Annotated in this window: 207 protein-coding genes, 1 tRNA gene, 2 other RNA genes and 5 pseudogenes; 88 read left to right on the forward strand and 127 right to left on the reverse strand. The window is 63.3% G+C overall.

Translation table 11 applies throughout. From position 1 onward, the window contains the following. Window positions 1-260: 260 nt before the first annotated feature. The 3 genes from ACD578_RS13800 to ACD578_RS13810 all read left to right on the forward strand — a co-directional run bounded on the left by ACD578_RS13800 (window position 261) and on the right by ACD578_RS13810 (window position 3,178). Window positions 261-395, forward strand: coding sequence for a hypothetical protein (locus ACD578_RS13800; RefSeq protein WP_404285807.1), 135 nt, complete (start codon window positions 261-263; stop codon window positions 393-395). Window positions 396-1,339: 944 nt separating this feature from the next. Then, a complete protein-coding gene (locus ACD578_RS13805) occupies window positions 1,340-2,623 on the forward strand; it encodes a hypothetical protein (RefSeq protein WP_404285809.1) in 1,284 nt (427 codons plus the stop codon). 261 nt (window positions 2,624-2,884) lie between these two features. Further along, window positions 2,885-3,178, forward strand: a complete 294-nt coding sequence (locus ACD578_RS13810; protein WP_404285811.1) for a hypothetical protein — start codon at window positions 2,885-2,887, stop codon at window positions 3,176-3,178. Between the two features lie 636 nt (window positions 3,179-3,814). Here ACD578_RS13810 and ACD578_RS13815 read toward each other — a convergent pair. The 3 genes from ACD578_RS13815 to ACD578_RS13825 all read right to left on the reverse strand — a co-directional run bounded on the left by ACD578_RS13815 (window position 3,815) and on the right by ACD578_RS13825 (window position 7,560). Beyond that, entirely contained in the window at window positions 3,815-4,075 is a 261-nt protein-coding gene (locus tag ACD578_RS13815; RefSeq protein ID WP_404285813.1) for a hypothetical protein, read from the reverse strand. Window positions 4,076-4,308: 233 nt separating this feature from the next. Further along, window positions 4,309-5,643, reverse strand: coding sequence for a DUF3987 domain-containing protein (locus ACD578_RS13820; RefSeq protein ID WP_404285815.1), 1,335 nt, complete (start codon window positions 5,641-5,643; stop codon window positions 4,309-4,311). A 354-nt stretch (window positions 5,644-5,997) separates the two neighbouring features. Next, window positions 5,998-7,560 (reverse strand): 2-isopropylmalate synthase, encoded by a 1,563-nt coding sequence (locus ACD578_RS13825; protein ID WP_404285817.1) that lies wholly within the window; start codon window positions 7,558-7,560, stop codon window positions 5,998-6,000. A 423-nt stretch (window positions 7,561-7,983) separates the two neighbouring features. On the opposite strand from ACD578_RS13825, the gene ACD578_RS13830 reads away from it, so the two are divergent. Beyond that, on the forward strand, window positions 7,984-8,313 hold the full coding sequence (locus ACD578_RS13830; RefSeq protein ID WP_404285819.1) for a hypothetical protein: 330 nt from the start codon (window positions 7,984-7,986) through the stop codon (window positions 8,311-8,313). On the opposite strand, the gene ACD578_RS13835 is transcribed toward ACD578_RS13830, so the two are convergent. The 6 genes from ACD578_RS13835 to pdxY form a co-directional block, all read right to left on the reverse strand. Next, window positions 8,304-9,017 (reverse strand): NUDIX hydrolase, encoded by a 714-nt coding sequence (locus tag ACD578_RS13835; protein WP_404285821.1) that lies wholly within the window; start codon window positions 9,015-9,017, stop codon window positions 8,304-8,306. The genes ACD578_RS13830 and ACD578_RS13835 overlap by 10 nt on opposite strands. Continuing rightward, a complete protein-coding gene (locus ACD578_RS13840) occupies window positions 9,014-9,919 on the reverse strand; it encodes a PhzF family phenazine biosynthesis protein (protein ID WP_404285823.1) in 906 nt (301 codons plus the stop codon). Before ACD578_RS13840 ends, ACD578_RS13835 begins: the two co-directional genes overlap by 4 nt. Window positions 9,920-10,137: 218 nt before the next feature. Then, complete coding sequence (locus tag ACD578_RS13845; RefSeq protein WP_152709792.1) at window positions 10,138-11,160, reverse strand: ABC transporter substrate-binding protein; 1,023 nt, start codon at window positions 11,158-11,160, stop codon at window positions 10,138-10,140. Between the two features lie 37 nt (window positions 11,161-11,197). Beyond that, on the reverse strand, window positions 11,198-11,989 hold the full coding sequence (locus ACD578_RS13850) for an ABC transporter permease (protein WP_404285825.1): 792 nt from the start codon (window positions 11,987-11,989) through the stop codon (window positions 11,198-11,200). Further along, entirely contained in the window at window positions 11,989-12,801 is an 813-nt protein-coding gene (locus tag ACD578_RS13855; protein ID WP_404285827.1) for an ABC transporter ATP-binding protein, read from the reverse strand. The genes ACD578_RS13850 and ACD578_RS13855 overlap by 1 nt, the downstream gene beginning before the upstream one ends. A gap of 130 nt (window positions 12,802-12,931) precedes the next feature. Beyond that, window positions 12,932-13,780 (reverse strand): pyridoxal kinase PdxY, encoded by an 849-nt coding sequence (pdxY, locus tag ACD578_RS13860; RefSeq protein ID WP_404285829.1) that lies wholly within the window; start codon window positions 13,778-13,780, stop codon window positions 12,932-12,934. 154 nt (window positions 13,781-13,934) lie between these two features. Between pdxY and ACD578_RS13865 the strand changes: the two genes are divergently transcribed. The 3 genes from ACD578_RS13865 (at window position 13,935) to ACD578_RS13875 (ending at window position 15,132) form a co-directional block, all read left to right on the forward strand. Next, the gene (locus ACD578_RS13865; protein WP_404285831.1) at window positions 13,935-14,456 is read left to right on the forward strand and encodes a DedA family protein; all 522 of its coding nucleotides are present in this window, start codon (window positions 13,935-13,937) and stop codon (window positions 14,454-14,456) included. Window positions 14,457-14,520: 64 nt separating this feature from the next. Further along, on the forward strand, window positions 14,521-14,676 hold the full coding sequence (locus ACD578_RS13870) for a hypothetical protein (RefSeq protein ID WP_153885286.1): 156 nt from the start codon (window positions 14,521-14,523) through the stop codon (window positions 14,674-14,676). Window positions 14,677-14,913: 237 nt separating this feature from the next. Next, window positions 14,914-15,132, forward strand: a complete 219-nt coding sequence (locus ACD578_RS13875) for a hypothetical protein (protein WP_404285833.1) — start codon at window positions 14,914-14,916, stop codon at window positions 15,130-15,132. Between the two features lie 24 nt (window positions 15,133-15,156). On the opposite strand, the gene ACD578_RS13880 is transcribed toward ACD578_RS13875, so the two are convergent. Together ACD578_RS13880 and ilvC are read right to left on the reverse strand one after the other, a co-directional pair. Next, window positions 15,157-16,908, reverse strand: coding sequence for a patatin-like phospholipase family protein (locus tag ACD578_RS13880; RefSeq protein ID WP_404285835.1), 1,752 nt, complete (start codon window positions 16,906-16,908; stop codon window positions 15,157-15,159). A 129-nt stretch (window positions 16,909-17,037) separates the two neighbouring features. Continuing rightward, window positions 17,038-18,057, reverse strand: coding sequence for a ketol-acid reductoisomerase (gene ilvC, locus ACD578_RS13885; RefSeq protein WP_404293841.1), 1,020 nt, complete (start codon window positions 18,055-18,057; stop codon window positions 17,038-17,040). Window positions 18,058-18,336: 279 nt separating this feature from the next. On the opposite strand from ilvC, the gene ACD578_RS13890 reads away from it, so the two are divergent. Then, the gene (locus ACD578_RS13890) at window positions 18,337-18,882 is read left to right on the forward strand and encodes a DUF924 family protein (protein WP_404285837.1); all 546 of its coding nucleotides are present in this window, start codon (window positions 18,337-18,339) and stop codon (window positions 18,880-18,882) included. Here the strand turns inward: ACD578_RS13890 and ilvN are convergent. From ilvN to ACD578_RS13905, 3 genes are read right to left on the reverse strand one after another with little or no spacing between them, the layout of a single operon-like run. Continuing rightward, window positions 18,872-19,429, reverse strand: a complete 558-nt coding sequence (gene ilvN, locus ACD578_RS13895; protein WP_152709809.1) for an acetolactate synthase small subunit — start codon at window positions 19,427-19,429, stop codon at window positions 18,872-18,874. The genes ACD578_RS13890 and ilvN overlap by 11 nt on opposite strands. A gap of 29 nt (window positions 19,430-19,458) precedes the next feature. Continuing rightward, window positions 19,459-20,139 carry a glutathione S-transferase family protein gene (locus ACD578_RS13900; protein WP_404285839.1) on the reverse strand — a complete coding sequence of 227 codons (681 nt, stop codon included), beginning with the start codon at window positions 20,137-20,139 and terminating at the stop codon, window positions 19,459-19,461. 14 nt (window positions 20,140-20,153) lie between these two features. Next, complete coding sequence (locus ACD578_RS13905) at window positions 20,154-21,926, reverse strand: acetolactate synthase 3 large subunit (RefSeq protein ID WP_404285841.1); 1,773 nt, start codon at window positions 21,924-21,926, stop codon at window positions 20,154-20,156. A 275-nt stretch (window positions 21,927-22,201) separates the two neighbouring features. Here ACD578_RS13905 and ACD578_RS13910 point away from each other — a divergent pair. Then, window positions 22,202-23,028, forward strand: a pseudogene (locus ACD578_RS13910) (RMD1 family protein). Here ACD578_RS13910 and miaA read toward each other — a convergent pair. After that, window positions 23,006-23,944 carry a tRNA (adenosine(37)-N6)-dimethylallyltransferase MiaA gene (gene miaA / locus ACD578_RS13915; protein ID WP_404293843.1) on the reverse strand — a complete coding sequence of 313 codons (939 nt, stop codon included), beginning with the start codon at window positions 23,942-23,944 and terminating at the stop codon, window positions 23,006-23,008. The pseudogene ACD578_RS13910 and the gene miaA overlap by 23 nt on opposite strands. Before the next feature lie 8 nt (window positions 23,945-23,952). On the opposite strand from miaA, the gene serB reads away from it, so the two are divergent. Next, window positions 23,953-24,867 (forward strand): phosphoserine phosphatase SerB, encoded by a 915-nt coding sequence (gene serB / locus ACD578_RS13920; protein WP_404285843.1) that lies wholly within the window; start codon window positions 23,953-23,955, stop codon window positions 24,865-24,867. A gap of 26 nt (window positions 24,868-24,893) precedes the next feature. Here serB and ACD578_RS13925 read toward each other — a convergent pair whose 3' ends face one another. From ACD578_RS13925 to ACD578_RS13980, 12 genes and pseudogenes are all read right to left on the reverse strand, one after another. Then, window positions 24,894-25,715 carry an alpha/beta fold hydrolase gene (locus ACD578_RS13925; RefSeq protein ID WP_404285845.1) on the reverse strand — a complete coding sequence of 274 codons (822 nt, stop codon included), beginning with the start codon at window positions 25,713-25,715 and terminating at the stop codon, window positions 24,894-24,896. Between the two features lie 219 nt (window positions 25,716-25,934). Then, complete coding sequence (gene acs, locus ACD578_RS13930; RefSeq protein WP_404285847.1) at window positions 25,935-27,878, reverse strand: acetate--CoA ligase; 1,944 nt, start codon at window positions 27,876-27,878, stop codon at window positions 25,935-25,937. A gap of 180 nt (window positions 27,879-28,058) precedes the next feature. Next, on the reverse strand, window positions 28,059-29,573 hold the full coding sequence (locus ACD578_RS13935; RefSeq protein WP_404285849.1) for a DegQ family serine endoprotease: 1,515 nt from the start codon (window positions 29,571-29,573) through the stop codon (window positions 28,059-28,061). Between the two features lie 88 nt (window positions 29,574-29,661). After that, a complete protein-coding gene (locus ACD578_RS13940; RefSeq protein ID WP_404285851.1) occupies window positions 29,662-29,853 on the reverse strand; it encodes a DUF2065 domain-containing protein in 192 nt (63 codons plus the stop codon). A 6-nt stretch (window positions 29,854-29,859) separates the two neighbouring features. Beyond that, entirely contained in the window at window positions 29,860-30,795 is a 936-nt protein-coding gene (hflC, locus tag ACD578_RS13945; protein ID WP_152709825.1) for a protease modulator HflC, read from the reverse strand. Beyond that, window positions 30,792-31,937 (reverse strand): FtsH protease activity modulator HflK, encoded by a 1,146-nt coding sequence (gene hflK, locus ACD578_RS13950; RefSeq protein ID WP_404285854.1) that lies wholly within the window; start codon window positions 31,935-31,937, stop codon window positions 30,792-30,794. The genes hflC and hflK overlap by 4 nt, the downstream gene beginning before the upstream one ends. Window positions 31,938-32,073: 136 nt before the next feature. Then, window positions 32,074-32,586 (reverse strand): dihydrofolate reductase, encoded by a 513-nt coding sequence (locus ACD578_RS13955; RefSeq protein ID WP_404293845.1) that lies wholly within the window; start codon window positions 32,584-32,586, stop codon window positions 32,074-32,076. A 93-nt stretch (window positions 32,587-32,679) separates the two neighbouring features. Beyond that, window positions 32,680-32,976, reverse strand: a pseudogene (locus ACD578_RS13960) (type II toxin-antitoxin system death-on-curing family toxin); the annotation flags it as partial. Next, window positions 32,973-33,197, reverse strand: coding sequence for an AbrB/MazE/SpoVT family DNA-binding domain-containing protein (locus ACD578_RS13965; RefSeq protein ID WP_404285856.1), 225 nt, complete (start codon window positions 33,195-33,197; stop codon window positions 32,973-32,975). The pseudogene ACD578_RS13960 and the gene ACD578_RS13965, both read right to left, overlap by 4 nt. A 56-nt stretch (window positions 33,198-33,253) precedes the next feature. Further along, window positions 33,254-33,733 carry a GNAT family N-acetyltransferase gene (locus ACD578_RS13970; protein ID WP_404293846.1) on the reverse strand — a complete coding sequence of 160 codons (480 nt, stop codon included), beginning with the start codon at window positions 33,731-33,733 and terminating at the stop codon, window positions 33,254-33,256. A gap of 37 nt (window positions 33,734-33,770) precedes the next feature. After that, complete coding sequence (locus ACD578_RS13975; RefSeq protein ID WP_152709834.1) at window positions 33,771-34,076, reverse strand: DUF2293 domain-containing protein; 306 nt, start codon at window positions 34,074-34,076, stop codon at window positions 33,771-33,773. 5 nt (window positions 34,077-34,081) lie between these two features. Beyond that, window positions 34,082-34,876, reverse strand: coding sequence for a thymidylate synthase (locus ACD578_RS13980; RefSeq protein ID WP_404285858.1), 795 nt, complete (start codon window positions 34,874-34,876; stop codon window positions 34,082-34,084). A gap of 77 nt (window positions 34,877-34,953) precedes the next feature. Between ACD578_RS13980 and ssrA the strand changes: the two genes are divergently transcribed. Then, window positions 34,954-35,310: a transfer-messenger RNA gene (gene ssrA / locus ACD578_RS13985) on the forward strand. Window positions 35,311-35,333: 23 nt separating this feature from the next. Then, window positions 35,334-35,951, forward strand: coding sequence for an SspB family protein (locus tag ACD578_RS13990; RefSeq protein ID WP_404285860.1), 618 nt, complete (start codon window positions 35,334-35,336; stop codon window positions 35,949-35,951). A gap of 16 nt (window positions 35,952-35,967) precedes the next feature. On the opposite strand, the gene ACD578_RS13995 is transcribed toward ACD578_RS13990, so the two are convergent. Continuing rightward, a complete protein-coding gene (locus tag ACD578_RS13995) occupies window positions 35,968-37,383 on the reverse strand; it encodes a cytochrome P450 (protein ID WP_404285862.1) in 1,416 nt (471 codons plus the stop codon). An 88-nt stretch (window positions 37,384-37,471) separates the two neighbouring features. Between ACD578_RS13995 and fumC the strand changes: the two genes are divergently transcribed. The 3 genes from fumC to ACD578_RS14010 are packed head-to-tail and all read left to right on the forward strand — an operon-like array spanning window position 37,472 to window position 39,322. Further along, window positions 37,472-38,866, forward strand: coding sequence for a class II fumarate hydratase (fumC, locus tag ACD578_RS14000; protein ID WP_404285864.1), 1,395 nt, complete (start codon window positions 37,472-37,474; stop codon window positions 38,864-38,866). A 15-nt stretch (window positions 38,867-38,881) separates the two neighbouring features. Further along, window positions 38,882-39,070, forward strand: a complete 189-nt coding sequence (locus ACD578_RS14005; RefSeq protein ID WP_404285866.1) for a DUF4169 family protein — start codon at window positions 38,882-38,884, stop codon at window positions 39,068-39,070. Then, window positions 39,071-39,322 (forward strand): ribbon-helix-helix domain-containing protein, encoded by a 252-nt coding sequence (locus tag ACD578_RS14010; protein WP_404285868.1) that lies wholly within the window; start codon window positions 39,071-39,073, stop codon window positions 39,320-39,322. Between the two features lie 292 nt (window positions 39,323-39,614). Here the strand turns inward: ACD578_RS14010 and ACD578_RS14015 are convergent, their stop codons facing one another. Beyond that, window positions 39,615-43,181, reverse strand: a complete 3,567-nt coding sequence (locus ACD578_RS14015; protein WP_404285870.1) for an AsmA family protein — start codon at window positions 43,179-43,181, stop codon at window positions 39,615-39,617. Window positions 43,182-43,264: 83 nt separating this feature from the next. Then, window positions 43,265-44,679 (reverse strand): annotated as a pseudogene (locus ACD578_RS14020) (FAD-binding oxidoreductase). 183 nt (window positions 44,680-44,862) lie between these two features. On the opposite strand from ACD578_RS14020, the gene ACD578_RS14025 reads away from it, so the two are divergent. Beyond that, on the forward strand, window positions 44,863-45,405 hold the full coding sequence (locus tag ACD578_RS14025) for an acyl-CoA thioesterase (protein WP_404285872.1): 543 nt from the start codon (window positions 44,863-44,865) through the stop codon (window positions 45,403-45,405). Here ACD578_RS14025 and ACD578_RS14030 read toward each other — a convergent pair. Continuing rightward, window positions 45,402-45,683, reverse strand: coding sequence for a hypothetical protein (locus ACD578_RS14030; RefSeq protein ID WP_404285874.1), 282 nt, complete (start codon window positions 45,681-45,683; stop codon window positions 45,402-45,404). The two genes, ACD578_RS14025 and ACD578_RS14030, sit on opposite strands and share 4 nt — an antisense overlap. A gap of 148 nt (window positions 45,684-45,831) precedes the next feature. Here ACD578_RS14030 and ACD578_RS14035 point away from each other — a divergent pair, with 148 nt between their 5' ends. Continuing rightward, on the forward strand, window positions 45,832-48,207 hold the full coding sequence (locus ACD578_RS14035; protein ID WP_404285876.1) for an ATP-dependent helicase: 2,376 nt from the start codon (window positions 45,832-45,834) through the stop codon (window positions 48,205-48,207). Between the two features lie 58 nt (window positions 48,208-48,265). Here ACD578_RS14035 and ACD578_RS14040 read toward each other — a convergent pair whose 3' ends face one another. After that, the gene (locus ACD578_RS14040; protein ID WP_404285878.1) at window positions 48,266-49,147 is read right to left on the reverse strand and encodes a manganese catalase family protein; all 882 of its coding nucleotides are present in this window, start codon (window positions 49,145-49,147) and stop codon (window positions 48,266-48,268) included. Between the two features lie 203 nt (window positions 49,148-49,350). Between ACD578_RS14040 and ACD578_RS14045 the strand changes: the two genes are divergently transcribed. Then, window positions 49,351-50,622 (forward strand): class I SAM-dependent methyltransferase, encoded by a 1,272-nt coding sequence (locus ACD578_RS14045; protein ID WP_404285880.1) that lies wholly within the window; start codon window positions 49,351-49,353, stop codon window positions 50,620-50,622. Window positions 50,623-50,651: 29 nt separating this feature from the next. Here ACD578_RS14045 and ACD578_RS14050 read toward each other — a convergent pair whose 3' ends face one another. Continuing rightward, the gene (locus ACD578_RS14050; protein ID WP_404285882.1) at window positions 50,652-51,527 is read right to left on the reverse strand and encodes an SDR family NAD(P)-dependent oxidoreductase; all 876 of its coding nucleotides are present in this window, start codon (window positions 51,525-51,527) and stop codon (window positions 50,652-50,654) included. 154 nt (window positions 51,528-51,681) lie between these two features. Between ACD578_RS14050 and ACD578_RS14055 the strand changes: the two genes are divergently transcribed. Continuing rightward, window positions 51,682-52,602 carry a 50S ribosomal protein L11 methyltransferase gene (locus ACD578_RS14055; protein WP_404285884.1) on the forward strand — a complete coding sequence of 307 codons (921 nt, stop codon included), beginning with the start codon at window positions 51,682-51,684 and terminating at the stop codon, window positions 52,600-52,602. 139 nt (window positions 52,603-52,741) lie between these two features. Here ACD578_RS14055 and ACD578_RS14060 read toward each other — a convergent pair whose 3' ends face one another. Beyond that, on the reverse strand, window positions 52,742-52,966 hold the full coding sequence (locus ACD578_RS14060) for a hypothetical protein (RefSeq protein WP_404285886.1): 225 nt from the start codon (window positions 52,964-52,966) through the stop codon (window positions 52,742-52,744). A 325-nt stretch (window positions 52,967-53,291) separates the two neighbouring features. Between ACD578_RS14060 and ACD578_RS14065 the strand changes: the two genes are divergently transcribed. Beyond that, on the forward strand, window positions 53,292-55,112 hold the full coding sequence (locus ACD578_RS14065) for an aminopeptidase P family protein (RefSeq protein WP_404285888.1): 1,821 nt from the start codon (window positions 53,292-53,294) through the stop codon (window positions 55,110-55,112). Here ACD578_RS14065 and ACD578_RS14070 read toward each other — a convergent pair. From ACD578_RS14070 to ACD578_RS14090, 5 genes are all read right to left on the reverse strand, one after another. After that, window positions 55,109-55,408, reverse strand: coding sequence for an AzlD family protein (locus ACD578_RS14070; protein ID WP_404285890.1), 300 nt, complete (start codon window positions 55,406-55,408; stop codon window positions 55,109-55,111). The genes ACD578_RS14065 and ACD578_RS14070 overlap by 4 nt on opposite strands. After that, window positions 55,405-56,115 (reverse strand): AzlC family ABC transporter permease, encoded by a 711-nt coding sequence (locus ACD578_RS14075; protein ID WP_404285892.1) that lies wholly within the window; start codon window positions 56,113-56,115, stop codon window positions 55,405-55,407. The genes ACD578_RS14070 and ACD578_RS14075 overlap by 4 nt, the downstream gene beginning before the upstream one ends. Before the next feature lie 66 nt (window positions 56,116-56,181). Beyond that, entirely contained in the window at window positions 56,182-57,048 is an 867-nt protein-coding gene (locus tag ACD578_RS14080) for an AraC family transcriptional regulator (RefSeq protein WP_404285894.1), read from the reverse strand. Window positions 57,049-57,095: 47 nt separating this feature from the next. Continuing rightward, entirely contained in the window at window positions 57,096-59,255 is a 2,160-nt protein-coding gene (gene ligA, locus ACD578_RS14085) for an NAD-dependent DNA ligase LigA (RefSeq protein ID WP_404285896.1), read from the reverse strand. A 1,375-nt stretch (window positions 59,256-60,630) separates the two neighbouring features. Further along, a complete protein-coding gene (locus ACD578_RS14090; protein WP_404285898.1) occupies window positions 60,631-61,107 on the reverse strand; it encodes a MarR family winged helix-turn-helix transcriptional regulator in 477 nt (158 codons plus the stop codon). Window positions 61,108-61,205: 98 nt separating this feature from the next. On the opposite strand from ACD578_RS14090, the gene ACD578_RS14095 reads away from it, so the two are divergent. The 4 genes from ACD578_RS14095 to ACD578_RS14110 all read left to right on the forward strand — a co-directional run bounded on the left by ACD578_RS14095 (window position 61,206) and on the right by ACD578_RS14110 (window position 63,900). Further along, window positions 61,206-61,559 carry a DUF1428 domain-containing protein gene (locus ACD578_RS14095; protein WP_404285900.1) on the forward strand — a complete coding sequence of 118 codons (354 nt, stop codon included), beginning with the start codon at window positions 61,206-61,208 and terminating at the stop codon, window positions 61,557-61,559. 121 nt (window positions 61,560-61,680) lie between these two features. After that, on the forward strand, window positions 61,681-62,457 hold the full coding sequence (locus tag ACD578_RS14100; RefSeq protein ID WP_404285902.1) for a VOC family protein: 777 nt from the start codon (window positions 61,681-61,683) through the stop codon (window positions 62,455-62,457). Window positions 62,458-62,474: 17 nt separating this feature from the next. Further along, complete coding sequence (locus tag ACD578_RS14105; RefSeq protein WP_404285904.1) at window positions 62,475-63,128, forward strand: glutathione S-transferase family protein; 654 nt, start codon at window positions 62,475-62,477, stop codon at window positions 63,126-63,128. A 67-nt stretch (window positions 63,129-63,195) separates the two neighbouring features. Then, window positions 63,196-63,900: a DUF899 family protein gene (locus tag ACD578_RS14110; protein ID WP_404285906.1), complete on the forward strand. Its 705-nt coding sequence runs from the start codon at window positions 63,196-63,198 to the stop codon at window positions 63,898-63,900. Window positions 63,901-64,144: 244 nt separating this feature from the next. Here ACD578_RS14110 and recN read toward each other — a convergent pair whose 3' ends face one another. The 21 genes from recN to ACD578_RS14215 all read right to left on the reverse strand — a co-directional run bounded on the left by recN (window position 64,145) and on the right by ACD578_RS14215 (window position 88,763). Continuing rightward, on the reverse strand, window positions 64,145-65,821 hold the full coding sequence (gene recN, locus ACD578_RS14115; RefSeq protein ID WP_404285908.1) for a DNA repair protein RecN: 1,677 nt from the start codon (window positions 65,819-65,821) through the stop codon (window positions 64,145-64,147). A 12-nt stretch (window positions 65,822-65,833) separates the two neighbouring features. Further along, entirely contained in the window at window positions 65,834-66,730 is an 897-nt protein-coding gene (locus tag ACD578_RS14120) for an outer membrane protein assembly factor BamD (RefSeq protein WP_152709894.1), read from the reverse strand. A 301-nt stretch (window positions 66,731-67,031) separates the two neighbouring features. Beyond that, a complete protein-coding gene (gene lpxC / locus ACD578_RS14125; protein WP_404285910.1) occupies window positions 67,032-67,976 on the reverse strand; it encodes a UDP-3-O-acyl-N-acetylglucosamine deacetylase in 945 nt (314 codons plus the stop codon). Between the two features lie 291 nt (window positions 67,977-68,267). Further along, window positions 68,268-69,971 (reverse strand): cell division protein FtsZ, encoded by a 1,704-nt coding sequence (gene ftsZ, locus ACD578_RS14130; protein ID WP_404285912.1) that lies wholly within the window; start codon window positions 69,969-69,971, stop codon window positions 68,268-68,270. A 107-nt stretch (window positions 69,972-70,078) separates the two neighbouring features. After that, window positions 70,079-71,401 carry a cell division protein FtsA gene (ftsA, locus tag ACD578_RS14135; protein ID WP_152709901.1) on the reverse strand — a complete coding sequence of 441 codons (1,323 nt, stop codon included), beginning with the start codon at window positions 71,399-71,401 and terminating at the stop codon, window positions 70,079-70,081. Then, entirely contained in the window at window positions 71,398-72,387 is a 990-nt protein-coding gene (locus tag ACD578_RS14140; RefSeq protein ID WP_404285915.1) for a cell division protein FtsQ/DivIB, read from the reverse strand. The genes ftsA and ACD578_RS14140 overlap by 4 nt, the downstream gene beginning before the upstream one ends. Further along, a complete protein-coding gene (locus ACD578_RS14145) occupies window positions 72,354-73,277 on the reverse strand; it encodes a D-alanine--D-alanine ligase (RefSeq protein ID WP_152709905.1) in 924 nt (307 codons plus the stop codon). The genes ACD578_RS14140 and ACD578_RS14145 overlap by 34 nt, the downstream gene beginning before the upstream one ends. 53 nt (window positions 73,278-73,330) lie before the next feature. Then, window positions 73,331-74,254: a UDP-N-acetylmuramate dehydrogenase gene (murB, locus tag ACD578_RS14150; protein ID WP_404285917.1), complete on the reverse strand. Its 924-nt coding sequence runs from the start codon at window positions 74,252-74,254 to the stop codon at window positions 73,331-73,333. Then, a complete protein-coding gene (gene murC, locus ACD578_RS14155; protein WP_404285919.1) occupies window positions 74,251-75,666 on the reverse strand; it encodes a UDP-N-acetylmuramate--L-alanine ligase in 1,416 nt (471 codons plus the stop codon). Before murC ends, murB begins: the two co-directional genes overlap by 4 nt. After that, window positions 75,663-76,781: an undecaprenyldiphospho-muramoylpentapeptide beta-N-acetylglucosaminyltransferase gene (gene murG, locus ACD578_RS14160; protein ID WP_404285921.1), complete on the reverse strand. Its 1,119-nt coding sequence runs from the start codon at window positions 76,779-76,781 to the stop codon at window positions 75,663-75,665. The genes murC and murG overlap by 4 nt, the downstream gene beginning before the upstream one ends. Next, window positions 76,781-77,923, reverse strand: coding sequence for a putative lipid II flippase FtsW (gene ftsW, locus ACD578_RS14165; RefSeq protein WP_404285923.1), 1,143 nt, complete (start codon window positions 77,921-77,923; stop codon window positions 76,781-76,783). Before ftsW ends, murG begins: the two co-directional genes overlap by 1 nt. Before the next feature lie 2 nt (window positions 77,924-77,925). After that, the gene (gene murD / locus ACD578_RS14170) at window positions 77,926-79,317 is read right to left on the reverse strand and encodes a UDP-N-acetylmuramoyl-L-alanine--D-glutamate ligase (protein ID WP_404285925.1); all 1,392 of its coding nucleotides are present in this window, start codon (window positions 79,315-79,317) and stop codon (window positions 77,926-77,928) included. Between the two features lie 5 nt (window positions 79,318-79,322). Then, entirely contained in the window at window positions 79,323-80,408 is a 1,086-nt protein-coding gene (gene mraY / locus ACD578_RS14175) for a phospho-N-acetylmuramoyl-pentapeptide-transferase (protein WP_404285927.1), read from the reverse strand. Between the two features lie 3 nt (window positions 80,409-80,411). After that, on the reverse strand, window positions 80,412-81,845 hold the full coding sequence (locus tag ACD578_RS14180) for a UDP-N-acetylmuramoylalanyl-D-glutamyl-2,6-diaminopimelate--D-alanyl-D-alanine ligase (protein WP_404285929.1): 1,434 nt from the start codon (window positions 81,843-81,845) through the stop codon (window positions 80,412-80,414). After that, the gene (locus tag ACD578_RS14185) at window positions 81,842-83,296 is read right to left on the reverse strand and encodes a UDP-N-acetylmuramoyl-L-alanyl-D-glutamate--2,6-diaminopimelate ligase (protein WP_404293848.1); all 1,455 of its coding nucleotides are present in this window, start codon (window positions 83,294-83,296) and stop codon (window positions 81,842-81,844) included. Before ACD578_RS14185 ends, ACD578_RS14180 begins: the two co-directional genes overlap by 4 nt. Window positions 83,297-83,307: 11 nt before the next feature. Beyond that, complete coding sequence (locus ACD578_RS14190; RefSeq protein ID WP_404285931.1) at window positions 83,308-85,122, reverse strand: peptidoglycan D,D-transpeptidase FtsI family protein; 1,815 nt, start codon at window positions 85,120-85,122, stop codon at window positions 83,308-83,310. Between the two features lie 71 nt (window positions 85,123-85,193). Continuing rightward, window positions 85,194-85,589 carry a hypothetical protein gene (locus tag ACD578_RS14195; protein ID WP_152709923.1) on the reverse strand — a complete coding sequence of 132 codons (396 nt, stop codon included), beginning with the start codon at window positions 85,587-85,589 and terminating at the stop codon, window positions 85,194-85,196. Next, a complete protein-coding gene (gene rsmH, locus ACD578_RS14200) occupies window positions 85,586-86,635 on the reverse strand; it encodes a 16S rRNA (cytosine(1402)-N(4))-methyltransferase RsmH (RefSeq protein ID WP_152709925.1) in 1,050 nt (349 codons plus the stop codon). Before rsmH ends, ACD578_RS14195 begins: the two co-directional genes overlap by 4 nt. Beyond that, window positions 86,632-87,129 carry a division/cell wall cluster transcriptional repressor MraZ gene (gene mraZ, locus ACD578_RS14205; protein ID WP_404285934.1) on the reverse strand — a complete coding sequence of 166 codons (498 nt, stop codon included), beginning with the start codon at window positions 87,127-87,129 and terminating at the stop codon, window positions 86,632-86,634. Before mraZ ends, rsmH begins: the two co-directional genes overlap by 4 nt. Before the next feature lie 310 nt (window positions 87,130-87,439). Next, window positions 87,440-87,820: RNase P RNA component class A (gene rnpB, locus ACD578_RS14210), an RNA gene on the reverse strand. Between the two features lie 145 nt (window positions 87,821-87,965). Next, window positions 87,966-88,763, reverse strand: coding sequence for a transglycosylase SLT domain-containing protein (locus tag ACD578_RS14215; protein ID WP_404285936.1), 798 nt, complete (start codon window positions 88,761-88,763; stop codon window positions 87,966-87,968). A 295-nt stretch (window positions 88,764-89,058) separates the two neighbouring features. On the opposite strand from ACD578_RS14215, the gene ACD578_RS14220 reads away from it, so the two are divergent. The 6 genes from ACD578_RS14220 (at window position 89,059) to ACD578_RS14245 (ending at window position 94,483) form a co-directional block, all read left to right on the forward strand. Beyond that, window positions 89,059-89,337, forward strand: coding sequence for a glycine zipper domain-containing protein (locus tag ACD578_RS14220; RefSeq protein WP_152709932.1), 279 nt, complete (start codon window positions 89,059-89,061; stop codon window positions 89,335-89,337). An 87-nt stretch (window positions 89,338-89,424) separates the two neighbouring features. Further along, entirely contained in the window at window positions 89,425-90,150 is a 726-nt protein-coding gene (locus ACD578_RS14225; protein WP_404285938.1) for a TerB family tellurite resistance protein, read from the forward strand. A 4-nt stretch (window positions 90,151-90,154) separates the two neighbouring features. Then, window positions 90,155-90,922, forward strand: coding sequence for an N-acetylmuramoyl-L-alanine amidase (locus tag ACD578_RS14230; RefSeq protein ID WP_404285940.1), 768 nt, complete (start codon window positions 90,155-90,157; stop codon window positions 90,920-90,922). Window positions 90,923-91,003: 81 nt separating this feature from the next. Continuing rightward, window positions 91,004-92,521, forward strand: a complete 1,518-nt coding sequence (locus ACD578_RS14235) for an efflux RND transporter periplasmic adaptor subunit (protein WP_404285942.1) — start codon at window positions 91,004-91,006, stop codon at window positions 92,519-92,521. Between the two features lie 10 nt (window positions 92,522-92,531). After that, complete coding sequence (locus ACD578_RS14240) at window positions 92,532-93,254, forward strand: ABC transporter ATP-binding protein (RefSeq protein ID WP_404285944.1); 723 nt, start codon at window positions 92,532-92,534, stop codon at window positions 93,252-93,254. Then, window positions 93,251-94,483: an ABC transporter permease gene (locus ACD578_RS14245; RefSeq protein WP_404285946.1), complete on the forward strand. Its 1,233-nt coding sequence runs from the start codon at window positions 93,251-93,253 to the stop codon at window positions 94,481-94,483. Before ACD578_RS14240 ends, ACD578_RS14245 begins: the two co-directional genes overlap by 4 nt. Before the next feature lie 169 nt (window positions 94,484-94,652). On the opposite strand, the gene metH is transcribed toward ACD578_RS14245, so the two are convergent. From metH to ACD578_RS14275, 6 genes are all read right to left on the reverse strand, one after another. Beyond that, window positions 94,653-98,408 carry a methionine synthase gene (gene metH / locus ACD578_RS14250; RefSeq protein ID WP_404285948.1) on the reverse strand — a complete coding sequence of 1,252 codons (3,756 nt, stop codon included), beginning with the start codon at window positions 98,406-98,408 and terminating at the stop codon, window positions 94,653-94,655. 105 nt (window positions 98,409-98,513) lie between these two features. Further along, window positions 98,514-99,419: a methylenetetrahydrofolate reductase [NAD(P)H] gene (gene metF, locus ACD578_RS14255; RefSeq protein WP_404285950.1), complete on the reverse strand. Its 906-nt coding sequence runs from the start codon at window positions 99,417-99,419 to the stop codon at window positions 98,514-98,516. Then, on the reverse strand, window positions 99,419-100,402 hold the full coding sequence (locus tag ACD578_RS14260; RefSeq protein ID WP_404293851.1) for an ArsR/SmtB family transcription factor: 984 nt from the start codon (window positions 100,400-100,402) through the stop codon (window positions 99,419-99,421). Before ACD578_RS14260 ends, metF begins: the two co-directional genes overlap by 1 nt. A 105-nt stretch (window positions 100,403-100,507) precedes the next feature. Further along, window positions 100,508-101,389 (reverse strand): DMT family transporter, encoded by an 882-nt coding sequence (locus tag ACD578_RS14265; RefSeq protein ID WP_404285952.1) that lies wholly within the window; start codon window positions 101,387-101,389, stop codon window positions 100,508-100,510. A gap of 11 nt (window positions 101,390-101,400) precedes the next feature. Continuing rightward, the gene (locus tag ACD578_RS14270) at window positions 101,401-102,879 is read right to left on the reverse strand and encodes an AMP nucleosidase (protein WP_404285954.1); all 1,479 of its coding nucleotides are present in this window, start codon (window positions 102,877-102,879) and stop codon (window positions 101,401-101,403) included. A 122-nt stretch (window positions 102,880-103,001) separates the two neighbouring features. After that, window positions 103,002-103,400 (reverse strand): hypothetical protein, encoded by a 399-nt coding sequence (locus ACD578_RS14275; RefSeq protein ID WP_404285956.1) that lies wholly within the window; start codon window positions 103,398-103,400, stop codon window positions 103,002-103,004. A 78-nt stretch (window positions 103,401-103,478) separates the two neighbouring features. Here ACD578_RS14275 and ACD578_RS14280 point away from each other — a divergent pair, with 78 nt between their 5' ends. Further along, window positions 103,479-103,610 (forward strand): hypothetical protein, encoded by a 132-nt coding sequence (locus ACD578_RS14280; protein ID WP_404285958.1) that lies wholly within the window; start codon window positions 103,479-103,481, stop codon window positions 103,608-103,610. 2 nt (window positions 103,611-103,612) lie between these two features. Here the strand turns inward: ACD578_RS14280 and ettA are convergent, their stop codons facing one another. The 18 genes from ettA to ACD578_RS14370 all read right to left on the reverse strand — a co-directional run bounded on the left by ettA (window position 103,613) and on the right by ACD578_RS14370 (window position 125,090). Beyond that, window positions 103,613-105,265 (reverse strand): energy-dependent translational throttle protein EttA, encoded by a 1,653-nt coding sequence (gene ettA / locus ACD578_RS14285; RefSeq protein WP_404285960.1) that lies wholly within the window; start codon window positions 105,263-105,265, stop codon window positions 103,613-103,615. Between the two features lie 605 nt (window positions 105,266-105,870). Further along, window positions 105,871-107,214 (reverse strand): erythromycin esterase family protein, encoded by a 1,344-nt coding sequence (locus ACD578_RS14290; RefSeq protein ID WP_404285962.1) that lies wholly within the window; start codon window positions 107,212-107,214, stop codon window positions 105,871-105,873. Between the two features lie 170 nt (window positions 107,215-107,384). Beyond that, window positions 107,385-109,133, reverse strand: a complete 1,749-nt coding sequence (locus ACD578_RS14295; RefSeq protein WP_404285964.1) for a M14 family zinc carboxypeptidase — start codon at window positions 109,131-109,133, stop codon at window positions 107,385-107,387. Further along, window positions 109,130-109,987 carry an ABC transporter permease gene (locus ACD578_RS14300; protein WP_404285966.1) on the reverse strand — a complete coding sequence of 286 codons (858 nt, stop codon included), beginning with the start codon at window positions 109,985-109,987 and terminating at the stop codon, window positions 109,130-109,132. The genes ACD578_RS14295 and ACD578_RS14300 overlap by 4 nt, the downstream gene beginning before the upstream one ends. Window positions 109,988-109,991: 4 nt before the next feature. Then, entirely contained in the window at window positions 109,992-110,912 is a 921-nt protein-coding gene (locus ACD578_RS14305) for an ABC transporter permease (RefSeq protein ID WP_404285968.1), read from the reverse strand. A gap of 123 nt (window positions 110,913-111,035) precedes the next feature. Then, window positions 111,036-112,562, reverse strand: coding sequence for an ABC transporter substrate-binding protein (locus ACD578_RS14310; RefSeq protein ID WP_404285970.1), 1,527 nt, complete (start codon window positions 112,560-112,562; stop codon window positions 111,036-111,038). A 29-nt stretch (window positions 112,563-112,591) separates the two neighbouring features. Continuing rightward, window positions 112,592-114,472, reverse strand: a complete 1,881-nt coding sequence (locus ACD578_RS14315; RefSeq protein WP_404285972.1) for a dipeptide ABC transporter ATP-binding protein — start codon at window positions 114,470-114,472, stop codon at window positions 112,592-112,594. Between the two features lie 169 nt (window positions 114,473-114,641). Continuing rightward, complete coding sequence (locus ACD578_RS14320; protein WP_404285974.1) at window positions 114,642-115,907, reverse strand: aminopeptidase; 1,266 nt, start codon at window positions 115,905-115,907, stop codon at window positions 114,642-114,644. Between the two features lie 83 nt (window positions 115,908-115,990). Further along, complete coding sequence (modC, locus tag ACD578_RS14325) at window positions 115,991-117,097, reverse strand: molybdenum ABC transporter ATP-binding protein (RefSeq protein WP_404285976.1); 1,107 nt, start codon at window positions 117,095-117,097, stop codon at window positions 115,991-115,993. Continuing rightward, window positions 117,094-117,789 (reverse strand): molybdate ABC transporter permease subunit, encoded by a 696-nt coding sequence (gene modB, locus ACD578_RS14330; RefSeq protein ID WP_404293854.1) that lies wholly within the window; start codon window positions 117,787-117,789, stop codon window positions 117,094-117,096. The genes modC and modB overlap by 4 nt, the downstream gene beginning before the upstream one ends. Beyond that, entirely contained in the window at window positions 117,789-118,565 is a 777-nt protein-coding gene (gene modA, locus ACD578_RS14335) for a molybdate ABC transporter substrate-binding protein (RefSeq protein ID WP_404293856.1), read from the reverse strand. Before modA ends, modB begins: the two co-directional genes overlap by 1 nt. A 104-nt stretch (window positions 118,566-118,669) precedes the next feature. Beyond that, a complete protein-coding gene (msrQ, locus tag ACD578_RS14340; RefSeq protein ID WP_404285979.1) occupies window positions 118,670-119,314 on the reverse strand; it encodes a protein-methionine-sulfoxide reductase heme-binding subunit MsrQ in 645 nt (214 codons plus the stop codon). Next, window positions 119,314-120,261 carry a protein-methionine-sulfoxide reductase catalytic subunit MsrP gene (gene msrP / locus ACD578_RS14345; RefSeq protein ID WP_404285981.1) on the reverse strand — a complete coding sequence of 316 codons (948 nt, stop codon included), beginning with the start codon at window positions 120,259-120,261 and terminating at the stop codon, window positions 119,314-119,316. The genes msrQ and msrP overlap by 1 nt, the downstream gene beginning before the upstream one ends. Before the next feature lie 104 nt (window positions 120,262-120,365). Further along, window positions 120,366-121,037, reverse strand: coding sequence for an N-acetylmannosamine-6-phosphate 2-epimerase (locus tag ACD578_RS14350; protein ID WP_404285983.1), 672 nt, complete (start codon window positions 121,035-121,037; stop codon window positions 120,366-120,368). A 9-nt stretch (window positions 121,038-121,046) separates the two neighbouring features. After that, window positions 121,047-121,901, reverse strand: a complete 855-nt coding sequence (locus ACD578_RS14355; RefSeq protein ID WP_404285985.1) for a carbohydrate ABC transporter permease — start codon at window positions 121,899-121,901, stop codon at window positions 121,047-121,049. Next, window positions 121,898-122,830, reverse strand: a complete 933-nt coding sequence (locus ACD578_RS14360; protein ID WP_404285987.1) for a carbohydrate ABC transporter permease — start codon at window positions 122,828-122,830, stop codon at window positions 121,898-121,900. The genes ACD578_RS14355 and ACD578_RS14360 overlap by 4 nt, the downstream gene beginning before the upstream one ends. A 63-nt stretch (window positions 122,831-122,893) precedes the next feature. Continuing rightward, the gene (locus ACD578_RS14365; RefSeq protein WP_404285989.1) at window positions 122,894-124,141 is read right to left on the reverse strand and encodes an extracellular solute-binding protein; all 1,248 of its coding nucleotides are present in this window, start codon (window positions 124,139-124,141) and stop codon (window positions 122,894-122,896) included. Between the two features lie 190 nt (window positions 124,142-124,331). Continuing rightward, window positions 124,332-125,090 carry a hypothetical protein gene (locus tag ACD578_RS14370; RefSeq protein ID WP_404285991.1) on the reverse strand — a complete coding sequence of 253 codons (759 nt, stop codon included), beginning with the start codon at window positions 125,088-125,090 and terminating at the stop codon, window positions 124,332-124,334. Between the two features lie 160 nt (window positions 125,091-125,250). Between ACD578_RS14370 and ACD578_RS14375 the strand changes: the two genes are divergently transcribed. Next, window positions 125,251-125,568 carry a hypothetical protein gene (locus ACD578_RS14375; protein ID WP_404285993.1) on the forward strand — a complete coding sequence of 106 codons (318 nt, stop codon included), beginning with the start codon at window positions 125,251-125,253 and terminating at the stop codon, window positions 125,566-125,568. 54 nt (window positions 125,569-125,622) lie between these two features. Beyond that, window positions 125,623-127,472, forward strand: a pseudogene (locus tag ACD578_RS14380) (DEAD/DEAH box helicase). A gap of 98 nt (window positions 127,473-127,570) precedes the next feature. Here the strand turns inward: ACD578_RS14380 and ACD578_RS14385 are convergent. Genes ACD578_RS14385 through ACD578_RS14395 form a run of 3 tightly spaced genes read right to left on the reverse strand, consistent with a single transcriptional unit; the run spans window position 127,571 to window position 128,596 of the window. After that, on the reverse strand, window positions 127,571-128,032 hold the full coding sequence (locus tag ACD578_RS14385; RefSeq protein ID WP_404285995.1) for a phage holin family protein: 462 nt from the start codon (window positions 128,030-128,032) through the stop codon (window positions 127,571-127,573). A gap of 7 nt (window positions 128,033-128,039) precedes the next feature. Next, window positions 128,040-128,339 (reverse strand): hypothetical protein, encoded by a 300-nt coding sequence (locus ACD578_RS14390; RefSeq protein WP_404285997.1) that lies wholly within the window; start codon window positions 128,337-128,339, stop codon window positions 128,040-128,042. 2 nt (window positions 128,340-128,341) lie between these two features. After that, window positions 128,342-128,596: a hypothetical protein gene (locus tag ACD578_RS14395; RefSeq protein WP_404285999.1), complete on the reverse strand. Its 255-nt coding sequence runs from the start codon at window positions 128,594-128,596 to the stop codon at window positions 128,342-128,344. Between the two features lie 216 nt (window positions 128,597-128,812). Between ACD578_RS14395 and ACD578_RS14400 the strand changes: the two genes are divergently transcribed. Beyond that, window positions 128,813-130,021 (forward strand): alpha/beta hydrolase family esterase, encoded by a 1,209-nt coding sequence (locus ACD578_RS14400; RefSeq protein ID WP_404286001.1) that lies wholly within the window; start codon window positions 128,813-128,815, stop codon window positions 130,019-130,021. Between the two features lie 77 nt (window positions 130,022-130,098). On the opposite strand, the gene ACD578_RS14405 is transcribed toward ACD578_RS14400, so the two are convergent. Continuing rightward, on the reverse strand, window positions 130,099-130,911 hold the full coding sequence (locus tag ACD578_RS14405; protein WP_404286003.1) for a DUF1194 domain-containing protein: 813 nt from the start codon (window positions 130,909-130,911) through the stop codon (window positions 130,099-130,101). A 268-nt stretch (window positions 130,912-131,179) separates the two neighbouring features. On the opposite strand from ACD578_RS14405, the gene ACD578_RS14410 reads away from it, so the two are divergent. After that, window positions 131,180-131,419 carry a hypothetical protein gene (locus ACD578_RS14410; protein WP_152714091.1) on the forward strand — a complete coding sequence of 80 codons (240 nt, stop codon included), beginning with the start codon at window positions 131,180-131,182 and terminating at the stop codon, window positions 131,417-131,419. A gap of 39 nt (window positions 131,420-131,458) precedes the next feature. Here ACD578_RS14410 and ACD578_RS14415 read toward each other — a convergent pair whose 3' ends face one another. Continuing rightward, a complete protein-coding gene (locus tag ACD578_RS14415; RefSeq protein ID WP_404286005.1) occupies window positions 131,459-132,208 on the reverse strand; it encodes an extensin family protein in 750 nt (249 codons plus the stop codon). Between the two features lie 203 nt (window positions 132,209-132,411). Next, window positions 132,412-132,894 carry an HU family DNA-binding protein gene (locus ACD578_RS14420; RefSeq protein WP_404286007.1) on the reverse strand — a complete coding sequence of 161 codons (483 nt, stop codon included), beginning with the start codon at window positions 132,892-132,894 and terminating at the stop codon, window positions 132,412-132,414. Window positions 132,895-133,307: 413 nt separating this feature from the next. Here ACD578_RS14420 and ACD578_RS14425 point away from each other — a divergent pair, with 413 nt between their 5' ends. The 3 genes from ACD578_RS14425 (at window position 133,308) to ACD578_RS14435 (ending at window position 136,645) form a co-directional block, all read left to right on the forward strand. Then, the gene (locus ACD578_RS14425; protein ID WP_404286009.1) at window positions 133,308-134,204 is read left to right on the forward strand and encodes a sugar kinase; all 897 of its coding nucleotides are present in this window, start codon (window positions 133,308-133,310) and stop codon (window positions 134,202-134,204) included. Window positions 134,205-134,240: 36 nt separating this feature from the next. Next, a complete protein-coding gene (eda, locus tag ACD578_RS14430; protein ID WP_404286011.1) occupies window positions 134,241-134,906 on the forward strand; it encodes a bifunctional 4-hydroxy-2-oxoglutarate aldolase/2-dehydro-3-deoxy-phosphogluconate aldolase in 666 nt (221 codons plus the stop codon). Between the two features lie 95 nt (window positions 134,907-135,001). Further along, window positions 135,002-136,645: an acyl-CoA synthetase gene (locus tag ACD578_RS14435; RefSeq protein WP_404293859.1), complete on the forward strand. Its 1,644-nt coding sequence runs from the start codon at window positions 135,002-135,004 to the stop codon at window positions 136,643-136,645. Between the two features lie 11 nt (window positions 136,646-136,656). Here the strand turns inward: ACD578_RS14435 and ACD578_RS14440 are convergent, their stop codons facing one another. Next, the gene (locus ACD578_RS14440; protein WP_404286013.1) at window positions 136,657-137,457 is read right to left on the reverse strand and encodes an enoyl-CoA hydratase; all 801 of its coding nucleotides are present in this window, start codon (window positions 137,455-137,457) and stop codon (window positions 136,657-136,659) included. A 126-nt stretch (window positions 137,458-137,583) separates the two neighbouring features. On the opposite strand from ACD578_RS14440, the gene ACD578_RS14445 reads away from it, so the two are divergent. Further along, a complete protein-coding gene (locus ACD578_RS14445; protein ID WP_404286015.1) occupies window positions 137,584-138,156 on the forward strand; it encodes a peroxidase-related enzyme in 573 nt (190 codons plus the stop codon). Between the two features lies 1 nt (window position 138,157). Here the strand turns inward: ACD578_RS14445 and ACD578_RS14450 are convergent. Both ACD578_RS14450 and ACD578_RS14455 read right to left on the reverse strand, forming a co-directional pair. Continuing rightward, a pseudogene (locus ACD578_RS14450) lies at window positions 138,158-139,550 on the reverse strand (FAD-binding oxidoreductase). 108 nt (window positions 139,551-139,658) lie between these two features. Next, complete coding sequence (locus ACD578_RS14455; RefSeq protein ID WP_404286017.1) at window positions 139,659-140,447, reverse strand: SDR family NAD(P)-dependent oxidoreductase; 789 nt, start codon at window positions 140,445-140,447, stop codon at window positions 139,659-139,661. Between the two features lie 435 nt (window positions 140,448-140,882). Here ACD578_RS14455 and ACD578_RS14460 point away from each other — a divergent pair, with 435 nt between their 5' ends. The 9 genes from ACD578_RS14460 to ACD578_RS14500 all read left to right on the forward strand — a co-directional run bounded on the left by ACD578_RS14460 (window position 140,883) and on the right by ACD578_RS14500 (window position 149,743). Beyond that, window positions 140,883-141,971 (forward strand): ABC transporter ATP-binding protein, encoded by a 1,089-nt coding sequence (locus ACD578_RS14460; RefSeq protein ID WP_404286019.1) that lies wholly within the window; start codon window positions 140,883-140,885, stop codon window positions 141,969-141,971. A gap of 10 nt (window positions 141,972-141,981) precedes the next feature. Continuing rightward, entirely contained in the window at window positions 141,982-143,082 is a 1,101-nt protein-coding gene (locus ACD578_RS14465; RefSeq protein ID WP_404286021.1) for an ABC transporter ATP-binding protein, read from the forward strand. Next, window positions 143,079-143,975, forward strand: coding sequence for a carbohydrate ABC transporter permease (locus ACD578_RS14470; protein ID WP_152713419.1), 897 nt, complete (start codon window positions 143,079-143,081; stop codon window positions 143,973-143,975). The genes ACD578_RS14465 and ACD578_RS14470 overlap by 4 nt, the downstream gene beginning before the upstream one ends. A gap of 104 nt (window positions 143,976-144,079) precedes the next feature. Further along, complete coding sequence (locus ACD578_RS14475) at window positions 144,080-144,856, forward strand: carbohydrate ABC transporter permease (RefSeq protein WP_404293861.1); 777 nt, start codon at window positions 144,080-144,082, stop codon at window positions 144,854-144,856. A 10-nt stretch (window positions 144,857-144,866) separates the two neighbouring features. Next, window positions 144,867-145,148, forward strand: coding sequence for a DUF2160 domain-containing protein (locus ACD578_RS14480; RefSeq protein ID WP_152713420.1), 282 nt, complete (start codon window positions 144,867-144,869; stop codon window positions 145,146-145,148). 154 nt (window positions 145,149-145,302) lie between these two features. Next, window positions 145,303-147,006, forward strand: coding sequence for an ABC transporter substrate-binding protein (locus ACD578_RS14485; protein ID WP_404293863.1), 1,704 nt, complete (start codon window positions 145,303-145,305; stop codon window positions 147,004-147,006). 131 nt (window positions 147,007-147,137) lie between these two features. After that, complete coding sequence (locus ACD578_RS14490; RefSeq protein ID WP_404286024.1) at window positions 147,138-148,058, forward strand: S1C family serine protease; 921 nt, start codon at window positions 147,138-147,140, stop codon at window positions 148,056-148,058. Window positions 148,059-148,327: 269 nt separating this feature from the next. Next, window positions 148,328-148,633: a response regulator transcription factor gene (locus tag ACD578_RS14495; protein ID WP_404293865.1), complete on the forward strand. Its 306-nt coding sequence runs from the start codon at window positions 148,328-148,330 to the stop codon at window positions 148,631-148,633. Between the two features lie 84 nt (window positions 148,634-148,717). Next, window positions 148,718-149,743 carry a S1C family serine protease gene (locus tag ACD578_RS14500; RefSeq protein ID WP_404286026.1) on the forward strand — a complete coding sequence of 342 codons (1,026 nt, stop codon included), beginning with the start codon at window positions 148,718-148,720 and terminating at the stop codon, window positions 149,741-149,743. A 32-nt stretch (window positions 149,744-149,775) separates the two neighbouring features. Here ACD578_RS14500 and ACD578_RS14505 read toward each other — a convergent pair whose 3' ends face one another. From ACD578_RS14505 to ACD578_RS14520, 4 genes are all read right to left on the reverse strand, one after another. Next, the gene (locus ACD578_RS14505; RefSeq protein WP_404286028.1) at window positions 149,776-151,026 is read right to left on the reverse strand and encodes an adenylate/guanylate cyclase domain-containing protein; all 1,251 of its coding nucleotides are present in this window, start codon (window positions 151,024-151,026) and stop codon (window positions 149,776-149,778) included. A 103-nt stretch (window positions 151,027-151,129) separates the two neighbouring features. Further along, entirely contained in the window at window positions 151,130-154,315 is a 3,186-nt protein-coding gene (locus tag ACD578_RS14510) for an efflux RND transporter permease subunit (RefSeq protein ID WP_404286030.1), read from the reverse strand. 23 nt (window positions 154,316-154,338) lie between these two features. Beyond that, window positions 154,339-155,496: an efflux RND transporter periplasmic adaptor subunit gene (locus ACD578_RS14515; protein WP_404286032.1), complete on the reverse strand. Its 1,158-nt coding sequence runs from the start codon at window positions 155,494-155,496 to the stop codon at window positions 154,339-154,341. Window positions 155,497-155,781: 285 nt separating this feature from the next. Next, entirely contained in the window at window positions 155,782-156,846 is a 1,065-nt protein-coding gene (locus ACD578_RS14520) for a patatin-like phospholipase family protein (RefSeq protein WP_404286034.1), read from the reverse strand. A gap of 179 nt (window positions 156,847-157,025) precedes the next feature. Between ACD578_RS14520 and ACD578_RS14525 the strand changes: the two genes are divergently transcribed. Beyond that, window positions 157,026-157,643: a MarC family protein gene (locus ACD578_RS14525; RefSeq protein WP_404286036.1), complete on the forward strand. Its 618-nt coding sequence runs from the start codon at window positions 157,026-157,028 to the stop codon at window positions 157,641-157,643. A 49-nt stretch (window positions 157,644-157,692) separates the two neighbouring features. Here the strand turns inward: ACD578_RS14525 and ACD578_RS14530 are convergent. Further along, window positions 157,693-157,768 (reverse strand) — tRNA-Ile (locus ACD578_RS14530). Window positions 157,769-158,085: 317 nt separating this feature from the next. On the opposite strand from ACD578_RS14530, the gene ACD578_RS14535 reads away from it, so the two are divergent. Beyond that, complete coding sequence (locus ACD578_RS14535) at window positions 158,086-159,063, forward strand: glutathione S-transferase family protein (protein WP_404286038.1); 978 nt, start codon at window positions 158,086-158,088, stop codon at window positions 159,061-159,063. On the opposite strand, the gene ACD578_RS14540 is transcribed toward ACD578_RS14535, so the two are convergent. Beyond that, the gene (locus tag ACD578_RS14540; protein WP_162866290.1) at window positions 159,060-160,235 is read right to left on the reverse strand and encodes an adenylate/guanylate cyclase domain-containing protein; all 1,176 of its coding nucleotides are present in this window, start codon (window positions 160,233-160,235) and stop codon (window positions 159,060-159,062) included. The genes ACD578_RS14535 and ACD578_RS14540 overlap by 4 nt on opposite strands. Window positions 160,236-160,412: 177 nt before the next feature. Between ACD578_RS14540 and ACD578_RS14545 the strand changes: the two genes are divergently transcribed. Continuing rightward, complete coding sequence (locus ACD578_RS14545; protein WP_404286041.1) at window positions 160,413-161,033, forward strand: TIGR02466 family protein; 621 nt, start codon at window positions 160,413-160,415, stop codon at window positions 161,031-161,033. A 244-nt stretch (window positions 161,034-161,277) separates the two neighbouring features. On the opposite strand, the gene ACD578_RS14550 is transcribed toward ACD578_RS14545, so the two are convergent. After that, window positions 161,278-161,937, reverse strand: coding sequence for a Fe2+-dependent dioxygenase (locus tag ACD578_RS14550; protein ID WP_404286043.1), 660 nt, complete (start codon window positions 161,935-161,937; stop codon window positions 161,278-161,280). Between the two features lie 121 nt (window positions 161,938-162,058). Here ACD578_RS14550 and ACD578_RS14555 point away from each other — a divergent pair, with 121 nt between their 5' ends. The 4 genes from ACD578_RS14555 to ACD578_RS14570 all read left to right on the forward strand — a co-directional run bounded on the left by ACD578_RS14555 (window position 162,059) and on the right by ACD578_RS14570 (window position 166,163). After that, on the forward strand, window positions 162,059-162,922 hold the full coding sequence (locus ACD578_RS14555) for a hypothetical protein (protein ID WP_404286045.1): 864 nt from the start codon (window positions 162,059-162,061) through the stop codon (window positions 162,920-162,922). A 5-nt stretch (window positions 162,923-162,927) separates the two neighbouring features. Continuing rightward, window positions 162,928-164,256, forward strand: a complete 1,329-nt coding sequence (locus ACD578_RS14560) for a cytochrome c peroxidase (protein ID WP_404286047.1) — start codon at window positions 162,928-162,930, stop codon at window positions 164,254-164,256. 81 nt (window positions 164,257-164,337) lie between these two features. Beyond that, complete coding sequence (locus ACD578_RS14565; protein ID WP_404293867.1) at window positions 164,338-165,393, forward strand: bifunctional transcriptional activator/DNA repair enzyme AdaA; 1,056 nt, start codon at window positions 164,338-164,340, stop codon at window positions 165,391-165,393. 5 nt (window positions 165,394-165,398) lie between these two features. Then, window positions 165,399-166,163, forward strand: coding sequence for an isocitrate lyase/phosphoenolpyruvate mutase family protein (locus ACD578_RS14570; RefSeq protein ID WP_404286049.1), 765 nt, complete (start codon window positions 165,399-165,401; stop codon window positions 166,161-166,163). 19 nt (window positions 166,164-166,182) lie between these two features. Here the strand turns inward: ACD578_RS14570 and ACD578_RS14575 are convergent, their stop codons facing one another. Then, window positions 166,183-167,403, reverse strand: a complete 1,221-nt coding sequence (locus ACD578_RS14575; RefSeq protein ID WP_404286051.1) for an MFS transporter — start codon at window positions 167,401-167,403, stop codon at window positions 166,183-166,185. A 286-nt stretch (window positions 167,404-167,689) separates the two neighbouring features. Here ACD578_RS14575 and ACD578_RS14580 point away from each other — a divergent pair, with 286 nt between their 5' ends. Then, window positions 167,690-168,904 (forward strand): CAP domain-containing protein, encoded by a 1,215-nt coding sequence (locus ACD578_RS14580; RefSeq protein ID WP_404286053.1) that lies wholly within the window; start codon window positions 167,690-167,692, stop codon window positions 168,902-168,904. 39 nt (window positions 168,905-168,943) lie between these two features. On the opposite strand, the gene ACD578_RS14585 is transcribed toward ACD578_RS14580, so the two are convergent. Next, window positions 168,944-169,912: a cation diffusion facilitator family transporter gene (locus tag ACD578_RS14585; RefSeq protein ID WP_404286055.1), complete on the reverse strand. Its 969-nt coding sequence runs from the start codon at window positions 169,910-169,912 to the stop codon at window positions 168,944-168,946. Between the two features lie 99 nt (window positions 169,913-170,011). After that, complete coding sequence (locus tag ACD578_RS14590; protein ID WP_404286057.1) at window positions 170,012-171,286, reverse strand: dicarboxylate/amino acid:cation symporter; 1,275 nt, start codon at window positions 171,284-171,286, stop codon at window positions 170,012-170,014. Window positions 171,287-171,468: 182 nt separating this feature from the next. Here ACD578_RS14590 and ACD578_RS14595 point away from each other — a divergent pair, with 182 nt between their 5' ends. Continuing rightward, a complete protein-coding gene (locus ACD578_RS14595; RefSeq protein WP_404286059.1) occupies window positions 171,469-172,587 on the forward strand; it encodes a serine hydrolase domain-containing protein in 1,119 nt (372 codons plus the stop codon). Here the strand turns inward: ACD578_RS14595 and ACD578_RS14600 are convergent, their stop codons facing one another. The 4 genes from ACD578_RS14600 to dnaG all read right to left on the reverse strand — a co-directional run bounded on the left by ACD578_RS14600 (window position 172,588) and on the right by dnaG (window position 177,855). Continuing rightward, complete coding sequence (locus ACD578_RS14600; RefSeq protein ID WP_404286061.1) at window positions 172,588-173,310, reverse strand: LrgB family protein; 723 nt, start codon at window positions 173,308-173,310, stop codon at window positions 172,588-172,590. Further along, window positions 173,303-173,704: a CidA/LrgA family protein gene (locus ACD578_RS14605; RefSeq protein WP_404286063.1), complete on the reverse strand. Its 402-nt coding sequence runs from the start codon at window positions 173,702-173,704 to the stop codon at window positions 173,303-173,305. The genes ACD578_RS14600 and ACD578_RS14605 overlap by 8 nt, the downstream gene beginning before the upstream one ends. Before the next feature lie 63 nt (window positions 173,705-173,767). Beyond that, window positions 173,768-175,768, reverse strand: coding sequence for an RNA polymerase sigma factor RpoD (gene rpoD, locus ACD578_RS14610; RefSeq protein ID WP_404286065.1), 2,001 nt, complete (start codon window positions 175,766-175,768; stop codon window positions 173,768-173,770). Between the two features lie 194 nt (window positions 175,769-175,962). Then, the gene (dnaG, locus tag ACD578_RS14615; protein WP_404286067.1) at window positions 175,963-177,855 is read right to left on the reverse strand and encodes a DNA primase; all 1,893 of its coding nucleotides are present in this window, start codon (window positions 177,853-177,855) and stop codon (window positions 175,963-175,965) included. Window positions 177,856-178,101: 246 nt separating this feature from the next. Between dnaG and ACD578_RS14620 the strand changes: the two genes are divergently transcribed. Together ACD578_RS14620 and ACD578_RS14625 are read left to right on the forward strand one after the other, a co-directional pair. After that, window positions 178,102-178,443 carry a hypothetical protein gene (locus tag ACD578_RS14620; protein ID WP_404286069.1) on the forward strand — a complete coding sequence of 114 codons (342 nt, stop codon included), beginning with the start codon at window positions 178,102-178,104 and terminating at the stop codon, window positions 178,441-178,443. 117 nt (window positions 178,444-178,560) lie between these two features. Beyond that, window positions 178,561-178,965 (forward strand): VOC family protein, encoded by a 405-nt coding sequence (locus ACD578_RS14625; protein WP_404286071.1) that lies wholly within the window; start codon window positions 178,561-178,563, stop codon window positions 178,963-178,965. Between the two features lie 72 nt (window positions 178,966-179,037). Here the strand turns inward: ACD578_RS14625 and ACD578_RS14630 are convergent, their stop codons facing one another. The 3 genes from ACD578_RS14630 to ACD578_RS14640 all read right to left on the reverse strand — a co-directional run bounded on the left by ACD578_RS14630 (window position 179,038) and on the right by ACD578_RS14640 (window position 181,222). Next, window positions 179,038-179,466 carry a low affinity iron permease family protein gene (locus ACD578_RS14630; RefSeq protein WP_404286073.1) on the reverse strand — a complete coding sequence of 143 codons (429 nt, stop codon included), beginning with the start codon at window positions 179,464-179,466 and terminating at the stop codon, window positions 179,038-179,040. Window positions 179,467-179,540: 74 nt separating this feature from the next. Further along, the gene (locus tag ACD578_RS14635; RefSeq protein ID WP_404286075.1) at window positions 179,541-180,164 is read right to left on the reverse strand and encodes a LysE family translocator; all 624 of its coding nucleotides are present in this window, start codon (window positions 180,162-180,164) and stop codon (window positions 179,541-179,543) included. Between the two features lie 599 nt (window positions 180,165-180,763). Then, window positions 180,764-181,222: a GatB/YqeY domain-containing protein gene (locus ACD578_RS14640; RefSeq protein ID WP_404286077.1), complete on the reverse strand. Its 459-nt coding sequence runs from the start codon at window positions 181,220-181,222 to the stop codon at window positions 180,764-180,766. Between the two features lie 141 nt (window positions 181,223-181,363). On the opposite strand from ACD578_RS14640, the gene carA reads away from it, so the two are divergent. The 3 genes from carA (at window position 181,364) to ACD578_RS14655 (ending at window position 183,809) form a co-directional block, all read left to right on the forward strand. Then, complete coding sequence (gene carA / locus ACD578_RS14645) at window positions 181,364-182,569, forward strand: glutamine-hydrolyzing carbamoyl-phosphate synthase small subunit (protein ID WP_404286079.1); 1,206 nt, start codon at window positions 181,364-181,366, stop codon at window positions 182,567-182,569. A 243-nt stretch (window positions 182,570-182,812) separates the two neighbouring features. Beyond that, on the forward strand, window positions 182,813-183,187 hold the full coding sequence (locus tag ACD578_RS14650) for a hypothetical protein (RefSeq protein ID WP_404286081.1): 375 nt from the start codon (window positions 182,813-182,815) through the stop codon (window positions 183,185-183,187). Between the two features lie 73 nt (window positions 183,188-183,260). Then, window positions 183,261-183,809, forward strand: coding sequence for a cupin domain-containing protein (locus ACD578_RS14655; protein WP_404286083.1), 549 nt, complete (start codon window positions 183,261-183,263; stop codon window positions 183,807-183,809). Between the two features lie 63 nt (window positions 183,810-183,872). Here ACD578_RS14655 and ACD578_RS14660 read toward each other — a convergent pair whose 3' ends face one another. Continuing rightward, entirely contained in the window at window positions 183,873-184,292 is a 420-nt protein-coding gene (locus tag ACD578_RS14660) for an organic hydroperoxide resistance protein (RefSeq protein ID WP_404286085.1), read from the reverse strand. 152 nt (window positions 184,293-184,444) lie between these two features. Here ACD578_RS14660 and ACD578_RS14665 point away from each other — a divergent pair, with 152 nt between their 5' ends. After that, a complete protein-coding gene (locus tag ACD578_RS14665) occupies window positions 184,445-184,906 on the forward strand; it encodes a MarR family winged helix-turn-helix transcriptional regulator (protein WP_404286087.1) in 462 nt (153 codons plus the stop codon). A 22-nt stretch (window positions 184,907-184,928) separates the two neighbouring features. After that, window positions 184,929-185,654 carry a class I SAM-dependent methyltransferase gene (locus ACD578_RS14670; RefSeq protein ID WP_404286089.1) on the forward strand — a complete coding sequence of 242 codons (726 nt, stop codon included), beginning with the start codon at window positions 184,929-184,931 and terminating at the stop codon, window positions 185,652-185,654. On the opposite strand, the gene ACD578_RS14675 is transcribed toward ACD578_RS14670, so the two are convergent. Next, window positions 185,618-186,856 carry an MFS transporter gene (locus ACD578_RS14675; RefSeq protein WP_404293870.1) on the reverse strand — a complete coding sequence of 413 codons (1,239 nt, stop codon included), beginning with the start codon at window positions 186,854-186,856 and terminating at the stop codon, window positions 185,618-185,620. The genes ACD578_RS14670 and ACD578_RS14675 overlap by 37 nt on opposite strands. A 219-nt stretch (window positions 186,857-187,075) precedes the next feature. Here ACD578_RS14675 and ACD578_RS14680 point away from each other — a divergent pair, with 219 nt between their 5' ends. Then, complete coding sequence (locus ACD578_RS14680) at window positions 187,076-187,954, forward strand: formate/nitrite transporter family protein (protein WP_404286091.1); 879 nt, start codon at window positions 187,076-187,078, stop codon at window positions 187,952-187,954. 25 nt (window positions 187,955-187,979) lie between these two features. Here ACD578_RS14680 and ACD578_RS14685 read toward each other — a convergent pair whose 3' ends face one another. Beyond that, window positions 187,980-188,366 (reverse strand): GtrA family protein, encoded by a 387-nt coding sequence (locus ACD578_RS14685; RefSeq protein ID WP_404293873.1) that lies wholly within the window; start codon window positions 188,364-188,366, stop codon window positions 187,980-187,982. A 39-nt stretch (window positions 188,367-188,405) separates the two neighbouring features. Next, window positions 188,406-189,191: an SDR family NAD(P)-dependent oxidoreductase gene (locus ACD578_RS14690; protein WP_404286093.1), complete on the reverse strand. Its 786-nt coding sequence runs from the start codon at window positions 189,189-189,191 to the stop codon at window positions 188,406-188,408. 206 nt (window positions 189,192-189,397) lie between these two features. Here ACD578_RS14690 and carB point away from each other — a divergent pair, with 206 nt between their 5' ends. From carB to ACD578_RS14705, 3 genes are all read left to right on the forward strand, one after another. Further along, the gene (carB, locus tag ACD578_RS14695; protein WP_404286095.1) at window positions 189,398-192,868 is read left to right on the forward strand and encodes a carbamoyl-phosphate synthase large subunit; all 3,471 of its coding nucleotides are present in this window, start codon (window positions 189,398-189,400) and stop codon (window positions 192,866-192,868) included. Window positions 192,869-192,974: 106 nt separating this feature from the next. After that, on the forward strand, window positions 192,975-193,451 hold the full coding sequence (gene greA / locus ACD578_RS14700) for a transcription elongation factor GreA (protein ID WP_152713297.1): 477 nt from the start codon (window positions 192,975-192,977) through the stop codon (window positions 193,449-193,451). Between the two features lie 34 nt (window positions 193,452-193,485). Continuing rightward, the gene (locus ACD578_RS14705; protein ID WP_404286098.1) at window positions 193,486-193,989 is read left to right on the forward strand and encodes a hypothetical protein; all 504 of its coding nucleotides are present in this window, start codon (window positions 193,486-193,488) and stop codon (window positions 193,987-193,989) included. Window positions 193,990-194,440: 451 nt separating this feature from the next. Here the strand turns inward: ACD578_RS14705 and ACD578_RS14710 are convergent, their stop codons facing one another. Next, entirely contained in the window at window positions 194,441-194,941 is a 501-nt protein-coding gene (locus ACD578_RS14710; protein WP_404286100.1) for an Lrp/AsnC family transcriptional regulator, read from the reverse strand. Window positions 194,942-195,246: 305 nt separating this feature from the next. Between ACD578_RS14710 and ACD578_RS14715 the strand changes: the two genes are divergently transcribed. The 3 genes from ACD578_RS14715 (at window position 195,247) to ACD578_RS14725 (ending at window position 198,195) form a co-directional block, all read left to right on the forward strand. Beyond that, the gene (locus ACD578_RS14715) at window positions 195,247-196,113 is read left to right on the forward strand and encodes a mitochondrial fission ELM1 family protein (protein ID WP_404286102.1); all 867 of its coding nucleotides are present in this window, start codon (window positions 195,247-195,249) and stop codon (window positions 196,111-196,113) included. Then, window positions 196,113-197,075: a thioredoxin-disulfide reductase gene (gene trxB, locus ACD578_RS14720; protein ID WP_404286104.1), complete on the forward strand. Its 963-nt coding sequence runs from the start codon at window positions 196,113-196,115 to the stop codon at window positions 197,073-197,075. The genes ACD578_RS14715 and trxB overlap by 1 nt, the downstream gene beginning before the upstream one ends. 229 nt (window positions 197,076-197,304) lie before the next feature. Beyond that, a complete protein-coding gene (locus tag ACD578_RS14725) occupies window positions 197,305-198,195 on the forward strand; it encodes a LysR family transcriptional regulator (protein WP_404286106.1) in 891 nt (296 codons plus the stop codon). A 279-nt stretch (window positions 198,196-198,474) separates the two neighbouring features. Here ACD578_RS14725 and ACD578_RS14730 read toward each other — a convergent pair whose 3' ends face one another. The 3 genes from ACD578_RS14730 to ACD578_RS14740 form a co-directional block, all read right to left on the reverse strand. Then, window positions 198,475-200,205: an AMP-binding protein gene (locus ACD578_RS14730; protein WP_404293875.1), complete on the reverse strand. Its 1,731-nt coding sequence runs from the start codon at window positions 200,203-200,205 to the stop codon at window positions 198,475-198,477. Between the two features lie 143 nt (window positions 200,206-200,348). Beyond that, window positions 200,349-202,388, reverse strand: a complete 2,040-nt coding sequence (locus ACD578_RS14735) for an elongation factor G (protein ID WP_404286108.1) — start codon at window positions 202,386-202,388, stop codon at window positions 200,349-200,351. A 319-nt stretch (window positions 202,389-202,707) separates the two neighbouring features. Continuing rightward, window positions 202,708-203,181: a DUF992 domain-containing protein gene (locus ACD578_RS14740; RefSeq protein ID WP_404286110.1), complete on the reverse strand. Its 474-nt coding sequence runs from the start codon at window positions 203,179-203,181 to the stop codon at window positions 202,708-202,710. Between the two features lie 654 nt (window positions 203,182-203,835). Between ACD578_RS14740 and ACD578_RS14745 the strand changes: the two genes are divergently transcribed. Then, on the forward strand, window positions 203,836-206,157 hold the full coding sequence (locus tag ACD578_RS14745; protein ID WP_404286112.1) for a hypothetical protein: 2,322 nt from the start codon (window positions 203,836-203,838) through the stop codon (window positions 206,155-206,157). A gap of 212 nt (window positions 206,158-206,369) precedes the next feature. Here the strand turns inward: ACD578_RS14745 and ACD578_RS14750 are convergent, their stop codons facing one another. Both ACD578_RS14750 and ACD578_RS14755 read right to left on the reverse strand, forming a co-directional pair. After that, window positions 206,370-206,684, reverse strand: coding sequence for a hypothetical protein (locus ACD578_RS14750; protein ID WP_404286114.1), 315 nt, complete (start codon window positions 206,682-206,684; stop codon window positions 206,370-206,372). A 156-nt stretch (window positions 206,685-206,840) separates the two neighbouring features. Then, window positions 206,841-208,043, reverse strand: a complete 1,203-nt coding sequence (locus ACD578_RS14755; protein WP_404286116.1) for a pyridoxal phosphate-dependent aminotransferase — start codon at window positions 208,041-208,043, stop codon at window positions 206,841-206,843. Window positions 208,044-208,167: 124 nt separating this feature from the next. Here ACD578_RS14755 and ACD578_RS14760 point away from each other — a divergent pair, with 124 nt between their 5' ends. From ACD578_RS14760 to ACD578_RS14775, 4 genes are all read left to right on the forward strand, one after another. Continuing rightward, window positions 208,168-209,148, forward strand: coding sequence for a tripartite tricarboxylate transporter substrate binding protein (locus ACD578_RS14760; protein WP_152710561.1), 981 nt, complete (start codon window positions 208,168-208,170; stop codon window positions 209,146-209,148). Window positions 209,149-209,290: 142 nt separating this feature from the next. Beyond that, window positions 209,291-209,704 (forward strand): VOC family protein, encoded by a 414-nt coding sequence (locus ACD578_RS14765; protein ID WP_404286118.1) that lies wholly within the window; start codon window positions 209,291-209,293, stop codon window positions 209,702-209,704. 141 nt (window positions 209,705-209,845) lie between these two features. Continuing rightward, window positions 209,846-210,037, forward strand: a complete 192-nt coding sequence (locus tag ACD578_RS14770; protein WP_152710557.1) for a hypothetical protein — start codon at window positions 209,846-209,848, stop codon at window positions 210,035-210,037. A gap of 82 nt (window positions 210,038-210,119) precedes the next feature. Next, the gene (locus tag ACD578_RS14775) at window positions 210,120-211,259 is read left to right on the forward strand and encodes a PQQ-dependent sugar dehydrogenase (protein ID WP_404286120.1); all 1,140 of its coding nucleotides are present in this window, start codon (window positions 210,120-210,122) and stop codon (window positions 211,257-211,259) included. Between the two features lie 175 nt (window positions 211,260-211,434). On the opposite strand, the gene ACD578_RS14780 is transcribed toward ACD578_RS14775, so the two are convergent. The 3 genes from ACD578_RS14780 to ACD578_RS14790 form a co-directional block, all read right to left on the reverse strand. Then, complete coding sequence (locus ACD578_RS14780) at window positions 211,435-211,755, reverse strand: YnfA family protein (protein ID WP_404286122.1); 321 nt, start codon at window positions 211,753-211,755, stop codon at window positions 211,435-211,437. 8 nt (window positions 211,756-211,763) lie between these two features. After that, entirely contained in the window at window positions 211,764-212,105 is a 342-nt protein-coding gene (locus ACD578_RS14785; protein ID WP_404286124.1) for a DMT family protein, read from the reverse strand. A 368-nt stretch (window positions 212,106-212,473) separates the two neighbouring features. Then, window positions 212,474-213,244: a C13 family peptidase gene (locus tag ACD578_RS14790; protein WP_404286126.1), complete on the reverse strand. Its 771-nt coding sequence runs from the start codon at window positions 213,242-213,244 to the stop codon at window positions 212,474-212,476. Between the two features lie 130 nt (window positions 213,245-213,374). Between ACD578_RS14790 and ACD578_RS14795 the strand changes: the two genes are divergently transcribed. The 7 genes from ACD578_RS14795 (at window position 213,375) to uvrB (ending at window position 222,785) form a co-directional block, all read left to right on the forward strand. After that, window positions 213,375-213,764, forward strand: a complete 390-nt coding sequence (locus ACD578_RS14795) for a DUF3775 domain-containing protein (RefSeq protein ID WP_152710547.1) — start codon at window positions 213,375-213,377, stop codon at window positions 213,762-213,764. A 186-nt stretch (window positions 213,765-213,950) separates the two neighbouring features. Beyond that, window positions 213,951-214,181, forward strand: a complete 231-nt coding sequence (locus ACD578_RS14800) for a hypothetical protein (protein ID WP_404286128.1) — start codon at window positions 213,951-213,953, stop codon at window positions 214,179-214,181. Between the two features lie 499 nt (window positions 214,182-214,680). Beyond that, window positions 214,681-216,222: a site-specific DNA-methyltransferase gene (locus ACD578_RS14805; RefSeq protein ID WP_404286130.1), complete on the forward strand. Its 1,542-nt coding sequence runs from the start codon at window positions 214,681-214,683 to the stop codon at window positions 216,220-216,222. 11 nt (window positions 216,223-216,233) lie between these two features. After that, the gene (locus ACD578_RS14810) at window positions 216,234-216,899 is read left to right on the forward strand and encodes a DEAD/DEAH box helicase family protein (protein ID WP_404286132.1); all 666 of its coding nucleotides are present in this window, start codon (window positions 216,234-216,236) and stop codon (window positions 216,897-216,899) included. Beyond that, window positions 216,787-218,871 carry a DEAD/DEAH box helicase gene (locus ACD578_RS14815; protein ID WP_404286134.1) on the forward strand — a complete coding sequence of 695 codons (2,085 nt, stop codon included), beginning with the start codon at window positions 216,787-216,789 and terminating at the stop codon, window positions 218,869-218,871. The genes ACD578_RS14810 and ACD578_RS14815 overlap by 113 nt, the downstream gene beginning before the upstream one ends. A gap of 105 nt (window positions 218,872-218,976) precedes the next feature. Further along, window positions 218,977-220,032 carry a DUF808 domain-containing protein gene (locus ACD578_RS14820; RefSeq protein ID WP_404286136.1) on the forward strand — a complete coding sequence of 352 codons (1,056 nt, stop codon included), beginning with the start codon at window positions 218,977-218,979 and terminating at the stop codon, window positions 220,030-220,032. A gap of 47 nt (window positions 220,033-220,079) precedes the next feature. Continuing rightward, entirely contained in the window at window positions 220,080-222,785 is a 2,706-nt protein-coding gene (uvrB, locus tag ACD578_RS14825) for an excinuclease ABC subunit UvrB (protein WP_404286138.1), read from the forward strand. Window positions 222,786-222,837: 52 nt separating this feature from the next. Here uvrB and ACD578_RS14830 read toward each other — a convergent pair whose 3' ends face one another. After that, the gene (locus tag ACD578_RS14830) at window positions 222,838-223,125 is read right to left on the reverse strand and encodes a hypothetical protein (RefSeq protein ID WP_404286140.1); all 288 of its coding nucleotides are present in this window, start codon (window positions 223,123-223,125) and stop codon (window positions 222,838-222,840) included. Window positions 223,126-223,216: 91 nt separating this feature from the next. Continuing rightward, window positions 223,217-224,029, reverse strand: coding sequence for a nickel-binding protein (locus ACD578_RS14835; protein WP_404286142.1), 813 nt, complete (start codon window positions 224,027-224,029; stop codon window positions 223,217-223,219). A 163-nt stretch (window positions 224,030-224,192) separates the two neighbouring features. On the opposite strand from ACD578_RS14835, the gene ACD578_RS14840 reads away from it, so the two are divergent. Together ACD578_RS14840 and ACD578_RS14845 are read left to right on the forward strand one after the other, a co-directional pair. Further along, window positions 224,193-224,558, forward strand: a complete 366-nt coding sequence (locus ACD578_RS14840) for an ArsR/SmtB family transcription factor (RefSeq protein WP_404293877.1) — start codon at window positions 224,193-224,195, stop codon at window positions 224,556-224,558. Beyond that, window positions 224,555-225,103 carry an SRPBCC family protein gene (locus ACD578_RS14845; protein WP_404286144.1) on the forward strand — a complete coding sequence of 183 codons (549 nt, stop codon included), beginning with the start codon at window positions 224,555-224,557 and terminating at the stop codon, window positions 225,101-225,103. Before ACD578_RS14840 ends, ACD578_RS14845 begins: the two co-directional genes overlap by 4 nt. A gap of 314 nt (window positions 225,104-225,417) precedes the next feature. Here ACD578_RS14845 and ACD578_RS14850 read toward each other — a convergent pair whose 3' ends face one another. Then, entirely contained in the window at window positions 225,418-225,678 is a 261-nt protein-coding gene (locus ACD578_RS14850; protein WP_404286146.1) for a hypothetical protein, read from the reverse strand. A gap of 380 nt (window positions 225,679-226,058) precedes the next feature. On the opposite strand from ACD578_RS14850, the gene ACD578_RS14855 reads away from it, so the two are divergent. Both ACD578_RS14855 and ACD578_RS14860 read left to right on the forward strand, forming a co-directional pair. Next, entirely contained in the window at window positions 226,059-226,805 is a 747-nt protein-coding gene (locus ACD578_RS14855) for a Crp/Fnr family transcriptional regulator (protein ID WP_404286148.1), read from the forward strand. After that, window positions 226,802-227,044 (forward strand): hypothetical protein, encoded by a 243-nt coding sequence (locus ACD578_RS14860; protein WP_404286150.1) that lies wholly within the window; start codon window positions 226,802-226,804, stop codon window positions 227,042-227,044. The genes ACD578_RS14855 and ACD578_RS14860 overlap by 4 nt, the downstream gene beginning before the upstream one ends. A gap of 4 nt (window positions 227,045-227,048) precedes the next feature. On the opposite strand, the gene ACD578_RS14865 is transcribed toward ACD578_RS14860, so the two are convergent. Continuing rightward, window positions 227,049-227,312, reverse strand: a complete 264-nt coding sequence (locus ACD578_RS14865; RefSeq protein ID WP_404286152.1) for a cold shock domain-containing protein — start codon at window positions 227,310-227,312, stop codon at window positions 227,049-227,051. 347 nt (window positions 227,313-227,659) lie between these two features. Between ACD578_RS14865 and ACD578_RS14870 the strand changes: the two genes are divergently transcribed. Next, entirely contained in the window at window positions 227,660-227,953 is a 294-nt protein-coding gene (locus tag ACD578_RS14870) for a hypothetical protein (RefSeq protein WP_404286154.1), read from the forward strand. Window positions 227,954-228,102: the final 149 nt, after the last annotated feature.

Here is a 228,102-nt window from a genome sequence, read left to right on the forward strand (position 1 = left end):
TTATTGCCGCTCTCACGGAAGCGAACAGGGCTTTCGGTTCTGGTCAGCCGTTGCCGTCGAGATTGATCGGCGGGCGCCAGCGCCAAGAGCGCCGACGAACAGTCGAGATAGGATCGGACCGCCGACACGCTGGTAGGTTTTGTTTACTTCCGTTCACGAAAATACCCACAAGACAGCCCGGCATTGACCTATGACCATCATCGTTACAGGTTCATTGACAGCATTAAAGCTCCCTGACTGGTCGACCGATGAGACTGCCAATGATCACAGGACGCGCATGGCATGATCTGCCCATCGTCATCATCTTGGGCCTAGTGATCGGGCTCGTGTTCGGCCAGATCGTGAAACTGACCTCACCTGAGCCTACGAACATTGCCAGCCAAGCGAAGCGATAAGCTCCTGTGAGGCGCTCCCCTCAACCCTTTCTTGGCGGCGTCATGCCATACCCTCGGCATGACGCCGCCCGCCGCGATTGCTAATGTTTGCGTTCAAACGCAAGCCGCAGAAAGCCTTCCAGGCGCGATTTTCTGCCGATGGCAAGGATCCTGTCAGAAGGTGCTGAAGCCTGTCAGCAGACTTGGGACACGACCTAGTGGCGTTGCATTATGATGGGTCAGGCCGCATGGCTCGGACTGCGCAGGGTGACCACTCCTAGACCGGATGGACCGCCGCTCATGGCTAGGCATGGTATTGGCAATCCGCCTCGCCGCGCGGCAGAGCCTTGTCCCGTTTGTCCCGCGTGCCCCATTTGTTTTACATGGGTCCGCCTGTCCTTGTCCCACGTGTCCCGCCCGCAAGGACGGTAGGACGAATGGGCCAAAGTTGTGAGCAGCGCGTCTGTTAGCTGGCATGGCCCGCCTCTAAGGAGAGGAACGCCTTTCTGTAGGAAAAACTACCAGACCGAACGAAATGGCCTAGGACGGCAACGAGGCTCCGCTTCTCGCTTAGTACGCGACCGAAATGCCAACTGGTTTGGCTCTGCCATCCCTCTCTCCGAAGGATCATACCGAGGCGGTACGCCTATATGGCCTCTTGAGAGAACCTCTTTCGACCAGTCATACTACCGATGGAGCCACTGCCTGACCAAGGCTGGCACCCTCGTCGATAGTCCCGATTGCGTCACACGGGGCATGAGTAGCTCGCTGCGAACCATAACCTCGCCCATCTCCTCGCAGAGCGGTCCCATCGATTAACCGGTCGACCAACGCGGTTCGACGGCCGATCGGCTCGATCAGGGTTTCGACGACCGATGATCGACGGCGTGCGTGAAATGCTCGCGTAAACGGCAATCGGACTTCCGATCTCCAAAGCTCCGGCAACGAACGGCAGGGAGGTATGCATGGCATCCGGCTTCAATTACTCAGTCCAAATCAGCGATCCCAACAATCTTGCCTCGGACAGGCACGCTGCCTTGCTCGACAACCTCAGTGCGGCCATCGACAACTGGGCACGCTACATCAGCGGTCTCGGCACCATCGACGTGGAACTGAGGATCGATCCCGCGCTTGACGGTGCCAACGCCGCGAGCACAGCGAATATCGAGATTGGCACGTCGGACGGAAGGACGCTCTTCAGGGACGGGGTGCCGCATGAGTTGATCACCGGAACGGACATCAATGGAGGCGAGCCCGACGCCATCATCAGGGTCGGCGCATCATACCTGGACCAGCGTCTCTGGCTCGACCCAACGCCCTTGAGCAGGACTGAACCCGTGCCGAGCGACAAGATTGATGCCGTCAGCGTCCTCACCCACGAGTTCGGTCACGCCCTCGGGATGACGGGCTTCGGAAGTGACAACGGCGTGCTGAGGAATGACATCGTATCCGTCTATGACAGCCATATCGTCTTCGAGGATGGGAATCCCGGCTTTGCCGGACAGGCCGTTGAGGCGTTGTATGGCCGACCGGTACCTCTCTCACAGGCAGCCGAGAACGAAAATAACTATACCCATTACGGCCACGAACCCTCCGACCAGCTCGACTTTGCGCTCATGGAGGGGAATACGTTCTATTTCCCGGGCCGACGGTATTACGTCGACAACATCGACCTGGCGATCATGAAGGACATGGGTCTCACGACCAGCGGGCAGTCAACGAGTGCCTACGCCGACCAGATGACCGGATTCTGGAACAATGACTACTTCGCGGGGGGAGAGGGAAACGACACTCTCTCGGGCGCCGACGGCAACGACCGCCTCTTCGGCGAGCGCGGAGACGATGATATCAATGGCGGATACGGGAACGACAAGATATCCGGGGGCAAGGGGAACGACTATCTTACCGGCGGCCCCGGCAAGGATGCATTCCTCTTTGATACGGATCCACGCAAGTCGGGCAACCTGGATGTTATTCTCGACTTCAACGTCAAGGAAGACAGGCTCTGGTTGGACGATGCCATCTTCACGAAGCTCTGGGACGGATGTGCGCCAGGGCCAAGGATGCTGAACCAGTCCGTCCTTGAGGTCGGCTCCAGGGCCGACGACAGAAACGACTACCTCATCTACGATAAGATAACCGGCATCCTGTCCTATGACCAGGACGGCTGCGGATCGAAGGATGCCGTGGAGTTCGCCAAGCTCGAAAAGGGTCTCGCGCTGTCGCACAAGGACATTTTCATCGTCTGATCGGAGTGGTGGTACTGCCTTGGTGGCTCGTGCACCCACATGCGGGATAGGAAGACGAAATGCTGGTGATCAGGGGCCAGGATCAGCGCAAACAGGCCACGACCGTCGCGGCGCTTAATTGGGATCGCGTCGGCTTGCTTTTGATCTCACCAGCCCGCGAAACTCATGAACCCGCCTTGGGCAGGCCAACACCGCTATGGTGCCAACTCGAATTCCAGCCCGTTTGATGGCAGAATGCCCCTTCTGTGACAGGAGACAACAATGGATAAGTTCGCAATTGCCTTAGCTTTCTCCCTGCTGGCGGCCAGTGCACAGGCTCAAACACGCCCTTCAACGGTGAACATGCCATGCGGCGCAAGTCGCCAGCTCGTCTTCACGAGAGGTGCCATTGTGCTGGGGACCGGCGGCTTCACCTATGATCGGTTCGTGCGCGATCAAACGTTCTGCGATGTGACGGAATATGCTTCAGCGGCATACGTTCCGAGCATAGAGACGCCTGTTTGTTTCGTCGGGTATCGCTGCAAACAAGGTCCACGAGAATTGTGGGACGATTGACGCCCAGCGTGACCCGCTTTCGTCAATTGCGAGCTGAAGCCGCGGTGTCGGCGCTGGGCGATGATGCCCTGAAATCGACCGCGCGCGCCAGGTTATCCTCGACATGGTCAGAATAGGCTTATAACCTTCACAGCCGCAGGAGGCGCGATCCAAGTGAGTGGACATATCCCAGGCCTATTCACCTACATCATTCTTGCGCTCGTTTGCATTGGGTTGCTCTTGTCGCCGTCCATCGTAGAACTTATTCCGCAGTAGGGCTTTCGGCTGAGGCGATCATGGGAACGGTGCGGGTTCGGAGACGGCCAGTGGATCTGGGCCATGAACGGCATGCCTTACATGCGAACATACCTCTGCTTGGCCTTGCCGATGCCGCTGATGAAGCCAAACAGGCTGCCAGCGAGGTTTTTGATGCTTAGTTGACGAGGTCTGGGCTGACGCCACAGCTCGATAATGAGAACCGCCAACCGGGCTGCCGATGGATGCGTTTAAACGCAAGCTGCAGGAAGCCCTCCAGGCGCGATTTCCAAGCTTCCGGCTCCCCATGTACCAGTGGACCCACGTCGGCCGTCCTGGGCACGATGCCGACCATTTCCTGAGACTGTCGGCTGCAGGAGTGTGATCGATGGGCGGCGGGGTTCAGGCGGCCACGCGCTCGACTTCTGCCAGGGGAATGCCAGCCAGCTCGCAGCCCTGCTTGTCGGGGATGATCCACTGCCGGATGTCGGCAAGGGCGAAGAAGCTGACCGTGCCGTCGCGCTGATCAATGGCTTCCATCAGCCACTGCTTCTCGGGGTGCAGCATGTCGAACGTGAAGCGCATGTGCCCGGTCGGCTCGACAAGCAGGATCTTGAGTGTGCCGTCGCCGCCGTCGATCTCAACGATAACCCGCTTGTTCATGCCCCTCTCCCAAGCCCGCCTTTCCTCTTACACTGTACTTCCCGATAGCGAACTCGATAAGCGATTTGACGAGGCGTGATTATCGATCAGTCACCGTAATCTGTTGCTGCTCTACAATTCGGGTTTCAGATGCTTTGACAATAGTGACAATAGGTCGGACTTCGGAAGCTATTGTCACTATTGGCGCTATTGTCACAGCATCTCCAAGCTGTTTGCTGCGGGCGGCCATCAGTTCAATGGCCGCCTTGATACACTGCCGGATTGACCTCGTAGTTGTGCGCCTTCTTGCCGGGGGTCGCACCTGATCGCGAGAACTGCTCCCGGATCAACCCGGCCTCGATAAGGGCCGCACAGGCTGCCTTCACAGCATCCGCATCCCGCAAAGGTCCACCGATGACACGCTGTAAAGCACGCGCATTGAACTCGCGCAGCTTTCCCTGCTTCAGGTAACGGGCCAAGGTCCTGGCATTGCGCTCCGGAACTGGAATGGCGGCATCGCCATACACACGCTCGGCCATCGGGATGAAATACTCCTCAAGCAGACGGCAAGCCGCCCCCACAGCCTGCTCGCTGATTACGGTCGGCTCCGAGTCGCACTCCCAGGCCCACCACGTGAATTCGAGAATGGCTGCAAGCCGTAGAGCGTGACCCCGCGCCTTTCCGAGAGCACTGGCGAGAGCCCCGCACGCCTCATGGCTCCTCGTCGCCATTGTCTGCCCGAATTGCTCCAGGACATCCTCGGCAGACCGCGAGAGACGGACGATGACGGGCTCCGGATTGCCGTGGGCGTCTGAACCCATCGACAGGTTCGACAGCCGCTCAAGAGCATCCTGTGCCGCGCTGTCGTCAGCCGCCTCACGGGCAAGCTTGAACCGGGGCAAAGCATCGGGGAAGACCCAGAGGAAGCGGGATGTTAGTCCATCGTCAGGACCGTCGATAACGTCCGCCAGCTTGTCTGGCTGAATGCCGCCGATAACACCGATGGACAGGTGCCTGATGCAAAGCGGCTTGCGGCTCTTCATGCGATCTACGGTGTAGGAGCGCCCGCCGTACATCTCGATGGCAAACGCCCGATCCGAGCCGCCGCCGCCATACTTGTCGAAGGCTCCGAACCAGCCCGCCAGTTCGTCACGGACCAGGAGCAGGCCACGCGGCAGAGCCGCCGAAAGGGCCCCCAGCTTTTCGACCGTGGCATCGGCTACCTGCAGGCGCGGTCGCTCCGGCTCTTCCGGAATGACAGCACTCTCCGGCATGGGCGGCGATGGACCGTCTCCCGTAGTGGCCGCCCTTACCTCTGCCTCCCAAGCCGCGTGCCGCGCCTCCGCCGCCACACGTTCCATCTCGTAGAGGCTCAGCTCCTGCTGGAATTCTGCCGCCATACAGTCTTCGATGCGCCGGAGGGGGCGAAAGACGCCATCCATGGCGGGGGACTTGGACGAGGACGGCGACCCGACATTACCCACCCACAAGAGCGGCGGTTCGGACCAATCCGCACCGGCCAGAGGCCTTCGGACATTGGCCAGGAGCGCACCGGATGCGGCCAGGAGAGTTGCTGCCACATAGTCCACCGGAGCGGAGGCCGTCTCCGCTCGGCACTCGACCCATTCCGCGCAGCGCGAGCAGACCGATATGCCGCTTACTCTTAATCAGCGGGTCCAAGGTTCGAATCCTTGCACACCCACCAATCTCTTCAGGAAGATTGATCCTATAACGAGCCAAGCCGGATCGGCCATGTCAAACGGCTAGGCTGCGTTCGGCAATCTCTCAGATAAGTTCGAGCCGTCAGCAAGCCGCGACCTTGCTACTTCGCAACATTTCCTGGCTTTGATTCCCACTGCTGACAGCCATGTTCATGATTGGGCGAATCGCTGCCAGCCGTACATCCCTGGAATGAACCAGGGATGTATCAGAATGTAGGGATGTTACTCCGCCGCGTGCTGGGCGTGCAGGCGTGCGCCGCGGCTCATGAGCTTGTTGAGAGCGCCCAGATAAGCCTGAGCGGAGGCAACCAAGGTGTCCGGATCGGCCGCGCGGGAGGTCACACTGCGGTTGTCGGCGGAGAGACGGACCGAGACCTCGGCCTGAGCGTCCGTGCCCTCGGTCACCGCGTGAACCTGGTATAGTTCCAGAACCGCCTCGTGGGGCACGAGCGCCTTGATGGCGTTGAAGGTGGCGTCCACCGGACCGTTGCCCTCCTGCTCCTCGATGACGACCCTGTCGTCGACCTGAAGCCGCATGGTGGCGCGCTGGGGTCCGCGGGTACCGGCCACGATATGGAGAGAGACCAGCTTGATGCGGTCGTGGGCCATGGCGATGTTCTGATCGACCAGAGCCTCGATGTCCTCGTCATAGACGTGCTTCTTGCGGTCCGCGAGCTCCTTGAACCGCTCGAACGCATCCTGGAACTGGTTGTCGGAGAGGCTGTAGCCCAACTCCTCCAGCTTGTTGCGGAAGGCTGCGCGGCCCGAATGCTTGCCCATGACCAGGGACGTCTTGGACACGCCGACGCTCTCGGGCGTCATGATCTCGTAGGTCTGGGCGTTTTTCAGCATGCCGTCCTGATGGATGCCGCTCTCATGGGCGAAGGCGTTCCGGCCCACGATGGCCTTGTTGTACTGCACCGGGAAGGACGTGGCGGCAGAGGCCAGCTTCGAGGCTCGGGTCAGCATGGTCGCCTCGATCCCTGTCTCATAGGGCAACACGTCGCCGCGGGTGCGGATCGCCATGACGACCTCTTCGAGCGCAGCGTTGCCCGCGCGCTCGCCGATGCCGTTGAGAGTGCACTCGATCTGCCGGGCGCCGCCTTCCAGAGCCGCCAGGGAATTGGCAACCGCGAGACCCAGGTCGTTGTGGCAATGGGCCGAGAAGATCGCCTTATCGGCATTCGGCACGCGCTCCCGTACGGCCCGGAACATGGCGCGATACTCGTCGGGCGTGGCATAGCCCACCGTGTCGGGCAGGTTGATGGTGGTTGCCCCGGCTTTGATGGCGGCTTCCACGCAGCGGCACAGATAGTCGATGGGCGTGCGGGTGGCGTCCATGGCCGACCACTCGATGTCCTCGATCAGGTTTCGCGCCTGGGTCACCGTGGTGGTGATGATCTCCAGAACCTCCTCTTCCGACTTGCGCATCTGATGGGCCAGATGGATCGGCGAGGTGGAGACGAAGGTGTGGATGCGGGGCCTCACAGCGAGGCGCACGGCTTCACCCGCGCGCGCAATATCGGCCGAGATGGCGCGGGCAAGGCCGGCGACCGTGGCCCGCTTCACCTGCTTGGCGATGAGAGAGACGGCCTCGAAGTCGCCGTTGGAGGCAATCGGGAAGCCCGCCTCGATGACGTCGACGCCCATGGTGTCGAGCAGTTCCGCAACCTCGAGCTTCTCCTCCAGGGTCATGGTGGCGCCGGGGCATTGCTCGCCGTCGCGCAGGGTCGTGTCGAAGATCAGAACGCGGTCCTTGGCGGAGCCGGATACGGAAGCGGTCATTATTCTAGTCCTTCTCGGAGGGAGCGAGCCTTAGCGCTCAAGGTTGTTCCTGCTGGTCCAGAACCCCTGAGAGCCCAGGCGGCAACGCCCAGCCGACCCTCAGGGGCAGCTAAGGAGAAGGAGGCCAAGAAGACGCGCGCAATCGGCCGCGGGAGCGGGTCCGTTCGTCCATGCGCTGGGGAAGCCGATGATCATCGCTGCCCAAATCCTCCTCGGCCGCGGGCTTGAAGCCGCGAACAACGGGCATGTTTGTAATGGGGCTTCGTTCGGATGGCAAGCCGTTGAAACAAATGAAAAGTCAAAGCTCGACTATCGTATGGGTTATGACGCCAGGCATGAGAGGGCTGGTTTGCGGCGAAATCGCCCTAGATCGGATGAAGCTTGGCCTTTATGCCTCGCCCTCACCTATCCAGGAGTGTTTTCATGAGAACAGCGATCCGTTCCCTGTGCCTGACGGGATTGCTGGCGCTGCCGCTGGCCGCCTGTAATCAGACCGCTTCGGCCCCTGGCTCCGCGAGCACCAGCGTCACGCCGTCCGGCTTCCGCATGCCGGAAGGATCGGGCTGCAAGGGCGAGATCGACCGATACCGCGCCGTGATGAGCAACGATCTTGCCATGGGGCACGTGAACCAGTCGGTCTATAATCGGGTCGATCGTGAGATCGGTCAGGCGGAGGCCACCTGCGCAGCCGGGCGCGATGCGGAAGCCGTGCGCATGGTCAACGCCACGAAGTCCCGTCACGGCTATCTCTGATCGAAGACCCAGCCGAAGAACGATTGCAGGAACAGCGGCATCCGTTCCGGATCAATGTCCTCTTTCCCCCGAACGATCCGTACGTCCTGCAATTCGGGCTCGTGCTGAGCCGCGATGTTGGCGCGGATTTTCGCCGCGCCCTCCTCCGCCGTAACCGGCAAGGTCACCATCCGCAGCAGCGCGATCGTCGGCCAGCGCTGGACGATGATCCACTCGTCGTCCACGTGGTAATCGTCCTCGGAGAGACCTGTCTCTTCGGCCAGTTCCCGGGTGAGACTGGTGGCGAGATCGACCGTGCCGTCCGGTCTCAGATCGGAAAGGTCAGGTGTGCCGGCTGCGAAATAGACCCGGCCCGCATTGGTCGTGCCGTTCCCCATGACCCCGCAGATAAAGGCTCCATCGGAGCCGCGCAGCGCTCCCATGGCAAAGCCGTTGGCGATGGCAGGGTCCGGATAGCCTTTGTCGATCCAGGCGACGAAATCGGCGTAGTCGACCTCGAAATAGGTGTTGCGGCACAGATCCCGCTCGAATTCCACATTCTGGAGCAGCAGCACCCGTCCATTGAACATCTGCGGCTTGCCGACCGTGCGGCGCTTCCAGTTCTTTTCGATGAATTCCCGGTTCTGCTTGGGCCAAGCCCAATCCAGTGGACGGCAGAAAGCCTCGACGCGGGTGACGCGCCGGATCTGAGGCTCGCGGTTCACGACAGGATCTCGCCGCGGCTCACCATCACAGCCTCCCCGCCGATTTCGGCAGAGATAAGGGCTCCGCCCTGGATTACCATCTGCAGAACGATCTCGCTCGGGCGTCCCATCTCGACACCCTGCTCGATGACGATGTTGTGCTCGCCATCGCCCAGGGGCTCGCATTGCATGAGTGCGCCCGCGAAGGCGGCCGCCGCGGAGCCGGTCGCCGGGTCCTCCGCAATCCCCATGCCCAAACCGAACATGCGGGCTCGGAACCGCAATCCGTCCGCCTGGGGGATACGAGCATAGACATAAGGCGCAGGGTGGTCGCTGTCGCCGAACGCCTTGTCGAAGGCCTCGCCCTGCGGTTTGGATTTCGCCAGCGCTTCGAGAGAAGCGACCGGCACGAGATCATATGCGACGCCGGCAGAATGGCGGCTTGGAATGTGGCGGTCGAAACCGATTTCCGTGGGATCGAGGCCGAGTGCCCAAGCACATGTCGGCGAGTCCTTGCCCTCGCCCCAGACGAAAGGCAGGCGCGGCAGGCGAAATCGCGCTGTGCCGCTCGTAGCCCCCTGCACCTCGACAGCGCAGGGGACAATGCCGACCTGCTCTTTCAAGCCGAAGGCCACGGCACCCGGCTGACCGTTCTGATCGAGCAGCGCCAGAAGCACCGCCGTTCCCACGGTCGGGTGGCCTGCGAAAGGAAGCTCACGCACCGGCGTAAAAATACGGATATCAGCGCGCTGGCGCGGATCGGAGGGCGGGAGGACAAAGACGGTCTCGGAAAGGTTGAACTCCTTCGCGATCTGCTGCATCCCTGCCGTGTCCAATCCCTCGGCTTCCAGCACGACGGCAAGAGGGTTTCCGGCAAAGCGCTCGGATGTGAAGACGTCGAGGGTGACAAAGCTGCGGGACATGCGGATCAAACCTCCTCGGGAGCCTTCGGGGATACGAGAACACTGATTCTTCAGCTCCGGATGAGGTACATTCGGGCGTCCTCCTGTCAACCGAACTCGCCCCATCGTCCCTGCGGAGGCGGAACCCCGCTATGGCATGAGCTTGAACCTGAAGCTGCTCGCCGGCACAGAACCCGCGCCGGCGACATCATTTATGTTCGCCCGGCAAGCCTGCCTGCTTACATCGCCGCCTGACGCACGAAGCGGTCGTCGAAGGTCGCAGCGAGATCCACCTTGGCGTCCTTCAGCTCCGGATCGAGCTGACGCAGCATGTCGAGCACGCTCTGCATGCCGATCATCGGAATGATGCCACTGCGCGAATAGCTCTCGAGCGAGTTCTGTACGGCCTTGAGATAGAGCGGCTTGTCACCCAGGTAGTATTCCTCCGGCACCGTGGCGGCGACGTCCTCGGGCTTTGCGGTCTCAAGCCATTTCAGGGTCTTCACGAAGGCATTGACGAGGCGCTGCGTGGTCTGCGGATTCTTCTCGATGAAGTCCTTCTTCGTGTAGAGCGTCGCCGCCGGGTTCGAGCCGCCGAAAAGCTCGCGGGTTCCGGCCTCGGTGCGGGTGTCGATGAGGATCTGGATGTCGCCATCGGCTTCGAGCTTCGCGATGACCGGGTCGAGATGGGAGATCACGTCGATCTCACCCTTCTTCATGGCAGCCACCCCGCTGGCGCCCGAGCCGACGCCGATGATGGCGGCATCGGAGGGCTTCAAGCCAGCCTTCACCATGGCGTACTGTGCCGTAAGCGCCGTGGAAGACCCTGGAGCGGTGACGCCGATCTTGAGCCCCTTGAAATCGGCCGCCGACTTGATCTGTCCGGCCTTGTCCTTCTTGACCGCAATCACGATCGCCGGGAAGCGGCCGAGTTCGGTGACGGCCACCACGTCCTGCCCCTTGGCCTGCATCCGGATCGTGTGCTCGTAGGCTCCGGTCACGACGTCGACGGAGCCGCCGATGAGGGCCTGGAGCGACTTGGCGCCGCCGCCGAAATCGTTGATCTCGACCTCGAGTCCCTGCTCCTTGAAGAAGCCCTTCCGCTCGGCAATGGTGAGCGGCAGGTAATAGAGCAGCGGCTTGCCGCCGACGCCCAACGTCACCTTCGCCTTTTCCGGCGCTCCCTGCGCAAAGGCCTTCGGGCCCAATGCTGCAGCCAGTCCGAGGGCTCCTGCACTTTTCAGAAATGTACGACGTTCCATGGCGTTTCTCCCTGTTTTGATCCGATCATTGTGAATCTTATGTTCGTGCGGCCAGGGACGTCTGCGGCCGCCAAACGAGAAAACGGTTTTCGATTCTTGTCACGAGCATGTCGATGAGGATGACGAAGACGGACAGGATCAGCATGCCGGCGAAGACGCCCGTCACATCGAAGACGCTCTCGGCCTCGTGAATTTTGTAGCCGAGCCCGGCGGACGACCCGAGATATTCGCCGACGACGGCGCCCACGAGGGCGAAACCGACCGAGGTATGGAGTGACGAGAACACCCAGGTCAGCGCCGAAGGCCAATAGACGTGCCGCAGCAGCTGACGTTCGTTCATACCGAGCATGCGTGCATTGGCGAGCACGACGGGCGACACTTCGCGAACGCCCTGGTACACATTGAAGAACACGATGAAGAACACGAGCGTGAAGCCGAGCGCCACCTTCGACCAGATGCCGAGGCCGAACCAGAGAGCGAAGATCGGGGCGAGCACAACGCGCGGCAACGCATTCGCGGCTTTGATGTAAGGATCGAAAACCGCGGCAAGCAATTCCTTCCGCGCGAAGAGGAAGCCGAAAATGATGCCGCCGCCTGCGCCGATCAGAAAGGCCAGGATGGTCTCGACCAACGTAATCCAGAGATGCCCCCAGATCTCTCCGCTTGCGAAGAGCGTCCAGCAGCGTTTGAGAACGTCGAGCGGTGTCGAGAAGAAGAACTGAACCTGCTTGGCCGTCCCGGTGATCGGATAGACGGTCAGCACATGCCAAAGCAAAAGGAAGATCAGGCCCACGCCAATCTGGAGGACGGTCAGTTTCAGACGCGGCATCAGGTGGCCTCCCCTTGGCTGTAGGCCTTCTGGACCTCGACGCGCAGGCTCGCCCAGATCTCCTTATGGATGTGGTGGAACGTAGGCTCCATGCGCACTTCCGCAATGTCGCGCGGACGAGGCAGTTCGACCGAAAAGTCGCCGATGATCCCCGCGGCCGGACCCGCCGACATCAGCACCACGCGGTCGGCCAGGGCAATCGCCTCCTCCAGATCATGCGTGACGAACATCACCGCCTTGCGATCCGCCGCCCACAAACTCAAAAGCAGATTGCCCATGATCTGTCGCGTCTGCGCGTCGAGAGGCCCGAAGGGCTCGTCCATCAGAAGGATCTCGGGATCGCGGATCAGAACCTGAGCCAGCGCCACGCGCTTGCGCTGCCCGCCGGAGAGCATGTGCGGATATCGGTCGACGAAGGCCGAGAGCCCGACGCGCCCCAGCCAATCTCTTGCCCGCTGCAAAGCGTCGTGGCGCGAGACGCCCTTCGATTCGAGAGCGACAGCCACGTTGTCGAGAGCCGTCTTCCACGGCATCAGCGCGTCCTGCTGGAAGAGATAGCCGGCACGCAGGTTGAGATTGGAAAGATCGCTGCCGAAGATCCTGACCCGACCTGCAGACGGCTTCAACAAGCCGGCAGCCGCATTCAGGATTGTGGACTTGCCCGACCCCGTCGGGCCAACGATCGCTACGAACTCGCCCGGGCGAACCGAGAGATCAATGCCGCTGACGGCCGTGTAACCACCCACCTTCGGCCCGAAGGTGATGGCGACATCGTTGAGCGCCACCGCCGCAAGGGAGGTCGCCTGATCCATTCCAATCCTCATGGTCCCTCTTTCGGGCGGCATTCTAGGACCGCCTGGAGAGGGATCGCAAGGCGCGTCGGATTCTCCCTTCGACCTATGTGCCCCTCTCGCCGAATCAGGCCCCGCGGCTCGAAACGACTTAAATCTCCACAGCCTCGAAGCGGTGGGAGGGCGAGACGAATTCCTCCTGCGCCGCGATGGTCAGGATCTCGCGGGAACCCGCCTCCTCCGTGCGCTTGAGGAGGCCGTAGACAGAAGCCGAGGCTTCGGCAAGAGCCATCGGCGCCGAACGCGAACGGGCATAATGAACGAAGAAGAGCGCCGCGATGGCGTCGCCGGCTCCGTTGACGGAAAGCGACAGCTTAGGCGTACGCACGCGCCAGAAGCGCCCGCCTTCACCTGCCACGAGATCGACGCCGTCGACGGGCGTTTCCTTCGTCTCGACCGAGGTGACGAGCATGACCTTCGGGCCCATCTCCTGCACGATTGAGACCGCCTGTTTCACATCGTCCAAGGTCTGTGTCGTGAGGCCCGACAGGTAATCCAACTCGAACTGGTTCGGGGTGATGATGTCGGCGGCAGGCACGGCCTGTTCCCGCATGAATTCCGGAATGCCCGGTCGCACGAACACGCCCCGGCCTACATCGCCGATCACCGGGTCGCAGCAATAGAGCGCTTCCGGGTTGAGCGCGCGCACCCGCGCTACCGCCGAGAGGATCGCGTTGCCGATATCGGCCGAGCCCATATAGCCGGAGAGAACGCCGTTGCAGCGCTCGAGCACACCCCGCTCCGCGATGCCCTCCACAAGGTCCTCGATGGCCGGCCCGTCGAAGACGCGGCCTTTCCAGGAACCGTAGCCGGTATGATTGGAGAACTGCACCGTATGTATGGGCCAGACCTCGACGCCGAGGCGCTGCATCGGAAAAACCGCGGAGGCGTTACCCACATGGCCGTAGGCGACATGGGATTGGATCGAGAGAACGTTCATGGCTCTGGCCCCTTTCGCTTCTCGGTTAGCGCAACAAAGGCCCCGCTTCAAATTGCCTGATGTGATCTCATTCATCACAAAGGCAGTTGGTTCTTTTCGTGACGGCCCGTATTGACCCTAGCACCGTAACCACAACAGGACGTTCAACGGCACCATGGACATCGAGTTTCTGAAGACCGGCATTCTGGAATTCGTGCAGACTCATAGGAGTTATGCGCCCTTTGTACTCGGGCTCATGACCTTTGCCGAATCCCTTGCCTTCGTGTCCCTGCTTCTGCCGACCATGACAATCCTGATCGCGGTAGGATTCGTGCTGGCGGCAGCCGATATCCCCTTCTGGCAGGCTTGGGCTGGATCCGTCTGCGGCGCCTTCCTCGGCAATTGGCTCTCCTACGAAATCGGTCAGCGCTACAAGACGACCGCCTACGAACTCTGGCCCCTGTCCCGCAACCCGAAGCTGATCGCGCGCGGCGAGGCGTTCTTTCAGCGGTTCGGCCCCTGGGCTGTGTTCCTGGGCCGGTTTTTCGGACCGATCCGCGCCGTCATCGCCCTTATTGCGGGTATTTTCCTGATGCCTCAGGTCCTGTTCCAGGCCGCCAATCTGGCCTCGGCCTCCGTCTGGGCCTTCGTGATCCTCGCACCCGGCGTCGGGCTCGCACATTATCTGCTGTGGTAGGTGAGCGCATCCGGGAACCCGGTGTCTCAGGGGTCATTAACCTCCATCAGCAAAGGAGGTCCCCATGGGCAAAGGCAAGATGAACGGCGACAACTCCGCCGAGAGCAAAAAGCACCCTGGAAATCATATCCGCGGCTCGGGCGGGACGATGAAGAACCGCGTCGACCCCGGCAAGCAGGACAACAACAAAGCTCAGAACACGAAGAGCAATCAGCAGTAAAACCCGGCGGTTCGCCCACAGGTGAGCCGCCATTCCCCTCTGTTCCCAGAGGTGGCAGCAGTCCTCCGTGATGGTAGCTGGATAGCTATATCATCACGGATTCATGTTGTGACACTTCCCTCCCCCGGTTCTTACGAAGATCTCCATTCCGGCGCGTCCGCGTCCGAGGCTATCGATCCGATGGGGACCGGCCTTCCGACCGCTTGGTGGCCGTCCATCGCGGGGGCCTCATCTTTCATGTTCTCAGTCTTCTGGATGATGGAAAGCTGGGAGGAAGCCCGGCCGCTGCGAGGTCCGACAAAGGTGAACTTTTTGACCCAGAGTCTCGCCGGACTCCTGGCATCTCTTGTCTCCTCCTACGCCATTTATCGATTCTGGAAACAGCGCTCGGGAACAACCGGCATCGTTCTCGGTATCGCCGCGGCTGCTGGAGCGATGGCGTTTCATCGCATGTGATCCGGATCGCCCGGCCCGCTTCTCTCAAGGGATTCTGAAAGCATCGAGCGCGCCCGCCTCGATCCGCTCCCGGGTGTGGCGGTAGCCGATTTCGACCACCTTTTCGAACTGCTCCCATCCCCGAAGCGGCACATCGGCAAGAGGCGGGTGGATCACGAGGGTGGCATGAGCGCTCGCCTTGAGGGTCTGAGCGTCGCTGGAGATCGTGGCCGAGCGATAGAGCAGGTTGACGATGTCCGGAGCGTTGGCCGGCAGGCCTAGAATCCTGCGCAACAGCGGTGCCTTCTTCTCCTCGTCGCCCGAACTGGTGAAGGCGACATCCCGCGCCACATCGATGCCGAGCACCGGTCCCCTCTGGAGATCGGCCATCACGTCGGCTGGCAGGTTGTTCATCATGGCTCCATCGACGAGCACTCCCTCCGGCTCGACCACGGGCGGGAGCAATCCAGGAATCGCAAGACTCGCCCGTAGGGCCCGCCAGAGCGTCCCCTGGCGATGCACATGGGTCGTCCCCGTCGTCAGGTTGGACGAGATACAGAAGAACGGCAGCCAGAGATCCTCGATATTCCGCTCGCCGAAATGCTCGATCAGCCGCGCATCGACCTTGAGACCACGGATCAGAGCGATCAGCGGCAGAGTATAGTCGTTCAGCGGCGGGCTCCGGACGAAGGCCTCCATCATGAGATCGCGCGCCTCGTCGAGGCCGATCTGAATGGCGCAGATGGCTGCCATGACGGCACCGATGCTGGTTCCACCGACGAGATCGATCGGAATGCCGTATTCGTGCAGAGCCCGGATGGCGCCAAGGTGAGCAAAGCCCCGCGCCCCACCCCCGGCCAGGACAAGGCCGACAGCTCTTCCGCTCGAGGTGCGGATGAGCCGCTGCAGATCGGGCAGGTTTTTCTCGCGCACCTGGAGGTGCTGATTGACGGGAAGCCGCTGCAACGACGGATGTGCCGGTGCGGGACGCCTAGCATCCTGTTTTTGCAGCAGGACGAGATCGTGGCGGCGCCAGGACGACACCGCATTGGTCAGCGCCTCGGCCTCGCAGGTCAGTGGCTCACCGGGGCGCGCGAGCAGCACGACATGGTCGGCATGGCGGATGCACCGCTCCGTCCAGGCACCCGACGGCTCCGGTGCGACATAGATCACGCGCTCGCGGCTGGCCTCGAAGCGGTAGAGCCCGTTCTCGTCCTCCTGGTGGGGCATCGCATCGATCAGATCGACCCCGGCTCCATGGCTGCGTCGCATCTCCGCGAGGAAGGCTTGCGCAAAATCCGAGACCACCACACCTTGCGTGACGGGAACGATGGCAAAGGTCGTCGGGGTGAAGGCAGCGGGCGTAAAACGCGTCGCCGCGCGAAGCCGGTCGGCCAGCAGCTTCGAGAGATAGAGCATGACGGAAGGCCAGCGCTCGATCAGGCTCTCGAAATTCGCTCGGGCCAGCGTGAGCAGAACGGAATCCCTGAGCGCCGTGACGGTCGCCGAGCGAGGAGCATTGGAGATGAGGGCCATCTCGCCGATCGTCTCGGACGGTGCGATGCGGGCGATGCGTCGCTGCTCGCCATGGTCCCCCTGCACCGATACCCCGAGTGCGCCTGAGACGAGCATGTAGAGCGCATCCGCCGGATCGCCTTCCCGGAAGAGAACCTCGCCACCGGGAAGCATGATATGCTGAAGCTTCGACTGGAGCTCAAGACGCGCGGCCGGATCCAGCCCGGCCCAAAGCGGCAGGTCGAATTCCGACAATTCTTCAAGCAAGCTCGTGGTGCTCATCGAAATAAAAGAGCATCGAAGGGATCCCTCCGATGCTCTAGCGGGATTGAACCGAGCTGACAAACTCGCATTCGGCTTAGCTGAAGTGATTTTGGGCGGCACGGACCGGCCGGACCGCCCTTGAACGGCTTAGTTCCGGCTCTTGTCGACCAGGGCCTTTTCCTTGATCCACGGCATCATGTCGCGCAGGCGGGCGCCGACATCCTCGATGGGGTGCGCGGCATTGCGGGCGCGGGTCGCCTTGAAGGACGTCTGGTTGACCTTGTTCTCGAGCATCCAGTCGCGGGTGAACTTGCCGCTCTGAATGTCTTCGAGAACACGCTTCATCTCGGCCTTAGTCTCAGGCGTGATGATGCGCGGGCCGGTGACGTATTCGCCATACTCGGCCGTGTTCGAGATCGAGTAGTTCATGTTGGCGATGCCGCCCTCGTAGATGAGGTCGACGATCAGCTTCACCTCGTGGAGACACTCGAAATAGGCCATCTCGGGGGCATAGCCTGCCTCGACCAGGGTCTCGAAGCCCGCCTTGATGAGCTCGACGAGACCACCGCAGAGCACCACCTGCTCGCCGAAGAGATCGGTCTCGCACTCTTCCTTGAAGGTGGTCTCGATGATGCCGGCGCGGCCTCCGCCATTGGCGGAGGCATAGGAGAGCGCGATGTCATGGGCGTTGCCGGTGGCGTCCTGATGGATTGCGATGAGGGTCGGCACGCCGCCGCCGCGCTGGTACTCGGAACGCACCGTATGGCCGGGGCCCTTCGGGGCGACCATGAGCACGTCGAGGTCCTTGCGGGGCTCGATAAGGTTGAAGTGAACGTTGAGGCCGTGAGCGAAGAGCAGCGCCGCGCCCTGCTTCATGTTGTCGTTCAGCTCGTTGCGGTAGATGTCGGCCTGCAACTCGTCCGGGGTCAGCATCATGACCACGTCGCCCCACTTGGCGGCGTCAGCCACTTCCATGACCTTGAGACCGGCCTTCTCAGCCTTGGCCGCGGAGGGCGAACCCTTGCGGAGCGCCACGACGATGTCCTTCACGCCGGAATCGCGCAGGTTCAGGGTATGGGCATGGCCCTGGCTGCCGTAGCCGACGATGACAACCTTCTTGCCCTTGATCAGATTGATGTCTGCGTCGCGATCGTAATAGACACGCATGGTCCTCAAGTCCCTTATCTCAAAGGGGGCTTTCCCCCGTCCTCGTCTCCGCTGCACCGTCCTGTAAAGGGCTGCGCAACATTTGTTTTATCAGGCGCCGCTTTTAGCGAATAAAACTGCGCTGACAAGCTGTTGTTTGTAGCAAAACTGCGGACCTCGCCCGCTCTCAGCGCAAGGTCCGATCATTTCTGTCAACAAACGATCCAAGCCCGGAGAGTTCAAACGGCTCTCCAATGCTCTAGATTAGTCCTATCGTTTTCCCGAGAAGGACAAAGCCGCATGCAGCGCCTAGCCACTCCCGACGAAGTGCTCGGTTTCTGGCGCGAGGCCGGACCGGAGAGGTGGTTCTCGAAGGATGAGACCTTCGACCAAGTCTGCCGTGACCGCTTCCTGCCCACCTATGAAGCCGCTGCGCGTGGCGACCTCAACGAGTGGGAGCTCACCCCGGAAGGAGCGCTCGCCGTCATTCTCCTCCTCGACCAGTTCCCCCGGAACATGTTCCGGGGAAAGCGCGAAACCTACAAAACGGACCCGGTCGCCCTCATGGTCGCGGATCGCGCCATCGAGAGAGGGTTCGACGGGCAAGTGGAACCCGCGTTCCGCCGGTTCTTCTACCTGCCCTTCATGCACTCCGAGTCCTTGCGGCATCAGGAGCGCTCGGTGACCCTCAACGAAGCCCTCGGCGAGGATTCCATCAAGTGGGCCCGCCACCATCACGACATCATCGTCCGCTTCGGCCGCTTCCCTCACCGCAACGCCATCCTCGGTCGTGAGACGACCCCGGAGGAGGAAGCATTCCTGAAGGAGAGCGACTTCAGGGGCTGAGCCCCCCCATTCCCTCCGCACCGCGCGCCATGGCAGCGACGCCGGTGCGGGAGACCTCCACAAGACCAACAGCCGTCATTAGCTTGATGAAGCGTTCGACCTCATCCGTCGTGCCGGTCAGCTCGTAGACGAACGAGGTCAACGTCGCATCGAGGGTGCGCGCGCCGAAGGCCGAGGCGAGACGCATGGCCTCCACCCGGTGGTCGCCCTTGCCCACGACCTTGACAAGGCAGAGTTCGCGCTCGACGGCGTCGCCTGTCATGGTCAGATCGACCACGCGATGCACGGGCACGAGGCGTTCCAGCTGGCTTTTGATCTGCTGGATGATGCTGTCGGTGCCAGTCGTCACGATGGTGATGCGCGAGACATGCGCCTCATGCTCCGTCTCGGTGACGGTCAAGCTCTCGATGTTGTAGCCGCGTCCCGAAAATAGGCCGGCGATGCGCGCAAGAACGCCTGGTTCGTTGTCGACGACGATGGCGAGCGTGTGCCGGTTCGACGGCTCGACACGGGTCGCATCGGGGTAATGGGTTTTCATCTGAAGCATGGTCTGGTTTCCCGAATTCTGATCCGGCCTCAAGCCGCCTTGCGATAATCTTCGATAGCCTCTTCGTCGACCTCATCGGCCTCGACGATCCACTCCTCCTCCATGGCTGCCGAGCGCCATTCCTGGAAGGCCGGCAGGATGAGGATCGCATCCGCATAGGCGCGCGTGGTGGCATCGAGCGCGATGGAATAGGTATCGAGACGCGTCACGAGCGGCGCATACATGGCATCGGCCGCCGAGAAGGCGCCAAACAGGAATGGACCGCCAGCGCCGAAATGCTCACGCGCCTGACGCACGATCTCGCTGAAGCGGGCGACATCGCGGGCAACGGCTTCGCCCCGATCCTTCTGCGCAAATTTCTTGCCGAGGTTCATCGGGCATGCGGAGCGCAGTGCCGAAAATCCGGAATGCATTTCAGCCGCAATCGAGCGCGCCATGGCACGGGCTTTGCGATCCGCAGGCCACACGGGGGCGTCATAGGCCTCGCCGACATGTTCCATGATGGCGATGGTCTCCCAGACGGTCACGTCGCCGTCGATCAGGATCGGGACCTTGCCCGCAGGCGAGTGCTTGAGCACCCTCGCCTTCGTGTCCGGAAGATCGAGCGGAACGGTGATCTCGTCGAAGGCGATCCCAAGCTGCTTCAGCAGCAGCCAGGGACGCATCGACCACGAGGAGTAGCACTTGTTGGCGATGACGAGGGTCGGCATGGTTCCAATCCTCATCAGACCAGCATCTTGCCCTTCTCGTCGATCACGGAACCGATATCGGCCCCGGTCTCTCCGAGATAATCGTTGAGCAGCATCTCGTTATGGGCCTTGCCCGATGGGATCATCGGGAAGCAGTTCTCGGTCTTGTCGACGATGCAGTCGAAGACGACCGGCCGGTTCACATTGATCATCTCGAGGATCTTCGCATCGAGATCGCCGGGCTTATCGCAACGGATGCCGACGCCGCCATAGGCCTCGGCAAGTTTCACGAAATCGGGCAGCGACTCGGAATAGCTCTGCGAGTAGCGTCCGCCATGCAGCAGCTCCTGCCACTGACGCACCATGCCCATGTACTCGTTGTTGAGGATGAACACCTTGACCGGCAGGTTGTATTGCAAAGCGGTCGACATCTCCTGCAGCATCATCTGGATCGAGGCTTCGCCGGCGATGTCGATCACAAGCGCATCGGGATGCGCCAGCTGCGCGCCAACGGCGGCGGGCAATCCATAGCCCATCGTGCCATGGCCGCCCGAGGTCATCCAGCGGTTCGGCTCCTCGAACTTGAAGTACTGGGCCGCCCACATCTGGTGCTGCCCCACTTCGGTGGTGACATAGACCTCGCGATCCCTCGTCAATTCGTAGAGACGCTGCAATGCGTATTGCGGCTTGATGGTCTCGGTGGAGTTGCGGAAGGCCAGGCAGTTGCGGGCACGCCAGCCTTCGATCTTGCCCCACCAATCCGTGAGGGCCGCCTTGTCCGATCGGTGGGCATTCTGCCGCCACAGGCGCAGCATGTCCTCCAGCACATGCGCGCAATCGCCGACAATCGGGATGTCCACCTTCACGGTCTTGTTGATGGAGGACGGATCGATGTCGACGTGGATGCGCTTGGAGAAGGGCGAGAAGGCATCGAGACGGCCCGTGATGCGGTCGTCGAAACGCGCACCGATGTTGATCATCACGTCGCATTCATGCATCGCGAGATTGGCCTCGTAGGTGCCGTGCATGCCAAGCATGCCGAGCCACTGCCTGTCAGAGGCCGGATAGGCGCCAAGGCCCATCAGGGTCGAGGTGACGGGAAAGCCCGTGAGCCGCGCGAGCTCGCGCAGCAGCGTCGAGGCATGAGGCCCGGAATTGATGACGCCGCCACCGGTATAGAACACCGGGCGCTTGGCATTGGCCATCAGTTCCACAGCGGCGCGGATATGGTCCATGTCGCCCTTGACGGTCGGACGATAGGTCTTGTGCTGGTTGCTGAGCGGCCGGGCATAGGAGCCGGTCTTGAACTGGATGTCCTTCGGCAGATCGACCACGACCGGACCCGGACGGCCGTTCTGCGCCACATAGAACGCTTCATGCAGAACGCGCGGCAGATCCTCGATGGATTTGACGAGATAGTTGTGCTTCGTGCAGTGGCGGGTGATGCCGACCGTGTCGCATTCCTGGAAGGCGTCGGAGCCGATGAGATGGGTCGGCACCTGGCCGGTGATGCAGACCAGCGGGATCGAATCCATCATTGCATCGGCGAGACCCGTGATCGCGTTGGTCGCCCCGGGGCCGGAGGTCACCAGCACCACGCCCGGCTTACCGGAGGAGCGGGCATAGCCTTCCGCCGCGTGCACCGCGCCCTGCTCATGGCGGACGAGGACGTGGCGGACCTTGTCCTGGTGGAAGAGCGCATCGTAGATGGGAAGCACCGCGCCACCCGGATAACCGAAGATATGCTCAACTCCCTGGTCGTGCAGGGCTCGGATCACCATTTCGGCTCCGGTCATCGTCTCGCTCATCTCACTCGCTCCCTGGGGTCTTTCGCATCACTGTCTTGGAATTTGGGCAATAAAAAAGGCCCCTGAGGGGGCCTGTGCGCCATCGCCGGACCTGCGGGTCAATCCCGCTCCGTCGATGGCGCTCGTACTACGAGAATAAGCTTGCGCATGGGGGCAGCTCTCGGTTCAAAAGTTGCGCCGACGCTAAACGATCCGTTTCATTCGGTCAAGCGGAGTCGACTTGGCTCAAGCCTGCTTAGCTTTTATCTTAAGCCCCCTATTTTAGTCGTATGACCATGCCAGATACCATCTCCTCGACCGGCGCGCCCATGCAGAACCTGCGCCTCACAGCCCGCGCTCTGCTCCTGGGCGACCGTCTCGATGTAGCGGGGCTGGAGCGCAGCGACGTGCTTTCCACCACCCCCTCGCCTTCCGGGCCGGGCAGGACGGCTTCGTTGCTCTCTTCCGTTACGGCGTCGCGGTGCTGGTGGGCCTGACGCCGCTGGAGGAGGACGAGGTCATCCGCAGCCTGCGTCAGCGCATCCAGGGCGAGTTCGCCCGGCACGAGGAAGAGACCGCCATCATCGAGATCACACCGGACCGGGACGACCAGATCCCGCCGGGAGGCCCGATCTATATCAAGCAATTGTCGACCGAGCGCCTGATCGTCATCGCGGATGCCCTGTCCAAGAGCGCGACCCTTGCCCGGGACGAGCGGGAGGCCACCGCCGCCTTCGAGCTGGTGGAGCCGTCCGTCCAGCACCTCGCCGAAAAGGGCCGGCGCCCCCGGGATCGCCGCAGGATCCTCAAGCAGGTCGGCCAAGCCCTCCTGGTTCGCCAGCGCATGTCAGGCGGTGTGGCCGTGGAGGAAAAGCCGGACGTCCTGTGGGACCGCCCGGACCTTGAGCGCCTCTATGCCCGCCTGGAGGACGAATACGAGTTGAAGGAACGCGCCACGGCACTCCACCGCAAGCTCGAGGTGCTCGGCGACACGGCCCAGGCTCTCACCGACATCATCGACACCGAACGGTCCCTGCGCCTCGAACTGATCATCGTCCTGCTGATCGTGTTCGAGATCTTCATCACCTTCTATCAGATGTTCACAGGCGCTCCTGGGCATTGAGCTGGGCCATCACGGCCTCGAAGCCCTTCTCCGGCTCGACCCATTGCCAGTCGGGCAATTGGTGGCGAAACCAGGTGAACTGGCGCTTGGCATAGCGCCGCGTATCGCCCTGCCCTTTCGCAACGGCCTCGTCGAGCGGGATTTCGCCCCGTAGATGCGCCAGAAGTCCGGGAACGCCGTGGGCCCGCATGGCAGGCAGCATGGGATCGAGGTTTCGCTCGCCCAGCGCCCTCACTTCGTCGAGAGCACCCTGGTCCATCATGGCGAGAAAACGCGCGTCGATCCGTCGGCGGAGTTCGTTCCGGTCAGGTGCGAGGAAGAGCTTGATGACCGGTATGGCGGCAAACGGCCCCGGCTGGCGGGCTCCGTGGAAGGAGACGAGCGGCTGGCCGGTCGCGGCGAAGATCTCGAGCGCCCGCTGCACGCGCAGGCGGTCGGAGGGACGCAAGGTGCGGGCCGTCTCGGGGTCGCGCTCCGACAGGAGGCGGTGGAGTTCCGGTGTTTCCAACCCTTCGCTGTCCCGACGCACCTGTTCGCGCACCTCCTCCGGAACGGGGGGCATGTCGGACAGGCCTTCCGTCAGAGCCTTGAAGTAGAGCCCGGTCCCACCGACGAAGATGGGGAGCTTTCGGCCTTTGATCTCCTGCAGAACCTGGGTCGCATCGGCCATGTAGCGGCCCACGGAAAAGTTCATGGCGGCATCCACATGGCCATAGAGCCTGTGCGGGGCTTCGGCCTCCTCGGCAGGCGCAGGACGGGCGGTGATGACCCGCAGATCCCGGTAGACCTGCATGGAATCGGCATTGATCACGACGCCATCGAGCCCTTGAGCCAGTTTGATGCCCAATGCGGACTTGCCTGATGCGGTCGGCCCTGCGATGAGAACCGCGCCGATCCCAACCCCCTTCACAGCCAGGTCTTCCAATGGCGTCTTCCCAGAATTTCCTCGTTGCGACCCTCATCGCCAACCCGTCTCGGCCAGTGCTCACGGACGAGATCGTGGCCGTGGCCGCAAGGTCGCTCGGACAAGAGACGGAACGCTCCGTCCTGGCAAGGGGAATCGCAGCAGATCTGATCGTCCCTGCCTTAGCCGATGCGAAAGCCATCGAGGGCACCCTGCGCCGGGCCCTCGATGGCCAGCCGGTCGATATCGTGGTGCAGCCCTTGGAAACCCGCCGCAAGCGCCTGTTTCTGGCGGACATGGATTCCACCATGATCGGGCAGGAATGCATCGACGAGCTCGCCGATTACGTCGGGTTGAAGAAGGAAGTTTCCGAGATCACCGAACGGGCGATGCGCGGCGAGATCGCTTTCGAGCCTGCCCTGCTCGAGCGCGTGGCACTCCTGAAGAACCTGCCGGTCGATGTGGTCGACGAGATCATCGAGAAGCGCATCACCCTTACCCCCGGCGGGCGGGCGCTCGTCCAGACGATGCGCGCCGACGGCGCCTATGCCTGCCTCGTCTCGGGCGGCTTCACCCTGTTCACTGGCCCCATCGGCGCCAAGATCGGCTTCAACGAACACCGCTCCAACCATCTGATCCTGGATGGCGAGAAACTTGCCGGCACGGTCGAGGAGCCGATCCTGGGCCGCGAGGCGAAGCTCGCGACCCTGATCGAGCTGCGCACTCGCTTCGGCCTTGCGCATCATGAGACCATGGCCGTGGGAGACGGCGCCAACGACCTTGCCATGCTGGGTGAAGCGGGCCTCGGCGTGGCTTTCCGCGCCAAGCCTGCCGTAGCGGCAGCAGCCCACGCGCGGATCGACCATGCGGACTTGTCGGCGCTGCTTTATGTGCAGGGTTACCGGTCAGACGAGATCGTCACGGCGCCAGTGTGATGTTAGCCCTGGCGCCGTGTTTGTCGTCAGCCCTGAATGAAAGTCAGAACGTCATTGTTGAACCGATCGGCCTGAACCTGTGCCAGACCGTGGGGGCTGCCGGGATAGACCTTCAGCGTCGCGTTGGGCACGATCTTCGATGAGATCATCGCCGATGCGACGATCGGCACGATCTGATCGTCGTCGCCGTGCAGGATCAGCGTTGGCACGTCGAACTTCTTCAGATCCTCGGTCAGGTCGGTTTCGGAGAACTGCTTGATGCAGTCATAGGCGGGCTTGATGCCGGCCTGCATGCCCTGCAGCCAGAAGTTCATCCGAATCCCCTCCGACACCTTCGCTCCGTCGCGGTTGTAACTATAGAAGGGGATGCTGAGATCGTAGAAGTACTGCGACCGGTTTTCGTAAGTGCTCTTGCGGAGATCGTCGAAAACCTCAATCGGCAAGCCATTCGGATTGGTCTCCGTCTTCAGCATCAGAGGCGGTATCGCGCCGACCAATACGATCTTGGCGACCCGCTGCGTTCCATGCCGACCGATATAGCGGGTAACCTCACCGCCGCCCGTCGAGTGTCCGATGATGATGATATCCCGCAGGTTCAGCTCCTCGATCAGCGCGGCGAGATCGTCAGCATAAGTATCCATGTCATTGCCGGTCCAGGTCTGCGTCGAACGCCCGTGCCCGCGCCTGTCGTGGGCGATGACGCGGTAGCCACGCTCGCCGAAGAACATCATCTGCGCATCCCAGGCATCCCCGCTCAACGGCCACCCATGGGAGAAGACGATGGGCTGTCCGGAGCCCCAATCCTTGTAGAAGATCTCGGTGCCGTCCCTTGTCTTGATCGTGCTCATGGCTTGCTCCTGATAGCCCCGTTGGATTGGGCTTCGTTTTCGCGCGCACGACAGCATGGCCGGCGGCTGTGGCCCATTCGCTTGCAACAAACCGGATGCGGGATACTGGAACTGAACAGAAGACGCGACGTGGTCGCCGAAGGAATCGATCCTCTCCGGCGATCGTTCACATAGGTTATTCTGACAAGATGTGCGCTTTATGACAAGGACGGGCCCTGGTCAGGTTTTGTGCAACTGGACCCGCTTGACGATCTCCGCCACCACAGTTGGATCGGCGACCGTCGAGGTGTCGCCATGGTTCTCGTAGTCACCGGCGGCGATGCGCGTGAGGATCCGGCGCAGGATCTTTCCCGAGCGGTTCTTGGGCAATTGCGGCGCCCATTCGATCCGGTCCGGGGTGGCAATCGGGCCGATGCGGGTGCGCACGACCTGGACCAGTTCGCGACGGAGGCTGTCGCTCTCCGCGATGCCTTCCTTCAGGGTCACGAACGCGAAGATGCCCTGGCCCTTGATCTCGTGAGGCATGCCGACCACAGCGGCTTCCGCCACCGAGGGATGCGAAGCCAGAGCCGACTCGACTTCCACGGTGCCGAGCCGGTGGCCCGAAACGTTGATCACATCGTCCAGACGGCCTGTGATCCAGTAATAGCCGTCCGCATCGCGCCGCGCGCCGTCGCCGGTGAAGTAGTAGCCGGGGAACGTGCTGAAATAGGTTTTCAGGAAGCGGTCGCGATCGCCGAGAATCGTGCGGGCCTGCCCAGGCCATGAATCGGCGAAGCACAGGTTGCCTGTCCCCTCGCCCTCGACGACGGTTCCGTCACTGTTGATCAGCGCGGGCCGAACGCCAAAGAATGGCTTCGTGGCCGAACCCGGTTTCAGGTCCATGGCGCCGGGCAGCGGGCAGAGAAGAACGGCACCGGTCTCCGTCTGCCAGTAGGTGTCGACGATCGGGCAGCGCCCGCCTCCAACGACCTCGTGGTACCAGAGCCACGCTTCCGGATTGATCGGCTCGCCCACGGAGCCCATGACCCGCAGCGACGACAAATCGTGCTTGCGCACCGGCCCTTCCCCTTCGCGCATGAGCGAGCGGATGGCGGTCGGCGCGGTGTAGAAGATGTTGACCTTGTAGGTCTCGATGATCTGCCACCACCGCGAGGCATCCGGCCACGTGGGAACGCCCTCGAACAGCACGATGGTGGCGCCGTTCGCGAGCGGTCCGTAGATCAGGTAGGTATGCGCCGTCACCCAGCCCACATCCGCCGTGCAGAAGTGAATGTCGCCCGGGTGATAATCGAACATCGCCCTGAAGCTCGCTGCCGCATGGACGAGATAGCCGCCGGTGGTGTGGAGCATGCCCTTCGGCTTGCCCGTGGAGCCCGAGGTATAGAGCACGAAGAGCGGATCCTCGGCGCCGACCTCGACGGGCGCGCACTCGGCGGAGACTTCGGCGAGAGCCTCGTCGTACCAGCGGTCGCGGCCCGCCGTCATGGGAACGTCCCGGCCCGTGCGGCGCACAACGAGGACATGTTCGACGAAGGGCAGGTTTTGCAGGGCCGCATCCACGTTCTTCTTGAGCGGTACGTGCTTGCCCGCCCGCGGGCCCTCGTCGGCCGTGATCAGCACCCGCGAGCGGCAATCCTCGATCCGACCGGCCAGAGACTCGGAGGAGAAGCCGCTGAACACCACCGAATGCACCGCGCCGATCCGGGCGCAGGCCAGCATGGCGGCGATGGCCTCCGGCACCACGGGGAGATAGACGCTGACAAAATCGCCTTTCCTGACCCCGAGCGTCTTCAGGGCATTGGCAAGGCGGGAGACTTCCTGCTGCAGGTCCTTCCAGGTGACTGTCCGCGTGTCGCCGGGTGTGTCGCCCTCCCACAGGATCGCCGCATCGTCACCCCGGTCGCGGGCATGACGGTCGAGACAGTTGAAGGACGCGTTCAGCGTTCCGTCGGAAAACCATTCGATGGTCACGTCATCCGGAGAGTAATGCGTGTTCTTCACTGTCGTGAAGGGCTTCACCCAGTCCAGGATCTGCGCCTGCTCGCGCCAGAAGCCTTCCGGGTCGTCAAGGGAGCGCCGGTAGAGATCCTGATAGGCCTGCAAATCCACATGGGCCGTCGATTTCAAGGTCGCGGGAACGGGGAAGACGTGCTGGGTCATGGTGCTCTGGTCTTGCGCACGAGGCTCAAGCTGAGCCTGCAATTCATAGAAAGATGTGGCTCTTCCATCCCCCAGAATGGGCCTTTATGTCAACCGTATTGTTCTTAATAAAGAACGGCACGGAAAAACAAAAAGGGCGGCCCCAAAGGACCGCCCAATTCCGATGTTCCGAGGATCGGCTTACTCGATCGACAGGGCCACGAAGCGCACCTCGCCCTGGGCATTCGCCACCAGGAGCAGAGCCGACTTGCGGCCCTGGGCCTTCAGGTCGTCGATCTTCTTGGTCACGTCGGCCGGGTTCAGGACCGGCTCCTGATTGACCTCGACGATCACCTCGCCGGCCTGGATCCGCTTGTCGGACGCGGACGAGTTCGGGTCGACACGGGTGATGACGACGCCCTTCAGTTCGTCCTTCAGACTGAAGCGGCGCCTCAATTCGTCCGTCATGCCGGACATGTTGAGGCCGAGCGCCTGACGGGTCACCGTCGGCGGCTCGGTCGAGGGCTGCTGCAGGCTCGCCTGCTTCTCGGTGTCTTCGAGCCGGCCCAGGGTGACCTGCTTGGTCATCTCCTGTCCCTTGCGGACGATGGCCACATCGACGGCCTTGCCAACCGGGCTAGACGCCACGATGCGCGGCAGGTCACGGGAATCCTTGACCTCCTTGCCGTCGAAGCGAACGATCACGTCACCGACTTCGAGGCCTGCGGGTTTGGCAGGACCTTTCTCGTCGATGCCGGCGATCAGGGCACCGCGCGCCGTGCCGAGGTTCAGGGCTTCGGCGGTCGCGTCATCCACGTTCTGGATTCGCACACCGAGCCATCCGCGCCGGGTCTCGCCGAACTGGCGCAGCTGGTCGATGATCGGGACGGCCGTGGAAGCGGGAACCGCAAAGCCAATGCCGACCGAGCCGCCCGTGGGCGAGAGAATGGCCGTGTTGATGCCGATGACCTCGCCGTTCATGTTGAAGAGCGGACCGCCGGAATTGCCCTTGTTGATGGAGGCGTCGGTCTGGATGTAGTTGTCGTAGGGACCGGACTCGATGTTGCGGCCGCGGGCCGACACGATGCCTGCGGTCACGGAACCGCCGAGGCCGAAAGGATTGCCGATCGCCATCACCCAGTCGCCCGGACGGATGGAATCGGAATCGCCGAACTTGACCGCCTTGAGCGGCTTGTCGGACTTCACCTTCAGAACGGCCATATCGACCTTAGAATCCTTGCCGACGATCTCGGCCTTCAGGCGGGTGCCGTCAGGGAAAATCACGCTGATGTCGTTGGCATCGCCGATCACGTGATTGTTCGTCACCACGATACCCGACGGATCGATCACGAAACCGGAGCCGAGAGAGTTCGAGCTGCGCGGCCGCGAGGGGCTGTTCTCGCCATTGCCGCCCTGACCGCGACGGTTGAAGAACTCCTCGAAGAGATCCTCGAACGGAGTTCCAGGCGGCAACTGAGGCAGGGTCCGGTTCCGGGCTTCGACCGTCGTCGAGGCCGAGATATTGACCACGGCGCCGGTAACCTCCTCGGCCAAATCGGCGAAGGATTCAGGCGCAGAGCGGGCATAGACCGGCAGCGGCATGGCCGCCGTTGCAACAATAGTGAAGACCGCGAAGCAGGACGCGGCCAGCCGGCGCAGGGGACGCCGGGGCAGCGCCGTCTTGGAAGGCTCCAGCGCGTTCGTGGCTTTGTTCATCGAAAACCCTCTCTCGGAGAATACGCATATAGATTGGTATTTGGCCTCGCCATTCAAGCGGACATTGCGGCGGAAGCTTGGTCTGGATTCAACTGAACTGACGCACCAACCAGATTACCCCGACCCCGAGGAGCGCAGAGATGATCCCGACGATCCGCATCTGGTCGCTCGGACTGTGGGCCGCCTCGTACATGGCCCGGCGCATGCCATCCGGGAAGGCCGCAAACAAGATGCCCTCGACCGCGAGAGCGAGGCCGAGGGCTGCAATCAAGTCCAACATCAGGGCTTATTGAGCTGGAGCCGGCTGAGCCGGCGCTGGGGTCGGTTGGGCAGTGGCGCCTCCGCCATTCCTTCGACCAGCGGGGTCGTTGAAATAGCGGAAGAAATCGGAATCAGGGCTCAACACAAGGCGGGTATCGCTTCCCTTGAGTCCGGCTTCATAGGCCTGCATCGAACGGTAGAAGGAGAAGAACTCCGGATCCTGCCCGAAAGCCTCCGCCAGAATGCGGTTTCGGTCGGCATCGCCCTGTCCGCGCAGTTCCTCGGCCCGCTGATTGGCCTCGGCCCGGATGATCGTGGCTTCGCGCTCGGCCTTGGCCCGGATGGTCTGCGCCTGCTGCTGGCCATTGGCGCGCAGATCCGCCGCCTCGCGCTCACGCTCGGTTTTCATGCGCTGGTAGACGGCCTGGCTGTTCGACGCGGGCAGATCGACGCGGGTGAGGCGCACATCGATCATCTCGATGCCCAGGCTTGCCGCCTGCCGGTTCACGTCGGCCTGGATGCGGTTCATCAGATCGGCACGCTCCGTGCGGACGATGGCATCGCGGGAAGCGCTCGCCAGGATGTTACGCATGACGGAGTTGGTGAAGCTCTGCAGGCGCTGATTGGCCAGGGCGATATTGCCGACGGCCTGATAGAACCGCAGCGGATCGATGATGCGATAGCGGGTGAAAGCATCGACCTCCAGGTTCTGCCGGTCCGCGGACAGAATGGTCTGAACCGGCAGGTCGAGATCGAGCACGCGCTTCTCGAAATAGGTCACAGTGTCGACCAGCGGCAGCTTGAACTTCAGGCCCGGCTCCGAGATAGCGGATTGCACCGCACCGAAGCGCAGCACCAACGCATACTGCGTCTGCTGCACGATGAAGACGGAGCTGTAGAGAATGATAGCGACCAGCACCAGAAGGATCAGGCCGCCCGTGCGAAGAGTAGACCCGTTCATCGCGTGGCTCCCTGCGAGTTGGCGGCATTGCCCTGCGGCTGCGGGCGCTGGGGTTGCTGAGTAAGGGGCAGGAAGGGCACGACGCCCTGGCCCTTCTGGTCGACAATGATCTTGTCGACACCGCCGTAGACGCGCTCCATCGTCTCGAGGAAGATACGTTCGCGGCTGATATCCGGAGCCTTGCGGTATTCCTCATAGACCTGCCGGAAACGGGCCGCCTGACCAGTCGCATCGGCGACCGACTGCTCCCGGTAGGCCTCGGCCTGCTGCACCGTTCGGGAAGCCTCGCCCCGGGCCTCGGGAACGACACGGCTGGCAAAGGCGCCGGCCTCGTTCTGGACGCGCACCGCATCCTGCTGGGCGGCGTTCACGTCGAAGAAGGCCTGCCGGACCTCGGACGGAGGCTGCACGGCCTGAAGCTGAACCACGTTGATCAGGACGCCGGCGCCATAGGCATCGAGGGCCTCCTGCATGATCTGGCGGACTTCCTGGGCAACGCTGGCCTGCTCGGTGGTCAGAATGGCCTGAATGTTGCGGCGGCCGATGACCTCGCGCATGGCGCTCTCCGCCACGGACTTGATGGTGCCGTCCGGATTCTGCAGGTTGAAGACGTAATCCTGCGGACGGGCGGGATTGATCTGCCAGACAGCATCGAAATCGATATCGACGATGTTCTCGTCGGCGGTCAGCATCAGGCTTTCCTCGATCACGTCGCGGGCGCGTCCCTGGCCCGTCGGCGTGGAGCGGTAACCCACCTCGACCCGCTGCTGGGCGGTGACATTGGGCTTCATCACCCGGCCGATCGGATAAGGCAGATTGTAGCGCAGACCCTCGCCCGAGGTTCCCGTATAGCGGCCGAAGATCATGTTGATGCCGACCTCGTTGGGCCGCACCGTATAGAAGCCGGTCAGAAGCCAGACGGCGATCACGCCCAGAACCAGGATGATCAGACCCCTGCCCCCCATGGAGCCGCCGGGAATGAAATCTTTCAGGCGATCCTGGCTGCGGCGCAGGATATCTTCCAGGTCGGGGGGAGTTCCGTTCCCCTGCGGGCCGCCGGAGCCCCATGGGCTCTTGCCGCCTCCCGATCCGCCACGTTGCCCCCAGGGGCCACCGCCGCCGCTTTGGTTACTCCAAGGCATAGGACGCCTTTCCTCACTCTTTAAAGACCGGCCGGGACAGCCGCTGAGAATTCAAGACGGTTGTGAGTGTTGCCTCTTCCGCCTGTCAAGCCTGCGAATTGGGGATTGCAGAGGCCTTCGTCAACCTTGGACAGGGTCAGCGACGCCTTTCAAGATCAATAAAGGTAAACGGATGCTCGTCGTCGGGGCCCTTCGGGTGGTCCTCCCGTCTCGTCTCGCGGAACTGCGACCGGTCGAAATCCGGGAAGAGCGCATCGCCCTCAGGCATGGCCTGAACCTTCGTCAGGAATATGCTCTGCACCTGCGGCAGGGCCAGGGCATAGATCTCCGCTCCCCCGGCAACGGCGACGGAATCGGCCCCCATTCTGGCCGCCAGCTCGACCCCCTTGCCGACCGCCTCCTCCCAGGTATGGACCACATGCACGCCCTCGGCCGCAAAACCGGCATCGCGGGTCAGCACGATCGTCTCCCGGCCCGGCAGGGGCTTGCCAATGGACTGGAAGGTCTTGCGCCCCATGATCATCGGCTTGCCCATGGTGAGCCTGCGAAAGCGTCCGAGATCGGTCTTGATGCGCCAGAGGAGCTGGTTGTCCCGCCCGATGACGCCGTTCTCGGCGACCGCGACGACGAGGATGAGGGGTATGGTCATGGCTGGAACGGCACCGAGTTCTGTCTGATCCAAGCAGCCAGTTCTTCTTCCGAGATCTCGCCTGTTGCAAGCTTCAAAAAAGATCAGGACAGCCTCTTCGTCGCTTGAGGTCAGCACCGCTCCATTCTTCATCAGAAAGAGTTCCATTGCCACGTATGCGGTTCGCTTGTTGCCATCGAGAAATGGGTGATTTCTTGCGATGCCATAAGCATAGGCAGCTGCGAGCAGGGCAACATCTGCCTCGCCATACTGGACCTTGAGTTCTGGCCTCGCGAGAGCTGAATCGAGCAATCCCTGATCGCGGATGCCCACAATCCCCCCATGCTCAGCCAACTGGGCCGAGTGAATACTCAAGATCGTCGCCTTAACGATCCAGCGATAAGAAATCACTTGGCAAGTTCACGCAAGACGGCCCGGCGTTTGTGCATGATCTCTCGAGCAAGCTTCATATCGGCCTCAAAGTCTGCATCGTAAGGCGACAGCTCGACACCATTAGGTGTCTCCGTCACAAAAAGCTGATCGCCTTCCGAGACGCGAAGCCGCGATGCGACCTCCTTAGGCAGGACGACACCAACTGAATTGCCGATCTTGCGAACTTTCAAAGCAACCATGAGAGCCTCTTTCGTAATAACAAAAGTTATCACTCCGCGTTCATTTCGGCAACATCTCAGTCGTCCGCCAGCCGCTCTAGGGCCTCGCCCGTCATGCGCTGCACGGTCCATTCCTCCATCGGGACGGCGCCGATGGAGCGATAGACCCGCAGAGCAGGCTCGTTCCAGTCGAGCACCCACCATTCGAGGCGGGCCAGTCCTTCATCGATGCAGCGGCGGGCGAGATGCTTCAGCAGCGCCTTCCCGATCCCGTTGGAACGGAAGGCCGGCCTGACGAAGAGGTCTTCCAGATAGATCCCGTGCCGGCCGCGGAAGGTCGAGAAGTTGTAGAACCACAGGGCAAAGCCGACCGGCTCCCCTTCCCATTCGGCAATATCGGCGAACACCCGCGGATCGGCGCCGAAAAGCGCCCTCGCGATATCGGCCTCGGTGGCGTCGACCTCATGCGCCAGCCGCTCGTATTCGGCAAGTTCGCGGATGAAGCTGAAGATCAGCGAAGCATCACGCGCTTCGGCTTTACGGATGACGAGACTCATACGGCCGTTGTGTCGGAAGTCGGCATGGCTGTCGAGCTTATTCAGATTCGTCTTCAACCTGCACCCGCCGCGGAGAGCCCCATTCCTCCAGAACGGCGTTCATGTCGTCGAGCACGAAGAAGCGGGCGCTCTCCATGTCGTAGCCGTCGTTCAGAAGGTCGTCGTAATCCGTCAGCCTGTGCCGGATGTAGGACGTCAGCGACAGCCACGCGGCCGTCTCGGGCGAAGCGGTCTGCAGGCCGCGGCTGCCCAGGGCGTGGTCGATCACAGCCTCGAGTTCGTGCCGCGGGATGCGCGGCACGAGAATGCGGACGGCACTTTCGATGGCTTCGCGCCGGTTCATTTCACTCAGACTGCGACGGGCGCCCTGATGGCCGGATGCGGATCGTAATCTTCGATGGTGATGTCATCGAAGGTAAAATCGAAGAGCGAGCGCACCGCCGGATCGAGGCGCAGCTTCGGCAGGGACTTAGGCTCGCGCGAGAGCTGAAGGCGCGCCTGCTCCAGGTGGTTCAGGTAGAGATGCGCATCCCCGAAGGAATGGACGAAATCGCCGGGCTGCAGGCCCGTGGCCTGCGCCATCATGTGCGTGAGCAGCGCATAGGATGCGATGTTGAAGGGAACGCCGAGGAACACGTCCGCCGAGCGCTGGTAGAGTTGGCAGGAGAGCCGCCCTTCCGCGACGTAGAACTGGAACAGGCAATGGCAGGGCGCGAGCGCCATCCTGTCGAGTTCCGCCGGGTTCCAGGCGGAGACGATCAGACGGCGGCTGTCGGGATTGCGGCGGATCTCGTCGAGCACCCAGCGGATCTGGTCGACGGTGCCGCCGTCGGGCTTCGCCCAGGAGCGCCACTGCTTGCCGTAGACGGGGCCGAGATCGCCGTTCTCGTCGGCCCACTCGTCCCAGATCGAAACACCGTTCTCCTTGAGATAGCGGATATTGGTGTCGCCCTTCAGGAACCACAGCAATTCGTGGATGATCGACTTCAGGTGCAGCTTCTTCGTGGTGACGAGCGGGAAGCCCTGGCTGAGATCGAAGCGCATCTGATGGCCGAAGACGGAGATCGTCCCGGTTCCGGTCCGGTCGTCCTTACGGACGCCCTCGTCCATGATGCGGCGGATGAGATCGAGATAGGCTTGCATGCGGTGCTCCTACACCAATCATAGGGCAGCATCCCAGCCCTTCCGAGTCACTTTTAAACCTCGTCTGGGTTATCCCCGCTCTTTCAAAATCGGTCTGCGCCACCTATATTGGATCTGCCGGTCGCGAGATCGGCTATGGCGATAAACGGCTATCGGAATAAACCCATCGGACCCGGGGGCGGTACCCGGCGCCTCCACCAAAGCTCAGGCCACGCCTGGGTTTCGACGGGGGCGAAATAGGATCGACGAGGGCGTAAAGGGTAGACTTTCGCTCGGCATGGTTCCGCCGTTATCGGGCCGAATCTATAGTTGCCAACGACAACTATGCTCCGGTTGCAGTGGCTGCGTAAGCGGTCCCTAAAGCCGACTCAAAGCCCTTGCGGTTAGCACCGTAAGGCGGGGTCCGGAGGCACCTGGCAACAGAAGCCTCCACTTTTGTTTCTGCAAGGGCTCGCTTATGGCCGGTGGTAAAGACCTGATCCGCTACGATCTTCTGGTGCAGGACGCGCTCAAAGGCGTCGTGCGCAAAGTGCTGATCGATTCCAAGGATGGACTTCCGGGCGAGCACCACTTCTACATCTCCTTCCAGACGGATTTTCCCGGCGTTCGCCTCTCGAACCGCCTGCGCGAAAAGTACCCTCAGGAGATGACCATCGTTCTCCAGCACCAGTTCTGGGACCTCAACGTTACCGAGCACACCTTCGAGGTCGGGCTGTCGTTCTCCGGCATCCCGGAGCGGCTGCTCATCCCCTTCGACGCACTCACCGGCTTCTTCGACCCCTCCGTCCAGTTCGGGCTCAAATTCGACAGCCAGGACGAGGATGAGGAGGAAGAGATCGACGAGGCTCCGTCCGCGCCGCAGCCCATCCGCGGCAGCTCCTCCGAGCCTGTCGAGCTGAAGCAGCCCCGCAAGCCCCAGCCTGCGGCGGACAAGAAGCCTGCTCCGGAGACTGCTCCCGCGGCAAAGGCCGTGTCTGACGCGGCCCCCGAGGAGAGCGCGAAGGCCGATGCGGCCGAGGGCGCTCCGGGCAGCGCAGAGGTCGTCAGCCTCGACGCCTTCCGCAAGAAAAACTAAGCCCTTCCTGCTGACTTCAGGCCGTCGCCGGCGCCATCTTTGGAGCGCGTTGCGTGAGCCGCATGGGCAATCCGCCCCGCGGCCTCAACGTGATCCGCTGCACGGGGGTGACCTCGTGCCCTTCCGCGAGATCGAGCCGCGTCGAGCGCGCGATGGTCGCCAGAACGATAACGGCCTCCTGCAGGGAGAAGCTCGCGCCGATGCAGACCCGGGGACCGGCCCCGAACGGCAGATAGGCGAAGCGGTCGATCCGGCTGCGGTTCTCAGGGAGGAAACGTTCGGGCCGGAAGAGATCCGGCTGGTCCCAGAGCTTCTTGTGTCGGTGAAGCACATAGGGCGCGATCACGACCATCGAGTCCGCCGGGATCTCCAGCTCTCCGATCCGGTCGTCCTGTATGGCGCTCCGGCTCATGTAAGGCGCCGGCGGATAGAGGCGGACTGCCTCGTCGACGACGGCGCGCGTGTAGACGAGCTTTTCCAGGTGGTGAGGCTGGATTGGCCCCTCCCCCAGCACCTCGTCCACCTCCCGCTCCACATGAGAGCGGGCTCTCTCGTCCTGAGACAGCAGGTAGAGCGACCAGGAGAGCGCATTGGCCGTGGTCTCGTGCCCCGCTCCGATGAACGTGACGATATTGGTCCGCACCTCGATATCGCTCAGGCCCTTGCCGGTCTCAGGATCCGCCGCCTCCAGCAGCAGGGTCAGCAGATCGCGAGGCGCCGGCTCGCCGCGCGTGAGAAGTTCTTTCCGCGCATCGATCAGCGCGTTGACCGTCTCCTCGAAGAACCGGATCGACGGCCTCGCACGCAGGCGTCCGATCCGAGGAACCCAGTCGGGAAATCCGAAGATGTCGAGCGGGTCGACCCGCCCCAGGCTGTTGAAGTAGCGGGTGATGGCGCGCCCGAGAGCGTCTGGATCCTTCGGCACGCCCTGGGTGAAGATCGTCCGTTCCAGCACGTCGAGGGTCACCCGGGTCATGTCGAGCGCGGCATCCACCACGCGTCCATCAGGACGTCGCTGCCAGCGCCGAATGAGGCGGTCGGCCGCCTCGACCATGGCCGGGAAGAAGCTGCCCACGTGGCGTGGGGTGAAGAGCGGCGCGATGGTGCGGCGCTGGAGCCGCCATTCGTCGCCCTCCGCCGTCACAAGTCCCCGCCCGAGGCCGGGCGCCAGGATCCGGATCTGCAGATCGTCCTTCCGGTAATTGGCGGCGTTGTCCACGAGGATGTGACGGATGACGGCTGGGTCGTTCACCACGGTCATGCGGCCCAAGGCCCCCTCGCCCGTGATGATGGACTCCTCGAAATGCGCCTCCATCCAGGTGTTCAGGGGGTTTTCGCGCACGGCCCTCAAGAACGCCACCATGCCGAGCGGCTCGGTACGGGGCTTGGGATGAGGCGGGTGGAACGGCGGAGCTTCCAGGGTGTCGCTCATGCGATTTTACAAGGCCTCCATGCGCGTTCGCAGTTGCGAGCGCCACCATTTGAGATAAGAACACGCAACTCCATCGAAAGAGGTCAGGATGTCGCCCTCAACCCGCATTGAAACAGATACCTTCGGCCCCATCGAAGTTGCAGCCGACAAGCTCTGGGGCGCCCAGACGCAGCGTTCGCTCCAGAACTTCCGCATCGGGACGGACCGGATGCCGCTTCCCCTGGTCCATGCGCTGGCGATCGTGAAGCAGGCCTCCGCTCTTGTGAACAAGGATCTTGGCAAGCTGGAGCCGCGCCTGGCCGATGCCATCGCGGCGGCGGCCGCCGATGTGGTGCAGGGCAAGTATGACGATGAGTTTCCGCTCGTGGTCTATCAGACGGGCTCGGGCACCCAGTCCAACATGAACATGAACGAGGTCCTCTCGAACCTCGCCATTGAGCGCCTTGGCGGCGAGCGCGGCAGCAAGAAGCCGGTTCACCCGAACGACCACGTGAACATGGGCCAGTCGTCGAACGACTCGTTCCCCACCGCCATGCACATCGCCGTGGCCCGCGAGGTCCATGACCGGCTGGTTCCGGCGCTCAAGCACCTGCACAAGGCGCTGAACGAGAAGGCGGAGGCCTACAGGGACATCGTGAAGATCGGCCGCACGCACCTGCAGGATGCGACCCCGGTGACGCTGGGCCAGGAATTCTCCGGCTATGCCGCCCAAGTACAGCTCGGCATCGCCCGCATCGAACAGACGCTTCCGGGCATCTATGCCCTGGCCCAGGGCGGCACCGCCGTCGGCACGGGCCTCAACGCCCATCCGGAATTCGCGGATCGCTTCGCCTCGAAGGTGGTGGAGCTGACGGCTCTCCCCTTCACCTCGGCCACCAACAAGTTCGAGGCTCTCGCGTCCAACGATGCCCTGGTTTACACGCACGGCGCGCTGGCAAGCCTCGCCGCCGGCCTATTCAAGATCGCCAACGACATCCGCCTGATGGGTTCGGGCCCCCGCTCGGGCATCGGCGAGATCTCGCTGCCCGAGAACGAGCCCGGCTCGTCCATCATGCCCGGCAAGGTCAACCCGACCCAGGCCGAGGCCATGACGATGCTGTGCTGCCAGGTGGCCGGAAACCAGACCACAGTGACCTTCGCCGGCAGCCAGGGCCATTTTGAGCTCAACGTGTTCAAGCCGGTGATCGTCAATGCGGTGCTGCAATCGATCCGTCTGCTCGCGGACGGCGCGATCAGCTTCACCGACAACTGCGTCGTCGGCATCGAGCCGAACCGGGAACGCCTCAACGAGCTGATGCAGCGCTCCCTGATGCTCGTGACCGCACTCGCCCCGTCCATCGGCTACGACAAGGCGGCAGCCATCGCCAAGTCGGCGCACAAGAACGGCACGACCCTCAAGGAAGAAGCCCTCAAGGCCGGTGTCGCCGAGGACCACTTCCACGCCGTCGTTCGTCCCGAGACGATGCTTCAGCCGGGCGAATAGGATAAAACAAGCGCCATGGCTGAGATCATCAATCTGCGCCAGGCGCGCAAGCAAAAGGCGCGGGCCGAGAAAGAGGCCCGCGCCAACGAGAACCGCGTCGCGTTCGGCCGCACGAAGGCCGAGAAGAACCTGAGCCAGGCCGAGCGGGATCTGGCGAAAAGCCGCCTCGACTCGCACAAGCGCGACGACGACGAGAAGCCGTGAATGGGCTTTGGCATCGTCAAGCGTTCCGTCTCCATCGCCGGTCACCGGACGAGCATCTCCCTCGAAGAGCCCTTCTGGGCGTCCCTGCGGGAGATTGCGGAACGCGACAAGATTTCCATCCAGGCCCTGATCGGGCGCATCGATGCGGAAAGAGGCGAACAGAACCTCTCCTCGGCGATCCGGGTCTTCGTGCTCACGGACCTGCGCCATCGCTTGAGCACGCCTCCATCGAACGGCACTTCCCCGCTTTAGGCGCCAGCCTGCAGAGTCGGGCACGACATCCAAAACGTCATCACCGGCCTTGTGCCGGTGATCCCGATGGCATGAAGCACGGCGTTATTCCGATCGGGATGGCCGGGACAAGCCCGACCATGACGGGGAGAGGATGCACGGGAACCAGCCGGTGTCATTCCTGGCCGGAGTGTAGCAGAGAGGAGGGAAATCCATCACCGCCGAGCATGGGAGTGGATTCCTTCCCAGCCTACGGCCGCCGGGGATGACAAGCGCGTGGATCAACCACGAGCCTGACCTCTAACATCAATCCCTACCGCGTCGGCGGGGCTCCATAGACCGAAGGCGGTGGGCCGATCTGGAGCGGCGGATTCAAGCGCGGCACGGAGGTCGGTGACGGGGTTGCCCCTTCCTCCGGCTGGTTCTGCTGCTCCAATTGCAGGCGTTCCGCCTCCCGACGGGCGCGCTCGGCTTCCGCTCGGGCCCTCGCCTGGCGGAGTGCCTCCTCTTCGGCGGACTTGGCTTTTTGCCGCTCCGCCTCTCGCTGCGCGTCGATCTGGCGCTGGCGCTCGGCAGCGGCGCGCTCGAATGCCTCGATCTTCTCAAGCTCGCGCTTGAGCACGATGGCGGCCAGCCCATTGCGGAACGGACCCGCATCGATCTGCCGGACGGGAGCCGCCAGGGAGCCCTGCCAGTTCAGGCCGACCGAAGGTGGCGCGCCGACCCATCCGGGCAGCGATGTCTTGGCGGTGAGCGCACCGCGTGCATCGAGCTGCAGAGTCTTCAGATCGTAGGTGATCGCGCCCTGCCAATTGGCCGATCCGCTTTCCGCCACGAAGGGCGAGAGACGCAGCACGCCGCCGACGAGCGCCGCCGAAGTCTTGACGGGCGCAGCGTTGAAGGGACCCCGTCCGAGCTCTATCCCGAGGAGCGTTTCCGCCTTGCCCTCGGCCAGGGGATCGTTTTCGGCGAGCGCGCGCTTGAGAGCCCTGTCGAACACGGATGGATCGGCCGTGGGAAGGCGAAGATTCGTGACCTGCCAGTCGCCGGCGCCGCCGAGATTGGCCACGAGCTCGGACAGGCTTGCGCCTGCCGCCCCGAACCGGAGCGGACCGGACAGAACAGCCTCGAACGGCGAGGATCCGGTGAGAGCCCACAAGGGGACCTTCTCCAGAGCTCCCTCGCCGACGATGGTCGCCGTTCCTGCCTGCCGGGTGATGGTGGTCGAGCCCGTGATCCGCCCGGAGCCGATGGTGGCATCGAGATTGCGGATGGAAATGCCGTCCGATTGCGCTCCGACGATGAAGGAGGCGCGGCTGGCCTGGAGGCCGCGGCCCAGCTCCAGCGTCCCGGCCCGGAAGGTCACCTGGCCGCCGGTGACGAGGCGTCCGCTTTGACCGAAGCGAGCCGTGGACCAGATGGCCGTGGCGCTCTGATCCCCCGGCACGTTGAGCGACAGAGCCGCCACGAGCCATGGCAGGGAGAGCCGCCCGAGGGATATCTCGCCGCCGATCTCAGAACGGGAGACCACAACAAGGCGCGCCTGCACATTGTCGTTCGAGACCTTGCCGTTGATGTCGAGCTGAGTTGCCCCCCGCTCCCGGCCCAGGGTCACCCGCCCGTTCACGGGCACCGGCGGAGCAACACCGGCACCATCGCCCAAGAGGAGCAGGAACGGCGTGAAGTCGGGCGTCGAGACTTCGACCTCGCCGCTGTCCACCACGTCGTCCGCCTCGCTCAGGGCGAAGGGCCGAGTGGTCGCCACTTTCACGCCGGCAATGTCGCCGGCGAGGGTGACGTTGAACAATCCGGATCCGACGCGGGTCCCGCGCAGATCGACCCTGGAAGGCCGGTTCAGCCCGGCCATGTTTGCCCGGTTGACCCAGCGCCCCGTATTGTCGGCGGACAACTCGATGGTGAGGCTCTCGGTCCGCCCATCGATCGACTCGACCTGGCCCTCAAACGGCCCTCCGGCCACACGCCCCTTCGCGGTCGTGCGCAGCCTCAGTTCGGTCGATCCGGGAGCCGGTGCAACGCGCTCCGACGTGACATCGAGATCGAGCGCGCCCTCACGCACGAAGTAGGGCACGAGCTTCGAGATCCCGCCGATCCACACGCTCCCCAGCAGGTCGACCAGGGGATTGGCGCGTTGAGCGGTGACCTTGCCGGTGATCTGCCCCGAACCGTCGGGAGCGATCCGGCCCCGTACATGGGCATTGGCACCGGCGAGATCGACGATGTCGAGCGTTTCGACCAGAAGCGCCGGTCCGTCGGACAGGATCCGGGCCGAGATCCGGCCGGTGGGAGGGCTCTTCCCGGCGCTGACCCCGCGCGCATCCAGGATAAAGCCGATATCGAGATTCTCGGTGGCCTGGAAGACGCTCGACACCTGCGGCAGATCATCGAGGTTCAGGCCCTGGACTGCGACCTGGGCCTCCAACTTGCCGCGCTCATTGGCCTCCGGCGCGGTGTAGCGGGCGTTCCCGGTCAGGACCGACTCGCCTGTCTTCAGCCGCAGGCGATTGAAGGACAGGACAGGGTTCGAGAAGGCGATTTCCGAGGAAGCCTCGACCGGGCGCCCATCGAGCACCCTGAGCAGAGGCGAATTGAGACCGATGCGGGCGAGATAGCGGGCCAGACGGTCGGATGCGTTGGAGGCGAGCGCCACCTTGCCGTTGATCCCGCCCCTGGTGGTCAGTCCGAGCTGCCCCTCGAGCGCAACCCGCGTCTCGCCCGGAGCATTGAATTCGATCCGGTCGAGCGTCGCCCGGCCCGTGTCGAGCGACAGGCGCAAAACGGCATTCGACAGATCCTCCTGGCCCAACCCGATGCTGTCGATCCTGAGATCGAGGTCGACCGGCACCCGGATCAGCGGGACAGACCATTGCTCCAGCCGGCTCTTAAAATCCTGTCCGTTTCCGGACAGGATGAAGCTGTCCGCATCGAGCCGGCGGCCTTCGAGCTTCAAGGAAATACGCGGCTCGTTGAGCCCGATCCGGCCCTCTCCGGTCATGCGCAGGCTCGCGCCGCCCTCCCCTGCCTCCACGCTGACCGGGTTGAGCTCGACAGCGCCCGGCACCGTCTTGAATTCGGTCTCGACCACGATGGGGATCGGGATTCCTGCGGCCGCAATCTGCGCGGGAGGGCCGAACAGGACCTTGGCCTTGCCGGTAACCTGCGGCGTCGTGGCGTCGCCGTTTCCTTCGCTTAAGCCCAGCCGGGCATCGAGATCGAAGCGAGGATAGATATCGCCCCCGCCCGAGAGCTTGACCTGGACGCTCTTGTCCTCGGCCAGTTCTCCCGTGACCAAGCGAAAGGGCACGCCGGAGGTCGTTCCCTCGACCCGCCAGGGACCGATCAGCTTCTGACCCTCGATCGAGACATTCTCGGCAAAGGCCTGGTTCGTTCGACCCGTGCTCGCACTCTGCGTGGTCACGAGGAGCTGGGCCACATTGAGGTTCTCGATGGCCCACTCGCGAGCGCGGCCGGTGCCCGACACCAGATCCGGGGGCAGGCGCCATTCGCCGTCGCCCGAAACCGGAATGCGGATATCGGCCCGGCCCACCCGCGTCTCCGTAAAGCGCACATCACCCCGGAGCAGCGGCGTCAGGGCCACCTCGGCCCGGACGTAATCGGCGGTTAGAACCGGTGAATCCGGCGTCTTGCCGCCGAGCCTCAGGCGATCGAGGATCACCCTCGGTGCGGGCAGAAGGCGGATGCTGATATCGCCCTCGGTCTGTGCCTCCGTGCCGGATGCGCGCGAGATCATCCGGTCGATCGTGTCGCGGTGGGCCTCCCAGTTGACGAAGGGAGGCGCCGCCACGGCAACGGCCAGGATCAGGATCACGATGGATGCGATGATCGTCAGGATATCGCGCAAGAGGCTGCCTTTTCTCCGTTACTCTGAGACGTCCTTACCCCATGACGCCGAGGACCGGGAGCTTTGTTCCATGTGTTCCACCGTCAAAGCGCAACGATCTTGCCTGGGTTCATGATGTTGTGGGGATCGATTGCCTGTTTCAAGACGCGCATGAGGTTGAGCGCCGCCGGTCCATGCTCCACTTCCAGGTACTTCATCTTCTTCTGGCCCACGCCGTGTTCGCCCGTGCAGGTACCCTCCATGGCGACCGCCCGCCGCACCAGCCGGTCCACGAAGGCTTCGCAGGCCTCGATTTCCGCAGGGTCATCCGTGTTCACAAGAGGCTGAACGTGAAAATTGCCGTCGCCCACATGGCCGACGATGGGAGCGATAAGGCCGCTTTCCAGGATGTCCTGCTTGGTGGCGTCAACGCATTCGGCAAGGCGGGAGATCGGCACGCACACATCGGTCGCCACCGATTGAGCACCGGGGCGCAGCCCCTTGGCCGCCCAATAGGCATCGTGCCGGGCCTGCCAGAGGCGTGAGCGCTCCTCGGGCTTCGTCGCCCACTCGAACGGCCCGCCGCTGAACTCGGCCGCAATCTCGCCGAAGCGCTCCGCCTGCTCCTGCACGCCGGCCTCGGATCCATGAAACTCCATCAGCAGCAGCGGGCTCTCCGGCAGGGACAGCTTGGAATGGAGGTTGACCGCCTTCACCTGGACTTCGTCGAGCAGTTCGATGCGCGCCACCGGGATGCCGGTCTGGATCGTCATGATCACCGCGTCGCAGGCCGCCTTCACGGTCGGGAACGGGCAGATTCCGCCGAAATCGCCTCCGGAATGCCGTGGAGCTTCAGGGTGATCTCAGTGACGATTCCCAGCGTTCCCTCCGAGCCGATGAGCAGGCGGGTCAGGTCGTAGCCCGCCGAGCTTTTCTTGGCGCGGCTCGCCGTCTTCACGATCTCGCCATTGGGCAGCACGGCGGTGAGCGCCAGCACCACGTCCTTCATGGTCCCGTAGCGGACCGCATTGGTGCCGGATGCGCGCGTCGCCGCCATGCCGCCGATCGAGGCGTCCGCCCCCGGATCGATGGGAAAGAACAGGCCCTTGTCCCGCAGGAACTCGTTCAGTTCCTTGCGGGTCACGCCAGCCTCGACCACGCAGTCCAGATCCTCGTCATGAACGGCGATGATGTGCTTCATCAGGCTCAGGTCGATGGAAACTCCGCCATAGGGAGCATTGATATGTCCTTCCAGAGACGTGCCAGTGCCATAGGGGATGATCGCAACCCCATGCGTGGCGCAGAGTTTCACGATCTCCGAAACCTCCTCCGTGGTCCGGGGATAGACCACGATGTCCGGCGGCTGGTTCTTCACCCAGGTCAGCGTATGCCCATGCTGCTCGCGCACGGCAGCCGAAGTCGCGACCCGATCGCCGAAACGCTGAGACAAGTCGGACGACAATGCGGCAATGGAAGCATCCGTCGCTTTCTGACGGACAGTTAGTTGAGGGGCATTCATGGAGGCTTCAGATCCGGTTGTGATGCTCAATTCACCCATAGCTACCAGAACCGTTGCAAAGGCAACACTCCGGATGAGAAAGATGCCGTACCCCTCATTCACAGGCCGCCTGAACGTGCTAACATTTGTCTCTTTCAGAGAAAGGGACGATCATCTGAGCGGCATCGAGAGACGAGCCTGACCATGGAAAAGCGGACGCCCGTCTTTTTCTTTGCGCCCTTCGTGTCCTCCACGATGCGGGTAGAACCCGCTTGGATCGACTATAACGGCCACATGAACATGGCCTATTACCACGTGCTCTTCGACCGGGCGGTGGAGGAAGGCTTCAGCCTGGTGGGCCTGGGCCACGATTATCTCGAAACGCGCAAGGCATCCTTCTTCGCGGCTGAGGTTCACACCGTCTACAAGCGCGAATTGAGGATGCAAGATCGGGTGCGCGTCACGCTCCAGCTTGTCGATTTCGACGAGAAGCGCATCCACTATTACCTGGAAATCCGCCATGCCGGTGAAGGCTGGGTTGCCGCATCGATGGAGGGCCTGTCCCTCCATGTGGACATGGAAACCCGGAAGGTAACCCCTTTCCCGGACGACATCGCCGCCAATCTCGCCGTGATGAAGGTCACCCATGCCCGCCTGACAAGGCCGCAATCCCTGGGCCGAGTGATCGGCATCCCACACAAGGCCGAGGTTCAGGACGCCTTATCGGCCTCGGGCACACGCCACTAACAAACTGCTCCACGCGCACAACCCGCGCGCGGTACTGGGGGAAGGTACCGAGGAGCAAAAAGACGGTCGCGCTCGACATTCTGCCGAATCCGGCTGCTTTCGCTCCGGATATCCTGCTCGACACCCAGAATCCGCTGATCCTGCCGGATCCGTCGGTTGATGTCGTCCGTGCTCCGCTCCGCAGGGCTGGTACGCGGCAGACGCGTCTGAGCCTCGGTCGGTACGGCCAGGGGCACGACAAGGCTTGAGACGATGGCAAGGGCCACCATGAAACGCATGGGACATTCCTCTTCGGGCCTGCCATACCCATATGGCTAGGGAAGCCTTATTCGACAATGAGATTGAAGCCCGGAAGTTCGAGCCTGCGGCAGGATCGACAGGACTTCGGGCTCGACGCCGTTCGCCTTTTGATCCATGGTCCCGCCGATGAATCATTCCGACAACCGACCCGATCCGCAGGATAGCCTTGCCCACGAGCCGGCGTCCGGCTCCTTAAGCGCCCGCGCCCGTGCGGCGGTTGCGCCGCAATCGCCCTATCTGAACGGTCTGAACCCGGAGCAGCGTGCTGCCGTCGAGGCCACCGAGGGCCCGGTTCTCGTACTGGCGGGCGCCGGCACCGGCAAGACCCGCGTGCTCACCACCCGGATCGCGCATCTGATCGCCACCGGCAAGGCCTACCCGTCCCAGATCCTTGCCGTGACCTTTACCAACAAGGCGGCGCGGGAGATGCGCGAGCGCATCACTTCTGTGATCGGTCCCGTGGCCGAGGGAATGCAATGGCTCGGCACCTTCCACTCCATCGGCACCAAGATCCTGCGCCGCCACGCGGAGTTGGTCGGTCTGCGTTCCGACTTCACCATCCTCGGAACCGACGATCAGCTTCGCCTGATGAAGCAGGTGATCGAAGCTGAGGGCATCGACGAGAAGCGTTGGCCTGCACGCCAGCTCGCCGCCCATATCGACGGCTGGAAGAACCGGGGTCTCGGACCCGATCAGGTTCCCGCCGGTGAAGCCGGCGCCTTTGCCAATGGCAAGGGTGGAAGGCTCTACCGCGCCTATCAGGAGCGGTTGAAGGTTCTCAACGCCGTCGATTTCGGCGACCTGCTGCTCGAATGCCTGCGCCTCTGGCGCGAGCATCCCGACATCCTGGAGCAGTACCAGAACCGTTTCCGCTACATGCTGGTGGACGAGTATCAGGACACCAACGTCGCCCAGTATCTCTGGCTCAGGCTCCTTGCCCAGGCGCGCAAGAACCTGTGCTGCGTCGGCGACGACGACCAGTCGATCTATGGCTGGCGCGGTGCAGAGGTCGACAACATCCTGCGCTTCGAGCACGACTTTCCTGGCGCTACCGTAATCCGCCTGGAGCGTAATTACCGCTCCACCGGCCATATTCTCTCCGCTGCATCCGGGCTCATCGCCAAGAACCAGGGCCGCCTCGGCAAGACCCTGCGCACGGAAGACGAGCCGGGTGAAAAGGTGACGATCACCGGCGCCTGGGATTCCGAGGACGAAGCGCGTCTCATCGGCGAGGAAATCGAGGCGCTGCATTCCAAAAAGCACTCGCTCTCCGAGATCGCGATCCTGGTGCGCATCTCCGCCCAGATGCGCGAGATCGAAGACCGGCTCGTGACGCTCGGCGTCCCCTATCGCGTCATCGGCGGCCCGCGCTTCTACGAGCGTGCGGAAATCCGCGACGCGCTGGCCTATCTTCGTGTCGTCAACCAGCCCGCGGACGATCTCGCCTTCGAGCGGATCGTGAATACGCCGAAGCGTGGCTTGGGCGATGCGACGATCCAGGTGCTGCACAACCACGCCCGCGCCGCCCGCGTTCCCCTGATGGAGGCTGCTCGCTTCATCGTCGAGACCGACGAGCTGAAGCCCAAGCCCCGCGCCACATTGCGCGATCTTCTGATCTCCTTCGGCCGCTGGTCGAAGCTCTCCGAGACGATGACGCAGTCCGAGGTCGCGCAGACGGTGCTGGAGGAATCCGGCTATACCGACATGTGGCAGAAGGACAAATCGGCGGATGCGGCAGGGCGCCTGGAAAATCTCAAGGAGCTCGTGCGCTCCATGGAGGAATTCCCGGACCTGCAGAGCTTCCTTGAGCACGTCTCCCTGGTCATGGAAGCTAACGAAAGCGACACCGCCGAGCGCGTAAGCCTGATGACGCTTCACGCGGCCAAAGGCCTGGAATTCGACACTGTCTTCCTGCCCGGCTGGGAGGAAGGCCTGTTCCCGAACCAGCGCGCGCTCGACGAGAGCGGCCGTGCAGGACTGGAAGAGGAACGTCGCCTCGCCCATGTGGGCCTCACCCGTGCCCGGCGTCGCGCCAAGATCTATTTCGCCTCCAACCGGCGCATTCACGGCTTGTGGAACTCGACCGTGCCGAGCCGCTTCGTCGACGATCTGCCGGAGACGAACGTGGAGATCGTGGAGGCTCCCGCGAACTTCTCCTACGGCGGCTACGGCGGCGGCTCGCGCTTCGATCGCACGCAGCCCTTCAGCGGCTCCTCCTACCAGACACCCGGCTGGCAGCGCGCTCAGGCCCACCGCGCCTCGACGGGGGATGGCGCCTATTCCACCCGCCGTTCCGGCGAAAGGCGCGGACCGATGCTGATCGAAGGAGAACTGGTGGCCAAATCCACCGGCGGCTCGGGCTTTGCTGTTGGCGGACGCGTTCTTCACACCAAGTTTGGCCCCGGTACCATCGAGGCCGTGGACGGCAACAAGCTCACCGTCGAGTTCGACAAGGCTGGGCGGAAGATGGTGCTGGACAGCTTTGTCGAGGCGTTGGGCTGATCAGGAAATGCCCGGCAAAGGCCGGGCATGACACTGAGCCAATCATTCAATCGAACAACTATTCCGCAGCCGCCGGCGGAACCGGTGCGGGCGGCGTGCCGTAGGTGCGGGGATCGACCGGGTTGAGCTGGCCTTCGTCTTCCGTGTAGGCCGGCGGACGATCTACATAGGTAAAGGTTCCCTTGCCGTCCGGCGCAGGTCCTCGCGCCCAGCGTCCCTGCTGGCTTTCCATTCCTTCGGAGTGGTTCAGGAATTGGTAGGCAACCTCGCTCTTCTCCAGGCTCTGCGGGAAATTCGACGGCACCGGCGTCTCTTCGAGCCCGTCTTCTTCCAGTTCGCGAATGGCGGCGAGCCACTGGTTCTGGTGCATGGTGTCGCGTGCGATGAGGAAGGACAGCATATCCCGCACGCCGGGATCGTTCGTCATGTTGTAAAGCCGGCTGACCTGAAGGCGCCCTTGGCTCTCCGCCGTCACGTTGAAGCGGAAATCAGCAAGGAGGTTGCCGCTTGCGATGGTGTAGGCCGACGTCCAGGGATTGCCCGCGCTGTCGTTCGGGCGGGAGCCGAGACCGGCAACGATATAGTGCTGAGGATTCATACCGGCGACGATGGCATCCTCGACCCGGGCTCCGCCCATGACGGCGCCGACCACCGAGTTCTTGGCCATATCCTCCTGCTGCTCGATAGGCGAGGTTTCGAGCAGGCGCGCGATCATGGTTGCGAGCATCTCGACATGGCCGATTTCCTCGGTGCCGATGTCCATGATCATGTCCTTGTATTTCTGCGGACCACGGCAGTTCCAACCCTGGAACAGGTAGGTCATCATCACGCTGATTTCGCCCCATTGGCCGCCGAGGGGCTCCTGAAGCATCTTGGCAAAGAGCGGATCGGGTTTCTCTGGCTTGGCATGGTACGCCATTTGCCGCTGACGAAAGAACATCGGCTGCTCCTGTTCGATGGGTTGAGTAGCGACCCTCGGCCCCTCGAGGGTCAGCCTTCCAACAAGAGCGATTCTCGGTTGTTCCCGAATTAGGCTGTCTTTCCTGTACTTTAGACTATTTCTGATCTAGGCGATTACCCTCTAGCCACCTGCGGACAACTGTGGAAGCATCCGCTTCAAACGAACAATTATCAGAGGCCCCGATGTTCCCGCTGTCCCACATGCTGAAATCCTTCATTCGTGCCGGCACTCTAAAGGTGATCGACGCGGAAGGCGGCGTGCACGTCTTCGGTGGCGAGAAGCCCGGTCCGCGCGTCACCATGCGACTTACGGACCGCTCGCTCTATCACAAGCTCTTTCTCAATCCGGAACTGCATGCGGGCGAAGCCTATATGGATGGGCGCATGAGCTTCGAGGATGGCTCCAACTTGAGAGACTTCCTCAATCTCTTCTCGATGAACCGCTCGACCCTGGCCAATTATCCGCTCCAGAACGTGCTCAAGCGCATCTCGCGGACCGTAAAGCGATTCCAGCAGGCGAATCCGGTCGGGAAGGCGCAGCAGAACGTGGCGCATCACTACGATCTCGGAAACGACTTCTACAAGCTCTTCCTCGACAAGGGGATGCAGTATTCCTGCGCCTACTTCATCAAGGACGACGACACGCTGGAAGAGGCACAACAGAACAAGCTGCGGCTCATCGCCTCGAAGCTTCAGCTCAAGCCCGGCCTGAAGATCCTCGATATCGGCAGCGGCTGGGGCGATCTCGCGCTCTACCTCGCCGCAATGGAGGACGTGGACGTCACGGGCGTCACGCTCTCCAAGGAACAGTACGAACTCTCGAACGAGAAGGCACGGCGAGCCGGCCTGTCCGATCGCGTCCGCTTCGAGCTGCTTGATTACCGTAAGGTCGAGAAGAAGTTCGACCGCATCGTATCAGTCGGAATGTTCGAGCATGTGGGCGTGCAGCATTACGGCGAGTTCTTTGCGAAGATCAATGCGCTGCTCGACGATGAAGGCCTCATGGTGCTGCACTCCATCGGCAAGATGAGTCCGCCCGGCACCGCGAGCCCATGGCTGCGCAAATACATCTTTCCCGGCGCCTATTCCCCTGCCCTGTCGGAGGTTTTCCCGGTTGTCGAGCAGAACCAATTGTGGGTGACCGATCTCGAATTCCTGCGTCTTCACTATGCCAAGACGCTCAACCATTGGCATCGGCGCTTCGAGGCCAACCGGGAGAAGATAGCTGCAATGTACGACGAGCGTTTCTGTCGGATGTTCGAGTTCTATCTCATCAGCGCCGAGACCATGTTCACGACCGGCAGCCAGCTCGTGTTCCATATGCAACTGGCGCGCAAGCGCGATGCAGCGCCCATCGTGCGCGATTACATCACGGATACTCAGCGCGTGTACAAGGCCAAGGAAGCCGAGCGCCTCAAAGTTCTCGAAGGAGCCAGAGAGCTGACGCCAGCCTGAGAGCGAGCGTCAGTTCCTCGAATTCCGGCTCAGGTCAGAGTCTCGTAATCCTTGTTCTTCAAGCCGTCATGCGAGTGGCGCGTCGGCAGCTTGCCTTTCGGTTGCTTCTTGAAATGCGATGAGGCCTTGGCGCCGACCGGTCCTTTCGAGATCGTGATGCCGCCGTCCACCGTGTAAAGCGCGCCCGTGACGAAGCTCGCCTCGTCGGAAGCCAGGAAGCAGAACACGTTCGCGACTTCCTCCGGCGTGCCGCGCCGGCCCATGGGAGTGGCCTGCGTGATCATGGTGGCGAGCTCAGCGTCCATCGGTCCCGTGGATTTGTGCGTCCAAGCGGTATCGATGGGGCCGGGGCACACGCAATTGGCACGCACGCCATAGGGAACCTGTTCCGCCGCCACACCACGTATGAAGGAATGAATGAAGGCCTTCGTGCCGCCATAGGGGGTATTTTTCGGGTGGCCGAGCATGCCGGCCTCCGATCCCGTGGCGATGATGTTGCCGTGCGTCTCCTGCAGATGGGGTAAGGCGAACTTGGTCATCAGGAAGACCGAGCGCACATTCGAGCGAAACGTCTCGTCGAATTTGTCGATGGGATAATCCTGCGTCTCGGCAACGGCCAGGAAGACGCCTGCATTGTTGATGAGAATGTCGATGCGGCCATAAGCACTCACGCAGGCTTCGACGGCTGCCTGGGCATGGCGCTCGTCGGCGATGTCGCCGAGGTAGATCTCCGCGAAGCCACCGGCTCCGTTGATCGTGCGAGCGACATCCTCCACCGGATCGTCCGGCAAGCCGACAAGGAGAAGGCGCGCACCCTCCTGGGCAAACTTGAGCGCGATCGCTTCACCGATACCGGTACCGGCACCCGTCACGATGGTCACCTTATCGAAAAGACGTCCGGGCATTGGGATCTCCTGGGAGAGACAAATCGCAGCCGTCGGTCCGCTGACCGCGGCCGACATCAGGTGAGGGCACAACGGGACGCCACCCTGACGGTTCCAGGGAAAGCCGATCTCACGGACAGGTGACCTCCGGCCCGAGGGGTGGTAAGGCGAGGTCATGCTCGAAGGTCTGCACCCCAATCGCCCCACCCACGTCTTCCGCATCACCACGGACGAGCGCTCCGCACGCGTCATGACCGACATGATCGGCGAGATCTTCGATCCGGCCGAGACGGCCGTTGCCTCCTTCGAGACGGAGGATGGCGGGCCTTGGATGCTGGAGGCCTATTTCGCGCATCAGCCCGACGAGGCAGCAATCCGTGACTTGTTGCGTCCCCTCGTCGGGGCAGAGGCGGACAAGGGCGTTTTCCTTCCTCTCGAACAGAAGGATTGGGTGAAGGCTTCGCTGGAGGGTCTCAAGCCTGTCCGTGCGGGCCGCATATTCGTCCATGGCTCGCATGATCGTCACGAGCGCCGCCCCAGCGACATCGCCATAGAGATCGAGGCGGGCCTGGCTTTCGGCACGGGCCATCACGGCACGACCAAAGGCTGCCTGCTCGCTTTTGTGGATGAGTTGAAGATGCGCACGCCCCGCCATGTGCTTGATGTCGGCACCGGCACGGGCATTCTGGGTTTTGCCGCCGCGAAGATTCTGAAACGGCCCGTGGTGGCTGGCGACATCGATCCCGAAGCGGTGCGCGTGGCGCGCGAGAATGCGCGGCTGAACGGGATCGGGGCCTTCATGAAGCTCTACGTAGGCCCCGGCATCCGCCATGCGGAGGCTGACCGTGCGGGCCATTTCGATCTGGTCTTTGCCAATATCCTGGCAAAGCCCCTGCGGATGCTGGCGCCCTCGCTGGCGCATGTGGCGAGCCGGGACGGGACGATCATTCTGTCGGGCCTGCTGGCTCGAGACGTTCCCGGAGTCCTGTCGGCCTATGCCCATCAGGGCTGGTATCTGCAGCGCCGCTACGATCTCGACGGCTGGGCGGCGCTGGTGCTGAAGCGGGGCAACGCTCGTCCGCTGCCCCGCCAGTAATTCCCATTACTCGGACAGAACACCCGGATAGCGCTTGGCGAGCTCGCTGCGCAGCTTGAGGCTTTCAGCCCAGACGTCGCGGATGGCCTTCATGGCGGTGATGATGATCATGGTGTTGTCTCGCTTTGAAATGGAACGGTTAAATCTTGACGGGCAGAAGCTCGGACTGGCCGAGGAAGAGCGATGAATGGTCCTGTCTGCGGCTCAGGTCGCTCACGAAAGCCTCGTGGCGGCGCAACTCCCGTGCAGCCCTCCTGGCGCGGCTTTCCACGAGCGCGCTCATGAAGTGTGTGGCCACCTGCGAGAGCTTCGAAGGGGCTTGTACGTGACCGACGAGGGAGGAAGATAAAACGGCTGTGATCATGGGCTCATCTCCAACAGGTTGGTGCTGAGACCCTTCAGCGTTCCTCTGTTTTCGTTGTCAGGAAGATAAGCTCGGTCCGACTTTAGTTGAAGTCACAAGATCACATGCTCGTCATGCGCCCAGTGCAGGGCATCGCCATAAATGATTAATCTCCAGGCGCTCGGTGCATATTTCATGGGCCTGTTGCTGCAGTCTCTGGCACCGTCCGTGTGGGATCTTGACTGCCTCCATTTCCATTGGATCAACCCGAAAAGTGGTTTTCCCTTTTGGGTCCGATGCTCTAGCGTGTCGCCCTCTTCATTTCCGACCTTCGGTGCTGATTTCCATGGCTCAGTTCCAGTTCTTCGACGATACGACCTCGCCTGCTCAAGGCCCGCACCACATCGCCAAACTGCGCACCGAGATGGCCAGACGCGGCTTCGACGGTTTCATCGTCCCACGCGCCGACGAGCATCAGGGAGAGTACGTCCCGAAGAGCGCTGAGCGCCTGGCTTGGCTCACCGGCTTCACGGGTTCCGCAGGCACGGCCGTAATCCTCCAGAACGAGGCTGCTCTCGTGGTTGACGGACGCTACACGGTCCAGGCAGCCGAGCAGGTGGACACGTCGGTCATTACCCCGGTCCAACTCACCGCCTCCACGCCCGAGGACTGGATTGCCGAGCGTCTCCCGGCGGGTGGCGTGCTCGCCTATGACCCGTGGCTCCACACGGGCGATGGCCTGAAACGGCTGGAGCAGGCCGTGAGCCGCGCCGGCGGGAAGCTTGCCCCGGTCGACATCAATCTGGTCGACGTGATCTGGATCGACCGCCCGGCCCCGCCGCAGGCTCCCGTAAGACCGCACCCGCTCGACTATGCGGGCGAGGCCGCGCCTGCCAAGCTGGAGCGCATCCGCAAGAAGATGGCTGAGGCGAAGCTCGATGCGCTGGTCATCTCCGATCCGCACAATCTTGCCTGGGCCTTCAACCTGCGCGGCGGCGATGTGGGGCACACGCCCCTGCCTCTCGGCTATGCCATCCTTCCCAAGGAAGGCCGCGCCAGCCTCTTCTTCGACCCGGCGAAAGTGACGAACGAGGCCGGCGCGGCGGTGGGCGATCTCGCGGATTTCGCATCGATCAGCACCTTCCAGGGCGCTCTCGATGCACTGGGCCAAACAGGGGGCAAGATCCGCATCGATTCCGCGACCGGCGCTGTCGCTCTGATCCGGCGCATCGAGGCGGCCGGCGGCACGGTCGACGTCGGAGCCGATCCGATCGCTCTCATGAAGGCGGTCAAGAACGAGGCCGAGATTGCGGGCTCCCATGCCGCCCATCTGCGCGACGGCGTGGCGGTCGCGCGCTTCCTGGCCTGGCTCGACCGCGAGGCGCCTTCGGGCAGGCTCACCGAGATCGATGCGGTCGAGGCGCTGGAGGCCTTCCGCACCGAGACGGGCGCTTTGAAGAACGTCTCCTTCCCGAGCATATCCGGCGCAGGTCCCAATGCCGCTCTGCCCCATTACCGGGTCACGAGTTCGAGCAACCGGGCGCTCGAGTTGAATCAGATCTTCCTGATCGATTCCGGCGCGCAATACGAGGACGGCACGACGGATATCACCCGCACGATCATCGTGGGGGAGCCGACGGCTGAGATGAAGGATCGCTTCACCCGGGTGCTCAAAGGCCATATCGCCATCGCGCAGGCCGTGTTTCCGAAGGGCACGACGGGCGCGCAGATCGATTCCTTCGCCCGCAAGCCGCTCTGGGAGGCGGGCCTCGATTTCGATCACGGCACGGGCCACGGCATCGGCAGCTATCTCTCGGTGCACGAAGGTCCGCAGCGCATCGCCAAGACCGGGCATACGCCGCTGGAAGTGGGCATGATGCTGTCCAACGAGCCGGGCTACTACAAGCCGGGCGCCTACGGCATCCGCATCGAGAACCTGATCCTCGTGGAGCCACGCACGATTCCCGGCGGCGACCGCGAGATGATGGGCTTCGAGACGCTGACCTTCACGCCCATCGACTTGCGCCTGGTCGAGCCCGCGATCATGACGGCCGACGAGATCGCATGGCTCAACGCCTATCACGCTGCGGTGCGCGAGAAGATCGGGCCGCAGCTCGATGCCGAGACGCGGGCATGGCTGGAGAACGCCACGCAGGCGATTGGTTAAAGCAAGTTCCGCAGCAGCACGACGGAGATCACGCCGACCGCCACGGTCCCGAGCAGCGGGAGCCTGAATGCGGCAACCGCCGTGATCGCTGCGGCAATGGCTTCCGCCCATCCGGTCGTGAGCGCCGTCGGGGCGATCACGGCGACCAGCACCGCCGGCGGGATCGCGTCGAAGGCGGCCTTGGCGCGCCCCGTGAGCACGAGGCGGTCGGCGACGAAAAGACCCGCGATGCGGGTGACGTAGGTCACGAGTGCCATGGCCACGATGGCCAGCAGGGTCGTCGTGTCGAGGCTCATGAGCGCGCCTCCTCGGGAGCCGCCAGATAGGCGGCAGCGATGCCGGCGAGCGCACCCGAAGCCACATGCCAGGGCGCGCCGATGAAGTGATGCACGAGAGCCGCGACGCCGGCGCTGACCGCAACCGTCACCAGGGTCACGCGGCTGCGTCCGAACCCGGCGACAAGGCCGATGAACAGGGCCGTGAAGGCGAAGTCCGCGCCGATCCGTTCCGGATCGCCGAGGAACGAGCCGAGGATCGCTCCGAGACCTGAAAAGAAGGTCCAGTTCGCCCACAGCACGATGCCCATGGCGGCCCAATATGCGCCTGTCACCGGCCGCTCCATCGCGCGGCGCTCGGACAGCGCCCAGGCCTCGTCGGTCAGGAAGAAGAAGCTGAGGAACTTCTGGACCCGCGAGATGCGCACCTTGGGCGCCAGCGAGGCTCCCATCAGCACGTGCCGTGCATTGATCAGCAGCGTCGCGAAAGCGAGCGTCAGGATGGGCGCGGGATGGATCCATGTCTCGATGGCGGCGAACTGCGCCCCGCCCGCGAACACGAGAGCCGACATCACCGTGACTTCCAGCGGCGACAGCCCCTTGGCGGCCGCCACCGCGCCGAAGAGGAGGCTGATGGGGATGGCCGCTACCACGATAGGTGCAATGTCGCGCAGGCCGGCTTTGATTTCTCGGCGATAATTCACGGTGAAGGGATTTGCTTGATCCATGGCTCTGCTCATTTTCCGAGCCTTATGCGCGCTGGATGCAGAACCGTCTTGGATGAAAGTGCTGTCTCAAGCGGCGCGGTAGGCGCCCGGCGTCACTCCCATCCGGGCCTTGAAGACACGGTTGAGATGGCTCTGGTCGAAGAAGCCGCAAGCCGCAGCCACGTCGCCGGGCGCCTCGCCCTGTCCCAGCAGACGGGTCGCCGCGCGGAAGCGCCGGTCGAGGAGATAGGCATGCGGCGTCAAGCCGGTCTCCTTGGCGAAGGCGCGGATGAAGTGGCTGCGCGACAGGCCGGCCAAGTTCGCGAGATCGGCGAGGTCTGCCTCTTCGCTCATGTGCGCGTCCAGATAGTCGCGCACCCGCAGAATGCTCCTCGAGCCGTAGCGGACGGCCGGCAGAGCATCGAGATCGGCCCAGCGTGCGATCAGCCGGCTCAGAAAATCGATGAGGCGGGTATCCTGCTCCATCTCGGATGACCAGCTTTCATCCTGGCAGAGGCAGGCATGAAGCCCGACCTGGGCCAGGAAAAGCTCAGGATCGTTGATGACCGAATGCGGGAACCAGGGCGGGCGGGAGACCGGCCGCCCGGCCACATCCTCGGCAATCTCCTGCATCAACTCGGACGACGGATAAAACGTACGGTACTCGAACCCCCCGCCGTAGGGCTCCCCATCATGGATCTCGTCAGGGCAGACGACGGCCACGGACCCTGCCGGCGCATAGTGCTGCTCGCCGCGATGGAAGAAGGTCTCGCAGCCCGCCAGAACCGCCGCGATGGCATAGGTATCGTGGCTGTGACGGGCATAGGCATGACGGCGAAAGGTCGCGCGCAAACAGTCGAGGTCGCGATAGCGCGGCACTCGCCAGAAATGCGTCACGTCCCCCGCTCCGACCTGATTAGGATCGAGCGAGACCTCAGGGGTGGTCACCGTCATGGCCGCCACCATGCCACATCAGAATGTGCGAGTCTTGGACAGAAGTCTCACCCACGGCCGACAAGGGCGAACCAGCCGTCCTCGTCCATGACCTGAACGTCGAACTCCTTGGCCTTGTCGAGCTTCGAGCCCGCGCCGGGGCCTGCCACCACGATGTCCGTCCTCTTGGACACGGAGCCAGCCACCTTGGCGCCGAGCCGCTCGGCCATCGCCTTGGCCTCCTCGCGTGTCATCTGCTCCAGGGAGCCAGTGAACACTACGGTCTTGCCCGCCACGGGCGAGTCCGCGGAGGCCGGCGCCTCCATCGGCTCCACGGTCACTTCACCAAGGAGCGCATCGAGCATCTCCTCGTTGTGTCCCTCCTTGAAGAACTCGACGACGGCTTCCGCCACCACCGGCCCGATGCCGCCGATGGCGGTGAGTTCGGCATGCGCTTCCGATGCCGGATCGGCAGCGGCCTTCGCCGTTTCGCGCAAGTGCTCGAAGGTGCCGAAATGGCGCGCGAGCAGCCGCGCGGAGGTCTCGCCGATATGAGGAATGCCGAGGGCGAAGATGAAGCGGTTGAGCGCGATCGAGCGACGGGCTTCGATGGCGGCGAACAGGTTCTTCGCGCTGGTCTCGCCCCAGCCTTCCCGGTTCTCCAGACGCTTGAGGCTGCGCGCGTTGCGGGCCTGCAGCGTGAAGATGTCCTGCGGGCGCTGGACGAGACCTTCCTCATAGAATTCATCGATGCGCTGCTCGCCCATGCCCTCGATGTCGAAGGCATTGCGCGACACGAAATGCTTCAGGCGCTCGCGAGCCTGCGCCGGGCAGATGAGACCGCCGGTGCAGCGGCGCACCGCATCCTCCTTGCCGGTGCGCGGATTGACCTCGCGCACCGCATGGCTGCCGCAGGCCGGGCATGTGGTCGGAAACTCGTAAGGCTTCGCGTCGGCCGGACGCTTCTCCAGCACCACGTCGAGCACCTTCGGGATCACGTCGCCGGCGCGGTTGATGATGACCGTGTCGCCAATGCGGACGTCGACCCCGCAGCGGATCTTCTCGCCGTTGCCGCCGATGCCCTTGATGTAATCCTCGTTGTGCAGAGTTGCATTGGACACGACGACGCCGCCGACGGTGACGGGCTTCAATCGCGCGATCGGATTGAGCGAGCCGGTGCGGCCCACATTGATCTCGATGTCTTCGAGCACCGTCACGGCTTTCTGGGCCGGGAACTTGTGCGCCAAGGCCCAGCGCGGCGAGCGCGAGACGAAGCCGAGGCGCTGCTGCAGGCTCAAGTCGTCAACCTTGTAGACGACGCCATCGATGTCGTAGCCGAGATTGGCGCGGTCGGTCTCGATGGCGTGGTAGTGCTCCAGCATCTCCGCAACGCTCGTGCAGCGGCGCGTGAGCGGATTGACCTTGAGGCCGAAGCTCTTGAAGCACTCCATCATGCCGGATTGGGTCGTCGCCGGCATCGCGCTCACTTCGCCCCAGGCATAGGCGAAGAAGCGCAACGGGCGCGAGGCGGTGATCGACGGATCGAGCTGGCGCAGACTGCCCGCGGCCGCGTTGCGCGGATTGGCGAAGAGCGCTTTCCCGGCGGCCTCCTGGCGCGCATTGATCGCGGCGAAATCCACGTGCGAGAGATAGACCTCGCCGCGCACCTCGAAGATATCGGGAACCTTCGAACCCTTGAGCCGGTGCGGAATGTCGCCCACCGTGCGGGCATTGTTCGTCACGTCCTCGCCCACCGCGCCGTCGCCCCGGGTGGCGGCGGACACGAGCCTGCCGTTCTCGTAGCGAAGGCTCAAGGAGAGACCGTCGATCTTCGGCTCGGCCGTGAGGGCGAGCGGCGCATCGGCCTTCCATTGCAGGAAGCGGCGGATGCGCTCGACGAATTCCTCCACCTCCTCGTCAGCGAAGGCGTTGGCGAGCGAGAGCATCGGCACCCGGTGCCGGACCTTGCCGAATTTCTCCGACACCTTGGAGCCGACCTTCTGGGTCAGGCTCTCGGGCGTCTTCAGTTCGGGGAACTGATCCTCCAGGGCCTCGTAGCGCTTGCGCAGCGCATCGTATTCGGCGTCCGAGACGCTCGGCGCGTCCTCCTCGTAATAGCGCCTGTCGTGTTCCTTGATCTCGGCGCCGAGCGCCTGGTGCTCCATCCGCGCCTCATCGGGCGTCAGGTGGTCGACGGGATTTTGGGAGGAGGTGCTGCGTGGGGGCATGGTCGAATCGTGTGTGAGGGTGCTTGAACCATAGCGCTCCGCGGGAGAGTCTCCAGGGGTCGGACAGCCATTCGCACCGACCGTCCACCGTCATGCGGGACGGAGCGTGAGCGGAGATCCGGGATCGGCGGCAGAATGGGATGCGGGATCCGCGACGTTCTCATCCCCGCCCCGATACTGTCATGCCCGCGCCGGCGGGGATCCAGAACCGCGACGTCTCGGGAAAGGGCGAGCCGCGTGACGTCTCGGTCTGCCTCGTCGGCCGTCAGGGATCCCGGGCTCCGCTCAGGCGGCCCCGGGATGACGGTGCCGGGCTGGTTTTCACGCTCCCGGATCGGCTTGCGCCGTTCGGCCCTCGCGCCCTCCGACTGCACCCTCCGGCTCATCGCCGGCCTTGTGCCGGTGATCCCGATTGCTTGAAGCGCAGCGCTCGTCCGATCGGGATGGCCGGGACAGGCCCGGCCATAACGGGAGCGCGTGGTCGTTGTGTCTCCTGTCACAGAGCCAGCACCTGTAGGCCCAGGGCTTGGGAGCCCTGAGCCGTGGGGATGATCGAGGGTGGTGCGCTGGGCAGCCCGGCTCGATGTGGATGGTGGAATGGGAAGAGCCGGACGGCGCCTCGCACGCGGGACTGTTAGGCGTTTACACTTGGTCCAGCCCAGGGCTGCCAAGGGCCTCCCGCCAACCGGCGTGCGAGGCCTGCTGCAGGACCGCTCCCCGCCCCACTCTTGCGACGCCTCGCGAGCGCGCCCTCCGTCGGGCCGGGATGAGCACGGGTCTAGCCCGGATGATACACAGTGTTAAGAACAAAGCGAGAACATAGTCCGCAGACCTGGTTAAACCCTCCACGTCATCACCGGGCTCGTCCCGGTGATCCCGATCCGTAAAGCACTGCGCCTCACCGGATCGAGATGGCCGGCACAAGCCCGGCCATGACGGCAGAGAGTGTCCAGGGCCGTGATCCCGTTCGTCTCGCTCGCCCTCATCCTGAGGAGCCGCGGCAAGCGGCGTCTCGAAGGAGGAGTTCAGGGCTCTTCCGGACCCTCCTTCGAGACGCAGCCTCACGGCTGCTCCTCAGGATGAGGGCCACGGGTCTGAAAGCGGGATGACCAGACTGATCCCCGGATCACGTCCGGGGACGGTGATGACGGGGAAGGTGTCATTCCCGGCCGAAGCGGAGCGGAGCGGAGGGGAAGGGAATCCATCAACTTGGCGCGTGATCGTGGCTCCCCTTCCCTCGCTGCGCTCGCCGGGGATGACACCAAGGGCGACCCCTCATGTCCTGAACTGGAAGGACACCCCATGCATCAAGGATTTCCAGGCTTGGGGATTTCGCTCAGTACAACCATGCCCTCGAATTCTGCGGGAGCCAGCGTTACACCCTGCTCGCTCGGCTCGCTGCCGGCTTGGAAAGGCTGTTCAATGCGCCGCGCAGATTGTCCGGCTCGAGTCCCGCCACGCCGGCCTCGATGGCGCCATGGAGGTCGCGCCAGATCGGGATGGCCGTGGCCAGGGTCTCCCTCCCCTTGTCCGTGAGGCGCAGCAGACGGCTGCGACGGTCGGACGGGTCCGTGTCGATGGCCACGAGGCCGTCGCGCTCGAGCGGCTTCAACGCTGCGGTCAGGGTGGTCCGGTCCATGGCCAGGAGCTGAGCCACAGGCGCGACGGGCGGCGGTGCCGCGCGGTTGAGGGCGTTCAGCAGCGAGAATTGCCCGGACGTGAGTCCGACCGGCCGCAGGGCATCGTCGAACAGGCGCGAGAGGGTGCGGGCGGCGCGTTGGGCGTGCAGACACAGGCAGGTATCGCGCACCAGATGGGTTGTCTCGAAGGGTACGTCGCGAGGGTTTGACATGGGCCGATTATGTTGATATCAACTTATTTGTCAAGAAAAACAGGCGCCGAAGCGCCGCAAACTCAAGCTTTACTGCCAAAAATCCAGGGAGATACGCGATGAAATATGTCGATGGCTTCGTGCTCGCCGTGCCGGCCACCAAGAAGGAAACCTACCGCAAGCACGCCGCCGAGGCCGCCCCTCTGTTCAAGGAGTTCGGCGCGACCCGCATGGTGGAGTGCTGGGGCGACGATGTGCCGGACGGAAAGCTCACGGATTTCCGCCGTGCCGTGGATGCCAAGGACGACGAGATCGTCGTGTTCAGCTGGATCGAGTATCCGTCCAAGGAAGTCCGGGATGCCGCCAACAAGAAGATCATGACCGATCCGCGCATGCAGGCGATGGGCGAGCAGATGCCCTTCGACGGCAAGCGCATGATCTTCGGCGGCTTCATGCCCATCCTCGACGTCTAGCATCGGACCCAAAAATGGATCCCACTTTTGGGATCCATCCGATGCTCCTTTTCTCGATGAGCGCATCGTTGATGCGGAAAACTGGAACCACTTTTCCGCACGATGCGCATGGAGGTGCCCCATGGCCAATCAGCATGGCGACTTCATCTGGTATGAGCTCCTGACGAACGATGCCGGCGCGGCTGCGCGCTTCTACGGCGCGGTCGTCGGATGGCAGACGCGAGCGGCGGAAGGCTCCGATCGCGGCTATCAGATCCTTGGAATCGGCGGTGAGGACGTCGGCGGGCTGATGACCCTTCCGGCCGATGCCGAACGCGCGGGCATGCGCCCGACCTGGCTCGGCTATGTCGGTGTCGACGACGTCGATGCGACCGCCGCCGAGATCGTTCGGGCCGGCGGTAGCCAGCATATTCCGCCGACCGACATTCCCGGTGTCGGCCGCTTCGCGATGCTCGCCGACCCGCAAGGAGTCGTGTTCTACGTGATGCGCGGTGCGACGGACGGCACGAGCACGGCATTCGACCCGGGCAAGGTCGGACATTGCAACTGGGACGAACTCGCCACCACCGATCCGGCAGCGGCGCTTGCCTTCTACAGCGCCCGCTTCGGCTGGGCGAAGGGCGACGCCATGCCGATGGGCGAGATGGGCGATTACCAGTTCATCGACCACGGCGGCCGGACCATCGGCGCCGTGATGAAGCGCACGCCGGAGGGTCCGCCGCCGGCCTGGAATTTCTACTTCGGCGTCGAGGACATCGATATCGCGGCGAAGGCCGTCTCCGACAACGGAGGCGCGATCCATTACGGTCCGGCCGAAGTGCCCGGCGGTGTATTCATCATCGTGGCCAGCGACCCGCAGGGAGCCATGTTCGGCCTCGTCGGTCCGCGCAGATCATAAATCTCAGGAGGCCTGCCATGAACATCCATGTTTCCGCCTTCAAATGGGTGCCGCCTTTCGCACAAGGCTATGTCCGCGATCTTCGCGTCCGCTGGGCTCTCGAGGAGGCAGGTCTTCCTTACGAGGCGAGATTGATCGATCCTGAGATCCAAGCCTCCGAGGCCTATCGGGAATGGCAGCCCTTCGGCCAGGTTCCTGCCTATAAGGACGACGCGGTCGAGATCTTCGAATCCGGTGCGATCGTGCTGCATCTCGCGATGCGATCCGAAGCGCTCGCCCCTCCAGACGAGGCGGGCCGCGCCCGGGTGACGACCTGGGTGATTGCCGCGTTGAACTCGGTCGAGCCGCATGTGCAGAACCTGGTTCAACTCGACGTCTTCCATGCCGGCGAGGCCTGGACGAAGGAACGCCGCCCGCAAGCCGAGGCAATGCTGTGCAAGCGTCTTGCGGCTCTCAGCGCCTGGCTCGGCGAGCAGGAGTTTCTCGAGGACCGTTTCACGGCCGGCGACCTGATGATGACCATGGTTCTGCGTGAGCTTGTCGAAACGGGACTGCTGGAACGCTACGCCAATCTGGGCGCCTATGTCCGCCGCTGCACCGACCGGCCGGCCTTCAAACGTGCGCTAGAGGCTCAGTTGCAGCCCTTCCGGGAGAACGCGCCGGCCGGATGATCGCCTGAGCATGCAGGCAAAAACCTGATCTGAGAATACAACTGGGATTTTCCCGAGGAGCCTACTCATGGCTAACGAACTTGTTCCCGCGGCAGAACTCGCGCGGCGCTCGCCGGTGCGCTTTCCGAACGAGAGCGCCGAATACCGCGCCGCGCGCACGGCCCTGCTGGCGGAGGAGATCGAATTGCGGCGCCACTTGGAACGTGTGGCGGCGCAGCGCCGTGCCCTGCCGCCCGGCGGCGAGGTGATCGGCGATTACCGCTTCGAAGGTGAGAACGGCCCGGTGAGCTTCGCCGATCTCTTCGGCGACAAGCAGTCACTCGCCGTCTACAGCTACATGTTCGGCCCGCAGCGCGAGCGCCCCTGCCCCATGTGCACCAACCTGCTCGGAGCAATCGAGGGCAACGGCGCCGATATCCAGCAGCGCATGGCGTTTGCCGTCGTGGCGCGCTCACCGATCGAACGACTGTTCGCCTGGAAGAAGGAACGCGGTTGGACGAACCTGAAGCTCTACTCGGACCTCAACGGCAACTACTCGCGCGATTATCACGGCGTGTTGCCGGACGGGTCGGAGATCCCGAGCCTCAACGTCTTCACCCGGCGCGACGGGACCATCCGTCACTTCTGGAGCGGCGAGATGACAGGCGATTCCGCCGATCCCGGCCAGGATCCCCGTGGCGCTCCCGATTTCGCCCCCTTGTGGAACGTGCTCGACACCACGCCGGAAGGGCGCGGAACGGACTGGTATCCGAAGTTGAACTACGGGACGTGATGAGCTGGCCATTGATGTCATTCCCGGCCAGAGCGGAGGGGAAGGAATCCATGGCAGTGCAGGTTTCAGTGGATCCCCTTCGCGGCCTGCGGCCGCCGGGGATGACACTCTCCGACGTCATGGCCGGCCCTGTGCCGGCCATCCCGATCTCTTGAGGTGTGGCCCTTTTCCAATCGAGATCACCGGCACGAGGCCGGTGATGACGTGCAAGGGTGGATCAATCAGGCCGCCGTAATGGCTACTGTCAATGCGTGGCCGCTTCCAGGAGCCGCGCCGCCGCGGCACGTGCTTCCTCGGTGATCGTCGCGCCGGCGAGCATGCGGGCGATTTCTTCCCGGCGCGGCGTCGCTTCGAGCGGGATTACGCGGGTGGCGACCCGATCCTCCCCTCCGCGCACGCCTTCCTTGGCGATGAGGAAATGGCTGCCGGCCTTGGCGGCGACCTGCGGCGCGTGGGTGACGGCCATCACCTGAACCTTCCGGGCCAGACGCGCGAGGCGCTGGCCAATGGCATCGGCCACCGCGCCGCCGACGCCGGTGTCGATTTCGTCGAAGACCAGGGTCGGGGCCGAGCCCTTGTCCGCCAGCACGACTTTCAGCGCCAGCATGAAGCGGGACAGCTCGCCGCCCGAGGCCACCTTCATCAGGGGGCCGGGACGGGTCCCGGGATTGGTCTGGGCCCAGAACTCGACGCGCTCGAAGCCGCTCGGATCGCGGCTGTCCTCGTCGGTGGTGATCTCCGTGATGAACCGCGCCCGCTCGAGCTTGAGCGGCGGCAGCTCGGCCTGGACGGCGGCATCGAGGGACTGGGCGGCCTTCTTGCGACCGGCCGAGAGGGCCTTGGCGGCTTTCACGTAAGCGGCGTCCGCTTCCTTCAGGGCGTTCTCCAGCCCGACGAGTTTTTCCTCGCCCGCATCGATGGCAGCCACGTCCTCTTCGAATCGCTGGCGCAGGGCGGCGAGCTCGTCGGCCGGGACATCGTATTTGCGGGCGGCGGCGCGCAGGGCGAAGAGGCGCTCCTCGGTCTGCTCCAACTCACGCGGGTCGAATTCGGTTGCGCGGATCGCCTCTTCGAGAGCCGCGCGGGCTTCGTCGATGGTGACGAGCGCGGCGTCGAGAGCCTTCACACTGGGCTCGACAAGAGACGGGACCTGGGCGCTGCGGCGCTCGAGCTTGCGCACGGCGGCCGAAAGTTCGTTGACCGGAGACGTGTTGCCGGCGACGACCTCATAGGCCTCATTGAGGTCCTGGGCCACCTTCTCCGACTGCATCATGACGACCCGGCGCCCGGCCAGGGTTTCCTCCTCCCCTGCCCGGGGGTTGAGGTTGGTCAGCTCCTCGACCGCATGACGCAGGAAATCGGCCTCCTTGCGGGCCTTTTGGATGCGGTTTCGGTGTTCCTGCAGGGCCGTACGGGCCTCGCGGACCCTTCGCGCGGCCTCCGTGACCGCCTGCACCTCGGCGGAGAGGCCGCCGAAGGCGTCGAGGATGGCGCGGTGCGAGACGGGATCGACCAGAGCGCGGTCGTCGTGCTGACCATGGATCTCGACCAGGGTCGCGCCGATGGCCCTGAGGACCTGCACGCTGACGGGCTGGTCGTTGACGAACGCGCGGGTGCGCCCGTCGGCCACCTGGACGCGGCGCAGGATCAGGTCGCCGTCGATATCGATATCGGCATCCGCCGCGATGCGGCGGGCCGGATGGTCCAGGGGGCAGTCGAAGACGGCCGTCACCTGGCCCTGGTTCTCGCCGTGGCGCACGAGGCTGCCGTCGCCGCGGCCGCCGAGGGCCAGGGCGAAGGCGTCGAGCAGGATGGATTTGCCAGCGCCGGTCTCACCCGTGAGGACACTCAGCCCCTCATGAAAGTGAAGCTCAAGCCTGTCGATGAGGACGATATCGCGAATCGCCAGCTGGATCAGCATGGAAGGTGAGGCTTAACCCGTCCGCTGGCTGACCTGGGGGACGCCGCGGAAGGCCTTGCTGATCCAGGATTGGGAATCCTCGCGCGGCTCGACGCCGCCCTTGGTCAGCAAAGCGTGGGCGTCCTTGTACCAAGGACTGTCAGGGAAGTTGTGGCCGAGAACGGCGGCGGCGGTCTGCGCCTCGTTGACGATGCCCATGGCCATGTAGGCTTCGGTGAGGCGCTCGAGGGCCTCTTCCACGTGGCGGGTCGTCTGATAGCGCGAAACCACGGTGCGGAAGCGGTTGATGGCGCCCGCATAGTTGCGCTTCTGCAGATAGAAGCGACCGACCTCCAGTTCCTTGCCGGCGAGTTGGTCGCTGGCGACCTGCAGCTTCTTCTTGGCGTCCGCCACGTATTCGGAGTTCGGATAGCGCTGAATCAGCTCCTGCAGCGACAGGATGGCGCGCTCGGACTTCTCCTGATCGCGCGTGATGTCGGGGATTTGGTCGTAATAGGACGACGCCATCAGATACTGGGCATAGGCCGCATCGGACGTGTTGGGATAGCTCTGGAGATAGCGCTTGGAAGCCGTGATGGATTCCTCATAGAAGCCGCCCTCGTAATTGGCGTAGGCCTCCATGATCAGTCCTCTGCGGGACCAGTCGGAATAGGGATATTGCTTGTCGAGGCTGCTGAATTTCTTCACCGCGCCGTCGAAATCGCCCTTCTGCACCCGGGCGAGACCATCGTTGTAGATCTCCTCCGCCGGGGCATTCGCCACAATCTCGGGCTTGTAGGTCTCGCTCTTGTCGAACGGATTGAGCGACGAAAGGGATTCGCAGCCGGCGAGCCCCAAGGCGCAGACGCCAAGGATCAGAGCGCGGGCGGACGCGCCTTTCATACCTGCATAAGCCTTCGCGAACGACATGCCTCGCGGTCCTCCAAAAACCGTGCTCGATGTTTTAACGATGCACCAGGGTTCTTTAGCCCAAGCATAGGGGCAGAGCCAAGCCCATACGTTAGCGCATCGTACGGAAAAGTGGATCCGGTTTGCCGCTCCGGACGATGCGCAACTTAAAATGAGCATCGGATGGATCCCGAAAGTGGTTTCCACCTCAGGGTCCGATGCTCTGGTTTACCCAATAGGCCTTAAGAAAGCCTGCATGAGATCATGCGGCCAATGGGCGCTTGCTGCCTATAGCGGAAATACAGGTCCGTCGGAAGCCGCTTTAGTGCATCTCGGGGGCGAGAACCGAAGCCGCCACGCTGCCGATATCGGCATAGCCCGTCTCGCGGCGGGGAACAGCGTCCACGATGGCGTAGTTGGAGCGGCTCGAGAACAGGGCCTCGAGCACAGAGAAATTCATGCGGTGCCCGCCGCAATAGGAGCGGTAGGTGCCGAGCAGCGGCAGACCCGCGAGGGAGAGATCGCCGACCGCATCGAGCAGCTTGTGACGGACGAACTCGTCCGCATAGCGCAGGCCTTCGGGGTTCATGATGCCGTCGTCGCCGATGGCGACTGTGTTCTCGAGGGAGGCGCCCAGGGCGAAACCGGCGCTCCAGAGCTTCTCCACGTCGCGCATGAAGCCGAAGGTGCGGGCGCGGGAGATTTCACGGCGGAAGACGGAGGGCGAAAGCTCGACGGCTTTGCGCTGGCGGCCGATCACCGGGGTGGGGAAATCGATCTCCACATCCAGGCGGAAGGCGCGGTCGTTGGGAAGAAGCTCGGCAAACGCCTTGCCCTGCGTGACGCGGACCGGCTTGAGCACCTTGAGATAACGGCGGGTGGCGCCCTGAACGGCGATGCCGACCTGGTCGATGGCATCGATGAAGGGAGCCGAGCTGCCGTCCAGGATCGGAACCTCCGGCCCGTCGATTTCGACGAGCACGTTGTCGATGCCGAGACCGGTCAGGGCCGCCATGAGGTGCTCGATGGTGGCGACCGCGCCCGTATCGCGGTCGCCGATCACCGTGCAGAGCTCGGTGGCGGTGACCGCCAGGTGCCGAGCGTCGATCAGTCGGTCCAGGCCGCCCGGCAGGCCGGTGCGCAGGAAAGCAATGCCATGGCTCGCTTCAGCCGGATGAAGGATCATCTTCACTTCATCCCCGGAATGAACGCCGGTTCCAACCAGGGTCACGGCAGCGCGAAGCGTGGTTTGCTGGCTTTGCTTCATTATTCCTGAACCTCAACTACCCTTGTCGCCAAACTGAGCCTCATTAGCCGGGGAAGTTGCATTTGCTGCATTGTGCTTCCGACCGGCAGGCTTCTCATTAGCGCTGCCCCTTTAACGTGGAGGCACCTTAGTCCCGCTGTCAGGCTAGGCCAAATCACGCTTTCTTACTTTGTGTTACAATTTGGATAACTCTCAAGTCATTGATGTTAATAGATTTTTAACAAATAAGACCCCCAGCCGCATCGGGCTGGGGGTCTTTTGTAACATCCGTGACAGCGACGTCAGACCAAATCAGTTGGCCTGGCGACGCAGGAAGGCGGGAATCTCCAGCTGGTCATCTTCCGACGGAGCCCGGGGGGCCGGAGCCATCGGGGCCTGCGGAGGACGCTGGGCCTGGGGCGGCATGGGCCGGCGGGCGTACTCGGCGTGGACCGAGGACATGGGCTGGCGCGGCGCTTCCTGGCGTGGCTCGGCGGGGGCGTGCTGGGGCTCCTCACGGCGGCCGAAGCCGATGGTCGCAAGGCGCTGGATCAGCGACGGCTTATGCTCGTGAGCAGGCTCCTCGCCGCGGCTGGCGCGGATCTGATTCTGCGCCGGCATCGGTAGCTCGTCGATCTGCGGCATCCGGGCCGGACGCATGGCGCGTTCAGCCTGCGGCGGGATGAAGGCGCCCTGCTCCACCGGCTCCTCATAGACTGGCTGCTGGGGAGCCGGAGCCTCGTAAGCCAATGCCTGACGGGGCTGAGCTGGCGTGAGGACCACGTCGTCGCGAATCACAGGCTGCGGAGCGGGCTCGAGCGGCTGGGCCGCGGCCATGGGAGCCGGAGCCGCAACGTGGGCAGAAGCCAGAACGGGCGTGCCCTGGTTCAGGATCGGAGCCGCCTTCACCGATTCGGCTTGGGCGGCGGAGCGAAAGGTCGGCGCAGGCTGAGTGGGCGTGGCGCGGGCGCGGGCCTCGGCACGCAGGCGCTCGGCCACCTCGGAGATGCGCTGCTCGGTAGCAGTCAGGTCTCCGCCCTTCTCGAGAAGGGCGTGGTCGATGCCGGTCGCCACGACGGAGACGCGGATGATGCCTTCCAGGCTCTCGTCGAAGGTCGCGCCGAGGATGATGTTGGCATCCTGGTCCACTTCCTCGCGGATGCGGGTCGCTGCTTCGTCGAGCTCGTAGAGGGTGAGATCGTTGCCGCCCGTGATCGAGATGAGCAGGCCGCGCGCGCCCTTCATCGACACGTCGTCGAGGAGCGGGTTCGCGATGGCTGCCTCGGCGGCACGGATGGCGCGCTTCTCGCCGGATGCCTCGCCCGTGCCCATCATGGCCTTGCCCATGCCGCGCATGACGGAGCGCACGTCGGCGAAGTCGAGGTTGATGAGGCCTTCCTTCACCATCAGGTCGGTGATGCAGGCAACGCCGGAATAGAGCACCTGGTCGGCCATGGCGAAGGCGTCCGCGAAGGTCGTCTTCTCTGTGGCGACACGGAACAGGTTCTGGTTCGGGATCACGATGAGCGTGTCGACCGCCTGCTGCAGCTCGTTAATGCCGGCTTCCGCCAGACGCATGCGGCGCACGCCCTCGAACTGGAACGGCTTCGTAACGACGCCAACAGTCAGTATACCGAGTTCGCGGGCCGCGCGGGCCACGACCGGGGCCGCGCCTGTGCCGGTGCCACCGCCCATGCCGGCGGTGATGAACACCATGTGCGAGCCGGCGAGCTGATCGCGGATCTCGTCGATCACCTCTTCGGCAGCCGCGCGGCCGACCTCCGGCTGCGAGCCGGCGCCGAGGCCTTCCGTGACTTGGATGCCCATCTGAATCACGCGCTGAGCCTTGGAGGAGGCTAGAGCCTGCGCGTCGGTGTTCGACACCACGAACTCGACGCCCTCCAGACCGGATTCAATCATGTTGTTCACGGCATTTCCGCCGGCGCCACCGACGCCGAAAACCGTGATGTGCGGCTTGAGTTCCCGGATGTCCGGAGTTTGCAGATTCATTGCCATGACCTGTGCCTCTTCTGGCCTTAATACTGATAAGCGTTTGGCGGACGCTAACCCTTGTTTACTTGAACTCTTCACGATGGCCCGCCGCGCCAACGCGTTACTCGTTATTAGAAACTCTCGCGAATCCAACGACCCACCCGCGAGAAGTAGCCGTCGGTTCCCGTACTCTGAAACAAGCCGCTGGAGCGCGGCTCGAAATACTCGATGTGAGCCACCTGCGGATAAACCAGGAGGCCGACCACTGCCGAAAAGGCAGGGCCCTTTGCCGCCTCAGGCAGACCCTTGATGCCGAGCGGACGCCCGACACGAACCTGGCCCTGCAAGATGCGGCGCGCCGTTTCCGGCAGCCCGACGAGTTGGCTTGCGCCGCCCGTCAGCACGACCCGCCGTCCGGCCTGGGCCGCAAAGCCCGCGCCTTTCAACCGATCACGCACGAGTTCGAGAACTTCCTCGACCCGCGGCTTGATGATGCGAACGAGGTGCGATTTCGGCAGATGATTCGGAACGTCCCGTTCGTCCTCGTCGACCTGCGGCACCGCGATCATGTCCCGGTCATCCGCGCTCGATGTGATCGCGGAGCCGTAAAGAGTCTTGAGCCGTTCGGCTGCGGACACGCGGGTCGTGAGACCGCGCGCGATGTCCATGGTCACGTGGTGACCGCCGACGGCGATGGCATCGGCATGCACCAGATGGCCGTTGGAGAAGATGCCGACGCTCGTGGTGCCGCCGCCCATGTCGACGACCGCGCAGCCCATATCGGCTTCGTCGTCGACGAGTGCGGAGAGACCCGCCGCATAGGGCGTTGCGATCACGGCTTCGACGCCGAGATGGCAGCGCTCGACCGCGAGCATGAGATTGCGGGCGGCAGCCGCTTCGGACGTGACCACATGCAGATCTGTACCGAGACGCTCGCCGATCATGCCGGCAGGATCGACGATGTGATTCTGCTGGTCGAGCGAGAAGCCGGTCGGCAGAGCGTGAAGCACGGTTCTGCCGCGACGCAGGTCGTAGCTCGATGCTGCATCGAGCACGCGATGAACGTCGCCGGAGCCGACCGCGCCGCGCACCGGGATATGCGCTTCGAAATGCTCGGACGCGAGACGGCCGCCGGTGAGATTGACGATCACCGACTGGATTTCGACCTTCGCCATGCGCTCGGCAGCGTGAACCGCCTGACGGATCGCACTTTCGGCCGCTTCCAGATCGACGACAACGCCGCCTTTGAGGCCCACGGAGCGCTGATGGCCGATGCCGAGAATACGCGCCACATGGGTGCGGCTGCGCAGCGATTCGACCTCGTCGGCCGGCTTCAATTCCGCCACGACGCAGACGACCTTGCTCGTGCCCACATCCAGGACTGAGAGAATGGCGCTCTTGCGCGCGGAAAGCGGCTTCAAGCGAGGCGTCAAACCGTGACCCGAGAGACTCATGTATCGACCCCCTTGCCGCGCATTGGTTTTTTCTTGAGCGCCTCGGCGCGGGCCAGGGCTGCCTCTTCCGTCAAGCGGACGACGACGCGATCCGCCATGCGCAGATCGATCGCCAGAACGTCCTTTTCCAGAATCTTCTGCTCGTGTTCGAGCTTTACGAGACGGGCCAGCGCATTGGCGACCCCGAGCTCCGGCAGGCGCACGTCCATGCCGTTGTCCATCTTGAGCGTCCAGCGCCGCCCGGCCACGAGAGTGCCCGCACGAATGCGGTTCTTGAGCGGGCCTGCAGCCTCGAGCAGCGCGAGATAGTCCTTGCTGCGGGTATTGGCGCCCTCGCCCACCACGAACGGCAGATCGAGATAGCGCTCGTCCTGCATCAGGTCGATCACCGTGCCGTCGGCAGCGATCACGAACAATTCGCCGTTGTTCTGCCAGATCCCGTGCGCCTCGCGCTCGGTGAGCGTGATGACGAGTTCGTTCGGATAGAGCTTGCGCACCATAGCCGACTTGATCATCGGAACGCGTTCCAGGCGCTCGCGCAGATCGTTCACGTCGAGGAAGGCCAGCGACTGCTTGGAATTGATACCCGCCGCAGCGAGAACCTCGTTCTCGCCCATCTGCGAGATGCCAGAGATCGTCACCTGATCGAGGCCGAGACCGACCGCCCGTGCCAGCGCATGATGCGGCTCGCCGTAGTCACGGATGAAGCCGTCGATATGGCCACCCTGCCAGAGACCGAATCCGATGACGGCACTGAAGAAGCCGAGCGCCAGGCCGGTGCCGAGAAAGCGCGGAAGGCGCTGCTCGAGCGGGAGACCGGCGGAGCGCCGGCGCACGCTGCGCGAGGAGCCAAAGAGTTTCTTGATTCGTGAAGGCTTCTTGAACTGGGAGGCGCCTGCCCCCCGACTTCCAGGGGCAGAGCGCGCAACCGCGAATCCGGCCGGGTAGGCCGTCATCGGTTGCAGGTAGCGTCCTCCACCATCCATTGCACAAGCTCGCCAAACGAATAGCCCGCGTGGGCTGCCAATTCGGGCACCAAGCTCGTCTCGGTCATGCCGGGTTGCGTGTTGACCTCAAGAACGACGAGTTCCCCTGTTCCTCCAGGAGTGTCGTCGTACCGTAAGTCAGCGCGGCTGATTCCCCGACAGCCGAGCGCTTGATGCGCCGTTAACGCCAACTCTTGGACCTTTTGGTAAATATTCGGTTTAATTTCTGCCGGGAGGACGTGAATGGAGCCCCCCTTCACATATTTCGCATCGTAATCGTAGAAGACCCCGGTGGCGGGCTGGATGTCGATGACCCCGAGGGCCCTGTCGCCCATGACCGCGCAGGTGAGTTCCCGGCCCGCAATGTATGATTCTACAAGGACTTGCTCGCCGAAGGCCCAGTCCTCCCGCGTCAGCTCCTGGGGTGGATGGGATCGGTCCTCGCGGACGATGATGACACCGACGGAAGAGCCCTCGTTGACCGGCTTGATCACGTAGGGCGCCGGAAGAACGTGGCCTTTCGCCGCCTCCAAACGGTTAACGACCTGCCCTTTCGGCACCGGTACGCCCGCCGCCGCCATGATCGTTTTGGCCCTGTCCTTCTGCATGGCGAGCGCCGAGGCGAGGACACCGGAATGGGTATAGGGAATTCTTAAGACTTCCAGCAGACCCTGGATCGTTCCGTCCTCGCCCACCCGGCCATGGAGCGCGTTGAACACCACATCCGGCGCAACGGCCTGAAGAACGGTGGCGATGTCGGGTTGCACATCGATGGGAGTGACCTTGTAACCCTGCGCCTCCAGGGCCTTGCAGCAGGCCCGGCCCGAAGCCAGGCTCACCTCGCGCTCGGCCGACCAGCCGCCATAGAGAACGGCAACGTGCTTCGCCATGATCTGCTCCCGTCATGCGCCCCGGCCACACCGGGATGATTAAGTGATTCGAATCAGTTCCTCGCGATCCCGACCCGCTTGATTTCCCATTCGAGCTGCACGCCCGACAACTCGCGAACGCGGCGGCGCACCTCTTCGCCCAGGCCCTCGATATCGGCCGCGGAGGCGGAGCCGTGGTTGATCAGGAAATTGCAGTGCATCTCGGAGACCTGGGCATCGCCGATGCGAAGTCCCCGGCAACCCGCTGCATCGACCAGCTCCCACGCCTTCTTGCCCGGAGGGTTCTTGAAGGTGGAGCCGCCCGTGCGGGTATTCACCGGCTGCGTGGAGGAGCGCGCCTCGGTAATGGCGTTCATCTCGCTAAGGATCTCGGCGGGATCGCCAGGACGGCCCTCGAACAGAGCCTCGGTGAAGATCACATCGTCCGGCACGTCTGAATGGCGATAGGTGAAACCCATCTGCGCATTGGTGAAGCTCACCGCCTCGCCGGTGCGCGTGACGCCCTTGGCCCCGATGAGCACATCCTTCGTCTCGCCGCCATAGGCGCCGCCATTCATGCGCAACGCACCGCCGATGGCGCCGGGAATGCCGCGCAGGAAGGACAGACCGGCAATGCCGGCCTCCGCCGCCGCGCGCGCGACCTTCACGTCGGGGGCGCCGGCACCGGCGCGCACGCGCAGGCCCGGCTCCACCGACACTTCGGCAAAACCTTTTCCTAATCGGATCACGACGCCTTCCCATCCCCCATCGCGAATGAGCAGGTTGGAGCCGAGACCTACGACGAGCACGGGCAGGCTGCGGTCGAGTCGCTGCAGGAAGTGCGCAAGATCGTCCGCATCGACCGGCGTGAACAGCACCTGCGCCGGGCCGCCCGTGCGGAACCACGACAGAGGCGCCGTCGGCGCATTCGCCTCCAGCTTGCCGCGCAGTTCGGGCATGCCGGCCTTCAGATCGGGAACGATATCAGGAAACATCAAGCCGCCTTCTCGCCAAGCGCCTCGAGCTCGCCCGGCAGCGCGTAGGCCCATTGGGTGATGTTGCCGGCGCCGAGGCAGATCACGTAATCGCCCGGTTTCGCGATGCCCTTCACAAAACCTGCGAGTTCCTCCGACTTTTCAAGCGCCATCACGTTGCGGTGTCCGCGCGCCTTGAGGCCGGACACGAGGCCGTCGCGGTCTGCGCCCGGGATCGGCTGCTCGCCCGCCGCATAGACCGGCGCGACGATGACCGCGTCCGCATCGTTGAAGCAGGTGCAGAACTGATCGAACAGGGACGACAGGCGCGAATAGCGGTGCGGCTGCACCACGGCGATGACCTGCCCGTCGGTCGAGGCGCGGGCGGCCTTGAGCACCGCTGCGATCTCGATGGGATGGTGGCCGTAATCATCAAACACCGTGACGCCGTTCCAATCGCCCGTGCGGGTGAAACGGCGCTTCACGCCGCCGAAGCCTGCGAGCGCCTTGCGGATCGCATCCGGCGTGACGCCGAGTTCATGCGCGACCGCAATCGCAGCGGTGGCGTTGAGCGCATTATGCGCACCCGGCATCGGCAGCACGAGGTCTTCGAGTTCGAGGCGGAAGCCGGGACGGCGGTCGCGGATCATGACGCGGAAGCGGTTCTGACCGCCGCGCGAATCCACATCCATTAGGCGCACGTCGGCCTGCGGATTCTCGCCGTAGGTGATGATGCGGCGATCCTCGATTCGGCCCACGAGGTCCTGCACGGTCGGGTGGTCAATGCACATCACGGCGAAACCGTAGAACGGGATCGAATTGATGAAGGAGTGGAAGGCGTCCTTGATCGCATCGAAGGTGCCGAAATGATCGAGATGCTCGGCATCGATATTGGTGACGATGGCCACATCCGCCGGGAGCTTCAGGAAGGTGCCGTCGGACTCGTCCGCCTCCACCACCATCCACTGGCCATCGCCCATGCGGGCATTGGTGCCATAGGCATTGATGATGCCCCCGTTGATGACGGTCGGGTCGAGCCCGCCCGCATCGAGCAGCGTGGCGACGAGGGACGTCGTGGTGGTCTTGCCGTGGGTGCCCGCCACCGCGACGCATGACTTGAAGCGCATGAGCTCGGCCAGCATCTCGGCGCGACGTACGACGGGCAGGCGCTTCTCGCGGGCGACGATCAGCTCCGGGTTGTCGCGCTTGATCGCGGTCGAGACCACGACGATCTCCGCATCCTCCACGTTCTCGGCCCTGTGGCCGATGAAGGTCTTGATGCCCTTATCGTGCAGGCGCCTGACGTTGTAGTTGTCGGCCGCGTCCGAACCCTGCACCGTGTAGCCCAGATTGTGCATGACCTCGGCGATGCCCGACATGCCGATGCCGCCGATACCGATGAAGTGAATGGGACCAAGCTTCGGCGGCAGTTTCATGGTTTTTTTCCATTATTGTTCGAATGAATGAGGGTGAGAACGACTTGCGCCAGGCGCTCCGCCGCATCCGTGATGCTGGCGCTATGTGCAGCGGCGGCGGCTTTGGTCAAGCGGTCAGGCTCTTGAAAAAAGAGCTGAATCTCGTTTGCCAGCCTCTCAGGGGTGAAGTCCGATTGCGGACAAACGATGGCGGCTCCGAGATCTCCGAGGGTTTTGGCGTTGGCCGCCTGGTCCTGGTCGAGGGAGCCCGGCAGGGGCACGAGGATCGAGGGGCGACCGATCACCGCAAGCTCCGCGACGGTCGAGGCGCCGGAACGGGAGACCACGAGATGGGCCTGGGCCAGCCGGTACGGCAGATCCTTGAAGAAGGGCTCGGCCTCGAATTCCACACCCAGTTTCCGGTAATGGTCGCGGACCCGCTCCAGGTCCTCGCCCCGGGCCTGCTGGGTGACGACAAGGCGTGTTCTCAGGTTCGGCGGCAGGAGCTCGATCGCCGGGGGCACCACATCGCTCATGACCCGCGCGCCCTGGCTGCCGCCGACCACGAGGAGGCGGAGCTTCCCATTGGGCTCCAGGCTTGCATAGGGCTGCTTTGCGGCTTCCAGCACCGCGGGCCGGATCGGGTTGCCCGTGTGGACGAGCTTTCCGGGCACGTTCGCCGGAACCCCCTTGATATCGGCGAAACCCGTCGCAATCACGGTGGCCCGGCGGGCGAGCAGGCGGTTGGCGCGCCCCATCACGCCATTCGCCTCGTGGATCACCGTCGGCACCTTGAGGAAGGAGGCCGCCAACACCGGCGGCACGGTGGGGTAACCGCCGAAGCCCACGACGAGGGCAGGCTTCATCTGCCGCATGAGGGATGCGGCCTTCAGGGTCCCCTGCCCCAGCAGCAGAGCCGCCTTCGCCATTTGCGGCAGCGAGCGGCCGGATGGGGTCGCGGACGGAATCTCGACGATCTCGTCGGCCGGAAACGAGCCTGCATAGGCATTGGCGCGCTTGTCGGTCGCGAGCGCCACCTTTGCGCCAGAGGCCTTCAGGGCATTCGCCAGTGCTTCGGCCGGAAAAAGATGACCGCCGGTTCCGCCGGCGGTCAGGAGGATGAGAGGAGCGCTCATCAATGCGCCCGATCCTGGGCGTAATGGTCCATCATCTCGGCGCGCGGACGCCGCCGCGTGAGGGCGATGAGGAAGCCCATGCCGAGCGCGAGCGAGAGCAGCGACGAGCCGCCATAGGAGATGAAGGGCAGCGTCATGCCCTTGGCCGGCATGAGGTGCACGTTCACCATCATGTTGATGCAGGCCTGCAGGCCGAACATGAAGATGAGACCCGTGGCCGCGAGACGGCAGAACGTGTCCTCGCTGCGCCGTGCGAGCGACAGGCCGCGCAGCACGATGAAGGCAAAGACCAGGAGCAGCACGATGCAGACGACGATGCCGAATTCTTCTGCCGTGACGGCGAAGATGAAGTCTGTGTGGGCATCCGGCAGGATGCGCTTGACCGTGCCCTCGCCCGGACCGCGCCCGAGCCAGCCGCCGCGCGAGAAGGACTCCATCGCCGTGTCCACCTGAAAAGTGTCGCCGGAATCCTTGTCGAGGAAGCGCTCGATGCGGGCCCGCACGTGCGGTAGGAATTCATAGGCCGCCACGATGCCCACAAGTCCGGCGCCCCCGAGGCCCATCACCCAGAACCAGTGCAGGCCGGCGATGAAGAACAGGCCGCACCACACGATGGTGACCAGCATGGTCTGGCCGAAATCGGGTTGGAGGATGAGCGGGATGATGGTGGCGGGCAGAAGCAGGAACGCCAGCAGCGTGCCTGGCACGTCCTTGCGCCGCGCCCCTTCCGAGAAGGCCCAGGCCGACAGCACCACGAAGGCGGGCTTCACGAATTCCGACGGCTGCAGGCCGAGCGGGCCGATCATGATCCAGCGATGGGCGCCCTTGATCTCAGGACCGTATTGGAACGCCAGCAGGATCAGCACCATCGCGACTGCATAGACCAGCAGTGCCAAACGCCGGATGTGGCGCAGGGACAGGAACGAGACCGGGATCATGATGGCGAGCGCCGGGACGAGGAACATCACCTGCCGGTTCACGAAGTGAAACGTGGAGAGGCCGAGGCGCTCCGCAACGGGCGGGCCGCCGGCCATGAGGAAGACGAGACCTGCCAGCATGAGGATGGCGAGACCTGCGAGAAGCAGGCGGTCGACCGTCCACCACCAATCGCCGAAAGCCGAGCGTTCCGCGCGCGACACCATCTTCAAGCCCCCTTGGCTTCAAGGCCGGGTAATGCCCGGACCAGATCGCGGAAATGGTTTCCGCGCACTTCGTAATTCGGAAATTGGTCATAGGACGCGCAGGCCGGCGACAGCAGCACGACGGCCGGGCTCCCCAGCGCCTGCGCATCCGCTGCCGCCTGTGCCACAGCGTTGTCGAGAGTGCCGCACTGAACATGCGGAACGTCGCTGCCGAGCGTCCTGGCAAATTCGTCCGCAGCCGCGCCGATGAGATAGGCCTTGCGGATCTTAGGGAAATAGGATTTCAGCGGCTCGATGCCGCCTTCCTTCACCTTGCCGCCGAGGATCCAGAGAATTTCGTCGAAGGATTTCAGCGCCTTCTCGGTGGAATCCGCGTTGGTGGCCTTGGAGTCGTTGATGAAAAGGGTCGATCCGATGCGGCCGACCTCTTCCATGCGATGCGGCAAGCCGGGGAAGGTGTGGAGGCCAGCCCGAATCTTCTCAGGCGAAACGTCCAAGGCCAGTGCGACTGCAACAGACGCAGCGGCATTCTGCGCATTGTGGGCGCCACGCAGCGAACCGATGCCCGACAAGTTGGCGACAGGGGCGGCATCCGACGGCGTCACCCCGACAAGCGTTTCGCCGTCCGCGAAGACACCCTTCACACTAAGCGGCTCGACCGAAATGCGAGCGACGTTCACGCCCTTTGCCTGGCATGAATCGGCGATCGCACAGCTCATCGGATCGTCGACGCCGATGACGGCAAGCCCCGCCTTCGCCGCCAGCCGCTGCTTGATCGCTGCGTAATCTTCCATCGTCCCGTGCCGGTCGATGTGATCGGGCGAGAGGTTGAGATGAACGCCGATGGTAGGCGCGAGCGAGGGCGCCAGATCGATCTGGAACGAGGAGCACTCGATCACGTGGATGCGGTCGTCGGCCGGTGGCTCCAACGACAGGATCGCGGTGCCGATATTGCCGCCCATCTGCACGTCGCGGCCGGCTTCGCGCAGGATATGCGCGATCAGCGCCGTCGTCGTGGATTTCCCGTTCGTGCCGGTAATGGCAACAAAGGGTGCATTCGGCGCGATTTTCGCCCGCTCGCGGCAGAACAGCTCGATGTCGCCGATGATCTCGACGCCGGCCGCACGCGCGAGCTTCGCCGACCAGTGCGGCTCGGGATGGGTCAGCGGCACACCGGGCGAAAGGATCAAGGACGAGAATCTCGACCAATCCGCATTCCGCAGGTCGCCCGTTTCGATACCCTTCGCGTTGGCCTCGGCCAACTTGGCCGGATTATCGTCGCAGGCGATCACATGTGCCCCGCCCTCCTTTAGGGCAAGCGCCGTCGCCAGCCCGGAGCCGCCGAGGCCGAAGAGAGCGACTGTTTTGCCTGCGAAGGTGGTGACGGGGATCATGCGCGCTACCGCAGCTTGAGGGTGGCGAGGCCGGTGAGCGCCAGCACGACGGCGATGATCCAGAACCGGATCACCACCTGCGGCTCGGTCCAGCCCAGCTGCTCGAAATGATGGTGGATCGGCGCCATCTTGAAGACGCGCTTGCCCGTGAGCTTGAAGGAGGTCACCTGGATGATCACGGACATGATCTCCAGCACGAAGAGCCCACCGACGATGGCGAGAACGAACTCGTGCTTGGCCGCCACCGCAATGGTGCCGAGAAGGCCGCCGAGGGCGAGCGAGCCCGTGTCGCCCATGAAGATCTGGGCCGGAGGCGCGTTGAACCAGAGGAAGCCGAGGCCTGCGCCGATGAGCGCACCGCAGATCACCGCGAGCTCGCCGGTGCCGGGCACGAAATGGATCTGCAGGTAATTGGAGAACACCGCGTTACCGGACAGATAGGCGATGAAGCCGAAGGTGCCCGCCGCGATCATTACCGGCACGATGGCGAGTCCGTCGAGACCATCGGTGATGTTCACCGCATTGCCGGCGCCGACGATCACGAAGCCGGCGAAGACGATGTAGAACCAGCCGAGATTGAAGATCAGGTCCTTCGAGAACGGCAGCGCCAGTTTGTTGGCGAGGCCCGGCGTCGCCATGTAGGAGATGGCGATGCAGGCAATGGCGGCGATCAGCGCCTCGATGGCGAGGCGCGAGCGGCCGGAAAAGCCCTTGTGCGACTGCTTCGTCACTTTCAGGTAATCGTCATAGAACCCGATGGCGCCGAAGCCCACGGTGACGAACAGCACGACCCACACATAGTGGTTTTCCAGGTTCGCCCAGAGCAGGGTCGAGATCAGCACGCCCGCGAGAATCATCAACCCGCCCATGGTCGGCGTGCCGCGCTTGGTCAAAAGGTGCGATTGCGGCCCATCCTCGCGGATCGGCTGCCCCTTGCCCTGGCGCAGGCGCAGAAGCGAGATCATCCACGGGCCGAACAGGAAGACGATCAGCAAGCCGGTCGCCGTCGCGCCGCCGGTGCGGAACGTGATGTAGCGGAAGATATTGAGGGGGCTGAAATAGGGGCTGAGCTCAGCCAACCAGGTTAACATCGATCATCCTTTCAGCGCGTGGGCCGTCGGGCTCGCGCCGTAACGTTCTTTCAAAGCTTTGACAACCAGGGCCATCTTCATGCTGAGCGAGCCCTTGACTGTGATGGCATCGCCGGGGCGAACCGTCATGCAGACGGCATCGACCAACTCGGCGGAGGTCTCCACATGGGCCGCGACCTTGGCCTTCGGCAAAGCATCGACGAGATTTTTCATCAAGGGACCAGCCGCGAACAGCAGGTCGATCCTGTTCGACTCGACCGCCTCCGCGAGTTCCGCGTGCAGGCGCGGACCCGTCTCGCCTAATTCCTTCATGTCGCCCAGGACAACGATCCGCCGCGCGCCGCGGCCGAGTTCGACTGCGCCGAGATTGGCGAGCGCCGCGCGCATGGAGGCCGGATTGGCGTTGTAGCTCTCATCGATCAGCAGAGCCTCGCTGTCGCCGATGGCGAGGATGGTCCGCTCGCCGCGTCCGACCGGAGGCTTCAGTTCGGCGAAGGCAAGCGCCACGAGCGCGAGATCGGCGCCGAGCGCATGGGAGGCCGCAAGCACGCTCAAGGAATTCAGCGCGATGTGCCGGCCGGCCGTGCCGATCTTGTAGGTCAGGGGCTGGCCGAAGACCGTGGCGTCCACGACCGAATGGTCGGGCTTCACGATGATGCGGTGAGCGCGAATATCTGCCGCCTCGTGCTCGCCGAAGGTGATCACACGGCCCGCCGCGGATGCGTAGGCATGGGCGTGCATGCGCTCGAAATAGGCATTGTCGCGGCCGATGACCGCCGTGCCGCCTGGCTCGAGGCCGGAGAAGATCTCGCCCTTGGCATCGGCAATGCCCCAGAGCGAAGGAAAGAACTCGATATGGACCGGCTCGACCGTGGTGATGACTGCCACATGCGGACGGACCATGCCCGTCAGCGGCAGGATCTCGTGTGCATGATTCATGCCGATTTCGAATACGCCGAAAGTGGTCTCACGTGGCATGCGGGCAAGCGTCAGCGGCACGCCCCAATGATTGTTGTAGGAGGCCACGGACGCATGGGTCGCGCCCTGGCGTGCCAGCGAGAGCCGCATGGCCTCCTTCGTGCCGGTCTTGCCGACGGAGCCGGTGATCGCGACGATCTTCGCGTCGGTGCGCTTGCGCGCGGCGCGACCCATCTGACGCATGGCCTCGAGCACGTCCGGCACGACGATGAGTCTGTCGGAGTCTTTGAGGGCAGGAGCCTTTTCCTCGGACACGACTGCAGCCGACGCGCCCTTCTCCAGGGCAGTCGCCACGAAATCGTGCCCGTCATGCACATCGCCCTTGATCGCGAAGTAGAGATCGCCCGGCTCCAGGGTGCGCGTGTCGATGGACGCACCCGTAGCCTGCACAAAGCCGCCGCCGAGGCGGGCACCTGTGGCGGCTGCGATCTCATCCGATGTCCAAAGGGGCGAATTCATCCCTGCCTCTCCGCGATGGCCGCCCGGACCTCGTCGTGGTCCGAGAACGGCAGGGTCCGGTCGCCGATGATTTGGCCCGTTTCATGGCCTTTGCCAGCGACGACCAGAATATCGCCTTCCCGAAGCTCGTTCACGGCTGTGCGGATCGCCTCAGCGCGATCTCCGATCTCGCGGGCGCCGGGCGCATCTTTCATGACTTCGGCACGAATCGCAGCCGGATCCTCGGAGCGAGGATTATCGTCCGTGACGATGACAAGATCCGCCTTGTCCGAGGCGATGCGTCCCATGAGCGGACGTTTTCCCCGATCCCTGTCGCCGCCGCAGCCGACGACGCAGACGAGGCGTCCCTTCACGAAGGGGCGCAGGGCATCGAGCACATGAGCCAGAGCATCGGGCTTGTGGGCGTAATCGACGATGCAGATGGCTCCATCCACCTCGCCCACCTGCTCCAGGCGGCCGGACACGCCTTTCAGAGTCTTGAAGCCCTCAAGCACCTCGGCTGCCCTGCCCTCGCCTTCGACGGCGAGAACGAGGCCCGCGGCGACGAGAGCATTCTCGACCTGGAAGGCACCCAGCAGCGGCAATCTCGTCCGGACGGTTGTCCCAAAAGCCTCGACGGTCAGTGCCTGTGTGAAACCCTCCGCGCGGGCTTCGACGAGACGGATCGTCTCGCCCGTGCTGCCGGTGGTGAAGAGTTTCAGGCCGCGATTGCGCACACCATCCAGAAACACGTCCGCATAAGGACCGTCCACATTGATGACGGCGGGTGCATTGCCTGGCAGCAGGGTATCGAATAGGCGCATCTTCGCCTTGGCATAGGCCTCGGTCGTGGCGTGATAATCGAGGTGATCACGGCCGAGATTGGTAAAGCCTGCAGCCTGCAGGCGCACGCCATCGAGACGGCGCTGGTCGATGCCGTGCGAGGAAGCCTCCATGGCGAGGCGCGTAACGCCGTCGTTCGCCAGGCGGTCGAAGCTCTCGTGCAGGGAGATCGGGTCCGGCGTCGTCAGCGAGCCATAGGCCGCGCCATCCGACGTGATGATGCCAAGCGTGCCGACGCTGGCGGATTTGTAGCCCAGATGGGCGAAAAGCTGGCGTGTGAAATCGGCCACCGAGCTCTTGCCGCTCGTGCCCGTAACGGCGACGACCTTCTCCGGCTGCTTCGGATAGAAGCGTGCAGCCGCCAGAGAGAGCGCCCGGCGGACATCGTTGACCTGCACATAGGCGACATGGCCCGGCAGATCCGACGGGCGTTCCGCTTCGCCGACAATGGCGACTGCTCCGGAGGTCACCGCCTGCGGCACGAAGCTCATGCCGTCCACCTTCGTGCCCGGCACGGCAAAGAACAGGGAGCCCTGCTCAACCTTGCGACTGTCGGAGGCGATCTTCGAAATAGCGAGAGGGGCATGCTCATGCCCCTGCGCTTCAGCCATCAGATCGCCGAGATGCATGCTACTTGCGCTCATCGGTTGCTGCCCCAGGCGCCGAGGCGGGACATGAGCGGGAACGGCTGCGCCGGCGGCTCGAAGCGCGGCGGCACGCCGAGCAGCGGCGCCACGCGCTCAATGACGTTGCCGGTCACGGGGCCCGCGTTCCAGCCTGCGGTCGAGAAGCCATAGGTGCCTTCAACCGCCTGCGGCTCATCCATAATGGTGAGGAACACGTATTTCGGCTTGTCGGCCGGCACCACCGCCGTGAAGGTGGTGAAGTTCTTGTTCTTGGCATAGCGGCCGTTGATCACCTTCTCGGCGGTGCCGGTCTTGCCACCCACGAAGAAGCCCGCGATGGAGGCGGAGCCCGCCGAGCCTTCCGGCGTCGATGCGTTGAGACGCATCACATAACGCATGGCCTCGCTCGTCTCCGGCTTGAGCACCTGAAGGGCATTCTGCCGTGCTTCGGCTTCGGTACGCTTCAGGAAGGTCGGCTTGATCATCACGCCGCCATTCACCAGCGCGCCGACGGCCATCAGCGCCTGAAGCGGCGCGACTGCGAGGCCGTGGCCGAAGGCGATGGTCATGGTGTTGAGTTCGCCCCAGCGTGGCGGGACGATCGGCAGGGCGTTCTCAGGCAGTTCGGTCTCGAGGCGCGAGAGCTGGCCCATCTTGCGCAGGAAGGCCTTATGGCCCTCGACGCCGATGCCAAGCGCCATGCGCGCCGTGCCGATGTTCGAGGAATGCACGAACACTTCCGGCGTGGAGAGCACGCGGTGCGTGGCGTGGTAGTCGCCGATGGTGAACTTGCCGTAGCGCAGCCCGGAGCGCGCATCGAAGGTCGAGTTGATGTTGTACTTGCCGGAATCGAGCGCCATCGCGACCGTGAGGGCTTTGAAGGTCGAGCCCATCTCGAACACGCCGACATTGATACGGTTGATCCGATCCTTTTCGAGCGCGTCGACCGGATTGTTGGGATCGTAGTCCGGCAACGACACGAGAGCGATGATCTCCCCCGTATTCACATCCAGGACCGTACCTGCGGTAGCCTTGGCCTTGAACTTCGCCATGCCCTTGGCAAGCTCGTCGCGAAGCGCATGCTGCACACGCAGATCGAGAGACAACTGGATGGGCTTCAGGTCGGCGGCAGAAATGTTGAAGCCCGCGCCGTTGAGGTCCTGCAGACCCATGCTGTCGATGTATTTCTCGATGCCGGCGATGCCCACATTGTCCACGTTGGCGAAGCCGAGCACGTGTGCAGCGGCCTCCGCGTTCGGATAGACGCGCTTGTTCTCCGGCAGGAAGCCGATGCCAGGAATTCCGAGGCGATGCACTTCCGCCTGCTGGCGTGGCGTGATCTCGCGCTTGACCCAGACGAAACCCTTCCTAGTGCTGAGCTTGTTGCGCAGGTCCGTCGCGTCGAGGTCGGGCAGCACGGCGGTCAGGAGCTCGACCGCCTCGTCCTTGTCGACGATGTTGCGCGGCTCGGCGAAGACGGAGACCATCTTCACGTCGGTGGCAAGAATTTCGCCATTGCGATCGACGATGTCGGGACGGGCCGCGGAAATTTCGGACGAAGCGGCGCGGCGCACTTCGCTCGTGTTCTCGCTCGTGACCGCAAGATAAACCAATCGACCGCCGATGAGGCTGAACAAGCCGACGAAGCAGGCCGCAGCGAGACCCACGCGCGACGTGCTCTTGTCATGGCGCAGGCGAAACAGCTCTCGGGCGTGTCCGAGCACGCCCCGCTTAATGTGTCGCGCGGAAAAGCGGCTCCGGCTTTCCGCATCCAGCGATGCGTCACTCAAAGGCGCGAGCACTGCATCGGTTCCGAAAGTGGTGTCCACTATTGGATCCGATGCTCTATGGGGAAGGCTCTTACCCTGCCATTCGGTTTGGGGCTCTTGCAACACGAGGCTCACCGTTTCGGGGTTTGGGTCGTCGGGGTGCGGGCGTCCGAATTCTTGTCCTTCGGCGTCGATGTGGGCTCGAGAAGCCCGAGCGCCTCGAGCTTGCGGCCGATCTCGTCCTCACGTGAAGGACGGTTCGGCAGGTCGGACAAGCGCGCGAGCTGCTGGATCTTCAAGGGCTGCAGATCGAGATGCTTGTCGGCCGCTTCCTGAAGTCGGTCAGGGCGGTCGAGATACTGCCATTCCGCCTGCAGCACCGCGATGGCCTCACGCTCGCGCTGCAACTTGGATTTCAGCTTCGCCACCTGCTCGGCATAATAGAGCGTGTCGTACTTGATCGAATAGGCATAGCCTGCCGATGCGATGAGAGCAGAGATCGCGATAATGTGGAGCAGCCGGATCATCGGCGCCCTCCCCGTTTTTCAGCCGTCTGCGGCAACTCGGCCAGCATGGTGATGGCGCTCAAAGGCTCCTGCGGCGGCGTGTCCGTGCGCGCGCCAGCCCGGAGCTTTGCCGAGCGTGCCCGCGGATTGCGCGCCATTTCCTGGTCGCTCGGCCCCACAGGCCCCCTGGTGATCGCATCGAAAGTAGGCTCAGGTGCGGCGGCTGTCGGCAGATGGCGCGAGCCGGTAGCGGCGCGCCCGGTGCGGGCCGCGAAGAACTGCTTCACGATGCGGTCTTCGAGCGAATGGAACGTGACAACCACAAGACGGCCGCCGGGCTTCAGAATGCCCTCGGCTGCGTGCAACGCGCGCACCAGCTCGCCGAGCTCGTCATTGACCGCGATGCGCAGCCCCTGGAACACACGGGTGGCCGGATGAATGCCGCTGGGCTCCTGGCGGATCAGCGAGGCGACGAGATCGGCCAGCTGACGCGTGGTCTCGAACGGCTGGCGGCGGCGCATCTCGATGATGGCGCGCGCGACCGCGCGGGCGCGCCGCTCCTCGCCGTAGTGATAGAAGATGTCGGCGAGCTCGGCCTCGGAGGATTCATTGACGAGATCGGCCGCGCTTGGGCCGCTCTGCTCCATACGCATGTCGAGCGGGCCGTCATTGCGGAATGAGAAGCCGCGCTCGGCCTGATCGAGCTGCATGGACGACACGCCGATGTCGAGCACGACACCGTCAACGCTCTCAAAACCCTGTGCGCGCGCGACCTCGTCGAGATCGCCGAAGCGACCGGAAACGAGCATCAGACGCTTCTTGAATTTGGCCGCAAGGGAAGCTCCGCCAGCGATCGCATCGGGATCGCGGTCGATGGCAATGACCTTGTTCTGGGGGTGTCCATCGAGAATGGCGCGCGTATATCCACCCGCGCCGAACGTGCCGTCGATGAAAGCGCCGCCGCGCGTCACATCGAGCGCTGTGCCAACCTCCTCCAGGAGAACAGGAACGTGACGGGACGGTCCGCCAGCGGCTCCGGCTCCTGGGCCGTCGCCGCGTCCCATCATCGTTCCCGCACTCCTGGTGAGGTATTCTGCACTAACCTTGGCTCCACAACTCGGCTGCTCAATGCTTTCTTCAGGTCTCGGACCTTCGTGCGCGCCTCCTCCAGGTGCGCACGGAAGCGCTCGGGCTCCCAAATCTGGAACTTGTGACCGAGTCCGACGAACGTCACCGTATCGCCGATCCCGGCATGCACTTTTACCGTATCCGTCAGGATGACACGCCCCTCCGGATCGACCTTCAGAATCTCGCTTGTCCCGAACAACGCCGTCGACAGCTGATCCCGCTCGTCCGAATAGGGCGACAGCGTCGACAAGAACGCATCGATCTCGTTCAGAAGCACGTTGCCGCCTGCGTCCAATGCCTGCGCGTCCAGCGCCGGATGTACGTAGAGCCCCTCGAATCCATCCTTGGCCAACACGGCCCGGAAGGATGCGGGGATCGAGACGCGACCCTTCGAATCCAACTTGTTGGTGAAATTGGACACGAAGCGGTTCATTGGCCGCAGCTCGCACGCTCCTGATTGTCAGCCCCCAGGCGGATCTTGAGGATCCACCACCCGCAGTCGGTGGTGACGCTACTTCCCGAAGCAGAACGCCAGCATTTCTTGAGTGCTTGACGCTCCCTTCGGAAGACACCGTCGACGGGATGGTTTGGGATAACATGGGATAATATGGGCGTCAACGGAACGGAGGTCGAGGACACGCCTCATGGCATGCACTCCCCATGAGACGCATTTACAGTTAATGAATCGTAAGCGGAGCAACGGTTTGCTCCGCTTTCTTACAAAATCGGGCCTGTGGAAAGATGGGGTCAGCCGGCCTGTAAGCCGGGTTCTGTAGGGCCCAAAGTCTAAGACCTTGGACGTGGCGACCATTCCTCTGGGACGATCATTGCTGACCGCCTCAAGCAACCAACCCGGACGACGAGCCTGGAAGCAGGCCTGGCGCGAACGCCTGTCGTCCCTATTCGGTTTTGCTCCTGGTGGGGTTTACCTTGCCGTCCGCATTGCTGCGTCCGCGGTGCGCTCTTACCGCACCCTTTCACCCTTACCCCGTATACGGGGCGGTCTGCTCTCTGTGGCACTTTCCCTAGGGTTTCCCCCGCCGGACGTTATCCGGCACCTTGCTTCCATGGAGCCCGGACTTTCCTCCCCGAGCTAGGCTCGAAGCGGCCGCCTGGCCGGCTGACGATGGGGATGTGGTGCCAAACGCCCCCTCACGTCAAGGGTCCAGCGCATAGCGCGGAAAAGTGGCTCCGGCTTTCCGCACGATGCGCCACTCAGGAAGAAGCATCCGAGATTCCCAAAAGTTAGAACCCTTTGGACCCGATGCCCTAGTCGGCCGCGGCCGTAATCACCTGCACCTTGGCGCAATAGGCGCGCGAGGCACCCGTCATGGTCTGCGTCCGGTGACCGAACTGATAGCGCAGGATGGTGCCGCAGGTATCGCCGCCGGCGAGCTTGTAAGCCTTGGCGAGATACTTCAAGCCGTAGCGGAGATTCGTTTCCGCATCGAGAAGACCCGCAGCCAAGCCCTGATAACCGAGCGATTGCGCGGTGCGGAAATTGATTTGGGTCAGGCCCATGTTCGGGCCGTTGCGAGCGCCGGCATTGTAGCGGCTCTCGAGCCGAACGACGGCATCGGCCAGTTCGTACGGCAAGCCGTTCTCGGACGCGTAGCGGGTGATGAGCGGCTTGAGAGCACTGCCACGAACGGCATCGGACTGCCGGAGCTTCAGCTTGGCGTCCGCCGGGGTTGAAGGAAGGGACGCGGTCCGGTTGCCGGCCTCCTCTTCCTCGGATTGAGCGGCGGCCTGGACTGCCAGCTTGGACTGGGATTTGCCGTCCTGAGCTCTGTCAGCCTTGGCCGCGACGGCAGCGTCCTTCGGCTTCTTCTTGTCCGAGCCCTTGGCAGCCTTCGCGGACTTCTGGGCATCGGCCGCTTCGGCAGTCTCTTCCTCCGCCACGGCTGCAGCCTCGGCGGCCGCAGCACGTAGGAACACCTCGGCCTTGTCGGGGGAAATGACGTTATCGGCATTTCCTCCTTCAGCCCGCGCTTCCGCGGCCAGAATCAGCGCCGCCGCACCGAGAAACGCAATCGCGAGGGTTCTGAGCAGATGTTGCCAAGTCAAACCGATACTCCAGCCGGCACAAATCGGAAGGCGCGGTCGGTGACGGCCAAATAAGGCTAAGATGAGGCGCTTCAGGCCGCATATTTGTTCAGAATACGTTCAAGCCTGAGCGTGTTCCCTCTGCATTGCATGGCTTTGCGGGCTCGATTCTAGCCTTTGGCAAATTTGGAATTTTTTCGACAGCTTATTGGGAATGGGGAGGAACTCTTTCCCTGTCCGGGAGTTGGCGACAGCGTAAGGTCAAGCTAAACAGGAATGGGCAGCCTACCGCCCGCTCAACAACAGGGAAGCCTCCATGAAGAAGATCATGACAGCCATTGCCGCCGGTGCCCTCACCCTCTCGATGGCAGCCTGCAATACCCCCGGCGAGCGCGCAGTCGGCGGCGCTGCAATCGGCGGCCTTGCTGGTGCGGCCATTGGCGGTGCAGCCACAGGTCGTGGCAGCGGCGCTCTGGCGGGTGCGGCCATCGGTGCTGCCGGTGGCGCAATGGTCGGCGCAGCAACGACTCCGGCTCGTCCGGCTTGCCCCTACGGCACTTATCAGGATGTCTACGGCAACGTTTACTGCCGCTGATCGCGCATCCGAGATCGAATTTAAGGGGTCGGGACATTCCCGGCCCCTTTCCTTTTGCCCGCACTTGAGCGTACGACTACTCTCAAGATGATTCAGTCGATTTGGGGTAAGTTGGGTGGTGCCGGCATCGGGCTCGCATTGGGCGGACCGATCGGTGCTCTCATGGGTGGTGTGGCCGGCCACGTTCTCATTGATCGGGAGGGCGCTCCTTTCGGGAAGCCGCCGCGCGACGTGCTATTCACCATGGGTCTCGTCGCGCTCGCTGCCAAAATGGCGAAGGCCGACGGGGTCGTGGTCGATGTCGAGGTCAGGGCCTTCAAGCAGATCGTCGAGGTACCGGAAAGCGAGCACGACAAGGTGGAGCGTCTGTTCAACCTCGCTACACAGACCTCAGACGGTTTCGAGGCTTATGCCCGCCAGATTGGCGACGCCTTCAAGGAAGAGCCTGCCCTGCTCGAGGATGTGCTCGACGGCCTGTTCCATATCGCCAAGGCGGACGAGGCCATCCATGAGGCGGAGTACGCCTACCTTAAGGATGTGGCGACGATCTTCGCCTTCTCGGATAAGGATTTCGAGCGCATCGCCGCCCGGCACGTCAAGCGCGCGGACGATCCCTACCTCATCCTCAAGGCCGACCGAGGCATGAGCGACGAGGAGTTGAAGCGGCACTACCGCAGGCTCGTGGCTGAGAACCATCCCGATCGGGAGATCGCCCGCGGGCTGCCGCCCGAAGCGGTGAAGATCGCAACCGAGCGCGTGGCCACCATCAACGCCGCCTGGGAACGCATCGCTGCCGAGCGGAACCTCAGGTGACGGCATGAGCGCTCTGTCCCCGGAGAGCCCGGTCGCCAGCAAGGTGTTTCCGTCGCCCAACCACGGGGAGCGCAAGGATGGCCAGCGCCCCAGCATGCTCATTCTCCACTACACGGGCATGCCGGACGAAGGCGAAGCCCTGCAGTGGCTGTGCAATCCGGTGTCGCAGGTTTCCGCCCATTACTTCGTGTTCGGCGATGGGCGCGTTCTCCAGCTCGTGCCGGAGATGCGTCGGGCCTGGCATGCGGGCCTCTCCTCCTGGGACGGGGAGGCCGATATCAACTCCTGCTCCATCGGCATCGAGATCGCCAATCCCGGCCATCCGGGCGGCCTGCCGCCCTACCCCGACGCGCAGATCGAAAGCGTCGCGGCCTTGGCCAAGGATATCGTCACCCGCTGGCGCATTCCGGCAACCCGCGTTCTCGGCCACTCCGACGTCGCCCCCGGCCGCAAGGTCGATCCGGGCGAGCTGTTTCCCTGGCCGCGCCTGCACGAGGCGGGCGCCGGCCACTGGGTTGCCCCGTCCGCCATGAGCGACGGCCGCTTCTTCTCGCGCGGCGACCAGGGCATGCCCATTGAAGCCCTGCAGGCGATGCTCGCCATGTACGGCTATGAGGTGAAGATCAGCGGTGTCTTCGACGAGGACACGGAAAAGGTGGTTTCCGCGTTCCAGCGGCATTTCCGGCCCGAGCGCGTCGACGGTGTCGCCGACGCCTCCACCATCATGACCCTGCGCAACCTGATCGCCGCGCGGCCCCAGACTGCCGCATGACAAAGAGTTAACTCGCAACACTATAGGAAATCGGCCACAATCGGCCCTCATGACATTCCCTGTCTTGCAGAGGGTTCTTCGGTGCGTCGCGTCTGGTTGTGGTTGATCGGCATTTTCCTTGTGGCAGGGACCGCTGGCTTCGTGCTGTGGAAGCCCACGGGCGGCAACGCCTCCGATCGGGCCTATCGCCTCGGCGTGGTGGATCGCGGCCCCATCACGGCGAGCGTCCGCGCGACCGGCACGCTCAACCCCGTCACGACGGTTCTGGTCGGATCACAGCTCTCCGGCCAGGTGGTCGAGATCCTTGCCGACTACAATACGCCCGTGAAGGAAGGCCAGATGGTGGCCCGCCTTTACGCCGAGCAGATCAAGGCGCGCCGTGACGCGGCCCTGGCGGATCTCGCCCAGGCGAAGGCCGATCTCGACACCAAACGCGCGCAGATCGACAAGGCACGTTCGTCCCAGCAGCGGTCGGAGGCACAGGCGGACGATCTTCAGGCGCAGCGCGACCGGACCCAGGCGCAACTCGCCGAAGCGCAACGCAATCTCGACCGGCAGAGGGAGCTGACCACCCGTGCGGTGGGAACCCAGACGGCGCTGGAACAGGCCGGAACGCAGGTCGACATTCAGAAGGCGAACCTCGTTGCGGCCGAAGCGCAGATCGCCTCCAACAAGGCGGAGCTGGAAGGTCTCAAGGCGGACCTCGCCCTGGCCGAAGCAGGCGTGAAATCGGCAGAGGCGGTCATCCTTCAGCGGCAGGCGAAGCTGAAGGACATCGAGATCGATCTCGCCCGGACCGAGATCAAGTCCCCGGTCGATGGTGTCGTGGTGAAGCGCGACATCGAACTGGGCCAGACCGTCGCCGCCTCGCTCTCCGCACCGACTCTGTTCACCATCGCGCAGGATCTGCGAGCGATCGATATCTACGCCAATATCGACGAGGCGGATGTGGGTCGTCTCAGAGACGGGCAGAAGGTTACCTTCACGGTCAACGCCTATCCGAACCGCACTTTCGAGGGTAGCGTTCGCATGGTCCGCCTGGCTGCGCAGACGGTGCAGAACGTGGTCACCTATACGGCGGTCATCGGCGTGAGAAACCTGGACCAGGCACTCCTGCCCGGCATGACGGCGAACCTCCAGATCGTCACGGATGAGCGCGAGGACGTGCTGCGCATCCCGAATGCGGCTTTGCGCTTCCGGCCATCCGCTGCTGTCGAGTCAAGTGGGCCGAGAAGCGTCGCGCAGGATGGCCAGACGCCGAGACGGCGACCGCGTCAGCAGGAGGATCAAGCCGCAGGCAGCGAGGGACGGAGCGCTGCGCCCGAGGGCCAGGGTCTGCAGCGGCGGGCACGCAGCGAACAGGCTCAATTCATGCCGGACGAAGGAACGCGCGCGCGCATCTACCGCGTCGGACAGGACGGCAATCCGCAGGCGGTGCCCGTGCGCTTGGGCGTCACCGACGGCGCCTATACAGAGATCATCCGTGGCGATCTGCAGGAAGGTGCGGCCATCATCATCGGAGCGCAGCGCTCCGACGCGGCGGAGGAGACGAACGGCTCGGCCGCCAACCGCCGCCCGCGCCCGCCACGCATGTTCTGAGGAGCATCCAGTGGCTCTCATCGAAACGCGCGATTTGAGACGTGTCTATGAACTCGATGCGGGCCGCGTCGTAGCGCTCGACGCCGTGTCGCTCGACATCGAGAAGGGCGATTTCGTCGCCGTGATGGGCCCGTCCGGTTCCGGCAAATCCACCTTCATGAATCTCATCGGCTGTCTCGACAAACCGACCGGAGGCCACTATCGGCTCGCCGCCACCTCCGTCGAAAGCCTCGACGCCGACGGGCTGGCGCGGCTGCGCAACCGCGAGATCGGTTTCGTCTTCCAGCAGTTCAACCTGTTGCCCCGCATCGATGCGTTGAGCAACGTCGAGCTCCCGATGATCTATGCGGGCTTCGACCGCAGGACACGCCGTGAACGGGCCCTGCATGCGCTCGGCCGTGTTGGCCTCGCCGAGCGGGCGCATCACCGCCCGATGCAATTGTCGGGTGGACAGCAGCAGCGCGTCGCGATTGCGCGCGCGCTCGTCAACAGCCCGAGCCTGCTGCTCGCCGACGAGCCCACCGGTGCCCTCGACAGCCGCACGGCCAACGAGATCATGGCCCTGTTTCAGGAACTCAACCGCGAGGGCGTCACCATCGTGCTCGTCACGCATGATGCCGAAGTTGGGCGCCACGCACGTCGCCTCGTGCGCTTCCGGGACGGCAGCGTGATCGAGGATCAGCGCCAAACACCCGTCGATGCACGCGCTCTCGCACGGGAGGCTGCGGAATGAGACTGATCGAGGCCATCCGCTCCGCCCTGTCCGCCATCGTGGCGAATGCCCTGCGCAGCCTGCTCACGATGCTCGGCATCGTCATCGGCGTGGCCGCCGTCATCGCCATGGTGGCGATCGGCTCGGGCGCACGCAATCTCGTCGACAGCCAGATCCGATCGCTCGGTGCGAACCTCGCCATCATCACGCCCGGAAACGTAACACAGGGCGGCGCAAGGCTCGGTGCGGGCGCGTCTTCATCGCTCACGGATGAAGACGCGGAGGCCATCCGCCGCGAGGTCGACGGCGTGGTCGCAGCAGCACCCTTCGTGCAGGGCGGCACGCAAGTAGTCGCGGGCGGCAGCAACTGGGGCACGCGCATCTACGGCATCGATCTCGACTGGTTCTCCGCGCGCGAATGGGACGTCGCGAGCGGACGGACCTTCGATCCCGAGGAGATCCGCCGCGGCGACATCGTCATCCTTCTTGGCCAGACGGTCGCCCGCAACCTCTTCGGCGAGGACGACCCCATCGACCAGGTCGTGCGCGTGCGCAACGTGCCCTTCCGCGTGATCGGCGTCATGGCGCCGAAAGGCCAATCGGCCTTCGGGCAGGATCAGGACGACGTGATCTTCGTGCCGCTCGACGCTGGCCGCCGCCGTGTGATCGGACGCAACTATGCCAAAGACAGATCCGTAGGCTCGATCTTTGTCAAATTCGCCAACGAGAGCGACATCGAGCCTGGCATTGAGACCACGACGGAACTGCTGCGCCAGCGTCATCGCATCAACGGCGAGCAGGAGGACGATTTCTCGATCCGCAACCTGACGGAGATCGCCAACACCGCGTCTACTTCCGCAAATACATTGTCCATGCTGCTGGCCGCCGTCGCGGCGGTCTCGCTGCTGGTCGGCGGCATCGGCATCATGAACATCATGCTGGTCTCGGTGACCGAGCGCACCCGCGAGATCGGCCTTCGCCTCGCCGTCGGTGCGCGGCCTCGCGACATCCTGAGCCAGTTCCTGATCGAGGCGACGACGCTGTCCACCATTGGTGGAGCGCTCGGCATCGGTCTTGGCGCAGGAGCCGCCTACCTCGTAGCGCAGCTCGCCGGCTGGCCTTCGCTCGTGTCGACGAACGCCATCATCATTGCGGTTGGCTTCTCGGCACTCGTGGGGATCTTCTTTGGGTTCTACCCCGCGCAGCGCGCCGCGAAGCTCGATCCGATCGAGGCGCTGCGGCGGGAGTGACGCTCCATTGTCATTCCTGGCTGCGCAGCGGAACCCGGAACCCAATCAACATGACGTCTAGAAAATGAGGCGCTGTGGAGGCCGGCGAAGCTATCCTGCACCGTCAGCGGTTATGGATTCCGGGTCCGGCTCTGATGAGCTGCCCCGGAATGACGCAGTGCCTCTATTTCTACTCCGCCGCCATCACGCGATAGCGCGCTGGATCGTAGTTGAGGATCGGACCGAGCCAGCGCTCGACCTCCGTAACGCTCATGTCCTTGCGCGCCGCGTAATCCTCCGCCTGATCGCGCTCGACCTTGGCGACGCCGAAGTAGTAAGCCTCCGGATGCGACAGGTAGAGACCCGATACGGAAGAGCCGGGCCACATGGCGTAGGATTCCGTGAGCGTCACACCGATGCGGCGCTCGGCCTCAAGCAGGCTGAACAGGGTTGCCTTTTCCGTATGATCGGGCTGTGCAGGATAGCCGGGAGCAGGACGGATGCCCTGGTACTCCTCGCCGATCAGTCCCTCTTTCGTGAGGTTCTCGTCGGAGGCATAGCCCCAGAACTCCTTGCGCACGCGTTCGTGCATGCGCTCCGCGAACGCCTCCGCCAAACGGTCGGCGAGCGCCTTCACCATGATCGAGCGGTAATCGTCGTTCGCGCGCTCGAAGCGTTCCGCGATGCGCACTTCCTCGATGCCGGAGGTCACCACGAAGGCACCGATCCAATCGGGCTGTCCGCTCTCAACCGGAGCGACGAAATCGGACAGGCAGGTATTGGGCTTGCCGTCGCGCTTCGAGAGTTGCTGACGCAGACCGTGGAGGGTCGCAAGCTGCTCCGCACGGCTCTCGCCCGTGTAAAGGCGTATGTCGTCGCCCACCGTATTGGCAGGCCAGAAGCCGATCACCGCCTTTGGATTGAACCAGCGTTCGTCCACGAGTTGCTTGAGCATCACCTGCGCGTCGTCCCAGAGCTGCCGCGCGGCCTTTCCCTGCTTCTCGTCTTCGAGGATTGCCGGAAAGCGGCCCTTCAGCTCCCATGTCTGGAAGAACGGCGTCCAGTCGATATAGGGCACGAGCTCGCCCACGTCGTAGCTGCGGAACACGCGGGCGCCGGTGAAAGTGGGCTTCGGCGGCTGGTAGGACGACCAGTCGAACACGAGCTTGTTGGCACGGGCCTTCTCGATGGACAGGCGCTGCTTGTCGGCCTCCGAACGGGCATGGGCGTCGGCCACCTTGCGGTATTCGGAGCGCAGCGTCTCCACATAGCCGTCCTTCATGCCGGGTGACAGCAGCGAGGACACGACGCCGACGGCGCGGCTGGCATCCGTCACATAGACGGCTTGGCCTCTATGATAGTTCGGATGGATCTTTACCGCCGTGTGCACGCGGCTCGTGGTGGCGCCGCCGATGAGGAGCGGAATGTCGAAGCCCTCGCGCTCCATTTCGCTTGCCACATGCACCATCTCGTCAAGGGACGGCGTGATGAGGCCGGAGAGGCCGATCACGTCCACCTTCTCCCTACGCGCCGTCTCCAGGATCTTCTGGGCCGGCACCATGACGCCGAGATCGAGAACCTCGTAGTTGTTGCAGGCGAGAACCACGCCGACGATGTTCTTGCCGATATCGTGCACATCGCCCTTCACGGTCGCCATCAGCACCTTGCCGGCAGCAGAGCGCTGCGCAATTCCAGAGGCTTCCTTTTCCGCCTCCATGAACGGCATGAGATAGGCCACGGCCTGTTTCATGACGCGCGCGGACTTCACTACCTGCGGCAGGAACATTTTTCCAGCGCCGAAGAGGTCTCCGACCACGTTCATGCCGGCCATGAGCGGGCCTTCGATCACGTGCAGCGGACGCTCGACCGACTGACGCGCCTCTTCGGCGTCCTGCTCGATGAATTCGGTGATGCCGTTGACGAGCGCATGCTCGATCCGTTTCTCGACGGCCCAAGAGCGCCATTCGAGATCGGCCGCCTTCACGGCACTTGATCCATCGCCCTTGAAGCGGGGCGCCGCCTCCAGCAGGCGCTCCGTCGCATCGGGACGGCGGTTGAGCACCACGTCCTCGCACAACTCGCGCAGCTCCGGATCGATCTCGTCGTAAACGGCGAGTTGCCCTGCATTCACGATGCCCATGTCCATCCCGATCTTGATGGCGTGGAACAGGAACACCGAATGCATGGCCTCGCGCACCGGGTCGTTGCCGCGGAACGAGAAGGACAGGTTCGAGACGCCACCCGAGATATGGGCATGCGGCAGCGTCTCGCGGATGATGCGCGTCGCCTCGATGAAGGCGACGCCGTAGCCGTTATGCTCCTCGATGCCGGTGGCGACCGCGAACACGTTCGGATCGAAGATGATGTCTTCTGGTGGAAAGCCGATTTGCTCGGTCAGGATTCTGTAAGCGCGCGTGCAGATCTCGACCTTTCGCTCCAGCGTGTCCGCCTGGCCCTGCCCATCGAAGGCCATGACCACGACGGCAGCACCGTAAGAGCGACAGATCTTTGCTTGCTCGATGAAAGCCTCCTCGCCCTCCTTCATGGAGATCGAGTTCACGATAGCCTTGCCCTGGATGCACTTGAGCCCGGCCTCGATCACATGGAACTTGGAGGAATCCACCATCACCGGAACGCGGGCGATATCGGGCTCGGCCGCAACGAGGTTGAGGAACTCCACCATCGCCTTCTCGGAATCGAGCAGGCCCTCATCCATGTTGACATCGATGATCTGCGCGCCGCTCGCGACCTGATCGCGCGCCACGTCGAGGGCGGCGGCATAGTCGTTATTGGTGATGAGTTTGCGGAACTTGGCGGAACCGGTGACGTTCGTACGCTCGCCTACATTCACGAAAGGAATGTCGGAGGTAAGGATGAAGGGTTCAAGGCCCGACAGGCGCATGAGCGGCTGCACTCTCGGCACTGAGCGCGGCGCCTTGCCCGCGACGGCCTCCGCGATGGCGCGGATGTGATCCGGCGTCGTGCCGCAGCAGCCGCCAACCACGTTGACGAGACCCGCATCGGCGAATTCCGCCAGCATATTGGCCGTCGCCTCGGGGCGCTCGTCATAGAGGCCGAATTCGTTGGGCAGGCCCGCATTCGGATAGGCGCAGACGAGCGTGTCGGCGGCCTTGCCGATCTCCTGGATATGGGCGCGCATCTCGCGGGCTCCAAGCGCGCAGTTGAGGCCGATGGAGAACGGCTCCGCGTGTCGCATCGAATGCCAGAAAGCGGTCGGCGTCTGGCCCGAGAGCGTCCGGCCGGAGAGGTCCGTGATCGTGCCCGAGATCATGATCGGCAGCTTCACGCCCTTCTCGGCGAAGACCTGATGCGTCGCGACAATGGCGGCCTTCGCATTCAATGTGTCGAAGATCGTCTCGATGAGGATGATCTCGGCACCACCGTCGATCAGTCCCCTCACCTGCTCGGCGTAAGCCTCACGCACCTGGTCGAAGGTCACGGCGCGATAACCCGGATTGTTCACGTCCGGCGAGATCGAGAGCGTCCGGTTCGTCGGTCCGATGGCGCCGGCGACGAAACGGCGGCGGCCGTCTTCCTTCTCGGCGAGGAGAGCCGCTTCGCGCGCAATCCGTGAACCCTCGAGATTCAGATTGTAGACGATCTCCTCCATGCCGTAATCGGCTTGGGCGATCGATGTGCCGGAGAAGGTATTGGTTTCGACGATGTCCGCACCTGCGCGGAAATAGTCGAGGTGTACGTTGCGCACCGCATCGGGCTGCGTGAGGATGAGCAGATCGTTATTGCCTTTGACGTCCTGCTTCCAGTCCTTGAAGCGCTCGCCGCGAAAATCATCTTCCGAGAAGCGCGAGCGCTGCAGCTCCGTTCCCATCGCGCCGTCGAGCACGAGAATCCGCTTGGAGGCGGCTTCACGGAGTGCCTTGATCACATCAGCGCCATTGGCGGGGCGAGGAGTATATGCAGTCATTCTACTTGTTCTCTTTTCATCGCAGTCGGCGTTGCACCAACAGATGAAGCTCATTCAAAGCTGGCAAACACGAATGCCCGGCTCACGAACCAGGCATCGCAAAACTTAAGCTGCGGCTTTCACGCTCTGGTCGCGCAATCCGAGCAGATGGCAGATGGCATAGACCAGATCGGCGCGGTTCATGGTGTAGAAGTGGAACTCGTTTACGCCGCGGTCGACGAGATCGATCACCTGCTCGGCCGCAACGGCGGCGGCGACAAGCTTGCGCGTCTCGACATCGTTCTCCAAGCCCTCGAAGCGGGCCGCGAGCCAGTCAGGCACGCTCGCGCCGGTCTTGGACGCGAAATTCGCCGTCTGCTTGAAGTTCTGCACCGGCACGATGCCGGGCACGATGGGAATATCAATGCCGCGTGCACGCACACGGTCGAGATAGCGGAAGTAGTGATCGTTGTCGAAGAAGAACTGGGTGATGGCCCGGTCTGCGCCGCAATCGACCTTCGCCTTCAGCACGTCGATATCTGCATCGAGCGATGCAGCTTCGGGATGCTTCTCCGGATAGGCCGAGACGGAAACCTCGAAGTCGCCGATCGCCTTGACGCCGGCCACGAGATCGCAGGTTTGCTGAAATCCGCCGGCATGAGGCTCGTAGGCCGTGCCGATGCCGGACACCGGATCGCCGCGAAGCGCCACGATGTGACGCACGCCGGCATCCCAGTAGGAGCGAACAACCTCGTTCACGTCCTCTTTCGTCGCCGCAACGCAGGTGAGGTGCGCAGCGGGCTTGAGATGCGTTTCCTGCACGAGTCGCGAGACCGTGGCGTGGGTGCGCTCGCGGGTGGAGCCGCCGGCGCCATAGGTTACGGAGACGAATTGCGGATTAAGGGATGCAAGACGCTGGATGGAGGCCCAGAGCGTCGTCTCCATCTCCGAAGTCTTAGGCGGGAAGAACTCGAAGGAGACCTTGATCGGACAGGAGACCTGCCGGCTGGGACGAAGGGTGAGCGGTGACATCAGGCGACCTCTCTGTCGGGTTCACTCAAGGGCCAATCCGTCACCACACGGCGATCCTGGCCAAGCCAAAGGGATACGGTCAAATGCTCGTCGCCTTTCTTCGGCGGAGCGATCTCACGGTTGAGCGTGCAGTCGAGCCCCGCCTCGTCGAGCCAGCTTGCCACCTGAGAGGGAGCGAAGCCGAGGCGGCGATGAGCCTGAGCCTCGCGCAGGAATTCGAGACTATGCGGCGCGAAATCGACCACGAGGATCCGTCCGCCCGGCGCGACGAGGCGGGCGGCCTCGCGGATCGCGCGGGCTGGGTCATCTAGGTAATGCAGCACCTGATGGATGACGACGAGATCGAAGGTATTGCGCGGAAACGGGGGCGCATAAATATCCCCCTGGCGCAGTTCGATGCCCCTTAAGCCCGCCTTTTCGAGATTGGCCCGTGCCACTGAGAGCATGGCGTGACTGGCATCGAGGCCGACCGTGCGGCTGGCACGTGGTGCCAGCAGTTGCAGCATGCGGCCGGTGCCGGTGCCGAGATCGACGAGATTCCGGATCTTGGCCGAGCCCAGAGCATCGAGGACGGCGGCCTCGACCACCGCTTCGGGCGCGTGGAGGGAGCGGATACGGTCCCAGTCCGGCGCCAGACGGGAGAAGAAGGCCTGCGCCGCCTGCGAGCGCTGGGCGCGCACGGCCTCAAGGCGGGTTCGGTCCTCCAGCAGTTGCGGATCGGACCGGTCGAGGCTCTCCAAGGTGGGGCGGATGATGCGGAGCGCCGCGCCCCGGTCGGTGAGCCGGAAGAACGCCCAGGCCCCTTCCCGGTGCCGTTCCACGAGGCCTGCCTCGACGAGAAGTTTCAGATGGCGAGAGATGCGCGGCTGGGACTGCCCGAGGATATCCGTGAGATCCGAAACGGAGAGTTCTCCTTCCGTCAACAAAGCCAGGATCCGCAGACGCGTTTCCTCGGCGGCGGCCCGCAGGACATCCAGGGTCATATCCAGCGATGGAGGCGGGGTGTCGGGCACAGCCAAATCTCGCTCTTACATATAAAGATATATTTATATCTCTTTTGACACGAGAGCAAGCTAAGCCTTAGACATTTAGGACTTTTCTCGGTGAACCTTGGCGCGACCGGCCAAGACAACGAGCACGAAGACGGCTCCCGCAACGATCCAGGCGGAAAGGCCAATGGGCTCGCGATTGAGAATGGAGGCGATCAGCAGGGTGACGAACGTCTGCAGCAATTGAACCTGGCTCACATGGGCGATCCCGCCGATGGCAAGTCCGGCATTCCAGGCAAAGAAGCCGAGATACTGGCTCATGAGGGTGACATAGGCGAAGCCGATCCAACTCCAGGCGGGGATCGCCCCCAACTCCTCCGGCAGGGTCCAGAGCGCCACCGGAACCGTAACCGGCAGGGCGACGACTAGGACCCAGGAGATGACCTCCCAACCGGCCAGGCCACTGCGTACAAGCTTGCCGGAGACCACATAGCCCAGGGCTGACGAAAAGGCAGCCGCGAGGAGGAAGAGATCGCCCCGCCCGAGCGAGCCGCCACCCTCATGCAGGGTGAAGCCAATGACGAGGGCGGCACCGGCCAGAGCTGCCAGCCAGAAACCCGGGCTTGGGCGCTCGCCAGCAATCAGAGTGCTGATGGCGGAGGTTGCGAGCGGCAGAATGCCGAGCACTACACCGCCATGGGAAGCCGGAACGCGCTGCATCGCCAGTGCAGTAAAGCCGGGAAAGCCTCCGACCAGGCATAAAGCCGCGAGCGCCATGGCGCCGACCTGCCGCCGTGAGGGCCAGGGTCTGCGCAGAACGAGGAGGGTCGCGAGGGCCAAGAGCCCGGCAAGCGCCGCCCGCCCCGCCGTGACGAAGAGCGGGCTCAAGTGCTCAACAGCGATATGGGTAAACGGAAGCGTGCCGGCGAAAATGCACACGCCGACGAAGCCCAGCACCAGGCCCAGATTGTCCCGCGACATCGGGCGTCAGCTTAGCGGAACGGGGGTTCGTCGAAGCTGCGCAGCTTGCGCGAATGCAGGGACGCCCGCTGGCCTTTCAGGATGTCGAGCGCTGCAAGACCGATCATGAGATGCTCGCTCACCGCGCGCTCATAGAAGGCATTGGCCGCGCCCGGCAGCTTGATCTCGCCGTGCAGCGGCTTGTCCGAGACACACAGCAGCGTGCCGTAGGGGACACGCAGCCGGTAGCCCTGAGCCGCGATGGTGCCGCTTTCCATGTCCACCGCGATGGCACGGGACAGGTTGATCTGCCGCCGCTCTTGGCTCCAGCGCAGCTCCCAGTTCCGGTCGTCGTAGGTCACGACGGTGCCGGTGCGCAGGCGCCGCTTCAGCTCCTCGCCCCGTTCGCCGGTGACGTGCACCGCCGCGTCCTGCAGGGCGACCTGGATTTCCGCGAGGGCTGGGATCGGAATTTCCGGCGGCACCGCACCGTCGAGGATGTGGTCGCGCCGCAGGTAGCCGTGGGCCAGCACGTAATCGCCGATGGATTGCGACTGGCGCAAGCCCCCGCAATGCCCGACCATGAGCCAGCAATGGGGCCGCAGCACTGCCAGGTGATCGGTGATGTTCTTCGCATTCGACGGCCCGACGCCGATATTGACCAGGGTCACCCCATGCCCATCCTGGCGCATCAGGTGGTAGGCCGGCATCTGGAACCGGTGCCAGGGCGTGGAGCCGATCAACTCTTCGATGACAGCGTCGTCCAGCCCCCGTTCGATCGTGATGCCGCCCGGCAGGACGAGTTTCGTATAGGGCCCCTCCTCGTTCGCCAGCTCCTTGACGGCCCAGCGGATGAACTGGTCCACATAGCGGTGATAGTTGGTGAGCAGGATCCAGGGCTGAACGCAGCGCCAGTCGCTGCCGGTGTAATGCACCAGACGGCGGAGCGAATAATCCACCCGGGCCGCGTCGAAGAGCGCCAGGGGGCGCACCTCGTTCTCATGGAACACCCAGGTGCCGTCGGCAATCTCGTCGCCTACCTTGGCGAGAAGCGGAGTCGGAAAATGCTGAGCTAGTTCGGAGGCGGAATGAGCTTCGCGGCCCAGTTCGTCGCCACGCTCGAAGATATACGGATAGGGAATTTCCTGGTCGCTGACGCCGACCTCGATGGTGGCGCCATAGTCGCGCACAAGGAAGTTCAGCTGCTCCAGCAGGTAGTTCTTGAAGAATCCGGGTTGCGTGATGGTGGTGGCATAGACCCCAGGCCCCTGGAACTTGGCATAGGCGCGCTGCTTAATGGGCGGCACGGCACTTGATCGATAGTCGAGGCGCAGTTCCGGATAGCGGAAGCGGGACCGCTCGAAGGGTGTGGGTGGCGTGCCGGTGGAAAAGAAATGATCGAGAGCCTGACGCTGCGCCTCGATGGCGCTGTCATGAAGCGCGACGAGCCGCTCGACGGCTTCTTCAGGCGTGGCAACGGATTGGAAGGTGGAGATGTGATCGGCTGGCACGTGGACTCTCTTCTTATGTCTCGTGCCTCAAGGGTCATACACTGTTTCGGGCCGGAACCCAACTACCGAATGGTGCCACGCGGGCGAGGATGGATGGCGGGCAAGCTCGCCATCCTCTTGATTTACTCGCAAATCTGCTCCCGGCGGATGATGACTCGTCCCCAATCATCCACGAAGCGCCGACGCACCGTATAGCAATCAGGCTCGTCATAAGCATTCGCGCCGTAATAGCCACCGGGACTGGTGGGATATGAGTAGGCGGGCCTTGTAGCCAATGCACCCAGCGCAAGACCGCCAATCACACCAGCCGCTGCCGCGCCACCGACATCCGAACCGCGACGGTAATGAGGACGATAGCCATAGCCGTGATTAGGACGAACAATTCCGTAGGGCGTGGCATACGAACCGTCACGCCAGCGGCCCGTCGTCTCGCCCGCCTGAGCGGCGACCGAAGCCAGCAGCGCACCGCCGAATGTGAGGGCGGCCAAGCCCGCAGCAAGAGTTGCTTTAATCCGAGACATGTCAGCCTCCAACAGGGAACCCGCTTTACACATCAAGCGAAAGGACAGGCTCGTTCCCACATCATCAGGTCAGAATAAATGGCGCTCGATGAACTAGAGCTGAAAAGTTGGCGCAACGAGATCAGATCGTTTCTTTCAGCTGACAAAGAGAACGCGGGTGGGCTGATGCCCGATCCCGCGCTGCACAGGCTTAAAACTGAGTTAAGCTGACCTTACCGCGAGAACTTCTTGTATTTGATCCGGTGCGGGATCGTGGAATCCGTGCCGAGGCGGCGCTTCTTGTCCTCCTCGTAATCGGCGAAGTTGCCCTCGAACCATTCCACGTGGCTATCGCCCTCGAAGGCCAGGATGTGGGTGGCAATGCGGTCGAGGAACCAGCGATCGTGCGAGATGATCACGGCGCAGCCGGCATAATCCTCCAGCGCCTCTTCGAGCGCCCGCAGGGTATCCACGTCGAGGTCGTTGGTCGGCTCGTCGAGAAGCAGGACGTTCGAGCCGGACTTCAGGATCTTGGCGAGGTGCACGCGGTTGCGCTCGCCGCCCGAGAGCACGCCGACCTTCTTCTGCTGATCGGAGCCCTTGAAGTTGAAGGCGCCGCAATAGGCGCGGGCGTTGATCTCGCGCTTGCCGAGATAGAGCACCTCGTTGCCGCCCGAAATCTCCTCGTAGAGAGTCTTGTTGGCGTCGAGCGAGTCGCGGCTCTGGTCGACATAGCCGAGCTTGACGCTCTCGCCGATCTGGATCGACCCCTCGTCCGGCTGCTCCTGCCCCGTGATCATGCGGAACAGCGTGGTCTTGCCGGCGCCGTTCGGGCCGATGATGCCGACGATGCCGCCCGGCGGCAGCTTGAAGGACAGACCATCGATGAGAAGCTTGTCGCCGAACGCCTTCTTCAGGTTGTCGAACTCGATGACGTTGTTGCCCAGACGCTCGGCGATCGGAATGATGATCTGAGCCGTGGTCGGGCCCTTCTCGTTGGCCTTGGCCACGAGATCCTCGTAACGCTGGATACGGGCCTTCGACTTGGCCTGACGAGCCTTCGGCGAGGCGGACACCCATTCGCGCTCACGCTCGATGGTGCGCCTATGCGCCTCATCCTCGCGGCCCTCCTGCTCCAGGCGCTTCTGTTTCTGCGTGAGCCAGGACGAGTAGTTGCCCTCGTAGGGGATGCCCCGGCCGCGGTCGAGCTCGAGGATCCAGCCGGTCACGTTGTCGAGGAAGTAGCGGTCGTGGGTCACGATCAGGATCGCGCCCGGGTAGTTGCGCAGATGCCCTTCGAGCCAGCCGGTCGTTTCGGCGTCCAAGTGGTTGGTCGGCTCGTCGAGGAGCAGCAGTTCCGGCTGCTCCAGGAGCAGCTTGCACAGCGCCACGCGGCGACGCTCGCCACCCGAGAGCTTGTCCACGGACCAGTCGTCCGGCGGGCAGCGCAGGGCGTCCATGGCTTGGTCGACCTGGGAATCGAGATCCCACAGGCCCTTGGCCTCGATCTCATCCTGGAGGCGGGTCATCTCGTCCGCCGTCTCCTCGGAATAGTTCATGGCGAGCTCGTTGTAGCGGTCGAGGATCGCCTTCTTGGCGGCCACGCCCTCCATGACGTTCTCGCGCACGTTCTTCGACGGATCGAGCTGGGGCTCCTGCGGCAGGTAGCCGACCCGCGCTCCCTCGGCGACCCAGCCCTCGCCGGTCCAGTCCGTATCGGTGCCGGCCATGATGCGCAGCAGGGTCGATTTACCGGCGCCGTTGACGCCGAGCACGCCGATCTTGGCATCCGGATAGAAGGAGAGGTGAATGTTATCCAAGACCTTCTTGCCGCCCGAATAGGTCTTGGTGAGGCCACGCATGTGGTAGATGAATTGACGGGACACGGAAAAAGCCCTGCTTGGTCGAGATGTGAATGGAGTTGGCCGTCAGTTAGCAGGGGCGGACGACTGGGGCAAGGCGGGGGAGTGTCGCCAGCATGATTCCGGAGAGCCAGCACCCCTAGGCCCAGGGCTTGGGAGCCCTGAGCCATGAGATTGATCGAGGGTGGCGCGAAGGGCAGCCCGGCCGATGTGTATGGTGGAATGGAAGAGCCGGACGGCGCCTCGCACGCGGTACTTTTAGGCGTTTAGACTTGGACCAGCCCAGGGCTGCCAAGGGCCTCCCGCCAACCGGCGTGCGAGGCCTGCTGCAGGACCGCTCCCCGCCCCACTCTTGCGACGCCTCGCGAGCGCGCCCCCGTCGGGCCGGGATGAGCAAGGGTCTAGCCCAGATGATACACAGTGTCAAGAACAAAGTGAGAACATTACACACACGCTCCAGACTTGCCGTCATCACCGGGCTCGTCCCGGTGATCCCGATCCGTAAAGCACTGCGCCTCACCGGATCGAGATGGCCGGCACAAGCCCGGCCATCGCGAGGGGGAATTGTCATTGCTGGACGAGAGTGGCGCCACTACCCTCTCCTGCTTTGCGCGAGAGGGTTATCCGCATCAAAGCCCGAAGGGATAGGTCTCCGGCATGCCCTTGCCATGGGCATGGGTCAGCGGCGTTACCGCCCTGCTCTCCTCAAACCAGATGAAGGCATCAAACTGCTCCGCCAGGACGGCCTCGAAGTAATGGCTGTAGAGCTCGGTCTCCGGGCGGTAGACCACGCCGATGGCCCGCTCCAGGCGGGGCCGTGAGAGAACCTCCATCAGCTCGGCCTGGCCGTTTTCCCGCCAATCGGTCAGGAAGCACCCTAGACCCGTATCCCGGAAGACGCGCTCGTGACTGTCGGGCCGCGCCGGCCGCACGGACTTGACCTGCATCGGCTCGTCCCAATCGTCCGCAGCCGCCACCGTGCCGCGGTCGGTCCCGAAACCGATCAGCACGGCCTCGCCGTGATAGGACTTGCGGCAAAGCTCTCCGATGTTGAACTCGCCCTGCCAGCCCATGGCCGTGGCGGCGGCGTTGCCGATATGGGAATTGTGGGCCCAGACGATCGCCTTGGCGTTGTCGCGCCGGGCGAGCAGGCTCTGCAGGGTTTCGAACATGTGCCGGTCGCGCAGGTTCCAGGATTCCGTCGCACCCTCATACATGATCCGGTAGTAATGCTCGGCCGCATGGACGATCTTGGCATTCTGCACCGCATCGAAGAAGGCTTCGCCGCCATCGGCCTGGAGGTAGTCGATGCGTTTGTCGAGAATATCCTGGAGCTGGCCCAGCAATGCCTCGTCGCAAGGCTTCTTCTGTCCTGTCAGGACGGCGCGGCCATAACGGGCGGGGTCCGACTGCCACGGGCTGAGACAAGCGTAGCGTCCCCTCGCTTCCCTGGCCTCCTCCGGATCGACCTTGTCGAGATAATCGAGAACGGAGCGGATCGACGAATTCAAACTATAGACATCGAGGCCGCGGAACTCGGCCCGGTCATCGTCCGGGCGCTCCTTGTTGTACTCGCGCATCCAGTTGACGAAGTCATAAACCTCCTCGTTGCGCCACATCCAGGTGGGGAAGCGCTCGAAGGCTGTGTCATCCCCATCGGGAACATGGCGGTGACGCACATAGGCATCGATGCGTGCCGCATCGGGCCAATCGGCTTCGACGGCGACGATGGAAAAGCCGTGCTGCTCGATCAGGCGCTTCGTGATCGCGGCACGGGCGCGGTAGAATTCCGAAGTGCCATGGGTCGCCTCGCCGAGAAGCACGACCTTGGCATCGGAAAAGCGGTCGAACATGGCGCCGAAAGCTTCTTCATCGGAAATCGGCGGCAGGTTTTCCCCATGCTCGCGCACAAGATCGACGGCTTCCTTGATGGAGGCGTCGTTCTCACTCTGCTTCCAGGACAACCGGGCCATGGCTTTCGCTCCGCAAGACCGGCACCCTGCGTACCGGCTCCGCCGGAGAACGACAGCGGGACTCGGCTTGTTCCAGGCGATGGACGCACCCGTCGCTGGAAGGAGGATAGGAGATCAGACGGGTGCCGTCACATCCCTATCCCTGCCGTTGAGCTGTCTCACCGGCGACCCTATGACACTCTCGCCATGATCGACGCGAATGCTTCCTCGGCGGCGATGACCGTCGCCATCTGCACCGTATGCGCAAAGCGGTAAGCGTCGCCGTAGATCGTCTCATCGGGAAACTCCGTGATGAGGGTCAGCGGCGAGGGATGGCGCTCGTCCGCAGTGATCAGGCAAGGCACATCGTTGATGATCTCGTAGGGTGTTCCGCCGGAGTGAATCGAGCAGATTTCGATCTGACGTCGGTTGAACTCGGCCAGACCGGGTACAGCTGACAGACCTGTCGTCACGGCTTCGATCAGAGTCCGCGCCGTCTCGGCCCAAGACGGATGATGCCTCATGATCAGGAAGAAGCCCTTCGGGATCGTCCAGAGCTCGAAGCCGCGCGGCAGATAGCCGGTAAACGGCCTCGTCCATTCATGGGCCGGGTAACCGTGGAAGTTGAGGTGCAGTTGGGCGCCCGACATCTCCAGCGCCTGGTTGCGCGCGCCGATCTCGTAGAGAGGCTCGCTGCGGCCATATTCGAGATCGTTGCCGAGCGAGGTATAGCGCGCTGCATGGTGCATGTGGCGCGGATTGCCTTCGCACAGCCGTCCATGCAGCGCATAGCCGTCCGGGTTCTCGACCGGGATATAGGCGATGTTGGCGTCGGAATTGGCCAGCAGGCGGCGCACGGCTCTCAATGTGCCGACAGGAGCCGATGTCTCGTTGGCATGCTGCCCGCTGGTGACGAGAACCGCCGGACGCGAACCCGCCCGGTAAATGCCCCGCACAGGGCGTCCTTCCCGAGAGATTCCCTCGAAGGTTTCGCCGGGAAGCACTGCGAGCTCACGATGAATCTGCCCAAGATCGGGCGCGGCATCCGCCGTCTCGATGTCCTGCTCAGGCTTCACGGGGTCCTGCGGCGCTCCGAAAGAGCGCAGCGTCACGCGCACATGCGCATCGCCCTCGCCGGCACGGATATCCGGCACGATCTGGCCCGGCTGCACACTGCGATCCTCGGGAGGACGACCCGATTTGCGCTTGAAGAATTCGAGCACCGAGAAATAAAAGTCCTCGTGCAGCGCCTCGCGTGTGCTCATGACCTCGTCGCCGTAATCGAGCGGGCGCTCGATCCCCGGGATCATCACGTCGATGGCGAGCGTCTCCGCATAGGGCTCCGCCTCGGGCCATTCATGCGCGGCGACGACTGCCATCACCTTATGAAAGACCTGTTCGATCTCAGTCTCGAGCGGCTCATCGAGATTCGATGCTTCATCGGGGCGCCCAGTCACCTTCAGCCAGCCGGTCGGCGTGAGATCGACCTCGTCGAGATGGTTGGACCGAAGCCTGTTCGGCGCAAAGACCACATGCTCCGCCACAAGTCCGGTCGTGTACTCGAGCGTGACCAGATAGGTCAGATCCGCGGCGCCGGGCTCGAAGAGGAGTTCGATGCCGTCGAGCAGGGCCGCCAGTGGATAAGCCTCCGAGAGGAAGCGTAGGCGGTCGGCCTCCTCATGCACGGGATAGCGCACGGTGACACGCTTCAGATCGGCGGTATCGATCTCTTCGAGAAAGGTATGGACGAGCGGCTTGTAGGCGCTGCGCAACCGTGCCCGAACGCCGACCTCCGACAACACCGCCTCGGCAGCGCGCCGCGCCGCCTCATCCTCGAACAGCCAGGCCTCGAGCGTCACGCCGCGATGATCGTTCCTAGCCCATTCGCGCAGGAGAGTATCGAGAGTACGGGGGATACGTTCGTCGAGCAAAGTCGTCATCGTGAAGTCTGTCCTGTCGGATCGAGAAGGTCGCGCAGCCAGTCGCCCAGAAGGTTCAAGCCGAGCACGGTGAACATGATGGCAAGTCCCGGAAACACGCTGACCCACCAGGCCGTCTGCAGATAGGTGCGCCCATCGGCCAGCATGCCGCCCCAGCTTGGGATGAGCGGATCGACGCCGAGACCCAGGAAAGTGAGGCTGCTTTCGAGAAGGATGTTGTTGGCCACGTTGAGCGTCATCAGGATGACGATGGGTCCGAGTACATTGGGCAGAATATGCGTGAAGATGATGCGTCCGTTGCCGACGCCGATGGCGCGGGCCGAGAGAATGAATTCTCGATCCCGCAGCGCCAGCACGGAGGCGCGCACCAGGCGTGCATATTGGACCCATTGGGCGAGGATCATGAAGAAGATCACCTTGTCGACGCCGGTGCCGAGGATGGCAAGGAACATGATGGCGACGAGGATGAAGGGCAGTGCGAGCTGAATATCGGCAAAGCGCATGAGCAGGATCTCGGCGATGCCGCGATAGTAGCCCGCGACCAGTCCGACGAGCGTTCCGACGGTCACCGCTCCCATCACCGAGAGAATGCCAACGGTGAGAGATATCTTGCCGCCGACGATCACACGCGCCAGCACGTCACGTCCGAGGGGATCGGTACCGAGAGGATGCGCGAGGTCCTGGAACGGCGGTGTGAGACGGGCCATGAGGTCCATGCTCTCGCCGCCATCGGGGAAGAGAAAACCTGAGAACAGCACGGCCAGTCCCATGCCCCCGGTGAGCAGGAGGCCAAGAACGAGTTCGAGCGATCGAAAGTGCCGGCGCGCCGACGACACAGCCTGAGCGGCAGCCATGGCCCTACTCCGTCCGGATACGCGGATCGATCAGCCCGTAGGCGATATCGACCAGAAGATTGATGAGAACGATGAAGAGCGCGAGCACCGTGATGGTGCCCTGCAGCACCGGGTAATCGCGGTTCGAGATAGCATCGAAGGCGAGCGTGCCCATGCCGGGCCAGTTGAACACCCGTTCCACGATGACGATGCCGCCGATAAGTCCGCCGAACTGCAGGCCGATATAGGTGACGAGCGGAATGGCCGAATTACGCAGGGCATGCTTGTAGAGGACGACGCGGTCGCGCAGACCCTTGGAGCGCGCCACCATGATGTATTGCTGCGAGAGCGTCTCCAGCATGGAGGTGCGCACGAGGCGCACATTCGTGGCGGTGAGAATGATCGCCATGGTGAGCGCCGGCATGACGAAACTCTCTGGCCCCTCCATGCCGCTCGGCGGCAGCAGGCCGAGCACGATGGAGAATAGCAGCACCATCATGATGGCGAGCCAGAAATTCGGGAAGGACAAGCCCACAAGCGACAGGATGCGGATCATCTGATCCGGCCAGCGCCCCCGGTTCACCGCCGCGTAGACTCCGAGCGGCACGGACAGGACAATGGATGCGAGGAGGGAGGCAAACGCCAGCAGGAGGGTGGCCGGCAAGGCATTGGCAATGAGCATGGAAACGGGCGTTCCGCCCATGAAGCTCTTGCCGAAATCTCCCCTCACCATGCCTCCGAGGAAGCTGAGATACTGAACGTAGAACGGCCGCTCGAGCCCGAGCGACTGCCGGATGTTCTGCAGATCCTGCTCGGTGACATTGCCGCCACCCATCAGCATGATCGCAGGATCGCCCGACAATCTGATCGCGAACGAGACGATCAGAGTCACTGCGAGGACCACGAAAACAGCCTGCAACAATCGTTTGAGGATGAAGCCCGCCATGCGGTGGTCCTTCTTGCTCTTGCTTGCTCTTGGAAAAACGGCCCCGCTCGCGCGGGGCCTTCTCTTATGTCTCAAGACCTCGGACATTCGCCGTGAGGGGCGATCGATATCCGAGGCGGCTTGTCACTCCACCGTCGTTTCCGAGAAGCGGAAGCGACGATCTGCAGGAGCATCGAAATTCTTCACCCGCTTGTTCACGCCATAGAGCGTGTTCTGGTTGTAGAGCGGGATCTCAAGCGCTTGATCGGCCACGTAACGTGCGACCTCCTGCAGAACCTTCTCACGCTCCTTCACGTCGTACATCGTACGCTGCTTCTCGAGCAGGGCATTCAGCTTGGGATCGTTGTCATAGGGGTTCCACTTCTCGCCCGAGTGATACATCAGGTAAGCGGTGTTGTCGTAGTCGAAGGTCCATCCGCCCCAGGCATTGTGCCAGGCTTCGCCGGTTTTGCCGTTCGGGATGATATCGTTGAGCAGAACCGGAGGTTCATGCGGCTGGAGCGAGGGTTTGAGGCCGAGGGCCTGGAGGAAGCCGGCGGCTGCCTGCGCCACTTCGCGGAAGGTTGCGTCATTGCCGCGGAAGTCGATCCGCACCGGTGCACCGGCCGGGACCTTCGCCTGCTGCAGCATCTGCTTCGCCTTGGCGAGATCGAAGGGCAGCGGCTTCAGGGTCGGATCGTAGCCGAAGGACAGATCGGACTGGAAGCTCGCGATCGGCTTGGCGTGACCGAGGAGCACGGCCTTGATGATCGCCTCGCGGTCGACACCCATGATCAGCGCCTTGCGGACATTCACATCCTTCGTGATGCCGTCCTTGGTGTTGAGGCGCAGCGCGACCACCGTCGGACCGGTGATGCTGAGGAGGCTCAAGTTGGGGCTTTTCTCCACCGTGGGGGCAAGACCGAACGGGATGAGGGTTGCGACATCAATGCGGCCCGATTGGAGCTCGGCCACCTGTGTATTCGCTTCCGAGATGAAGCGTGTCACGATCTTGTCGAGCTTCGGCGCACCGCCCCAATGCTCAGGGAACGCTTCGAGCGTGAGGCTGACTTTTGGGCTGTATTCCACGAACTTGAACGGCCCGGTGCCGACGGGGTTCATGTTGAAATGGGCGTCGCCCTTTTCCTGAATGTATTTGGGCGGCACGATCATGCCGCCATAGCCGGCAAGCTTCGTCAGCAGAACCGGATCCGCCTGCTTCATGACGAAGTCGACAGTGGTGTCGTCGACGACTTCCACATGGTCGATGGAGTTGTAGTTCGACTGCTGCGGTCCCTTCCTGCCCTCCTCGCCGAGCAGGCGATCGAAGGTGAACTTCACGGCCGCCGCATTGAACGGCTCGCCATTATGGAATTTCACATTCTGACGCAGCTTGAAGCGGATGCGATTGTTGTTGTCCAGGAACTCCCACGACGTCGCAAGGCCGGGCTTCAGCTTCATATCGGCGCCGCGGGCTGTCAGACCGTCAAAGATGTTGTTGGCGGCAGACGACCAATCGACCAGGAAGGTATCGATCGGATCCCAGCTACCGGGATCGATGGCAACGGCTGCGGTCAGCGTTCCGGCGGCCTGAGCACCGGATGCCACCAGCGGCGCCAACGCGACAGCGGCCGTCAGGCCGAGCGCTTTCATGGTGGTAGAGAACTTCATCTTATCATCTCCCTCTGGAAAACCGTATGTCACGCAGCCCCGAGAAGCTGGTCGGCCTCGATCGCAACCCAATGTCCCGGCTCCACTTCGCGCATGCGATGAATGGCAGGCTCCTGCCCGACCGGACGCACGGGACTTGGGATCTCGCCCTCGATCCGCGTCTTGGCCCGCTCTCGCTGCGGATCCGCAATCGGCACCGCCGCGAGCAGCTTGCGCGTATAGGAATGCTGCGGGTTCTCGAAGACCGCCTGACGTGGCCCAAGCTCGACGATCTGGCCAAGATACATCACCGCGACTCGATGGCTGATCTTCTCAACCACAGCCATGTCATGCGTGATGAAAAGATAGGACAGCCGCTTCTTCTCCTGCAGCTCCATCAGCAGGTTGATGATCTGCGCCTGAATCGAGACGTCGAGAGCTGACACGGACTCATCCGCGATGACAAGTTTCGGATTGCTCGCCAGCGCTCGTGCGATGCAGATGCGCTGGCGCTGACCACCCGAAAACTCATGCGGGTAACGCTTGGCATGCTGCGGTTGCAGACCGACCTGCTCCAGCAATTCGTGCACGCGCCGCTCGCGCGCCTTCCGGTCTGTGATCAGGCCGTGAACGATGATCGGCTCTGCAATGCTGTAGCCCACCGTGTGACGCGGATCGAGCGAGGCGAAGGGATCCTGGAAGATATACTGGATCTGCTGCCGTAGGCGCCGCCGCTCGCCCTGGCTCATGGCCGCCATGTCGCGCCCATCGAAGCGGACCGTGCCGCCCGTCGGCTCGACGAGCTGCTGCAGCGTGCGCCCGATGGTGGATTTGCCGCTGCCGGACTCGCCGACCAGCGCCAGTGTCTCGCCGGGATAGATGTCGAAGTTCACCTCTTCCACCGCATGAACCCGATGGGTCACGCGGCCGAAGAAGGTCTTGCCCACATCGAAGCGGGTCGTGAGCTTCTCCACCTGAAGGATCGGCTTCGTGTAATCGGCGGTGTTCTGTTCATGGGTGTCGCCGACGGGCTTGGCCACACCGCCATCCATCACCATGACGGGCGTGCGCTTGGGCAGCGGCTGCCCTTTCAAACTGCCCAGGCGTGGCACGGCGGAGAGAAGGGCTCTGGTATAAGGATGCCGGGGTGCTGCGAAGATGTCGCGCACCGGCGCCTGCTCCACCTTCTCGCCCTTCCACATCACCACCACGTCGTCGGCCATCTCGGCGACCACGCCCATGTCGTGCGTGATGAAGATGACCGCGGTGCCCATCTCCTGTTGCAGATCGCGGATGATGTTGAGGATCTGCGCCTGGATCGTCACGTCGAGCGCCGTCGTCGGCTCGTCGGCAATCAGAAGCTTCGGATTGCAGGCGAGCGCCATGGCGATCATCACGCGCTGGCGCATGCCGCCGGAGAGCTGGTGCGGATAGCGGTCGAGCAGCCTGTCCGCGTCGGGCAAGCGCACCTTCTGCAGCAGGTCCTTCGCCCGCAGGCGCGCATCGCGTCCGTTGAGGCCCTGGTGCAGGATCAGGGTCTCGGAAATCTGGTTGCCGATGGTGAAGACGGGATTGAGCGACGTCATCGGCTCCTGGAAGATCATCGCGATGTCGTTGCCGCGGATCTCCCGGAGTTTGCTGTCGGACGCCTTGACGAGATCGATCGCCGCTCCGCCATCTGGACGGAACAGCACCTGCCCGCCGGTGATGCCCCCGCCCGTATAATCGGTCAGACGCATGATCGCCAGGGAGGTGACGGATTTGCCCGATCCCGACTCGCCGACGACGGCCAGGGTCCTGCCCGGCTGCACATCGAAGCTGACGTCCTTGACGGCCTTGAAGGCTCCGCTTCCCGTTCCAAACTCCACCGACAGGGAGCGAACCGACAGGAGAGATTGGTCCTGAGACCTACGATTGGCAGTGTCCGACATCCATCCACGCTCGTGAGAAGGTACTGACCCCACCGGAAGTTGGATCAGTACCTCTTTGATACCTGCAATCCATCACAGTCATCGTGCCGATACGTCAAGCACTGTTTGCGTCAGACCAGGCAATCGCCAGGATCATAGATCCGGCCGGGCGAAAAATGCCAGATCTTTGTTACTGCGTAACCCATTCACCGCCCCGCATGAGCGGCTCGGCCCTGCCGTCCTGTGTGATACCATCCACGTCTATCTGATCGGAGCCGATCATCCAATCGATGTGGATCAGGCTCTTGTTGGAGCCATGCGACGCGAGTTCGTCCTCGCTCATCGTTCCGCCGTTGCGGATGCACTTGCTGTAGGCTTGGCCAAGGGCAATGTGACTGGAGGCATTCTCGTCGAACAGGGTGTTGAAGAAGAGAAGCCCACTTTGCGAGATTGGCGAGGAAAACGGCACCAGGGCCACTTCGCCGAGGCGGCGCGCGCCCTCGTCGGTATCGAGAACTTTGTTCAGTACAGCCTCTCCGGTGCGCGCCTTGCTCTCGACGATGCGCCCACCCGCGAACCGTACCTGAATGTCCTGGATCAGAGTGCCGTTGTAAGAGAGCGGCTTGGTGCTGGTCACATAACCATCCACCCGGTCCTTGTGCGGCGTGGTGAAGACCTCCTCGGTCGGGATATTGGCATTACAGACGATCCCGTTCTTCGCCGCGGTCGAACCGCCGTTCCATTCATGCCCGTCTGCCAAGCCGACACGCAGGTCCGTGCCGGGGCCTCGGAAATGGAGCGCGGCATAGTTCTTGTCGTTCAGCATGCGCGTGCGCGCCTGGAGGTCTGCGTTGTGCTTCTCCCATGCGGCGATGGGATCCGGCGTATCGACGCGGGAGGCCGAGAAAATTGCCTGCCAGAGCTTGGAGACGGCCACGTCCTCCGGATCGTCCGGGAACACGGTCTTGGCCCAGGCAGGCGTCGCGGCGGCGACGATCGTCCAGTTGATGTCGAAGCCGGCAATCATGTTGAGGGCCGGCATATAGGCCTTGGAGCGGGCCCGGTTGGCGCGGGAGACCTTTTCCGGATCCTCCTTGGCAAGAAGCGACGGGTCCTCGCCGACGATGGCAAGCCGCGCCGCACCATTCTTGTAGGCGGCCGCCATGCCTTCGTAGAGCCAGGTCGGCGCCGTGTCGAAACCCTCGTTGCGTCCGTGGCGGAAGCGCATGAGCGTGCTCTCCTCGTCGGAGAGGACCGTCGTGACGAGGGAGGCACCGGCTTTATAGGCATGTTCCGTGATGCGCCGCACGAGTGCGACGGCATCGAGCGGAGCCGTCACGACCAATTCCTGCCCGGGCTTCAGCCCGAGCCCGACACGGACGGCGACTTCCGCCAAGCGGTCGAGAAGCTTGGCATGGGACGTGGCATCGGCCGGGTTCCGGAATTGTTCGTTCATGATCTGAGGCTCTCGAAGCGGAAAAAGATGGCTGGAGAGGCTACACGCCTCTGCCGCCGGTGCAACCTCGATGGGCGAAAATCTCACATATGCTGCGGCTTGACCGCGCCGAGAGCCTCCGGGTCGAAGGCGATGCTCTTGATGATGGCATGGACGGGAAGCCCCGGCTTCAGGCCAAGCTCTTCCACCGATTTCCGGGTCACACGGGCGACAAGGTGGTCTCCGCTGCAATCGAGTTGCACATCCACGCTCGGCCCCTCGGCATGTTCGATCGAGGAAATAAGTCCCGGCAATACATTCAAGGCGCTCATGTCTATGGGCTTTTGCAGAGACAGCATGATGTCGCGCGCGCGCAGACGCACGCGCAGGCCTGTGCCGGTGGGATACGTCAGGTGCGGCACCCTCAGTGTTCCAGCCTTGATCTGCAACACGGTCAGACCGAAGGATTCCTCATGCCGCAATACCTGGGCCTCGATCAGTGCCCCCGCCTCTGCGAGGCCGGTTTGCGCGAAGAGATGGGTGTGCCGGAGGATGTCAAATGCCGGACCCGAAGCCGTCACGTGGCCCTCGGACAGAACGACGATGGATGTGGCAAGCCGCGCAATCTCGGCCACCGAATGGCTGACGAGAACGATGGGCACCTCGCCCTCGTCACGCAGTCGCTCGATATACGGGTAGATCTCGGCCTTGCGCGCTTCGTCGAGAGAGGCGAGCGGCTCGTCCATCAGCAGCAATTGCGGATCGGCCAGAAGCGCCCGCCCGATCGCGACCCGCTGCTTCTCGCCACCCGACAACGTGGATGGCCGCCGCTCGAGCAGATGGCCGATGCCGAGAAGATCGACGATATGATCGAAGCTCGTCTTCCTGGCATGTCTGGGCGTGAACCAGCGGCCGAAGAGCAGGTTCTGCCGCACGTTGAGATGCGGAAAGAGACGTCCCTCCTGGAACACGTAGCCGATCCGCCGCTTGTGCTTCGGCACGAAGACGTTTGCCTTCGTATCGACGAGCACCTGTCCCTGCACGACGATCCTGCCGTGGTTGAACCGCACGAGACCCCCGATGGCGCTTACGATCGTCGTCTTACCGGAACCTGACGGCCCGAAGAGCGCGGTGAGCTTTCCGTCCGACTGGAAGCGCGCGTGGAGGCTGAAGGCGCCTTGTACATGCCGGATATCGACATCGAGGATCATGACGCGTGAACCCGTCGCCGAACGCGCCGCGCCAGCCATTCGGAGAGCCAGAGTGCTGCGATGGAAATGACGATGGAGACGACCGTGAGCCGCATCACACCGCCCTCGCCTCCCGGCACCTGTGTGTAGGCATAGATGGCCGTCGGGATTGTCTGCGTTTCGCCGGGAATGTTGGACACGAAAGTGATGGTTGCGCCGAACTCGCCCATTGCCTTGGCAAAGGACAGCACCATTCCGGCGATGATGCCGGGAAGGATCAGCGGCAGTGTCACGACAGCGAAAACCCAGGCCGGATGCGCGCCCAATGTGCCGGCAGCATCTTCGAGCTTGCGGTCGACCGATGCGATGGACAGGCGGATGGCGCGCACCAGCAGCGGAAAGCCCATGATGGCGCAGGCAAGCGCAGCGCCCGTCCAGCGAAACGACAGGACGATGCCGAACTGCTCGGCGAGAAACGAGCCGATTGGCCCGCGCCGTCCGAAGCCGATGAGAAGAAACCAGCCGACAACGACCGGCGGCAGCACGAGAGGCAGATGGACGATCACATCAAGGGCTTGCCGCCCCCAGAAGCGCCCGCGCTCCAGGGCAAAGGCGATGGCGACGCCGGGTATGAGGCTCGCCGCCATCGCAACGAGCGCGACTTTCAGGCTCAGGCGAACCGCCGTCCATTCCTCGGGAGTCAACCCATCCATCACGAACCGGAACCTGCGGTGTTGATGACGGTGAAGCCTTGCTTCTCAAACAAAGGCTTGGCCTGGGCCGAGCGCAGGAATGCCAGGAACGACACGGCATCAGGATTGGTCGAATCCCTTGTGAGCGCCACGGGATAGACAATCGATGGATGGCTACCCGTCGGGAATGTCGCGGCAATCTTCACGTTCGGATCCGAGACAGCGTCTGTCTTGTAGACGATCCCTAAGGGCGCTTCGCCACGGGAGACGAGAAGGAGCGCGGCACGGACATTGTCGGCCTGCGCGATCCGGCTTTTCACGCCCTCCCAGGCGCCGAGATACTCCAGAGCCGCCTTGCCGTATTTTCCTGCAGGAACCGCCTCCACATGGCCCATCGCGAGACGGCCGCTGCCGAGGATCGGCGCGAGATCGATGCCGGGCTGCAGTGCCACCTGAATCGTCGATCCCTTCGGTGCGACGAGCACGAGGGAATTGCCGACGAGGCCGATGCGGCTCTCGGATCGGATCAGGCTCTTGGAGGCGAGGTAATCCATCCAATCGAGATCGGCTGAGAAGAAAAGATCGGCGGGAGCGCCGGCCTCGATCTGCTTGGCGAGCGCGTTGCTCGCCGCATAGGAGAAGACAACCCGCCGGCCGGTGTCGCGCATCCATGCGGCACCGGCGTCATCGAGCGCATTCTTCAGGCTGGCCGCGGCAAAGACCACGACGTCCTTGGCTTGGGCCGAGGCTCCTCCGATCAGCGCCATGGCCGCGAAGATCAGCCCGGCCACAAGCATTCTGGCGAATGCCCCGACGATAACGCCCGCTGGATGGATGGTCTTCTTGCTCAAGGGTAAGCCCTGTCCTTACCGGGCGCATCCTAGCCGAGTAAGCCGCGCGTTCAAGCGGGACGCCGCCGAGGAGACGTCTTCTTCACCATGGAGCGCAGTAGACGATAGCCGAGCAACACGGCCACGATGGCCGCATAAACGAGCGGCTCGGGAGGCCAGGATTTCACCACGAGCAGGAAATGCAGCGCCGCGCCGATAGCCGCCACATAGACTAGGCGGTGCAGCTTCGCCCAAGCCTGACCTCCCATACGCCGGATCGCGGCATTGTTGGAGGTCATAGCCAGGGGCACGAGAATGATGAAGGTCGCCATGCCGATGGTGATGTACGGCCGCTTCACGATGTCGGCGACGATGGCCGCGACATCAAGCCCCTGGTCGAGCACAAGATAGGTGGTCAGATGCAGGGCGGCATAGTAGAAGGCGAGCAGCCCGAGAGCCCGGCGATAGCGCAGCAGGTTGATGCTGAAGAGCTGGCGCAGGGGCGTAATCGTCAGGGTCGCGATCAGGAAGCGCAGGGCCCAAAGGCCGAGCCCTTGTTCCAGGTAGCGCATCGGATCGGCCCCAAGCTGATCGGTGATGCCGGCATAGAACAGCCAGACCGCCGGGATGAAGCCGACGAGATAGATCGCGATCTTCGGCACCTGAGGCAGCGTAAAGCTTTTCTTGTCTGCCTGAACAGAGGCTCGTCCCGCCATTAGTAGAGCTTCCGCAGATCCATGCCGGCGTAAAGGCTCGCGACCTGCTCGGCGTAGCCGTTGAACATCAGAGTCGGACGGCGCTTCACGAACAGGCCGCCCTCCCCGATGCGCCGCTCGGTCGCCTGGCTCCAGCGGGGATGGTCCACGCTTGGGTTCACGTTGGCAAAGAAGCCGTATTCGCTCGGAGCCTGCTTGTTCCAGGATGTCTCGGGCTGCTTGTCGACGAAGCTGATGCGCGTGATCGACTTGATCCCTTTGAATCCGTATTTCCACGGCACTACGAGGCGGATCGGCGCACCGTTCTGGTTCGGCAGCGTCTCGCCATAAAGGCCGACCGCTAGGATGGCGAGCGGGTTCATGGCCTCGTCGAGACGCAGGCCCTCCACATAGGGCCAGTCGAGCACCGGAAACATGGATTGGACGCCCGGCATCTCCTCAGGGCGATAGGCGGTCTCGAAGGCCACGTATTTCGCACTGCCCAAGGGCTCCACGCGTTTGATAAGATCAGCGAGCGGGAAACCGACCCAGGGGATGACCATGGACCAGCCTTCGACGCAACGCATGCGGTAGATGCGCTCCTCCAGGGCCGACGACCTGATGAGATCCTCGATGGCGAACTCGGCGGGCTTGCCCACCATCCCGTCGACCTTGACCGTCCAGGGCGAGTTCTTGAGGCTGCCGGCTTTCGCCGCCGGGTCCTCCTTGCCGGTCCCGAACTCATAGTAATTGTTGTAGCTCGTGACGTCCTCACGGCTCGTCTTCTTCTCATCTGTGGAGAAGGGGCTCTTGGCGGCGGAGAGGGGTGCTGCTTCCAGGCCCTTCGGCAGGGCGGCGGCGGCCAGAGTGAGCCCGGCGGCGCCGGCCATCCATTGGCGGCGGCTGAGATAGATCGCCCGGGGCGTGATCTCGGAAGGCAGGATATCGGTAGGGCGGCGGATCAGCACGGCATCACCTCGTTTGGAACCCATTGTGAATGGGTACACCCGAGAACGCCAGTGGTGGTCTCACGTTTCCGTTACAAACTTTCTTTTTGAGCCAGGACGATGAGCTAGAACGAGATGGCACGAACGAAATTGCGTGTTATTTCGCGCGGATTCGTGATGGCGGTGCCCACCACCACCGCATGGGCCCCACGCCTGAAAGCTTCCGCGACGAGATCCGGCGTATCGAACCGCCCTTCCGCAACGATAGGTGCCGGGATCTCGGCCACGAGAGCCGACAGAAGCTCCAGATCGGGACCTTCAGTCTTGCGGGACGCCGTTTCCTCCGTGTAGCCGGAGAGCGTGGTCGCGACATAGGTCGCGCCGGCGGCATGGGCGGCCTGTCCCTCCTCGAGCGTGGCGATATCGGCAAAGACCTCCTTGCCGAGTTCCGCACGGATCCGCCCGATCAGGCGCTCCACAGGCTCGCCATCGCGCGGACGCGGCGTGGCGTCGAGCCCGACGATGTCGGCGCCTGCTTTCGCAATCTGTGCCGCCTGCTCAAAACCTGGAGTGATATAGACCGGGAAGCGGTCGTCCCATACCTTGGCGATTCCAATGATCGGAAGCCTCGTCACGGCGCGGATCGCCGCCACGTCCGCCTCGCCGTTGGCCCGGATGCCCCCGGCGCCGCCGGCCTGCGCAGCCTGCGCCATGGCGGTCATATAAACTGGACCGTGCAATGGGTTGTCGGCCCGCGCTTGGCAGGAGACGACGAGGGCGCCTTTCGGAATCAGCATGGGTTCACCTTACTTCACTGCACCGGCCGTCATGCCCTGGATGAACTGGCGTGACAGAGCGATGTAGAGGAGCGTGATGGGAGCCGCCGCGATGGTGAGGCCGGCAAACAGCATGCCCCAATCGGTGGTGTATTCGCCCATGAAGGTGGTTAGTCCCTGCGGCAGGGTCTTGCGCGCATCGGTCTGGATGAAGACCAGTGGGAAGAAGAAGTCGTTCCAGATCGGCACCGCGTTCTGAATAGCGGCAATCGCCATGGGCGGGCGCGCCAGTGGCAGCATGACCGACCACATGATGCGAGGCTCGGAGGCACCGTCGATGCGCGCCGCATCCTCGAGTTCTGACGGCAACGTGCGCAGGAAGCCCGCCATGATGAATACGGTCGAAGGCAGGCCGATGGCGGTATAAGTGACGATCAGGCTCCAGCGGCTGTCGAGCAGACCGAGATCCCGCAGCAGGATGAACAGCGGGATCACCGCTAACTTCAGCGGCAGCATCAGGCCTGCCAGGAAGAACAGCAGGATGAAGGTGTTGGTGCGCGACTCGTAGCGCGCCACCGCATAGCCCGCCATGGTGCCGAGAACGAGGATCAGGATGATCGAGGTGCCCGTGACGAGGATCGAGTTGACGAAATAGGTCGGCATCGCGGTCTCGCCGAGCACCTTGGCGAAGTTCTGCACCTGCGTGAAATCGGGCAAGGCGAAGGGATGCTCGAAGATCTCGCCCGTCGTCTTGAAGGCGGAGAGCACCATCACCACGACCGGATAGAGCATGATGAAGGAGTTCGCGATCAGGATGACCTGAGCGAGCAAGACGAAGGGAATCGCTTGGCGCGCTGCTGGCGTATCGTTGGTGATAGCGGTCAAAACTGGATCTCCCGACGGCGCAGCCACAGGGTCAGCATGGACGCGAAGACGACGATGAAGAGGAAGAGGAGCGTGGCGAGGGCCGAACCCATGCCGAAGTTCTGGATGCTGGCGCTCTGGTTGCCGAAGGCCGTGCGGTAGAAGACGAGGCCCAGAACGTCCGTGGAACCGAAGGGCGAGCCGTCGAGCCCTACCATCACGTAAGGGATCTCGAACCAGTTGAACGCGCCGATGAAGAGCAGCGTGAAGAGGATGGTGGTGCTCGGCGCCACCAGGGGCCACACGATATTCCTCAGAAGCTGCCACTCATTGGTGCCGTCGAGCCGCGCCGCCTCGATGATTTCCAGCGGAATGCGCTGCATGCCAGCGAGATAGACGAGAGCCGGGAAGCCGACGAAGTGCCAGGCATTGGCGAGAATGAGCGCACCGAGCGCCGTCGAGGAATCGCCGAGCCACGGCTTGGCCAAGGCATCCAAGCCGAGGGAATAAAGGGCCTGATTGATGATGCCGAAATTCGGATTCAGGAAAAGCTTCCAAAGGAAGCCGACGATGATCGTCGACAGCACCACCGGCACGAATACCGCCACGCGGTGGAAGCGAAAGCCGAAAGGCTCCTTGTAGAGAAGCCAGGCGAGAAAGAACCCGCCGCCGTTCTGGAGGATCATCAGCGCGATCAGCGCATAGACGTTGTGCAGGAAGGCGTTCCACACCACCGGCGCCATGGTGGCGCCGAACAGCACTTCCTTGAAATTCTTCAGGCCGACGAATTCACCGCGTGCCAGTCCCTGCCAATCATAGAAGGCATAGGCGAAGGCCGACAGGATCGGATAGACCACGAACAGCGACATGAAGATGATGGGCGGGACGACGAGAAACGCCACCCACAATTGGTGCTTCAGCGTGCGGGCCTGTTTCGGCGAGACGGGCATGGATGTGCATTCTTTCAGAAAAAGGCGGCAGACCCCAAGACCCGCCGCCTCCTTGTCTATGTCTTACTTCTGGAACGGCTTGTAGTAGGTCGCGATGCCCTTGTTGATCTCGGCAGCGGCCTGCTCGTGGGTCTGCTGGCCGGCGAGCATCTTCTGCACGTTCGACTGCAGCAGCACCGAACCGCTCGGCTCCTGATAGCGGAAGCGCACGAGCATCAGGTAGGACATGGAGTTCTCGGCGAGCTTCGCCACATCCTGCGTGATCGGGTCCTCGATCTTGATGCCCTTGATCGGCGACAGGTTCTTGAGCGTGTTGGTGAAGGCCGTGCCGTATTCCGGCGTGGCCAGGAAACGCACGAACTTGAGCGCGGCGTCCTTCTTCTCGGTCTTGGCGTTCACTGCATAGCCGCCGTCATAATAGGTGGCGATCAGCGCCTGGTCGCCGGCCTTCAGGACGGGAGCCGGGAACACGCCGAGATCGAGCGTGGGGTTCTGGTTCTTGAAGTTCGCCACCTCATAGGAACCGCCCGCGAACATGGCCGCGCGGCCCGCCACGAAGAGCTGCTGCGAGGACGGATAATCCACGCCGATAAAGTTCGGCGCGAAGTACTGGCTGATGTCCTTCAGCTTGCCGAGGGCGCTGACGAAGCGCGGATCGGTGAAGTTCGCCTTGCCGGAGACGATGTCGGCCTCGAATTCCTTGCCGAGCATGGACGAGAGCAGGCCGCCGACGATGGTCTCGTTCTGCCAGGCCGTTGCCGTGCCGTTGGAGAACGGATTGATGTTCTTGGCCTTAAGCGCCTGGGCGAGAGTCATCATCTCGTCCCAGGTCTTTGGCGGGTTCACGCCGGCATCCTTGAAGATCTTCTTGTTGTAGACGACGAGCTGGGCCTGCATGGCGAACGGAATCGCATAGACCTTGCCGTCCGAGCGCAGGGTCTCGGCCACGAGCGCGGCTTCCGGGAAGTTTGCCAGTTCGGGCACGTTCTGCTTGTCGAGGGCGAGCAGGTAGCCGGGGGTCGCGATGGTCTCAAGGTTGCCATAGGCACGCGCTTGGATCACGTCCGGACCGCGGCCGGCGGCGAGCGCCGTGGACAGGATGGTCTGGTAGTTCTCAGGCGCGTAGGTCTCGAACTTCACCGTGATCCCGGGCTCCTTCGCCTGGAACTTCTTGATGATGTCCTGGTAGAAGGCCTTGTCTTCCTGGCGCCAGCTCCAGAAGGTCAGCTCGGTCTGGGCCATGGCGGCGGTGCCTGAGAACAGGAAGCCGCCGGCTGCAGCGCCCATCAGAATGCGTCGGGTCAGTTTCATTGTCAGTTCCCTCATTGTTGAAGTCCTTGTCCTCCCACCGCCGGGTATGATTTTCAGGCACGCCCGGCGGAATTTCTTCAGCCATATGGCTCGGCTGCGATGACGAGAAACGTCGCGTCGTCGTGGGTCTTAACACGCGGATAAGCGGCCGCCAGAAGGTCGCTCCGCTCTCTTTCCCGCAACTCCTTCATCAGATCAGGACCCTTGCCCGCAGCAAGCCGGGCATGAAGGGCGGTGTCCGAGTAAGCTCGAACACATCCACGAGCCGCATGAAACCGTCGGTGGCAAGCACGATGGGCTCGCCCGGCTTCACCTGCGCCTCGAACCGCAGCTCGCGGCCGGCCCAGGGCCGGAGCGGATTCACGACCCAGTAGCCGTCCGGTCGATTGAGCTTGGTGCGGTTCTCGAGGATCTGGCGCTTCACCGCCTCGGGGATGGAGCCCGGCGCGTGCTCCCGCGCTCCGAGGGCAGCCAGCGTCTTCTTCTCGAAAGGCTTGGCCCGTTCGTCGGTCCACCGAACGATTCCTCGCTCCGTGGGCACGAGGGCGATCACGTCACCCAGGAAACAGCCCTGGACCCTGTCCTGTCCGCCCTCCCCTGGATGGACCTCGACCAGGCCCAGGCAGGCAGAGGGAGCATGGTGGTCGCCGACTTCCAAGACATGGGCCGTGGTTTCTCGGAAGATGGAATGAATATCGGCTTCAAGGCGGCTCATGACCGCATCGCCCTCTTCTCCGGCGAGGTCCATCAGCCGGTCACCGACCAAGCCGGCGAGCCAGGCGGCATCGCTGCCTCCGGAGGTGAATTGCTCATCGGACAAGCCGGTCGCGCCGTCGATCACCCAGGCAAAAGGCCCGCACAGGCCGATCCCGTCCTCATTGACACGGGAGCCTGGCAGGGACAGCCGGTCCAGAGACCGGAAACGGGAGATGGGGCCAGTCGCGTTCACGGCCTAACTGGTCTCATATTGGTCGCCTCGTGTCTATACTGGTCTTAAGTGCTTTTCACATCCTTCCCAAAGCTCAACGGGCTTAGGAATGTTCAGGTTGATCGAATCCGAGACCTAGGCGTTAGTGCTTTGATCAACATGTATTGGCGAAGGGAAAGCCATGGTCACCCTGGAGATAGCCGGCAAGGCGGTTGCCGTGACGAACGCAGATGAGGGGCAAGCCCGCGAACTCTTTCTCAGCGAGAGCTTTAAAGATGACCTGAAATCGTTTAAGAGCGAGGGCCGCTCCCTCTGGGACGGCTCAGCTGCCTTGACGACACGGCCCGCATCGGAACACGAGATCGATGCCTTCTATGAGGCCCTGGACGAAGAGGACGAGGTCGACGAAGGCGACGAAGACTATGACGACGACCTCGATATCGATGTCGTGTTCCTGGTGTCCATCGACGAAATTGACGACGCCGCAGCCTCTAGCTGATCATCCTTACCGGAGCCCTCGTAGGCTCCCCAGACACGGTTCAGCCCTATTCACATGCCTTTTCCCAAGACCAATTCCAGCCTCGAGCGCGCCCTTGCCGATCGAGGCTACAACGATCCGACCCCCGTCCAGGCCGCCGTGCTGCAGCCGGATGCTCTCGATCGTGACCTTCTCGTCTCTGCCCAGACCGGCTCCGGCAAGACCGTCGCCTACGGCCTCGCCATGGCCTCCACCCTGTTGGGTGATGCCGAGCGTTTCGACGCGCCGGGCGAGCCGCTGGCCCTGATCATCGCACCGACCCGCGAGCTCGCCCTCCAGGTCAACCGGGAGCTCATCTGGCTCTACGGTCCGGCCGGCGCGCGGGTCGTCTCCTGCGTCGGCGGCATGGACGTGCGCCGCGAGCAGCGGGCACTTGCCGATGGCTGCCATATCGTCGTCGGCACCCCGGGCCGCCTGCGCGACCACCTGGAGCGCGGCCGTCTCGACACCTCGAAGATGCGCGTCGTGGTGCTCGACGAGGCCGATGAAATGCTCGATCTCGGCTTCCGTGAGGACCTGGAGTTCATCCTCGACGCCACGCCGGAGGACCGCCGCACGCTGCTGTTCTCCGCGACCCTGCCGAAGAACATCGTGGCCCTTGCTCGGCGCTACCAGCGCGAAGCACACCGCATCGACACCCTGGTCCAGAACCAGCCGCACGGCGATATCGACTATCGCGCGCTCAGGATTGCGCCCAACGAAGTCGAGCATGCGGTGGTCAACGTGCTGCGCTTTTACGAGAGTCGCGGCGCCATGGTGTTCTGCCACACCCGCGAGGCGGTGCGGCACCTGCATGCCAGCCTGCTCGAGCGCGGCTTCCTGGCTGTTGCCCTTTCGGGCGAGCTGACCCAGAGCGAGCGCACCCACGCGTTGCAGGCACTCCGCGACGGGCGCGCCCGGGTCTGCGTCGCCACCGATGTGGCGGCACGCGGCATCGACCTTCCCGATCTCGGTCTCGTGATCCATTTCGATCTGCCGAACGATCACGAAACGCTCCTGCACCGCAGCGGCCGCACGGGCCGCGCCGGGCGCAAGGGCACCTGCGTGCTGCTGGTGCCCTATACCCGCCGCCGCAAGGCCGAGCGCCTCGTGGACATGGCAGGTGTCGACGTGACCTGGGCCGGCCCCCCTCTGCAGACGAAATCCGCCTGCGCGACCGGGAGCGGCTGATGCAGGATCCGATCTTCACCGAGGAGACGACGGAGGAGGATCTTGTCATGGCGCGGGCGCTCCTCGCAGAGCGTTCGGCCGAAGAGATCGCCAATGCCCTGGTGCGCTTCAATCGTTCACGGCTGCCTGCTCCCGAGGAGATCGTGGATACGGGCCCGGACCGCGAGCCGCGCCAGCGCAAGGACAAGCGCGAGCGGCAGGATGAGCGCGAGCACGGCTTCAAGGACAGAGGCCGGGATTCGTCCGAGGGCGGGTTCGAGCGCTCGTCCGAGGACATGGTATGGTTCCGCATGAGCGTCGGGCGGCGCAACAACGCCGATCCTCGCTGGCTGCTGCCGATCATTTGCCGCCTGGGCCACGTGACGAAGAAGGAGATCGGCTCGATCAAGATCTTCGACCGCGAGACGAAGTTCGAGATCGTCAAGTCCCACGCGCCGAAATTCGCCTCCGCTGTCCGCAAGACCAACGACGAGGACATTCGTATCGAGCCGGCCGATGCCGGACCCGGTAAGCCGCGCGACAGCAAGTCCCGTGACAGCAAGTCTCATGACGGCAAGCCTTGGGACAGGCCGAAGGGCAAAGGTCCGAAGGAGAGAGGCGGACCTCCTCCGTACGGGAAGTCAAAGGACAGCAAGGGTCCGAAGGATCACAAGCGTCCGAAGGACAAGAAGCACTCGTCGGATAAGCATTCCTGATGTAAGCAGCAGGCCGGGACATGATGATGTCCCGGCCTGAGTTCTTTCAGAGCCGTAGATCAGTGAATTGGTTTACACCGGCTTCTTCAATCCATTGATCACCGCGCCTGCGAGCGGCACGAGAAGCCCCGGCAGAACGGAGTCGAGCGGGTGGTGGACGAAACCGACGACCGCCTCCTGACCCCGCGAACCTCGTCACGAAACTCCGCGAGCTGCTGCTGCAGAACCTGTGCGTCCATTTCAAGGGCCTGCAGGGCGCTATTGCGAACCTCCAAGGCCAGCTCCATCTCCCGCCCAGGCTTCGACCGCTGGGCGACGATCAGTATCACAACGGCCAGCAGAAGATTGGCAAGCGCGATCACGGCCGCCGCCCAGTTCCGGCCCCAGGCCTGCCGCAGAGCAAAGAACAGTGACAGATTGCCCATCAGAAAGGCGAACGCACCCAGCAGTGCCGCAGCGCCTCGCAGAAACGACCGAGTCATCATCTGCCGGAAGCGAATATCCGCAATGATCGATTCGGCACGCCAAAGGATGCGAAGATTGCGGGCGACATTGTCCATTATGGCCTCATGCTCTTCTCATCAATCGACCGACCGCGACACCCGGCACGAACGCTGCCAGGGCGGATGCCAGTTGATGTTCCTTCACGAAATCGTCGATGCGCCCCGTATGTCCGGACGGCATCTTTCCCAACTCGCGCAATGGCTCTTCTAACTCGGCCTTGGGTCCAGGCGCTGTCGCCGCCTGATCGTTGCCTTTCCGCAGAATCCGCTCTTTCGCGGTCGCGGCTTGCATGGACCCCGAGGTCTTGTGAAGATCGGTCCGCAATGCATCGAGTTCGGTGTGGACGTTCGCAGCACCCGTCATGATCAAAGCGCCTTTCGGACTTTGGCGAAGGCGCCCTTAAGCTCGGATGCCGGGATCTTTATGGCGTCGCCCACGTCCCGCGCACTCTCGTCGAGTTGCGCCCTGCTCTCGAAACCGGTCCAGCGCTGTTCGACCTCGGACCATTCGTCCTGAATCTCTCTCGAACCCCGATGGATCTGGAGCTTTATCTCATCACGGGTGCGTTTGAGATCTTCGACGAGTCCTGCGAAATCCAGCAGGGTTTTTGGCCCTTGCAAGGGCATGTCGCCCGACAAGTGGATGAAGGACGATTAGCCGGTGCCGTCTCCTGCAGCATTGATCTTGGTCAAGGAACGGCCAAGCTTCTGGGAAGAAGGGCGGAAGAAAGCCACTGGCCATATTGCATTGCACCAAAGATATTGTGCGTCGCAACATAGGCCCCCATATGAGCGTTAGCTTTGAGATAACCCCGTACCTGAAAGGGCCCAGTCATTATGCAGCGCTTAGGGCAGATGATTCGCCAATTGGCTCATTACCGCCACCAGTGGGAAACCGTGATGGACAAGTCGAGTGCGGCGTCCGCCGCGTTCGAGAGCCCATCGGCACCAAGCCGACTGACGGAAGTCACCGGCTTCGGCTCCAATCCCGGCAACCTCCGGATGCTGACTTATGTTCCGGAAATCCTTCCGCCCTCTCCCGGTCTCGTGGTCGTCCTGCATGGATGCACGCAGACGGCAGCCGGATACGATCGCGGCTCGGGCTGGTCGGCGCTTGCTGATCGCTATGGTTTCGTCCTGCTCTATGCCGAGCAACAGGAAGCCAACAACCCGAATCGCTGCTTCAACTGGTTTCAGCTCGGCGACGTGGAACGCGATCGCGGCGAGGCTCACTCGATCCGCCGGATGATCGAGCATGCCGTTCAGCAGCATGCCGTCGATCGCAGCCGCGTCTTCGTGACCGGTCTCTCGGCCGGCGGCGCGATGACCTCGACCATGCTCGCAGCCTATCCGGAAGTATTCGCCGGCGGCGCAATCATCGCCGGCCTTCCCTATCGCTGCGCCACGAGCGTTCCGGAAGCCTTCGAGTGCATGTTCCAGGGACAGACGCGCTCGGCAGAGGAATGGGGCAACCTCGTGCGCGACGCGTCCTCTCATAAAGGGCCTTGGCCCAAAGTCTCCGTGTGGCACGGCAGCGCCGATGCGACCGTCAAACCGATGAACGCGGGCGAGATCATCAAGCAGTGGACGAATGTCCATGGCCTGCGATCCGGCCCGAGCCGCAGCGATATCGTGGACGGCTACCCAAGGCGCGCCTGGACCGATGCGGCGGGCAACGAGATCATCGAGGAATATGTCATAACGGGCATGGCCCATGGCACGCCGCTTGCCGTCGGCAACGATGAGAACAGCTACGGCGCCGCCGGCCCCTTCCTTCTCGATGTGGGGATCTCATCGAGCTACCGGATTGCGAAGTTCTGGGGGCTGACGGAGCCTTCCGAAAGAGAGGACTGGGGCCGTCCTGCGCCTAAGCCGGTCCCACAGGTCTCGGAAGCAACCGTTCACGTTTTCCCGACTACGGCGGAAGCACCGAAAGCAGAGGCCGCACCGCGTAAGCCGCAGCCGAGCACACAAGCGGCGGCGTCCCATCTGGATATCGGGTCGGTGATCACGAAGGCGCTCAAGGCGGCAGGTCTCATGAAGTGAGCGGCTCCACGTTGAGAGCAGCGTCGTAGCACTATGAGCCAAGCGTCACTCGGCGCATGGCTTCCCATCCGTGCCGCTCAGGGCTTCTTCTCCTGGCTCAGCAGATCCTCCTGCTTGCGTCTTTCGCCCGTGATGCAGTTCATGCTTCCTTGCTGGGCCGGAACGATCAGGGGGTTCTTATCGCCAATCCCCGCGATTTCGCGCATGATTTTCGTGCGGACGATCATGGCGAATTGCTCAGGATCGTGCAGGGGCAGGACGAAAGAGCCGACGCCGCCGATGACACATTCCCTGAAGTAGAGATCCAGATCTTCGAGCTCCGAGCTGCCGGCGGCCCGTCTGAACATGATCGGCAAGCCGTTGATGACGATACCGTCCGCGACCGCCTCATCGCGCGCATAGGTGACGTGACGGCCATCGTTGTTGGGACCGTCTCCGGACACGTCGATGACGCGACGGAGCGGAGCGCCGCCCAATTGCTCGAAGAGTCTGCGGCTATGGTCGATGATGCCGGAGATCGATGTCATGCCCGCCTGCCGGATGGGCTGATAGGCGAGTTGGTTGGAAAACGACATCGCCTTTTCAGGGTTGTCGATGATCATCCAGGGCACGATGACCCTCTGATCCTTCACGCCCGACCATTCGACATAGGTAACCGCAATCCGGCCAGTCAGACCGTTCTCAATCGCTTCATGGACGAGAGACGAGCGAAAGGCATCGATGAAGCCTTCGCGCTGAAGCCCCTGCTCCTCGCTTTCCATGGAGGACGACACATCGACGGCAATGACGAGGGCGACATCGAGCTGCATTTCCGGGACGGTGGGACCGCCTGCCAGAACATCGCCAGCGAGCAGAAAGAACGCGAGAGTACTCAGGAGCCTATTCGCCATGACCACCTCCACTCCCGCCCTCAATCCGTCGACCGCCGTCAAGATTGCAATCTGTCAACGCCCCAATCGGGCATTTGATACGCAAGCTTGGCCGATAAAACAGTGGAGTTCCCTACGCGAGAGGGCCGGCAAGAGGCCGGGAGCCCCTGCACGGTTACGGATCTCCAGGGCTCAAGGACACGTAACAAAATCCACTCTCTATACGCAGAGCAGACAGGGCGTGGGTGTTTCGGGTAAAGATTTCTTACGCTACGCAAGGGGCACAGCCATGAAACCGGATATGGATCTGATCGGCGCTCTCACCAGCTTCTCCGTCGGCACACTTGATGGCCGCGATGCGATGATGGTGATCGAACTCGCGACCACGCCTGAGGAATACGAGCTCGGCATCCGCCGCCAGATGCCCGTCGCCATGACGCCCGAGCATGCCCGGGAACTCGGCGAGGCGCTTTTGCTCGCAGCCAGGGCCGCCGAGATGGGTGAGGCTCCGAGCTACACATTCAACTGATCTTCGTTCCCGTTCAAATCACGTGGATCAGTCGGCCCCTCATCGGCACGCCCGATAGGGGCCCATGTCGAAATGGAAATGATCGTGGTGAGCCTCATTGTAGTCGGGGCTGAGCACGACATCGAAAAAATCGCACGCTCCGTTTCTTAGAGTGCGCAGGAAGGCTGATCGGCGCGCGTTGCTTCCCGTCCAATCGCTCTTCACCGTAATCTGCTGTCCGTCCGCCAGAACGAAACCGGCAATGTCGATGGCATTGGCTGTCGCATGCTCGCTGCGCCGACCGTTCGCGCGATGATTGACATTGCGGCAGGCATACGTGCCGAAATGCGTGACCCGCACGACGTCCTGCCCGAAATGCTGCCGGGCCGCCGGACGCAGGACATGCGCTTCGAACAGGGCCCAGGCCACTGTGAGCGAGCAGGTGGCCGTGAACTCACGGCTCAAGCCCACCAAGGATCGTGACACTTCAACCGCATCGGACAGACCGCATCCCTGCTCCAAAGGACGATCCGGTACCGATCGGTGCGAGACGGACGAATCGGCCAGAACCGCACGGCATTGCTCCCCGTCCCGCTCGAGACGGGAGAGCTTGAGACGCGTCAGCCAGCCGACATCGTCGGCGATGCGCAACGGCGTAAAGGGCTTGAGACGGTTGGGGATCGCAATGACTCCGCTCCAGCTCAACCCGGCAACGATCCCAAGTCCCAGCAGAATCGAAAGAGCCAGTCGTCCGACGATGACCGGAACAATCCTGGAGCGGCGCGGCGGTTGGGGCTGATCGATCTGCACAACCCTGTTCTAGGGCTCATTCGTTCGGGTACCAGTTGAGGGATACAGCAGGGCAGCCTGTGGAGCGGGGTGCTACATCTCGGCAGGACAATGCTCTTCGTTCAATAAAAAAAGCAAGGCGGATAGTCCGCCTTGCCCTTTGCGTCGAATCGACTGCTCGTTTGGCTGGGAGCGCGCAAGGCGCTGTCCCATGCGCCGGAAGCTTAGATGGCTTCCTTGAGATCCTTGGCCGCGCGGAAGGCGATCTTCTTCGATGCCTTGATCTTCACCGGCTCGCCGGTCTGAGGATTGCGACCCATGCGGGCGGCGCGCTTGCGCACCTGCAGGATGCCGAGGCCGCTCAGACGAATCTTGTCGCCCTTCTTCAGGCTCTTGGCGATCATCTCGACGACCTGGGTCAGCATCTCGTTGGCTTGGCGCTTGGGAAGCTCGTGCAGCTCGGAGAGCTTCTCCGCAATGTGGCGCAGCGTCAGGATCGGAGACGACGCCGAGGAGGAAGCCTTCGCAACCTTCTTCACGGACGCTTTCTTCGCCGACGCCTTGGTCGCAGCAGCCTTGCTGGCGGCCTTTGCAGGGGCCTTTGCAGAGGCCTTGGCAGCCTTCGACGATGCCTTTGCTGCAGCCTTAGGCGCCGCAGCCTTCTTGGCCGGGGCCTTCTTGGAAACTTTGGTTGCAGTCTTGGCCATCAGAAACTCCTTTGTAGATGGTGAATGCATTAGACAGCAGAATCTCAATAACGCTTTCAGCCAAGAATTAAAGATGGCAAAGCTGGGTTTCCGCATAATAGTAAGGATTACTTGTCGATTTCTCGTTGATGAAGGCCCGAATGCTGGCTTCGACACCCTTGAACTACGCCCTGCATCCAAACTCTGATTGGGGTGCAGAGCGGCTTGAATTCGAAGAAACGCAGCTGACAGAACCGCTTTTGAAGATCGGTCGCGAGCTATCCCGCGATCGCATGATCTCTTAGGCCGCTTAGGGACTGGACATCCGCGAATTATCTGATGTCACTTTCCCTGTCGCAAAATCGCAGTATTGCAGTTATTGGATCGACAAAGAGCTTAAGCTCACCATATTCGGGAAATGCCACGGTGAAAGCATGACAAGGGTCGCCTGCATCGGAGAATGCATGATCGAGCTTCGGGAGGAGGCCGATGGCCGGTTGTCCCGAGGCTATGGCGGCGACACGTTCAACACCGCCGTCTATCTGGCCCGCCTCGGAACGCAGACCGACTATATCACGGCGCTCGGAGACGACAGCTGGAGCGATGAGCTGATCGCAGCTTGGAACGCGGAAGGCGTTGGGACACAACGGGTGCTGCGCCTGCCCGGGCGTCTTCCGGGGCTTTACATCATCCAGACGGATCCAAAGGGCGAACGCCGGTTCTCCTACTGGCGCGAGACCGCTGCCGCGCGCCAGCTGTTCCAGGCGCTGGAGGCCCGGGACATCATCGAAGCCATCGGCACATACGATCTCGTCTATCTCTCGGGCATTTCCCTTTCCCTGTACGGAGAAAGTGGACGCGAGCGGCTGTTCGACGTGCTCGGCGACGCGCGGTCCAAAGGCAGGCGCGTGGCCTTCGACACGAATTTCCGCCCCCGAGGCTGGCCCGATCTGGATATCGCGCGGGCTGCCTTCCGTCAGGCCTTCGAGTGTGCCGACATCATTCTCGCCTCGACGGAAGACCTCGACCTCTTGTTCGGCAGCAACGGTGCGGAGGAGCTGTTGACCTTCTCCGATCGGGCCGAGATCGTGCTCAAATATCCCGACCTGACCTGTCGCGTGCTGTCGCAAGGTGAAGACATTGTTGTGCCCGGCAAGCCTGCGGAGGATGTGGTCGATACCACCGCGGCCGGCGACAGCTTCGCCGCGGCTTATCTCGACGCGCGCCTGTGCGGTGAAAGTCCCCAATCTGCGGCGGCGGCAGGGCATCGTCTCGCTGGTCAGGTCGTGCGCTATCGCGGCGCGATCATTCCGCGCGAGGCCATGCCATAAACTATGCTTGCAATCTCCATCCAAGGAGTTCCTCCCATGCCACAAGACCAGAAGGACCTCGCCAGCTCCCGCAACAAGAAGCTCGCAGATCTCCTCCGCGCCGGCCCTATCGTTCCGGTCATCACGCTGGAGCGTGTGGAGGATGCGGTTCCCCTCGCACGGGCTCTCGTGGCGGGCGGACTGCGCTTGCTGGAAATCACCCTGCGCACGTCCGCTGCGGCGGATTCCGCAGCTGCCATTATCCAGGAGGTACCTGACGCCATCGTCGGCATTGGGACCGTTCTGACGCCTAAGGATTTGGAGCGTGCTCAGGCGCTCGGCGCACGTTATGCCTTGAGTCCTGGCTCCACACCGGACCTGCTCGAAGCAGCAAGCCAGAGCGAGATTCCTTTCATTCCCGGCATCGCCACCGCGTCCGAGCTCATGGCGGCGCTCGCCCACGGCTTCCAGACCGTCAAGTTTTTCCCGGCCGTTGCGGCTGGGGGCATTCCGGCGCTGAAGGCCCTCGCTGGCCCGTTCCCGCAGGCACGCTTTTGCCCGACGGGCGGAATCGACGAAAAGAACGCCCGAGATTGGCTTGCCCTGTCGAATGTAGTGGCGGTGGGTGGATCGTGGGTATGCCAGACCTCCGACATCCGCGCCCAGGCCTGGGGTGAGATCACGGCGAAGGCGCAGCGCGCCGTGATGTCCATCAAGGAATGATCGGCTCTCAAGTGCGGCGCGGATCAGGTGCTGACATTTCGTAGGGTTGTCAGCTCCCCCTCCCCTGGCGATACTCATCACCAAGGGGAGGAACGATAGTGGCTTCGACGATCTACGATACGAACCTCGACAAGAACCCGGCGAACTATCAGCCGCTGACGCCGCTCACGTTCCTGGAGCGGGCGGCCAGCGTTCACCCCAGCCGCACGGCTCTGCTCCACGGCTCCCTCAAGCGCAACTATCAGGACCTTTATGCCCGTTCCCGGCGACTAGCCTCGGCACTTGCCCAGCGTGGCATCGGGTGCGGCGACACCGTCTCGGTCATGCTCCCCAATACGCCTGCCATGCTCGAATGCCATTACGGCATCCCCATGGCCGGCGCGGTTCTCAACACGCTGAACACCCGCCTCGACGCCAAGATCATCGCCTTCTGTCTGGAGCACAGCGAAGCCAAGGTACTCATCACCGATCGGGAATTCTCGGCCACCATCAAAGCGGCTCTCGAATTGTCTTCGGCAAAACCTCTCGTCATCGACTATGACGATCCGGAATTCACCGGCCCTGGCGAACGACTGGGATCCATGGAGTATGAGGAATTCCTTGCCTGGGGCGATCCCGTCTTTGCCTGGAACCCGCCGCGGGACGAATGGGATGCAATCGCCCTGAACTATACCTCCGGCACCACAGGCGATCCGAAAGGTGTCGTCTATCACCATCGCGGTGCCTATCTGCTCGCCTTGGGCAACATCCTCACTGCCGGCATGGGGCAGCACCCCGTCTATCTGTGGACGCTTCCCATGTTCCACTGCAACGGCTGGTGCTTTCCCTGGTCGCTCTCCATCGTCGCGGGCACCCATGTGTGCCTGCGCGCCGTGCGGGCAAAGCCCATGTATGATGCTCTGGCGGATCACAAGGTCACGCATCTCTGCGGCGCGCCCATCGTCATGTCGACGCTTCTCAATGCGCCCGCCTCCGAAAAGCGCCCCCTGCCCCACACGGTCAAATTCATGACGGCCGCCGCCCCGCCGCCGGAAGCGGTGCTCGCCGCGATGAAGGCTGCGGGCTTCGACGTGACGCATCTCTACGGCCTGACGGAGGTCTACGGCCCGGCGGTCGTCAACGAGTGGCATGAAGAATGGGATGCGCTCGACGCGGGCGGCTATGCGGCGAAGAAGGCCCGGCAGGGTGTGCGTTATCCGGTGCTGGATGCTCTCGACCTCCTCGACCCGGAAACCATGCAGCCCGTGCCAGCCGATGGGCAGACCCTCGGCGAGGTGATGTTCCGCGGCAACGTGGTCATGAAGGGCTATCTCAAGAATCCGTCCGGCACGGCCAAGGCCTTCGAGGGCGGCTGGTTCCATTCCGGCGATCTTGGCGTGAAATATCCCGACGGCTATGTGCAGCTGAAGGACCGCTCAAAGGACATCATCATTTCCGGCGGTGAGAACATCTCCTCCATCGAAGTGGAGGATGCCCTCTATAAGCATCCCGCCATTCAGGCGGCAGCCGTCGTTGCGATGCCGGACGAAAAATGGGGCGAGACGCCCTGCGCCTTCGTGGAGCTGAAGCCTGACCAATCAGCCTCGGCGGAAGACATCATTGCCTGGTGCCGGCAACATCTCGCCTCCTACAAGTGCCCGCGCACCGTGATCTTCACGGAACTGCCCAAGACTTCCACGGGCAAGATCCAGAAATTCCAGCTGCGCGAGATGGCGCGAGCTCACAAGACTGCAGGTTGAGGTAAGGACGATCATCGCCCCTTCCACTGCGGCTTGCGCTTCTCGATGAAGGCATCGATGCCCTCGGCGGCATCTTCCGCCATCATGTTGCAGGCCATAATGTTGCCCGCATAGGCATAAGCCTCCTCCAGACTCATGGAGCGCTGACGGCTGAACATGGCCTTGCCCGTGCGGATCGCCACCGGGCTTTTCGCGCAGATGTCGGCCGTCAAAGCGGTCACGGCCTGATCCAGTTCCGCATCCTGCGCGACCCGGCTGACGAGGCCGTAGGACAATGCCTCGGCGGATGAGATGAAGCGCCCCGTCACCAGCATGTCGAAAGCCTGCTTGGGCGAGACATTGCGGGAGAGCGCCACGGCCGGCGTGGAGCAGAACAATCCCACATTGATGCCGGAGACGGCAAAGGTCGCGCTCTCGGCCGCCACAGCCAAATCGCAGGACGCCACGAGCTGACACCCGGCCGCCGTCGCCATGCCATGCACCCGTGCAATCACCGGAACGGGCAGGTTGACGATGCCCTGCATCACCCGGCTGCATTGCGCAAACAGGGCCTCGTAGTAATCCTGATGCGGATTGGCCCGCATCTGCTTGAGATCGTGTCCCGCGCAGAAGGCCCTGCCCGCGGCGGCAAGGACGACGCAGCGAACCGCCCCATCATTCTTCAGGTCGTCAAGCGCCCCCTGAAGCGCCATCAGCATCTCCTCGGAGAGAGCATTGAACTGAGCCGGGCGGTTGAGGGTGAGCGTCACGACCCCATTCCGATCCTCGCACAGCAGAATGTCATCACCGGAAACGGCCTGTTGGGCAGTCATGGGCATTCTCCTCCGGATCGTTCCTTGCACGTTGTTTACAGGATCCAACCCGAATAAGCTCGATCTGGCAATAAGACCCTTGAGGAACGCTGCATCATCCTGGGCCAAAGACAAGAGGTGCCTTTCGTGAACAAGCTGCCGATCAGCCGCTTTCCTACCCCTGAGATATCCGATCTGCCCGAGGATATCCGCACGCGCATTCTCGCGGTTCAGGAGAAGTCGGGCTTCGTGCCGAATGTGTTTCTGGTGCTGGCCCATCGCCCGGACGAGTTCCGCGCCTTCTTCGCCTATCACGATGCCCTGATGGAGAAGCCCGGCAGTCTCACCAAAGCCGAGCGCGAGATGATCGTGGTGGCGACGAGCAACGCCAACCAGTGCCAATATTGCGTCATCGCCCATGGCGCCATCCTGCGCATCCGGGCCAAGGACCCGCTGATCGCCGATCAGGTCGCCATCAACTACCGCAAGGCCGACATCACGCCCCGCCAGAAGGCAATGCTGGACTTTGCCATGAAGGTGTCTCTTGAGGCCTATGCTGTCGGCGATGCGGACATTGCGGCCTTAGGCTCCCACGGCTTCACGGAAGATGACGTGTGGGACATCGCGGCGATTGCCGCCTTCTTCGCCATGTCGAACCGTCTCGCCAATGTCACCAGCATGCGGCCGAACGACGAGTTCTATTCGCTCGGCCGGGGCTGAGTCATTTTACTGAGAGTACCTTACCGGGATTAAGCCGGTTGTCGGGATCGAGCGCACGCTTGAGAGTGCGGGCGAGGTCCATCTCGGTTGCTGCGCGGTAGCGCGCCAACTCGCCGACCCGGTACTGGCCGATACCGTGCTCCGCCGAGATGCTGCCGCCGAAAGCCGCCACCACGTCGTGCACGATGCGGTTCACGACATCTGTATCCTGGCCTGCATCGACGAGAACGTTGTAGTGGATATTGCCATCGCCGAGATGTCCGAAGGCGTTCACGCGCGTGCCCGAGGCGCCGGCAGCGAGCGCTTGCCCGGCCTCGATAAGGAATCGAGGAACCTCGGTCAGCGGTACGGACACATCATGCTTGACGCTCTTGCCCTCCCGCGCCTCGGATTCCGTCACATGCTCGCGCAGGGCCCAGAGCTGGGCCGCCTGCGCGCCTGATTCGGCGATTACGCCGTCGAGCGCGATCTCCTGCTCGAAGGCCGAGCCCAGCATCGACTCGGCTGCCTCCCGTAGACCCGCCAAGCTTGAGGCCGCCTCGATCAGCACGAACCATTCACCCTCGGCGATGGGTGCTTTCAAGCCGGCATGCCTGGCGACAAGCTGCATGGACGTGGCCGAGATCAGCTCGAAGGCCGAGATCTGATCGCCCAATTCGTCCTGGGCGATCTCCAGAAGCCGCAGGGCGGCCGCAGGATCGGCCACCGAGAGCAAAGCAGTCACGGAGTGCTTCGGCCGCGGCAGAAGCCTCAGGACCGCCGCCGTGACGATCCCGAGCGTGCCCTCGCTGCCGATGAAGAGCTGCTTCCAGTCGTAGCCCGCGTTGTCCTTGCGCAGCTTCCGCAGGCCATTGGCGACGGTGCCATCGGGCAGGACCACTTCCAGGCCGAGCACGAGGCTGCGGGTCATGCCATAGCGCAGCACGTTCACGCCGCCTGCATTGGTCGCGACCACCCCGCCGATGGTAGCCGAGCCCTCGGCCGCTAGGCTGATCGGCAGCAGGCGTCCAGCCGCTCCGGCGGCATCCTGCGCGACTTTCAAGATGCATCCGGCCTCCGCCTCGATGGTCAAGCCGACCGGGTCGATGCGGCGGATGGCGGCCATGCGATTGAGAGACAGGACGACCTGCGTGCCTGATGCGTCCGGCACCGCTCCGCCGGCCAGCCCCGTATTGCCGCCCTGCGGGACGATGGCGGCACCCGCGTCGTGGCAGATCTCGCACGATCTGGGCCACCTGCTCGGTCGAGGACGGGCGAGCGACGCAAGCCGGCCGGCCGGGGAAGAGCTTGCGCCAATCGACGGCATAAGGTTCGAGATCCGAGCCTTCGGTGATGACAGCTGTCGGACCGAGAAGGCCCGTTAAGCGCTGCTGCAAATCCGTCGGCTTGGTCATCGGAAATCCCCCGCGGTTTCGATCACCGCTCCTGACCGATCAGGGAGCAATCGTCAACGTGACATCCGCGAGAGACAGAGCATCAGTGAAAATGCAGCAGAGTTTCACTCAGCTTTTGCCAGACCCGGGCTCGGCCATCTTGCGGTGCTGTTCGGCGAGCACGCCGGCCGGCGTCACGGAGGCGAGGATGGTGGTGAACTTGTTCTTCCAACCGCTCACCACGTCGCCATCGCCACGCATCATGGCATCGAAGCCGACCTGCGCCACATAGGCGGGATCGTCCTTCTTGTCCTGGCCGACCTGCGTGTCCTCCATGCCGGCTCGCTCGAAGAACTCGGTCTCGGTGGCGCCGGGCATCAGGCAGGTCACCGTCACATTGGTATCCTTCAGCTCAGCCCGGAGCGCGAAAGAGAAGGAATCGATGAAGGCCTTGGTGCCGTTATAGACGGCCTGAAAGGTGCCGGGCATGAAGCCGGCAATCGAGCCGGTGATGAGAATGCGGCCTTCGTTCCTGGCTCGCATGTCGCGGCCAACCTTCTGGATCAGATAGATCGTGCCGGTGATGTTGGTATCGATCACGTGGCGCGCTTCAGCGAAGTCCTGATCCAGGAAGGCGTGGCCGAGCCCGTGCCCGGCATTGGCCAGAAGCGCACCGACCGGCCTGCCTTTGGCGGCGGCGTAAAGCTTGTCGACACCCTCAAGGGTGGCAAGATCGGCCTCGATGGCCTCGACCTCGGACCCGAGAGCCTGGAAGTCCTTCACCACATCGTGGATGGCGGCCTGATCGGCGGCAATCAGCAGATCATACCCATTCTGGGCACAGAGTTTCGCAAGCTCATAACCGATGCCCGACGAGGCACCGGTCACGATGGCAAGCGGCTTCGCAGTTTCTGGCATGGCATTCTCCCAGCCGACTCAGAGAAATGGACCGGCCACTATCGGAGAGAAGCGAAACCGGCACGTGGTGCTTGAACTCGCGAAGGCCAGTTCAGTTCAAAAATACTCATCGAGTTCCCGGTCTCGCCACGCGAAGCATCCCGCAGATTCAGTCCAGTCAAAGACCAGTCTTGTACTGATACCGGGCAGTTGCTTTCGCTTTGGGGGCAAGATACCTTCACCATAACAACATAAGAAAGCTCAGATCGCAGTGGATCTGTAGCCGGGAGAAGCGCTCTTGGGTCCGCAGGAATCGGCGACGCTCGATGTCGCGGTGAGTGGTGGCGTATGCGGGCATGACATGGCCCGAAACGCGGTGGAACATGGCACCGCGATGATCTCCACATATCCCATCTCTGCCGCCTCCGATCCTGCTCGAAGCCCAGGGAAGTGCCGATGACCGTTGTTCTTGAAGGCGTCTCGAAGAAGGTCGGAGCAGCGGTTCATATCGACGACGTTCATCTGACCCTGGAACGTGGCTCCCTCAATGTGCTGCTCGGGGCGACGCTTGCCGGTAAGACCTCGCTCATGCGGCTCATGGCTGGACTCGATGTGCCAACAAGCGGCCGCGTTCTGGTCGACGACAGGGATGTGACGGGCTGGCCTGTGCAGCGCCGCAGCGTGGCCATGGTCTACCAGCAGTTCATCAACTATCCCTCGCTCGACGTTTACGAGAACATCGCCTCGCCCCTGCGGGTCTCCGGTCTGCCGAAGAACGAGGTCGACGGGCGCGTCCGCGACGCCGCCAAGCTTCTGAAGCTCGAGCCTTATCTCGACCGCAAGCCGTTGAATCTCTCCGGCGGCCAGCAGCAGCGCACCGCGATCGCCCGGGCACTGGTCAAGCGTGCGGATCTCGTCCTGCTCGACGAGCCCCTGGCCAATCTCGACTATAAGCTGCGCGAGGAGCTGCGTGAGGAGCTGCCGCGGGTCTTCGCGGCCTCGGGTGCCATCTTCGTCTATGCCACCACGGAGCCGTCCGAGGCCCTGCTTCTGGGCGGCAACACCGCGACCCTCTTCGAAGGCCGCGTAACCCAGTTCGGGCCGACGCCGCAGGTTTATCGCCGTCCCCGCGATCTGATCACGGCTCGCGTTTTTTCCGATCCGCCGCTCAACACCCTGAAGGTCCGCAAAACCGGCGGCAATGCGAGCTTGAGCACGGGCGGCGAGATCCGCGCGACCGGTCCTCTCGCGGCCGTTCCGGATGGGGACTACACCGTGGGTTTTCGGGCCCATCACCTCAAGCTCGAACCTGCCGGCTCCGAAGAGATCGCCATTCCGGCCATCGTATCCGTCTCCGAAATCACCGGATCGGAAAGTTATGTCCATCTCGATGCCAGTGAGCATCGACTCATCGCGCTCGTTCCCGGCGTGAGGCGGCTTGAGCCGAAATCTGCCGTGACCGCTTATATCGATCCGCGGCACCTGTTCCTGTTCGATGATGCGGGCCGTCTTGCCGCCGCCGACCCTGCCCAGAGAGCGGCGTGAGGAGAGACAGATGGCCCGCATCACCCTCGATCATCTCGCCCATGCCTACAGGACCGATCCCCGCACGGCGGATGATTACGCCCTCAAGGAGATCAACCATGTGTGGAGCCAGGGCGGCGCCTATGCGCTGCTGGGCCCCTCGGGCTGCGGCAAGACCACTCTGCTCAACATCATCTCCGGCCTTGTGCGTCCCACCCGCGGCCGCGTGCTCTTCAACGATCTCGATGTGACGGATCTGCCGACGGAAGCGCGCAACATCGCGCAGGTGTTCCAGTTTCCCGTGGTCTACGACACGATGACCGTGCGCGAAAACCTCGCTTTTCCGCTCAAGAACCGGCACGTGCCGCGCGACAGGACGGCCCGGCGGGTGGAGGAGATCGCACGGTTGCTCGACCTCACCCGCGTCCTCGACCGCAAGGCCAGCAACCTCACTGCGGACATGAAGCAGAAGATCTCCCTCGGACGCGGCCTCGTGCGCCCCGATGTGGCGGCGATCCTGTTCGACGAGCCGCTCACCGTGATCGATCCGCACCTGAAATGGCAGCTGCGCTCCACTCTGAAGGAGATTCACCGCGCGCTCGACATCACCATGATCTACGTGACCCACGACCAGACCGAGGCGCTCACCTTCGCCGACAAGGTAGTGGTCATGCATGACGGCGCCGTGGTGCAGACCGGAACTCCTGACGAGCTGTTCGAGCGTCCGGCCCACACCTTCGTCGGACATTTCATCGGTTCGCCAGGCATGAACATCCTGCCCTGCCGCGTCGAAGGCGCCACCGCCTTCGTCGGCAATGAAGCGATCCCCCTGCAGCGGGCCTATCGCGGCTTGTCTGACGGTGAGCGGGTCGAGCTCGGCATCCGGCCTGAATTCGTGCGACTGCAGCCGAAGGGATCGGGGCTACCGGTCCAGATCCGGCGTATCGACGATATCGGCCGCGCCCGCATCGCCCGGGTCGAGATGAGCGGACGCCCACTTGCCGCCAGCGTTCCGGAGGGCATCTCCATCGAAGGGAACGAGGCCGCGCTCGCGCTCGATCCACGCCACGTCCACATCTATGCCAACGGGCATCTCGTCTCAGGCGAGCCGATCGGAGGGAACCGGGCATGACGAAGACCGTCAACAACAGGGCCTGGTTCTTCGTTCTGCCGGTCTTCGCCATCGTGGCCTTCTCGGCCGTCCTGCCGCTGATGACCGTGGTGAACTACTCGGTTCAGGACACCTTCGGCAACAACCAGTTCTTCTGGAACGGCATCGGCTGGTTCCAGGAACTGCTCGATCCTTCGACGGAGCTCGGCGGACGCTTCTTCGACGCCCTATGGCGCACCCTCCTCTTCTCGGCGATCATCCTCATGATCGAGGTGCCGCTCGGCATTGCCGTCGCGCTCGCCATGCCGCGCGAAGGCTGGACGGTGGCGCTCTGTCTCGTCCTGATGGCGCTGCCACTTCTGATTCCGTGGAACGTGGTCGGCACGATCTGGCAGGTCTTCGCCCGCGGCGACATCGGCCTGCTCGGCTGGACCGTCAACCACCTCGGCATCGACTACAATTACACGAACGATCCCATCGACGCTTGGGTGACGCTCGTCGTCATGGATGTGTGGCATTGGACGAGCCTCGTCGCTCTTCTCTGCTACGCCGGGCTGAAATCGATTCCCGATGCCTACTATCAGGCCGCACGCATCGACGGCGCCTCGCGCTGGGCGGTCTTTCGAACGATCCAGCTGCCAAAAATGCGGCGCGTGCTGCTGATCGCGGTGCTCCTGCGCTTCATGGATTCGTTCATGATCTACACCGAGCCCTTCGTGATCACCGGCGGCGGCCCAGGCAATGCCACCACCTTCCTGTCCATCGATCTGGTAAAGCTGGCACTCGGCCAATTCGACCTCGGTAAGGCGGCCGCCATGTCGCTGGTCTACAACCTGATCATCCTCGCCATCTGCTGGGTCTTCTATACCGTCATGACGAACGTGGATGCCGAACGCGAGAGAGTCGAAGCATGACCGGAACCATTGCCGTCGGCGCCTCCGAGACAAAGCCTGTCGCAGCGCCCCTGGCTGCGAACCGCGCCCTGTCCGGCCCGCGGGTGAGTGGGCGCGTGGTGGTGATGACCCTCTACCTCCTGTTCCTGATGCTGCCGATCTACTGGCTCCTCAACATGAGCCTTAAGACGAATATGGAGATCACTTCCGGCCTCACGCTGTGGCCTCGGGAGATCACCTTCGACAACTACATCAAGATCTTCACCGACCAGAGCTGGTACTCGGGCTATATCAACTCGCTGACCTACGTCGTCATCAACACGGTGCTGTCGATCTCCTTTGCGCTTCCGGCCGCCTATGCCTTCTCCCGGTACAAGTTTCTCGGTGAAAAGCACCTGTTCTTCTGGCTGCTCACCAACCGCATGGCGCCGCCGGCGGTCTTCGCCCTGCCCTTCTTCAACCTTTACTCGGCCATCGGCCTCTTCGACACGCCCTGGGCGGTCGCCCTGGCGCATTGCCTCTTTAACGTGCCGCTGGCGGTGTGGATTCTGGAGGGCTTCATGTCGGGCGTGCCGCGGGAGATCGACGAGACCGCCGCGATCGACGGCTATTCCTTCCCGCGCTTCTTCGTAAAGATCTTCATGCCGCTCATCGCCTCCGGCATCGGCGTGGCCGCCTTCTTCTGCTTCATGTTCTCCTGGGTCGAGCTGCTGCTGGCGCGCACGTTGACCTCGGTCAATGCCAAGCCCATCGCCGCCACCATGACGCGCACCATCTCGGCTTCCGGTATGGATTGGGGCCTGCTCGCCGCCGCCGGCATGCTCACCATCGTGCCGGGCGCGCTCGTGATCTGGTTCGTCCGCAACTACATCGCCAAGGGCTTCGCCCTGGGCCGGGTCTAAGGAGGCTTACATGCCTGATCTCGCCTGGATGGCCTGGACTTGGCAGACGGGGCTTTTCTTCGCAGGAATCGCAAGCCTGCTGTTGATTATGACATTGCTCGCGATCTATCGCCCCGAGACCGAACGTGTCGGCGTGCTGCGCATTCCAACGACGCGCGGCGACCGCCTCTTCATCTCGCTTCTCGGTGCGGCCTTCATTCACCTCGCATGGCTCGGGCTCGTCGGCCCAGGTCTGTGGTGGGCCTCCGGCCTGTCCCTGCTCTACGCAGCCGCCGTGTTTCGCTACGTCTAGGAGGGAATGGCTCAAGAGTACCCTGCGGTTTGCCCGGACCGGAGGGAATAAGACCAGCGCACAAGCCGGCCAGGGCATAACTTGGGAGGAACGAATGAAACTCACCCAATCTCACCGGCACTTGAAACTGTTCATCTCGACAAGCGTCCTCGCCATGGCGCTTGGCTCCAGCGCTGCTCTCGCGGGCATGGAAGAAGCCCGTCGCTGGATCGACAGCGAATTCCAGCCTTCCACCCTCTCCAAGGACGACCAGCTAAAGGAGATGGAATGGTTCGTAAACGCGGCCAAGCCTTTCGCGGGCCAGGAGATCAACGTGGTCTCCGAGACCATCACGACCCATGAATACGAGGCGCGGACGTTGGCCAAGGCCTTCTCGGAGATCACCGGCATCAAGCTCACCCACGACCTGATTCAGGAAGGCGACGTGGTGGAGAAAATCCAGACCCAGATGCAGTCCGGTCGCAACATCTACGATGCCTGGGTCAACGATTCCGATCTCATCGGCACCCACTTCCGCTACAAGCAGGCTATCGCACTCGACGACTGGATGGCGGGCGAAGGCAAGGACGTGACCTCGCCGACCCTCGACATCAACGACTTCATCGGCAAATCTTTCACGACGGCGCCGGACGGCAAGATGTACCAGCTGCCGGATCAGCAGTTCGCCAATGTGTACTGGTTCCGCTACGACTGGTTCCAGCGTCCGGACTTGAAGGAGAAGTTCAAGGCCAAATACGGCTACGACCTCGGCGTTCCGGTGAACTGGTCGGCCTATGAGGACATCGCCGAATTCTTCACCAACGACGTAAAGGAGGTCGATGGCGTCAAGGTTTTCGGCCACATGGATTACGGCCGGAAGGATCCGTCGCTCGGCTGGCGCTTCACCGACGCCTGGCTCTCCATGGCCGGCAACGGCGACAAGGGCATCCCGAACGGTCTGCCTGTCGATGAGTGGGGTATCCGCATGGAGGGGTGCCGCCCGGTCGGCTCGTCCGTCGAGCGCGGCGGCGACACCAACGGCCCAGCCGCCGTCTACGCCATCACCAAGTATCTCGACTGGATGAAGAAGTATGCCCCGCCGCAAGCGAATGGCATGAACTTCTCCGAGTCGGGGCCGGTGCCGGCGCAGGGCAACATCGCCCAGCAGATCTTCTGGTACACGGCTTTCACCGCCGACATGGTGAAGCCCGGTCTCCCCGTGGTGAACCAGGACGGCACGCCGAAATGGCGCATGGCGCCCTCGCCGCACGGCTCATACTGGAAGGACGGCATGAAGCTCGGCTACCAGGATGCAGGCTCGTGGACGCTGCTGAAATCCACGCCTGTCGACCGCCGCAAGGCGGCCTGGCTCTATGCGCAGTTCGTGACCTCCAAGACGGTCTCGCTGAAGAAGAGCCATGTGGGCCTCACCTTCATCCGCGAAAGCGACATCTGGCATCAGTCGATGACGGATCGCGCACCGAAGCTCGGCGGCCTTGTCGAGTTCTACCGCTCGCCTGCCCGCGTGCAATGGACGCCGACCGGCAACAACGTGCCGGATTATCCGAAGCTCGCGCAGCTCTGGTGGCAGAACATCGGCGATGCGGCCTCCGGCGCCAAGACGCCGCAAGAAGCCATGACGTCGCTCGCCAATGCACAGGACGACGTGCTCGGACGTCTTGAGCGCGCCAATGTGCAGGGCGAATGTGGCCCGAAGTTGAACCCGAAGACCTCCGCCGACGAATGGTTCAAGAAAGCGGAAGCCGCCGGCACCATCGCGCCCCAGCGCAAACTCGCGAACGAGAAGCCGAAGGGCGAGACGGTGGATTACGACACGCTCATCAAGAGCTGGCCCGCTTCTCCGCCGAAGCGCAGCTGACCGAGACCGGCCCCGCCCCATAAGGGCGGGGCTTTTTCACGTGCGGCCGCGCAGCACCTAGCCGCCCGGTCAGTATCGAAGAAAGCCGTTTGCCGGCAGGATCGCCTGGACGATGACCGAAGAGGTTTGTCATGCCAGATCCATCAGCCGGCTTTTCCCTCAATGCGATCTCGGACCTTGCCGCCGATCTGCTCGATGGCGTTGCGCCACGGCTGGTGACGATCCACGGCCGTAGGCGCGGAACGTCAAGCGGGTTCCTCTGGCGCCCTGGCCTCGTCGTGACGGCGGAGGAAGCACTGGAGGCTGACGAGGACGTGACGGTCACACGTCCCGATGGGAGCCAAGTCACAGCAAGCCTCATCGGTCGTGACCCGAGCACGGATATCGCTCTTCTCCGCATCGAGGAGCAGTCGCTGGAGGAGATCGCGTTCTATCCGACAGACGGAGTTCGCGCGGGGCATCTCATCCTTGCCGCAGGGAGGCAACCGGAGGGCCTGAGTGCAGCGCTGGGCATCGTCGCCCTTGCAGGCGGACCCTGGAGGAGCCTGCGCGGCGGCCATATCGACCGCAGAATCCATCTCGATCACAGGCTCGATTTCCAGTCGGAAGGCGGCGTTGCCCTCGACACGAGCGGGCGGATTATCGGAATGACGGTGCTCGGCCCCCGGGGTCGCGTTCTCGTCATTCCATCGGAAACCATCGAGCGGGTGGCACCGCAGCTTCTCGACAAGGGTCGTGTCGCCCGCGGCTATCTGGGCCTCGGGCTCCAGCCGGTCCGCATCGACAAGGCCTCAGCCGATGCGGCAGGACTTGCGGAATCGCGGGGCCTGATCGTAATCAGCGTGGACGAGGAAGGTCCGGGACAAACGGCGGGCATTCGCCAAGGCGATATCCTCATCCGGTGGAACGCGGACGCCCTGCCCTCTGTCCGCCGTGTCTATACGCTTCTCGGACCCGAGAGCGTGGGCCAATCCGTCGATCTAGGAATTGTGAGGGCGGGTGCGCATATGACTCTTGCGGTTGAGATCAAGGAGCGCCCGAAGCCTCAGTAACGAGTGGGCGCCGATAGGGTGAAGCCTTGCGGAAGGTGGCTCTTCAAATCGACGATGCGAGCCTGCTCGACCGCATCGCCACGATCCTGGCCGAGGAGGACGGCATCGGTGCCCTGCACTCAGGCAACCCCGACGTGGTGATCACGGATCACCTGCCCTTTTCTGAGAAGGTCCCGACGATCCTCTTGGGCGACAGCCTGAGCGGGCCCGAGGCGCTGAAGGCGGGAGGGAGCGGGATTCTCCCCCGCGATGTCGCCGTCTCGGATCTTCTGCTGGCGCTGGAGGCCGTCAACAGGGGCTTCGTCATCATGCCGCGAGGCGCTGCCGGGATCATCCGGGATCCGGCTTCGCACGATCCATCCGATCCGCCACGAGACGATCTGCTCACCGCGCGCGAACTCGAAGTTCTGCGGCTGCTGGCGGAAGGCGCCTCGAACAAGCTCATCGCGCGCAGGCTCGGGATTTCATTCCACACCGCGAAATTTCACGTCGCCTCCATTGCGGCGAAACTCGACGCGACAGGGAGAACGGATGCGGTCGCGCAGGCGATCCGTCTTGGCCTCATCATGCTGTGATGAACGACACCGCGGCGCAGGCCCTTGGTTCCCGCCCTTACCGTCACCACATGATGTGAAATAGCGTTATCCTTTGGGGGCTACATGCTCGATCGCACTCCAGCCTTTCTCCTCAACACGGACAACTCATTATCGTCATCGCAGCAAGTCTCCGATACGCGCGATGACGATATCCTGCTCGATTCCTACTCGCATGCCGTGACCAGCGTCGTGGACCGTATCGGTCCCGCGGTGGTGCGCATCGAGCCGCAGGTTTCGGGCCGAACGGCAGGCATGGGTTCCGGCGTCATCATCTCGCCCGATGGGCTCCTGCTCACCAACAGCCATGTCATGCAGGGCGCACGGGATGCAAACCTCACCGGCTCCGACGGGCGCACCATCGAGGCGCGGGTGATCGGCGACGATCCGGATACGGACCTTGCCCTGCTGCGCGCCAATGGCGACAGGCTTCCCTTCGCCACCCTGGGCGATTCCAAGCGACTGAAGCGCGGCCAGATCGCAATCGCCATCGGCAATCCCCTTGGCTTTGAATCGACCGTCACAGCCGGCGTGGTCTCCGCTCTCGGACGAAGCCTGCGGGCGAAGTCGGGACGGCTCATCGACGACGTGATCCAGACGGATGCGGCCCTTAATCCTGGCAATTCCGGCGGCCCGCTCGTGGCAACATCCGGCGAGGTGATCGGCATCAATACCGCGGTCATCATGGGAGCGCAGGGCATCTGCTTTGCCGTCGCGAGCAACACGGCGAGGTTGGTCGTGTCGGAACTGATCCGCCACGGTCGCGTCCGCCGGGCCTCGATCGGCATTGCGGGGCAGACAGTCCCCCTGCCACGGCGCGTGAGCTATGCGGCCGGTTTGACCGGACAATTCGGCGTCGTCATCGCCGCCGTGGAACCCGGCAGTCCCGCAGACCACGCGCAGCTCGAACAGGGCGATGTCATCCTCTCGCTCGACGGTGAGCCGGTCGGTGGTGTCGACGATCTGGTGCGCCTGCTGAACGGAGAGCGGATCGGACGCTTCGTCGAGCTCGTGCTTCTCAAGAAGGGCGAGATGCGCACCGTGACGATCACGCCCATCGAGCGCAAGGCGAAAACCGCACATTCGGAGTAAGTGGCGAGAAGGAATTTCGAGCGGAGCCTGTCCTACTCCGCGTCCGCTCGAAATTCCCCTTTTTCCAACCATGTAGGATCAAGCGTGAATAGCTCCTGCGGCCGGGCGACGCCTCTCAGCGCATAACGGCCGACCGACACCAGGCAGTCCTGATCGTCCTTCGCGACTGTCGAGAAGAAGGCGGACGACACGAGAACGTCGCGCTCGACGGAGCGGCACAACGCACCGATCCGGCTCACCTCGTTCACGGCCGGTCCCACGACCGTGAAATCGAGGCGATCCTGGCTGCCGATATTTCCATAAAAGACCTCGCCGATATGCAGGCCGAGATAGGCACTCGTGACCGGCAGGTTGCACGACAGCCGCTCTTCGTTCAGGGCGCGAATTCGGGAATGCATCAGACGCTCGGCCTTGAGAGCGGACCGGCAGGCTCGGCTCGGATCTTCCTCCTTGAAGATCGCGAGCGCTCCATCCCCGATCAGCTTCAGGACATCGCCGCCGGCCTCATAGATGGAGGAGATGATCGCTTCCGAATAATCGTTCAGGAACGGAATGATCTGTTCAGGGTCCGCAGTCTCCGTAATGTGGGTAAAACCATGCAGGTCGCTGAACCACAGGACAGCCTGAATCCGATCGGTCACGCCCCGGGCGATGCGTCCGCTCAGAACGAGGCGGCCGGCGTCGCGGCCGAGATAGGTCTCGACAAGGGTCTTGGCGATGCGCGCGAGCGAGGCGCATTTCAGAGCGAGCATCAGAGGCGCGGCCAACTCGCGCACGAGCGAAATCTGCTCATCGGTGAAGCCGGAAGGCGCGTCCGTCGTCCAGGACGAATAGAAGGAATCCATTTCACCGATGGCGCCTGCCGCCTCAAAACGATGAATCAGGACCAGATAATCCGTCTGTCCCTCATTGCGTAGATCACCGAGAACGGAGAAGTCCTCAAGGTGACCGGGACCGATCCGGCGCCGCAGGAAATCCTCCCCGCTGAGAAGAAGGTGATAATAGGTGCTCCGGCGCCAGTTGTCGGCTGCCTGCCCTTCCACATTGGTACGACCATACTCGACGACAGGATCGTGATCACCCTGATCGTCACGACGCCAGCGGAAGACCCGCCCCTCATGGATGGGGTGCAGTGTGTCGATGACGATATTGACCCGGGCGACAGGTAGCCCAGCGGCGACGAGGCGGTCACAGAAACCACGCAGGAGCTCAAGCTCCGTCAGGCCTGTCAGCCCGGCCTCTGTGACCCATTTCGCGATGCCTGCTGCCTGGGCTGTGTCCATAGGGATCTCTTCACGATGACGATTCTGCCGGCCATCCATGACAGCACATCGGGTGGTTGGTCAAAGCCGAACGCCGACCAAGCGGTGTGACTGCCCTCCGTTTCTACTCGGCCGGCGACGGTTGAGTTCCCGTGGAATCCACTCGTTTTGGGTCTGGACGCCGGAACATCCGCAGGACCACCAGCCGCACGGCCACGTAAAAGACCGGCGTCAGGAACAATCCGAACACGGTCACGCCGAGCATGCCGGCGAACACGGCCGTGCCCAGGGCCTGTCTCATCTCGGCGCCGGGCCCGGTCGCGATCGCGAGCGGCAGCACGCCGAGGATGAAGGCGAAAGCCGTCATCAGGATGGGACGCAAGCGCAACCGGCAGGCTTCGACGACGGCCTCCCCCGGCGTCTTGCCGTCAAATTCCGCCTGCCTTGCAAATTCGACGATGAGAATGGCGTTCTTCGCCGCCAGTCCGACCAGGACCACAAGGCCGATCTGGGTCAGGATGTTGTTGTCCTGCCCGCGGATCATCACGCCGATCAGCGCGGAGAGCACACTCATCGGCACGATCAGGATGATGGCGATCGGCAGGGACCAGCTTTCATACTGGGCCGCGAGCACGAGGAACACGAAGAGCACCGACAGGGCGAAGATGAACACCGCCGTGTTGCCGGTCTGCCGCTCCTGGAACGCCAGGTCCGTCCACTCGAAGCCCATGCTGGGCGAGAGGTTCTGCCGAACCAGCGCCTCCATGGCATCGAGTGCAGCACCCGAGGAAATGCCTGGAGCCGCGTTGCCCTGCAGGGCCACCGAGGTGAACATGTTGTAGCGCTGGATCAGATCGGCCCCGGAGACCTCGCGCATCTCGACAAGCGTGCCCAAGGGAACGAGGGCCCCCGTTGACGAGCGGACGCGCAGCCGGTTGATATCCTCCTGGTCGATCCGGAAGCGCTGGTCGGCCTGCGCCCGAACCTGATAGACGCGGCCGAAGGCATTGAAGTCGTTCACATAGGCCGTACCGAGATTGATGCGGAGCGTCTCGAAGATGTTCGGGATCGGCACGTTCAGAATGCTCGCCTTCTGACGGTCGATCTCCAGATAGACCTGCGGTGAATTGGCTGAGAATGTCGTGAAGACGCCGGCCAGATTCGGGTTCTGGCGCGCCTGCCCCATCAATTGATAGGCGACCGCGAGAACGCCGCGCACATCGTCACCGGTCCTGTTCTGGATCTGGACCTTGAAGCCGCCCGAATTGCCGAGGCCGCGCACAGGCGGCGGCGGAATGGCGATGATGAACGCTTCCTCGATCTGCTGCATGCGGGCGAAGAGATCGCCGATGATCTTGGTCCCTGAATCGCCTGCTTCGATGCGCTCATCGAAAGGCTTGAACGCGGCGAAGATTGCCGCAGCATTGGTCGCGTTGGTGAAGGTCGCGCCGGAGAAGCCGGCAAAGGCCACGGCATTCTGAACGCCTGGCGTTTCCTGGATGATCTTCGAGGCCCTTTGCACCACCGCATCGGTGCGCGACAGGGAGGAACCGTCTGGAAGCTGGATCACGACGATGGCATAGCCCTGATCCAGCGTCGGGATGAAGCCGCGCGGCACGTGATTGGCGATCCACACGGTGCCGGCCAGAAGCCCGATATAGATCGGCAGTACGATCAGCTTGTGCCGTGCCAACGTACCGACGGCCCTGGCATAGCCGTTGGACGTAACGTCGAAGCCCCGATTGAAGCCGTTGGCCAATGTTCGTCCGAACCGGAACATCGGATTCCTGGAATGCTCATGGCTGTGCGGCTTCAGCAGGAATGCGGCCAGAGCCGGCGAGAGCGTCAGGGAGTTGAAGGCCGAGATGACTGTCGAAACGGCAATGGTCAGGGCGAATTGCCTGTAGAACTGACCGGAGATGCCGGGAATGAAAGCCGTCGGGACGAAGACCGCGACGAGAACCAGCGCGATGGCCACAAGTGCGGTGCCGACCTCGTCCATGGTCGTGTGCGCGGCATCCCGCGGCGACATGCCAAGGGCGATGTTGCGCTCCACGTTCTCCACCACCACGATGGCATCGTCGACCACGATACCGATGGCCAGAACCATGCCGAAAAGAGTCAGCGTGTTGATCGAGAAACCGAGAGCCGCCATGAAGGCGAACGTGCCGATCAGCGAGACGGGGATCGCCACGATGGGAATGATCGCCGTGCGCCAGCTCTGCAGGAACACGAAGACCACGATCACGACGAGCGCCGTGGCCTCGAACAGGGTCTTGTAGACTTCGTTCACGCTCTCAGCAATGAATTCCGTGGGGTTATAGACGATCTCGTACGCGACGCCTTGCGGGAAATTGCCTTTGAGCTGCTCCATGGTCCGGATGATCTGCTCCGACGCAGCGAGCGCATTGGTGCCGGGCCGTTGGAAGATTCCGAGAGCAACGGCAGGCTTGCCGTTGAGATAGGAATTCGTCACGTAATCCTGGGCGCCGAGCTCGATGCGAGCCACATCCTGCAACCGCACGAGACGTCCCTGCGGCGTGGCCTGGACGATGATCTGTCGGAACTGACGCGGATCCTCGAACCGTCCCTGCGTCGTCACCGTCAGCTGGAACGCCGCATCCGTCGGTGTCGGTTCCTGCCCCAAGGCGCCCCCGGAGACCTGGACGTTCTGTTCCTGGATCGCCCGTACGACTTCGCTCGACGTCATGCCGTAGGAGGCAAGCTTCTCGGGGTCGAGCCAGATGCGCAGGGAATATTGCCGCTCGCCGAAGATGATGAGATCGCCCACGCCATCGAGCCGCAACAGGATGTCGCGCACGTAGTTGCGGGCATAGTTCGAGACGTAGAGCTGGTCGTAGGATCCGTCCGGGGAGAGCATATGCACGACCATCATCAGATCGGGCGAGCTCTTGAGCGTCGTCACGCCGAGGCGGCGCACCTCCTCCGGCAAGCGTGGCGTTGCAATCGCCACCCGGTTCTGAACGAGCACCTGGGCCTTGTCGAGATCGGTGCCGAGCTTGAAGGTGATCGTCAGCGCCATGGCGCCGTCGCCGGTGGAATAGGAGGACATGTACAGCATGTCCTCGACACCGTTGATCTGCTGCTCCAGCGGCGTGGCGACCGTGGCCGCGACCGTCTGCGCATCGGCGCCCGGATAACTCGCCCTGACCACCACGGTGGGCGGCGCGATGTCCGGATACTGGGCGACCGGCAGGGTCGTATAGGCGATCCCGCCGATGATCAGGAAGAGCGCCGACAGGACCGTCGCGAAGATGGGACGGTCGATGAAGAAATGGGCAAAGCGCATGGAAGCGCCCTCCTCGGGTGAAATCAGCTGCCGTTTCGTTCCCGCATCGGGGGAAGCGTAGTCATCTGCGGCGTGATCGGCGCTCCGGGTCGAGCCCGGACGAGGCCGTTCACCACCACCGTCTCATTGCCGGTCAGCCCATCTCGGATGACCCTGTAACCGTCGATCCTCGGGCCGATGCGCACGGGCTTGAGATTGACGATGTTGTTCTCGCCGACTACATAGACGACTCGCCGGTCCTGGTCGCTGCCGATGGCCTCGTCGGGCAGGAGGATGCCCTTGTAGGGGTCGGAGGCGCCCACCGTGACGCGGCCGAACAGGCCGGGCGTCAGGAAGCGATCCTTGTTCTCGAAGACAGCACGGACACGGATTGTGCCGCTGGCCGAATCCAGCCGGTTGTCGACGAAGTCGAGTTGACCTTTGCGCGTTCCGAGCCGCTCATCGGTCAATGTGAGTTCGACTTCGTTGGTCTCTCCATTGGCCGAAGTATTCGTTCCGCCGTGGGTCTGCCGCGAGAATGCCAGGAAGGAACGCTCGTCGACATCGAAATAGAACTGGATCGGATCAAGCGAGAGAACGTTCGTCAGGATCGTCTCGTTGGCATTGACCAGATTGCCTTCGGAGACGAGCTTGCGTGAGATCCGCCCCGACAGGGGCGATTTGATCTGCGTGAACTCCACGTCGAGCTGTGCTTGCCGCAGTGCTGCCTGGGCGCGATCCAGCTCGGCCTTGGCGGTCAGGAATGCCTGCCGCCGCTGATCGTAGACTTGGTCCGTGATGTTGCCGCTCCGGCGCAACTGCTCGGCGCGATCAAGATCGCTCTGCGCAAATTCCAGGCGGACCTGCGAAGATGTGACGGCCGATTGCGCCTGCTCGAGCTCATTGCGATAGGGCCGCGGATCGATGGTGAAGAGGAGGTCCCCCGCCTTGACGAAGGTGCCGTCCTGGAAATGGACCTTGTCGAGATAGCCAGAGACCCGGGCTCGGATATCCACCTGATCGATGGCCTCGAAACGTCCGATGAAGTCGGTCCGCTCGACGATATCCTTCACGAGGGGCTTGGCGACTGTCACCTGCGGCGGCGGTGGCGGCGCGGGGCCGCCCTGGGCGGAGGCCAGGCTCGCCGCCGCAAACCACGAGAACAGGACGCTGGAAACAAACACGGACCGAGGAAAGCGCATGCGTAACCTCCTGATCGGCATCATCGACGCAGCACTATACTTCCAAATTTCAGCTTATAGTCCTGTGCGCAGAGGCACGCGGAAGAGCTTTGTTCTTGTTGCAATGCAATACTACGCATTGGTTCGCGTCTGGCAAGATACGCAACATTGATACGCAGCAAGTGCAGAACTTGGCTGCACTTTGTGAACCGATCGAGCTGGTTATGAGATTCGATTGAAACGGCATCTACTGCCTAATGATGGGATGTCGTCCATCGGCGAACACCTAGCCGGTTGGCTAGGTGTTCAGGTATAGGCGTCGCGCAGATCAAGGGTGCTTTTGTGCCCGATGGAGCGATAGTTTTCCGCAAGCCATGAACGGGCAGCATTTCTGCCGAGATCCTTCAGCTCCTTGAAGAAACTCCATTGAGCGCTGAGGCGAGACGCAGCGGTGAACTCATCGAGATCCTGTCCGCCATGGATCCGGTGCATGAAGACCCGCTTGTAATCCTTCGTCGAGAGCTTTCCTTCGTCGATCAGCCGTGTCACGAACTCGACCGACCTGAACTGCTGCAGCAGATTGGCATTGAAGGTGATCTCGGTCAGCCGGTTCTGGATTTCCTGCACGCTCCGCGGCGTCGACCGGCGCTCGATCGGGTTGATCTGGACCAACAGGATATCGTCCGATCGTGTTTCGTAGAAAAGCGGAAAGAGCGCCGGATTGCCGGTGTAACCACCATCCCAGTAAGGCTCTCCATCGATCTCGACGGCCCTGAAGAGCATCGGCAGGCAGGCCGAGGCCAGCACGTGGTCCACGGTCAGTTCAGGACCGGTAAAGATCCGGATCTTCCCGGACCAGACATTGGTCGCCGCGATGAACAGCTTTGCATCCTTGCAGGCTCTCACCCGCTCGAAATTGATCAGGCCGTTGAGGGCATCGCGCAGAGGGTTGATGTCGAGAGGGTTCAAGTCGTAGGGGCTAGCGACCCGCGACCACGCATCGAACCAGAGATGCGAGGATTCGTTCATGCTCCAATAGCTCAACAGACGGTCGAACAGCGAACGCTGGAGCGGCGAGAGCACACCGTCGAGGCTCACGCGCTTCCAGAACTTGCGTAATTGCTCGCGCGCACCGTCGCGTCCTCCTTCGAGCCAGCCCTCGAAGAGAACGACCGCGTTCATCGATCCGGCGCTCGCGCCCGTGATCGCCTCGATGGTCAGCCGGCCGTCCTCGAGGAGGTAATCGAGCACACCCCAGGTGAAGGCGCCATGCGCGCCGCCGCCCTGCAGTGCCAGTGAGACGGATTTCTCGGCATTGGGACACTGCAGCCCGCGCACAGGGCTTTTACGGCTTTCGGCTCGACCGGTCATTCTGGGCTCCCGTTGTCGATTGGCAGATTACCATGACGAAAGCTCCGGAACGCAAGTCGCGACGCTAAACTTTGAATACGATACGGAACGCGATCATCCCGTTCCAATGGCGCAGGTTAAGCTTGGCTTTACCTCCGGAGCGCGCTTTATTTGTGCCGTAAAGCCAAGGGCTGTCGCCGATGAGCCAGTATTTCACCGACCTGATCACCTTATGGGTTGTGATCGACCCGATTGGAACGCTTCCGGTGTTTCTGGCCGTCACAGCCGGCATGAGTGCCGTTGCCGCCCGACGAACAGCTCTACGGGCAACGGTGGCCGCCTTCTTCGTCCTCTTGTTTTTCGTCGTTGCAGGACAGGCGCTGCTTCAGGCCATGGACATCGATCTCGACGCCTTCCAGATCGCCGGCAGCGTTGTTCTCTTCCTGTTTGCGCTGACGATGATTTTCGGAGAGCCAAAGATCGCGGTCGAGGAGAAGGATATCGAAACCTCCGATGTCGACCGATCGATTTACCCGCTTGCCATTCCCTCCATAGCAAGCCCCGGCGCCATGCTGGCCGTCGTCTCGCTCACGGACAACACCAAGTTCAGCATCTCACAGCAGGCTGAAACCGTGGCTCAGATGGCGCTCGTTCTGCTTGTCACGCTGATCCTCATGCTTCTGGCATCCCGGATCATCAAGGTCATCGGCGATGCCGGCGCCAGCGTCATCAGCCGGGTCATGGGGCTCATTCTCGCCAGCGTGGCCGTGAACGGCATTGTCCTCGGCATCAAGCAGGCGTTCAACCTCGCGCCCTAGCGCATCATACGCAGGCTAATTTGACTATAAGTATCAGCAAATTAGGAGATGGTGGGCCCGGCAGGACTCGAACCTGCAACCAGACCGTTATGAGCGGCCGGCTCTAACCATTGAGCTACAGGCCCTTCCGAGGAAGGCAAGGAAACGTCTAACGGAGGGAAAGCCTTTCGTCACCCCTTGTCGTGGCGCACGGCCTTGCCCTTTTCCAAGAACCGAGCTCAGAAAAAGGCATGGTCCTGGACGAACCGGGACCCTTCATGTTCCTGTAATACATCTCAAATTCCGTCAAGCCGGTTTTGCTTGCCCGGTTCGGGCCGGCTGTCGCATGCATCCCGACGCATCGGAGATCCAGGACCCCTCTTGACCCCTGCCGGGTTCGACCATCTGTCTGCTCTCACGGTCGAATCGGGTCTCCCGGGCGAGACCGGACAGGGAGGATGGGATGGGGCTGCTGATCGACGGCGTCTGGCAGGATCAATGGTACGACACCAGGAGCACCGGTGGGCGCTTCGTCCGCAAGGCATCGGCTTTCCGGAACTGGGTCACCGCCGACGGGTCCCCCGGCCCGACGGGAGAAGGCGGGTTCAAGGCGGAGCCCGGGCGCTATCATCTCTATGTCTCGCTCGCCTGCCCCTGGGCGCATCGCACGCTGATCATGCGCAAGCTCAAAGGGCTGGAGAGGATGATCGACATCTCCGTCGTGCACTGGCGCATGCTGGAGCATGGCTGGACCTTCGAGGAGGGGCCGGGCGTCGTTCCGGATCCCATCAACCAGGCCCACTATCTCTACCAGGTCTATACGGCGGCAGCGCCCGATTATACGGGTCGCGTAACGGTTCCCGTGCTCTGGGACAAGGCGACCGGCACCATCGTGAACAACGAATCCGCCGAGATCATCCGCATGATGAATTCCGCGTTCGACGGGATCGGCGCCAACCCGGGCGATTACTGTCCGGAGGATCTGCACGCCGACATCGACGCCTTGAACGCGCGCATCTACGACAATGTCAACAACGGGGTGTACAAGGCAGGCTTCGCGACGACGCAGCAGGCTTACGAAGAGGCGGTTCGTCCGCTTTTCGAAGCGCTGGATTTTCTCGACGAGCGTCTATCCTCACGCCGCTATCTCTGCGGCGACCGGTTGACCGAGGCCGATATCCGGCTTTTCACCACGCTGGTGCGCTTCGATCCGGTCTATGTCGGCCACTTCAAGTGCAACCTGCGCCGCATTGCGGATTACCCGAATCTCTCAGGCTATCTGAGCGATCTCTACCAGACGGGCGGCATCGCCGAGACCGTGAACATGGCCCACATCAAGGGGCATTACTACGAGAGCCACAGGACCATCAATCCCACCGGCGTCGTGCCGCTCGGGCCGATCCTGGATCTCGATGCGCCGCATGGGCGCGATAAGATTTAGGGCTTGTAGACCTCGATGGCCTCCTCGAAACCTTCAACATCATGAGCGCCGAGGGGCGAGGGATTGCCCCAGAGATGTTCGACGAAGGGTTTCGACATCAGCAGCGGTTCGCCCAGGCTCTTGTTCAGCTCCGCGATGCGGCTTGCGAGATTCACGTCCCGGCCGATCACCGTGAAATCCAGGCGCTGGCCGGAGCCCACATTGCCGTAGGCCGCATCACCGTGGTGGAGCGCGAAGCCCACGTTGATCGGCACGGGGAAGCGGCCCTCGTTGTTGGCGATCTCGATGCGGCGAAGGGCCTTGGTGGCGGCGGTGAGAGCCGATTGCGCCGCCCCGCCCGTGTCGTCGCCCTTGTCGCGCACGATGGCGAGAAGACCGTCGCCGAGATATTTCAACACCTCTCCACCCTCGTCCTCGATGGGCGGCACGAGGCAGTCGAAATAGTTGTTCAACAGTTCGACCGCACTTTCGGGGCTCAGCGTGGATGAGATATGCGTGTAGTCGCGCATGTCGGCGAACAGGATGGCCGAACGGATGCGGGTCACCTGTCCGCGCTGAATGGCGCCCGACAGAATCGCCCTGTGAGGTTCGTCACCCACATAGATGCGCAGTACTTGATCGAGCCGGTTGCTCGTTGCGCGCAGCTCGGTCACGAGGGCAAAGGATGGGATCACCATGCGCAGGATGGTCAGCGCGCGCGTGCCGAATCCTTCCGGCGATCTCGTCGCGAACGAGATCGCGTTCTCGGCCCCATTGGTGAACCGGATTGGGACGGTGACGTAATGACGGTAGCCCGCTTCCTTCAACTCCGGAATGATCGGAAAGAGATCGTCAGGGGTGTTCGAGAGATCGAGGATGAGCCACTCGCCGGTTCGGCTGACATGGGCGAAGGGGCTCGTCTGATAGATCGTCTCGCGGCGGTCCCCGTGCGGCAGGTAGCGCACGACGGTCCCCTCCTCCCGGGTCCAGAATCGTCCGATGCCGGCGTATTCCGAATGCAGCGCCTCGATGGCCGAGACGGCCCGGTCGATGGGCAGGCCAAGCTCGATCAACCGGTCGAGAAAGCTCGACAGGACCTCGTTCGAATCCTCCATCTGGCCTGCAGCCGTGACCAGCCAGTCCCGCAAAGCGATGACCCGCGCGAGGCTTTCGGCATCGAGGCTTCGAGCCATGGTCAACGGATCGTCCGAGGCGGTCGAAGAGAGGGAGGGTGACATCATAAGGCCAAGGTGTGTTGCCCTCGCGGATCCTTCAACCCATGAGGAAACTTTCCGACATGAAAGCTGGGATGCCTTTCCGGAAAGAGCAATGGCTTTGACAGAAGCCGGTCGCCGGAATAGAGCCAAGCCATGGCAAGCATCGATACGCTTTTCGTCACCAAAGTCTACCGCGCCGAGATGACGGGCGCCAAGGCCGAGCGCCGCAACGCAGAGCTGGAGGCGGCCTGCCTGTCCATCGCCGAGGATGACGAGGCCGGCCAACGCTGGTGCGCCAAGCATGGCTATCCGGGCTACACGTCCTACGCCTCCCTGAACGACCTGCCCTGGCGGGTGCCCGTGTTCGGCGAGCTCCTGAAGGAACTCGACAAGCACGTGGCGGCCTTTGCCAAGGAGCTGGAATTCGATCTCCAGGGCCGCAAGCTCGTGCTCGACAGCCTGTGGATCAACATTCTCCCGCCAGGAGGCATCCACACCTCCCATATTCACCCGCATTCGGTGATCAGCGGCACCTATTACGTCACGATCCCGGAGGGCGCGAGCGCGCTCAAGCTCGAGGATCCGCGTCTCGGTTTCATGATGGCCGCCCCGCCGCGCAAGGCCAAGGCCAAGCCGGAGAACCGGCAATTCGCCTATGTGAAGCCGGTGCCCGGCACGGTCCTGCTCTGGGAAAGCTGGCTGCGCCACGAGGTGCCTCTCAACGAGGCCGAAAGCGAGCGCATCAGCGTGAGCTTCAACTACTCCTGGCAGTAGGCCCCGGCAGGCCCGGTCAGCCAAAGCCCAACGGCTCATCCTGAGAGGTTGGTTGGGACTAGGACACAAGGGCTCATCAGCCTTCTGAAGCCCCCCACGTCATGGCCGGGCGTGTCCCGGCCATCCCGACCCGAAGAATGCTGAGCTTTTCGCAATCGGGATCACCGGCACAAGGCCGGTGATGACGACGGAGGGGAATTCCGGCCTTTCGGGATGCGGATTCCAAGGGGACGTCGAGAACCTCTCAGACCTCGGCCCACATCCGGAAGAGATTGGCGCTGCTTTTCGCCAGCAGGTCGAACTCCGGCGTCTTGCCGGATTGGGCGAACAGGTTGCGCTTGGCCGTCTCGAGATCGAAGAGGAGTTCGCGCCGGGCACTGTCGCGGACATAGCTCTGCGCCCAGCCCACGGCCACGACCCGCTCTCCCCGCGTGACGGGCGCGACCCGGTGCAGGCTCGTCGAATCATAGGCGACGAGGTGCCCGGCCGGCAGCTTCACCTCCTCCTCGCCGGACACCGACTCGATGACGAGTTCGCCGCCGTTATAGGTCTCCGGATCGGCCAGGAAGAGGGTGAAGGACACATCCGTGCGGATGCCGTTCATCAACGGATTGTCCACGTGGGACCCATATTCCTTGCCCTCGCCGTACCGGGCAAAGGTCAGCGGCGTCAGCACCTTGGGACGCGCGGCGAGGCTGAAGACCTCATGGCCGAGAATGGCCTTCGACACCTTGTCCCGAAGCAAGGCGAGAGCGGCGCCTTCGCGGGCCTGCTCGTTGTCCTTGACGAGCCTGGCGCTCCACCCGGCCGTTGCACGACCGTCCTCGAAGCGCATCGATCCCAGCATCGCACGAACCTCGTCGAGTTCGGCCAGGGGCAGGACGTCGGCAATTGTGATGAGCATGGGTGAAACACCTTCGGGCTTGCCAGAACTCCCCATATTCTGTAGCTAAATCATTGTAAAGACAGGTAGTTTTTAGCTTTTCTAAACTAGCGGCAGCGGCTGACGTGCCGAGGGGGAAGTCATGAAGAAACGGAAGATCTGGGCGGGCCTGAGCTCCGCTGTGCTGGTTGCCGCGCCCGCCGTTGCGCAGGCGACGGTTCTGCATGTTCAGCCCCAGGCTGGTATCGAGACCAAGGCGGACCAGACCCTGCTCCACCTCGCCCAGCACCAGGGCCACGCGGCGCCTGCCGCCACGGCCGGCGGCGAGGGCGAAGGGGGCGAAGGGGAAGGCGGCGGCGGCGCGCAGCTGCAGCCGTCCCTGCATCTCTACCGCGGCATCGAGATGATTCGAGGCCATCTCCTTGTCGGCGCAGAGCTGATCGAGGCCGGCCGCTGGGCGGATGCCCTGCCCCACTTCCTGCATCCGGAGGAAGAGATCTATGCCAGCATCCGCGATCAGCTGAAGTCCTTCAACATCGCGCCCTTCCAGGTGGCTCTGAAGTCGCTCTCGCAGACCGTGAAGGCCAAGAACAAGGAAGCCTACGCCCGCGCCCGCGCGGCCCTCGATGAGCGCCTGGCCGCCGCCGAGACCGCCGTGAAGGCGAAGGAAGAGAACGGCACCTATTTCGTGCTCGAAACGGCTCTCGAGGTGCTGCAGCAGGCGGCCGACGAATATGAGGAGGCCGTCGAAAAGGGCCGCATCGCCAACGTGGTCGAATATCAGGATGCGCGCGGCTTCGTGTTCGAAGCGGACCGTCTCGTCGGAACGGTCATGCCGGCGGCCACCGCGAAGAACGCCGATGCGGCCAAGGCCGTGCAGGCGAGCCTCGACGAGCTGAAGGCGACCTTCCCGGCCGTGACGCCGCCGAAGCAGGCCGTGAAGGATTCCGGCAACTTCCTGAGCGCCATCGCAAAGTTCGAACTGCAGCTCGGGCATCTGCGCTAACAGTCGTGCCGCGCAAGGATTTCGCCAAAGCGGGCCGGGTGCTTGCGAGCCTTGTTCTCGCGAGCCTCGTGAGCGGAGCGGCCGACAAGCCCGCTCCGCTCGATGTCGGGCATTGGCGAAAGGTCTTCGCGCGTCCCGACCATACGCCCACGCCCGCAGGCAATCCGGCCACTCCGGAAAAAGTGGCGCTCGGAGCGAGGCTCTTCGAGGATACTCGTCTTTCGGGTTCAGGCGATGTGGCATGCTCGAGCTGCCATCAGGCCGACCTGTCCTTCACCGACGGCGTCGATCGCCATGTCGGCCATGACGGGCAGCCCCTCGACCGCCGCACGCCTCCGCTCTGGAACCTTGCCTGGGGCCTGTCCTTCTTCTGGGACGGCCGGGCATCGAGCCTGGAAGCTCAAGCGATGGTGCCGATCGAGAACGAGCGCGAGATGGCAGGCAATCTGCACACGGCCTTGCGTGACCTCGGCGCCGATCCGCAGATGCGCAAAGCCTTCGCCATCGCCTTCCCTGACGATCCCGGCGTGACACAAGCCAATCTGGCAAAGGCTCTCGCGACCTTTCAGCGAACCCTCGTTTCGCCGGAAACCCGGTTCGACCGATGGGTGAAAGGCGACGACGGCGCTTTGGAGCCGGACGAGCTTGCGGGCCTTTCGCTCTTCGTCGGAAAAGCAGGCTGTGTGGCCTGCCATCGGGGCTGGCGCTTCACCGATGAAGCCTTCCACGACATCGGCCTGCCGAGCGATGACAAGGGTCGTGGACCCATCCTGGGCCTGCAGGCGGCGGATCATGCCTTCAAGACGCCGAGCCTGCGCGAACGGGTCTGGTCCGCGCCCTACACGCATGACGGCTCGCTCGCCACGTTTGACGATGTCGTCGACCATTACGCCGAACGCGTGGTGAAGCGCCCCACCCTCTCGGCCGACCTGCCGCAGCACATCGAACTCAACGCAAGGGAGCGTGCGCAGCTCGTCGCGTTCCTCAACACTCTGTCCAGCGACGATACTCCCCGTCCCGCGAGCCTGCCGGCGAAGACGATGGCCTGGGGCGCGAATGCGGAGGCGGTCCCCAAATCGAGCGTCAGCCAGAAGGATCGGCGCTTCACTCCGGGGGCAATCATCCTGAAGGTGGGCGAGGCGCTGCGCATCCTCAACGACGATACGCGCGTCCACAACGTGCGCCTCGACGGGCAGGGCAAGAGCTTCAATTCCGATGCCCAGAACCCGGGCGACACCGTCACCATCGGGTTCGATCAGCCGGGTCACTACGACATCATCTGCGGCATCCATCCAGAGATGCGTCTGGGCGTGGAGGTCGCGCAGGCCCGCTGAGGACGGCTCGGGAAAAGATAAATACACGCCTCGTTTCCGGCGACACGACCCCGGTGGCTGCGCTAAAACAGGGTCATGCCCATGCTCCGTGACGACGACACTCTCTTCACCGCTCTGATCGCCCGCGATCCTTCCTACGAGGGGTTTGCCTATGTGGGCGTGAGGACGACGGGGATCTTCTGCCGCCTGACCTGCCCGGCCCGGAAGCCGAAGCGCCACAACGTGGTGTTCTTCTCGTGCAAGGACGCGGCCCAGGATGCGGGCTTTCGCCCCTGCCTGCGCTGCAAGCCCCTCGACATCAGGCGGCCCACGAGCGGCGCGCTCGAAACCCTCCGGGACAGGATCAAGGCCGAGCCCGACCGGCGATGGAGCGCGGAAGACGTGAAGGCCCTCGGCTACGATCCCTCCACCGTCCGCCGCGCCTTCCAGCGCGAATACGGCATCACCTTCGCGCAATATGCGCGCTCGCAACGCTTGGGGCTTGCGGTGAACACATTGCAGCAGGGAGGCTCCGTGATGGATGCCCAACTCGATGCCGGCTACGAATCCAGCAGCGGTTTTCGCGATGCGATCAGCAAGCTCATCGGCGATGCGCCGATCCGCACGCCAGCGCGTCAGGTTCTGACGGCGCAATGGCTCGACACGCCCATCGGCGCGATGCTCACCGTCGTGGACGACGCGGGCGTGCACCTGCTCGAATTCGCGGAACGCAAGGCGCTTCCGACCGAGATCGAGCGCTTACGCAAACGCGTCGGACCGATCTGCTTCGGGCAGCATCCCATGCTCGACACGCTGGCGCATCAGGTGGAGCAGTATTTTGCCGGTCGCTCGATAACCTTCGATGTTCCCGTCGTTCAGAAAGGCACGGCTTTCGAGGCCACGGTCTGGGACGCGCTGCGCCGGATCCCTGCGGGTGCCACGCGCAGCTACGGCGAGATCGCCCGCTTCATCGATCGTCCCGATGCGCCGCGCGCCGTCGCGCGGGCGAACGGCGCCAATCAGGTGGCGATCATCGTGCCCTGCCATCGCGTGATCGGCGCGGACGGATCGCTGACCGGCTACGGTGGCAAGATCTGGCGCAAGCAATGGCTGCTGGAACACGAACGCCGCCTCGCAGCAACATTCTCCAAGGGGTAGACGACATGACGGATCAAGTCACGAAGGCCAGGACGTTCAAGGCTCTCCACGTTCCGGGACGCCCGATCATCCTGTTCAACGTCTGGGATGCGGGCAGCGCCAAGGCGGTTGCGGCGGGCGGCGCCAAGGCGCTTGCGACCGGCAGCTGGTCGGTCGCGGCCGCGCACGGTTTCGACGACGGCGAGTACATGCCGTTCGACTTGGCCATCGCCAATCTGGAGCGGATCGTGGCCGCAACCGATCTGCCGGTCACCATCGATCTGGAGAGCGGCTACGGCGCCAGTCCGGACGGGGTCGGCGCCAATATCGCCCGCGCCGTCCAGGCGGGAGCCATCGGCTACAACATCGAGGACAGTGTTCGTGAATCCGGTCCCTTGCGCGAGATCTCCGATCAGGCGGCGCGGCTCAAGAGCGCCAGGCAAGCGGCCGACCGGCTCGGGATTCCAGCCTTTCTGAATGCCCGCACGGACGTGTTCCTGGTGGCCGCCGCGGACCAGCACGGGAGCCTCGTCGCGTCCGCTTTGGAGCGCGGCCGCGCCTACGCCGAAGCCGGTGCGGATGGACTGTTCGTCCCCGGCTTGGCCGACGAGGCGCTGATCGCCCGCGTCGCCGAAGGTTCGTCACTGCCGGTGAACATCATGGCGAGCGCGAAGACGCCCCCGGCTGCGCGGCTCGCGGAGCTCGGCGTCGCCCGCATCAGCCATGGACCGGGCCCGTATCGCATGGCGATGAAGGCCCTGGAGGACGCCGCGCGAGCAGCCCTGATCTGACGGGCCGCCTTCGATCCTCTCAGAAGCGCTTCTTCTCGATCTTCGGCAGGAAGTAAGCGAGAAGCCCGATGGCCGGCAGGAACGAGCAGACCTTGTAGACGGTCTCGATGCTCGTCATGTCGGCCAGTTGCCCCAGCAGCGCCGCGCCCAGGCCCGCCATGCCGAAGGACAGGCCGAAGAAAAGGCCCGCGATGGTGCCGACGCGTCCCGGAACGAGCTCGGTCGCATAGACGAGAATGGACGAGAACGCCGAGGCCAGAACCAAGCCGATGGTGACGCTCAGGACCGCCGTCCAGAACAGGTTGGCATAGGGCATCGCGAGCGTGAAGGGCAGGACGCCGAGGATCGAGCCCCAGATCACGTAGCGCCGCCCGATCTTGTCGCCGACGGCGCCGCCCAGAATCGTCCCGACGGCGAGCGAACCCAGGAAGACGAAGAGATAGATCTGCGCCTCCTGCACCGAGACCTGGAACTTGGAGATCAGGTAGAAGGTGAAATAGTTGGTGAGGCTTGCGACGTAGAAGTCCTTCGAGAAGATCAGCAGCATCAGGATCGCGATCGAGATCGCGACGCGCCTTTTCGAGACCAGCGAACCCGTCTCGGCCGCGCGGGGCCTGGCTCGCAGATCCGCGAGCTTGGCCTGATACCAGCGCCCGATGGCGAACAGGATCAGCATCGCCAGCAGCGCCACCACGGAAAACCACGCGATACTCGGCTGTCCGAACGGTACGACGATGAAGGCCGCGAGCAGCGGGCCCAAGGCCGTTCCCGCATTGCCGCCGACCTGGAACACCGATTGCGCCAGGCCGTGCCGTCCGCCCGACGCGAGACGGGCGACGCGGGAGGATTCCGGGTGGAAGACCGAGGATCCCATGCCGACAAGCGCTGCAGCTACGAGCAGGATCGGATACGAGTCGGCCCGCGACAGCGTCAGCAGGCCTATGAGGGTGAAGCCCATGCCCGCGACGAGGGAGAACGGCTGCGGCCTGCGGTCCGTGAAGCTGCCGACCAGGGGCTGCAGCAGCGAGGCCGTGAGTTGGAACGTCAGTGTCAGAAGCCCGATCTGGCCGAAGTCGAGGTGAAAATTGCTCTTGAGGATGGGGTAGATCGCCGGCAGCAGCGATTGGATGAGATCGTTCAGCAGGTGCGAAACGCTGATGGCGGCCAGGATCGGGACCGCAACTCTCTCCGCCGACACAGGACGGGACGCAATGGGCATGGCAGGCGTTTGATTGGTCATCGATGTTCTTCGTGATGCTGCCAAGCTTGCAGCCAAGCCCAGCCTTGAGGCGTTTCCAGCTTTCGCTATAGACCAGAATAGGTTCCTGATCTCCCTCCTATGCTGCAGAGCAGGGTTACAGCGCGGGTAGGGCAAGTCCCCTCCTGCCCGTTCAAAGACCCGTATCGAGCCCGGCTGCAACAGGGTATCTCCAGGGTCACAACTTTTTCCCATTTGGCCCCTAAGCCCAGGCCTCAGATCATTCCCCCGGACACGGGAAAAAATATAAGCAACAAAGGGGTTTTTCATGTCGCAAGCCACGGCCTATGAGCAATTCATGCTCGAACTGGTGAACCGTGAACGGGCAAAGACGGGCGCTCAGCCGCTTGCCTTCAACGGCACTCTGAACGAGTCGGCGGATTCGCACAGCAACTGGATGATCGCGACCGACACGTTCTCTCATACGGGATTGGGCTCCTCCTCCCCACACCAGCGGATGATCCAAGCTGGCTACGCCTTCTCGGGCTCCTGGACATCGGCGGAGAACATCGCCTGGGTCAGCACCCGCGCTCCTGCGGGTCTCCAGGACGAGGTGGAACTGCTGCACACGAACCTGATGAACAGCCCGGGCCACAAGGCCAACATCCTCAACGGGACCTTCCGCGAGATCGGCATCGGCTTCGACACCGGACCGTATCAGACCTGGGACGGGGCCTTCGTCACGCAGAATTTCGCCAAGTCGGGCGGAAACGTGTTCCTCACGGGCGTCGGCATGGATGACAAGGACGGCGACCGCTTCTACGACATCGGCGAGGGCCTCGGTGGATTGACCGTGACGGCCGTGAGTTCGACCGGCGCCCGGTACAGCACCACGACGGAAGGCGCCGGCGGCTACAGCCTGGCGCTTGCGGCCGGCACCTATTCGGTCACCTTCTCAGGCGGTGGTTATGCCCCGGTCACCAAGCAGGTGACGATCGCCTCCTCGAACGTGAAGCTCGACCTCATCGACCCGACCACAGGCGCTTCGCCCACACCCACGCCCACCACGATCAGTGGCACCGCGGGCAACAACACCCTCAAGGGCACGTCCGCGGCCAACACGATCGAGGGCAATGGCGGCAACGACAAGCTCTACGGCAACGGGGGCAACGACAAGCTCTATGGCGGCACCGGGAACGATACGCTCACCGGCAATGCCGGAAACGACCGGCTCTATGGCGACAGCGGGAAGGACACCCTGTCCGGCAGCAGCGGCAACGACATTCTCACCGGCGGCACGAGTGCGGATACGTTCCGCTTCTCGGGCAAGTGGGGCAAGGACAAGATCACCGACTTCAAAAATGCCAGCGACCACATCGATCTGCGCGGCAACGGCCTGAGCTTCAGCGAACTCAGCATCAGCAAGGTCAATGCCGACAGCGACGGCAGGGCCGACGATGTGGTCATCAAGGCCGACAGCCAGTCGATCACGCTGCTCAACGTGAAGCTCTCGCTGATCGGCGCATCGGATTTTCTGTTCTGAATCAGGACAGATTCGAAAAGGCGGGCTTTCGGACCCGCCTCATCGGCTTTTGTCCGATGTCGACGCCTCGATGAGGGTTTGGCGTCTTTGCCGGTAAGTACCTGTGTTCTGCGGCTTGATGAAAAGCGTCGTGATCTCCGGATGGAGGGCTTTCACCTGTGCCTCCAGACGCGTGACGCACGATTCGATGCCAGCCGTCGTGAGGTCGTCTGCGAAATCGGCACTCAATGCGGCAACCACCTGCTGCGGACCGAGGTGCACCGTCATGACACCGTTGGCGCGCTCTACGGCCGGATCGGCCTGAGCGATGGCGAGGATCGACCTCTGCACATCGGGGTGCGCCGCCTCGCCGATCAGCAGCCCTTTCGTCTCCCGCGCCAGCATCAGCGCGGTCAGAGCCAGAACGAGGCCGATACCGATTGAGGCAAGTCCATCGAGTCCGGGTTTCTCAAGATAGTGGGCTGCGGAAATGCCGATAAAGGCGATGGTCAGTCCAATGAGCGCCGCACTGTCCTCGAACAGAACCGTGAAAGTCGTCGGATCCTTGCTTTCTTTGACGGCTTGGAAGTAGCCAAGCGATCCCTTCGCCCGGCGGAACTCCTTCATCGCCACCCACCAGGATCCGCTCTCGAAGACGAAGGAAAGCGCCAGCACCACATAATTGACGGTTGGATCCTCGACCGGCGAAGGATCGCGCATGTGGACGATGCCTTCATAGAAGGACACGCCCGCCCCGAGAGCAAAGACGAGCAGCGCGACGATGAAGGTCCAAAAGTAGATCTCGCGACCGTATCCAAAGGGATGCGCCGGATCGGGAGGTCGAGAGGCACGGCGCAGGCCGTAGAGCAGCAGCACTTCGTTGCCGGTATCGACGAGGGAATGCACGCCCTCGCTGAGCATGGCGGAGCTTCCCGTCCAGGCCGCCGCCGCGAACTTGGTGACTGCAATCAGCAGATTGCCCGCCAGGGCCGCATAGACGACTTTCCTGGGAGAATGCTGGGATGCCATACGCACGATGCTCCAATGGGAGCAGAACGACGGCGCATGGCTTCAGTTTCACGTAAAACGATCCGGCCGGATTTGCTGAATCCGGCCGGATCGATGCTTTTACTCGGCTGCAATCAGAACCGCCTCGCCGGCCGGAGTATGCGTCTCGACAGCGCCGTCATAGACGGACTGATCGAGAATGCGCTCCTCCTTGGCGACGATCACCGGCACAAGGATCTGACCCGTCACGTTGGTCATGGTGCGCATCATGTCGACGACGCGGTCGATGGCGATGATGTAGCCGATGCCTTCGAGCGGCAGGCCCGCGGTGCTCAGGGTCAGGGTGAGCATCACGATGGAGGTGCCGGGCACGCCGGCGGTGCCGAGCGAACCCAGGACCGCCGTCAGGCCGATGAGCACATATTGCGTCAACGAGAGATCCAGGCCGAAATACTGCGCGATGAAGATCGACGCAATGGCGGGATAGATCGCCCCGCATCCGTCCATCTTCACATTGGCGCCGAGCGGCACGGCGAAGCTCGCATAGCTCTGCGGCACGCCGAGCTTCTCGACGGCAACGCGCAGGGACATGGGAAGCGTGGCGAGGCTCGATGAGGTCGCGAAGGCCATCTGCATCGCCGGCGCGGCGCCGCGGAAGAAGCGTCCGACCTTGAGGCCGTGCAGCTTCAGGAGGCCGCCATAGACCACGACGATGTGGAACAGGCAGGCGAGGTACATGGCCGCGATGAACTTGCCGAGCGGCAGGAGCGAGGCCAGGCCATAGCGCCCGACGACCCAGGCGATTAGGCCGAAGGTGCCGATGGGCGTGAGCTGCAGCACCCAGCGCGTGATGCGGAAGACCACGGTTGCACCCTGATCGACCAGATTGCGGATGCCGGCGGTCTTCTCGCCCAGGGACACGAGGGCAGCGCCCACGATGCCAGCGAAGAAGAGCACCTGCAGCACGTTGGTGTCCGCCATGGCCTTGATCGGGTTCGTCGGCACGATGCCGATCAGCACTTCGAGCGGCGTCGGAATCGTGCGCGGCTTCACCTCGCCGAGCGGCAGGTTCGACAGGCCGAGACCCGGATCGATGAGATGACCGAAGGCGATGCCCACCAGCACGGCGATGGCCGAGGTGGCGATGAACCAGAACAGGGTGCGCAGGCCCAGGCTTGCCACGTTGCCCGCTTCGGCCAGCTTCGCCACGCTGGACGTGATGGTGAAGAACACGAGCGGGATCACGATCATCCGCACGAGGTTCAGGTAGAGGTCGCCCAGAGGCTTGAACCAGACAGCAGCCTGCTCTCCGGCCAGCACGCCCGCCAGGATGCCGAGGACAAAGCCCACGGCGACCCGCTGCCAGAGCGGGCGGGTAAACCACGATTTAAACATGTGGATTGCCTTGTATTTACGAATTTACCCGCAAATAAGGGATTGATGGACAAAGCGCAAATGTCGCCCACGCAAGGGAGGGGGCGTACTGCCGCATGGACGGCCGGCGCTCACGATGCCGTGTGAGGGTGTTGCTCCTCCGGAACGGTCATCCATCTCGGTTCTTGTCCGACGGCAACACGATGTCAGCACTCTTCATGCGTCTCCTCTCAAGCTTCGCTCGCCCTACGGCCGGTCTGGCTCTTCTCCTCATGCTGACCGGGACCGTCGGCGCATCCGCCCAGCCCGCCTCCCCTCCACCGGCGTCTGCACCCAATGCCGGGCTGATCGAGGAGACGGTCGAGCGTGCCAAGGATCTTCCGAACCTCCGCTCCCTGATCGTGTCCCACAATGGAAGCGTTCTGGCCGAGCGGGCCTTCGGAGGCGCGCGGCTCGACCGTCCGACGAACATCAAGTCCGCGTCGAAGACGATCATGTCGGTTCTGGTCGGCATCGCCATCGACCGCGGCGTTCTGGAGGGCGTCGATCAGCCTGTTGCGTCGGTTCTCGCGCCAAGCATTCCCTCCGGTGCCGATCCTCGGATCAGGCAGGTCACCATCGGCCATCTGCTGTCCATGCAGGCCGGATTGGAGCGAACCTCGGGCCGCAGTTACGGCGCCTGGATCGGCAGCGACAACTGGGTCCGCTACGCCCTCTCGCGCCCCTTCGTCGACGAGCCCGGCGGACGCATGCTCTATTCGACCGGCAGCACGCATCTTCTCTCCGCCGCGCTGACGCGGGCCTCGAAGCGCAGCACGCTCGAGCTGGCGCGCGACTGGCTCGGGAAGCCGCTGGAGATCGATGTCGCGCCCTGGACGCGCGATCCGCAGGGCATCTATCTCGGCGGCAACGAGATGGCGCTCTCACCGCGTGCTCTCTGGCGCTTCGGCGAGATGGTTCGTCAGGGCGGCATGATCGAGGGCAAGCGCGTCGTGTCGGAGAACTGGATCAGGGAATCGTGGACGCCGCGCACCGTCTCGCCCTTCACGGGCGATGCTTACGGCTATGGCTGGTTCATCCGCGAGATGCGCGGGCACCCGATCTACTATGCCTGGGGCTTCGGCGGACAGATGCTCTATGTCATTCCGGGCCTCGGCCTGTCCATCGTCATGACCTCCAATCCGACCGCGCCGTCGCGGGAGGACAATTACATCGGGCAGCTTCACGCCCTCGTGGCGGATGGCATCGTTCCCGCCTTCCTGCCAAAGCCGGATGGCGAGACCGGCAGCATCGGCGCGGGCGACCGGAAGCCCATGCCCTGATCAATCCAGCAGAAGCGCCAGGACAAGCGGCAGAAGCAGTGCGGTGACGAGCGCATTGAGCCCCATGGCGATGCCGGCAAAGGTGCCGGCGAGCGAATGAACCTGAAACGCTCTCGCGGTGCCGATACCATGGGACGCGAGCCCCACGGCAAAACCACGAGCGCGCCAGTCCTTCATGCGTAAGGCGTTCATCAGCGGCGTGACCATGATCGAGCCGATGACGCCGGTGAGCATGATCAGGATGGCGGTGAGCGCCGGATCACCGCCCAGGGTTTCCGTGATGCCCATGCCCACCGGAGCGGTGACGGATTTCGGCGCCAGCGAGATGAGGATGGGATCGGGAATGCCGAAGAGCTGCGCGACGACGACGGCCGACACGATGGCCGTCACGGATCCCACCACGAGCGCCACCACCATCGGCACGATGGAGCGCAGCACGATGCGCCGGTTCTCGTAAAGCGGGATGGCGAGCGCAACGGTCGCGGGACCGAGCAGGAAGTGCACGAACTTCGCGCCTTCGAAATAGACCGGATAGGACGTGCCCGTGCCCCACAGCACGAGGGCAACGGTCACCACGGAGATCAGCACCGGATTGCACAGGGGATGCCGCTTGAAGGCGAGCGAGATGCGATCGGCGATCACATAGGCGCCGAGCGTCACCACGAGCCAGAGCAGCGGGGTCTGCGAAAGATAGACCCAGAGGGAGAAGGCCTGATCAGTCACGGGCTCTGCCCTCCTCGCCCGCCTCCATCGAGGAGCCGCTGAGGCGCGACACCACCACGAAGGTCACGACCGTCATGACCAGGGTCACGAAGGTCGAGACCACAAGCGCCACCGCGAGACCCACGCCATATTCCGCCACCACATCGAGCCGCTGCACCACGCCGACGCTGGCCGGAATGAACAGCAGCGACAGATGGGCGAGCAATCCCTTGCCCGTCGAGTCGAGTGCCCTGCCGAACTCAGGGATCTTCGTCCGGATCCGATCCCGCAGGCTCAGGAACACGAGCAGGAAAAGCATTCCCAGAACAGGACCGGGGAGCGGCCATCCGAGCCCGCGGGCGACCACTTCGCCCAGGAGCTGGCACAGAAGAATGATGGTGAGGCTGACGATCATGGACGATACATAAACGAAAAAGGCGGGCCCCAAAGCCCGCCTTTTGCATTCTTTTGCATTCGATCAGTTGTCGAGGAAGCTTCTGAGCTTCCGGCTCCGCGAGGGGTGCTTCAGCTTGCGCAGGGCCTTCGCCTCGATCTGGCGGATACGCTCGCGGGTCACCGAGAACTGCTGGCCGACCTCCTCGAGGGTGTGGTCGGTGTTCATGCCGATGCCGAAGCGCATGCGCAGCACGCGCTCCTCGCGCGGCGTGAGCGAGGCGAGGACGCGTGTCGTCGTCTCGCGCAGGTTCGACTGGATCGCCGCATCGATGGGCAGGATCGCGTTCTTGTCCTCGATGAAGTCGCCGAGATGCGAATCCTCCTCGTCGCCGATGGGCGTCTCGAGGGAGATCGGCTCCTTGGCGATCTTGAGGACCTTGCGCACCTTCTCCAGCGGCATGGCGAGCTTCTCGGCCAGCTCCTCCGGGGTCGGCTCGCGGCCGATCTCGTGCAGCATCTGGCGCGAGGTGCGGACGATCTTGTTGATCGTCTCGATCATGTGCACCGGAATGCGGATCGTGCGGGCCTGGTCGGCGATCGAGCGGGTGATCGCCTGCCGGATCCACCAGGTGGCATAGGTCGAGAACTTGTAGCCGCGGCGGTACTCGAACTTGTCGACCGCCTTCATGAGGCCGATGTTGCCCTCCTGGATCAGGTCCAGGAACTGCAAGCCGCGGTTCGTGTACTTCTTGGCGATGGAGATCACGAGGCGCAGGTTGGCCTCGATCATTTCCTTCTTCGCCTGACGGGCCTCGCGCTCGCCCTTCTGCACCATCATGACAATACGGCGGAACTCCTGGATCTCCAGGCCGGTCTCGCTCGCCAGATTGTGGATGTTCTCGCGCAGGTCGTGGATGCCGTCCTTCGCCCTGGCGACGAAGTCCTTCCAGCCCTTTCCGCCGAGCTTGGAGACGCGCAGGACCCACTTCGGGTCGAGTTCCCAGCCCTGGTAGTGCTTGAGGAACTCCTCGCGGGCGACGCCGTGGCTCTCGGCCAGGCGCATCAGGCGGCCCTCATGGGAGATGAGGCGCTTGTTGATGTCGTAAAGCTGCTCGACCAGCGCCTCGATGCGGTTGTTGTTCAGCGACAGCGACTTCACCGACGCGACGATGTCCGCCTTGAGCTCCTTGTACTTGCGCTCCTGGGCCGGCGTCAGCTGCTTGTTCTGCATGCGCTGTTCCACATGCTCGACCTGCAGGCGGCGCAGCTTCTTGTAGTTGTCGGCGATGGAATCGAAGGTCTCGAGAACGCGCGGCTTCAGCTCGGCCTCCATGGCCGAGAGCGACACGTTGTTTTCCATGTCATCGTCGTCGAGATCGCCCTCGGGCGGGGTCATGCCCTCTTCGCCCTCGGCAGTCTCCTCTTCGGCCTCGCCTTCGCCCAGAGCGTCGACCTTGGGCGCGCCCTTGCCGTCGGGGCCGGCATAGGTGGCCTCGAGGTCGATGATGTCGCGCAGGAGCACCCGGCCTTCGACGAGCTCGTCGCGCCAGATGATGATGGCCTGGAAGGTCAGCGGGCTTTCGCAGAGGCCTGCGATCATGGCCTCGCGGCCGGCCTCGATGCGCTTGGCGATCGCGATTTCGCCCTCGCGGGAGAGAAGCTCCACCGAGCCCATCTCGCGCAGGTACATGCGCACCGGATCGTCCGTGCGGTCGGTCGGCTCCTTGGCCGTGGTCTCGCGCACCGCGACGGCGCGGGTCTGGTTGGCCTCGACGAGGTCGCCGCCATCGGGCTCCTCCTCGTCGGCGGCCTCCGGCTGGGCATTTTCGTCGGTCTCTTCGGATTCGACGACGTTGATGCCCATCTCCGAGAGCTGGCCGAGAACGTCCTCGATCTGCTCCGAGTTGAACTCCTCGGGAGGCAGAACCTCGTTCAACTCGTCATAAGTGACATAGCCGCGCTTCTTCGCGAGCTTGATCATCCGTTTAACGGCGGCATCGCTCAGGTCGAGCAGAGGCCCATCGGTCTGCTGCTCGGTCGTGGTCGTATCGCCTTCGTCGCCGCCGGTTGTCTTCGTCGCCATGCTTTGCTCAACTCCAGCGCCCGCCCATCCCCCCTACAGGACCTGCGATGCGCGAATGGGTGGCCAAGCCTCACGGCTCCGCCACCTGAAATTCATTCCAACTATAAACAGTGAGTCGCTTGACTAACCGTTAACCATCCCCTGTCCAGAGCGTGGCAGCCGCCTCGCCTGCCGCACTCCGATCGTGTGAGACATCAGTGCCCCCCTGGGAGCCCTCCGCTGTCCATATCGGCCTCGGCACCCTCGACGGAGGACAGCTGGTTCTGGACCTCCCGCAGCCAGGCGAGATTGGCCTCATTGTCCTCTTCGGCAAGCGCGCGCTCGGCAGCCCGAAGTTCGCTATGTAACGTGCGTGCGCGGCGATGCAAGGTGATGGCTTGCCTCAATGCGTCCTCAAGCCGCAAGGGATCCGCATGCGGATCCAGCATCCACCGGTCGCCGGGATGGACCAGAGCCGTCAGCCGGTCTGCCACCGGCGTCAGACCGGCCCGTTCGAGCCGGGCCCTCATGACCGTCAGATCGGCAGGTTCGCCGCTCGCCGCTCCATCGAGCAGGAGACTGCGCACCATTTGGGTGGGCCGGCCCTCAAGTTCAAGATCTGCAAGGGTTTCGACGTGATTTTGAACGAGTTCCGGATGGATCAGGAAGGTGCACAGGATCATCGCCTCCCGCGGACTCTCGGCGGCTCCTCCGGCAAAAAGCGGAGAGCGGGCGAGAAGCGGAGAGACACTCAACCGAGAGCTCGGCGTCATGGGCTGGGGCTTCTGAAAGTCCCGTCGCGAGCCCCCGCCCTGACGGTTGAACCGGTTGGCCCGGGAATCGGGATTCAACGCCGCAAGACGGCTTTCGACGTCCTCCCGGTAGTATTTCTTGAGCGTTTCGTCGCGAATCAGTGTCAGTGATTCGCGCAGACGCCGCTCCAGGGCCGCCCGGCGCTCGGGGGTATCCAAGGGTCCGGCCTCGAGCTCCCGGGCCCAGAGCACGTCGACCAGGGGCCGCGCCGAGGCCAGAACCCGCTCCACGGCGGCGCTTCCTCCGGCCCGGGCAAGATCGTCCGGGTCCTGCCCGTCGGGCAGCATGGCAAAGCGCAGGGACTTGCCCGGCATCAGGTTGGGCAGGGCGACATCGAGCGCCCGGTAGGCCGCCCGCTGCCCGGCCTTGTCGCCGTCGAAGCAGACGATCGGCTCCTCCGCGAGGCGCCAGAGCAGCGTGAGCTGGTCCTCCGTCAGGGCCGTGCCGAGCGGCGCGACCGCGTGGGGGAAGCCCGCGACGCTCAAGGAAATCACGTCCACATAGCCTTCCACGGCGATCACCGTGCCCCGGTCATGGGCCGGCTGGCGGGCGAGATGGTAGTTGTAGAGAAGCCGCCCCTTGTTGAAGAGCGGGGTATCGGGCGAGTTGAGATACTTCGCGGGAACGTCCGCGCTCATGGCCCGGCCGCCGAAGGCGATCACCCGGCCGCGCACGTCGCAGATCGGGAACATGACCCGGTCGCGGAACCGGTCGGCGGGGATCTTCCCCTCCTCGCCGGCATGAACCAGGCCCGCCTCCACCATCATCTCGACAGGCACGCCCTTACCGGCGAGATGGTCGCGCAGCGCATAGCGCTCGGGCGGAGCATAGCCGATGCGGAACCGAGCCTGCGTCTCCCGGCTCAATTGGCGCCCGGCGAGATAATCCTGCGCCTTGCCGCCGGAGCGCCCCTGGAGCGAGGCCTCGAAGAACTCCGCCGCCAGTTCCATGACGTCATGGAGGTTCTTGCGCTTGACCTCCTCCTGCCGGTCCTCGCGGGAGAGCTTCGGCAAGGGCACGCCCGCCTCGCCTGCCAGCCGCTCCACGGCCTCGGGGAAGGACAGGCCCTCCGTCTCCATAAGAAAGGTGAAGATGTCCCCATGTTTTCCCGAGGAGAAGCAGTGGTAGAACTGCTTCTGGTCGTTCACGTAGAAGGACGGCGTCTTCTCCGCGTTGAAGGGCGACAGCCCCTTCCATTCCCGCCCCGCCTTCTTCAGGCGCACGCGCTTGCCCACGACGGCCGAGGTCGGCAGCCGGGCGCGGATCTCTTCGAGGATTTGGGGTGGGTAGCGCACGAGGCGGAATTCTCCAAACCTGCTCCATAAACTAGAGCGGCTACGGCAGAGTTAAAAACCCAACGGCCACGCTTTTTTTGTTCCCGTAATCCACAGGCTCGGCAGGCTGGCCATTTTCTCGGGGCGGGCGATGATAAGGAAGGCCATTCATGGAACCACTAAGCGTGGCCTTCGCTTGAATGGATAGAAGCCTTTCTCGTCGGAGGAATGCTTGTCGCAGGATTGTCCAAGTACCGGGGTTAACCAATGCCTCTCACCCAAAACCCCATTGTGGAATGGCCGACGGAGTTCCAGCATCTTCTGGCAGGCATTCAGGTGGCAGCCGGAGAGGATGGCAAACGCTACGGTCACATCGATATCGACATCGACCCCGAGACCCTGTTCCTCCTCAACGACTTCGAAGCGCGTGTGCGGCATCGTCAAGTGCGGATCAGGTCGGCAGACAGCGCCAGGTGCCTCATAGGCGAGATGAACGCGCTTGTGGGCTTAGGGGCTGCGGCCCAACCGGCGAAACATGTCACCAGGGTCCGGATCAGCTTTCACGACCTCCTGGATGACGATTGCGTCGATCGCTCGCCTCACATGTGAGCGGATCCAAGGATGCCGCAACGGCGAGACGCCGGTTCAAGTGGACAAGGTGAAATTTGCTGTTCCTCCTGAAACGTGAGCACCCCATTCTGCGCGAGTGAGAGCAGGTGGAGCGCCTTGAATCAGAGCATCGCCCATATCGCTATCGTCGTTCTCGACTACGACGAAGCGATCGGTTTTTACGTCGACAAGCTCCGGTTCGAGCTGGTCGAGGACACCTATCAGCCGGAGCAGGACAAACGCTGGGTCGTCGTCCGGCCTCGGGGGAGCGGAAGCACGTCGTTGCTGTTGGCCCGCGCATCCTCGGCCCATCAGGAAACGTTCATCGGCAATCAGGCCGGCGGCCGCGTCTTCCTGTTCCTGCGGACCGATGACTTCTGGCGCGATCATACCGCCATGCTTGAAGCCGGGATCACCTTCATCCGCGAGCCGAAGCAGGCTTCCTACGGGATCGTGGCCGTGTTCGAGGATCTGTACGGCAATCTTTGGGATCTCGTTCAATTCACGGACGGGCGGCCGTGAGGATGACACCTGGACGGACCAAGTCCGGTCCGCACTCCGTTCACCGGCGATCTTAAACAGCGAGACTTGGACTCAAGCGCTGAGCCGGTGCGAGCCTTTGCCTTTCGCCCGTTTCGCACGCTCGGCTTTGGTCTTCTCCAGGGCAGCCTGAGTTTGCCTTGCCATCTGCTCGCATTGCTCGTGGAGAGCTTCCAATTCCTTGTCGGTCAACTTCTCGATTCCCATGAACGCGTCGTCCGCATTCGACGTCCGGATCAGCTCGTCGAGCTTGGTTTGAACGGCGGCGCCGTCGCGGTTCTGCGTGTTCTGAATGAGGAAGACCATCAGGAAGGTCACGATGGTCGTTCCGGTGTTGATCACCAGCTGCCAATTCTCCGAGAAGCCGAAGAAGGGCCCTGACACGGCCCAAACCAGAACGACGACGACGCAGATCAGGAAGGCCGGCGGGCTTCCTGTCACTCTGGCCGTTGCATTCGCGAACTTGGCGAAAAGCCTGTCCATCGCGCGCCCGACAAGATCCGATGAAGAACAACGGTCGAGCTGGCTTTCCGTTCGATCCCGGGCTCGGGCGCCGGTCAGCGGCTTGCCGTCGTGAGCGCCGCGCCGATGCCGACGAAGGTCACGCCTGCGGCGCGGTTGAACCATCGGCCGTGCCGGGTCAGCCAGGGGGCGATGCGCTGCGCCATGACGGCGAGAAGAAGCTCGTAGACGATCTCTACCACCACGAAGGTGCCGCCGAACACCGCGAGCTGGACCGGATAGGACACGCCCGGGACCATGAATTGCGGCAGGAAGGCCGCGAAGAAGATCAGCGCTTTCGGGTTCGACACCGCCACGAGGAAGCCCTGGTTGAACATCCAGAGCGGCCTCGCCCGGCGCAACCCTTTGTCCTGCTCCGCCACATCGAGGACGGAAGCGGGCGCCCGCCAGATGCGGATGCCGAGATAGACGAGATAGGCGGCGCCGATCCATTTGGCGATGGTGAAGGCCCGCTCCGAGGCGGCGAGCAGCGCTCCCATGCCGGCGAGCGATGCCGCAATGAGGACGAAGAACCCGAGCGCACCGCCCAGCACCGTATAGATCGTGGGCCGGAACCCGTAACAGACGCCGTGCGTCAGCGACAGCAGGCCGTTCGGCCCAGGGGTCAGCGAAAGGCCGACCGCGGCCACCAGATAAATCAGCCAGAGTTCGAGGCTCATGGATCACCGATGCTCAATACAGGGTTCGCCTTTTAGCACGACACGCCAGAAATCCCCGAACGGAATGTCGTTTCCAATGACCGATGGCCTGGAATGACACCTATCCCGTTCACGCTCTCCGCCATCATGGCTCTCCCGTCACGGCCGGCCTTGTGCCGTCCATCCTGATTTGAAAGGCGCCGCGCCTCTCGGATCGAGATCACCGGCACAAGGCCGGTGATGACGGTGCTGGGCTGAAGTCAGACTCCCGCTGCCCCTTCCGCTCCGCTTTCGCGTCCTGTCGGGAGCGATACCGTCCCTGCTCACACGTTCCCCGTCATGCCCTCCTTACTCTCGTCATGGCCGGCCTTGTGCCGGCCATCCCGATGCTGAAAAGCGCCGCGCTCTTCGGATCGCGATCCCCGGGACAAGCCCGGGGATGACAGGGTGGGGCATGCCACTGTCCTGGATTACACCCTTTTTCGTCCCGTACCCACCTTGGTCACACCCTCTGCCGTCATGGCCGGGCTTGTCCCGGCCATCCCGATCGGATGAGCGCAGAGCCTTTCGGATCGGGATCACCGGCACGAGGCCGGTGATGACAGGCGGTGCATGAGGCCTCACCCCTTCGGCAGCAGGTCCTTCACGAGACCGCTTGCCTTGGCGAAGTCCATGCGGCCGGCATATTTGGCCCTCAAGGAGCCCACGACCTTCCCCATGTCCTTCATGGAGGCGGCGCCGGTCTCGGCGATGGCCGCCTCGATGGCGGCCTTCGTCTCGGCCTCGTCCATCTGCTGCGGCAGGTAGGAAGAAATGACCGTGACCTCGTCCCTCTCCTGCTGGGCCAGCTCGGCGCGGCCGCCCTGCTCGTACATGGTGATCGATTCCTGGCGCTGCTTCACCATTTTCTGAAGAAGGGCCAGGATCTCCTCGTCGGACAGCGGCTCCTTGCCGGCGCCGCGGGCCTCGATGTCCTTGTCCTTGAGGGCCGCCTGAATCAACCGGATGGCGCCCAAGCGGCCCTTCTCGCCGGCCTTCATGGCTTCCTTCATCTCGGTGGTGAAACGTTCGCGCAGCATGGAGTTCTCCTTGGTTTTAAGTCGCTTGAGCGTTGACGGAAGGCGAACGGCCCCTTAAGTCACGGGGGTAGTTCAAGGGCGGCCCGGTATGGCCTGCTCAAGCACGGCCTGTTGGCCCCGGACTTACAAGAGATCATGACGATGCTGCAAGACAAAGACACCACCGGGTCCTCCTCGGGTGGCTGGGCCGAGCCGCGCGCGACAGCGGTTCTCGTGCTCCAGGACGGAACGGTTCTCGAAGGCTTCGGCATCGGCGCCGTGGGCGAAGCGACCGGCGAGGTCTGCTTCAACACCGCGATGACGGGCTACCAGGAGATCCTGACCGACCCGTCCTATGCCGGCCAGATCATCACCTTCACATTCCCGCATATCGGCAATGTGGGCACCAACGAGGAAGACACCGAGAGCGTCAACGCCGCCTCGTCCTCCGGCGTGCGCGGCACCGTGCTCGCGGCAACCATCACCGAGCCGTCCAACTGGCGCGCCTCCCGCGACCTCGATGCCTGGCTGAAGGCCCGCAGCATCGTCGGGCTCTCGGGCATCGATACCCGGGCGCTGACCGCGCTCATCCGCGACAAGGGCATGCCGAACGCGGTCATCGCCCACGACCCGGAGGGGCAATTCGACATCGAGGCTCTCAAGGCCAAGGCTGCCGCCCTCCCGTCCATGGACGGCCTGGACCTCGTCCCCCTCGTGACCAGCGCCCAGCGCTTCGACTGGGACGAGACCACCTGGACGCTCGGCGAAGGCTACGGCCACCAGGACAGCGCCCCGAGGCATCACGTGGTCGCGATCGATTACGGCGTGAAGCGCAACATCCTGCGCCTGCTCGTCCGCGCCGGCTGCAAGGTCACGGTGGTGCCCGCGACCGCCTCGGCCGAGGACGTGCTGGCTCTGAAGCCCGACGGCGTGTTCCTGTCCAACGGCCCCGGCGATCCGGCGGCGACGGGCGAATATGCGGTGCCGGTGATCCGGAAGGTGCTCGACGAGAAGATCCCGACCTTCGGCATCTGCCTCGGCCACCAGATGCTGAGCCTGGCCGTCGGCGCCAAGACCAAGAAGATGCACCAGGGCCACCACGGGGCGAACCATCCGGTGAAGGACAAGACCACCGGCAAGGTCGAGATCACCTCCATGAACCACGGCTTCGCGGTGGATCCGGAGACGCTGCCGAAGAACGCCCTGGAGACCCACGTGTCCCTGTTCGACGGCTCCAATTGCGGCATCTCGCTCACCGACCGCCCGGCCTTCTCGGTGCAGTACCACCCGGAAGCTTCGCCCGGCCCGCAGGACAGCCATTATCTGTTCGACCGCTTCGTGCAGCTGATGGATCAGAAGAAGGCTTGAGCCTAACGATCATGTGAAGGCTGGAGCATCGGACCCAAAAGTGGACACCACTTTTGGGATCGATTCCGATGCTCGCACTTTGAAGAGCGCATCGTTCTTCGCAGAAAACCGGGACCACTTTTCCGCACGATGCGCTGGCGCCGCGACAAACGCGTCGGTTGCGCCAGCCGCCCAAATCACGGTAACCGATCATTAACCATAAAAGCAAAATGATTCCGGGCCTTGGTTTGGGGGTTTCATCCAATGGATTTCGATGACGATTCCGGCGAATTCAGCCGGCTGCACAATCTGTTCACGTTTCATCTCGGCGTCGCCGTCACGCTCGCCTGGCTGACGTCGCTCTACGCCGCTCTCTATGCTCCTTGGGTGCGCAACATCCGGCCGCTGATCGATCCGGCCAATGTGGGCCCGGTCGAGAGCACCTGGTCCTATCTCTTCATCTTCCCGGTGGTGCTCACGACGGCCTGGCTGATCTCGATCTTCGGCCAGAACCTCTTCGCCAAGTTCCGCGTCTTCAGGAACCAGATCATCGAGTTCGCCATCGCGGCGGCCGTGGCCTTCGGGATGTTCTACCTGTCCATCGACCGCGCCGTCGCGGCCATGCTCATCGGCATGTAGGGCCACAGGAACAACAGTCCCGCTCGATCTTTCGTCGGCACCATGCGTTCTCTCCCGACTGAAGGAGACACGCATGGTTCAACCGACAGGAGCTGGCGCGGCTCGTTATGACGCGCCCCATGGAACGGAAACCGTTGTCTTTCAGAGCAACGGCATCGTTCCGAACAATCCCTCCCTGCCGCTGGTGATTCGCCGCGGGGCGATTACTCCCTCCCCCGATGATCCTGCCAAGTCATTCAAGGCGACATTCGCCAAGTATGGCTGGACGAATGCCTGGCTCGACGGCATCCACGACTACCACCATTACCATCCCAACACCCACGAGGTGCTCGGCATCGTGTCGGGCTCGGCCCAGGTCCGCTTCGGCGGCGAGGACGGCAATCTCATCACGCTGAGCGCAGGCGACGTGGTGATCATCCCGGCCGGCGTCGCCCATGCGTTGATCAACGGCAGCGACGACTTCGCGGTCGTCGGCGCCTATCCGGCCGGGGGCGATTACGAGACCATCCGTGACGATCCCAATGCCCTCGCCACATCGCAGCAGCGCATCGCCCAAGTACCGCTGCCGGATGCGGATCCCGTGGACGGGGCCGACGGGGCCCTCATGAAGCTCTGGACCTGAACCCGAAAAGGCCTCCCGCCTGGTGAGGCGGGAGGCCTTTGCCCCTACGGTTCAATCGCCTTTTTAGACCGACAGCGTGACCTGCACGTTGCCGCGGATTGCGTGCGAATAAGGGCAGACTACGTCGGCCTTGTGCACCAGATCGGTGGCCTGCTCCTGGGACAGGCCCGGCAGGTTCGCCTTCAGCTCGACCACCAGACCGAAGCCCGCGCCGTCGTCGCGCTTGCCGATGCCGACCTTGGCCTCAATGGAAGCGTCCGCCGGCAGAGCGATCTTGTTCTGCGAGGCGACGAATTTCAGCGCACCCAGGAAGCAGGCCGAGTAGCCGGCCGCGAAGAGCTGCTCCGGATTGGTCCCCTCGCCGCCCGAGCCGCCGAGTTCCTTCGGTGTCGAGAGGCGAACCTCCAGCTTTCCGTCGTTGGAAGCGGCGACGCCTTCGCGTCCGCCATGGGCTGAAGCATCGGCTGTGTAGAGCGGGGTCATCGGAAAGCTCCTTGAAGTGTCAGGCCCGAGAGCCCGACTGGCCAATTGCAGGCTCGCAATTCAATTGCACGCAATCTACTTGCCCACATAGATCTAAATTCGATTGTGTGCAACCTATTTTTTTCATAGGGTGGTGCTGCGTGGAGGTGACCATGACGAAGATGCCAGAGACTTTGGCGCTCAATAACCAGCTATGCTTCGCCTTCTATTCCGTTTCCCATGCCTTCAGCCGGGCCTATCGTCCGTTCCTGGACCCGCTCGGCCTGACCTACCCGCAATATGTGGTCCTGCTGGTGCTATGGGAGCAGGATGATCTCACCGTGAAGGCGGTCGGAGACCGGCTGTTTCTCGATTCCGGCACCCTGACGCCGCTGCTGAAGCGTCTCGAGAACGTGGGTCATATTCGCCGGACACGCGACAAGAAGGACGAGCGGCAGGTCAGGATTTCCCTCACCGAGACCGGTCGTGCCCTGCGCGAGAAGGCGGAGGAGATTCCGAAGAACGTTGGTTGCGTGCTGGGTCTCTCGTTCGACGAAGCCCGTGCTCTCAGCCAGGAGGTTGCGAAACTCCGCAGCAGGCTCCATGACTCGGCTGCACTCTCGGGAAAATCCTGAGTTCAGGGAGATGTCTTTTTCGATGAATTGGCGCGACTATTGGAACCGGGACACGCCGATCTATACGAGCGAGCGGCACAAGATGCTGCATTATCGCCTGCTCGCCAACGATATCATCGGCCTCATCCCCTCACCCAAGGCGGTCGTGCTGGACTACGGCAGCGGCGAGGCGCTTCTCGCCGACAAGATCGCCGCCAGATGTGCAAGGCTTTACTTAAGCGATGCCGCGCCGTTGGTGCGCGAGCGCCTGACCGAGAGGTTCAAAGGCAACGAGCGGATCGCGGTTCTCTCGATTGACGATGTCAGCGGAATTGCGGACGCTTCCCTCGACCTCATCGTGGTGAACTCGCTCGTCCAGTATCTCTCCCTCGACGAGTTCCGCGCTCTCCTGAGGCTCATGCACGAGAAGCTGAAGGCCGACGGCAAGCTGGTTTTGGGCGACATCATCCCGCCGGACATCAGCCCTCTCACCGATGCCAAGGCGCTGCTCTCCTTCGCGTGGCAGGGCGGTTTCCTGCGATCGGCAATCACCGGTCTCGCCCGTACGGCCTTCTCGGATTATCGCAAGGTCCGCGAGGAGCTGGGCCTTGCGCAATACAGCGAGGAGGAGATCGTCGACCTCGTGCAGGACGCGGGGTTCGAGCCCGAGCGCGCCGAGCGGAACCTCGGGCACAACCAGGCCCGCATGACCTTCCTGGCGCGTCCGTCGTCTCAGGCTCGCGATACGGAAGACCTTACGGAGCGCTGATCGCTCGCCAGCGACAGGCCGAATACCACAAGCCCTGCAACGGCCAGAACAGCACCGACCCAACCGGTCGAGGCAAAGCCGTATCCGGCCGCGATCGCGAGTCCGCCAAGCCAGGCGCCAAGCGCATTGGCGATATTGAAGGCCGAATGGTTGAGGGCCGCCGCCAGGGTCTGCGCATCGGCAGCCACGTCCATCAGGCGGGTCTGCAGGGCCGGTCCGATGGCGACGCTGCAGCCGACGAGGAAGACGCAGGCCGAGAGCATGTAGGGGTTCTCCGCCGTCAGCCAGAGCACCGTCATCACCACGACGCTGCAGGCGAGCACCCCTCCGATGGTGGCCATCAGGTTCCGGTCGGCGAACCAGGCCCCGACGAGATTGCCGATGATCATGCCGGAGCCGAACAGGGCCATCATGACCGGAACGGCGCTCTCCGGCATCTGGGCCACCTCCGTCGCTGTCGAAGCGATGTAGGAGAAGACGGAGAACAGGCCGCCGAAGCCGACCGCCCCGATGCCGAGGGTGAACCAGACCTGCTTGCTCCTGAAGGCGCCGAGTTCCCGCATCGGGCTCGCGCCTTCCTGGACCTTGTCCTTCGGCAGGAAGAGCCAGATCAGCACCACGGTCAGCGCTCCCATGAAGCCGACGGCGCCGAAGGCGATCCGCCAGCTCAGGATCTGCCCGAACCAGGTGGCCACGGGGGTGCCGAGCAGGGTCGCGACGGTCAGGCCCATCATGACACGCGCCACCGCCTGGGTGCGCTTGTTCGGCGGAACCAGGGAGGCTGCCACGAGAGCGGCCACGCCGAAATAGGCACCGTGCGGCAGACCGGTGAGGAAGCGCAGAAGCACGAAGGACTCGAAGCTCGGCGCCACGGCGCTGACCGCATTGCCGACGGCAAAGACAGCCATCAGGAGCAGGAGAAGCGTCTGGCGCGCGAGCTTTGCCGCCAAGACGGCGATGATGGGAGCACCGACCACGACCCCGAGCGCATAGGCGCTGATCGCGTATCCGGCCTCAGGAGTCGTGACGTTGAATTCCTGCGCGACGTTCGGGAGCAGCCCCATGATCGCGAACTCGCCGGTGCCGATGCCGAAGCTGCCGACCGCAAGGGCCAACTCGATCAGGATAACGGCCAATCGGGAATGCGGAACCGCGGGAGCCTTGTCCTTCGTGGCAAGGCAGGCTTCCTCGGCAATGGCCATATCGGACATGGAGCCCCTACTTTTCGTGTGATGCGATTGTGGCAGAGCCTGCGGAGCAAAGCGTCCGGCTCAGGACGTCAGTTTATATTGCACTGCAAAAAGATTCAGACAGAGGACGAAATGCAGGTCAGGGCTGCACTGAAAGACGGTCCTGCTCCAGCCGTTCGGAACAAGCCATTGGCCAGTGGCTTGTCAGGGATTCATCTGCAAGGCAGCCTCATGACCTTCGCCTCCTCGGACAGGCCTGTCGAGCCGCAGCAGCGAGACAGCTTCAACCCCGCCGAAAAGACACCGGATCTGTCTCCGAAGGAGAAGAAAGCCGTCGAAGGGCAAAGCAGGCCCAACGCAGCGCTCATTCACGAGACCATTCGAGCAGAGGGCGAAAGCGAACTCGACCGCACGGCCTCCGCGCTGCTCCTCTCCGGGCTGGCTGCCGGCCTGTCCATGGGCTTTTCCCTCACCGTGGAAGGTTTGCTGCACGCCCATCTGCCGGACGCGTCATGGAAGCCTTTGGTGAGCAGTCTCGGTTATACGATCGGATTCCTGATCGTAGTGCTGGGTCGTCAGCAGCTCTTTACCGAAAATACCCTCACGCCCATCCTCCCCCTTTTGCATAACCGGGATGGACGAACTTTCCTGCGTGTCCTGAAGCTGTGGGCCATCGTGCTTGCGGCCAACATCGTCGCAACCTGGGCCTTTGCAGCCGTGATCGCGCATACGCCTCTCTTCGCACCCGAGATCAAGAATGCCTTCTCGGAAATCAGTCATAAGGTCGTTGCATCGCCATTCGGAACGGTCGTGCTCAAGGCAATCTTTGCCGGCTGGCTGATCGCCCTCATGGTCTGGCTCCTGCCAGGAGCAGATTCGGCGCGCGTGCTCGTGATCCTCATCATCACCTACGTGGTGGCCATTGGAGGCTTTTCGCATCTGATCGCAGGCTCGGTCGACGGATTCTATCTCGTGGAAACGGGCCAGGCCACCTGGGCGGATTACGTCCTGCGCTTCTTCGCGCCCACCCTTATCGGGAATGTTCTGGGCGGCGTCACGCTCGTGGCCGCGCTCAATTTCGGGCAAGTCGTCCCGGAATTGCAGCGATGAGGAACGCCCGATCTTCTCCTTCCGCTCAGGCGAACGTCCAAGCCTTATGCGCCATGAAGCTCCACAGCATCACGACGCCGGTCGTGATGATCTGCGAGGGCAGATAAGGCCCGTCGAGCCAAACCGTGAATGCATGCATGAGGAACCACGTCACAAGGAAACCGACCAAGGCAACGAGGGCGAAGCGCCATGTGGCCTCCCGGTGGGGCCTGTCGCTCTCATAAGTATGCTTGCGGTTGAGCCAGTAGGACAGGAGCCCCCCGCCACATAGCCGGCGAGCGTCGCCGGAACGGGATCGATGTCTGCGCCTTCGACGAGGGCGATAAGAAGTCCGTAATGGACCATTGCAGCCGCCAGACCGACTCCGAAGAAGGCGGTGAATTGACGGATCAGACGATGGAGGGAACGAGATGCGATCACGCCCTCTCGATAGCCGCTTCGCAAGGGCCCGTCACCTCATTCCCTGAAGGAGCCCTGCGATCCTGCGCGAAAGGAAGCGCGGCGCGAACTTTGCCCCGATGGCTCCGACGCGGTTCCTGGCGCCCGGAATGACGATGGCCCGCCCGGCCTCATAGCCCTCGACCCCTGCGCGGGCGACTTCGGCGGAGGACGTGACGCCCGAGTTGAAGAGACGCGGATCCTTCAAGCCTGCGGTCTCCGAAAACTCGCTTTCGGTCGGTCCCGGGCAGAGGGCCGTGACCGTCACTCCATGCGGCTTGGCCTCGTCATGCAGACCCTCCGACAAGGATAGGACGAAAGCTTTCGTCGCATAATAGACCGCCATGTACGGCCCGGCCTGGAAGGCAGCGACGGAGGCCACATTCAGGATCCCTCCCCGCTTCCGCTCGATCATGCCCGGCAGCATCAGGCGGCAGAGCGAGGCGAGTGCCGTGACATTGAGGTCGATCATGGCGAGTTGCTTCTCGTGCGGAAGGGACGCGAAATACCCTCTCAGGCCGAACCCGGCATTGTTGACCAGGGTATGGACCGCGATCCCTCGCTCCCGGAGCATTTCGTGAAGATCCCGAGGTGCCTCCCTGTCCTCGAGGTCGATCGCCATGATCTCGACCGGCACACCATGGTTCCGGCCGAGCTCTGCACTCAGAGCCTCGAGCCTCTCGTGCCGCCGGGCGGTCAGGATGAGCGGGTAACCCCTGCCGGCGAAGATGCGGGCCAGTTCCGCACCGATTCCGCTGGATGCTCCTGTAATCAACGTCCAGCGAAGCTCCTCGGTCATGGCCATCTTTTCCCAGCTCCCTTTCAATGCGATACGCCGCGGATCGTACCGCATGGGCATTGCCTGTCTAAATCATGGCTCGGGCCTTTGAATTTGCACAAGGTCCGTGTAAGAGCCTCTCTCAACCTACAATCCGATCACATCCCGGCTGCGCTCGAAGCGCCGTAGCTTTACGGCCGCGCGGCTGGACACGCCTGGGTGGCCCAATGCCAAAGCGGACAGACATCTCCTCCATTCTCATCGTCGGCGCCGGTCCGATCATCATCGGCCAGGCCGTGGAGTTCGATTATTCGGGCACCCAGGCCGTGAAGGCCCTGAAGGAGGAAGGCTACCGCATCATCCTGGTGAATTCGAACCCCGCGACGATCATGACCGATCCCGATCTCGCGCACGCCACCTACGTGGAGCCGATCACCCCTGAGATCGTCGCCAAAATCATCGAGAAGGAGCGCCCCGACGCGATCCTGCCCACCATGGGCGGCCAGACGGCGCTCAACTGCGCCCTGTCGCTCAAGAAGATGGGTGTGCTGGATAAGTTCAATGTCGAGATGATCGGCGCGACGGCGGAAGCCATCGACAAGGCCGAGGACCGGCAGCTCTTCCGCGAGGCCATGACCAAGATCGGCCTCGACACGCCGAAATCGCGCCTCGCCAATGCCTCGGCTCTCAAGAAGGCCGACCGGGACGCCTACCTCGCCGAACTCGCGCGGCTCGAGGCCCTCGACATGCATCCGGGCGACAAGAAGCGCGTGATCTCCAGCTACAAGCTGAAATGGGACGCCGGCGAGAACGACCGCCGCAAGCGCTATCAGGAGCACGCCCTGGGGGAGGCCCTGATCGCGCTTTCCGAGGTCGGCCTGCCGGCGATCATCCGTCCCTCCTTCACCATGGGCGGCACCGGCGGCGGCATCGCCTACAACCGTGACGAATTCCTCGACATCGTGGAAGGTGGCCTGGATGCCTCGCCCACCAACGAGGTGCTGATCGAGGAGAGCGTGCTCGGCTGGAAGGAGTACGAGATGGAGGTCGTCCGCGACAAGGCGGACAACTGCATCATCATCTGCTCCATCGAGAACTTCGACCCGATGGGCGTGCACACGGGCGACTCCATCACCGTCGCCCCTGCCCTGACGCTCACCGACAAGGAATACCAGATCATGCGCGACGCCTCCCTGGCGGTCCTGCGCGAGATCGGCGTCGAGACCGGCGGCTCGAACGTGCAGTTCGCGATCAACCCGGAGAACGGGCGCATGATCGTGATCGAGATGAACCCGCGTGTGTCTCGCTCCTCGGCGCTCGCCTCCAAGGCCACGGGCTTCCCGATCGCCAAGGTCGCGGCGAAACTCGCCGTCGGCTATACCCTCGACGAGATCGCCAACGACATCACCGGCGGCGCGACCCCGGCCTCCTTCGAGCCGACCATCGACTACGTGGTCACCAAGATCCCGCGCTTCGCCTTCGAGAAGTTCCCCGGCGCCGAGCCGACCCTGACCACGGCCATGAAATCCGTGGGCGAGGCCATGGCCATTGGCCGCTCCTTCCCGGAATCGCTCCAGAAGGCGCTCCGCTCGCTCGAAACCGGCCTCACCGGCCTCGACGAGATCGAGATCGAAGGCATGGGCAAGGGCGACGACCGGAACGCCATCAAGGCTGCGATCGGCACGCCGACCCCGGACCGGATCCTGAAAGTCGCTCAGGCCCTTCGCCTGGGTATCAGCCACGACGAGGTCTACGAGAGCTGCAAGATCGACCGCTGGTTCCTGGAACAGCTCCAGGACATCGTCGACCTAGAAGCCAAGGTGAAGGCCCATGGCCTGCCGCAGACACCGGGCGCCTTCCGTCATCTCAAGGCGATGGGATTCTCGGACGCACGCCTTGCCGTGCTCACTCACAAGACCGAGGCCGAAGTGCGCGAGGCGCGCCGTGCGCTCTCCGTGCGTCCGGTCTTCAAGCGCATCGACACCTGCGCGGCGGAGTTCGCCTCCCCCACCGCCTATATGTACTCGACCTATGCCGCGCCCTTCGCAGGCCGACCGGCGGACGAGTCCGATCCGTCCGATGCCAGGAAGGTCATCATTCTGGGCGGCGGCCCGAACCGGATCGGCCAGGGCATCGAGTTCGATTACTGCTGCTGTCATGCCTGCTTCGCGCTCAAGGACGCGGGCTATGAGACCATCATGATCAACTGCAACCCGGAGACGGTCTCGACCGACTACGACACCTCCGACCGGCTCTACTTCGAGCCGCTGACGCAGGAAGACGTGCTGGAGATCATCGAGACCGAGCGCTCCAAGGGCACGCTCCACGGCGTGATCGTCCAGTTCGGCGGCCAGACCCCGCTCAAGCTCGCCCGCGCCCTGGAGGAGGCCGACGTACCGATCCTCGGCACCTCGCCCGATGCCATCGACCTTGCCGAGGACCGGGACCGGTTCAAGCGCCTTCTCGACAAGCTGCACCTGAAGCAGCCGAAGAACGGCATCGCCTATTCGGTGGAGCAGGCCCGTCTGATCGCTGCCGATCTCGGTCTGCCCTTCGTGGTACGCCCGTCCTACGTACTCGGCGGCCGGGCCATGGCGATCATCCGCGACGAGACCCAGTTCGAGGATTACCTGCTCGGCACCCTGCCGAGCCTGATCCCGTCCGACGTGAAGGCCCGCTACCCGAACGACAAGACCGGCCAGATCAACACGGTGCTGGGCAAGAACCCTCTCCTCTTCGACCGCTACCTCTCGGACGCGATCGAGGTGGATGTGGACTGCCTCTGCGACGGCAAGGACAGCTTCATCGCCGGCATCATGGAGCACATCGAGGAGGCGGGCATCCATTCGGGCGATTCCGCCTGCTCGCTGCCGCCCCGCTCATTGTCGCCTGAGATCCTTGCCGAGTTGGAGCGCCAGACGAAGGCCCTGGCCCTGGCGCTCGATGTCGGCGGCCTGATGAACGTGCAATACGCCATCAAGGACGGCACGATCTACGTTCTTGAGGTGAATCCCCGCGCCTCGCGCACGGTGCCCTTCGTGGCCAAGGTCATCGGAGAGCCCATCGCCAAAATCGCGGCCCGCATCATGGCGGGCGAGGATCTGGCAAAGTTCGGCCTGACCCCAAAGGAGCTGCCGCATATCGGCGTCAAGGAAGCCGTCTTCCCCTTCGCCCGCTTCCCGGGCGTGGACGTGCTGCTCGGGCCGGAAATGCGCTCGACGGGAGAGGTGATCGGCCTCGACCGCAGCTTCGGCGTGGCCTTCGCCAAGAGCCAGCTCGGCGCCGGCAGCCAGGTTCCCAGGACGGGAACCCTCTTCGTCTCGGTCCGCGACTCGGACAAGGCCCGCATCCTGCCCACCGTCCGGATGCTCGAGGAGATCGGCTTCCGGATCATGGCGACCGCGGGAACCCAGAAATTTCTTGAGGAAAACGGCGTCAAGGCGACGCGGATCAACAAGGTCCTGGAGGGCCGCCCGCACGTGGTGGACGCCATTAAGAACGGCGATATCCAGCTCGTCTTCAATACCACCGAAGGGGCTGGCGCCCTCTCGGATTCCCGATCTTTAAGACAAGCTGCCCTCTTGCATAAGATACCTTACTACACCACTCTTGCAGGAGCGATTGCCGCGGCCGAGGGCATCAAAGCATACCTCAGCGGCGATCTCGAAGTCCGGGCGCTTCAGGAATACTTTGCCTGAGGCATCCGGCCTCACATTGGAACTGCGAAGCTTCTGGTAAGTTTTCGTTGACATGCGAGGGCGCTGGCAACAGCGGCCTCGTACCTCTTTTTGGACGAGATAAACGATGGACAAGGTCCCTCTGACGATCAAGGGTTTTGCGGCGCTCGAGGAAGAACTCAAGCACCGGCAGCAGGTTGAACGCCCCCGGATCATCCAGGCTATCGCGGAAGCGCGCGCGCTTGGCGACCTGTCGGAAAACGCCGAGTATCATGCCGCCAAGGAAGCCCAATCCCTCAACGAAGGCCGGGTCCTTGAGCTCGAAAGCCTGATCTCCCGCGCCGAAGTCATTGATATTGCAAAGCTCTCCGGCGACCGGATCAAGTTCGGCGCGACGGTGAAGCTCGTTGACGAGGACACCGAGGAAGAGAAAACCTACCAGATCGTCGGCGAACCCGAAGCCGATGTGCGCTCGGGTCGGGTCTCGGTCGCGTCTCCTATCGCGCGCGCCCTCATGGGCAAGACCATCGGCGATACGGTGGAGGTCTCGACCCCCGGCGGTGGCAAATCCTATGAGGTCGTCGGCGTCCAATTCGGCGCCTGATCAACGGAAGGGGGCAGGAACGATGAGAAATCCCATGACGTCCCCCTCCCGGCGTACCATCCTGAAATCTCTCGCCTGTGCCGGCCTCGCCGGCGCAGGCTTTGCCCTGCCTGCCCATGCCCAGAGCTTCCCGCAGGCGTTCTCTTCCTTCTCGGTCGATGTGAGCGTCCTCAAAGCCAAGGGGCTCGGTCCCTTCGCCGACCTTGTCGGCGCGGCCGCACTCGACGAACTGCGGCGTTCTTTTGCTGACCGGGTCGATCCTCGCGGGCCCCGTCTTGTGCTGCGCCTGACGGGCGTCTTTCTGACTTCGTCTCCTGACAACAGCAGCGGATACCGAGGTCGAGGGGGCGGCGGCAACAGCGGGCACGATGCAGTGGAGGGTGAAGCCCTGGCTATCGGCCGCAGGGGCGAGGTCCTGGCAAGCCATCCGATGCTCGCTGTGCGTGACGTGAATACCAGCATCCTGACTCCGGACGAGCAGGGCCGTGCCGTGCAGGTGGCCCAGCATTACGTGCGCTGGCTCAGGCGGCAGATCTAGCTCACGCCGAGGGTGGCGGGGGTGAGAGGCTGACGGGTTCCTTTACTTCGAGCGAAGCGCCAGCCGCGGCGCGCCCTTGCCGCGATCCTTGTCGCCTCAGTGCCTTGGTGGTTCGGGAATGATACCGGTTGCTTCCCACCCGTCATGGCCGGCCCTGTGCCGGCCATCCCGATCCGGTGAGGCGCGGCGCTTCAGACCATCGGGATCACCGGCACAAGGCCGGTGATGACGTCGGAGGGTGCGAGGGCCGAACGGCGAAAGTTGCCTGCATGGCAACAAGCCTTGCCCGTCCCCGCCGCAGGGAGTCGGATCGCTTGCGGCATCCTGGATGATGAGCATAGAGGGATAGAGCTCCCATCTCGCGAAGCTGCCTTCTTCGGCGATTGCCCAAGTGAGGGATCAAGCTCGCTCTCGGCAAGCGGAAGGCATGCCCTTACGGAATGCCTGCCTCTTAACCCTCGACTTCCGCTACGTCCTCGATCGGCACCAGTGGATCGTCCTTGATGAGGTCGAGCGTGAGGGCGGTGCGGACGTTGCGCACGTTCGGCAGGGAGGTAAGCTCGGAAACGAGGCCCTGGAAGGACGCGAGGTTCGGGGCCACGCACTTCATGATGAAGTCGATATCGCCCGAGAGGGTCCAGCACTCGCGGACCATGGACCAGTCCTTCACCCGTTGCTCGAATTCCCGCAGCTCCTTCTTGCCCTGGATGTCGAGCTGCACCATGGCGAAGCAGACGATCTCGAAACCGAGATTCTTCGGGTCGAGGATCGCCCGATAGGCCTTGATGATCCCAGCGCTTTCCAATGCGCGCACCCGGCGCAGGCACGGCGGCGCCGACAGGCCGACCCGCCGGGCGAGCTCCACATTGGTGATGCTGCCGTCGGCTTGCAGTTCTTTCAGGATGGCCCAGTCGATGGAATCGAGGCGTCCGCGCACGGTAACTCCGCTCATGCATGGTCAGACAAGGGGCACTGGCCGGTCGCCCTGATCATGCGGCATCAGGTCAAAAAATCTCGTCTTGGGTGAGTAGACCGTGTAGAGGGTCTACACAAGAAGGACAGGCGATTAAGTCGCAACGAACTTTATGAACTCCACAGGCTCATTGATCGAATGTTGCGCAAGGATACCGGCCTTATCACCTGGGTGCTGACCGATGGCAAGGCCGGGGACGAGCTGCAGGCCCTGAGCATCACCGAGGCTCTAGGCCTCCCCCGGAGATCCGCCGGATTAAGCCGAGGCCGCCGTTCAGCTGGTTCATGCCCTGGGGGCCCATCGATCCGCGTGAGCGGGCGGGGTCTCCCGGCAGTCCCCTTGCCCCGCCCCTTCCCGACCTCCTCATCGCTTCGGGCCGCCGGGCCGTGGCCTACTTGCGCCACGTGAAGCGGGCTTCGGGCGGACACACCTATACGGTGTTTCTCAAGGATCCCCGCACCGGACCGAAGACCGCCGATTTCATCTGGTCTCCGGATTATGATCGCCTGCGGGGTCCCAATGTCCTCAACACTCTCACCCCGCCGCACCGGATCTCGGCCAGGAAGCTCGAAGCGGCCCGTGCCCAGCCCGATCCTCGCCTCGCCCACCTCCCTCATCCGCGCATCGCCGTGCTGGCTGGTGGCGACAGTCGCCATCACCGGTTTCTGGACGAGGACACCGCCCGTTTCATCCGGCATCTGACTGCCGTGGCAGAGACCGGAGCCGGATTGATGGTCACGGCCTCGCGCCGCACGCCGCCGGCCCTGCGGGCGGCTCTGATGGCCCTGACCGCAAAGCATGGGGGGTTCTTCTGGGATGGCACAGGCGTGAACCCCTATGGGGACCTTCTCGCTCTCGCCGATTTCGTCGTCGCGACGGCGGATTCCTTCAACATGATCGGCGAGGCCGCCGTGACCGGCAGGCCGATCCTGGTCTTCGAGCCCTCAGGGGGGCATCCTAAACTGGATGTTTACATGCGGGACCTTAAAGCCCATGGAGTTGTGCATCCCTTCGAGGGCCGTCTTGAAGGACAGCCCTATGAACCACTAAATTCAACACCCAAGGTCGCGGAGGCCATAGCCGAGGGCTTGAATCGCCACCGCCGCGCTCTCGGCCTGCCGGATTTCGCCTTTTCACTGGAGACCCCCTGATGGCCCATTCTCACGCCAAGCTCATCATCATCGGCTCGGGGCCGGCGGGCTATACGGCAGCGATCTATGCGGCGCGCGCCCTGCTCGAACCTGTGATGATCTCCGGTTTCCAGCCCGGCGGGCAGCTCATGATCACGACGGATGTAGAGAACTATCCGGGCTTCGCCGACGTGATCCAGGGCCCCTGGCTCATGGAGCAGATGCGGATGCAGGCCGAGCACGTGGGCACCCACATGATCTCCGATCACATCACCAAGGTGGACCTGAGGCAGCGTCCCTTCCGCCTAGAGGGTGATTCCGGCGAAACCTATACCTGTGACGCGCTGATCGTCGCCACCGGCGCCCAGGCCAAGTGGCTGGGCCTGCCGTCCGAGGGCCAGTTCCAGGGCTTCGGCGTCTCCGCCTGCGCGACCTGCGACGGCTTCTTCTATCGCGGCAAGGAAGTCGTGGTGGTGGGCGGCGGCAATACGGCCGTCGAGGAGGCGCTTTACCTCGCCAACCTCGCCTCGAAGGTCACGCTGGTCCATCGCCGGGATTCCTTGCGTGCCGAGCGCATCCTGCAGGACCGTCTGTTCAAGCACCCCAAGATCGAGATGATCTGGAACTCGGCCGTCGAGGAGATCTGCGGCAGCGAGAATCCCTCCTCCGTCACCCATGTGCGGCTGAAGAACATCGTTTCGGGCGAGATGTCGGACTTCAAGACCGACGGCGTCTTCATCGCCATCGGCCACAAACCCTCGACGGAACTCTTCACCGGCCAGCTCGACATGAAGTCCGGCGGCTATCTACTGACGAAACCCGGCTTGACCGAGACTAACATTCCGGGCGTCTTCGCGGCTGGCGACGTGACGGACGACATCTACCGGCAGGCCGTCACCTCGGCAGGCATGGGCTGCATGGCGGCTTTGGACGCGGAACGCTACCTGGCGGCTCTGGAGGCTGCCCAGGAAGCCGCCGAATAAAGTTTATTAACAACTGGTTAGGTCTCAGGCCGATTTCCTGTTGCGTCGGACCCTCGGCTCATAAGAGATAAGAGTTGCCTTGCGTCAGGAGCATGCTAGAGCCTCGGACCCAAAAGTGGACCCCACTTTTGGGATCAATTCCGATGCTCCTTCTCTTGGCCGGCGCATCGTTCGAGCGGAAAACCGGATCCACTTTTCCGCACGATGCGCTAGGCATGAGGGGAATGCCGTGGACTGGGATAAAATCCGGATTTTCTATACGGTCGCTGAAGCGGGCAGCTTCACGCGGGCCGGAGATGATCTGGGCTTGAGCCAATCCGCCGTCAGCCGCCAGATCAGCGCCCTCGAGCGCGAATTGAAGGCCCCCCTCTTCCACCGCCATGCCCGAGGCCTGATCCTCACCGAGCAGGGCGACCTGCTGTTCCGGGCCGCCCGAGACATGCGCATGCGGCTGGAAACCACCAAGGCGCGGCTGGTCGAGACCAGCGAGCGGCCTTCGGGCGAGCTGAAGGTCACGACCACCGTCGGCCTCGGCTCCATCTGGCTTGCCCAGCGCATCGCCGAGTTTCTGGATCTCTATCCGGATGTCCGGGTCGAGCTGATCCTGTCCAACGAGGAACTGGACCTCGCCATGCGTGAGGCCGACGTGGCTATCCGCCTGCGCCGTCCGGCCCAGCCGGACTTGATTCAGCGCCGCCTCTTCACCGTGCATTTCCACGTCTATGCCTCGGTGGATTATCTGAAGCGATTTGGCGAGCCCAAGACCCTGGAGGATCTGGACGAGCACCGGATCGTCTCTTTCGGTGGTGACCAGCCGTCCTATCTCATGGCCGTGCATTGGCTCTCCACAGCCGGCCGCGAGGGGCGCGAGCCGCGCCAGTACCACTACGTCGTCAACAACATCACGGCGCTGAAACTGGCCGTCGAGACGGGAGCAGGCATTGCCGTGCTGCCGGACTATGCAGTGGTCGGCAATCCGGATCTGATCCAGATCCTGCGTGACGTGGAAATGCCGTCTCTCGACAGCTATCTCGTCTATGCCGAGGAGATGCGCTCGGTCGCCCGCGTCCAGGCTTTCCGGGACTTCCTGATCTCCAAGGCTCAGCGCTGGACGTTCTGACTTCCGAATCCCCTGCCAAGGTCGATGGCAGCTCAGATTTTGTCCCTCAGATGACAAGAGCCATGCATTTGGCGCAGCCCTTTTATGAGGCATGCTGCATTGCAAATAAGCTCCATGCGGCCGATATCACCAGTGGCTGATTTCAACGCGGCATCGCTTTCTTCCTCCCGGCGTTGCCGCGTCGGCCGTTCCCTCTGGAAGGTTTTGACTTTTGTCGGACCTCTACTTTAGCCGGGCTTCGAGCCCGGCTTTTTTCTTTTTCAGGGGCTGAGAACCCGCTCAGCGGGCGTGGGATTGCTCCACTTCCTCTTTAAGTGCGCGGCGCAGAACCTTGCCCACGTTGGTCTTCGGCAGGGTTTCCCGGAACTCGATCCGGCGCGGCACCTTGTAGCCGGTCAGGTTCTCGCGGCAGAACTGGCGCAGCTCCTCGACGGTGAGAGCCTGATCCCTCCGGACCACATAGGCCACCACCGCCTCGCCCGAATGCTCATCCGGCAGGCCGATGACAGCAGCTTCCATCACACCTGGATGTTTGACGATCACGTCTTCCACTTCGTTCGGGTAGACGTTGAATCCGGAGACGAGGACCATGTCCTTCATCCTGTCCACGATCTTGACCTGACCGTCGGGCAGGATCACCGCCACGTCGCCGGTGCGGAACCAGCCGTCCGCAGTCATGACCTTCGCGGTCTCGTCAGGCCGCTGCCAGTAGCCCGCCATGACCTGCGGTCCCTTCACGCAAAGCTCCCCCCGCTCACCCGGGGAAAGGATCGTGCCGTCGCTGGAACGCACGGAGACGTCCGTCGACGGCAGCGGATAGCCGATGGTGCCGGTGAACTCCTCGATGTCGAGCCGGTTGGCACAGACCACGGGCGACGTCTCGGAGAGGCCATAGCCCTCGACGATGGGCTGCCCGGTCACTCCCTTCCACTTCCTCGCCACGACCTCCTGGGTCGCCATGCCGCCGGACACGGCGAAGACCATCTGCGAAAAGTCGACCTTCTCAATGCCGGGGGCATTGGCCAGCGCATTGTAGAGCGTGTTGAGGCCGGACATGAGCGTGATCCGGCTCTTCTGCAGCGTCTTGACGAAGCCCGGGATGTCCCGCGGATTGGCGATCAGCAGCTGGCACCCGCCGATTCTCGTCATCAGCATGGCGCAGACGGTAAGGGCGAAGATGTGATAGAGCGGCAGGGCCGTGACCATCACATGATCCTCGCGATCGCCGAAGAACGGCAGCATCCAGGCTTCGCACTGGAGCACGTTGGCCACCACGTTGCGGTGGAGCAGGGTCGCGCCTTTGGCAATGCCCGTCGTGCCGCCCGTATATTGCAGGAAGGCGATATCGTCTCGCGATACGGTCACGGCCTGCGGCGCGCGCTTGGCGCCCTCGGCCATGGCAGCCTTGAAGGCAACGGCCTGCGGCAGGTCGAAGGGTTTGACCGCCTTCTTCACATGGCGGGAGACCAGATTGACGATGGCCCCCTTGAGGCCGAGGAGATCGCCGGGCGTGACGAGAACCACGCGGTCCAGGGTGAGATCCGGCAGCGATTCCTCGACCGTCGCGGCGAAGTTTTCGAGCACGAACAGGAAGCGGGCGCCGGAATCCTTGAGCTGGTAGGTCAGTTCCCTGGGGGTGTAGAGCGGGTTGACGTTGACCACCGTGCCTCCGGCCAGAAGCACCCCGAACAGGATGGCCGGAAAGGCCATCACGTTCGGCAGCATGATCGCCACGCGATCGCCCTTCTTCAGCCCCTGCCCTTGAAGCCAGGACGCCACCGCATCGGCCTCGCGCCCCAGGGCGGCATAGGTCATCCGCTTGCCGAAACTCTCGACGGCGGGCCGGTTCGGATAATCCGCGACGGCCTTGCGGAAGATGTCGTTGAGGGTGCCGATACTGGCTTCATTGATCGTCTTGGGAACCTGCGCGGGATAGGACCTGAGCCAAGGGCGGTCTGCGGTGAGATCCGAAGCGTCTGCCGTGGCAGACGCCGGGGTCGTGGCGTTCATCATTGTCTCCGCTTCGCGGCGAGTCTGCTTCATGGGAGATGGCGTCTCCAACAAAGCTTAACTTGGCGTGGACGAGCCCATTTGTCGATGGAAATAGTTTAGACCTGAACGATCGTCTAAAGATCGTTCAGGCCCGAGACCGATCAGTGGGCCTTGTTCAGGACCATTTCGGCCGGACGGCCGCTCAGTTCCGCCATGTGATCGAACCGGGTGGAGAAGGTCCCGACACCGGCCGTCGCCGAGCGCAGTTCGACGATGAGGTCGCCGATCTCCGATTCCGGAATGGTGGCGCTGAGCACCTGCCAGCCGGCCCAGCTGGGCCGCTCGTCATAGCCCAGGATCTGCCCGCGCCGTCCAGTGACGAGGGCCGTCGCCTTGGAGAGGGCCTCGGACGGGATCGTGATCTCGACCGACAGCACCGGCTCCAGCAGAACGGGCTTCGCCTTCGGAAGCGCCTCCGACAAGGCGAGCCTGGCGGCCGCCTGAAAGGCGGCGTCCGAGGAATCCACCGTGTGGTAGGAGCCGTCCGTCAGCGACACCGCAAGGTCGACGACCGGGTAGCCGAGGGGGCCGCATTTGAGCGCATCCCGGACGCCGGTCTCGACGGACGGGATGTACTGGCGCGGCACCACGCCGCCGGTGATATGGTCCTGGAACGCGAAACCCTCCCCGCGCGGCAGCGGCTTGATCTCGATCATCACGTCGCCGAACTGGCCGTGCCCGCCGGTCTGCTTGCGATGCCGTCCGCGGGCCGAAGCCGGCAGCTTGATCGTCTCGCAATAGGCCACCTTGGGCTTGGCCGTCTCGACGCCGACCTGGAAGCGCGAGGCCAGCTTTTCCACGGCCACCCGCAGATGCATCTCACCCTGGCCATGGAGCCGGATCTCGCCCATCTCGGGCCGGGTTTCGACCGCAAGGGACGGGTCCTCCTCCGTGATCTTGGCGAGCGCGCTCGAGAGGCGCACGTCGTCCTTGCGGTCCTTCACCTTGAGGGCCATCACATAAACAGGCTCGGGCGGCGTAGGCGACGCGATGGCATCGGGCCTTGCCTTGCCGGTGGCGAAGCTGTCGCCCGTGGCGATCCCCTCCAGCCGGCCGAAGCCGACCGTATCGCCGGCCACCGCTTCCGCCTTGCGGTTCATGGTGCTGCCCACGAGCGTGACGAGGCTGCCGATCCGCGCCTCCGCTCCGCGCGAGCCGACCACCGTGTCGCCCTCATGGAAGGTGCCGCGCATGACGCGGGCGATGGTGAGCTTGCCGCCCTGGCCCATGTGCAGAGTCTTCACGGCCTGGGCCAGAGGCGCGCCCTCCTCGGCAATGCCGAGGCGCGCGCGCGTGTTCGCCAACGTCGGCGCCTCGTGGCGCAGGGCCTTGAGAAGCCGCGTGATGCCGTTGCCGCGCTCGGCCGAGCCGATCAGGGCGGGCACCACATGGCGCTCCCTCAGCTCCTTCGACAGATCGTCGAAGATCTGGTCGCGCGGCGGCTCGATTTCCGAGATCAGCTCTTCCATGAGCGAATCGTCGTAATCGGCGAGGCGCTCGAGCATGGCGAAGCGCGCTTCCTTCTCCCGCGGCAGTTCGCCCTCGGGCAGGTCCACGATCTCGCTCGGCGCATGCTCGCGATAGATGAAGGCGCGTTCCAGGGCGAGATCGATGAAGCCGACGGCGATGCCATCCTTCCAGAGCGGAATCTGGCGCAGGAGCAGCGGCGTGCGCGAGGCCTGCTGCAGCAGCGCCAGCGTCTCGCGAACGCGCTGATTGGCCGTGTCGATCTTGTTGATGAAGAGGAAGCGCGGAATATCCGCTTCTTCAAGGTCCCGCAGGATGATTTCAAGGGCCGGGATCTTACGCTCGTCCGCCTCGCAGACGACGATAGCCGCGTCGCAGATCGGCGTGACGTTGCGCATCTCGTGCAGGAATTCCGTCGAGCCGGGGCAATCCACGAAGGTGATGCTCTCGCCGAGGAAATCGACTGTCGCCACGTTGGGCTCGATGCTCATGGCGTGCGCGCGGGCCTCCGCGCTCGCATCGCCGACGCTGTCCCGGTTGGACACGCGACCTGCCCGCGAGATCGCTCCGGTCCGCTCCAGGATTGCCTCGAGGAGCGTGGTCTTGCCGCTCTGAAACGGGCCGACGATAGCGATGCATCGCGGGCCCGAAGCTAATCTGCCGTTGGGTGCCATAGGACGTCATCCTCCCAGCCCCCACTTCCCAATGCGCTCTTCACGGACGCGTTATCGTGAATGCTCTGCCTCTGATGGTGAGTTGGCAAGAGGCTTTTGCGAGGGGTGCCGCAAGCAGAAGCGGCCGAGCTTGCGCCCGGCTGTGCTGTACAACCGCGCAGGATACACGCGACGTCATCACCGGCCTTGTGCCGGTGATCTCGATGAAGAGAAGCGCAGCGCTTCACAAAATCGGGATGGCCGGCACAAGGCCGGCCATGACACGGCGTGTGTGACTCCGTCCGGTGATGACGGGGAGACGGGGGTGAAACCCTCTGCCCTACCGCGCCCGGCGCAGCTCGAAATCGGCGACCCCGAGGGCGAAGTTGAAGCCGGTCTGGCCGCTCACGGAGACGGGCTGGAGCGAGATGCTCCGGTTCGAGCCGCCGACCAGGACATTGGCTCCGACGCCGGCGCCGGCCGTCGCCTCGGCGCCGCCGCCCACATAGCTGCCCGCGAGAGAGCCCGGCGCCACGCTGCCCCTGGAGTACACGGCCCATGTGAGGATGCCGCCCCGCGTCGCCCCGATATCGAGCCCAAACCGGCGGATCGAGCCCACATAGCGCTCGTTCGGGCCGCGCCGGGGGTTGAACGTGCACAGGGTGGTCCTCTGCGACGTGACGATGAGACCGATCCCGCCCGACACGCTGCAGGACAGGACGCCGGCCCGTCCGCGGTTCTGCGCCTGGGCCTCCGTGGCACCGAGAGCAGCGAGACAGGCGAGAGCGGCAACGGGGAGCGCGGCACGACGCATGGTGATCTCCTAAGCTTGAGCAAGCTTAGCGATTAACGGCGCAACGGCGGCCGCGTTCCCTGCAGGACTGGAGATCCTGAATCAGGGAAGCGGCGTCCTGACGGTCCGACGTCACCCGGGTCTGTCCCTAAGCCTGTCCCGCACCCGCCTTCGTCATACCCTCCCCCGTGATACCCTCCCCCGTCATGGCCGGCCCTGTGCCGGCCATCCTGATTAATTGGAGCCCTGCGCTTCCCTTCATCGGGATCACCGGGACAAGCCCGGTGATGACGTTCGAAGGCGTGGGCGCGTCGCTTCAATCCATCAGGATCACTGGCTCTGCCCCTCCCCCGTCATGGCCGGGCCTGTTCCGGCCATCCCGATCGGAAAGGCGCTACGCTTCTTGGATCGGGATCACGGGCACAGGCCGGTGGTGACGTCGTGGGTGCGCGGGGCTCCTTCACGGGCTCTCGCCGACGCTTCCATCCTGCTCCTCCACAGAGAGAAGCCGGCGCAATGCTTCGATGAGCCGGCCTCTGATGTGCGGCGGCACGCGATGCACGCGCACAGCCCGAACCCTCCATTCAGAGAGTAGCCCAAGGGAAGAATTGCTTGTTTAAGCAATGTTATTCGCGTGGCTGGGGGGCTGCGTTTTTTATCGATTGTGAGGCCGCCATGTTCCTGTCCGTGCAGTCCGCCTTCAAGCCGACGAGCGACGATGTCCAGACCCGGATCTCGACCGCGGCCGATGGCATGGAGGGGCTGGGCGACAGCAATGAAGCCCAGTTCAGCCCGGACGGGCGCTTTGTGGTGTTCGAAAGCGATGCCAACAATTTGGTCGCCGGCGACAACAACGGGCAACGCGACATCTTTCTGAAGGACTTGAGCACAGGCGCGATCATACGCCTCTCCACCACGGCAGGCGGAGCACAGGCAGATTCCAATAGCTTAAACGTCCAGTTCAGCCCAGACGGGGGCTTCGTGGTGTTCACCAGCTACGCCACCAACCTGATCACCGGCGACACCAACAATGCAACCGACATCTTCCTCAAGGATCTGACCACCGGAGCCGTCACCCGCCTCTCCACCACGGCAAACGGAACACAGGCCAACGGCAACAGCTCTGATGCTCAGCTCAGCCAGGACGGACACCTCATGGTGTTCAGCAGCACCGCTGCCAATCTGGGCGGCAGCGGCAGTTTTTTTCCCAACATATTCCTGAAAGACCTGACCACGGGGGCGGTCACTCTTGTCACAAGCGCCGCAGACGGAACCCAGGCAAACGGCCTCAACTCCGACGCTCGGTTCAGCCCGGACGGGCACTCTGCAGTGTTCGAAAGCAGCGCCAATAACTTGGTTACTGGGGACGCCAACAATCAAATCGACATCTTCCTGAAAGACCTGACCACGGGTGCCGTCACTCTTGTTACAAACACCGCGGACGGAACACAGGGAAACGGGCGCAGCTATGACGCTCGGTTCAGCGCAGACGGGCACTTCGTGGTGTTCACGAGCGAGGCCTCCAACCTGGTCGCCGACGACACCAACGGCGTCTCCGATGTTTTCCTCAAGGACCTGACCACCGGCGCGATCACCCGCCTCTCCACCGCAGCCAACGGAGCCCAGACAGACTTCGACAGCTATACGCCTCTGTTCAGCCCGGATGGGCGCTCTGTCGTGTTCGAAAGCGACGCCACCAACCTGGTCGCCGGCGACGGCAACAACCGAACCGACCTCTTCCTCGTCAACCTGTTCTACAAGGCCAATGCAGCCGCCATCCTCGAGGGTCGCTTCATCGAGACGACGCTCGGCGTCGGCAGCGCCTCGAGAGTCAATATCGCCTGGGGCGACGGCACCAGCACCACGGAGACACCCGTCGCCGGCAAGGTCAGCCTGCACCACGCCTATGCCAGCACCGGGGCCAAGGATGCCGTCGTCACCCTGATCGAAGGCGCGTTGACCTGGAATGTGGCGCATACTCTCGATCTCGCCAGCGGCACCATAGTGCGCAACACAGGCATCGCCGACACGCTGTCTGGCGGCGCGGGCAGCGACACCCTCACCGGCGACGCGTTCAGCAACATCCTCAACGGCAACGCCGGCAACGACCGGCTCGACGGTGGATTCGGTGCAGACGTCATGAACGGTGGTGCCGGCGACGACACCTATGTCACGGATGGCGCGGACATGATCGTCGAGGCGGCCGGCGGTGGCATCGACACGGTTGTGACCGGCCTCAGCTTCTCGCTGGCCGCGCTGACTGAGGTGGAGAACCTCACGGCCGCAGACGGCAGCACCGGCGTTATGCTCACGGGTAATGCTCTCGCCAATATGCTTACCGGCAACGCCGGCGCGAACCGACTCGATGGCGGAGCCGGTGCGGACGTGATGAACGGCGGCAGCGGCGACGACACCTATGTCACGAATGGATCGGACACGATCGTCGAGGCGGCCGGCGGCGGCATCGACACGATCATGACCGGCCTCAGCTTCTCGCTGGCCGCGCTGACTGAGGTGGAGAACCTCACGGCCGCAGACGGCACGGCCCGCCTGGCGCTCACGGGCAATGGCTTGGCCAATGCCCTCACCGGCAATGCAGGCGTCAACAGGCTCTCCGGTGGGGCCGGCAACGACCGGCTGACAGGTGGGCTCGGCCAGGACAGCCTCGCCGGCGGCGCGGGACGGGACGTGTTCGTCTTCGACGACCGGGACACGAGCGCATCCAAGAGCAAAGCGGATTACATCCTCGACTTCTCGCGCCGGCAGAGCGACAGGATCGACCTGAGCGCCATCGATGCCAATACGAGGAAGCGGGGCGACCAGAAGTTCTCGTTCATCGGCGACGAGAAAAGCTTCAGCAAGGCGGGCGAGATGCGCTTCGAGAAGACGAAGAGCACCACCTATATCTACCTCAACACGGACAACGACCGCTCCGCCGAGGCCGTGATCAAGATCAAGGGCGCGCTCGACCTTCAGAAGGGCTGGTTCGTGCTGTAGGAGACTGGCCAGGAACGAGCCCGCCCCAGCTCACACCCTCCCCGTCATGGCCGGCCTCGTGCCGGCCATCCCGACCATGGGAAGCGCGGCGCTTTTCCTCATCGAGATCACCGGCACGAGGCCGGTGATGACGGTGGAGTTGAATTGACGGTCGGTCCTTCACGAGCAAGGGATCGAGGGCCTTCCCCTCTCCCGTCCTGGAGAGAAGCCGGTCACCCGTCCTGGTGCTCGCCGCGCCGGACGATGCGCATGGCCGTGATGGTCACGGGGCCGGCGCGCAGGAGGTTCATGGCCGAGACGATCATCTCGGCCAGACGTTCCGGGCTGACAGTGTCGCCCGCGATGTCGAGGAGGAAGTCCTTCGCCTCCACGCAGCCGCCATTGGTGAAGTCGACGCGGGCGTCGAACTTCACGCGATGCGTGGAGGCGGGGTTCGCCCGGTAGGGCTCTGCCGCAGGATCCGGATGGAAGGTCCGCGGCAGGCTTGTCTGCACGGTGCGCTCCTCGAAGACAATCTCGTCAGTCACTGCCCTCATCCTGAGGAAGTCACGAAGTGACTGTCTCGAAGGAGGATCCAGTGAACGCTGGAGTCGCCCTCGTCCTTCGAGACACCGCCTCCGGCGGTCCTCAGGATGAGGGCTTGAGGGGCAAGCACAATTTTGAGCCGCCCCTCATCCAATGCTCTAGCGCAAAGACCCGCAGAAGCGCTGGATGCGGTTGCAGGCGTCTTCCAGCGCCGCGTTGGACGTGGCGTAGGAGATGCGGAAGTTCGGGCCGAGGCCGAAGGACGAGCCGTGCACGGCGGCGACGCCTTCCGCTTCCAGCAGCTCGGACACGAAGTCCTCGTCGGTCGCCAGCACCTTGCCCGAGGGAGCCGTCTTGCCGATGGCCTCCGCGCAGGACGGATAGACGTAGAACGCACCTTCCGGCATCGGGCACTTCAGGTACTTCGACTGGTTGAGCATGGAGACCACGAGATCGCGGCGCTCCTCGAAAGCCTTCCTGAAGACCTTCAGGTGATCCTGCGGACCGTCGAGAGCCTCGACCGCCGCCCATTGCGAGATCGCGCTCGTGCCCGAGGTCTGCTGGCCCTGCACGAAGTCCATGGCCTTGATGAGATGCTCAGGCCCGCCCGCGTAGCCGATGCGCCAGCCGGTCATGGCATAGGCCTTCGACACGCCGTTCATGGTGAGCGTGCGCTCGTAGAGGTTCGGCTCGACCTGCGCCGGCGTCACGAACTCGAAATCGCCGTAGGTCAGGTGCTCGTACATGTCGTCGGTGAGCACCCACACGTGCGGATGGCGCATCAGCACGTCGGTGATGGCCTTCATCTCGGCGCGGGAATAAGCGGCGCCCGTCGGGTTCGACGGCGAGTTGAGGATGATCCACTTGGTCTTCGGCGTGATGGCGCGCTCGAGCGGCTCCGGCTGGAGCTTGAAGTCGTGCTCCATGGTGCAGTCGACGAAGACGGGCTTGCCGCCGCACAGCACCACCATCTCGGGGTAGGAGACCCAGTACGGCGCCGGGATGATGACCTCGTCGCCCGGGTTGAGCGTCGCGAGCAGCGCGTTGTAGATCACGTGCTTGCCGCCGGTGGACACGATGGTCTGCGAGGGCTTGTAGTCGAGGCCGTTCTCGCGCTTGAACTTGCGGGCGATGGCCTCGCGCAGGGGCACGATGCCGGAGACCGGCGTGTACTTGGTCTCGCCGCGGCGGATCGCGGCGATGGCCGCTTCCTTGATGTTGTCGGGCGTGTCGAAATCCGGCTCGCCGACGGAGAGGCTGATCACGTCCCGCCCTTGAGCTTTCAGATCCCGCGCTTTCTGCGTGATGACGATGGTTGCAGACGGCTTGATGCGGGAAAGGGCGTCAGACAAAAAGCCCATGGGAATCCTCCGATCGGGGCGTTAGATAAGGACCGTGACGGCGGCGGACCCTAATGCGGCCAAGCCGCCCAAGCAAGCAAAACAGCCCCTCCAGAACGGGGTTTTTCAGGAGACGCCTTTTCCGATGACCACATCCGTCACCCGCCGCCTCGCGCTCGGACTCGTTGCCGGCGCGGCCCTCTTCGCCACCGCGGCCGCCGCCCAGGATTATCCCAACCGCATCATCAAGATGGTGGTGCCTTACCCGGCCGGCGGGCCGACCGACGTGATCGCCCGCATCGTGGCGGAGGAGATGGGCAAGTCTCTCGGCCAGAACGTGCTCGTCGAGAACCTGGCCGGCGCCTCGGGCGCGGTCGGCACCCGCGCGGTCGCCAAGGCGGATCCCGACGGCTACACGATCGTGTTCGGCAACAACCAGACGCACGGGAACAACATGTTCCTGCTCAAGGAGCCGGGCTACGACGCGGTGAAGGATTTCGCCCCGCTCGCCGGCGCCGGCGCCTTCGAGCATGTGTTCGTGGTCAAGAACGACCTGCCCGCCAAGACGATCCCCGAGCTGATCGAGCTCGCCAAGAAGGACCCCGGCAAGCTGAATTACGGCTCGACCGGCGTCGGCTCCGGCTCGCATCTGGCGACCGAGCTGTTCATGGCCCGCACCGGCATCAAGATGACCCACGTGCCCTTCCGGGGCGCCGCGCCCCTGGTGACGGAGCTCATGGCGGGCCGCATCGACGTGTCGAACTCGACCCTGCCGAGCGTGCTCTCCCAGTTCCAGGCCGGCCAGATGCGCGCCATCGGCATCGCGAGCCCCCAGCGCAACCCGCAGGCCCCGGACGTGCCGACCCTGCGCGAGCAGGGAATCACCAATGCGGACGCGGAATCCTGGGCCGCCTTCTTCGCACCGGTGAATACGCCGAAGCCCGTTCTCGACAAGCTGTCGGGCACGATCATCGCGATCCTGAACCGGCCCGACGTGAAGGAGCGCATCACCAAGCTCGGTTTCACCCTGAACGTGCGCGACCCCGAGGCGTTCAAGCCCTATCTCGCCAAGGAGATCCAGACCTGGGCCGAGATCATCAAGGACGCCGGCATCAAGGCCGAGTGATTTTACCTCACCACACCGTCATGGCCGGGCTCGTCCCGGCCATCCCGATGATGTGAAGCGCCGCGCTTTTCTTCATCGAGATCACCGGCGCAAGGCCGGTGATGACGTAACGAGGGTCGTCGAACCCACTGGAGGAAAGTCCATGCAGTTCCACCAAGGCCGGCTGATCGACCACATTCACCTGCGCGTCTCCGACCTCGAGGCGAGCCGGCGCTTCTACCGCGCCGTCCTGAAGGCGCTCGGGCGTGAATTCTCCTCGGAGAGCCCGAAGCACTTCTCATGCGACGAACTGTGGGTGGATCAGGCGGACGGGCCGGTCACACGGGTCCACCTCGCCTTCCAGGCGCGGGACCGGGAGGCCGTCCACGCCTTCCATGCGGCGGCCCTCAGCTCGGGCGGCCGTGACAATGGGGGGCCTGGAGAACGGTCCTATCACCCAGGCTATTATGCCGCCTTTGCGTTCGATCCGGACGGCCACAATGTCGAGGCGGTCCACCATGGGCCGGCGAAGCGCTCTGCGGAATCCGTCGTCGTCAGCCCCAAAACTGAGCTTTAGCCTGCCACAATGGTTAATGATTAGTTAACGCCGATACTTAGCCGAGAATCCGGATGCGGCACTTTCGGATGAGGCGGGAACTTTCTTGAATCGCACAAGTTTTTCTCCCGCAGCTTCCTTTCGGCTGCTGGGAATGGACCAATGAAAACTTTCCGACCAAGAAACGTCTGCCACGTTTCGTCCCGTGTCCACCGCCTCGATCCGCGCCAGGAAAGCCGCTGCTCGCTGGCCCTGGTCATGCTGCTGGGCCTTGCAACCCTCTCCGTCATGGCCACGACCCAGACACTCTCGGCTGAGGATACGAAGACTATCCACGTCTATTCCCTTCGATAACGCGCGAGTGAACGGCGGCATGGTTGACCGCCTGTCGCAGGCGTCTAGCTCTCCGGCATCGGAACGACGGAGAGATTCCCCCATGCTGAGCCCCCGTATCGCCCTGGCCTGCGCCCTCGCTCTCGGCGCCATCCCGTCCGCCCTGGCCCAGGACACCCAGCGTTTCCGCACCGACAAGGTCGAGGTGATCGTCGAGACGGTCGCACGCAATCTCCAAAACCCCTGGGGGCTCGCCTTCCTTCCCGACAATCGCATGCTGGTGACGGAACGACCCGGCCGCCTGCGCATCGCTGACGCCGACGGCAATCTCTCCGAACCGCTTCAGGGCGTCCCGCCCGTTGCGGCGCGCGGACAGGGCGGCCTTCTGGACGTCGCGCTCGATCCGAACTTTGCGCAGAACCGCCTCGTCTACCTGAGCTTCGCCGAGGATCGCGGCGAAGGCCGCGCCGGCACCAGCGTGGCGCGGGGCCGCCTCGACGCGAACGGGACCGCGCTGGAGGCCGTCACAATCATCTTTCGCCAGGAGCCGACCCATACGGGCAACAACCACTGGGGCTCGCGCCTGGTCTTCGACCGCGAGGGCCATCTCTTCGTGACCCTGGGCGACCGGTTCGACCTGCGCGATCAGGCGCAGAACCCGGCCAACCATCTAGGCAAGATCGTCCGCCTCAAGCCCGAAGGGGGCGCGGCACCCGGCAACCCGTTCCTGAACCGGGAGGATGCCAAGCCCGAAATCTGGTCGCTCGGTCACCGCAACGTGCAATCGGCCGCCCTCCATCCGACGACCGGCGAACTCTGGACCGTGGAACACGGCGCCCGCGGCGGCGACGAGGTGAACATCCCGCAGAAGGGCAAGAACTACGGCTGGCCCGTCATCTCCTACGGGGTCGATTATTCCGGCGCGAAGATCGGCGAGGGCACCAAGAAAGCGGGCCTGGAGCAGCCGGTCTATTACTGGGATCCGTCCATCGCGCCCTCCGGCATGGCCTTCTACACGGGCGACAAGTTCCCGGCCTGGCGCGGCAGCATTCTGGTCGGGGCGTTGGCCGGCAAGCTCGTCTCGCGCCTGGAAACCAACGGCAACCGGGTCACGGCTGAGGAGCGCATGCTGCAGCAACTCGGCGAGCGCATCCGCGACGTGCGCCAAGGGCCGGACGGCTTCGTCTATCTTCTGACGGATTCCCGCAGCGGCCGCATCCTGCGGATGAAGCCCGCGACCTGAGAGGCTGATCGACAGACGCTTCTCCACCAAGTCTCCACGTCATCACCGGCCTTGTGCCGGTGATCCCGATCAATGACGTGCGCCGCTCTTCCGATCGAGATGGCCGGGGCAAGCCCGGCCATGACGTGACGATGTCATCCGTCCCCACAAGGGAGAAGGAAGCACTCCCCGCACTTCAACCTCGCGGCCCGAACAGGATGAGCGCCGCGCCTGCAAGGCAGATGCCGGCGCCGGCGATGTCCCACCGGTCGGGCCGCGCCCCTTCGGCGATCCAGAGCCACAGGACCGACGCGACGATGTAGACGCCGCCATAGGCCGCATAGGCCCGCCCGGCGGCATCGCTCGGGACCAGCGTCAGCAGATAAGCGAACAGGGCGAGCGCCCCCATGCCGGGCACGAGCCACAGGTGAGATTTGCCGAGCCGCAGCCAGGCCCAGAAAGAAAAGCAGCCGGCAATCTCGGCCAGCGCCGCGCCCGCATAAACGAGGAACGTCATGCCTCGGGTCAGCGCCCCTGGAAGATGAAAGCCGCTCCGGCTGCGATGAGGCCGAAGCCGATCAGGTGGTTCCACCCGAGCGGCTCCTTCAGGTAGAGCACCGAGAAGATCGCGAAGACCACGAGGGTGATGACCTCCTGCATGGTCTTGAGTTCGGCCGCCGAATAGACGGCCGAACCGATCCGGTTGGCCGGCACGGCAAACCAGTATTCGATGAAGGCGATGGCCCAGCTGGCCATGACCGCGATCCAGAGGGGCGATGTCTTGAACTTCAGATGTCCGTACCAGGCAAAGGTCATGAAGACGTTCGATGCGATCAGCATCAGGACGGGCGCCGTGTGGGGGCTCATGGAGAAGACCTGAGGAGAGAGGAAGGATCGGGCCCTGCCCTATTCCTTCACGCCGCGGTGTCAAGTCACCCCGTGGACGCGCTCCTCCGAGGGAGGGTCATTGAACGCCGACCGCATCCCGAGAGGCTGGCCGGACATTCACCTCGGACGTCATCACCGGCCTCGTGCCGGTGATCCGGATGCGAGAGGCACGGCGTTTCACACCATCGGGATGGCCGGGACGGGCCCGGCCATGACCGCGAGGGAAGCGCATGATCGGTCGGCCTCTCAGGACGAGGCTCAGGGATGGGTCGGGTTCAGACCAGCCTCTCTGAGAATGAACGTCGGACGGATCCGTGACATGCACATCCGAGTGTCAGTCCGATGCTCTAGCGGGCGCTGAGACGCTCCAGCACCTGGGTGCCGCCCGCGATCTGCGGATTGGAGGGATCGAAGCCTTCGCGCCGCTCGCGCTGCGTGACGAGCCCTCGGGCTCGCTCGAAAGCGACGTCCAGGCGGCGCTCGCCGCGCAGGGCCTTGTTGAAGAAGGCATCGCCGAAATAGGTCCAGGTCGCCCCGTCCCGGCAGCCGAAGGACGGCTTGTCGGCGGCGGCCGCCGTGATGACGAGGGTGCGGGCATCGGCCAGGTCCCGGGCAAAGACGCCCGAATAGCAGGCCGAGACGATCACGACCCGGTGCTGCGCCCTGGTCTGGTCAAGCAATCGCTTGACGTCGCCCGGCGTGACGAGAAGGGCATCGCGCCCGGCCACCAGCCCGATGCCTTCCGGTGCCCCATGGGAGGTGAGGACGAGCACCACGATATCCTCGGCCGGATCGAGCGCCTGGCCTGCAGCGGTAGCGGCTGCCAGCAGGGATTGCGGTGTCGCTCCGGCGCGGCGCTTGGTGTTGAACTGGACGATGGAGCGCCCCTTGGAGCCGATCTGCGCCTCGAGAATGCGCGCCGCCCCCTTGGCCTCGCTCTCGAACACGCTCTGCGGCCCCCACAGACCGAAGGACAGGATGTACACGTCGGTCTGCCCCGGACGCTGCGGCGCCAATCCGACAGGCTCGGCCCTGCGGGCCGTCTGCCCGAAAGCGTCGTGAGAAGGACCGAGGGCAAGAAAGAGCCCGATCAGACAAAAAGCGAGCAACCGGCGCATGTTACACCCCAACCTCGGCCTACCTTACGCTCAGCGCCCCTCGAAAGCCAAGGATCGGCCGTCGCTGAACCGAATCCCCTCTTCCGTGTTTCCCTGTCAGTTCCGTCAAGATTCATCCCAAGAGGGTTTTATGGACATCGCGCTCGATAAGGTTTGCGAACTCATTCTCCGGGTCAGGGCCATCGATGTGAAGGAAGGCATTACCGATCCGGCCTCGGGCTCGAACCCTATCGACGACGGCAGCATCGACTCCCTCACCTCCTCGCCGGACGACGCCACCGAGGACGAGCTTCGCGACGTGATCGCGGGCCTCAACGACGACGAGCGCGCCGACCTGATCGCCCTCGTCTATATCGGCCGCGGCGACATGGAGCCCGAGGAATGGGGCGCCGCGGTCCGTCTGGCCCGGGAGCGCGAGGAAGCGAGCTCGCTCTCGACGGCCGACTGGCTCATCGGCATTCCGAACCTGGCCGATCTTCTGGACGAAGGCCTCAATGCCATGGGCCGCAGCTGCACCTGACACGCGGCCGAACCCGCAACCCTGTCAGCTGATCGCGACATCGTTCGAACCATCGGCCGGGGCACCTGCGGGACGAGGGTCGAAGCTTGCCTCCATCACGAAAACGGCATGGCCGACACGGCAACGGCGCCCTATTTGTGACACGGATCAAGCCAATAATTCAGCCTACTCCCAAAGGAGGATGTCATGACTCCGCGCCTGCCCCCGGAGAATCCGGATGACGACGAGCAGAGCGAGCTGCTCCGGGCCGTGCACACGGCCCTGAACGATCTCGCCCCGATGAACGCCCCGGTGGAGGACCAGCCCCTCACCGAGACGCAGCAGGGCGTGCGACCGTCCCTGTCCCCGGATGAAACCGAGGTCGAGATCGACCGCTTCGAAGCTTACCTGAGGGGTCCGACGGCGTTCACCGCCTGACCCCAAAAAGCCTGCCCTGCAACCGCATGTCTTCCCGCAGAGCAGTGACATCGAGGGTTGAGCCTTCAGCCCATAACCCCCAGCCCAACCATCGCTGACAAGAAAAGCGGCGCCCTTTCCCTCCCGCTCGTGAAGCTGATGCGCTCCACGTGGACGGCATGGTCTGCCGCTTGGTCGGTCCCGTCCCGAAAGGGGCGGGATGAAACGCTGCGCCCTGCTCTTCCCTGTGACCTTCAGATCTCGTCAGCCCCGCGGTTGCTTTTTATCCGATGAACCGCCTCGGAACCGCAACAGTGTTGCGCGGCGGCAACTTTCCTGAGAAAAGGCGGAACACCTACCTATGATGGTATTTTAATGGAGATCAACTTAAGGTAGAGATGGGTTAATGTTCTGACATAACGTTAGCATTATGCCATCTGCTGTTCCGAGTTTCACCTCCCGCCCCTCCCCGCAATCCCTGAGGCGCCCGGCTTCGATGACCCGCGGGCCTCGCTAGGCCATGCCGATCCTGCACTGGCTGACGCGGGACGAGGACACCCGGACTGCGCGAAACTTCTCCTACCGGCTGCTGCAAGAGGATCTGTCCCACAGCGGCGGAGATCCCGATTCCGGCAACATGCTGATCCAGGGTGATAACCTGGACACGCTGAAGGCCCTGCTGCCCTTCTATGCGGGCCGCGTGAAGTGCATCTACATCGACCCGCCCTACAACACCCGCTCCGCCTTTCAGCATTACGACGACAATCTCGAACACACTCAATGGCTCGCCATGATGTGGCCGCGCCTCGAATTGCTGCGCGACCTGCTGGCGGAGGACGGATCGATCTGGGTGTCCATCGATGAATCGGAAGCACACTATCTCAAAGTCTTGATGGACGAGATATTTGGGCGCACCTCGTTCATTGCTTCAAACATATGGCAGAAACGTTATTCACGCGAAAACCGTGAAGCAATCGGCGACGTACACGAGTATATCTTCGTTTATGCAAAGTCGCTTGAGAAGTTCAAGAGAACTCGAAATAAAGTCCCACTTACTGACGAACAGGCACGCATCTACAAGAACCCAAATGGTGATCCACGCGGCAGATGGCGCGGGATACCAATGACAGCGCAGGGTTACCGCCCTAACCAGATGTATAAAATCGTAGCACCAGGCGGCGCTACCCATATCCCGCCGGAAGGCCGCTGTTGGAGTATGATCGAGCCCGAGTTCCTGAAATTAAAAGTAGCGGGACGCATTTATTTCGGAAAAGACAATAACTCCCAGCCTAACGTCATTAGATATCTCACCGAAGTGGAGGGCTTCACTCCATGGACTTGGTGGCCCAGTTCAGAGGTAGGCCACACTGATGAGGCAAAGAAAGAAATCCATTGTTTATTTGGCAGAAAGGATGCGTTTGGCACACCCAAACCTGAACGCCTAATCCAACGCATCCTCCACATCGCCACCAATCCCGGCGACCTCGTTCTCGACTCCTTTCTCGGCTCTGGCACCACGGCCGCCGTGGCGCACAAGATGAGACGCCGCTATATCGGCATCGAGATGGGCGAGCACGCCGTCACCCATTGCGCGCCGCGCCTGAAGAAAGTGATCGAGGGCGAGCAGGGTGGCATTTCGGAAAGCGTCAACTGGCAAGGCGGCGGAGGCTTCCGCTTCTACCGGCTCGGGCCGCCGGTCTTCGACGAGAACGGGCATGTGCGCGGGGACATCCGCTTCCCGACCCTTGCCGCGCATGTCTGGTTCAGCGAGACGAATTCCCCCTTGAAGGGCAAAGGCAAGTCGCCGCTTCTCGGGCTTCATGACGGCCGGGGCTATGCCCTGCTCTACAACGGCATCCTCGGCGACAAGCGCCCCGATGGCGGCAACGTGCTCACGCGCTCGACGCTCCAGATCGTCCGCGAGGCGGTCGCGAAGAAAGCGCCGTCCTTCCATGGGCCGCTGACGATCTACGGCGAGCAATCCCGCCTCGGGCCATCGTCGCTGGCGCGGGAGAACATCATCTTCAAGCAGACGCCCTACGACGTGAAGGCACGGCGGTGAGATCGCAGGCCATGGAACTCAAGCAGTACCAGACCGGCACCCTCGCCGTTCTGCGACGCTTTCTCGAAGAAGCGCGCGTGGCAGGACCGCGCAGCGCCTATGATACGATCACGACGGGGCCGGATCAGGCAAAGCGCCTGGGCCGCTACCGGGGCGGCTACAAGGTGCTGGAGGAACTGCCGGACACACCTTACGTCTGCCTGCGTTTGCCGACCGGCGGCGGCAAGACGATCCTGGGCGCCCATGCCATCGCGGTCGCACGCGATGCGTGGGTCGAGAAGGATTACCCGCTCGTCCTCTGGCTCGTGCCGACCAACACCATCCGCCTGCAGACGGCGGAAGCGCTGAAAAACCCGCGCCATCCCTACCGGCAGGCTCTGGACGAGCACTTCGACGGGCGTGTCCGCGTGTTCGACATCGCGGACTTCTCCCAGATCCGCCCGCATGACATCCGCGACAACGTCTGCGTCGTCGTCGGAACCCTTCAGACCTTGCGCGTGAGCAACACCGAAGGCCGCAACGTCTATGCCCACAACGAGAATATGGAGCCCCATTTTTTCCGGCGTGACGCCTCATGCGTCAGAGCTGGAGCGTCTGGAAAGCGGCGGCATCAAATTCTCCTTCGCGAACCTGCTGCATCTCCATCGCCCCCTGATGATCGTGGACGAGGCGCATAACGCCGTCACGGATCTGTCGCGCGACATGCAGGCGCGGGTGAACCCATGCGCCATCATCGAGTTCACGGCCACACCCCGCTTCAACTCCAACATCCTGCACAGCGTGACGGCGCAGGAGTTGAAGGACGAGGAGATGATCAAGCTGCCGATTGTGCTGGCCGAGCACCAGGACTGGCAGGGCGCCGTCAACGGTGCGATTGCCAGCCGCGCCCGTCTGGCCGAGGCTGCAAAGGATGAGGCGGACTACGTGCGTCCCATCGTGTTGTTTCAAGCGCAGCCGAAGGACCAGGACGTCACGGTCGAGAAACTGAAGCGGCACCTCATTGACATGGAGCAGATCCCCGAGGACCGCATCGCGGTCGCAACGGGCGACCAGCGCGATCTCGACAGCATCGATCTGTTCGATCCTGGATGCAGGATCGAATACGTGATCACCATCGAGGCGCTGAAGGAGGGCTGGGATTGCTCCTTCGCCTACGTCTTCTGCTCCATATCGCGCATCAAGAGCGCCACCGCCATCGAGCAATTGTTGGGGCGCGTGCTGCGCATGCCCTACGCCAAGCGCCGTGAGACGCCTGATCTCAACAAAGCCTATGCGCATATCTCCGAACCCACCTTCAGCGCCGCTGCCAATGCGCTCGCGGATCGGCTGGTCCACATGGGCTTCCAGGACGAAGCGCCCGAGATGATCGAGGCCGCGCAGGGGCACTTTGACGACACGGGGCTCTTCGCTCCATCCGAACGGCCCAAGCCAACCTTCAGGTACCGAGTGACCGCCTCCCCGGCCCTCTACGCCGCCATGAAGGACCCCGCCGTTCAGGGCGTTGCATTGAACGAGACCGATGAGGGCAGGATCGAAATCGTCGTCACGGGCTACATTGCGCCGGAACTTGAGAGCGCACTGGTGGCCGCCGTGCCTGAACCCGAGAGGGCCGGCTTTGCGGACGCCGCGCAGGCTTATCGGGCCGAGCTTATGCCCCTGCTCTCCCCTGCCGAGCAGGGCCAGAGCTTCGTCGCTCCGCGCCTCGTGAGCGAATTTCAGGGTGAGCTTGTCTTCGCAGAGCCTGAAACGCTCATGGAGCTTCACAGATGGTCGCTCCTCGATCATCCGGCGAGACCCGATGAGAGCGCCTTCTCGATCCGGGAGAATGCTCAGAGCTTCGAGATCGACGTCGTCGGGAGACGGGTGGTCATCGGTTCAGGCCGGGAGGAGAAACAACTCGCCTTGGCGATAGAGGTCGAGGGCTGGACGCCGGAAAACCTCGCCATCTGGCTCGAAAGGCAGTTGCGCCAGCCCGATATCCATCCTTCCGAGCTTCTGCGCTGGGTGCGCGACTGTATCGGGCATCTGACAGGTCCTCGTAGGATTTCGATGGCTTCCCTGATGCGTGCCAAGTTCATCCTCGCGAATGCCCTCAAAACGGCCATCGCCTCCATCCGCCGCATCGAGCAGGAAAGAGCTTATCAGCACTATCTGATAGCACCGGAGGCCAAGGCCGGCATTTCGTTCGAGCACGGCTTCGTCTTCGAGAGAGGCATGTTCGGCGACCAAAGGCGCTATCGCGGGCGCTGGCGGTTTTCCAAGCACTTCCTCGGCCCCGATAACGTGCCGGCATTCGACGGTGAGGAGCAGGGCGAGGAGTTTCAGTGCGCACAGGCCTTGGACAGCCTGCCGGCCGTCAATTACTGGGTCCGCAACATTGCCAGACACCCGGATGCCTTCTGGCTGCCCCTCGCGTCGGGAAAATTCTATCCCGACTTCGTGGCCATGCTGAACGACGGCCGCGTCTTCGTGGTCGAATACAAGGGGGCCCACCTCGCCGGCGACGGCAATGATGACACGAATGAGAAGCGCACCATCGGACAGTTCTGGGAACGCCTGAGCCAGAGCGGAGGGCTCTTCCTGATGGCGGAGAAGATGGTCGATGGCAAGGATATGCGGGCTCAGTTGCTGCGTAAACTTCGCGGATAGGCTGCACCCAATCCACCTGTCAGGCGTTGTCGAAACCGAAGCCAAACGATAGCTAATGCTCATCGAGCACACAGTCACGCTTCAACGCTTTCGACGGGAGCCTCCATGAGCATCGGCCTGATCGCCTTGCTGGACGACATCGCGGGCCTCGCCAAGGTCGCCGCCGCCTCGCTCGACGATGTGACCGCCCAGGCCGCCAAGGCCGGCGCCAAGGCGGCCGGCGTGGTGATCGACGATGCCGCGGTGACGCCGCGCTACGTGACGGGCTTTGCCGCCTCGCGGGAGCTGCCGATCGTCGGCAAGATCGCCTTAGGGTCGCTCAAGAACAAGCTCATCTATCTGCTGCCGGCAGCCCTGCTTCTCAGCCTGTTCGCGCCCTGGGCCATCACGCCGCTTCTGATGATCGGTGGCGCCTATCTCTGCTATGAGGGCTCGGAGAAGGTGTTCGAGGCGCTGTTCCCGCATGGCGCCCACGAGCACGAGGCCGCCGTCGGCGCCGCGACCCGGACGGCCCGGAATGTCGAGGACGAAAAGGTGAGCGGCGCGATCAAGACCGACTTCATCCTCTCGGCCGAAATCATGGCGATCACCCTCGCGAGCATACCGGCGGGCTCGGCCTGGATGCAGGCGGTGGTCCTCGCCGTCGTCGGCATCGGCATCACGGTCCTGGTCTATGGCGGCGTCGCGCTGATCGTGAAGGCGGACGATGCCGGCGTGGCGCTCGCCCGCAACGACAGGCCGGTCTCGAGCCTGCTGCAGCGCAGCACCGCGAGCGCTCCACTTCATATGGACCGTCTCCTGGCTCCTGTGACGAAATTGTTCGGGCGTGGGCTCGTGAAAGGCATGCCGGCCATGCTCAGAATCCTCGGCATCGTCGGCACGGCCGCGATGATCTGGGTCGGCGGCGGAATCATCATCCACGGGCTCGAAGGCTATGGCTTTGCCGGCCTCGGCCATGTCATTCACGATGTGGCGGCCGCCGCGGGCCACGCGGTGCCAAGCCTCGGCGGGGCCGTCGAGTGGCTGGTCTCGGCCGCCGCCTCCGGCCTCTTCGGGCTCCTTCTCGGCGCCCTCCTGATTCCCCTTGTCCACTTCGTCGCAGTGCCGCTGCTGAGGTCTCTGCGCGGCGGGAGCGGGAAGGCGGAGAAGCATACGGTATAACCGCCTTCACTCTTCCATTCCCCGGCCGTTCGTACCATATTCGTTCTATGGCCAAATCACCCAAGAAGCCCAAGCTTTCCACCGGGAAGGCGTCCAAACCTGATCTGAAGCCCCTGGCCCCTCATCTGGCAGAACTTCTCAATCCGGCGGTCAACCGGGAGCGGGAGGCGGCTGAGGGCTTTGCCGAGCGGGCGCAGGAAACCTTCATCCACGGCGACATCACCGATGTCGACCCGGCGCTGGCCAAGAAGCTTGGCCTGAAAGGGCCTGACGACGGGCCGGACGTCGCCGAGGAGCTTGGCGAGCTGTCTCCCGGCGCGGGCGTGTCGGCCACGGTCGACGCCCTGAGCAGGCTGCTCACCGAGGGCGACCCGCGCTTCAAGGACGGCAAGGCCTGGGTGCCGCACCGCCCGCCTCGCCCCGAGAAGACGGAAGGCGGCATTCCGTTCAGGATCAAGTCCGACTTCGCGCCCTCGGGCGACCAGCCCACGGCCATCCGCGAATTGGTGGACGGCGTGCGCCGCGCCGAGCGCGATCAGGTGCTGCTCGGCGTCACCGGCTCGGGCAAGACCTTCACCATGGCCAAGGTGATCGAGGAGACGCAGCGTCCTGCCCTCATCCTCGCGCCGAACAAGACGCTCGCCGCGCAGCTTTACGGCGAGTTCAAGTCGTTCTTCCCCGACAACGCGGTGGAATATTTCGTCTCGTATTACGACTACTACCAGCCCGAGGCCTATGTGCCGCGCTCGGACACCTTCATCGAGAAGGAATCGTCCATCAACGAGCAGATCGACCGCATGCGCCACTCGGCGACGCGCGCCCTGATCGAGCGCGACGACGTGATCATCGTCGCATCCGTGTCGTGCATCTACGGTATCGGCTCGGTCGAGACCTATACGGCCATGACTTTCTCCGTGAAGGTGGGCGAGCGCATCGAGCAGCGCCAGCTCATCGCGGATCTCGTGGCCCTGCAGTACAAGCGCATCCAGAGCGACTTCGCCCGCGGCACGTTCCGCGTCCGCGGCGATGTGATCGAGCTGTTTCCGGCCCACTTGGAAGACCGCGCCTGGCGCATCGGCCTGTTCGGCGACGAGATCGAGAGCATCGTCGAGTTCGATCCGCTCACCGGCAAGAAGACCAACGACCTGCAATTCGTGAAGGTCTACGCGAACTCGCACTACGTGACGCCGCGACCGACGCTGCAGCAGGCCGTGAAGGGGATCCAGAACGAGCTGCAGCACCGCCTGCAGGAGCTCGCCCGCATGGGCCGTCTGCTCGAGGCGCAACGCCTGGAGCAGCGCACGCAGTTCGATCTCGAGATGATCGAGGCCACCGGCGTGTGCAACGGCATCGAGAACTATTCGCGCTATCTCACCGGCCGCAAGCCAGGCGAGCCGCCGCCAACCCTGTTCGAATACCTGCCCGACAACGCGCTCGTCTTCACCGACGAGAGTCACGTGACCGTGCCGCAGATCGGCGGCATGTATCGCGGCGACTTCCGCCGCAAGGCGACGCTCGCGGAATACGGCTTCCGCTTGCCCTCCTGCCTCGACAATCGCCCTCTCAGATTCGAGGAGTGGGACGCCATGCGTCCGCAATCCGTGCACGTGTCGGCGACCCCTGCCAAGTGGGAGATGGAGCAGACCGGCGGCATCTTCGTCGAGCAGGTCATTCGCCCCACGGGCCTCGTCGATCCCATCGTGGAGATCCGCCCGGCGCGAAGCCAGGTCGACGATCTCGTGCACGAGGTGAAGGAGCTCGCGGCGCAGGGCTACCGCACGCTCGTCACCACGCTCACCAAGCGCATGGCCGAAGACCTGACCGAGTACATGCACGAGAACGGCATCCGCGTTCGCTACATGCACTCGGACATCGACACGCTGGAGCGCATCGAGATCATCCGCGACCTGCGGCTCGGCGCCTTCGACGTGCTCATCGGCATCAACCTGCTGCGCGAGGGCCTCGACATTCCGGAATGCGCGCTCGTGGCCATTCTCGATGCGGACAAGGAAGGCTTCCTGCGTTCCGAGACCTCGCTGGTGCAGACCATCGGTCGCGCGGCGCGTAACGTGGAAGGCAAGGCGATCCTCTATGCCGACAAGATCACCGGCTCGATGGAGCGCGCGATCGCGGAGACCAACCGTCGCCGCGAGAAGCAGCTCGCCTACAACGCCGAGCACGGCATCACGCCGCAAAGCGTGAAGAAGAACATCGCCGACATTCTCGAGAGCGTCTACGAGCGCGATCACGTGTCGGTCGATACGGGCCTCGCCGACAGGACGGTCGGCCACAACCTCAAGGCCGTCATCGCCGACATGGAAAAGCGCATGCGCGAGGCCGCCGCGAATCTCGAATTCGAGGAGGCGGCTCGCCTGCGCGACGAGCTCAAGCGCCTGCAGGCGACGGAGCTTGCGATCAGCGACGATCCGATGGCGCGGCAGAGCGACGTGGAGAAGGAAGCGGGCCGGTATGGCGGCTCGCGCAAATACGGCCGAAGCGCCAACCTGCCGCCGAAAGGCCTGCCGCCCTCGGGCGACGGCGCCGCGGCCGGCGACGAGGATTCCGACGCCTATGGGCCGACGGGCAAGGGCCGCTCGGACGAAGGCACCCGTATCCGCAAGCCCGGCCTCGACGAGATGGGCCCCGGCACGGATCGCGAGGTCCCGCTGAACTACCGCGAACGCCCCGCCGCGCGCTCGACGCAAGGGCTTGCAGGGCAGAAGCCGAAATACAAGGGACGCAAGGGGCGCTAGCGCCCCTTGCAAAGATCCGGGTCCGGTTGTCCGTCGGAGGGGTGTCCCGGGCCTAACCCGGCATGGCGTCAAGGATGCCGGTCACCACTGAGCCGATGCTGGTGATGAGGATGGCGGCCGTGGCCGCCGCCTTCGGCAGCAACAGGCCGGCACGTCGCGCGTCCGCATACCAGCCGCCCGCGATGGTGCGCCATTGCCAGTACGGCGAGAGCGTCCAGGCCGGCGGATAGGACCGCCTCTCGCGACGGCAGACATCCCAGACGATCCGGTCATTCACCCCATAGAACGCCACCGATGCGGCTCCGAACAGCGCAAACCAAACCAGACCTCTGACCATCACTCGACGCTCCGGCTTTCGCCCGAACCTCATGGTAGACGCAGCCCGTGCAATCTTTGTGGCAATGCGATCGGGAACAACGGCCTGCCGCCCCTCACCGCCAGCTCACCGCGAACGCCTCCACCGGACGCCCGAAGCCTTTGACATGGCGGCTCCCAAGATCGACCAGCGAGAAGCGGCCGGGGAGCGACCCGGTGACTGCCCCCGACACCACGATGGTGTCGGGCTCGGCGCTCTGGCACAGGCGCGCGGCCATCTGCACGGTCGCGCCGAACAGGTCGTTGTGATCGGCGACCGGCTCACCGGCATCGAGGCCGATGCGCACCCGCAGCTTCTCGCGGCTTGCGAGGTTGAAGGCCTCGAAGGCCTGCTGGATGGCGCGGGCGGCATCGACGGCGGAGGTTGCATCGTCGAAGGAGGCCATGATCCCGTCGCCGGTATGCTTGACCTCCCGCCCGCCCTTGTCGTGCAGGGCCCGGCGGACCATGGCGTCGTGCGCTCGCACCATCTCGACGGCGCGCACATCGCCGAGGCGCTCGGTCATGGCGGTTGAATCGACGATGTCGGTGAACATGATGGTGCGCAAGGCCGGATCGACCCGGCCCTCCGAACAGCATGCCGCCGGCTCAGGATCGGAGATGCGGCCGAGAAAGGCCTCGACGGCGGAAAGATCGACCTCGATCACGTCGCGGGCAACCTTCCCATGGGCTTCGTCGTGCACACGCATGGCGGTCTCGATATCGGGAGCGTCGATGAGGCAGAACGCCGTGCCGCGGGTGTCGTCGAACCAGTAGGTCAGGAACCGCACCCCGTAGCGCCCCTGCACCTCCAGGTCGCTCCGATGGGCTTCGGCGATTTCGGTGGCGGTCACTCCCGTCAGGTCGTGACGGTCAAGGAAGATGGGCATCGATGCCTCCTGCTCCCCCAGCGTAATCTACACGGTTTGGACGGAACCAGCGATCTCTCCGCGCGCGCCAAGTGCCGGGCCGCACATCAGGACGATGCGAGCCCACGAAAATCATTCAACCAATCGGTTGACTGTCTGAAGGTTCATGTCTATATTCAACCACATGGTTGAATTACAGATAGCCCGGCTCGACACCGTCTTTCACGCCCTCGGCGATTCCACCCGGCGGCGGATGCTGCGCGATCTCGCGGAGGGCGAGCGCACGGTGAGCCAGTTGGCCGAACCCTTTGCGATCTCGCTCGCGGCCGCCTCGAAGCACATCAAGGTGCTGGAACATGCCGGGCTGCTCCGGCGCGAGGTCCGCGGCCGCACCCATCTCTGCCGCCTGGACCCTGGACCGCTCGCGAGCGCCCACCAGTGGCTCGGCGTCTACGAACGCTTCTGGACCGAGCGTCTGGATGTGCTGGAACGGCTCCTCCGCGAGGAGGACGCCAGGAAGTCCCCACCCCCCGAAGGAGACGACACATGAGCGACCTTGCGACCACAGACCTCGCGGCCCGGAGCCCCTATGGCGTGCTCACCGACCCCGCTACACTGACGATCCAGCGCCTTCTGCCCGGCCCCATCGAGCGCATCTGGGCCTATCTCACGGAGAGCGACCTGCGCCGCCAGTGGCTCGCGGCGGGCGAGATGGAGATGGCCGTGGGAGCGCCCGTCGAATTCGTCTGGCGCAACCACGAGCTCACCAACCCGCCCGGCGAGCGCCCGCCGGGCTTCGGCGAGGAGCACAGGATGGACAGCCGGATCACGGAGCTCGATCCGCCTCACAAGCTCGCCATCACGTGGGGCACCACTGGCGGCGTCTCCTTCGAGCTGGAACGAAAGGGCTCCGAGGTGCTGCTCACCCTGGTCCACCGGCGCGTCCCCGACCGCGCGACCCTGCTCAATGTCAGCTCCGGCTGGCACGCCCATCTCGACATCCTGGCCGCCCGCGCGGCCGGCGAAGAGCCGCAGCCGTTCTGGGAGAACTGGAGCCGCTTGAAGGAGGAGTATGGGAGGCGGTTGCCGGAGTGACAGGGTTTTAGGAGGAGGGGCTCCGCTCGGACCAGCCGGGTGGAGCCCCTCACCGACCATCGTGTTCTCAGATCCGGTCATGCCGGTGACCTCGCCCATGAGGCCGGGGACCGGCGCAGATCTCAGCACGCCAGTCCCGCGTGCTATTTCCCGCTCCGGCAGTGACGTCGGAACATCATGCGGCCTGCGCTCACCGGACCAGCACTGGTAGGGAATGACCGGCCTTTACGGAACCCTTGCTGATTCCGCTGCGTGCCTCTCCCGGATACGCCGAGATGCATTTGCCGCCGGTTCCATGAATGGCACTTTCGGAATTACACGACCTGACGCGTCAGGATCTGTTCAATCCAAACCCCGGCCTCTTCAGGCGTTTTGAACAAGGGCGCATCACGAACGTTGCACTTGCCGAATCCGGCTTCCAGGTTCCAACGCCCCTTGTGCTCAGGGTCATGGGTCTGACCGTCGAGGCGGACGATCACGGCCGCGAGCTGGTTATCGGCGAGGACAAGGTTGCCCTCGCTGTCATGGCCGTCGATGAGCACGCGCATGGGCATAAATGAGATGTCGAGGGTCATCACCTTCGCCTTCCAAATTGGGGCGAGAGGTCAGTGCCAAATGGCCAGACACCCGAAAAATGAGAATACACCTTAAAAGAGCCGGGCCCAATTGCCTTTAACATAAGTTTGGCTTTGCCGTAACATAAGTTGCGCTCAGATGTAACCTATGTTGGATTTGTTTATAATATAGGTTTTGTTTAGCCACTGTATAGAGCACTCGTTGCGCAAGATTGATTGAAGGTTTTTCAAGATAAAAGAAATGTTTTTTCTAAACACAACATAGATCAATGACAGAGCTCCATTTCCGTGCACTAAGTCGTTTATTATCGGCAACCGATATTAGGCGCTGATAGCTGAGAGATCCGACGTGCTCCCGCCTGCAACAGGAGGAGCGCCGCATGCATGCCTCTCTGCATCCCCACGACAACCCGCTCATCCGGAAGATGGAGAGTGTCTTCACGCTCACCGAGGACGAGCGCCAGGCGCTCGAGACCCTGCCGATGCAGGTGATGGTCATCAAGGACGATCAGGACATCGTGCGCATGGGGGATCGCCCCTCGCGCTCCTGCCTGATCCTGAGCGGCTTTGCCGCCACCTACAAGGTGACCGCCGGCGGCAAGCGCCAGATCGTCTCCTTCGCCATCGCCGGCGATATTCCCGACCTGCAGAGCCTGCACCTGAAGACCCTGGACACCAGCATCGCCACCATCAGCACCTGCCGGGTCGGGTTCATCCAGCACGAGGCCCTGCGCAACATCTGCCTCCTCTATCCGCGCATCGGCGCGGCCTTGTGGCGCGAGACCCTGATCGATGCGGCGATCTTCCGCGAATGGGTGATGAATGTCGGGCAGCGCGAGGCCTACCAGCGCATGGCCCACGTGCTGTGCGAGCTGCTGGTGCGCCTGCGGGCGGTGGGCCTGACCGAGGACCATGCCTGTGACCTGCCGATCACCCAGGCTGAGTTCGCGGATGCGCTCGGCATCACGACGGTGCACGTCAACCGGGTGCTGCAGCAGATGCGGGCCGATGGCCTGATCGTGAGCAAGGGAACCCAAATTAAGATCCCCGATTGGGACAAGCTCAAGCAAGCGGGCGAGTTCGACCCGGCCTACCTGCACCTGGAGAGCGATCAGGCGGCCGCATGACCCTCACCCTTCAGCCGATCCGTGTGGCGACGGGCTTTGACGAGGACGGCATGATGGTCCTCGATCGGCAGCGGCTGGTGGCGGTGCTGGTTCACCTCTCGGACGACAATGAGGTGGCGCCGGGGCACTGGTACCTGGAGGCCGGCTTTGGTCGGATCGATGGAGCAAGCCACCCCACCTTCGCCAGCCTCGACACCGCTCAGGACTGGATTGCACAGCGTCTTGCCCGTCACCCCTGATCATTCAGGCTTTGGGCTTGCGCAGAATCGGCTCGCTCTCGCCGGGCCGGGCGGTGCTGGCGTCGATCTCCAGAACCTCGGCAACCCGCCGCTTGCCGCCGTCTTCCTCGGTCCTGACCCGCACCGTGGTCCCACGCGGAAGCCAGACGTACCCGGCTTCCTTGAGCACCGACATGTGCAGGAAGGCGTCTCCGTAGCCATTGCTCAGCGCCACGAAGCCGAATTGCCTGGCAAGGTCGAACCAGGCGACTGTTCCTGTTGCAGTCATGCATGATCTCCGCGGGCGGAAACGTCGGCACAGCGTGCCCGGTTTCCCGGCCAGCAGAGGCTCATACGTCTTAGATGAAATCCAGTTCCCCAAAATAGCCCTATAGGACATCTGCGGTTCGAGGCCTTACGCAGACGGGGAGGCAAGGGCCTCGCGTCCCGAGCATCGTTGCCGGATCCTGGCGCCAGGCCGTTCCTGTCCTGGGCGGCTTCACGAACGAAAGAATTTTGGATGTGTGACGCGCTTCACAGCGGTGTCGGTCAAAGTGGTTCAAAGTCCAATCATCGCCAACAGAGAGAGCATCTCAGGCGGTCTTGAGAGCAACGCCAACTTGAAGAGGCCCTATTATGGAAAATTTCCAGTTCTCCGAAAACGACATCGACCAGCACGTCTTCAACACCGCCTTCGGCGGCAGCGCGACCTCGGCCCAGCTGGCCAACATTTCCGACCCCGATACACTGCTCGACACCGGCAGCAGCTGGTTCGGCGGCGGGGTCAACGACCAGCAGTCCTTCAACACCATCGACCAGAGCGCCTTCAACACGTCCTTCGGCGGCAGCGCGACTTCGGCCCAGGTGGCCTCCATCTCGGACGGCGACACCCTCGTCGATGCCAGCCACGACTTCCCGGTGTACTACTAACCCATTCCTCCCGGAGCGCCACACGCGGTAAGCCGTGGCGCTCCTTTCCCTTCCCCATCTCGCTCTTCTCTCCCGCCCTCCCGGTCTTTCGGGAGCGCGGCCTTTTTCGTTGCAGAGCGACATGGTTGGATCCACGGAATCCAATCGCG

The organism is Microvirga sp. RSM25 (assembly GCF_044784385.1).
Lineage (GTDB): Bacteria > Pseudomonadota > Alphaproteobacteria > Rhizobiales > Beijerinckiaceae > Microvirga > Microvirga tunisiensis.

Bases quoted from the DNA above. Each gene is read 5' to 3' on its own strand.
- ACD578_RS13800 (WP_404285807.1), top strand. From the start codon at position 261: ATGATCACAGGACGCGCATGGCATGATCTGCCCATCGTCATCATCTTG.
- ACD578_RS13805 (WP_404285809.1), top strand. From the start codon at position 1,340: ATGGCATCCGGCTTCAATTACTCAGTCCAAATCAGCGATCCCAACAAT.
- ACD578_RS13810 (WP_404285811.1), top strand. From the start codon at position 2,885: ATGGATAAGTTCGCAATTGCCTTAGCTTTCTCCCTGCTGGCGGCCAGT.
- ACD578_RS13815 (WP_404285813.1), bottom strand. From the start codon at position 4,075: ATGAACAAGCGGGTTATCGTTGAGATCGACGGCGGCGACGGCACACTC.
- ACD578_RS13825 (WP_404285817.1), bottom strand. From the start codon at position 7,560: ATGACCGCTTCCGTATCCGGCTCCGCCAAGGACCGCGTTCTGATCTTC.
- ACD578_RS13830 (WP_404285819.1), top strand. From the start codon at position 7,984: ATGAGAACAGCGATCCGTTCCCTGTGCCTGACGGGATTGCTGGCGCTG.
- ACD578_RS13840 (WP_404285823.1), bottom strand. From the start codon at position 9,919: ATGTCCCGCAGCTTTGTCACCCTCGACGTCTTCACATCCGAGCGCTTT.
- ACD578_RS13845 (WP_152709792.1), bottom strand. From the start codon at position 11,160: ATGGAACGTCGTACATTTCTGAAAAGTGCAGGAGCCCTCGGACTGGCT.
- ACD578_RS13850 (WP_404285825.1), bottom strand. From the start codon at position 11,989: ATGCCGCGTCTGAAACTGACCGTCCTCCAGATTGGCGTGGGCCTGATC.
- ACD578_RS13855 (WP_404285827.1), bottom strand. From the start codon at position 12,801: ATGGATCAGGCGACCTCCCTTGCGGCGGTGGCGCTCAACGATGTCGCC.
- pdxY (WP_404285829.1), bottom strand. From the start codon at position 13,780: ATGAACGTTCTCTCGATCCAATCCCATGTCGCCTACGGCCATGTGGGT.
- ACD578_RS13865 (WP_404285831.1), top strand. From the start codon at position 13,935: ATGGACATCGAGTTTCTGAAGACCGGCATTCTGGAATTCGTGCAGACT.
- ACD578_RS13870 (WP_153885286.1), top strand. From the start codon at position 14,521: ATGGGCAAAGGCAAGATGAACGGCGACAACTCCGCCGAGAGCAAAAAG.
- ACD578_RS13875 (WP_404285833.1), top strand. From the start codon at position 14,914: ATGTTCTCAGTCTTCTGGATGATGGAAAGCTGGGAGGAAGCCCGGCCG.
- ACD578_RS13880 (WP_404285835.1), bottom strand. From the start codon at position 16,908: ATGAGCACCACGAGCTTGCTTGAAGAATTGTCGGAATTCGACCTGCCG.
- ilvC (WP_404293841.1), bottom strand. From the start codon at position 18,057: ATGCGTGTCTATTACGATCGCGACGCAGACATCAATCTGATCAAGGGC.
- ACD578_RS13890 (WP_404285837.1), top strand. From the start codon at position 18,337: ATGCAGCGCCTAGCCACTCCCGACGAAGTGCTCGGTTTCTGGCGCGAG.
- ilvN (WP_152709809.1), bottom strand. From the start codon at position 19,429: ATGCTTCAGATGAAAACCCATTACCCCGATGCGACCCGTGTCGAGCCG.
- ACD578_RS13900 (WP_404285839.1), bottom strand. From the start codon at position 20,139: ATGCCGACCCTCGTCATCGCCAACAAGTGCTACTCCTCGTGGTCGATG.
- ACD578_RS13905 (WP_404285841.1), bottom strand. From the start codon at position 21,926: ATGAGCGAGACGATGACCGGAGCCGAAATGGTGATCCGAGCCCTGCAC.
- serB (WP_404285843.1), top strand. From the start codon at position 23,953: ATGGCGTCTTCCCAGAATTTCCTCGTTGCGACCCTCATCGCCAACCCG.
- ACD578_RS13925 (WP_404285845.1), bottom strand. From the start codon at position 25,715: ATGAGCACGATCAAGACAAGGGACGGCACCGAGATCTTCTACAAGGAT.
- acs (WP_404285847.1), bottom strand. From the start codon at position 27,878: ATGACCCAGCACGTCTTCCCCGTTCCCGCGACCTTGAAATCGACGGCC.
- ACD578_RS13935 (WP_404285849.1), bottom strand. From the start codon at position 29,573: ATGAACAAAGCCACGAACGCGCTGGAGCCTTCCAAGACGGCGCTGCCC.
- ACD578_RS13940 (WP_404285851.1), bottom strand. From the start codon at position 29,853: ATGTTGGACTTGATTGCAGCCCTCGGCCTCGCTCTCGCGGTCGAGGGC.
- hflC (WP_152709825.1), bottom strand. From the start codon at position 30,795: ATGAACGGGTCTACTCTTCGCACGGGCGGCCTGATCCTTCTGGTGCTG.
- hflK (WP_404285854.1), bottom strand. From the start codon at position 31,937: ATGCCTTGGAGTAACCAAAGCGGCGGCGGTGGCCCCTGGGGGCAACGT.
- ACD578_RS13955 (WP_404293845.1), bottom strand. From the start codon at position 32,586: ATGACCATACCCCTCATCCTCGTCGTCGCGGTCGCCGAGAACGGCGTC.
- ACD578_RS13965 (WP_404285856.1), bottom strand. From the start codon at position 33,197: ATGGTTGCTTTGAAAGTTCGCAAGATCGGCAATTCAGTTGGTGTCGTC.
- ACD578_RS13970 (WP_404293846.1), bottom strand. From the start codon at position 33,733: ATGAGTCTCGTCATCCGTAAAGCCGAAGCGCGTGATGCTTCGCTGATC.
- ACD578_RS13975 (WP_152709834.1), bottom strand. From the start codon at position 34,076: ATGAACCGGCGCGAAGCCATCGAAAGTGCCGTCCGCATTCTCGTGCCG.
- ACD578_RS13980 (WP_404285858.1), bottom strand. From the start codon at position 34,876: ATGCAAGCCTATCTCGATCTCATCCGCCGCATCATGGACGAGGGCGTC.
- ACD578_RS13990 (WP_404285860.1), top strand. From the start codon at position 35,334: ATGGCCGGTGGTAAAGACCTGATCCGCTACGATCTTCTGGTGCAGGAC.
- ACD578_RS13995 (WP_404285862.1), bottom strand. From the start codon at position 37,383: ATGAGCGACACCCTGGAAGCTCCGCCGTTCCACCCGCCTCATCCCAAG.
- fumC (WP_404285864.1), top strand. From the start codon at position 37,472: ATGTCGCCCTCAACCCGCATTGAAACAGATACCTTCGGCCCCATCGAA.
- ACD578_RS14005 (WP_404285866.1), top strand. From the start codon at position 38,882: ATGGCTGAGATCATCAATCTGCGCCAGGCGCGCAAGCAAAAGGCGCGG.
- ACD578_RS14010 (WP_404285868.1), top strand. From the start codon at position 39,071: ATGGGCTTTGGCATCGTCAAGCGTTCCGTCTCCATCGCCGGTCACCGG.
- ACD578_RS14025 (WP_404285872.1), top strand. From the start codon at position 44,863: ATGGAAAAGCGGACGCCCGTCTTTTTCTTTGCGCCCTTCGTGTCCTCC.
- ACD578_RS14030 (WP_404285874.1), bottom strand. From the start codon at position 45,683: ATGCGTTTCATGGTGGCCCTTGCCATCGTCTCAAGCCTTGTCGTGCCC.
- ACD578_RS14035 (WP_404285876.1), top strand. From the start codon at position 45,832: ATGAATCATTCCGACAACCGACCCGATCCGCAGGATAGCCTTGCCCAC.
- ACD578_RS14040 (WP_404285878.1), bottom strand. From the start codon at position 49,147: ATGTTCTTTCGTCAGCGGCAAATGGCGTACCATGCCAAGCCAGAGAAA.
- ACD578_RS14045 (WP_404285880.1), top strand. From the start codon at position 49,351: ATGTTCCCGCTGTCCCACATGCTGAAATCCTTCATTCGTGCCGGCACT.
- ACD578_RS14050 (WP_404285882.1), bottom strand. From the start codon at position 51,527: ATGCCCGGACGTCTTTTCGATAAGGTGACCATCGTGACGGGTGCCGGT.
- ACD578_RS14055 (WP_404285884.1), top strand. From the start codon at position 51,682: ATGCTCGAAGGTCTGCACCCCAATCGCCCCACCCACGTCTTCCGCATC.
- ACD578_RS14060 (WP_404285886.1), bottom strand. From the start codon at position 52,966: ATGATCACAGCCGTTTTATCTTCCTCCCTCGTCGGTCACGTACAAGCC.
- ACD578_RS14065 (WP_404285888.1), top strand. From the start codon at position 53,292: ATGGCTCAGTTCCAGTTCTTCGACGATACGACCTCGCCTGCTCAAGGC.
- ACD578_RS14070 (WP_404285890.1), bottom strand. From the start codon at position 55,408: ATGAGCCTCGACACGACGACCCTGCTGGCCATCGTGGCCATGGCACTC.
- ACD578_RS14075 (WP_404285892.1), bottom strand. From the start codon at position 56,115: ATGGATCAAGCAAATCCCTTCACCGTGAATTATCGCCGAGAAATCAAA.
- ACD578_RS14080 (WP_404285894.1), bottom strand. From the start codon at position 57,048: ATGACGGTGACCACCCCTGAGGTCTCGCTCGATCCTAATCAGGTCGGA.
- ligA (WP_404285896.1), bottom strand. From the start codon at position 59,255: ATGCCCCCACGCAGCACCTCCTCCCAAAATCCCGTCGACCACCTGACG.
- ACD578_RS14090 (WP_404285898.1), bottom strand. From the start codon at position 61,107: ATGTCAAACCCTCGCGACGTACCCTTCGAGACAACCCATCTGGTGCGC.
- ACD578_RS14095 (WP_404285900.1), top strand. From the start codon at position 61,206: ATGAAATATGTCGATGGCTTCGTGCTCGCCGTGCCGGCCACCAAGAAG.
- ACD578_RS14100 (WP_404285902.1), top strand. From the start codon at position 61,681: ATGGCCAATCAGCATGGCGACTTCATCTGGTATGAGCTCCTGACGAAC.
- ACD578_RS14105 (WP_404285904.1), top strand. From the start codon at position 62,475: ATGAACATCCATGTTTCCGCCTTCAAATGGGTGCCGCCTTTCGCACAA.
- ACD578_RS14110 (WP_404285906.1), top strand. From the start codon at position 63,196: ATGGCTAACGAACTTGTTCCCGCGGCAGAACTCGCGCGGCGCTCGCCG.
- recN (WP_404285908.1), bottom strand. From the start codon at position 65,821: ATGCTGATCCAGCTGGCGATTCGCGATATCGTCCTCATCGACAGGCTT.
- ACD578_RS14120 (WP_152709894.1), bottom strand. From the start codon at position 66,730: ATGTCGTTCGCGAAGGCTTATGCAGGTATGAAAGGCGCGTCCGCCCGC.
- lpxC (WP_404285910.1), bottom strand. From the start codon at position 67,976: ATGAAGCAAAGCCAGCAAACCACGCTTCGCGCTGCCGTGACCCTGGTT.
- ftsZ (WP_404285912.1), bottom strand. From the start codon at position 69,971: ATGGCAATGAATCTGCAAACTCCGGACATCCGGGAACTCAAGCCGCAC.
- ftsA (WP_152709901.1), bottom strand. From the start codon at position 71,401: ATGAGTCTCTCGGGTCACGGTTTGACGCCTCGCTTGAAGCCGCTTTCC.
- ACD578_RS14140 (WP_404285915.1), bottom strand. From the start codon at position 72,387: ATGGATGGTGGAGGACGCTACCTGCAACCGATGACGGCCTACCCGGCC.
- ACD578_RS14145 (WP_152709905.1), bottom strand. From the start codon at position 73,277: ATGGCGAAGCACGTTGCCGTTCTCTATGGCGGCTGGTCGGCCGAGCGC.
- murC (WP_404285919.1), bottom strand. From the start codon at position 75,666: ATGAAACTGCCGCCGAAGCTTGGTCCCATTCACTTCATCGGTATCGGC.
- murG (WP_404285921.1), bottom strand. From the start codon at position 76,781: ATGAGCGCTCCTCTCATCCTCCTGACCGCCGGCGGAACCGGCGGTCAT.
- ftsW (WP_404285923.1), bottom strand. From the start codon at position 77,923: ATGGTGTCGCGCGCGGAACGCTCGGCTTTCGGCGATTGGTGGTGGACG.
- murD (WP_404285925.1), bottom strand. From the start codon at position 79,317: ATGATCCCCGTCACCACCTTCGCAGGCAAAACAGTCGCTCTCTTCGGC.
- mraY (WP_404285927.1), bottom strand. From the start codon at position 80,408: ATGTTAACCTGGTTGGCTGAGCTCAGCCCCTATTTCAGCCCCCTCAAT.
- ACD578_RS14180 (WP_404285929.1), bottom strand. From the start codon at position 81,845: ATGAATTCGCCCCTTTGGACATCGGATGAGATCGCAGCCGCCACAGGT.
- ACD578_RS14185 (WP_404293848.1), bottom strand. From the start codon at position 83,296: ATGCATCTCGGCGATCTGATGGCTGAAGCGCAGGGGCATGAGCATGCC.
- ACD578_RS14195 (WP_152709923.1), bottom strand. From the start codon at position 85,589: ATGATCCGGCTGCTCCACATTATCGCGATCTCTGCTCTCATCGCATCG.
- rsmH (WP_152709925.1), bottom strand. From the start codon at position 86,635: ATGATGGGACGCGGCGACGGCCCAGGAGCCGGAGCCGCTGGCGGACCG.
- mraZ (WP_404285934.1), bottom strand. From the start codon at position 87,129: ATGAACCGCTTCGTGTCCAATTTCACCAACAAGTTGGATTCGAAGGGT.
- ACD578_RS14220 (WP_152709932.1), top strand. From the start codon at position 89,059: ATGAAGAAGATCATGACAGCCATTGCCGCCGGTGCCCTCACCCTCTCG.
- ACD578_RS14225 (WP_404285938.1), top strand. From the start codon at position 89,425: ATGATTCAGTCGATTTGGGGTAAGTTGGGTGGTGCCGGCATCGGGCTC.
- ACD578_RS14230 (WP_404285940.1), top strand. From the start codon at position 90,155: ATGAGCGCTCTGTCCCCGGAGAGCCCGGTCGCCAGCAAGGTGTTTCCG.
- ACD578_RS14245 (WP_404285946.1), top strand. From the start codon at position 93,251: ATGAGACTGATCGAGGCCATCCGCTCCGCCCTGTCCGCCATCGTGGCG.
- metH (WP_404285948.1), bottom strand. From the start codon at position 98,408: ATGACTGCATATACTCCTCGCCCCGCCAATGGCGCTGATGTGATCAAG.
- metF (WP_404285950.1), bottom strand. From the start codon at position 99,419: ATGTCACCGCTCACCCTTCGTCCCAGCCGGCAGGTCTCCTGTCCGATC.
- ACD578_RS14260 (WP_404293851.1), bottom strand. From the start codon at position 100,402: ATGACCCTGGATGTCCTGCGGGCCGCCGCCGAGGAAACGCGTCTGCGG.
- ACD578_RS14265 (WP_404285952.1), bottom strand. From the start codon at position 101,389: ATGTCGCGGGACAATCTGGGCCTGGTGCTGGGCTTCGTCGGCGTGTGC.
- ACD578_RS14275 (WP_404285956.1), bottom strand. From the start codon at position 103,400: ATGTCTCGGATTAAAGCAACTCTTGCTGCGGGCTTGGCCGCCCTCACA.
- ACD578_RS14280 (WP_404285958.1), top strand. From the start codon at position 103,479: ATGGCGCTCGATGAACTAGAGCTGAAAAGTTGGCGCAACGAGATCAGA.
- ACD578_RS14290 (WP_404285962.1), bottom strand. From the start codon at position 107,214: ATGGCCCGGTTGTCCTGGAAGCAGAGTGAGAACGACGCCTCCATCAAG.
- ACD578_RS14295 (WP_404285964.1), bottom strand. From the start codon at position 109,133: ATGACGACTTTGCTCGACGAACGTATCCCCCGTACTCTCGATACTCTC.
- ACD578_RS14300 (WP_404285966.1), bottom strand. From the start codon at position 109,987: ATGGCTGCCGCTCAGGCTGTGTCGTCGGCGCGCCGGCACTTTCGATCG.
- ACD578_RS14305 (WP_404285968.1), bottom strand. From the start codon at position 110,912: ATGGCGGGCTTCATCCTCAAACGATTGTTGCAGGCTGTTTTCGTGGTC.
- ACD578_RS14310 (WP_404285970.1), bottom strand. From the start codon at position 112,562: ATGAAGTTCTCTACCACCATGAAAGCGCTCGGCCTGACGGCCGCTGTC.
- ACD578_RS14315 (WP_404285972.1), bottom strand. From the start codon at position 114,472: ATGTCGGACACTGCCAATCGTAGGTCTCAGGACCAATCTCTCCTGTCG.
- ACD578_RS14320 (WP_404285974.1), bottom strand. From the start codon at position 115,907: ATGAACGAACAATTCCGGAACCCGGCCGATGCCACGTCCCATGCCAAG.
- modC (WP_404285976.1), bottom strand. From the start codon at position 117,097: ATGATCCTCGATGTCGATATCCGGCATGTACAAGGCGCCTTCAGCCTC.
- modB (WP_404293854.1), bottom strand. From the start codon at position 117,789: ATGGATGGGTTGACTCCCGAGGAATGGACGGCGGTTCGCCTGAGCCTG.
- modA (WP_404293856.1), bottom strand. From the start codon at position 118,565: ATGCTTGTGGCCGGGCTGATCTTCGCGGCCATGGCGCTGATCGGAGGA.
- msrQ (WP_404285979.1), bottom strand. From the start codon at position 119,314: ATGGCGGGACGAGCCTCTGTTCAGGCAGACAAGAAAAGCTTTACGCTG.
- ACD578_RS14350 (WP_404285983.1), bottom strand. From the start codon at position 121,037: ATGCTGATTCCGAAAGGCGCCCTCGTCGTCTCCTGCCAAGCGCGGGCC.
- ACD578_RS14360 (WP_404285987.1), bottom strand. From the start codon at position 122,830: ATGCCCGTCTCGCCGAAACAGGCCCGCACGCTGAAGCACCAATTGTGG.
- ACD578_RS14365 (WP_404285989.1), bottom strand. From the start codon at position 124,141: ATGAAACTGACCCGACGCATTCTGATGGGCGCTGCAGCCGGCGGCTTC.
- ACD578_RS14375 (WP_404285993.1), top strand. From the start codon at position 125,251: ATGGTCACCCTGGAGATAGCCGGCAAGGCGGTTGCCGTGACGAACGCA.
- ACD578_RS14385 (WP_404285995.1), bottom strand. From the start codon at position 128,032: ATGGACAATGTCGCCCGCAATCTTCGCATCCTTTGGCGTGCCGAATCG.
- ACD578_RS14390 (WP_404285997.1), bottom strand. From the start codon at position 128,339: ATGACGGGTGCTGCGAACGTCCACACCGAACTCGATGCATTGCGGACC.
- ACD578_RS14400 (WP_404286001.1), top strand. From the start codon at position 128,813: ATGCAGCGCTTAGGGCAGATGATTCGCCAATTGGCTCATTACCGCCAC.
- ACD578_RS14405 (WP_404286003.1), bottom strand. From the start codon at position 130,911: ATGGCGAATAGGCTCCTGAGTACTCTCGCGTTCTTTCTGCTCGCTGGC.
- ACD578_RS14410 (WP_152714091.1), top strand. From the start codon at position 131,180: ATGAAACCGGATATGGATCTGATCGGCGCTCTCACCAGCTTCTCCGTC.
- ACD578_RS14420 (WP_404286007.1), bottom strand. From the start codon at position 132,894: ATGGCCAAGACTGCAACCAAAGTTTCCAAGAAGGCCCCGGCCAAGAAG.
- ACD578_RS14425 (WP_404286009.1), top strand. From the start codon at position 133,308: ATGACAAGGGTCGCCTGCATCGGAGAATGCATGATCGAGCTTCGGGAG.
- eda (WP_404286011.1), top strand. From the start codon at position 134,241: ATGCCACAAGACCAGAAGGACCTCGCCAGCTCCCGCAACAAGAAGCTC.
- ACD578_RS14440 (WP_404286013.1), bottom strand. From the start codon at position 137,457: ATGACTGCCCAACAGGCCGTTTCCGGTGATGACATTCTGCTGTGCGAG.
- ACD578_RS14455 (WP_404286017.1), bottom strand. From the start codon at position 140,447: ATGCCAGAAACTGCGAAGCCGCTTGCCATCGTGACCGGTGCCTCGTCG.
- ACD578_RS14460 (WP_404286019.1), top strand. From the start codon at position 140,883: ATGACCGTTGTTCTTGAAGGCGTCTCGAAGAAGGTCGGAGCAGCGGTT.
- ACD578_RS14465 (WP_404286021.1), top strand. From the start codon at position 141,982: ATGGCCCGCATCACCCTCGATCATCTCGCCCATGCCTACAGGACCGAT.
- ACD578_RS14470 (WP_152713419.1), top strand. From the start codon at position 143,079: ATGACGAAGACCGTCAACAACAGGGCCTGGTTCTTCGTTCTGCCGGTC.
- ACD578_RS14475 (WP_404293861.1), top strand. From the start codon at position 144,080: ATGACCCTCTACCTCCTGTTCCTGATGCTGCCGATCTACTGGCTCCTC.
- ACD578_RS14480 (WP_152713420.1), top strand. From the start codon at position 144,867: ATGCCTGATCTCGCCTGGATGGCCTGGACTTGGCAGACGGGGCTTTTC.
- ACD578_RS14485 (WP_404293863.1), top strand. From the start codon at position 145,303: ATGGCGCTTGGCTCCAGCGCTGCTCTCGCGGGCATGGAAGAAGCCCGT.
- ACD578_RS14490 (WP_404286024.1), top strand. From the start codon at position 147,138: ATGCCAGATCCATCAGCCGGCTTTTCCCTCAATGCGATCTCGGACCTT.
- ACD578_RS14500 (WP_404286026.1), top strand. From the start codon at position 148,718: ATGCTCGATCGCACTCCAGCCTTTCTCCTCAACACGGACAACTCATTA.
- ACD578_RS14505 (WP_404286028.1), bottom strand. From the start codon at position 151,026: ATGGACACAGCCCAGGCAGCAGGCATCGCGAAATGGGTCACAGAGGCC.
- ACD578_RS14510 (WP_404286030.1), bottom strand. From the start codon at position 154,315: ATGCGCTTTGCCCATTTCTTCATCGACCGTCCCATCTTCGCGACGGTC.
- ACD578_RS14515 (WP_404286032.1), bottom strand. From the start codon at position 155,496: ATGCGCTTTCCTCGGTCCGTGTTTGTTTCCAGCGTCCTGTTCTCGTGG.
- ACD578_RS14520 (WP_404286034.1), bottom strand. From the start codon at position 156,846: ATGACCGGTCGAGCCGAAAGCCGTAAAAGCCCTGTGCGCGGGCTGCAG.
- ACD578_RS14525 (WP_404286036.1), top strand. From the start codon at position 157,026: ATGAGCCAGTATTTCACCGACCTGATCACCTTATGGGTTGTGATCGAC.
- ACD578_RS14535 (WP_404286038.1), top strand. From the start codon at position 158,086: ATGGGGCTGCTGATCGACGGCGTCTGGCAGGATCAATGGTACGACACC.
- ACD578_RS14540 (WP_162866290.1), bottom strand. From the start codon at position 160,235: ATGGCTCGAAGCCTCGATGCCGAAAGCCTCGCGCGGGTCATCGCTTTG.
- ACD578_RS14545 (WP_404286041.1), top strand. From the start codon at position 160,413: ATGGCAAGCATCGATACGCTTTTCGTCACCAAAGTCTACCGCGCCGAG.
- ACD578_RS14550 (WP_404286043.1), bottom strand. From the start codon at position 161,937: ATGCTCATCACAATTGCCGACGTCCTGCCCCTGGCCGAACTCGACGAG.
- ACD578_RS14555 (WP_404286045.1), top strand. From the start codon at position 162,059: ATGAAGAAACGGAAGATCTGGGCGGGCCTGAGCTCCGCTGTGCTGGTT.
- ACD578_RS14565 (WP_404293867.1), top strand. From the start codon at position 164,338: ATGCTCCGTGACGACGACACTCTCTTCACCGCTCTGATCGCCCGCGAT.
- ACD578_RS14570 (WP_404286049.1), top strand. From the start codon at position 165,399: ATGACGGATCAAGTCACGAAGGCCAGGACGTTCAAGGCTCTCCACGTT.
- ACD578_RS14575 (WP_404286051.1), bottom strand. From the start codon at position 167,403: ATGACCAATCAAACGCCTGCCATGCCCATTGCGTCCCGTCCTGTGTCG.
- ACD578_RS14580 (WP_404286053.1), top strand. From the start codon at position 167,690: ATGTCGCAAGCCACGGCCTATGAGCAATTCATGCTCGAACTGGTGAAC.
- ACD578_RS14585 (WP_404286055.1), bottom strand. From the start codon at position 169,912: ATGGCATCCCAGCATTCTCCCAGGAAAGTCGTCTATGCGGCCCTGGCG.
- ACD578_RS14590 (WP_404286057.1), bottom strand. From the start codon at position 171,286: ATGTTTAAATCGTGGTTTACCCGCCCGCTCTGGCAGCGGGTCGCCGTG.
- ACD578_RS14595 (WP_404286059.1), top strand. From the start codon at position 171,469: ATGTCAGCACTCTTCATGCGTCTCCTCTCAAGCTTCGCTCGCCCTACG.
- ACD578_RS14605 (WP_404286063.1), bottom strand. From the start codon at position 173,704: ATGATCGTCAGCCTCACCATCATTCTTCTGTGCCAGCTCCTGGGCGAA.
- rpoD (WP_404286065.1), bottom strand. From the start codon at position 175,768: ATGGCGACGAAGACAACCGGCGGCGACGAAGGCGATACGACCACGACC.
- ACD578_RS14620 (WP_404286069.1), top strand. From the start codon at position 178,102: ATGCCTCTCACCCAAAACCCCATTGTGGAATGGCCGACGGAGTTCCAG.
- ACD578_RS14630 (WP_404286073.1), bottom strand. From the start codon at position 179,466: ATGGACAGGCTTTTCGCCAAGTTCGCGAATGCAACGGCCAGAGTGACA.
- ACD578_RS14635 (WP_404286075.1), bottom strand. From the start codon at position 180,164: ATGAGCCTCGAACTCTGGCTGATTTATCTGGTGGCCGCGGTCGGCCTT.
- ACD578_RS14640 (WP_404286077.1), bottom strand. From the start codon at position 181,222: ATGCTGCGCGAACGTTTCACCACCGAGATGAAGGAAGCCATGAAGGCC.
- carA (WP_404286079.1), top strand. From the start codon at position 181,364: ATGCTGCAAGACAAAGACACCACCGGGTCCTCCTCGGGTGGCTGGGCC.
- ACD578_RS14650 (WP_404286081.1), top strand. From the start codon at position 182,813: ATGGATTTCGATGACGATTCCGGCGAATTCAGCCGGCTGCACAATCTG.
- ACD578_RS14655 (WP_404286083.1), top strand. From the start codon at position 183,261: ATGGTTCAACCGACAGGAGCTGGCGCGGCTCGTTATGACGCGCCCCAT.
- ACD578_RS14660 (WP_404286085.1), bottom strand. From the start codon at position 184,292: ATGACCCCGCTCTACACAGCCGATGCTTCAGCCCATGGCGGACGCGAA.
- ACD578_RS14665 (WP_404286087.1), top strand. From the start codon at position 184,445: ATGACGAAGATGCCAGAGACTTTGGCGCTCAATAACCAGCTATGCTTC.
- ACD578_RS14670 (WP_404286089.1), top strand. From the start codon at position 184,929: ATGAATTGGCGCGACTATTGGAACCGGGACACGCCGATCTATACGAGC.
- ACD578_RS14675 (WP_404293870.1), bottom strand. From the start codon at position 186,856: ATGGCCATTGCCGAGGAAGCCTGCCTTGCCACGAAGGACAAGGCTCCC.
- ACD578_RS14680 (WP_404286091.1), top strand. From the start codon at position 187,076: ATGACCTTCGCCTCCTCGGACAGGCCTGTCGAGCCGCAGCAGCGAGAC.
- ACD578_RS14690 (WP_404286093.1), bottom strand. From the start codon at position 189,191: ATGACCGAGGAGCTTCGCTGGACGTTGATTACAGGAGCATCCAGCGGA.
- carB (WP_404286095.1), top strand. From the start codon at position 189,398: ATGCCAAAGCGGACAGACATCTCCTCCATTCTCATCGTCGGCGCCGGT.
- greA (WP_152713297.1), top strand. From the start codon at position 192,975: ATGGACAAGGTCCCTCTGACGATCAAGGGTTTTGCGGCGCTCGAGGAA.
- ACD578_RS14705 (WP_404286098.1), top strand. From the start codon at position 193,486: ATGACGTCCCCCTCCCGGCGTACCATCCTGAAATCTCTCGCCTGTGCC.
- ACD578_RS14710 (WP_404286100.1), bottom strand. From the start codon at position 194,941: ATGAGCGGAGTTACCGTGCGCGGACGCCTCGATTCCATCGACTGGGCC.
- ACD578_RS14715 (WP_404286102.1), top strand. From the start codon at position 195,247: ATGCCCTGGGGGCCCATCGATCCGCGTGAGCGGGCGGGGTCTCCCGGC.
- trxB (WP_404286104.1), top strand. From the start codon at position 196,113: ATGGCCCATTCTCACGCCAAGCTCATCATCATCGGCTCGGGGCCGGCG.
- ACD578_RS14730 (WP_404293875.1), bottom strand. From the start codon at position 200,205: ATGAACGCCACGACCCCGGCGTCTGCCACGGCAGACGCTTCGGATCTC.
- ACD578_RS14735 (WP_404286108.1), bottom strand. From the start codon at position 202,388: ATGGCACCCAACGGCAGATTAGCTTCGGGCCCGCGATGCATCGCTATC.
- ACD578_RS14740 (WP_404286110.1), bottom strand. From the start codon at position 203,181: ATGCGTCGTGCCGCGCTCCCCGTTGCCGCTCTCGCCTGTCTCGCTGCT.
- ACD578_RS14745 (WP_404286112.1), top strand. From the start codon at position 203,836: ATGTTCCTGTCCGTGCAGTCCGCCTTCAAGCCGACGAGCGACGATGTC.
- ACD578_RS14755 (WP_404286116.1), bottom strand. From the start codon at position 208,043: ATGGGCTTTTTGTCTGACGCCCTTTCCCGCATCAAGCCGTCTGCAACC.
- ACD578_RS14760 (WP_152710561.1), top strand. From the start codon at position 208,168: ATGACCACATCCGTCACCCGCCGCCTCGCGCTCGGACTCGTTGCCGGC.
- ACD578_RS14765 (WP_404286118.1), top strand. From the start codon at position 209,291: ATGCAGTTCCACCAAGGCCGGCTGATCGACCACATTCACCTGCGCGTC.
- ACD578_RS14770 (WP_152710557.1), top strand. From the start codon at position 209,846: ATGAAAACTTTCCGACCAAGAAACGTCTGCCACGTTTCGTCCCGTGTC.
- ACD578_RS14775 (WP_404286120.1), top strand. From the start codon at position 210,120: ATGCTGAGCCCCCGTATCGCCCTGGCCTGCGCCCTCGCTCTCGGCGCC.
- ACD578_RS14780 (WP_404286122.1), bottom strand. From the start codon at position 211,755: ATGACGTTCCTCGTTTATGCGGGCGCGGCGCTGGCCGAGATTGCCGGC.
- ACD578_RS14785 (WP_404286124.1), bottom strand. From the start codon at position 212,105: ATGAGCCCCCACACGGCGCCCGTCCTGATGCTGATCGCATCGAACGTC.
- ACD578_RS14790 (WP_404286126.1), bottom strand. From the start codon at position 213,244: ATGCGCCGGTTGCTCGCTTTTTGTCTGATCGGGCTCTTTCTTGCCCTC.
- ACD578_RS14795 (WP_152710547.1), top strand. From the start codon at position 213,375: ATGGACATCGCGCTCGATAAGGTTTGCGAACTCATTCTCCGGGTCAGG.
- ACD578_RS14800 (WP_404286128.1), top strand. From the start codon at position 213,951: ATGACTCCGCGCCTGCCCCCGGAGAATCCGGATGACGACGAGCAGAGC.
- ACD578_RS14805 (WP_404286130.1), top strand. From the start codon at position 214,681: ATGCCGATCCTGCACTGGCTGACGCGGGACGAGGACACCCGGACTGCG.
- ACD578_RS14810 (WP_404286132.1), top strand. From the start codon at position 216,234: ATGGAACTCAAGCAGTACCAGACCGGCACCCTCGCCGTTCTGCGACGC.
- ACD578_RS14820 (WP_404286136.1), top strand. From the start codon at position 218,977: ATGAGCATCGGCCTGATCGCCTTGCTGGACGACATCGCGGGCCTCGCC.
- uvrB (WP_404286138.1), top strand. From the start codon at position 220,080: ATGGCCAAATCACCCAAGAAGCCCAAGCTTTCCACCGGGAAGGCGTCC.
- ACD578_RS14835 (WP_404286142.1), bottom strand. From the start codon at position 224,029: ATGCCCATCTTCCTTGACCGTCACGACCTGACGGGAGTGACCGCCACC.
- ACD578_RS14840 (WP_404293877.1), top strand. From the start codon at position 224,193: ATGGTTGAATTACAGATAGCCCGGCTCGACACCGTCTTTCACGCCCTC.
- ACD578_RS14845 (WP_404286144.1), top strand. From the start codon at position 224,555: ATGAGCGACCTTGCGACCACAGACCTCGCGGCCCGGAGCCCCTATGGC.
- ACD578_RS14850 (WP_404286146.1), bottom strand. From the start codon at position 225,678: ATGACCCTCGACATCTCATTTATGCCCATGCGCGTGCTCATCGACGGC.
- ACD578_RS14855 (WP_404286148.1), top strand. From the start codon at position 226,059: ATGCATGCCTCTCTGCATCCCCACGACAACCCGCTCATCCGGAAGATG.
- ACD578_RS14860 (WP_404286150.1), top strand. From the start codon at position 226,802: ATGACCCTCACCCTTCAGCCGATCCGTGTGGCGACGGGCTTTGACGAG.
- ACD578_RS14865 (WP_404286152.1), bottom strand. From the start codon at position 227,312: ATGACTGCAACAGGAACAGTCGCCTGGTTCGACCTTGCCAGGCAATTC.
- ACD578_RS14870 (WP_404286154.1), top strand. From the start codon at position 227,660: ATGGAAAATTTCCAGTTCTCCGAAAACGACATCGACCAGCACGTCTTC.